Origin of the sequence: Pseudomonas sp. Root329, assembly GCF_001424925.1 — a bacterium.
Classification (GTDB): Bacteria; Pseudomonadota; Gammaproteobacteria; order Pseudomonadales; family Pseudomonadaceae; genus Aquipseudomonas; species Aquipseudomonas arabinosi.
Window position 1 is genome coordinate 57,672 of record NZ_LMCV01000002.1, and the last position, 225,070, is coordinate 282,741.

At 59.8% G+C, this 225,070-nt stretch carries 221 protein-coding genes and 6 tRNA genes (1 of these 227 running past the window's edge); 136 read left to right on the top strand and 91 right to left on the bottom strand.

The features are described from left to right. Nucleotides 1-127 precede the first annotated feature (127 nt). The 5 genes from ASC74_RS03180 to ispD all read left to right on the top strand — a co-directional run bounded on the left by ASC74_RS03180 (nt 128) and on the right by ispD (nt 5,210). Nucleotides 128-1,759, top strand: coding sequence for a CTP synthase (locus ASC74_RS03180; protein WP_046046291.1), 1,632 nt, complete (start codon nt 128-130; stop codon nt 1,757-1,759). A 5-nt stretch (nt 1,760-1,764) separates the two neighbouring features. Further along, nucleotides 1,765-2,610, top strand: coding sequence for a 3-deoxy-8-phosphooctulonate synthase (gene kdsA / locus ASC74_RS03185; protein ID WP_033059920.1), 846 nt, complete (start codon nt 1,765-1,767; stop codon nt 2,608-2,610). 156 nt (nt 2,611-2,766) lie between these two features. After that, nucleotides 2,767-4,056 carry a phosphopyruvate hydratase gene (gene eno / locus ASC74_RS03190; protein ID WP_056739170.1) on the top strand — a complete coding sequence of 430 codons (1,290 nt, stop codon included), beginning with the start codon at nt 2,767-2,769 and terminating at the stop codon, nt 4,054-4,056. Between the two features lie 171 nt (nt 4,057-4,227). Continuing rightward, complete coding sequence (gene ftsB, locus ASC74_RS03195) at nt 4,228-4,506, top strand: cell division protein FtsB (RefSeq protein ID WP_008028992.1); 279 nt, start codon at nt 4,228-4,230, stop codon at nt 4,504-4,506. Beyond that, a complete protein-coding gene (gene ispD / locus ASC74_RS03200) occupies nt 4,503-5,210 on the top strand; it encodes a 2-C-methyl-D-erythritol 4-phosphate cytidylyltransferase (protein WP_056739171.1) in 708 nt (235 codons plus the stop codon). The genes ftsB and ispD overlap by 4 nt, the downstream gene beginning before the upstream one ends. A 167-nt stretch (nt 5,211-5,377) precedes the next feature. On the opposite strand, the gene ASC74_RS03205 is transcribed toward ispD, so the two are convergent. After that, nucleotides 5,378-6,274 carry a LysR substrate-binding domain-containing protein gene (locus tag ASC74_RS03205; RefSeq protein WP_056739173.1) on the bottom strand — a complete coding sequence of 299 codons (897 nt, stop codon included), beginning with the start codon at nt 6,272-6,274 and terminating at the stop codon, nt 5,378-5,380. 107 nt (nt 6,275-6,381) lie between these two features. Between ASC74_RS03205 and ASC74_RS03210 the strand changes: the two genes are divergently transcribed. From ASC74_RS03210 to rpoS, 8 genes are all read left to right on the top strand, one after another. Then, on the top strand, nt 6,382-7,494 hold the full coding sequence (locus ASC74_RS03210; RefSeq protein ID WP_033059912.1) for an S-(hydroxymethyl)glutathione dehydrogenase/class III alcohol dehydrogenase: 1,113 nt from the start codon (nt 6,382-6,384) through the stop codon (nt 7,492-7,494). A gap of 8 nt (nt 7,495-7,502) precedes the next feature. Continuing rightward, nucleotides 7,503-8,348: an S-formylglutathione hydrolase gene (fghA, locus tag ASC74_RS03215; protein ID WP_046046288.1), complete on the top strand. Its 846-nt coding sequence runs from the start codon at nt 7,503-7,505 to the stop codon at nt 8,346-8,348. A 53-nt stretch (nt 8,349-8,401) separates the two neighbouring features. Beyond that, entirely contained in the window at nt 8,402-8,875 is a 474-nt protein-coding gene (gene ispF / locus ASC74_RS03220) for a 2-C-methyl-D-erythritol 2,4-cyclodiphosphate synthase (protein WP_010462780.1), read from the top strand. Further along, nucleotides 8,872-9,930 carry a tRNA pseudouridine(13) synthase TruD gene (gene truD / locus ASC74_RS03225; RefSeq protein ID WP_056739175.1) on the top strand — a complete coding sequence of 353 codons (1,059 nt, stop codon included), beginning with the start codon at nt 8,872-8,874 and terminating at the stop codon, nt 9,928-9,930. Before ispF ends, truD begins: the two co-directional genes overlap by 4 nt. Beyond that, on the top strand, nt 9,918-10,667 hold the full coding sequence (gene surE / locus ASC74_RS03230; RefSeq protein WP_046046285.1) for a 5'/3'-nucleotidase SurE: 750 nt from the start codon (nt 9,918-9,920) through the stop codon (nt 10,665-10,667). The genes truD and surE overlap by 13 nt, the downstream gene beginning before the upstream one ends. Nucleotides 10,668-10,708: 41 nt before the next feature. Continuing rightward, on the top strand, nt 10,709-11,344 hold the full coding sequence (locus ASC74_RS03235) for a protein-L-isoaspartate(D-aspartate) O-methyltransferase (protein WP_177327881.1): 636 nt from the start codon (nt 10,709-10,711) through the stop codon (nt 11,342-11,344). Nucleotides 11,345-11,555: 211 nt separating this feature from the next. Next, nucleotides 11,556-12,413 carry a peptidoglycan DD-metalloendopeptidase family protein gene (locus tag ASC74_RS03240; protein WP_056739177.1) on the top strand — a complete coding sequence of 286 codons (858 nt, stop codon included), beginning with the start codon at nt 11,556-11,558 and terminating at the stop codon, nt 12,411-12,413. A 105-nt stretch (nt 12,414-12,518) separates the two neighbouring features. Continuing rightward, on the top strand, nt 12,519-13,526 hold the full coding sequence (rpoS, locus tag ASC74_RS03245) for an RNA polymerase sigma factor RpoS (protein WP_056739179.1): 1,008 nt from the start codon (nt 12,519-12,521) through the stop codon (nt 13,524-13,526). 485 nt (nt 13,527-14,011) lie between these two features. Here rpoS and fdxA read toward each other — a convergent pair whose 3' ends face one another. Both fdxA and mutS read right to left on the bottom strand, forming a co-directional pair. Continuing rightward, on the bottom strand, nt 14,012-14,335 hold the full coding sequence (gene fdxA, locus ASC74_RS03250; RefSeq protein WP_008154011.1) for a ferredoxin FdxA: 324 nt from the start codon (nt 14,333-14,335) through the stop codon (nt 14,012-14,014). A 142-nt stretch (nt 14,336-14,477) separates the two neighbouring features. Continuing rightward, nucleotides 14,478-17,057, bottom strand: a complete 2,580-nt coding sequence (gene mutS, locus ASC74_RS03255; protein ID WP_046046283.1) for a DNA mismatch repair protein MutS — start codon at nt 17,055-17,057, stop codon at nt 14,478-14,480. A gap of 211 nt (nt 17,058-17,268) precedes the next feature. Between mutS and ASC74_RS03260 the strand changes: the two genes are divergently transcribed. The 25 genes from ASC74_RS03260 (at nt 17,269) to recX (ending at nt 37,132) form a co-directional block, all read left to right on the top strand. Continuing rightward, nucleotides 17,269-18,003 (top strand): LexA family transcriptional regulator, encoded by a 735-nt coding sequence (locus ASC74_RS03260; protein WP_033053549.1) that lies wholly within the window; start codon nt 17,269-17,271, stop codon nt 18,001-18,003. Between the two features lie 509 nt (nt 18,004-18,512). Further along, a complete protein-coding gene (locus ASC74_RS03265; RefSeq protein ID WP_056739181.1) occupies nt 18,513-18,860 on the top strand; it encodes a phage holin family protein in 348 nt (115 codons plus the stop codon). A 135-nt stretch (nt 18,861-18,995) separates the two neighbouring features. After that, complete coding sequence (locus tag ASC74_RS03270; RefSeq protein WP_056739715.1) at nt 18,996-19,580, top strand: phage tail terminator protein; 585 nt, start codon at nt 18,996-18,998, stop codon at nt 19,578-19,580. Beyond that, nucleotides 19,577-19,759 carry a DUF2635 domain-containing protein gene (locus ASC74_RS03275; RefSeq protein ID WP_003198311.1) on the top strand — a complete coding sequence of 61 codons (183 nt, stop codon included), beginning with the start codon at nt 19,577-19,579 and terminating at the stop codon, nt 19,757-19,759. Before ASC74_RS03270 ends, ASC74_RS03275 begins: the two co-directional genes overlap by 4 nt. Next, entirely contained in the window at nt 19,759-21,255 is a 1,497-nt protein-coding gene (locus tag ASC74_RS03280; RefSeq protein ID WP_056739183.1) for a phage tail sheath subtilisin-like domain-containing protein, read from the top strand. The genes ASC74_RS03275 and ASC74_RS03280 overlap by 1 nt, the downstream gene beginning before the upstream one ends. 67 nt (nt 21,256-21,322) lie before the next feature. Beyond that, on the top strand, nt 21,323-21,670 hold the full coding sequence (locus ASC74_RS03285; protein ID WP_056739184.1) for a phage tail tube protein: 348 nt from the start codon (nt 21,323-21,325) through the stop codon (nt 21,668-21,670). Beyond that, nucleotides 21,667-21,963, top strand: coding sequence for a phage tail assembly protein (locus ASC74_RS03290; RefSeq protein WP_046054588.1), 297 nt, complete (start codon nt 21,667-21,669; stop codon nt 21,961-21,963). The genes ASC74_RS03285 and ASC74_RS03290 overlap by 4 nt, the downstream gene beginning before the upstream one ends. Nucleotides 21,964-22,093: 130 nt before the next feature. Then, a complete protein-coding gene (locus ASC74_RS03295) occupies nt 22,094-23,869 on the top strand; it encodes a hypothetical protein (protein ID WP_082555752.1) in 1,776 nt (591 codons plus the stop codon). Continuing rightward, a complete protein-coding gene (locus ASC74_RS03300; protein WP_056739186.1) occupies nt 23,856-25,094 on the top strand; it encodes a DNA circularization protein in 1,239 nt (412 codons plus the stop codon). The genes ASC74_RS03295 and ASC74_RS03300 overlap by 14 nt, the downstream gene beginning before the upstream one ends. Nucleotides 25,095-25,097: 3 nt before the next feature. After that, nucleotides 25,098-26,141 (top strand): phage baseplate assembly protein, encoded by a 1,044-nt coding sequence (locus tag ASC74_RS03305; protein ID WP_056739188.1) that lies wholly within the window; start codon nt 25,098-25,100, stop codon nt 26,139-26,141. 143 nt (nt 26,142-26,284) lie between these two features. Beyond that, the gene (locus ASC74_RS03310; protein ID WP_056739190.1) at nt 26,285-26,794 is read left to right on the top strand and encodes a phage baseplate assembly protein V; all 510 of its coding nucleotides are present in this window, start codon (nt 26,285-26,287) and stop codon (nt 26,792-26,794) included. Continuing rightward, entirely contained in the window at nt 26,794-27,192 is a 399-nt protein-coding gene (locus ASC74_RS03315) for a phage GP46 family protein (RefSeq protein WP_056739192.1), read from the top strand. The genes ASC74_RS03310 and ASC74_RS03315 overlap by 1 nt, the downstream gene beginning before the upstream one ends. Next, the gene (locus tag ASC74_RS03320; protein ID WP_056739194.1) at nt 27,182-28,225 is read left to right on the top strand and encodes a baseplate J/gp47 family protein; all 1,044 of its coding nucleotides are present in this window, start codon (nt 27,182-27,184) and stop codon (nt 28,223-28,225) included. The genes ASC74_RS03315 and ASC74_RS03320 overlap by 11 nt, the downstream gene beginning before the upstream one ends. After that, nucleotides 28,213-28,812: a YmfQ family protein gene (locus tag ASC74_RS03325; RefSeq protein ID WP_056739196.1), complete on the top strand. Its 600-nt coding sequence runs from the start codon at nt 28,213-28,215 to the stop codon at nt 28,810-28,812. Before ASC74_RS03320 ends, ASC74_RS03325 begins: the two co-directional genes overlap by 13 nt. Before the next feature lie 11 nt (nt 28,813-28,823). Beyond that, nucleotides 28,824-29,972: a hypothetical protein gene (locus tag ASC74_RS03330; RefSeq protein WP_056739198.1), complete on the top strand. Its 1,149-nt coding sequence runs from the start codon at nt 28,824-28,826 to the stop codon at nt 29,970-29,972. Continuing rightward, nucleotides 29,969-30,484 carry a hypothetical protein gene (locus tag ASC74_RS03335; RefSeq protein WP_056739200.1) on the top strand — a complete coding sequence of 172 codons (516 nt, stop codon included), beginning with the start codon at nt 29,969-29,971 and terminating at the stop codon, nt 30,482-30,484. Before ASC74_RS03330 ends, ASC74_RS03335 begins: the two co-directional genes overlap by 4 nt. Nucleotides 30,485-30,609: 125 nt before the next feature. Beyond that, entirely contained in the window at nt 30,610-31,632 is a 1,023-nt protein-coding gene (locus tag ASC74_RS03340; RefSeq protein ID WP_056739203.1) for a hypothetical protein, read from the top strand. 7 nt (nt 31,633-31,639) lie between these two features. Next, entirely contained in the window at nt 31,640-32,200 is a 561-nt protein-coding gene (locus tag ASC74_RS03345; RefSeq protein ID WP_056739204.1) for a tail fiber assembly protein, read from the top strand. Nucleotides 32,201-32,242: 42 nt separating this feature from the next. After that, entirely contained in the window at nt 32,243-33,454 is a 1,212-nt protein-coding gene (locus ASC74_RS03350; protein ID WP_056739206.1) for a hypothetical protein, read from the top strand. 13 nt (nt 33,455-33,467) lie between these two features. Further along, the gene (locus ASC74_RS03355; protein WP_056739208.1) at nt 33,468-33,854 is read left to right on the top strand and encodes a phage tail assembly chaperone; all 387 of its coding nucleotides are present in this window, start codon (nt 33,468-33,470) and stop codon (nt 33,852-33,854) included. 3 nt (nt 33,855-33,857) lie between these two features. Continuing rightward, nucleotides 33,858-34,421 (top strand): glycoside hydrolase family 19 protein, encoded by a 564-nt coding sequence (locus tag ASC74_RS03360; protein WP_056739210.1) that lies wholly within the window; start codon nt 33,858-33,860, stop codon nt 34,419-34,421. Then, entirely contained in the window at nt 34,403-34,939 is a 537-nt protein-coding gene (locus ASC74_RS03365; RefSeq protein WP_056739212.1) for a lysis system i-spanin subunit Rz, read from the top strand. Before ASC74_RS03360 ends, ASC74_RS03365 begins: the two co-directional genes overlap by 19 nt. 80 nt (nt 34,940-35,019) lie before the next feature. After that, nucleotides 35,020-35,520, top strand: coding sequence for a CinA family protein (locus ASC74_RS03370; RefSeq protein ID WP_056739719.1), 501 nt, complete (start codon nt 35,020-35,022; stop codon nt 35,518-35,520). Between the two features lie 83 nt (nt 35,521-35,603). Continuing rightward, nucleotides 35,604-36,656 (top strand): recombinase RecA, encoded by a 1,053-nt coding sequence (gene recA / locus ASC74_RS03375; RefSeq protein ID WP_007907270.1) that lies wholly within the window; start codon nt 35,604-35,606, stop codon nt 36,654-36,656. Nucleotides 36,657-36,664: 8 nt separating this feature from the next. After that, nucleotides 36,665-37,132 (top strand): recombination regulator RecX, encoded by a 468-nt coding sequence (gene recX, locus ASC74_RS03380; RefSeq protein WP_046046277.1) that lies wholly within the window; start codon nt 36,665-36,667, stop codon nt 37,130-37,132. A gap of 43 nt (nt 37,133-37,175) precedes the next feature. Here the strand turns inward: recX and ASC74_RS03385 are convergent, their stop codons facing one another. Then, entirely contained in the window at nt 37,176-38,294 is a 1,119-nt protein-coding gene (locus ASC74_RS03385) for a TIGR00730 family Rossman fold protein (RefSeq protein WP_056739214.1), read from the bottom strand. Nucleotides 38,295-38,660: 366 nt separating this feature from the next. Between ASC74_RS03385 and ASC74_RS03390 the strand changes: the two genes are divergently transcribed. Then, nucleotides 38,661-38,855: a hypothetical protein gene (locus ASC74_RS03390; RefSeq protein ID WP_056739216.1), complete on the top strand. Its 195-nt coding sequence runs from the start codon at nt 38,661-38,663 to the stop codon at nt 38,853-38,855. Here ASC74_RS03390 and ASC74_RS03395 read toward each other — a convergent pair whose 3' ends face one another. Next, a complete protein-coding gene (locus ASC74_RS03395; RefSeq protein ID WP_056739218.1) occupies nt 38,856-39,281 on the bottom strand; it encodes a PA3611 family quorum-sensing-regulated virulence factor in 426 nt (141 codons plus the stop codon). A gap of 189 nt (nt 39,282-39,470) precedes the next feature. Here ASC74_RS03395 and ASC74_RS03400 point away from each other — a divergent pair, with 189 nt between their 5' ends. The 3 genes from ASC74_RS03400 to ASC74_RS03410 all read left to right on the top strand — a co-directional run bounded on the left by ASC74_RS03400 (nt 39,471) and on the right by ASC74_RS03410 (nt 41,529). Then, on the top strand, nt 39,471-40,205 hold the full coding sequence (locus ASC74_RS03400; RefSeq protein WP_008153983.1) for a tRNA-uridine aminocarboxypropyltransferase: 735 nt from the start codon (nt 39,471-39,473) through the stop codon (nt 40,203-40,205). 233 nt (nt 40,206-40,438) lie between these two features. After that, nucleotides 40,439-41,086, top strand: a complete 648-nt coding sequence (erdR, locus tag ASC74_RS03405) for a response regulator transcription factor ErdR (protein ID WP_046046272.1) — start codon at nt 40,439-40,441, stop codon at nt 41,084-41,086. An 80-nt stretch (nt 41,087-41,166) separates the two neighbouring features. Continuing rightward, the gene (locus tag ASC74_RS03410) at nt 41,167-41,529 is read left to right on the top strand and encodes a diacylglycerol kinase (protein ID WP_008010143.1); all 363 of its coding nucleotides are present in this window, start codon (nt 41,167-41,169) and stop codon (nt 41,527-41,529) included. On the opposite strand, the gene ASC74_RS03415 is transcribed toward ASC74_RS03410, so the two are convergent. After that, on the bottom strand, nt 41,526-42,452 hold the full coding sequence (locus ASC74_RS03415) for a LysR family transcriptional regulator (protein ID WP_008153977.1): 927 nt from the start codon (nt 42,450-42,452) through the stop codon (nt 41,526-41,528). The two genes, ASC74_RS03410 and ASC74_RS03415, sit on opposite strands and share 4 nt — an antisense overlap. Nucleotides 42,453-42,602: 150 nt before the next feature. Here ASC74_RS03415 and fpr point away from each other — a divergent pair, with 150 nt between their 5' ends. Beyond that, nucleotides 42,603-43,382, top strand: a complete 780-nt coding sequence (gene fpr, locus ASC74_RS03420; RefSeq protein ID WP_003443014.1) for a ferredoxin-NADP reductase — start codon at nt 42,603-42,605, stop codon at nt 43,380-43,382. Between the two features lie 72 nt (nt 43,383-43,454). Here fpr and tsaA read toward each other — a convergent pair whose 3' ends face one another. The 6 genes from tsaA to rimO form a co-directional block, all read right to left on the bottom strand. Next, on the bottom strand, nt 43,455-44,156 hold the full coding sequence (gene tsaA, locus ASC74_RS03425) for a tRNA (N6-threonylcarbamoyladenosine(37)-N6)-methyltransferase TrmO (protein WP_056739220.1): 702 nt from the start codon (nt 44,154-44,156) through the stop codon (nt 43,455-43,457). 171 nt (nt 44,157-44,327) lie between these two features. Further along, nucleotides 44,328-45,098, bottom strand: a complete 771-nt coding sequence (locus ASC74_RS03430; protein ID WP_056739222.1) for an SDR family oxidoreductase — start codon at nt 45,096-45,098, stop codon at nt 44,328-44,330. Between the two features lie 216 nt (nt 45,099-45,314). Further along, entirely contained in the window at nt 45,315-45,785 is a 471-nt protein-coding gene (locus tag ASC74_RS03435; protein ID WP_056739223.1) for a DUF1456 family protein, read from the bottom strand. 75 nt (nt 45,786-45,860) lie between these two features. Then, a complete protein-coding gene (locus ASC74_RS03440; protein ID WP_008153970.1) occupies nt 45,861-46,571 on the bottom strand; it encodes an rRNA pseudouridine synthase in 711 nt (236 codons plus the stop codon). A 191-nt stretch (nt 46,572-46,762) separates the two neighbouring features. Next, nucleotides 46,763-47,236 carry a GNAT family N-acetyltransferase gene (locus ASC74_RS03445; RefSeq protein WP_056739225.1) on the bottom strand — a complete coding sequence of 158 codons (474 nt, stop codon included), beginning with the start codon at nt 47,234-47,236 and terminating at the stop codon, nt 46,763-46,765. A 127-nt stretch (nt 47,237-47,363) separates the two neighbouring features. After that, nucleotides 47,364-48,701 (bottom strand): 30S ribosomal protein S12 methylthiotransferase RimO, encoded by a 1,338-nt coding sequence (gene rimO / locus ASC74_RS03450; RefSeq protein WP_008153968.1) that lies wholly within the window; start codon nt 48,699-48,701, stop codon nt 47,364-47,366. A gap of 405 nt (nt 48,702-49,106) precedes the next feature. On the opposite strand from rimO, the gene ASC74_RS03455 reads away from it, so the two are divergent. Then, entirely contained in the window at nt 49,107-51,008 is a 1,902-nt protein-coding gene (locus ASC74_RS03455) for a potassium transporter Kup (protein ID WP_056739227.1), read from the top strand. A 234-nt stretch (nt 51,009-51,242) separates the two neighbouring features. Here ASC74_RS03455 and ASC74_RS03460 read toward each other — a convergent pair whose 3' ends face one another. Then, on the bottom strand, nt 51,243-51,557 hold the full coding sequence (locus tag ASC74_RS03460) for a DUF3077 domain-containing protein (RefSeq protein ID WP_056739229.1): 315 nt from the start codon (nt 51,555-51,557) through the stop codon (nt 51,243-51,245). Nucleotides 51,558-52,083: 526 nt separating this feature from the next. Between ASC74_RS03460 and ASC74_RS03465 the strand changes: the two genes are divergently transcribed. Both ASC74_RS03465 and ASC74_RS03470 read left to right on the top strand, forming a co-directional pair. Further along, entirely contained in the window at nt 52,084-52,374 is a 291-nt protein-coding gene (locus tag ASC74_RS03465; RefSeq protein WP_056739231.1) for a Phd-YefM, read from the top strand. Nucleotides 52,375-52,385: 11 nt separating this feature from the next. Beyond that, a complete protein-coding gene (locus ASC74_RS03470) occupies nt 52,386-52,649 on the top strand; it encodes a type II toxin-antitoxin system RelE family toxin (protein ID WP_056739233.1) in 264 nt (87 codons plus the stop codon). Nucleotides 52,650-52,731: 82 nt separating this feature from the next. Here ASC74_RS03470 and ASC74_RS03475 read toward each other — a convergent pair whose 3' ends face one another. The 8 genes from ASC74_RS03475 to ASC74_RS03510 all read right to left on the bottom strand — a co-directional run bounded on the left by ASC74_RS03475 (nt 52,732) and on the right by ASC74_RS03510 (nt 58,026). Continuing rightward, the gene (locus ASC74_RS03475) at nt 52,732-54,027 is read right to left on the bottom strand and encodes a virulence factor family protein (protein WP_056739235.1); all 1,296 of its coding nucleotides are present in this window, start codon (nt 54,025-54,027) and stop codon (nt 52,732-52,734) included. Further along, nucleotides 54,027-56,669, bottom strand: coding sequence for a bifunctional lysylphosphatidylglycerol flippase/synthetase MprF (gene mprF / locus ASC74_RS03480; RefSeq protein ID WP_056739237.1), 2,643 nt, complete (start codon nt 56,667-56,669; stop codon nt 54,027-54,029). The genes ASC74_RS03475 and mprF overlap by 1 nt, the downstream gene beginning before the upstream one ends. A gap of 279 nt (nt 56,670-56,948) precedes the next feature. Further along, nucleotides 56,949-57,025, bottom strand: a tRNA-Met gene (locus ASC74_RS03485). 25 nt (nt 57,026-57,050) lie between these two features. Continuing rightward, nucleotides 57,051-57,124, bottom strand: a tRNA-Met gene (locus ASC74_RS03490). Nucleotides 57,125-57,356: 232 nt separating this feature from the next. Beyond that, nucleotides 57,357-57,433 (bottom strand) — tRNA-Met (locus ASC74_RS03495). A 38-nt stretch (nt 57,434-57,471) separates the two neighbouring features. After that, a tRNA-Met gene (locus ASC74_RS03500) sits at nt 57,472-57,548 on the bottom strand. Between the two features lie 230 nt (nt 57,549-57,778). Further along, nucleotides 57,779-57,855, bottom strand: a tRNA-Met gene (locus tag ASC74_RS03505). A gap of 94 nt (nt 57,856-57,949) precedes the next feature. Then, a tRNA-Met gene (locus ASC74_RS03510) sits at nt 57,950-58,026 on the bottom strand. 301 nt (nt 58,027-58,327) lie between these two features. On the opposite strand from ASC74_RS03510, the gene dinB reads away from it, so the two are divergent. Continuing rightward, complete coding sequence (gene dinB, locus ASC74_RS03515; RefSeq protein ID WP_056739239.1) at nt 58,328-59,389, top strand: DNA polymerase IV; 1,062 nt, start codon at nt 58,328-58,330, stop codon at nt 59,387-59,389. Between the two features lie 128 nt (nt 59,390-59,517). Here the strand turns inward: dinB and ASC74_RS03520 are convergent, their stop codons facing one another. The 4 genes from ASC74_RS03520 to ASC74_RS03535 form a co-directional block, all read right to left on the bottom strand. After that, nucleotides 59,518-60,471, bottom strand: a complete 954-nt coding sequence (locus ASC74_RS03520) for a hypothetical protein (protein ID WP_056739241.1) — start codon at nt 60,469-60,471, stop codon at nt 59,518-59,520. A 17-nt stretch (nt 60,472-60,488) separates the two neighbouring features. After that, the gene (locus ASC74_RS03525) at nt 60,489-62,204 is read right to left on the bottom strand and encodes a proline--tRNA ligase (RefSeq protein WP_056739243.1); all 1,716 of its coding nucleotides are present in this window, start codon (nt 62,202-62,204) and stop codon (nt 60,489-60,491) included. Nucleotides 62,205-62,348: 144 nt separating this feature from the next. Then, nucleotides 62,349-63,914, bottom strand: a complete 1,566-nt coding sequence (locus tag ASC74_RS03530) for an AmpG family muropeptide MFS transporter (RefSeq protein ID WP_046046261.1) — start codon at nt 63,912-63,914, stop codon at nt 62,349-62,351. 44 nt (nt 63,915-63,958) lie between these two features. Next, entirely contained in the window at nt 63,959-64,312 is a 354-nt protein-coding gene (locus tag ASC74_RS03535) for an MGMT family protein (RefSeq protein ID WP_008153938.1), read from the bottom strand. 163 nt (nt 64,313-64,475) lie between these two features. On the opposite strand from ASC74_RS03535, the gene ASC74_RS03540 reads away from it, so the two are divergent. After that, nucleotides 64,476-65,483, top strand: coding sequence for a DUF481 domain-containing protein (locus ASC74_RS03540; protein ID WP_056739245.1), 1,008 nt, complete (start codon nt 64,476-64,478; stop codon nt 65,481-65,483). A gap of 109 nt (nt 65,484-65,592) precedes the next feature. Here ASC74_RS03540 and ASC74_RS03545 read toward each other — a convergent pair whose 3' ends face one another. Continuing rightward, entirely contained in the window at nt 65,593-65,802 is a 210-nt protein-coding gene (locus tag ASC74_RS03545) for a cold-shock protein (protein ID WP_002554837.1), read from the bottom strand. A 354-nt stretch (nt 65,803-66,156) separates the two neighbouring features. On the opposite strand from ASC74_RS03545, the gene dcd reads away from it, so the two are divergent. Then, a complete protein-coding gene (gene dcd, locus ASC74_RS03550; protein ID WP_007904652.1) occupies nt 66,157-66,723 on the top strand; it encodes a dCTP deaminase in 567 nt (188 codons plus the stop codon). 105 nt (nt 66,724-66,828) lie between these two features. After that, complete coding sequence (locus tag ASC74_RS03555; RefSeq protein ID WP_046046259.1) at nt 66,829-67,038, top strand: hypothetical protein; 210 nt, start codon at nt 66,829-66,831, stop codon at nt 67,036-67,038. Between the two features lie 93 nt (nt 67,039-67,131). Here ASC74_RS03555 and ASC74_RS03560 read toward each other — a convergent pair whose 3' ends face one another. From ASC74_RS03560 to ASC74_RS03600, 9 genes are all read right to left on the bottom strand, one after another. Then, nucleotides 67,132-67,896 carry an ABC transporter ATP-binding protein gene (locus ASC74_RS03560; protein ID WP_056739247.1) on the bottom strand — a complete coding sequence of 255 codons (765 nt, stop codon included), beginning with the start codon at nt 67,894-67,896 and terminating at the stop codon, nt 67,132-67,134. Nucleotides 67,897-67,909: 13 nt separating this feature from the next. Continuing rightward, a complete protein-coding gene (locus tag ASC74_RS03565; RefSeq protein WP_056739249.1) occupies nt 67,910-69,028 on the bottom strand; it encodes a succinylglutamate desuccinylase/aspartoacylase family protein in 1,119 nt (372 codons plus the stop codon). Nucleotides 69,029-69,052: 24 nt separating this feature from the next. Further along, nucleotides 69,053-69,763 (bottom strand): ABC transporter permease, encoded by a 711-nt coding sequence (locus ASC74_RS03570; protein WP_056739252.1) that lies wholly within the window; start codon nt 69,761-69,763, stop codon nt 69,053-69,055. Further along, on the bottom strand, nt 69,760-70,488 hold the full coding sequence (locus tag ASC74_RS03575; RefSeq protein ID WP_056739254.1) for an ABC transporter permease: 729 nt from the start codon (nt 70,486-70,488) through the stop codon (nt 69,760-69,762). The genes ASC74_RS03570 and ASC74_RS03575 overlap by 4 nt, the downstream gene beginning before the upstream one ends. Nucleotides 70,489-70,544: 56 nt before the next feature. Beyond that, a complete protein-coding gene (locus ASC74_RS03580; RefSeq protein WP_056739256.1) occupies nt 70,545-71,327 on the bottom strand; it encodes a transporter substrate-binding domain-containing protein in 783 nt (260 codons plus the stop codon). A 310-nt stretch (nt 71,328-71,637) separates the two neighbouring features. Continuing rightward, the gene (locus tag ASC74_RS03585) at nt 71,638-73,326 is read right to left on the bottom strand and encodes an ATP-dependent DNA ligase (RefSeq protein WP_056739258.1); all 1,689 of its coding nucleotides are present in this window, start codon (nt 73,324-73,326) and stop codon (nt 71,638-71,640) included. Next, nucleotides 73,323-74,357, bottom strand: a complete 1,035-nt coding sequence (locus ASC74_RS03590; protein WP_056739260.1) for a ligase-associated DNA damage response exonuclease — start codon at nt 74,355-74,357, stop codon at nt 73,323-73,325. Before ASC74_RS03590 ends, ASC74_RS03585 begins: the two co-directional genes overlap by 4 nt. A 183-nt stretch (nt 74,358-74,540) precedes the next feature. Next, entirely contained in the window at nt 74,541-76,991 is a 2,451-nt protein-coding gene (locus tag ASC74_RS03595; protein ID WP_056739262.1) for a penicillin acylase family protein, read from the bottom strand. A 209-nt stretch (nt 76,992-77,200) separates the two neighbouring features. Beyond that, the gene (locus tag ASC74_RS03600) at nt 77,201-77,845 is read right to left on the bottom strand and encodes a glutathione S-transferase N-terminal domain-containing protein (RefSeq protein WP_046046250.1); all 645 of its coding nucleotides are present in this window, start codon (nt 77,843-77,845) and stop codon (nt 77,201-77,203) included. Nucleotides 77,846-77,991: 146 nt separating this feature from the next. Here ASC74_RS03600 and ASC74_RS03605 point away from each other — a divergent pair, with 146 nt between their 5' ends. Then, the gene (locus ASC74_RS03605; RefSeq protein WP_056739264.1) at nt 77,992-78,543 is read left to right on the top strand and encodes a cysteine hydrolase family protein; all 552 of its coding nucleotides are present in this window, start codon (nt 77,992-77,994) and stop codon (nt 78,541-78,543) included. Between the two features lie 122 nt (nt 78,544-78,665). Here ASC74_RS03605 and ASC74_RS03610 read toward each other — a convergent pair whose 3' ends face one another. From ASC74_RS03610 to ASC74_RS03625, 4 genes are read right to left on the bottom strand one after another with little or no spacing between them, the layout of a single operon-like run. Beyond that, entirely contained in the window at nt 78,666-78,875 is a 210-nt protein-coding gene (locus tag ASC74_RS03610) for an SEC-C metal-binding domain-containing protein (RefSeq protein ID WP_007906737.1), read from the bottom strand. Continuing rightward, the gene (locus tag ASC74_RS03615) at nt 78,872-79,366 is read right to left on the bottom strand and encodes an LEA type 2 family protein (RefSeq protein WP_056739265.1); all 495 of its coding nucleotides are present in this window, start codon (nt 79,364-79,366) and stop codon (nt 78,872-78,874) included. The genes ASC74_RS03610 and ASC74_RS03615 overlap by 4 nt, the downstream gene beginning before the upstream one ends. 44 nt (nt 79,367-79,410) lie before the next feature. Beyond that, nucleotides 79,411-79,887, bottom strand: coding sequence for a YchJ family protein (locus tag ASC74_RS03620; protein WP_056739267.1), 477 nt, complete (start codon nt 79,885-79,887; stop codon nt 79,411-79,413). 4 nt (nt 79,888-79,891) lie between these two features. Further along, the gene (locus ASC74_RS03625) at nt 79,892-80,389 is read right to left on the bottom strand and encodes a DUF6231 family protein (RefSeq protein ID WP_056739269.1); all 498 of its coding nucleotides are present in this window, start codon (nt 80,387-80,389) and stop codon (nt 79,892-79,894) included. Nucleotides 80,390-80,579: 190 nt separating this feature from the next. Here ASC74_RS03625 and ASC74_RS03630 point away from each other — a divergent pair, with 190 nt between their 5' ends. The 4 genes from ASC74_RS03630 to ASC74_RS03645 all read left to right on the top strand — a co-directional run bounded on the left by ASC74_RS03630 (nt 80,580) and on the right by ASC74_RS03645 (nt 83,260). After that, entirely contained in the window at nt 80,580-81,275 is a 696-nt protein-coding gene (locus tag ASC74_RS03630) for an OmpA family protein (protein WP_056739271.1), read from the top strand. Nucleotides 81,276-81,365: 90 nt separating this feature from the next. After that, nucleotides 81,366-82,082, top strand: a complete 717-nt coding sequence (locus ASC74_RS03635; protein ID WP_056739273.1) for an OmpA family protein — start codon at nt 81,366-81,368, stop codon at nt 82,080-82,082. A gap of 148 nt (nt 82,083-82,230) precedes the next feature. Next, nucleotides 82,231-82,509, top strand: coding sequence for a DUF1145 domain-containing protein (locus tag ASC74_RS03640; RefSeq protein ID WP_056739275.1), 279 nt, complete (start codon nt 82,231-82,233; stop codon nt 82,507-82,509). Beyond that, nucleotides 82,502-83,260, top strand: a complete 759-nt coding sequence (locus ASC74_RS03645) for a hypothetical protein (protein ID WP_056739277.1) — start codon at nt 82,502-82,504, stop codon at nt 83,258-83,260. Before ASC74_RS03640 ends, ASC74_RS03645 begins: the two co-directional genes overlap by 8 nt. Before the next feature lie 119 nt (nt 83,261-83,379). On the opposite strand, the gene ASC74_RS03650 is transcribed toward ASC74_RS03645, so the two are convergent. Beyond that, complete coding sequence (locus tag ASC74_RS03650) at nt 83,380-83,844, bottom strand: CopD family protein (protein ID WP_056739279.1); 465 nt, start codon at nt 83,842-83,844, stop codon at nt 83,380-83,382. A gap of 99 nt (nt 83,845-83,943) precedes the next feature. Here ASC74_RS03650 and dinG point away from each other — a divergent pair, with 99 nt between their 5' ends. From dinG to pdxH (ASC74_RS03675), 5 genes are all read left to right on the top strand, one after another. After that, nucleotides 83,944-86,088, top strand: coding sequence for an ATP-dependent DNA helicase DinG (gene dinG, locus ASC74_RS03655; RefSeq protein ID WP_056739281.1), 2,145 nt, complete (start codon nt 83,944-83,946; stop codon nt 86,086-86,088). 95 nt (nt 86,089-86,183) lie between these two features. Beyond that, on the top strand, nt 86,184-88,700 hold the full coding sequence (locus tag ASC74_RS03660) for a beta-galactosidase (protein ID WP_056739283.1): 2,517 nt from the start codon (nt 86,184-86,186) through the stop codon (nt 88,698-88,700). Nucleotides 88,701-88,839: 139 nt separating this feature from the next. After that, nucleotides 88,840-89,985 (top strand): serine hydrolase domain-containing protein, encoded by a 1,146-nt coding sequence (locus ASC74_RS03665; RefSeq protein WP_056739285.1) that lies wholly within the window; start codon nt 88,840-88,842, stop codon nt 89,983-89,985. A 112-nt stretch (nt 89,986-90,097) separates the two neighbouring features. Continuing rightward, nucleotides 90,098-91,216, top strand: coding sequence for an OmpA family protein (locus ASC74_RS03670; RefSeq protein ID WP_056739287.1), 1,119 nt, complete (start codon nt 90,098-90,100; stop codon nt 91,214-91,216). Between the two features lie 24 nt (nt 91,217-91,240). After that, complete coding sequence (gene pdxH / locus ASC74_RS03675) at nt 91,241-91,888, top strand: pyridoxamine 5'-phosphate oxidase (RefSeq protein ID WP_056739289.1); 648 nt, start codon at nt 91,241-91,243, stop codon at nt 91,886-91,888. 5 nt (nt 91,889-91,893) lie between these two features. Here the strand turns inward: pdxH (ASC74_RS03675) and ASC74_RS03680 are convergent, their stop codons facing one another. Continuing rightward, entirely contained in the window at nt 91,894-92,130 is a 237-nt protein-coding gene (locus ASC74_RS03680) for a hypothetical protein (protein WP_056739291.1), read from the bottom strand. Between the two features lie 167 nt (nt 92,131-92,297). On the opposite strand from ASC74_RS03680, the gene ASC74_RS03685 reads away from it, so the two are divergent. Beyond that, entirely contained in the window at nt 92,298-92,762 is a 465-nt protein-coding gene (locus ASC74_RS03685; RefSeq protein WP_056739294.1) for a glycine zipper 2TM domain-containing protein, read from the top strand. A 66-nt stretch (nt 92,763-92,828) separates the two neighbouring features. Here ASC74_RS03685 and ASC74_RS03690 read toward each other — a convergent pair whose 3' ends face one another. From ASC74_RS03690 to nhaA, 3 genes are all read right to left on the bottom strand, one after another. Next, complete coding sequence (locus tag ASC74_RS03690; RefSeq protein ID WP_056739295.1) at nt 92,829-93,080, bottom strand: pyocin S6 family toxin immunity protein; 252 nt, start codon at nt 93,078-93,080, stop codon at nt 92,829-92,831. Between the two features lie 11 nt (nt 93,081-93,091). After that, a complete protein-coding gene (locus ASC74_RS03695; RefSeq protein WP_056739298.1) occupies nt 93,092-94,282 on the bottom strand; it encodes an S-type pyocin domain-containing protein in 1,191 nt (396 codons plus the stop codon). 121 nt (nt 94,283-94,403) lie between these two features. After that, nucleotides 94,404-95,591, bottom strand: a complete 1,188-nt coding sequence (nhaA, locus tag ASC74_RS03700; protein WP_056739300.1) for a Na+/H+ antiporter NhaA — start codon at nt 95,589-95,591, stop codon at nt 94,404-94,406. A 239-nt stretch (nt 95,592-95,830) separates the two neighbouring features. Here nhaA and ASC74_RS03705 point away from each other — a divergent pair, with 239 nt between their 5' ends. Next, the gene (locus tag ASC74_RS03705; protein WP_056739302.1) at nt 95,831-96,925 is read left to right on the top strand and encodes a PLP-dependent cysteine synthase family protein; all 1,095 of its coding nucleotides are present in this window, start codon (nt 95,831-95,833) and stop codon (nt 96,923-96,925) included. Between the two features lie 172 nt (nt 96,926-97,097). On the opposite strand, the gene ASC74_RS03710 is transcribed toward ASC74_RS03705, so the two are convergent. The 3 genes from ASC74_RS03710 to ASC74_RS03720 form a co-directional block, all read right to left on the bottom strand. Then, on the bottom strand, nt 97,098-98,711 hold the full coding sequence (locus ASC74_RS03710) for an NAD(P)/FAD-dependent oxidoreductase (RefSeq protein WP_046046227.1): 1,614 nt from the start codon (nt 98,709-98,711) through the stop codon (nt 97,098-97,100). Between the two features lie 95 nt (nt 98,712-98,806). Continuing rightward, a complete protein-coding gene (locus ASC74_RS03715; RefSeq protein WP_056739304.1) occupies nt 98,807-99,472 on the bottom strand; it encodes a COG3650 family protein in 666 nt (221 codons plus the stop codon). A 59-nt stretch (nt 99,473-99,531) separates the two neighbouring features. After that, the gene (locus tag ASC74_RS03720) at nt 99,532-100,131 is read right to left on the bottom strand and encodes a short chain dehydrogenase (RefSeq protein ID WP_056739306.1); all 600 of its coding nucleotides are present in this window, start codon (nt 100,129-100,131) and stop codon (nt 99,532-99,534) included. A 105-nt stretch (nt 100,132-100,236) separates the two neighbouring features. On the opposite strand from ASC74_RS03720, the gene ASC74_RS03725 reads away from it, so the two are divergent. Beyond that, nucleotides 100,237-101,145, top strand: coding sequence for a LysR family transcriptional regulator (locus tag ASC74_RS03725; RefSeq protein WP_056739308.1), 909 nt, complete (start codon nt 100,237-100,239; stop codon nt 101,143-101,145). Nucleotides 101,146-101,330: 185 nt separating this feature from the next. Here ASC74_RS03725 and ASC74_RS03730 read toward each other — a convergent pair whose 3' ends face one another. The 5 genes from ASC74_RS03730 to ASC74_RS03750 all read right to left on the bottom strand — a co-directional run bounded on the left by ASC74_RS03730 (nt 101,331) and on the right by ASC74_RS03750 (nt 106,333). Beyond that, nucleotides 101,331-102,032 carry an ABC transporter ATP-binding protein gene (locus ASC74_RS03730; RefSeq protein ID WP_046046223.1) on the bottom strand — a complete coding sequence of 234 codons (702 nt, stop codon included), beginning with the start codon at nt 102,030-102,032 and terminating at the stop codon, nt 101,331-101,333. Next, on the bottom strand, nt 102,033-102,800 hold the full coding sequence (gene livG / locus ASC74_RS03735; protein ID WP_046046222.1) for a high-affinity branched-chain amino acid ABC transporter ATP-binding protein LivG: 768 nt from the start codon (nt 102,798-102,800) through the stop codon (nt 102,033-102,035). After that, entirely contained in the window at nt 102,797-104,053 is a 1,257-nt protein-coding gene (locus ASC74_RS03740; protein WP_056739310.1) for a high-affinity branched-chain amino acid ABC transporter permease LivM, read from the bottom strand. The genes livG and ASC74_RS03740 overlap by 4 nt, the downstream gene beginning before the upstream one ends. Beyond that, nucleotides 104,050-104,973, bottom strand: coding sequence for a high-affinity branched-chain amino acid ABC transporter permease LivH (gene livH, locus ASC74_RS03745; RefSeq protein ID WP_046046220.1), 924 nt, complete (start codon nt 104,971-104,973; stop codon nt 104,050-104,052). The genes ASC74_RS03740 and livH overlap by 4 nt, the downstream gene beginning before the upstream one ends. 232 nt (nt 104,974-105,205) lie before the next feature. Continuing rightward, on the bottom strand, nt 105,206-106,333 hold the full coding sequence (locus ASC74_RS03750; RefSeq protein ID WP_056739311.1) for a branched-chain amino acid ABC transporter substrate-binding protein: 1,128 nt from the start codon (nt 106,331-106,333) through the stop codon (nt 105,206-105,208). Nucleotides 106,334-106,671: 338 nt separating this feature from the next. Here ASC74_RS03750 and ASC74_RS03755 point away from each other — a divergent pair, with 338 nt between their 5' ends. Beyond that, nucleotides 106,672-106,977, top strand: coding sequence for a DUF2288 domain-containing protein (locus tag ASC74_RS03755; protein WP_033059033.1), 306 nt, complete (start codon nt 106,672-106,674; stop codon nt 106,975-106,977). Between the two features lie 308 nt (nt 106,978-107,285). Here ASC74_RS03755 and ASC74_RS03760 read toward each other — a convergent pair whose 3' ends face one another. Continuing rightward, the gene (locus ASC74_RS03760) at nt 107,286-109,481 is read right to left on the bottom strand and encodes a hypothetical protein (protein WP_056739313.1); all 2,196 of its coding nucleotides are present in this window, start codon (nt 109,479-109,481) and stop codon (nt 107,286-107,288) included. A gap of 197 nt (nt 109,482-109,678) precedes the next feature. Here ASC74_RS03760 and ASC74_RS03765 point away from each other — a divergent pair, with 197 nt between their 5' ends. After that, the gene (locus ASC74_RS03765; protein WP_056739315.1) at nt 109,679-110,575 is read left to right on the top strand and encodes an NAD(P)-dependent oxidoreductase; all 897 of its coding nucleotides are present in this window, start codon (nt 109,679-109,681) and stop codon (nt 110,573-110,575) included. Here the strand turns inward: ASC74_RS03765 and ASC74_RS03770 are convergent. Continuing rightward, complete coding sequence (locus tag ASC74_RS03770) at nt 110,466-112,748, bottom strand: putative bifunctional diguanylate cyclase/phosphodiesterase (protein ID WP_082555755.1); 2,283 nt, start codon at nt 112,746-112,748, stop codon at nt 110,466-110,468. The two genes, ASC74_RS03765 and ASC74_RS03770, sit on opposite strands and share 110 nt — an antisense overlap. A 288-nt stretch (nt 112,749-113,036) precedes the next feature. On the opposite strand from ASC74_RS03770, the gene ASC74_RS03775 reads away from it, so the two are divergent. Continuing rightward, nucleotides 113,037-114,386, top strand: a complete 1,350-nt coding sequence (locus ASC74_RS03775) for a spinster family MFS transporter (RefSeq protein WP_056739319.1) — start codon at nt 113,037-113,039, stop codon at nt 114,384-114,386. 163 nt (nt 114,387-114,549) lie between these two features. Here ASC74_RS03775 and rapA read toward each other — a convergent pair whose 3' ends face one another. Next, complete coding sequence (gene rapA, locus ASC74_RS03780; RefSeq protein WP_046046215.1) at nt 114,550-117,396, bottom strand: RNA polymerase-associated protein RapA; 2,847 nt, start codon at nt 117,394-117,396, stop codon at nt 114,550-114,552. 218 nt (nt 117,397-117,614) lie between these two features. On the opposite strand from rapA, the gene ASC74_RS03785 reads away from it, so the two are divergent. The 3 genes from ASC74_RS03785 (at nt 117,615) to ccoM (ending at nt 118,476) form a co-directional block, all read left to right on the top strand. Beyond that, nucleotides 117,615-117,956 (top strand): hypothetical protein, encoded by a 342-nt coding sequence (locus tag ASC74_RS03785; RefSeq protein ID WP_056739321.1) that lies wholly within the window; start codon nt 117,615-117,617, stop codon nt 117,954-117,956. A 100-nt stretch (nt 117,957-118,056) separates the two neighbouring features. Further along, a complete protein-coding gene (locus ASC74_RS31800; protein WP_095128014.1) occupies nt 118,057-118,218 on the top strand; it encodes a hypothetical protein in 162 nt (53 codons plus the stop codon). 144 nt (nt 118,219-118,362) lie between these two features. Next, entirely contained in the window at nt 118,363-118,476 is a 114-nt protein-coding gene (gene ccoM / locus ASC74_RS32440; RefSeq protein WP_010462558.1) for a cytochrome c oxidase subunit CcoM, read from the top strand. Nucleotides 118,477-118,747: 271 nt separating this feature from the next. On the opposite strand, the gene ASC74_RS03795 is transcribed toward ccoM, so the two are convergent. Then, nucleotides 118,748-120,223, bottom strand: coding sequence for an inorganic phosphate transporter (locus tag ASC74_RS03795; RefSeq protein ID WP_056739323.1), 1,476 nt, complete (start codon nt 120,221-120,223; stop codon nt 118,748-118,750). A gap of 375 nt (nt 120,224-120,598) precedes the next feature. Next, nucleotides 120,599-120,799 (bottom strand): hypothetical protein, encoded by a 201-nt coding sequence (locus ASC74_RS03800; protein ID WP_007935837.1) that lies wholly within the window; start codon nt 120,797-120,799, stop codon nt 120,599-120,601. Between the two features lie 74 nt (nt 120,800-120,873). Here ASC74_RS03800 and ASC74_RS31545 point away from each other — a divergent pair, with 74 nt between their 5' ends. The 12 genes from ASC74_RS31545 to pcaC all read left to right on the top strand — a co-directional run bounded on the left by ASC74_RS31545 (nt 120,874) and on the right by pcaC (nt 132,456). Beyond that, nucleotides 120,874-121,020, top strand: coding sequence for a hypothetical protein (locus tag ASC74_RS31545; protein WP_156400788.1), 147 nt, complete (start codon nt 120,874-120,876; stop codon nt 121,018-121,020). Nucleotides 121,021-121,479: 459 nt separating this feature from the next. Further along, nucleotides 121,480-122,322: a pca regulon transcriptional regulator PcaR gene (gene pcaR / locus ASC74_RS03805; RefSeq protein WP_008147316.1), complete on the top strand. Its 843-nt coding sequence runs from the start codon at nt 121,480-121,482 to the stop codon at nt 122,320-122,322. 289 nt (nt 122,323-122,611) lie between these two features. Further along, complete coding sequence (locus ASC74_RS03810; RefSeq protein WP_046046211.1) at nt 122,612-123,958, top strand: MFS transporter; 1,347 nt, start codon at nt 122,612-122,614, stop codon at nt 123,956-123,958. A 193-nt stretch (nt 123,959-124,151) separates the two neighbouring features. Beyond that, nucleotides 124,152-125,009, top strand: a complete 858-nt coding sequence (locus ASC74_RS03815; RefSeq protein ID WP_007947285.1) for a CoA transferase subunit A — start codon at nt 124,152-124,154, stop codon at nt 125,007-125,009. Next, entirely contained in the window at nt 125,009-125,788 is a 780-nt protein-coding gene (locus ASC74_RS03820) for a CoA-transferase subunit beta (protein WP_056739324.1), read from the top strand. Before ASC74_RS03815 ends, ASC74_RS03820 begins: the two co-directional genes overlap by 1 nt. Next, nucleotides 125,785-126,990, top strand: coding sequence for a 3-oxoadipyl-CoA thiolase (pcaF, locus tag ASC74_RS03825; RefSeq protein WP_177338830.1), 1,206 nt, complete (start codon nt 125,785-125,787; stop codon nt 126,988-126,990). The genes ASC74_RS03820 and pcaF overlap by 4 nt, the downstream gene beginning before the upstream one ends. A gap of 37 nt (nt 126,991-127,027) precedes the next feature. Further along, nucleotides 127,028-127,732 carry a protocatechuate 3,4-dioxygenase subunit beta gene (pcaH, locus tag ASC74_RS03830; RefSeq protein ID WP_056739329.1) on the top strand — a complete coding sequence of 235 codons (705 nt, stop codon included), beginning with the start codon at nt 127,028-127,030 and terminating at the stop codon, nt 127,730-127,732. 1 nt (nt 127,733) lies between these two features. Beyond that, nucleotides 127,734-128,300, top strand: coding sequence for a protocatechuate 3,4-dioxygenase subunit alpha (gene pcaG / locus ASC74_RS03835; RefSeq protein ID WP_056739331.1), 567 nt, complete (start codon nt 127,734-127,736; stop codon nt 128,298-128,300). Between the two features lie 220 nt (nt 128,301-128,520). After that, nucleotides 128,521-129,825: an MFS family transporter gene (locus ASC74_RS03840; RefSeq protein WP_056739333.1), complete on the top strand. Its 1,305-nt coding sequence runs from the start codon at nt 128,521-128,523 to the stop codon at nt 129,823-129,825. 45 nt (nt 129,826-129,870) lie between these two features. Beyond that, nucleotides 129,871-131,235, top strand: coding sequence for a 3-carboxy-cis,cis-muconate cycloisomerase (locus tag ASC74_RS03845; protein WP_056739336.1), 1,365 nt, complete (start codon nt 129,871-129,873; stop codon nt 131,233-131,235). Nucleotides 131,236-131,246: 11 nt separating this feature from the next. Beyond that, nucleotides 131,247-132,053 carry a 3-oxoadipate enol-lactonase gene (gene pcaD / locus ASC74_RS03850; protein ID WP_056739338.1) on the top strand — a complete coding sequence of 269 codons (807 nt, stop codon included), beginning with the start codon at nt 131,247-131,249 and terminating at the stop codon, nt 132,051-132,053. Nucleotides 132,054-132,063: 10 nt separating this feature from the next. Then, nucleotides 132,064-132,456: a 4-carboxymuconolactone decarboxylase gene (gene pcaC, locus ASC74_RS03855; protein ID WP_033060940.1), complete on the top strand. Its 393-nt coding sequence runs from the start codon at nt 132,064-132,066 to the stop codon at nt 132,454-132,456. A 154-nt stretch (nt 132,457-132,610) separates the two neighbouring features. Here the strand turns inward: pcaC and ASC74_RS03860 are convergent, their stop codons facing one another. From ASC74_RS03860 to emhA, 4 genes are all read right to left on the bottom strand, one after another. Further along, nucleotides 132,611-133,870, bottom strand: a complete 1,260-nt coding sequence (locus ASC74_RS03860; protein WP_056739340.1) for an OprD family porin — start codon at nt 133,868-133,870, stop codon at nt 132,611-132,613. A gap of 430 nt (nt 133,871-134,300) precedes the next feature. Further along, entirely contained in the window at nt 134,301-135,761 is a 1,461-nt protein-coding gene (gene emhC / locus ASC74_RS03865; RefSeq protein WP_056739342.1) for an efflux RND transporter outer membrane subunit EmhC, read from the bottom strand. After that, entirely contained in the window at nt 135,758-138,907 is a 3,150-nt protein-coding gene (gene emhB, locus ASC74_RS03870; RefSeq protein WP_056739344.1) for an efflux RND transporter permease subunit EmhB, read from the bottom strand. The genes emhC and emhB overlap by 4 nt, the downstream gene beginning before the upstream one ends. A 3-nt stretch (nt 138,908-138,910) precedes the next feature. After that, nucleotides 138,911-140,068: an efflux RND transporter periplasmic adaptor subunit EmhA gene (gene emhA / locus ASC74_RS03875; RefSeq protein ID WP_056739346.1), complete on the bottom strand. Its 1,158-nt coding sequence runs from the start codon at nt 140,066-140,068 to the stop codon at nt 138,911-138,913. Between the two features lie 265 nt (nt 140,069-140,333). Between emhA and emhR the strand changes: the two genes are divergently transcribed. Beyond that, nucleotides 140,334-140,966 (top strand): efflux system transcriptional repressor EmhR, encoded by a 633-nt coding sequence (emhR, locus tag ASC74_RS03880; RefSeq protein WP_056739348.1) that lies wholly within the window; start codon nt 140,334-140,336, stop codon nt 140,964-140,966. A 161-nt stretch (nt 140,967-141,127) separates the two neighbouring features. Beyond that, a complete protein-coding gene (locus ASC74_RS03885; protein WP_056739349.1) occupies nt 141,128-142,012 on the top strand; it encodes a DMT family transporter in 885 nt (294 codons plus the stop codon). Between the two features lie 142 nt (nt 142,013-142,154). Here ASC74_RS03885 and ASC74_RS03890 read toward each other — a convergent pair whose 3' ends face one another. Genes ASC74_RS03890 through ASC74_RS03900 form a run of 3 tightly spaced genes read right to left on the bottom strand, consistent with a single transcriptional unit; the run spans nt 142,155 to nt 144,715 of the window. Further along, nucleotides 142,155-143,204: an alkene reductase gene (locus ASC74_RS03890; RefSeq protein ID WP_056739351.1), complete on the bottom strand. Its 1,050-nt coding sequence runs from the start codon at nt 143,202-143,204 to the stop codon at nt 142,155-142,157. A gap of 21 nt (nt 143,205-143,225) precedes the next feature. Further along, nucleotides 143,226-144,392 (bottom strand): MFS transporter, encoded by a 1,167-nt coding sequence (locus tag ASC74_RS03895; RefSeq protein ID WP_008152916.1) that lies wholly within the window; start codon nt 144,390-144,392, stop codon nt 143,226-143,228. Between the two features lie 2 nt (nt 144,393-144,394). Continuing rightward, on the bottom strand, nt 144,395-144,715 hold the full coding sequence (locus ASC74_RS03900; protein WP_056739353.1) for an ArsR/SmtB family transcription factor: 321 nt from the start codon (nt 144,713-144,715) through the stop codon (nt 144,395-144,397). A 170-nt stretch (nt 144,716-144,885) separates the two neighbouring features. On the opposite strand from ASC74_RS03900, the gene ASC74_RS03905 reads away from it, so the two are divergent. Next, entirely contained in the window at nt 144,886-145,461 is a 576-nt protein-coding gene (locus ASC74_RS03905) for an acyl carrier protein phosphodiesterase (protein ID WP_056739355.1), read from the top strand. Nucleotides 145,462-145,577: 116 nt separating this feature from the next. Here the strand turns inward: ASC74_RS03905 and ASC74_RS03910 are convergent, their stop codons facing one another. Continuing rightward, nucleotides 145,578-146,369 carry a lysophospholipid acyltransferase family protein gene (locus ASC74_RS03910; protein ID WP_056739357.1) on the bottom strand — a complete coding sequence of 264 codons (792 nt, stop codon included), beginning with the start codon at nt 146,367-146,369 and terminating at the stop codon, nt 145,578-145,580. Continuing rightward, nucleotides 146,369-147,124, bottom strand: coding sequence for an L-ornithine N(alpha)-acyltransferase (olsB, locus tag ASC74_RS03915; RefSeq protein ID WP_056739359.1), 756 nt, complete (start codon nt 147,122-147,124; stop codon nt 146,369-146,371). Before olsB ends, ASC74_RS03910 begins: the two co-directional genes overlap by 1 nt. Before the next feature lie 154 nt (nt 147,125-147,278). On the opposite strand from olsB, the gene ASC74_RS03920 reads away from it, so the two are divergent. The 9 genes from ASC74_RS03920 to ASC74_RS03960 all read left to right on the top strand — a co-directional run bounded on the left by ASC74_RS03920 (nt 147,279) and on the right by ASC74_RS03960 (nt 156,652). Then, nucleotides 147,279-148,166 carry an acyl-CoA dehydrogenase family protein gene (locus ASC74_RS03920; protein ID WP_056739361.1) on the top strand — a complete coding sequence of 296 codons (888 nt, stop codon included), beginning with the start codon at nt 147,279-147,281 and terminating at the stop codon, nt 148,164-148,166. Between the two features lie 157 nt (nt 148,167-148,323). Next, nucleotides 148,324-149,418, top strand: coding sequence for a serine hydrolase domain-containing protein (locus ASC74_RS03925; RefSeq protein ID WP_056739362.1), 1,095 nt, complete (start codon nt 148,324-148,326; stop codon nt 149,416-149,418). Continuing rightward, the gene (locus ASC74_RS03930) at nt 149,415-149,744 is read left to right on the top strand and encodes a hypothetical protein (protein WP_056739364.1); all 330 of its coding nucleotides are present in this window, start codon (nt 149,415-149,417) and stop codon (nt 149,742-149,744) included. Before ASC74_RS03925 ends, ASC74_RS03930 begins: the two co-directional genes overlap by 4 nt. A gap of 153 nt (nt 149,745-149,897) precedes the next feature. Further along, nucleotides 149,898-151,073 carry a M20 aminoacylase family protein gene (locus ASC74_RS03935; protein WP_056739366.1) on the top strand — a complete coding sequence of 392 codons (1,176 nt, stop codon included), beginning with the start codon at nt 149,898-149,900 and terminating at the stop codon, nt 151,071-151,073. Between the two features lie 81 nt (nt 151,074-151,154). Further along, nucleotides 151,155-152,465, top strand: coding sequence for a citrate-proton symporter (locus ASC74_RS03940; protein WP_056739368.1), 1,311 nt, complete (start codon nt 151,155-151,157; stop codon nt 152,463-152,465). A 2-nt stretch (nt 152,466-152,467) separates the two neighbouring features. Continuing rightward, nucleotides 152,468-153,910 carry an amidase gene (locus ASC74_RS03945; RefSeq protein ID WP_082555763.1) on the top strand — a complete coding sequence of 481 codons (1,443 nt, stop codon included), beginning with the start codon at nt 152,468-152,470 and terminating at the stop codon, nt 153,908-153,910. 69 nt (nt 153,911-153,979) lie between these two features. After that, entirely contained in the window at nt 153,980-154,750 is a 771-nt protein-coding gene (locus ASC74_RS03950; RefSeq protein ID WP_056739370.1) for an IclR family transcriptional regulator, read from the top strand. A 152-nt stretch (nt 154,751-154,902) separates the two neighbouring features. Continuing rightward, nucleotides 154,903-155,493: a YceI family protein gene (locus tag ASC74_RS03955; protein ID WP_056739372.1), complete on the top strand. Its 591-nt coding sequence runs from the start codon at nt 154,903-154,905 to the stop codon at nt 155,491-155,493. A 1-nt stretch (nt 155,494) separates the two neighbouring features. After that, entirely contained in the window at nt 155,495-156,652 is a 1,158-nt protein-coding gene (locus ASC74_RS03960; protein WP_056739374.1) for a phospholipase D-like domain-containing protein, read from the top strand. Between the two features lie 142 nt (nt 156,653-156,794). Here the strand turns inward: ASC74_RS03960 and bglX are convergent, their stop codons facing one another. Further along, nucleotides 156,795-159,086, bottom strand: a complete 2,292-nt coding sequence (gene bglX, locus ASC74_RS03965; RefSeq protein WP_056739375.1) for a beta-glucosidase BglX — start codon at nt 159,084-159,086, stop codon at nt 156,795-156,797. Nucleotides 159,087-159,322: 236 nt separating this feature from the next. Between bglX and ASC74_RS03970 the strand changes: the two genes are divergently transcribed. From ASC74_RS03970 to ASC74_RS03985, 4 genes are all read left to right on the top strand, one after another. Beyond that, complete coding sequence (locus ASC74_RS03970) at nt 159,323-159,934, top strand: LemA family protein (protein WP_046055770.1); 612 nt, start codon at nt 159,323-159,325, stop codon at nt 159,932-159,934. A 43-nt stretch (nt 159,935-159,977) separates the two neighbouring features. Then, nucleotides 159,978-160,733 (top strand): TPM domain-containing protein, encoded by a 756-nt coding sequence (locus ASC74_RS32350; protein ID WP_056739377.1) that lies wholly within the window; start codon nt 159,978-159,980, stop codon nt 160,731-160,733. Between the two features lie 33 nt (nt 160,734-160,766). Continuing rightward, on the top strand, nt 160,767-161,384 hold the full coding sequence (locus tag ASC74_RS03980) for a TPM domain-containing protein (RefSeq protein WP_056739379.1): 618 nt from the start codon (nt 160,767-160,769) through the stop codon (nt 161,382-161,384). Nucleotides 161,385-161,635: 251 nt separating this feature from the next. Then, nucleotides 161,636-162,850, top strand: coding sequence for a class I SAM-dependent methyltransferase (locus ASC74_RS03985; protein WP_056739381.1), 1,215 nt, complete (start codon nt 161,636-161,638; stop codon nt 162,848-162,850). 59 nt (nt 162,851-162,909) lie between these two features. On the opposite strand, the gene ASC74_RS03990 is transcribed toward ASC74_RS03985, so the two are convergent. After that, nucleotides 162,910-163,815: a DMT family transporter gene (locus ASC74_RS03990; protein ID WP_046046323.1), complete on the bottom strand. Its 906-nt coding sequence runs from the start codon at nt 163,813-163,815 to the stop codon at nt 162,910-162,912. Between the two features lie 288 nt (nt 163,816-164,103). Here ASC74_RS03990 and ASC74_RS03995 point away from each other — a divergent pair, with 288 nt between their 5' ends. From ASC74_RS03995 to ASC74_RS04005, 3 genes are read left to right on the top strand one after another with little or no spacing between them, the layout of a single operon-like run. After that, complete coding sequence (locus ASC74_RS03995; RefSeq protein WP_008152949.1) at nt 164,104-164,685, top strand: DJ-1/PfpI family protein; 582 nt, start codon at nt 164,104-164,106, stop codon at nt 164,683-164,685. Between the two features lie 14 nt (nt 164,686-164,699). Continuing rightward, nucleotides 164,700-165,005: a ribbon-helix-helix domain-containing protein gene (locus ASC74_RS04000; protein ID WP_056739383.1), complete on the top strand. Its 306-nt coding sequence runs from the start codon at nt 164,700-164,702 to the stop codon at nt 165,003-165,005. A gap of 57 nt (nt 165,006-165,062) precedes the next feature. Beyond that, nucleotides 165,063-165,407, top strand: a complete 345-nt coding sequence (locus tag ASC74_RS04005; protein WP_056739385.1) for a YegP family protein — start codon at nt 165,063-165,065, stop codon at nt 165,405-165,407. Nucleotides 165,408-165,573: 166 nt separating this feature from the next. Here ASC74_RS04005 and ASC74_RS04010 read toward each other — a convergent pair whose 3' ends face one another. Further along, nucleotides 165,574-166,593, bottom strand: a complete 1,020-nt coding sequence (locus ASC74_RS04010; RefSeq protein ID WP_056739387.1) for a DUF4917 family protein — start codon at nt 166,591-166,593, stop codon at nt 165,574-165,576. A gap of 156 nt (nt 166,594-166,749) precedes the next feature. On the opposite strand from ASC74_RS04010, the gene yiaY reads away from it, so the two are divergent. After that, nucleotides 166,750-167,898 (top strand): L-threonine dehydrogenase, encoded by a 1,149-nt coding sequence (gene yiaY / locus ASC74_RS04015; protein WP_056739389.1) that lies wholly within the window; start codon nt 166,750-166,752, stop codon nt 167,896-167,898. On the opposite strand, the gene ASC74_RS04020 is transcribed toward yiaY, so the two are convergent. Both ASC74_RS04020 and ASC74_RS04025 read right to left on the bottom strand, forming a co-directional pair. After that, nucleotides 167,895-169,061: an MFS transporter gene (locus ASC74_RS04020; protein WP_056739391.1), complete on the bottom strand. Its 1,167-nt coding sequence runs from the start codon at nt 169,059-169,061 to the stop codon at nt 167,895-167,897. The genes yiaY and ASC74_RS04020 overlap by 4 nt on opposite strands. 21 nt (nt 169,062-169,082) lie before the next feature. Continuing rightward, complete coding sequence (locus tag ASC74_RS04025) at nt 169,083-170,318, bottom strand: aminotransferase class I/II-fold pyridoxal phosphate-dependent enzyme (protein WP_056739393.1); 1,236 nt, start codon at nt 170,316-170,318, stop codon at nt 169,083-169,085. A 239-nt stretch (nt 170,319-170,557) separates the two neighbouring features. On the opposite strand from ASC74_RS04025, the gene ASC74_RS04030 reads away from it, so the two are divergent. From ASC74_RS04030 to ASC74_RS04045, 4 genes are all read left to right on the top strand, one after another. Next, the gene (locus ASC74_RS04030) at nt 170,558-171,466 is read left to right on the top strand and encodes a LysR family transcriptional regulator (protein ID WP_056739395.1); all 909 of its coding nucleotides are present in this window, start codon (nt 170,558-170,560) and stop codon (nt 171,464-171,466) included. 106 nt (nt 171,467-171,572) lie between these two features. After that, nucleotides 171,573-172,766: a CaiB/BaiF CoA transferase family protein gene (locus tag ASC74_RS04035; protein WP_056739397.1), complete on the top strand. Its 1,194-nt coding sequence runs from the start codon at nt 171,573-171,575 to the stop codon at nt 172,764-172,766. Continuing rightward, the gene (locus tag ASC74_RS04040; RefSeq protein WP_056739399.1) at nt 172,763-173,689 is read left to right on the top strand and encodes a hydroxymethylglutaryl-CoA lyase; all 927 of its coding nucleotides are present in this window, start codon (nt 172,763-172,765) and stop codon (nt 173,687-173,689) included. Before ASC74_RS04035 ends, ASC74_RS04040 begins: the two co-directional genes overlap by 4 nt. A 202-nt stretch (nt 173,690-173,891) precedes the next feature. Beyond that, nucleotides 173,892-175,223 (top strand): MFS transporter, encoded by a 1,332-nt coding sequence (locus ASC74_RS04045; RefSeq protein ID WP_056739401.1) that lies wholly within the window; start codon nt 173,892-173,894, stop codon nt 175,221-175,223. Between the two features lie 79 nt (nt 175,224-175,302). On the opposite strand, the gene ASC74_RS04050 is transcribed toward ASC74_RS04045, so the two are convergent. Then, nucleotides 175,303-175,791 carry a DMT family transporter gene (locus ASC74_RS04050; RefSeq protein WP_056739403.1) on the bottom strand — a complete coding sequence of 163 codons (489 nt, stop codon included), beginning with the start codon at nt 175,789-175,791 and terminating at the stop codon, nt 175,303-175,305. Nucleotides 175,792-175,868: 77 nt separating this feature from the next. Between ASC74_RS04050 and ASC74_RS04055 the strand changes: the two genes are divergently transcribed. The 6 genes from ASC74_RS04055 (at nt 175,869) to ASC74_RS04075 (ending at nt 180,225) form a co-directional block, all read left to right on the top strand. Further along, nucleotides 175,869-176,810 (top strand): LysR substrate-binding domain-containing protein, encoded by a 942-nt coding sequence (locus tag ASC74_RS04055; protein WP_177338827.1) that lies wholly within the window; start codon nt 175,869-175,871, stop codon nt 176,808-176,810. A gap of 9 nt (nt 176,811-176,819) precedes the next feature. Then, entirely contained in the window at nt 176,820-177,236 is a 417-nt protein-coding gene (gene fos / locus ASC74_RS04060) for a fosfomycin resistance glutathione transferase (RefSeq protein ID WP_056739407.1), read from the top strand. Nucleotides 177,237-177,298: 62 nt separating this feature from the next. Continuing rightward, nucleotides 177,299-177,937: a LysE family translocator gene (locus tag ASC74_RS04065; protein WP_033061380.1), complete on the top strand. Its 639-nt coding sequence runs from the start codon at nt 177,299-177,301 to the stop codon at nt 177,935-177,937. 85 nt (nt 177,938-178,022) lie between these two features. Then, nucleotides 178,023-179,372, top strand: coding sequence for a sensor domain-containing protein (locus tag ASC74_RS04070; protein WP_056739409.1), 1,350 nt, complete (start codon nt 178,023-178,025; stop codon nt 179,370-179,372). Between the two features lie 117 nt (nt 179,373-179,489). Beyond that, nucleotides 179,490-179,648 (top strand): KGG domain-containing protein, encoded by a 159-nt coding sequence (locus ASC74_RS30755; RefSeq protein WP_010462447.1) that lies wholly within the window; start codon nt 179,490-179,492, stop codon nt 179,646-179,648. 73 nt (nt 179,649-179,721) lie between these two features. After that, nucleotides 179,722-180,225: a DUF4142 domain-containing protein gene (locus ASC74_RS04075; protein ID WP_046046166.1), complete on the top strand. Its 504-nt coding sequence runs from the start codon at nt 179,722-179,724 to the stop codon at nt 180,223-180,225. Between the two features lie 45 nt (nt 180,226-180,270). Here ASC74_RS04075 and ASC74_RS04080 read toward each other — a convergent pair whose 3' ends face one another. Then, nucleotides 180,271-180,681, bottom strand: a complete 411-nt coding sequence (locus tag ASC74_RS04080; RefSeq protein ID WP_008152989.1) for a low affinity iron permease family protein — start codon at nt 180,679-180,681, stop codon at nt 180,271-180,273. Nucleotides 180,682-181,637: 956 nt separating this feature from the next. Here ASC74_RS04080 and ASC74_RS04085 point away from each other — a divergent pair. The 10 genes from ASC74_RS04085 to ASC74_RS04130 all read left to right on the top strand — a co-directional run bounded on the left by ASC74_RS04085 (nt 181,638) and on the right by ASC74_RS04130 (nt 193,879). After that, nucleotides 181,638-182,081 carry a CopD family copper resistance protein gene (locus ASC74_RS04085; RefSeq protein WP_056739722.1) on the top strand — a complete coding sequence of 148 codons (444 nt, stop codon included), beginning with the start codon at nt 181,638-181,640 and terminating at the stop codon, nt 182,079-182,081. A gap of 116 nt (nt 182,082-182,197) precedes the next feature. Beyond that, nucleotides 182,198-183,541, top strand: coding sequence for a coproporphyrinogen III oxidase (locus ASC74_RS04090; protein ID WP_056739411.1), 1,344 nt, complete (start codon nt 182,198-182,200; stop codon nt 183,539-183,541). A gap of 23 nt (nt 183,542-183,564) precedes the next feature. Beyond that, complete coding sequence (gene hemN, locus ASC74_RS04095) at nt 183,565-184,953, top strand: oxygen-independent coproporphyrinogen III oxidase (RefSeq protein ID WP_056739413.1); 1,389 nt, start codon at nt 183,565-183,567, stop codon at nt 184,951-184,953. A gap of 283 nt (nt 184,954-185,236) precedes the next feature. Then, nucleotides 185,237-187,450 carry a transcriptional regulator NosR gene (nosR, locus tag ASC74_RS04100; RefSeq protein ID WP_056739415.1) on the top strand — a complete coding sequence of 738 codons (2,214 nt, stop codon included), beginning with the start codon at nt 185,237-185,239 and terminating at the stop codon, nt 187,448-187,450. A gap of 53 nt (nt 187,451-187,503) precedes the next feature. Beyond that, nucleotides 187,504-189,426: a TAT-dependent nitrous-oxide reductase gene (gene nosZ, locus ASC74_RS04105; RefSeq protein ID WP_442965763.1), complete on the top strand. Its 1,923-nt coding sequence runs from the start codon at nt 187,504-187,506 to the stop codon at nt 189,424-189,426. Between the two features lie 27 nt (nt 189,427-189,453). Then, nucleotides 189,454-190,743 (top strand): nitrous oxide reductase family maturation protein NosD, encoded by a 1,290-nt coding sequence (locus ASC74_RS04110; RefSeq protein WP_056739419.1) that lies wholly within the window; start codon nt 189,454-189,456, stop codon nt 190,741-190,743. Beyond that, nucleotides 190,740-191,663: an ABC transporter ATP-binding protein gene (locus ASC74_RS04115; RefSeq protein WP_056739421.1), complete on the top strand. Its 924-nt coding sequence runs from the start codon at nt 190,740-190,742 to the stop codon at nt 191,661-191,663. The genes ASC74_RS04110 and ASC74_RS04115 overlap by 4 nt, the downstream gene beginning before the upstream one ends. Then, entirely contained in the window at nt 191,660-192,490 is an 831-nt protein-coding gene (locus tag ASC74_RS04120) for an ABC transporter permease (protein ID WP_056739423.1), read from the top strand. Before ASC74_RS04115 ends, ASC74_RS04120 begins: the two co-directional genes overlap by 4 nt. A gap of 32 nt (nt 192,491-192,522) precedes the next feature. Next, nucleotides 192,523-193,026 carry a nitrous oxide reductase accessory protein NosL gene (locus tag ASC74_RS04125; RefSeq protein ID WP_056739425.1) on the top strand — a complete coding sequence of 168 codons (504 nt, stop codon included), beginning with the start codon at nt 192,523-192,525 and terminating at the stop codon, nt 193,024-193,026. A gap of 109 nt (nt 193,027-193,135) precedes the next feature. Further along, nucleotides 193,136-193,879 (top strand): SDR family NAD(P)-dependent oxidoreductase, encoded by a 744-nt coding sequence (locus tag ASC74_RS04130; protein ID WP_056739427.1) that lies wholly within the window; start codon nt 193,136-193,138, stop codon nt 193,877-193,879. A 772-nt stretch (nt 193,880-194,651) separates the two neighbouring features. Here ASC74_RS04130 and ASC74_RS04135 read toward each other — a convergent pair. The 11 genes from ASC74_RS04135 to ASC74_RS04185 all read right to left on the bottom strand — a co-directional run bounded on the left by ASC74_RS04135 (nt 194,652) and on the right by ASC74_RS04185 (nt 203,857). Beyond that, a complete protein-coding gene (locus tag ASC74_RS04135) occupies nt 194,652-196,145 on the bottom strand; it encodes a nitrite reductase (protein ID WP_056739429.1) in 1,494 nt (497 codons plus the stop codon). Beyond that, nucleotides 196,142-196,981 (bottom strand): uroporphyrinogen-III C-methyltransferase, encoded by an 840-nt coding sequence (gene cobA, locus ASC74_RS04140; protein WP_056739431.1) that lies wholly within the window; start codon nt 196,979-196,981, stop codon nt 196,142-196,144. The genes ASC74_RS04135 and cobA overlap by 4 nt, the downstream gene beginning before the upstream one ends. 70 nt (nt 196,982-197,051) lie before the next feature. Beyond that, the gene (nirJ, locus tag ASC74_RS04145; protein WP_056739433.1) at nt 197,052-198,230 is read right to left on the bottom strand and encodes a heme d1 biosynthesis radical SAM protein NirJ; all 1,179 of its coding nucleotides are present in this window, start codon (nt 198,228-198,230) and stop codon (nt 197,052-197,054) included. A gap of 183 nt (nt 198,231-198,413) precedes the next feature. After that, a complete protein-coding gene (ahbB, locus tag ASC74_RS04150) occupies nt 198,414-198,929 on the bottom strand; it encodes a siroheme decarboxylase subunit beta (RefSeq protein WP_056739435.1) in 516 nt (171 codons plus the stop codon). Next, a complete protein-coding gene (locus ASC74_RS04155; RefSeq protein WP_056739437.1) occupies nt 198,904-199,347 on the bottom strand; it encodes an Lrp/AsnC family transcriptional regulator in 444 nt (147 codons plus the stop codon). The genes ahbB (ASC74_RS04150) and ASC74_RS04155 overlap by 26 nt, the downstream gene beginning before the upstream one ends. Further along, on the bottom strand, nt 199,340-199,855 hold the full coding sequence (gene ahbB / locus ASC74_RS04160; protein ID WP_056739439.1) for a siroheme decarboxylase subunit beta: 516 nt from the start codon (nt 199,853-199,855) through the stop codon (nt 199,340-199,342). Before ahbB (ASC74_RS04160) ends, ASC74_RS04155 begins: the two co-directional genes overlap by 8 nt. After that, nucleotides 199,852-200,310 carry an Lrp/AsnC family transcriptional regulator gene (locus ASC74_RS04165; RefSeq protein WP_056739441.1) on the bottom strand — a complete coding sequence of 153 codons (459 nt, stop codon included), beginning with the start codon at nt 200,308-200,310 and terminating at the stop codon, nt 199,852-199,854. Before ASC74_RS04165 ends, ahbB (ASC74_RS04160) begins: the two co-directional genes overlap by 4 nt. Before the next feature lies 1 nt (nt 200,311). Then, nucleotides 200,312-201,490, bottom strand: a complete 1,179-nt coding sequence (locus ASC74_RS04170; protein WP_056739443.1) for a cytochrome D1 domain-containing protein — start codon at nt 201,488-201,490, stop codon at nt 200,312-200,314. Continuing rightward, the gene (locus ASC74_RS04175) at nt 201,487-201,810 is read right to left on the bottom strand and encodes a c-type cytochrome (protein ID WP_442965764.1); all 324 of its coding nucleotides are present in this window, start codon (nt 201,808-201,810) and stop codon (nt 201,487-201,489) included. Before ASC74_RS04175 ends, ASC74_RS04170 begins: the two co-directional genes overlap by 4 nt. Nucleotides 201,811-201,829: 19 nt before the next feature. Beyond that, nucleotides 201,830-202,144 (bottom strand): c-type cytochrome, encoded by a 315-nt coding sequence (locus ASC74_RS04180; protein WP_056739447.1) that lies wholly within the window; start codon nt 202,142-202,144, stop codon nt 201,830-201,832. 24 nt (nt 202,145-202,168) lie between these two features. Beyond that, nucleotides 202,169-203,857, bottom strand: a complete 1,689-nt coding sequence (locus ASC74_RS04185; RefSeq protein ID WP_056739449.1) for a nitrite reductase — start codon at nt 203,855-203,857, stop codon at nt 202,169-202,171. Between the two features lie 199 nt (nt 203,858-204,056). On the opposite strand from ASC74_RS04185, the gene ASC74_RS04190 reads away from it, so the two are divergent. The 6 genes from ASC74_RS04190 to ASC74_RS04215 all read left to right on the top strand — a co-directional run bounded on the left by ASC74_RS04190 (nt 204,057) and on the right by ASC74_RS04215 (nt 209,731). Further along, on the top strand, nt 204,057-204,860 hold the full coding sequence (locus ASC74_RS04190; RefSeq protein ID WP_046046542.1) for a CbbQ/NirQ/NorQ/GpvN family protein: 804 nt from the start codon (nt 204,057-204,059) through the stop codon (nt 204,858-204,860). After that, a complete protein-coding gene (locus ASC74_RS04195; RefSeq protein WP_056739450.1) occupies nt 204,844-205,431 on the top strand; it encodes a cytochrome c oxidase subunit 3 family protein in 588 nt (195 codons plus the stop codon). The genes ASC74_RS04190 and ASC74_RS04195 overlap by 17 nt, the downstream gene beginning before the upstream one ends. Nucleotides 205,432-205,441: 10 nt before the next feature. After that, entirely contained in the window at nt 205,442-205,699 is a 258-nt protein-coding gene (locus ASC74_RS04200) for a cytochrome C oxidase subunit IV family protein (RefSeq protein ID WP_056739452.1), read from the top strand. Nucleotides 205,700-205,939: 240 nt separating this feature from the next. After that, nucleotides 205,940-206,380 (top strand): c-type cytochrome, encoded by a 441-nt coding sequence (locus ASC74_RS04205; protein WP_033062194.1) that lies wholly within the window; start codon nt 205,940-205,942, stop codon nt 206,378-206,380. A 3-nt stretch (nt 206,381-206,383) separates the two neighbouring features. Continuing rightward, nucleotides 206,384-207,811 (top strand): cbb3-type cytochrome c oxidase subunit I, encoded by a 1,428-nt coding sequence (locus ASC74_RS04210; protein WP_056739455.1) that lies wholly within the window; start codon nt 206,384-206,386, stop codon nt 207,809-207,811. 78 nt (nt 207,812-207,889) lie between these two features. After that, a complete protein-coding gene (locus ASC74_RS04215; RefSeq protein WP_056739457.1) occupies nt 207,890-209,731 on the top strand; it encodes a nitric oxide reductase activation protein NorD in 1,842 nt (613 codons plus the stop codon). Nucleotides 209,732-209,906: 175 nt separating this feature from the next. On the opposite strand, the gene ASC74_RS04220 is transcribed toward ASC74_RS04215, so the two are convergent. Both ASC74_RS04220 and ASC74_RS04225 read right to left on the bottom strand, forming a co-directional pair. Continuing rightward, nucleotides 209,907-210,107, bottom strand: coding sequence for a protein DnrP (locus ASC74_RS04220; protein WP_177338828.1), 201 nt, complete (start codon nt 210,105-210,107; stop codon nt 209,907-209,909). After that, on the bottom strand, nt 210,104-210,787 hold the full coding sequence (locus ASC74_RS04225) for a Crp/Fnr family transcriptional regulator (RefSeq protein WP_046046537.1): 684 nt from the start codon (nt 210,785-210,787) through the stop codon (nt 210,104-210,106). The genes ASC74_RS04220 and ASC74_RS04225 overlap by 4 nt, the downstream gene beginning before the upstream one ends. A gap of 551 nt (nt 210,788-211,338) precedes the next feature. On the opposite strand from ASC74_RS04225, the gene ASC74_RS04230 reads away from it, so the two are divergent. Beyond that, nucleotides 211,339-212,529 (top strand): NnrS family protein, encoded by a 1,191-nt coding sequence (locus ASC74_RS04230; RefSeq protein WP_056739459.1) that lies wholly within the window; start codon nt 211,339-211,341, stop codon nt 212,527-212,529. 25 nt (nt 212,530-212,554) lie between these two features. Next, complete coding sequence (locus ASC74_RS04235; RefSeq protein ID WP_056739461.1) at nt 212,555-212,995, top strand: CopD family copper resistance protein; 441 nt, start codon at nt 212,555-212,557, stop codon at nt 212,993-212,995. Between the two features lie 75 nt (nt 212,996-213,070). Here the strand turns inward: ASC74_RS04235 and ytfE are convergent, their stop codons facing one another. Next, entirely contained in the window at nt 213,071-213,745 is a 675-nt protein-coding gene (gene ytfE / locus ASC74_RS04240) for an iron-sulfur cluster repair protein YtfE (protein ID WP_056739463.1), read from the bottom strand. 155 nt (nt 213,746-213,900) lie between these two features. Between ytfE and norR the strand changes: the two genes are divergently transcribed. The 7 genes from norR to ubiT all read left to right on the top strand — a co-directional run bounded on the left by norR (nt 213,901) and on the right by ubiT (nt 220,783). After that, nucleotides 213,901-215,430: a nitric oxide reductase transcriptional regulator NorR gene (gene norR, locus ASC74_RS04245; RefSeq protein ID WP_056739464.1), complete on the top strand. Its 1,530-nt coding sequence runs from the start codon at nt 213,901-213,903 to the stop codon at nt 215,428-215,430. A gap of 72 nt (nt 215,431-215,502) precedes the next feature. After that, nucleotides 215,503-216,150: a pyridoxamine 5'-phosphate oxidase gene (gene pdxH / locus ASC74_RS04250; protein ID WP_056739466.1), complete on the top strand. Its 648-nt coding sequence runs from the start codon at nt 215,503-215,505 to the stop codon at nt 216,148-216,150. Between the two features lie 409 nt (nt 216,151-216,559). Next, nucleotides 216,560-217,114 (top strand): molybdenum cofactor biosynthesis protein B, encoded by a 555-nt coding sequence (gene moaB, locus ASC74_RS04255; protein WP_046052662.1) that lies wholly within the window; start codon nt 216,560-216,562, stop codon nt 217,112-217,114. After that, complete coding sequence (locus tag ASC74_RS04260; RefSeq protein ID WP_056739468.1) at nt 217,111-218,346, top strand: molybdopterin molybdotransferase MoeA; 1,236 nt, start codon at nt 217,111-217,113, stop codon at nt 218,344-218,346. Before moaB ends, ASC74_RS04260 begins: the two co-directional genes overlap by 4 nt. 76 nt (nt 218,347-218,422) lie before the next feature. Next, entirely contained in the window at nt 218,423-219,418 is a 996-nt protein-coding gene (gene ubiU, locus ASC74_RS04265; RefSeq protein WP_046046530.1) for a ubiquinone anaerobic biosynthesis protein UbiU, read from the top strand. Nucleotides 219,419-219,428: 10 nt separating this feature from the next. After that, entirely contained in the window at nt 219,429-220,319 is an 891-nt protein-coding gene (locus ASC74_RS04270; RefSeq protein ID WP_056739470.1) for a U32 family peptidase, read from the top strand. Next, complete coding sequence (gene ubiT / locus ASC74_RS04275) at nt 220,313-220,783, top strand: ubiquinone anaerobic biosynthesis accessory factor UbiT (RefSeq protein WP_056739472.1); 471 nt, start codon at nt 220,313-220,315, stop codon at nt 220,781-220,783. Before ASC74_RS04270 ends, ubiT begins: the two co-directional genes overlap by 7 nt. Nucleotides 220,784-221,615: 832 nt before the next feature. On the opposite strand, the gene ASC74_RS04280 is transcribed toward ubiT, so the two are convergent. The 4 genes from ASC74_RS04280 to ASC74_RS04295 form a co-directional block, all read right to left on the bottom strand. Then, nucleotides 221,616-222,011 carry a putative zinc-binding protein gene (locus tag ASC74_RS04280; protein WP_056739474.1) on the bottom strand — a complete coding sequence of 132 codons (396 nt, stop codon included), beginning with the start codon at nt 222,009-222,011 and terminating at the stop codon, nt 221,616-221,618. 74 nt (nt 222,012-222,085) lie between these two features. Then, on the bottom strand, nt 222,086-222,760 hold the full coding sequence (locus ASC74_RS04285) for a Crp/Fnr family transcriptional regulator (protein WP_033059073.1): 675 nt from the start codon (nt 222,758-222,760) through the stop codon (nt 222,086-222,088). Between the two features lie 86 nt (nt 222,761-222,846). Beyond that, nucleotides 222,847-223,494: a two-component system response regulator NarL gene (gene narL, locus ASC74_RS04290; protein WP_046047384.1), complete on the bottom strand. Its 648-nt coding sequence runs from the start codon at nt 223,492-223,494 to the stop codon at nt 222,847-222,849. Beyond that, nucleotides 223,491-225,070: the 3' portion of a HAMP domain-containing protein gene (locus ASC74_RS04295; protein ID WP_056739476.1), read on the bottom strand. Its footprint extends 223 nt past the window's final position; 1,580 of the gene's 1,803 nt are visible here — the last part of the coding sequence; the start codon falls outside the window, past its right edge; its stop codon occupies nt 223,491-223,493. The genes narL and ASC74_RS04295 overlap by 4 nt, the downstream gene beginning before the upstream one ends.

Sequence of the window (225,070 nt, forward strand, 5' to 3'; positions counted from 1 at the left end):
GTCTGTCCCAACGCGGCGGTTTTTTTGAAAGGTGCGCTGTGATTAATGCAGGTGATCGGGGGCTTCGGCCTTCCTTCGCTTTCCCCGGCGGCTCGGACCGCTTTAACGCAGACTTCTAGGGTTTTTCATGACGCGCTACATATTCGTCACGGGCGGTGTTGTTTCTTCATTGGGGAAAGGCATCGCATCGGCTTCATTGGCGGCCATCCTGGAGGCGCGGGGACTTAAGGTCACCATGCTGAAGCTGGACCCGTACATCAACGTTGACCCGGGCACCATGAGCCCGTTCCAGCACGGTGAAGTGTTCGTCACCCACGACGGCGCCGAGACCGACCTGGACCTGGGCCACTACGAGCGGTTCATCCGCACGACCATGACCCAGAACAACAACTTCACCACCGGCCGTGTCTACGAACACGTCCTGCGCAAAGAGCGCCGTGGTGATTACCTGGGCGCAACCATTCAGGTGATCCCGCACATCACCGACGAAATCAAGCGCCGGATCATCAAGGGCGCCGGCGATGCCGACGTGGCCATGGTCGAGATCGGTGGCACCGTGGGTGATATCGAATCCCAGCCTTTCCTCGAAGCCATCCGTCAATTGCGTTTCGAAGTCGGCGCCAAGCGCGCGATGCTGATGCACCTGACACTGGTGCCGTACATCGCCACTGCCGGCGAAACCAAAACCAAGCCTACTCAGCACTCGGTCAAGGAACTGCGTTCCATCGGCCTGCAGCCTGACGTGCTGGTTTGCCGCTCCGATCACCCGATCGACATCTCCTCGCGTCGCAAGATCGCTCAGTTCACCAACGTTGAAGAACGTGCGGTGATTGCGCTGGAAGACGCCGACACCATCTACAAGATCCCGGGCATTCTGCACGCCCAGGGCCTGGATGATTTCGTTGTCGAGCGTTTCGGCCTGCAATGTGGCGGCGCCGATCTGTCCGAGTGGGAAGCCGTGGTCGACGCCAAGCTCAACCCTGAGCATGAAGTCACCATCGCCATGGTCGGCAAGTACATGGAACTGCTGGACGCCTACAAGTCGCTGATCGAAGCGATGAGTCACGCCGGCATCAGCAACCGCACCAAGGTCAACCTGCGCTACATCGACTCCGAAGACATCGAAAACCAGGGCACTGCGCTGCTGGAAGGTGTCGACGCGATTCTGGTACCTGGCGGCTTCGGTCTGCGAGGCGTGGAAGGCAAGATCACCGCCGTTCAATACGCTCGCGAAAACAAGGTTCCTTACCTGGGCATCTGCCTGGGTATGCAAGTGGCCGTGATCGAGTTCGCTCGTAACGTGCTGGGCTGGAAAGACGCCAACTCCACCGAGTTCGATCGTGCGAGCGGTCATCCGGTCGTGGGTCTGATCACCGAGTGGGAAGATGCCACCGGCGCCGTCGAAACCCGTACCGAAACGTCCGATCTGGGCGGCACCATGCGTCTCGGCGCTCAGGATTGCCTGCTGGAATCGGGTTCCCTGGTGCACGATTGCTACGCCAAGGACGTGATCGTCGAGCGTCACCGTCACCGCTACGAAGTGAACAACAACCTGCTGCCGCAAATCATGGAAGCCGGTCTGAAAATCACCGGTCGTTCCGGTGATGGCGCCCTGGTAGAAGTGGTTGAAGCCCCGGATCATCCATGGTTCGTCGCTTGCCAGTTCCACCCGGAGTTCACCTCGACACCACGCGACGGTCACCCGTTGTTCAGCGGTTTCGTTAAAGCAGCTTTGGTTCAACACCAGAAGAAGGCGTAAATCCGATGGCCCAGAAGATCATCCGCGTAGGCGATATCGAGATTGCCAACGACAAGCCAATGGTGCTTTTCGGTGGCATGAACGTGCTGGAAAGCCGCGATATGGCGATGCAGGTCTGCGAAGAATACGTAAAGGTCACCGAGAAACTCGGTATCCCTTACGTGTTCAAGGCCAGCTTCGACAAGGCCAACCGTTCCTCCGTGACCTCTTACCGTGGCCCCGGCCTGGAAGAGGGCATGCGGATTTTCCAGGACATCAAGCAAGCGTTCGGCGTGCCGATCATCACCGACGTCCACGAGCCTGATCAGGCCGCGGTCGTCGCTGAAGTCTGCGACATCATCCAGCTGCCGGCCTTCCTGTCGCGCCAGACCGACCTGGTGGTCGCGATGGCCAAGACCGGTGCGGTGATCAACATCAAGAAAGCCCAGTTCCTCGCGCCTCAGGAAATGAAACACATCCTGAGCAAATGCGTGGAAGCGGGTAACGATCAGTTGATCCTCTGCGAACGCGGATCGAGCTTCGGCTACAACAACCTGGTCGTCGACATGCTCGGCTTCGGCATCATGAAGCAGTTCGAATACCCGGTGTTCTTCGATGTGACCCACGCGCTGCAAATGCCCGGCGGTCGCTCCGATTCCGCTGGTGGTCGCCGTGCTCAGGTCCTGGACCTGGCCAAAGCCGGTATGAGCCAGTCGTTGGCTGGCCTGTTCCTCGAAGCGCACCCGGACCCGGACAACGCCAAATGCGACGGCCCTTGCGCCTTGCGTCTGGACAAACTGGAGCCATTCCTGGCCCAGCTCAAAGCTTTGGACGAACTGGTGAAGAGTTTTCCGACGGTAGAAACCGCGTAATCCTCATTTCTCCGGTAAAGTACCGCACGAATTAATGCTCAGGCCCTCGGGTCTGGGCCTTATCGTCCGCAAGTCTGCCCGCTGCACATTACTTGCCGGCGATACAAGATTTCCTTCAGCTGCGTCGTTTTCGTCAACTTTGGAGTGTTTACAACAATGGCAAAAATCGTCGACATCAAAGGTCGTGAAGTTCTCGACTCCCGTGGCAACCCCACCGTGGAAGCGGACGTGCTTCTCGATAACGGCATCATCGGCAGTGCTTGCGCGCCGTCCGGTGCTTCCACTGGCTCGCGTGAAGCGCTCGAGCTGCGTGATGGCGACAAGAGCCGTTACCTGGGCAAGGGCGTGCTGAAAGCCGTCGCCAACATCAACGGTCCGATCCGCGACCTGTTGAAAGGTGCAGACCCAAGCGACCAGAAAGCGCTGGATCACGCGATGATCAAGCTCGACGGTACTGAAAACAAAGGCTCCCTGGGCGCCAACGCGATCCTCGCCGTTTCCCTGGCAGCCGCCAAGGCCGCCGCACAGGACCAGGACCTGCCGCTGTACGCTCACATTGCCAATCTGAACGGCACTCCGGGTGTTTACTCGATGCCGGTTCCGATGATGAACATCATCAACGGTGGCGAGCACGCCGATAACAACGTCGACATCCAGGAATTCATGGTTCAGCCAGTAGGCGCCAAGTCTTTCTCGGAAGGTCTGCGCATGGGCACCGAGATTTTCCATCACCTCAAAGCCGTTCTGAAGGCCCGTGGCCTGAGCACTGCTGTTGGCGACGAAGGTGGTTTCGCACCGAACCTGGCCTCCAACGAAGACGCTTTGAAAGTGATCTCCGAAGCCGTGGCCAACGCCGGTTACAAGCTGGGCACCGACGTGACCCTGGCGCTGGACTGCGCGGCCAGCGAATTCTACGAAGACGGTAAATACAACCTGTCCGGCGAAGGCCAGGTGTTCACCGCTGAAGGTTTCGCTGACTACCTGAAAGGCCTGACCGAGCGTTATCCGATCATCTCGATCGAAGACGGTCTGGACGAGTCCGACTGGGCTGGCTGGAAAATCCTCACCGACAAGATCGGCGAGAAAATCCAACTGGTAGGCGACGACCTGTTCGTAACCAACACCAAGATCCTGAAAGAAGGCATCGATAAAAAGATCGCCAACTCGATCCTGATCAAGTTCAACCAGATCGGCACCCTGACCGAAACCCTGGAAGCCATCCAGATGGCCAAGGCCGCTGGTTACACTGCCGTGATCTCGCACCGCTCCGGCGAAACCGAAGATTCGACCATTGCCGACCTGGCTGTGGGCACCGCGGCTGGCCAGATCAAGACCGGCTCCCTGTGCCGTTCCGACCGTGTTTCCAAGTACAACCAACTGCTGCGCATCGAAGAGCAGTTGAATGGCAAAGCCAAGTACAACGGTCGCAGCGAATTCCGCGGTTAATCGTTAATTGGTAAAAAGACACCGGATTGTGTCGGAAAAATCGCTACAGCGATGGATTTGCCACTAATCTGATGCCTTATAAGCACAAGCCTGGGTCTTCCGGGCTTCGTGCTATCAGAAGCTTCAAAGTTTTGGCATGGCTGTCTTTTTTCACTGGATACCTGATATTCGATGCGCAGTCCCAATTGGTTGTTCCTCGTCTTGCTCCTGCTGCTGGCTGGCCTGCAATACCGCCTGTGGGTGGGTAATGGCAGTCTGGCGCAAGTGGCCGAACTGACTCAGCAGATCGCAGATCAACACGCTGAGAACGAGGGGCTGCTTGAGCGCAATCGGGTGATGGACGCTGAAGTCAGTGAATTGAAAAAGGGCATGGAGACCGTTGAAGAACGGGCTCGCCATGAGTTGGGCATGGTCAAGGACGGTGAAACCCTTTACCAGTTGGCTCAATGAACCCCTCGTTACCGGCCTTCTGGGCTGTAATTCCTGCCGCGGGCGTCGGTGCCCGTATGGCCGCGGACCGTCCCAAGCAATACTTGCAACTGGGCGGGCGCACAATTCTCGAACACAGCCTTGGCTGTTTCCTTGATCACCCTTCCCTGAAAGGGTTGGTGGTCAGTCTTGCTGTTGATGATCCTTATTGGCCGACCCTGGCGTGTGCTTGCGATCCGCGAATTCAGCGGGTTGAGGGCGGCTCCGAGCGTTCCGGGTCGGTACTCAATGCGTTGCTGCATTTGCATGCGCAAGGCGCTGACGATGAGGATTGGGTGCTGGTTCACGATGCTGCGCGGCCGAATCTGAGCCGTGATGATCTGGACAAGTTGCTGGGTGAGCTCGAAGATGATCCGGTTGGTGGGCTGTTGGCGGTTCCGGCACGCGATACTCTCAAGCGGGTCGACAAGCATGGTCGTGTGGTCGAAACCGTGGATCGCAGTGTGATCTGGCAAGCCTATACGCCGCAGATGTTTCGCCTTGGTGCATTGCATCGGGCGTTGGCCGACAGTCTGGTGGCCGATGCGGTCATCACCGACGAAGCCTCGGCGATGGAGTGGGCAGGCCTGGCGCCGCGCCTGATCGAAGGCCGATCCGACAACCTCAAGGTCACCCGTCCTGAAGACCTTGAGTGGTTGCGCCAGCGCTGGGCCAACCGCCGCTGACTGCTGTGGTGTCTGTCAGATTGCTTTCGCGAGCAAGCCCGCTCCCACACTTGATCTCGGACGAGCACAAATAATATGTTCACTGAAAATCCACTGTGGGAGCGGGCTTGCTCGCGAAAGCGATAGTTCAAGCAATCAATCCCTGGCAGACACACCGGTAGATTTTTCTAAGTTCGATACTCCGGCCGTTCGGCCAGCCCTTCCTTCAAGTAATCCACCAACTTGCGCACCTTGGGTGACAGATGCCGCTGCTGTGGATAAAGCGCCCACACGGCAGTGTTCGGCGGTTGGTGCGCATCCAGCAGTGAAATCAACGCACCGCTCTTCAGATGCTCCAGCACGTAATAGTCCGGCAGCTGACACAAACCCACGCCCTGTAACGCGGCATCCAGCACCGCTTGCCCACTGTTGCAGCGCCAGTTTCCCTGCACTCGCTGGGAAAATTCCCGCCCGTTCTGTTCCAGTTGCCAGATGTCCGAGCTACCAATGAGGCAGTTGTGGCGGCTGAGTTCCGACAAGCTATGTGGGCGACCATACCGTTCCAGGTAGGACGGCGATGCGCACAGGTACATGCGTCGTGGTGCCAGACGTGTCGCCACCAGTCGTGAGTCTTGCAGGCGACCGAGACGGATCGCCAGGTCCAGCCCTTCGTGCACGAGGTCGAGTTGGCGATTGCTCAGTTCGATGTCGATGCGCAGTTGCGGATAGAGCGCCATGAAACGGGTCACCAGCGGCACGATGAATCGTTCACCGTAAGCCACGGCGCAGGTCATGCGCAGCATGCCTTTGGGTTCGCTGGTCAGGTCGCCAACCGCACGCAAGGCTTCTTCACGGCCATCCTGCAGTCGCTGGCAATGCTGAAGAAAGGTTTGCCCAGCTTCGGTCAGCGTGACCCGACGGGTGCTGCGATAAAGCAGTCGCGTCTGAAGGCGCTCTTCGAGGCGTACTATTTGTCGACTGATGTGGGAGGACGAAACCCCGAGGCGTTCCGCAGCCGCGGTGAATTGGCTGCACTCGGCCACGGCGACGAATTCGTCGATACCTTCCCAGCGGTTTTCGGACATCAAGGATTATCCCTGTATGGCAATAATGTTTTGCTTTTGTCCGGATTATTCACCGTCAGGAGGTGTATTACACTCCCTGTCTCGTTTTTATTCACTGGAGAATCCACATGATCAAGTCGCGCGCTGCCGTTGCCTTCGAGGCCAAGAAACCCCTCGAGATCGTTGAAGTCGATGTCGCCATGCCCAAGGCCGGTGAAGTCCTGCTGCGTGTGGTTGCCTCCGGTGTTTGTCATACCGATGCCTACACGCTGTCGGGTGCGGATCCGGAAGGCATCTTCCCGTCGATCCTCGGTCACGAAGGTGGCGCGGTGGTCGAGGCGATCGGCGAGGGCGTGACCTCCGTCGCTGTCGGCGATCATGTGATCCCGCTGTACACCCCGGAATGCCGCCAGTGCAAATTCTGTCTGTCGGGCAAAACCAACCTGTGTCAGGCAATTCGCGCGACTCAGGGCAAAGGCCTGATGCCGGATGGCACTTCGCGCTTCTCCTACAAAGGCCAGCCAATCTTCCACTACATGGGGACGTCGACGTTTTCCGAGTACACCGTGCTGCCGGAAATCTCCGTCGCCAAAATTCCAAAAGAAGCGCCACTGGAAAAAGTCTGCCTGCTGGGCTGCGGTGTCACCACCGGCATCGGTGCAGTCCTCAATACCGCCAAGGTAAAACCTGGTGATACCGTCGCCATTTTCGGCCTCGGCGGCATCGGTCTGTCGGCGGTGATCGGCGCCGTCAAAGCCAAGGCTGCGCGGATCATTGCCATCGACATCAACCCGGCCAAATTCGAGATCGCCAAGCAATTGGGTGCAACCGATTGTGTGAACCCGAAAGATTTTGATCGTCCGATCCAGGAAGTCATCGTCGACATGACTGATGGCGGCGTCGACTTTTCCTTCGAATGCATCGGCAACGTGCAATTGATGCGCGCTGCACTTGAGTGCTGCCACAAGGGTTGGGGCGAGTCGGTAATCATCGGCGTCGCCGGTGCTGGCCAGGAAATCTCCACGCGTCCATTCCAGTTGGTGACCGGTCGCGTCTGGCGCGGTTCGGCGTTCGGTGGCGTGCGTGGCCGTACCGAGTTGCCAAGCTATGTCGAGATGGCTGAAACCGGCGAAATCCCGCTGGATACTTTCATCACCCACACGATGGGCCTGGAAGATATCAACAAGGCGTTCGACCTGATGCATGAAGGCAAGAGCATCCGTTCCGTCATCCATTTCTGAGGTCGGTCATGAGCCTGGAAAATATCTCCTGCCAGAAAAGCTTCGGCGGCTGGCACAAACGCTATCGGCACCGCTCCGATGTGCTCGGCTGCGACATGGTGTTTGCCGTGTACCTGCCGCCGCAAGCGGAGCAGGGCGGCAAACTACCGGTGCTGTATTGGTTATCCGGCCTGACCTGCACCGACGAAAACTTCATGCAAAAGGCCGGCGCCATGCGCATGGCCGCCGAGCTTGGCTTGATCATCGTTGCACCGGACACCAGCCCTCGCGGTCCCGATGTGCCGGGTGATCCGGATGGCGCCTGGGACTTCGGTCTCGGCGCCGGATTTTATCTGAATGCCACGCAGGAACCCTGGTCCCGGCACTATCGGATGCATGACTATGTCGTGCAGGAATTGCCCGCATTGGTCGAAGCCCATTTCCCGGCGTCGGACAAGCGCGGCATCAGCGGTCACTCCATGGGTGGCCACGGTGCTTTGGTCTGCGCGTTGCGTAATCCGGGGCGTTATCAGTCGGTCTCGGCGTTCTCGCCGATCAACAATCCGATGGACTGCCCTTGGGGTCAGAAGGCCTTTTCCCGCTACCTGGGGGAAGATCGATCGAAATGGCGCGAGTGGGATGCCTGCGTCCTGATTGCCGAAGCGAACGAGAAGTTGCCGCTGCTGGTCGACCAAGGTGATCGCGACGATTTCCTCGCCACCCAGCTCAAGCCTGAAGCCTTGCAACAGGCCGCCAAACTGGCCGGTCATCCGCTGACGTTGCGCCTGCAACCCGGCTACGACCACAGCTATTTCTTCATCGCCAGTTTCATCGACGACCACTTGCAACATCATGGGCGCGCTCTAAGCGCCTAATGTTCGACAAAGCAGGTAGAATCACGCCCTGACAAAAATCGGGGCGTTTTTTTATGCGTATTGGCCACGGCTATGATGTGCACCGTTTCGCTGAAGGCGATTTCATTACTCTGGGCGGCGTGCGCATTGCACACGGCTTCGGGCTGCTCGCTCATTCCGACGGTGACGTCCTGCTGCACGCCTTGAGCGATGCCTTGCTCGGCGCCGCTGCGCTGGGTGATATCGGCAAGCATTTCCCGGACACCGACCCGACATTCAAGGGCGCCGACAGCCGTGTGCTATTGCGTCACGTCGTCGCACTGATTCACGCCAAGGGCTGGAAAGTCGGCAACGTCGATAACACCATCGTCGCCCAGGCGCCGAAAATGGCCCCGCATATCGAATCGATGCGCGCGCTGATTGCCGCGGATCTTCAAGTTGAGTTGGATCAAGTGAACGTGAAAGCTACCACCACCGAAAAGCTCGGCTTTGTCGGTCGCGAAGAAGGCATTGCCGTGCACTCCGTTGCCTTGTTGCTGCGCGCATGAACGAACTGCAATTGCTCGGCCCGCGGGCCTATGGCGAAGCCCTCGGCACCGCAGTATTGAAAGCCACGGCGGAAGATTTTCAGGTCGATGAAGTCCTCAATATCCCCCTCAGTGGCGACGGCGAACACTTGTGGATCTGGGTGGAAAAACGCGGTCTGAATACCGAAGAAGCAGCCCGGCGGATCGCCAAGGCGGCGGGCGTGCCGTTGCGCACCGTCAGTTACGCGGGCCTCAAGGATCGTCAGGCGCTGACTCGCCAGTGGTTCAGCGTGCAGCTGCCGGGCAAGGCTGATCCCGATCTGTCGGCGGCGGAAAACGATACGCTGAAAATCCTCAAGACCGGCCGGCACAAACGCAAGCTGCAACGCGGTGCTCACTCGGCCAATGGCTTCACGTTGCGACTGACGCAATTCGCTGGCGACAAAGCGGCGATCGAGGAGCGTCTGCAACTGATCGCCAAGCAAGGTATTCCCAATTATTTCGGCGCCCAGCGTTTCGGGTTTGACGGCGGTAACGTGGTCGATGCCCGTGCCTGGGCGGCGCGTAAAGCGTTGCCGGAGCAGCGCAACGTGCGTTCGCGTCTGCTCTCTACGGCACGCAGTTTTCTGTTTAATCAGGTGTTGGCGGCGCGTGTCGCCGATGGCAGCTGGCAGCGTGCCCAGGTTGGCGATCTGCTGGCCTTCACCGATAGCCGCAGCTTCTTTCCGGCCGGTGAAGCCGAGTGCAGCGACCCGCGTCTGGCAATTCTCGATCTGCACCCGACCGGTCCGCAGTGGGGCGAAGGTGACTCGCCGACGACGGGCGCTGTCCATGAACTGGAGCAGGCAATCGCCACTCGCGAAGCAGACTTGCGTGATTGGTTGATTAACGCCGGAATGAGCCACGAACGTCGCATCCTGCGACTGCCCATTGGTGGGTTGACGTGGCATTATCCCGAGCCTGACATTCTGCAACTGGAATTCGTCCTCCCGGCCGGATGCTTCGCCACCGTATTGGTGCGCGAGCTCGTTGATCTGGTGCCGGTGGGGCAGACGGACAGCCCATGCGTATTCTGATTTCTAACGACGATGGGGTAACCGCACCCGGTCTCGCCGCGCTTTATGCTGCGCTGGCGGATTACACCGAATGCGTGGTTATCGCCCCGGACCAAGACAAAAGCGGCGCCAGCAGCTCGCTGACGCTCGACCGTCCGTTACACCCGCAAACGCTGGCCAACGGCTTTATCAGCCTCAATGGCACACCGACCGATTGCGTGCACCTGGGCCTCAATGGCTTGCTGGAGCGCGAGCCGGACATGGTGGTTTCGGGCATCAACCTGGGCGCCAACCTGGGTGATGACGTGTTGTATTCCGGCACCGTGGCGGCGGCCCTTGAGGGACGTTTCCTGGCGCGTCCTTCGTTTGCGTTTTCGTTGGCCTCACGGCAAGTGGAGAACCTTCCCACAGCCGCGTACTTTGCGCGCAAACTGGTAGAGGCTCACGCGGACCTTGAACTGCCACCGCGTACGGTACTGAACGTGAACATTCCCAATTTGCCGCTGGATCACATCCGCGGTATTCAGCTGACCCGCCTCGGACATCGCGCACGTGCTGCAGCGCCGATGAAAGTGGTCGATCCGCGCGGTAAATCCGGTTACTGGATTGCGGCGGCGGGGGATGCCGAGGACGGCGGCCCGGGCACCGATTTTCATGCGGTGATGCAGGGCTATGTTTCAATCACCCCACTGCAACTGGATCGCACCTTTAATGATGCCTTCAGAAGTCTCGATGGCTGGCTGGAGGGGCTGAACTAATGGCTCGTGAACAAGACGATATTCTGCGTCGTGGCATCGGGATGACCTCACAACGGACCCGTGAGCGCCTTATTCAGCGCCTGTATGAAGAGGGGATTTGCAACGCCAAGGTGCTGGAAGTCATTCGCCGTACCCCGCGTCACCTGTTCGTCGACGAGGCGCTGGCACACCGTGCCTACGAAGACACGGCGCTGCCGATCGGCAATAACCAGACCATCTCGCAGCCTTATATGGTGGCTCGCATGAGCGAGTTGCTGCTGGAGGCAGGTCCGCTCGACAAGGTGATGGAAATCGGCACCGGCTCGGGCTATCAGACGGCGGTGCTGTCGCAACTGGTCGAGCGGGTATTTTCCGTCGAGCGCATCAAGGTTCTGCAGGATCGGGCCAAGGAACGCCTGGTGGAGCTGAACCTGCGCAACGTGGTGTTCCGCTGGGGCGATGGCTGGGAAGGCTGGCCGGCGCTGGCGCCGTACAACGGCATTATCGTGACCGCGGTGGCGACCGATGTACCTCAGGCGCTGCTTGATCAATTGGCGCCGGGAGGGCGGCTGGTGATCCCGGTCGGATCGGGTGAGGTTCAACAATTGATGCTGATCATCCGGGAAGAGCAGGGCTTTTCCAGGCGTGTTCTGGGGGCTGTTCGCTTCGTCCCGTTACTCAATGGGCCGCTCGCCTGAGCATTTGTTTTAGCGCGCTGAATTCTCTTCGATTGCTCCTGTCTTACAGCGGCATCGATCAGTTAAACGGGATTCATCGTCAGGCAGCAAACGTGTGCGCGAAGCCATTTCGCTTCATTAAAGGTAAAGCCTGCACGGCCCGTTATACTTGCGACATTTCATGCCGGAACACGGCAATCCACATTTTCAGCCACCACAAAGGGAGCGGCGGGTGAGTCTCACAGTCATTGCGCAGCGAATGGGTAAAACGAGCTTTCAGCGCCTGGTGACTGGCCTTGTCTTGAGCACCTTGCTAGTCGGTTGCTCCAGCAACAAATCGAGCGAAGTACGCGTCGTCGATCGCAACAACGCCGTCGCCCAGCGTCCGGCAGTGACCACGGGTCAATACGTCGTACGACCTAAAGACACCTTGTTCTCCATCGCCTTTCGCTACGGCTGGGACTACAAAGCCCTCGCGGCACGCAACAACATTCCTACGCCTTATACGATCCATCCGGGTCAGACGATTCGCTTTGACGGTCGCACCGGTTCAACGCCGACGCCGGTGGCCAGCTCCATTGATTCAACGCCTTCTTCGTCGCTCAAAACCACGGTTATCCGGCGCCAGGCGAATGGCGCAACCACCAGCACAGCAGTGGTTGCACCGTCCGTCGCCAGCAAGCCGACCCCTGCTCCGATGCCTCCTGCCGGTCCGGCCCCGACCGGCTGGGGGTGGCCATCTAATGGCATTCTCATTGGAAAATTCTCTTCAAACGGCAGTTTGAATAAAGGAATTGATATCGCCGGGGATTTGGGACAGCCTGTTTTAGCTGCGTCTGATGGGACGGTGGTATACGCCGGGAGTGGCTTAAGGGGCTACGGCGAATTAGTCATCATCAAACACAGCGATACCTACGTCAGTGCCTACGGACATAACCGCAGGCTGTTGGTTCGGGAGGGGCAGCAGGTCAAGGTCGGACAGACAATTGCCGAAATGGGGTCAACGGGTACAGACCGGGTGAAGCTGCATTTTGAGATTCGCCGACAAGGTAAACCTGTAGATCCGCTGCAATTCCTGCCGCGTCGTTGATCGCTTTCCAGCCTGTTCCGTCACGTAGAGGGAACAGGCTCCAGCGTTGCCAAGGATAAAGGCGCCGCTTGAGCCTGAGGTCGAACTCACCAAAGGACTATAACAATGGCTCTCAGTAAAGAAGTGCCGGAGTTTGACATCGACGATGAGGTTCTCCTGATGGAGAGCGGCATCGGGACGGATTCGATGTCGAATGATGAAGGGGCAGCTCCACCTTCCGTTCGTGCCAAATCCAAACACTCCGCTTCGTTAAAGCAACACAAGTACATTGACTACACGCGTGCACTCGATGCCACGCAGCTGTACCTCAATGAGATTGGCTTTTCCCCTCTGCTGTCCCCCGAAGAAGAAGTTCATTTTGCGCGCTTGTCGCAAAGTGGAGATCCGGCCGGGCGCAAACGCATGATTGAAAGTAACCTGCGGCTGGTGGTGAAAATCGCCCGGCGTTACGTCAATCGTGGTCTGTCGCTGCTTGACCTGATCGAAGAGGGCAACCTCGGTCTTATCCGGGCGGTAGAGAAGTTCGACCCTGAACGTGGCTTCCGCTTTTCGACCTACGCGACCTGGTGGATTCGTCAGACCATCGAGCGCGCGATCATGAATCAGACCCGGACCATCCGGTTGCCGATTCATGTGGTCAAAGAGCTCAACGTGTACCTGCGGGCTGCACGGGAGCTGACGCAAAAACTCGATCACGAACCCTCGCCCGAAGAAATTGCCAACCTGCTGGAAAAGCCAGTGGGAGAGGTCAAGCGCATGCTCGGCCTGAACGAGCGGGTTTCTTCGGTCGACGTCTCGCTGGGTCCGGATTCGGATAAAACCCTGCTGGACACCCTTACCGATGACCGTCCAACCGATCCATGTGAACTGTTGCAGGATGACGACCTGTCCCAGAGCATCGATCAATGGCTCTCGGAACTGACCGACAAGCAGCGTGAAGTGGTGATACGCCGCTTCGGCCTGCGCGGTCACGAGAGCAGCACGCTTGAAGATGTAGGCCTGGAGATTGGCCTGACCCGGGAGCGGGTCAGACAGATTCAGGTTGAAGGCCTGAAGCGTCTTCGGGAGATTCTCGAGAAGAATGGCCTGTCGAGCGAGTCGCTGTTTCAATAAGTGATTTTGCTGGTTGGCATTGAAAAGCCCCGACTGGTTCGGGGTTTTTTATCGCCTGGGAGACAGGTTGGGAGTTCCCTCTGTCATCACATCTGGTTTGTAGTCTCTCGCTGTAAGTGTTTGCTTACTCTTTCGTAAGTGTTCGCTAATTCAATGGGTAGCAGTCGTACATATTCCTACGTGAGAGAAGATTAACTAATTGATTTATATGCTTATTTTTTAAGATTAATAGCTTGTGACAGCCAGTTTCAGCTAACGGGGGCGATTGCTCTTGGTAGGGAATTCTCTAGTATCTGAACTGTGTCGACGGACAGACACACCCTTCAAGGATGAGGGGGAAGGACATCGCAGGAAGCGATTCATCAGGACGATGAAAAGGAACACAGGGAATAGGGAAAAAATGTGGGCGGGTCAAACCGCCCCTTTTTTTGCCTGCAGAAAAGCAAAAAGGCCCACAAGGGGCCTTTTCGAGAACGCGGGGGTAATCAGCGTTCGAGATCTTTGATCTTGCCTTTGACGCCATCCCACTCTTCGGCATCGGGCAACGATTCTTTCTTCTCGGTGATGTTGGGCCAGATTTCCGCCAGCTCAACGTTCAGCTGAATAAATTGCTGCATGTCTTCCGGGACTTCATCTTCGGAGAAGATGGCCACGGCAGGGCATTCTGGTTCGCACAGTGCGCAGTCGATGCACTCATCCGGGTGAATCACCAGGAAATTCGGGCCTTCGTAAAAGCAGTCCACCGGACAGACTTCTACGCAGTCGGTGTACTTGCACTTGATGCAGTTGTCGGTGACGACGAAGGTCATTTCTAATTTTCTCCTCAGGCGGCGGCAGCGGAGCCCCTTCACGTTGGGGTCGCCAGGTTTGGGAGCGATAGTCTGCTGGTCAGGCTATAAGCCAGCAGCATCCCAAACCGCGCGAGATTCTAACAGCTTGCAGGCAAGTGCGTTAGATCCGTGTCTTTAGTGTATAGAGCATTTCGAGCGCCCGACGCGGTGTCATGTCGTCCAGATCAAGTTTGGCCAGGTCATCCAGCACCGGATGCGGCAGGCTGGCGAACATGTCGCTCTGCTGCGGCGCGGCCGGTTTGCCTTTGGCAGTCTTGGGAACTTCATGAGGCAGGGCGGTCGCTTCCAGCCGGCCCAGGTGTTCGCGAGCGCGCACGATCACTTCGCTCGGCACACCGGCCAACTGCGCAACCGCAAGGCCGTAGCTCTGGCTGGCAGGCCCTGGCAGCACGTGGTGCAGGAACACGATGCGTTCGTTGTGCTCAGTGGCATTGAGGTGCACGTTGGCCACCAGCGGTTGCGCCTCCGGTAGCACCGTCAGCTCGAAGTAGTGGGTGGCGAACAGTGTATAAGCCCGCAGATGCGCCAGGCGTTCGGCCGCAGCCCACGCCAGGGACAGACCGTCAAAGGTGCTGGTGCCGCGACCGACTTCGTCCATCAGCACCAGGCTGCGCTCGGTGGCGTTGTGCAGAATGTTCGCGGTTTCGCTCATTTCGACCATGAAGGTCGAGCGCCCGCCGGCCAGGTCATCGCTGGAGCCGATCCGGGTAAAGATCCGGTCCACCAGAGACAGCTCGCAACTGGCCGCCGGCACGAAGCTGCCGATGTGTGCCAGCAGCACGATCAGAGCGGTCTGGCGCATGTAGGTGGATTTACCGCCCATGTTCGGACCGGTGATTACCAGCATGCGGGTGTTGTCGTCGAGGCTCAGGTCGTTGGCCACGAACGGCGTGGTCAGTACTTGCTCGACCACCGGGTGACGACCCTGAGTGATGCGCATGCATGGCTCGTCGACGAAGCGCGGGCAGTTCAGATCGAGGTTCAGCGCGCGTTCGGCAAGGTTGCTCAGCACGTCCAGCTCGGCCAGTGCCGCGGCGGTGTCTTGCAGCGGTGGCAACTGGGAGATCAAATCTTCGAGCAGTGCTTCATAGAGCATCTTCTCGCGCGCCAGGGCGCGGCTCTTCGCCGACAGGGCCTTGTCTTCGAACGCCTTCAGTTCCGGCGTAATGAAGCGCTCGGCGCCTTTCAACGTCTGGCGACGGATATAGTCTGCCGGCGCCGATTCAGCCTGCTTGCTTGGCAACTCGATGAAGTAGCCATGAATGCGGTTGTAACCGACTTTCAGGTGCGACAGACCGGTACGGGCCTTCTCGCGCGCTTCGAGGTCGATCAGGAACTGCCCGGCGTTTTCGCTGAGTGATTGCAAATCATCCAGTTCGGCGTCGTAACCGGTTTTCAACACGCCGCCGTCTCGGATCACCGCGGGCGGGTTGTCGATGATGGCTTTTTCCAGCAGGGCCGCCAGTTCCGGGTAGGTGCTGGTGGTCTTCGCCAGTTGAATGATGTGCGGAGCTTCCAGCTCAGTCATCGCCACTTGCAACTCAGGCAATGCACCGAGCGCATCGCGCAGGCGGGCCAAGTCACGAGGGCGGGCATTACGCAGGCCGATCCGCGCCAGGATCCGCTCGATGTCGCCGATTTCCTTGAGCTGCGGTTGCAGTTTCTCGAAACGGTAACCGTCGAGCAGGCAGGTGATCGAGGTCTGGCGCGCCAGCAGTACGGTCAGATCCCGCAGCGGACGGTTCAGCCAGCGGGTCAGCAGACGGCTGCCCATGGCGGTCTGGCAGCGGTCGACCACCGATTGCAACGTGTTGTCGCGACCGCCAGCCAGGTTGGTGTCCAGTTCCAGGTTGCGACGGCTCGCGCCGTCCAGCACCACGGTGTCGTCCAGGCGTTCATGACGCAGGCTGCGCAAATGGGGCAGGGCGGTGCGCTGGGTTTCCTTGGCGTAGCTGAGCAGGCAACCGGCGGCGCCGATGGCCAGGGTCAGGTTCTCGCAGCCGAAACCTTTCAGGTCTTGGGTCGAGAATTGTTGGCAAAGACTTTTCAGGGCCGAATCACGTTCGAAATCCCACGGCGCACGGCGACGAACCCCACGACGTTTCTCCGCCGGCAGATCCTTCGGCCAGTCGTCCGGGATCATCAGCTCCACCGGATTGACCCGCTCCAGTTCCGCCAGCAGGTTTTCCCAGCCCTTGATCTCCAGCACGGTGAAGTTGCCGCTGGTGATATCCAGCACCGCCAGGCCGAACAGACGCTCGTCACCCAGCACCGCGGCGATCAGGTTGTCCCGACGCTCATCCAGCAGCGCTTCATCGCTGACCGTACCCGGCGTGATGATCCGCACCACCTGACGATCCACCGGGCCCTTGCTGGTCGCCGGGTCGCCGACCTGCTCACAGATCACTACCGACTCGCCTAGCTTGACCAGTTTCGCCAGGTAACCTTCCGCGGCGTGGTAAGGAATCCCACACATCGGAATAGCCTGACCGGCCGACTGCCCACGGGCGGTCAGGGTGATGTCCAGCAATTTGGCGGCCTTCTTCGCGTCTTCGTAGAAGATCTCGTAGAAGTCGCCCATGCGGTAGAACATCAGCTGGTCTGGGTGCTGGTTTTTCAGGCGCCAGTACTGCTGCATCATTGGCGTGTGGGAGGACAGATCGGAGAGGGCTTTATTCATCGGATAATCAGGCAAATTCGTTGAAAGGTGTAGGGCAAAGGAGGGGCATCGGCCCGGCTTTTCCGCGATGGGCGCAAGGTTAACATGGGCGGTCCACCCGACGCAGGCATGAAAGCCCTGCGATACGTTTCTTCTGTCTATGCACGGCATATGCGCCATTTATGCAATTTGGCATTTGTCTTCCGCGAAAAGAACAAGCACTATGCGCTTTATGCAAAAACGCAATGTTTCTACCGTCTTAAGAGCGCTGCTCGATCAGCACGGGATCTCCCCCACGGAGCTTCACCGTCGCACCGGCGTGCCTCAATCCACTCTCTCGCGGATCCTCAGCGGGAAGATCGTCGATCCCTCGGATAAACACATCTCGAAGATCGCCGAGTACTTCGCCGTGAGCACCGACCAGTTGCGGGGCCGCGCGGATGTCGCGCCGGCAGCCAGCACCGGGCGCGATCAATTGCATTCGGAACTCAAGGACATAAGTCTGTGGGACGACGATACGCCCGTCGATGATGACGAGGTGTCGGTCCCCTTTCTTCGCGAGGTTGAATTGGCTGCAGGATCAGGAAGGTTCGTCATTGAAGAGAGCGAGCGCTCTAGCCTGCGCTTCGGCAAGCGGAGTCTGCGCCACAATGGCGTTCAGTTCGACCAGGCCAAATGCGTGACGGTGCGCGGCAACAGTATGTTGCCGGTACTGCGCGACGGCGCCACCGTCGGCGTTAATGCCGGCAAGTGCGGGATCGGCGATATCGTGGATGGTGACCTTTATGCCATCAACCATAACGGCCAGCTGCGGGTGAAACAGCTTTATCGCCTGCCTACCGGAATACGCCTGCGCAGCTTCAATCGCGATGAACATCCGGACGAGGACTACACCTTCCAGGAAATCCAGGAAGAGCAGATCGTCATCCTCGGTCACGTCTTCTGGTGGGGCATGTACGCCCGTTAACCTCACCGCTGTCAGATAAAACCCGCCACCGAGCGGGTTTTTTTTCGCCTGTCGAAAAGCCGTCAGCGCCTTTGCTTGCGGGACTTTCATGCGTCAGTGCATTTGCGGTGCATAAATAAATGCATTTATGCATTGACTGTATATGCATCCATGCATATTCTTTGTCTCAAGCCGCTCAACAAAGCAGCTCGAAACGAAGCTCTTTAGTTCCACCACAAAGGCAGCGATGAACCGGCCTCAACGGTTCAGAGGGTTGGCAACTGACCCGGGTGTGCAGCGTAAAGCACCAGAAGCAGTTATCCGGCGGGCAGGGACCGCGGTCGGAAAAACAATATGAATCGATCCGTACCGCGCCAGTAGCGCCGAAAGATCAACGTGAAGGACCGCATTACTGAAAAGCCCGGCCAATGCCGGGCTTTTTGGAATGCCTACCTACCGTCAGGCACCTCAAGAGACACCGTTTGAAAGACACACACATCACTCATCAATCACCCCCCAGGAGGCGTGACATGACAAACGAGCAACAAGCGTTGCTGGACATGCCGATCTGGCTCGTCATCGTCCTCGCCCTGGTGGGCGGGGTGTCCGGCGAAATGTGGCGCGCCGACAAGGAGGGCGCCCGCGGCTGGTCATTGCTGCGGCGCCTGGCCTTGCGATCCGGGGCCTGCATGGTCTGCGGGGTCTCGGCCATCATGCTGCTGTATGCCGCTGGCGTGTCGATCTGGACGGCTTGCGCGTTCGGTTGCCTTACGGCGATGGCCGGGGCAGACGTTGCCATTGGCCTTTATGAACGTTGGGCGGCCAAGCGGATTGGCGTTTGCGAAGTGCCGCCGCGAGATACCCGCCAGGACCACTGAACAAAAAAGCCCAATGGAATGGCGAGCAGCGGTGCCGACCAGCATCCGACCCGCAAGGACGCGGGTTTCCCAAGGCCAGTACCTTTCACTCAAACCCGCCAACCAGCGGGTTTTTTATTGCCCGGTGAAAACACCATGAAGATCACCCCCCTGATTACCCAACTGCGTGATCACTGCCCAACCCTCGACAATCGCGTGGCTGCCGGCATCGACCTCGAAACGCTGCAAGCCAGTACCCCGCTTTCAACTCCTTGCGCTTACGTGGTGCCGATTGCCGATCTGGCGGGCGCAAACGCGGCGCAAAACGCTACGCGGCAGACCATTCGCGACCGCTTCGAAGTGACCCTGGTGCTTGACACCACCGACGCTACAAAAGCGCTGGATCTGTTGCACGACCTGCGGGCCGAACTGTGGCGGGCGCTGGTGGGTTTCAAGCCCGGGGGTGATTACGACGCCATCGCCTATGACGGCGGCGAACGGGTTTCCATCAACAGCAACCGCGTGCTGTATCGCCTGCGCTTTTTTGCCGAGTTCCAGCTCGGCCGCAATCTGCCTGGTCAGCCTGCGGAGAGCTGGCACGAACGTGAACTGGACGGTTTGTCGTCCTTTACCGGGGTCACCGTGCGGGTCGATGCGATCGATCCGGCGGACCCCAATCTGAAACGCCCAGGCCCCGACGGACGCTTGGAACTGACTTTCTCTGGAGACGTAACCCCATGAGCAAACGCATCACCGTGCTGCCGGCCCCAGGCCGTGCCGTGCCCGACCCGGAAGCGGGCGATCTGTTGCCCCTCGAGGGCCGTGAAGTGCCGGACAACGCCTGGTGGCGTCGACGTCTGGCCGATGGCGATATCACTACCAAAGCCGTGAAAGCGGCAAAACCACAGGGAGCCAAATAATGGCGATCGGATTCAGCAACATCCCCGCGGACATTCGTGTTCCGCTGTTCTACGCAGAAATGGACAACTCGGCCGCCAATAGCGCGTCGTCGGCCATGCGCCGTTTGATCGTCGCTCAGGTCAACGACAACATTGCGCCGGCCGAGGTTGGCAAACTGGTGTTGGTGTCCAGCGTCGCGCTGGCCAAAAGCATTGGCGGCCAAGGCTCGATGCTCGCTTCGATGTATGAAACCTGGCGCAAGACCGACCCGATCGGCGAGATCTGGTGCCTGCCGCTGCACAACACCGAAGGCAGCATTGCCAAAGGCGTGTTGACCCTGACCGGCGCGGCCACACAAAGCGGCGTGCTCAACCTGTACGTGGGCGGCGTTCGTGTTCAAGCGGCCGTCGTCAACGGCGCCACGGCCGCTCAGGCGGCTACCGCGCTGGCGCTGAAAGTCAACGCCTCGGCAGATCTGCCGGTCAGCGCTGCAGCCGTAGAAGGCATCGTGACCCTGAGCGCCAAATGGACTGGCGACAGCGGTAACGACATCAGCCTGCAATTCAATCGCCTGGGCAAGAGCAACGGCGAAGAAACCCCAGCCGGCCTGACCGCAGCCATCACCGCCATGACCGGCGGTGCCGGTGTGCCGGATCAAGTCGCTGCCGTGGCGGCGCTGGGCGATGAACCGTTCGAGTTCATCTGCATGCCATTCTCGGACCTGTCGACCCTCAACACCTGGCAAGCCGTCATGGATGACAGCACCGGTCGTTGGTCCTGGGCCAAGCAATTGTTCGGTCATGTCTACAGCGCCAAGCGCGGCACCATTGGTACTCTGGTGGCGGCCGGCCAGGCGCGTAACGATCAGCACATGACCCTTCAGGCGCTGGAACCGGGCGTACCGCAACCGTTCTGGGTGCAAGCCGCTGCACTGGCTGCGCGCACCTCGGTGTTCATCTCCGCCGACGCCAGCCGTCCGACCCAAAGCGGCAGCCTGCCAGGTCTCGACCCTGCACCCGCCAGTGAGCGTTTCACCCTGACCGAGCGTCAGTCGCTGCTCAATTACGGGATCGCCACCGCGTACTACGAAGGCGGCTACGTGCGCATTCAGCGTTCGATCACCACCTATCAGAAGAACGCCTACGGCCAGGCAGACAATTCCTACCTGGACAGCGAAACCATGCACCAGTCGGCCTTCATCGTGCGTCGTCTGCAAAGCGTGATTACCAGCAAATACGGTCGCCACAAACTGGCCTCTGACGGCACCCGTTTCGGCGCCGGCCAGCCGATCGTGACCCCGAGCACTATTCGCGGCGAGCTGATTGCCCAGTACGCCAAGCTCGAACTGGAAGGCCACGTCGAAAACGCCGAGCTGTTTGCCGAGCACTTGATCGTCGAGCGCGACGTACAGGACCCGAGCCGGGTCAACGTGCTGTTCCCGCCGGATTACATCAACGGCCTGCGCGTGTTCGCGCTGCTCAACCAATTCCGTCTGCAGTACGACGACGCCGCTTAAAAACCGCGTTTGAACGTGTGATTTCAGCCCACCTCGCGTGGGCTTTTTATTTGAAGGGAGAAACACCATGGGTCAACTGATTGCGGGCACCTGCTACGTCAAAGTGGACGGCGCTCAACTGACCATCAACGGCGGCTGCGAAGCGCCCTTGTTGGCTGTGAAACGGGAAACCGTCGTACCGGGTTTCTACAAGGAAACCGACATCGCCCCGTCGTTCAAAGTGACGGCGCTGCACACCGCGGACTTCCCGCTCAAGCAACTGATCGCAGGCACCGACATGACCGTCACCTGCGAATTCAGCAACGGCAAAGTCTACGTACTGGCCGGCGCCTACCTGGTTGAAGAGCCCGTCTCCAAGGGCGACGACGCCACCATCGAACTGAAGTTCGAAGGCATCAAGGGGACCTGGCAATGACTGGCGCCGTGAAGCTTCAAGTTGCGATCGAAGCGCACGGCGAACCCTTGACCGAACTCAATCTGCGCCGCCCGACGGTGCAGGAAGTTCGAGCGATCAAGGCGCTGCCGTACAAGATCGACAAGAGCGAAGAAGTCAGCCTCGACATGGACGTCGCGGCCAAATACATCGCGGTGTGCGCCGGCATCCCGCCGTCGTCGGTCAACCAATTGGACCTGGCTGACCTCAACGCCCTGAGCTGGGCTGTCGCGAGTTTTTTCATGAGTGCGGCGTCGGAGCCATCACCGACCTGATTTCAGTCGCCTATGACCTGGCCTGGTTCTGGAAGGTTGACCCCGAACAGATGATGGCCAGGCCACTGGATGTGCTCCGCGAATCGCTGGAGCACGCGCAACGGATCAATGCGATGCAGCAGGTGCAGTGATGGCGAACTTACAACAAAGCATGAGCCTGACGAACATTCAGACCACGGTGAACATGTCCGTGGTCGTGATCAATGCCCAGAAGCTGGACACCCAGCTCAAGGGCATCAAGGCCAGGATCGGCGAATTCAAGAAAAGCATCGGGGACAGTCTTGGCACTCTCGATGCGGGCGCTTTCATCAGTGGGGGCGGGCTGCTGGAACCCTTCATCAGCGGCATCAAAAAGGCAATCAAGGCAGAGGATGAACTCGAGGACAAATCCAATAAGACCACGACGCTGAAAGCGCCTGAGGTGTCGCTCGGTCATACCGCGACCAACCTCAAGCAGTTCAACGATGCGGTCGACGGTATTTCCTTGAAAATGGGGCAGGCGCTGCTGCCGGCCGTCAACAGCGTGGTCACCGGCCTGATGCCGTTGATCACTGCCGTTGGCGAATTTGTCGCCAATAACCCTTCACTGGTCGAAGGGTTGGCGGCGGCAGCCGTGGCCTTCACGGTGGTTACCGCAGGGGCCATGGGGCTCGTTGCTGTGATGGGGTTGCTGACTTCCCCCATTGGCATCGTCGCGGCGGTGATTGCCCTGACTGCGGGTTTGATTGTGGCTTACTGGAAGCCGATATCGGGATTCTTCAAAGGTATCTGGCAAGCGATGCAAGGGGCGGCGGAGTCGACGTTTGCGGCGTTTCAGAGCCTGTTCAACTGGAAGCCGCTCGAGGCGCTGAAGGAGGCTTGGGCGCCGATCAGTGGCTTTTTCGGTTCGCTCTGGCAGGAAGTAAAAAACCTGTCCGCACCCATCGTCGATTTTTTCAAGACGCTGTTTTCCTGGCATCCGCTCGTCATCGTTGCCAGTAATTGGCAGCCGCTGGTGGGATTGTTTTCCGCGCTCTGGGATTTGCTCAGGGCTTTGGCAGTGCCGGTGATGAGCTTTTTCAAGAAGCTCTTTGACTGGAACGTGCTGGAAAAGGCCGCCCGTGCCTGGCAACCGTTGGTTGCGTTCTTTTCGGCGACCTGGGATGTGCTTCGTACGCTGGCCGCGTTGGCGGTCGATTTTCTCAATGGCCTGTTCGACTGGTCGCCGACGGAGATGTTTCATGCAGCCTGGGACCCAGTGAGCAATTACTTCTCGGGGATGTGGCGGAACCTGCAAGTGCTGGCTCAACCGGCGGTGGATTTTTTCAAAGGCCTGTTCGACTGGTCGCCGTCTGAAGTGTTTCGTGCAGCCTGGGACCCGGTGAGTAATTACTTCTCGGGAATGTGGCAGAACCTGCAAGTGCTGGCGCAACCGACAGTAGATTACTTCAAGGGACTCTTTGATTGGTCACCTCTGGACATGTTCAAGGCAGGTTGGGAGCCGGTCACCGAGTGGTTTTCCACTTGGTGGGGCAAGCTGCAAGACCTGCTCGCGCCGATCAAGGAAATGTTCAGCGGTGGCTTTGGCGGTTTCATTGCCAGTGTTACCGGTCAGGTCGAAGGCTTGACCGCGGCGCAACAGAAAACCAATGCCGAAGGCAAGGGCGAGCTCTCACCTGCGTTCTTTGGTGCCAGCAATGACGCGGCGCTGCTGCCGAACAACCTGGCGCAAGGCTCCAACGCCTTGGTGCAGCAAACCGCCGCCAACAGCCGCACACAACTCGAAGGCGGCCTGACCGTGCGCTTCGAAAATGCGCCGGCCGGGCTGCGCACCGATCAGCCACAAACCAATCAACCGGCGCTGGCGCTCAATTCGCGCATCGGCTATCGCTCGCTGTCTCTGGGAGGTTCCAATGAACTGGCGTGACCGTTTGTTGCCGGCATCCTTTCGCGGTGTCGGTTTTTGGGTCGATCAGGCGAAAACCCCGGTCGGCCACAAGGGCCAGTTGCACGAGTATCCACAACGCGATCAGCCGTTTTTCGAGGGCCTTGGCCAGCAGGCGAAGATCCATGATCTGACGGCATTCATTGTCGGCGCCGATTGCCTGGAGCAGCGCGACAAACTGCTCAAGGCGTTGGAGCTGGGCAATGGTGAGCTGGTCCACCCGTGGTTGGGGCGGATGCAAGTCAAGGTCGGTGAATGCGACATGACCCAGACCCGCCAGGACGGCGGGCTGGTGACCTTTGCCCTGAAGTTCTACCCCGATCAGCCGCTGCAATTTCCGACGGCCACGGTCAGCACGCAAAAGCTGCTGCTGTCATCGGCGGACACGCTGCTGGGCTCGGCGGTGGCGCGTTTCGAACAAGCCATGACCTTGATCAAGGCTGCGCGGATCGGCATCGCCAATCTGCGCAACAGCCTGACTGGGGTTTATGAAGTGATCCAGGAACAGCTCAAACCGTTGATCGAGGAGTACCGGCAGATCAGCGAGCTGGTCAAAGCGGTCAAGGAATTGCCCAAGGAAGTGGCGGCGGAATTCAAGGGATTGCTCGGCGATATCAAATCGCTCAAGGACTTCGCGAAGGAGGGCTATCGTGGCGTGATTGCCAACGTTTCCCAGCAGATCGAAGCCATCCGCAAGGCCGATGCACCGAAGCTCACCACCGGCAAGGACACCACGGCGGCGGCGCAAGCCATGGCCGATCTGGTGCAGGACACGCTGCTGGTGAAGGTGGCGCAATGGGTCGCTTCGATGCCTGTGGCGTCGACGCCGGTGAAACTGACCTCGCAGCCGTCGCTGGATCATCAGACGCTGCAGCCGGTCACCCGTCAGGAAGTGCCGGTCACCGACGATTTGCAATTGTTGCAAAAGGAGTTGAACGAAGCGATCCAATTGGCACTGAACAAGGCCAGCCCCGCGCACTATCAAGCCATTAACGATCTGAAGCAGAAATTGAATGCGCACCTCAAGGCGGTGGCATCGTCCGGCGTGCGGCTGGTCAGTAAATCTTTTCAGGAGAGCCTGCCTGCCGTCGTCGTGGCCTATCGTCAATTTGCCGATGCCACGCGGGTTACGGAGGTGACTCAGCGCAACGGTGTTGCCCATCCGGGGTTCCTGCCGCCGAACGATGTGAAAGTCTCCGGGGAGTGAACCATGAACGACATGGATAACCGGGTCACTCTGACCGTCGGCGGCCTGGAATACGGTGGCTGGAAAAGCGTGGAAATCACTGCGGATCTGGAGCGCCAGTTCCGCACCTTTAAACTCAACATCACCTGGCAATGGCCGGGGCAGACCGTGGACAAACGTATCCAGCCCGGTGACGCCTGTGAAGTGCGCATCGGCCAGGATCTGGTGTTGACCGGGTATGTGTTCAAGGCCCCGATCAGTTATGACGGGCGGCAGATCAGCCTGAACATCGAAGGCAGTTCCTGCACCCAGGATCTGGTGGATTGCGCCGCGACCAACCGACCGAACCAATGGCATGAGCAATCGCTGTTGAGCATCGTCGAAGCGTTGGCGATCACCTACAAGGTTTTTGTGGTCAGCGAAATTCCCGAGACCGCCCGGCTCAGCAGTCACACCATAGTGCCGGGGGAAACGGTGTTTCAATCCATCGACCGTTTGCTGACATTGTTCCGGGTATTTTCTACCGATGATGCCCAGGGCCGGCTGGTGCTGGCCCGGCCCGGCAGTGGTGGCCGGGCCAGCGATGCGCTGGAGTTGGGCAAGAATATTCTGTCGGCCAACGCGCCAATGGATTACAGCCAGGTGTTCTCCGAATACCGGGTAATCGGTCAGCACAAGGGCACGGACAAGAAGAGCGGGGCAGCGGTCAGCGAGGTTGAATCGGTGTCCGCCGACCTGAGCTACAAACGTCGACGGGTCACGGTGATCAACGAAGGCATGCAGATCAATCCCGATCTCGCCTTGCAACGGGCCAACTGGGAAAGCGCCACCCGAGTGGGCAAGGCCAAAGCCACCACCTATCAGGTGCAGGGCTGGCGACAATCCAACGGCGATCTGTGGCGTCACAACACGCTGGTGCGGGTCAAGGATCCGGTGCTGGGGGTCGATGACGACATGCTGATCTCGAAGGTGACCTACTCGCTGTCGGCGCAAGGTTCGGTCACCACCCTGCAAGTCGCACCGCCGCATACCTTTGACGCCAATCCCGAGCCTCCCAAAAAGGCCTGAGCCCGGCACCTGAACCTGTGGGAGCGAGCCTGCTCGCGATGGCAGCTTCATATCCAACATCGAGCTGAATGACCCGCCGCCATCGCGAGCAGGCTCGCTCCCACAGTGGATCGTGTCCGGGCCAATTCTCTGAAGGAAACCTAATGAGCCTACTGACACGCCTCCTGGCGCGCGGCACTGTCGTGCTCGCCAACTCGGCTACCAAGCTGCAATCGCTGCAAATGCGCCTCACCGCTGGCGAAGTGAACGACGACATGGAGCACTTCGAACCCTACGGTTTCACCAGCAATCCATTGGCCGGAGCCGAAGGGATCGCCACATTCCTGGGTGGTGACCGCTCCCACGCCATCGTCCTGGTGGTCGCCGACCGCCGCTATCGACTCAAGGCCCTGGCCCAGGGCGAAGTGGCGATCTACACCGACGAAGGCGACAGGATTCACTTCAAACGCGGGCGGATTATCGACATCCAGACCGCGACCCTGAACATCCGCGCCAGCACCGCCGTAAACATCGACACACCGTCCCTGACCCAGACCGGCAAGATCGTCTCGCAAGGCGATCAGATTGCCGCTGGCATCAGCCAGATCAAACACGTGCACGTCGGCGTGCAGGCGGGCAACGGCCAGACCGGCGTGCCGGCGGGAGGCCAGTGATGTTTATCAGCCAAAACCTCCACGCCGCACTGACCCGTTCGGTGCTGATCAGCCTGTTCACCTGGCGCCGCGCCGCCGATGACGATGCCCTCGATGACGAAGAACGTTTCGGCTGGTGGGGCGACACTTTTCCTACGGTCGCGGACGACCGTATCGGCTCACGCCTGTGGCTGTTGCGCCGGGTCAAGCTGACCCGACAGACCCAGATGGACGCCGAGTTCTATGCCCGCGAAGCCTTGCAATGGCTGATCGACGACGGCCATTGCAGCGCCATCGACATCATCAGCGAACGCCTCGACGCCCAGCGCCTGAACCTGCGCACGATCCTGACCCTGGCCGATGGCGAGCGCCTGGACATCAACCCTGATAACAGTTGGCAGGTGATCTATGCCGTTTGAAACCCCTTCGCTGCCGGTGCTGATCAAGCGCACCCAAAGCGACCTGGCCAGTGATTCGCTGCGCCAGTCCGATGCGCAAGTGCTGGCCCGTACCCTCGGTGGCGCCGCCTATGGCCTGTATGGCTATCTGAACTGGATCGCCGAGCAGATCCTCCCGGACAGGGCCGATGAGTCGACCTTGGAACGGATCGCCGCACTGCGTCTGAACCAGCCGCGCAAAGCCGCACAATCGGCCAGTGGCAGCGTCAGCTTTACCGCCAGCGCTGGCGCTGTGCTGGACGTCGATACGCTGCTGCAATCGAACGACGGTCGGATTTACAAAGTCACTTCCGCGCGCACCACCAGCAATGGCTTGAACAGCACCACCATCGCCGCGCTCGACGCCGGCAGCATGGGCAATGCCGACGCGGGCATGAGCCTTATTCCGGCGCAGCCGATCCAGGGCATCGCTGGCAACAGCTTCACGGTGCTGGCGCCGGGACTGATTGGCGGGGTCGCCCGGGAAAGCCTTGAGTCACTGCGCTCCCGGGTGATCAGTTCCTACCGCATCATCCCTCACGGCGGTTCGGCGCAAGACTACGAAACCTGGGCGCTCGAATGCCCTGGTGTGACCCGTGCCTGGTGTCGCGGCACCTACGCGAACCTGGGCATCGTCAACCTGTACATCATGCGCGACGACGATCCACAACCTGTGCCGAATGCCGCGCAACTGGCTGAAGTCCAGGCACACATCGAACCGCTGCGGCCGGTCACGGCGGAGCTGCACGTACTGCCGCCGATGCAAGTGCCCGTTACCTACAGACTGACCCTGACCCCCGATACCACCGCCGTGCGGGCCGCCGTCGAAGCGCAATTGCGTGACTTGCACAATCGCGAAGCCGGTCTGGGCGACAGCTTGTTGATCAGCCACATCCGCGAAGCGATCAGCAGCGCCACAGGTGAAAGCGACCACACACTGACCGCGCCCACCGCCAACGTCGACGCTGCCGTTAACCAATTGCTGACCTTCGGAGGTTGCGTATGGGGGGGCTAAGAACCGCCGCGCAATACCATGCGCAACTGCGCAGCCTGCTGCCCAGTGGCCCGGCCTGGGACCCCGAGCGAGTACCGGAACTGGAAGAAGTGCTCGAAGGCATCGCCCAGGAATTGTCCCGCCTCGACGCCCGTGCCGCTGACCTGCTCAACGAAATGGACCCGGCTGGCGTCAGCGAGCTGGTGCCGGATTGGGAACGGGTGATGAACCTGCCGGATCCGTGCCTGGGCGCCACCCCTCTGTTCGACGACCGCCGCCTCGCCGTACGCCGGCGACTGCTCGCTGTTGGCAGCCAGGCCATCAGCTACTACGTCGAGATCGCCAAGAGTCAGGGTTACCCGAACGCCACCATCACCGAACTTGAAGTCCCGCGAATGGGACGGGCCCGGTTTGGCCAGGCGCACTTCGGAACATGGCAGGCGCATTTCATGTGGACGCTCAACACCGGTGGCCGCCTGCTGCTGGGCCGGCGTTTTGGTGCGAGTTACTGGGGAGAGCGCTTCGGCGTGAATCCGGGCTCCGCGCTGGAATGCCTGATCCACCGCAGCACACCGGCGCATACCACGGTGCACATCAATTATGACTAGGGAGTAGAGGGATGGATTATCCGAAGAGTGTGCCCAGCGCCGGGTTGGTGAATGGGAAGTTTGTGGATGAGAACCCGTTGACCGGGACGCCGGGGTCGTTGATTCCTGCGGCTTGGGGGAACAGCGTGACGCAGGAAATCGTGAACGTCATCAAGGCTGGGGATTTGACCCCGGATGAGACGAAGTTCGATCAATTGCTGCAAGCCATTCAGAGTGTTTCGGCGAAAGGCTGGAATCTGGATTCTGCTTTGCCGATTGGGTCGTTGCCGCCGCCGACGGTGGCCACGGCTGATGGGCGTTTGCTGGTGACTCCGAGTGCTCTGGCGACCATGGGAGGGAAGGTGTCGGTTCCGGCGGGGGTGTTGATCAGCATCGGCCAGGAAGTGGTGGCGGGGCAACTGGGCAGGACTCGTACGTTCACGACCCAGGCCTGGAGTACGGATCTATCGCCCAGCACCTGGTATTTCCTGAGGGTACAGGTGGTGGCCGGTGTTTTGAAGTTCTATGCCCAGCGCGGGAGTCTTAATGACGTCGCGCCTGCTTCCTTGAAAGGCACACCGGATGCTTTAGCGGGTGGTGGCTTTCAGTCGACCCCATTGGATATGTGCGTCGCCTGGATCATTACCGGCGCCCCGGGAACCGTGCCGTCGGTGTTTGGGATCTACAACAGATCACGGCTCTCATGGTCCCAGACGGTCAACGGGACAGGCGTCGTTTACTTGCCACTTGATCCCCATGCGCGTTCGGCGCGGCTGATCGTCGGGAACCCCTCGCCATCGCCGACGGACATTTCCGGAGTCTCGTTCGCATCAGCAGGCTGGGTTGGGGGGAACTACTGTTTTCTCTCGCCGGCGCTCACCACCAGTTCCAACCACGACGCTGGTTGGACGTCTCCGATACCGTGCACGATCTTTACCAATAACTATGTCAACGATGTAACGGTAACGACCTTGACCGCCAGTTTTGATCATTCGCAGTTACGCTCGTTATGGCAGTCGTATCAGGCCGAACACATGCTCGGTTCGACCAGTGCCGTGAGCGATGAATTGCTGTTCAGCATGGGCATCAAGAATCATCCCGTGGCTGAGTATGCGTCGGGCATCGCAGTCAACTTCAGTGCGGCGGTCAATATCAGTTTTTCCTGGGAGTTGATTCGATGAACGTTATTCAAGAGCTTCATCAATTTGAGGACGGACTTCGTCCTGCCCAACCTTCTCCAGCCCATGGTTGGGACGGTGACAAATGGATAGTGGATGTTTCGGTAGTGGCGATGCTGGAGCAACAGGAAGCCGAGCGTCTGTGCGCGAGGGTCGATGCGGCCGCAGACAGCGTACGAAAGGCCTTGGCTGGCGACCCGCTACGCGCCATTGAATACGCACACACCGCCGCCGATGCCCAGGCCTTCATTGCTGAAGGCTATCCGAAAAAAGCGGTGCCACTGTCGGTGTCCGCCTGGGTCATCAAGGGTCGAACCGCCAGACAGGCGGCCGATCAGATCATTGCCAAGGCCACTCAATTCAATGAGAGTCTGCTGACACTTCGAACCCTTCGGTTGAAGGCTAAAGAACAAGTCAAAGCGCAAATCGCCAAAGGCAAAACCGATCTCGCCAATCAAGTCAGTAATGAGGCGATTGCCGCTATCCGTAAGGTGGTGAGCGACCTGGCTGGCTAGTTCATTCGAAATATCCGCTGTACCCAACGCCCACTCATCCATGGGCGTTTTTTTTTGTTCAAACACGACTTGCTGCGCTGTTGTGCCAATAGCCATGCAGGGCTTTATTACAGGGAAAACAAACAATGGATTATCCAAAAAGCATCCCCAGTGTCGGACTGGTCAATGGACGGTTTGTCGATGAAAATCCGGTAGCCGGTTCGCCTGGGTCGTTGATTCCGGCGGTGTGGGGCAATGCCGTTACGCAGGAGATTTTGAATGTGGTGGCTGGCGCCGGGATGGCGCCGTTGGAAGCGGACACGGGGCAGTTGTTGAAGGCGATCCAGGCGATTATCGGTGTGAGCATGCCGATGCGTTCGGTGGTGACCCGGCTAGCGGCATCGAAGCTGCTGGCGCCGGAAGAGCTCGGTCTGGTGCTGATTGATGCAAACCCTGGGGCCACCACCGTTACCCTGCCAGTGGCCAACACCGGTTTGGGGATTCGTGATGTGATCGTGCGACGGGTGGATAACACTGCTAATCGGTTGGTCGTTCGCTGTTCGGACACAGATTCCATCAAGTTTCACACCCATCTGAGAGCGGGTGGCTATCCGTTTTTGGTGTTGATGGGGGCGGGCGATTGGTGGCATCTGCGCAGTGATGCCTCGGGTAACTGGTGGCCTGTGGGGCGGTATGACGGTACGACGCTGGGACGGGCAGTTTTTGAGACCTCTACGACGGTGATGCCGGGTGGATATGGTTTGCTCAATGGATATCTGTTCAATCGTTCCGAGTGGCCGTGGGTTTGGGATCACGCGCAGGCATCGGGGATGCTCACCACCGAAGCGTTGCGCGCGGGTAAGGAGGGTATGTGGACCTCGGGCGACGGCGCCACGACCTTCCGTAGCCCAGAGGCCCGTGGTGAGTTTGTGCGGGTTCTTGATGAGTCGCGTACGGTAGATGCAAACCGTGCGGCGGGTAGCTGGCAGGCCGGCCAAATCGAGTCTCACAACCACTCAACGCCGGGTGCCGGTTCCTTCGGCACACAGATGATGGGCGGCGGCTCCAACAACTACTCACTTTGGCAAGCCGGTGCTACCGGATTTTCCGGCGGATCAGAGACTCGCGGACGCAACATCGCCTATCCCGGCCGTATCAAACTTATCTGAGGTGTCCATGTTTAATTATCTGATTGATAACTCGGGCGCCTTGTCGGGGCCGGTGGAGTTCTTCGTGACGCCGGGAATCGGTATTCAACTGCCCAGTAATGCCGTTGAACTTTCATTTGAATTGCCACCTCCGGAACAGGGCCGTACATGGGTGCTGGTCAAAAATGTCCCGCGCGAAGTCATCGACCGGCGCGGTCTGGTGTATCGCAAAGAGGGCGGTGCTCAGCAGATCTGGAGTGAACTTGGGGAGTTGCCAGACGCCTTTACCACGGTTCCATGGCCGGGTGAGTTTTATGTCTGGCGTGATAACACCTGGGAGTTGGACGACCAGGCGCGGTTGGCGGATGTCAGGAATCAGGTGTTCACCAAGCGAGACGCGCTACTTCGTGACGCAGTCCTGCGTATAGCCCCGCTTCAATACGCCGAAGATATCGGCGACGCCACTCACGATGAGCAACTGGCATTGATGGAATGGAAGCTCTACAGCGTTGAGTTAAATCGCCTTGAACGGCAAGCAAGCTTTCCTGCAGAGATCGACTGGCCTCAGGTTCCAGGCTCGACCGAGTAACGGCATTGCCTGTGTTTATGCCCTTCAACTTGAGTAGATCAAATGGACTATCCAAAAAGCGTCCCCAGTGCAGGACTGGTCAACGGTAGATTTGCCGATGAAAACCCGATAGCCGGAACTCCCGGCTCCCTGATACCAGCCAGCTGGGGTAATAGCGTCACCCAGGAAATTCTCAACGCCATCACCGCCGCGGGGCTGATGCCTTCCGAGAATCAAACTGATCAGCTGAGCCTGGCCATTAAAGAGTTGGCCAAACTCGACCCGCAACAGAGCTTTCCGGTGCAGGTTTATCGCAAGAACCTGGTGATTAACGGCAACTTCGATATCTGGCAGCGCGGTACGGTCAACTTGGGGCCTTACACCGGTGCTTATATCGCTGACCGTTTTCGTTGCGACTGGAACGGAAACGCGGGCGTGAGTATTTCCCGGCAGAGCTTTGCGCTGGGTCAGGGCGAGGTGCCCAATGAACCCCGTTACTTTATGCGTTGGCAGCAAATCACGGCGGGCGTTGGCGCCAGCGTGCATAAAATTTCCCAGGCTATCGAGTCGGTCAGGACCTTGGCGGGGAAAACCGCGACGCTGACGTTCTGGGCCAAGGCCGACACGGCGCGTCAACTCAATGTGACTGTCGCGCAGTATTTCGGAGCGGGCGGTAGTGTGGATACCGTGATGCCGGTTGGCAGCTTTCAACTCAAAACTTCCTGGACCCGATACAGCGCGACGATTCAAGTACCGTCCCTGGCAGGCAAAACGTTGGGAAGTAGCGGCAATGACTTTCTGCGGCTCTCCTTCGACCTGCCTTTGAATGTATTGCAGGTGATAGACCTGGCGCAGATCCAGTTGGAAGAGGGGCGGGTGTCGACGCCGTTCGAGCTCCGTAGCCCTGGCGATGAGTTGATGATGTGTCAGCGTTATTACGAAAAAACCTATAGCCAGGATGTATCGCCCGGAAGCTTGATAGGTCCCTACGGCGCATTGATATCCACAGTGAGACAGGGGCAAACGGGATTTGCCTCACAGCCCATGGCTCAGTGGACCTTCAAGGTTGAGAAGAGAGCTGTTCCAAGTTTCAGTCTGTTTACCACTACGCCGAAAGGGGTCTCTGGGCAGTGGCGCTCCGGGAGTGATGAAGTCTCATCGGGTAATGCTCGAACTCTAGGGGCTTCTACGCGCGGCGTCTGGGTCGATAACTCCGATATCGGCGTCATTACACAGTCTTACTACATCCACGCCACTGCCGATGCCGAACTTTAAGGAGGCTATTTTCATGAACTATCAACTCACTGAAGATCCGGCCACGGTCATTCGTCTGCCTGACGGGGCAACCGTTCCTCTACATCACCGCTTCTGGGATGAATACCAGCAATGGCTGGCGAGCGGTGGTGTGCCGCTACCTGCCATCCAGGCAAGTGCTCCGGAGGCCGTTGCCCGAGTCTGGCGCGACCAGGAACTGGCGGCCAGCCAATGGCTGGTCGAGCGTGATCGCGATGAGCACGCGGCCGGTACTCCGATGACCTTGAGCAGCGATCAATATCATGACTTGCTCGATTACCGGCAGGACCTGCGCGACTGGCCCTCGCTTGCCGGCTTTCCAAAAGACGCCAGCAAACCCTTGGCGCCGGTCTGGTTAAAAACAACGGCCAATGGAACATGACTCATGCCTCTCACTTCAGCGCAGTTGCAACACATATTCCCTGACGCCCGCTCCCAAGCTGGCGTTTTCATTTCCGCGCTCAACACCGCCATGACCCACCGCAACATCAACACCCCGAAGCGCATTGCTGCCTTCCTCGCGCAAGTCGGCCATGAATCGGGGCAGTTTCAGTACGTGCGTGAACTGGGCAACAACCAATACCTCAGCAAATACGACACCGGCACCCTGGCCCTGCGTTTGGGCAATACCCCGCAAGCCGACGGCGACGGTCAAAAGTACCGTGGCCGAGGCCTGATTCAGATCACTGGTCACGACAATTACCGTCAGTGCAGTCTCGGACTCTTCGGTGATGATCGTTTACTGTTTTTGCCGGAACTACTGGAACAACCGCAATGGGCCGCCGAATCGGCCGCGTGGTTCTGGGAGCAAAATGGCTTCAACGAACTGGCCGACCGCGATCAGTTCAACAGCATCACCCGTCGCATCAACGGCGGCCTGAACGGTTTGCAGGATCGCTTGCAACTCTGGGCGCGGGCGAGGGCGGTGTTATGCCAGCCTTCGGTTTGATGCCGATGTCTTACCGCGTCATTGGCGTTGTTGTGTTTCTGGCTGTGTTGGCCGGTGGCTCGGCGGCGCTGGCCTGGCGCTTTCAGGATTGGCGTTATGGCGGGCAACTGGCGGAACAGGCAAGAGTGCACGCCGAAGCGCTGAATCAGCTGAGCCTGGCAGCCGCGACGCAGCAACAGGCCGAGCAGGACAAGCGTCTGGCGCTGGAGCTGCGTCTTTCGACCAGCGAACAAACCCATTACCGAGCGCTTAGCGATGCCGAACGTGATCAAGGTCGCCTGCGCGATCGTCTTGCCACTGCTGATGTGCGCTTGTCAGTCCTCCTCGATGCCCATGACACTGCCTCTGTCTGTGGAGTGCCAACCGCCTCCGGAGCCAGCAGCGTGGATCATGGAGCCGCGCGAGCCCTACTTGACCCGGCGCATGCTCAGCGAATTATCGCCATCACCGACGCCGGCGACCGCGGACTGATTGCCTTGCAGGCCTGTCAGGCTTATATCAGAGCCCTCGCTCGCTAACATTTTGATTGATCCTGCGCCTTGCAAGCGTTATTGGCTCGTGTACGGTAGTTCTCATTCCGCTTGCTCAGGAGATGACCGTGAAAGAAATCACCCAACTGGCCGCTGAACTTGGCAGGCGCTTGCAGGTTCTCAATGCTCATGTCACTGCCGCCGAGTCCTGCACCGGCGGCGGGATCAGCGAGGCGATCACCCGGATTCCGGGGAGTTCGGCATGGTTCGAGGCGGGTTATGTCACCTATTCCAATCGCCAGAAAACCGAGCTATTGAATGTCCCGGTCGAGTTGTTTGCAGCGGTGGGGGCGGTCAGTCGCGAGGTGGTCGAGGCCATGGTCCGAGGCGCGCAGGAGAAAAGCCGGGCGCGTTTTGCCGTGGCGGTCAGCGGTGTGGCGGGACCGGATGGCGGTTCGCCGAGCAAGCCGGTTGGCACTGTGTGGCTGGCCTGGGGCGTTGGTGAACAGGTGTTCAGCGAGGTGCAGTACTTTCCCGGCAACCGTGACGAGGTCCGCCGACAAACGGTGAAGGCCGCGCTAGAGGGGCTGCTGCGCCATGCCGCTGGAGAAATCTCAAATCAGGGGTAGGCGATCCTGAAACGCTGTGGAATAATACTGGCTACTTATACAGGTGTTGGCCGTCAGGCCTTATTGATTACGTGAGGACTTTAATGGACGACAACAAGAAGAAAGCCTTGGCTGCGGCCCTGGGTCAGATCGAACGTCAATTCGGCAAGGGTGCCGTAATGCGTATGGGCGATCAGGATCGTCAGGCGATCCCGGCTATCTCCACTGGCTCTCTGGGTCTGGACATCGCGCTCGGCATTGGCGGTCTGCCAAAAGGTCGTATCGTTGAAATCTACGGTCCTGAATCCTCCGGTAAAACCACGCTGACACTGTCGGTCATCGCCCAGGCTCAAAAAGCCGGCGCGACCTGCGCATTCGTCGACGCCGAACACGCCCTCGACCCTGAATACGCCGGCAAACTGGGCGTCAACGTCGACGACCTGCTGGTTTCACAGCCGGACACCGGCGAGCAAGCCCTGGAAATCACCGACATGCTGGTGCGTTCCAACGCGGTTGACGTGATCATCGTCGACTCCGTGGCGGCTCTGGTTCCAAAGGCTGAAATCGAAGGCGAAATGGGTGACATGCACGTGGGCCTGCAAGCCCGTCTGATGTCCCAGGCGCTACGTAAAATCACCGGTAACATCAAGAACGCCAACTGCCTGGTTATCTTCATCAACCAGATCCGTATGAAAATCGGTGTGATGTTCGGCAGCCCGGAAACCACCACCGGTGGTAACGCGCTGAAGTTCTACGCTTCGGTTCGTTTGGACATCCGCCGTACCGGCGCGGTGAAAGAAGGTGACGAGGTTGTCGGTAGCGAAACCCGCGTCAAGGTTGTGAAGAACAAGGTAGCTTCGCCGTTCCGTCAGGCCGAGTTCCAGATTCTTTACGGCAAGGGCATCTACCTCAACGGTGAGATGATCGACCTGGGTGTTCTGCACGGTTTCGTTGAGAAGTCCGGTGCCTGGTATGCCTATGAAGGCACCAAAATCGGTCAGGGCAAGGCTAACTCGGCCAAGTTCCTGGCAGACAATCCGGAAATCGCCGCCAAACTCGAGAAGCAACTGCGTGACAAGTTGCTGACCCCGGCGCCAGACGTTAAAGCATCGCCAGTCAAAGAGACTGCTGATGACCTGGCTGACGCAGATATCTGATTGATCCGATGACCGCCGTACTCGATACACTCGTCGCGGTGCGGCGAACCGCAATGGACCTGCTCGCGCGACGCGAGCACGGTCGAGTCGAGTTGACGCGTAAACTGCGTCAACGCGGCGCCCTCCCTGAAATGATCGACACGGCACTCGACCGCTTGACGGAAGAAGGCCTGCTGTCCGAATCCCGCTACCTCGAAAGCTTTGTTTCCTACCGTTCCCGTTCCGGTTATGGCCCTTTGCGTATTCGTGAAGAGTTGAGCCAGCGCGGCCTGCAACGTACCGACATCGAACTTGCTTTGCGCGAGAGCGGTATCAACTGGCAGGAACAACTGGAAGACACCTGGCGGCGAAAATTTTCCGGGCATTTACCGATAGACGCCCGGGAACGTGCCAAACAGGGCAGGTTCCTGAGTTATCGGGGATATTCCATGGAAATGATCAGCCGCTTGTTCAGCGGCCGAGGGATGGACGATTAACTGAAACGGCTCGCTATTTCGATAGCGGGCCGTTTTTTTTTGCTTACGTAACCTTGGATGGTTCCCGCGAGCGCTGTTGCGCCTGGGGTTGGGATTGCGCCCAGTTTTCCGGCAGGTTGATGTAGTCCACCAGTTCCCGCAGGCGTCCATGATCACGGGCGTTGAAGGTGAAGGCGAGTCGCGCAAGGTGGCTGAACTGCGGTTCGTCGTGTTCCTCTCCGCTGTAGGCGTGTTGATGGAAGTGATCGCTCAGACACAGGTCGGCAAATGCCTCCTGCATGTGTTCGAGCGCCTGGTCGCTGAGCTTGTGATTCATGCGGATCACGAATTGATGCTTGAGCCAGCGGCTGGAGTGGAAGTTGCTGTAGAACTGATTGATCTGCTCCACAGCCTCTTCCGCGCTGTAGACCAGACTGACGAGTTTCATGTCGGTCGGCAGGATGTAGCGATTTTCCTCCAGTTGATGGTGAATGAAGTCCAACGCGCCTTGCCAGAACTTGCCGCCGGGAGCGTCCAGCAATATCACGGGCACTAGCGGGCTTTTGCCAGTCTGGATCAGTGTCAGCACTTCCAGCGCTTCATCCAGGGTACCGAAACCGCCAGGGCACAGGACCAGCGCATCGGCTTCCTTGACGAAGAACAGCTTGCGGGTAAAGAAGAAGTGGAAGGGCAGCAGGTTGGTAGTGCCATTCACGGTGGGATTGGCATGCTGTTCGAAGGGCAAGGTGATGTTGAATCCCAGGCTGTGTGCCAGGCCAGCACCTTCGTGGGCCGCCGCCATGATGCCGCCACCGGCACCGGTGATGACCATCAGATCTGAGCGCGCCAGCGCTGCACCGAGCTCTCGGGCCAGACCGTACAGCGGATGTTCTATCGGTGTTCGGGCCGAGCCGAAAACGGTGACTTTGCGTCGACCCCTGAATTGCTCCAGAACACGGAAAGCGTGTTCCAGTTCGCGTAGGGCTTGCAGGGTGATCTTGGCATTCCAGCGGTTGTGATCTTCCTGGGCCATGCGCAGCACGGTCAGGATCATGTCGCGGTAGATCGGGATGTTCGGGCTGTTGGGTGAAACCAGGTTGAGTTGCTCTTCGACCTTGCTGATGAGGTCGTGGCCGCTTTCTTCAAAATGACGGCTCAGGAGGTCGTTCGGTTGGTAAGGCATCAACTTCTCCTTCCATACAGGCTCTGTTTTTCCCTTGGATGAAGGAAACATTCGCACAACAAGACGCGCAATGGGCAGCCCCTTTCCTGCCCTGAAAAGTAAACGTGAACACTATGAATCTAGACCCTCATAGCGTTTTTCGCTGACTTGATCATTGCGCTGCAAAGTCTTTCCTGGCAACCGCTTATTGGCGATTTGCAAGGTGCTTTCACCGCTCGTCTGAACGCAAGGCGAGTGGCTGACAGTCTGATTTACTAAATTACAGGCACGACACGACAACTTTGCGTCAAAGGCAGGACGCACGTTACAAGCGGTTCAAGGATTTTATCGCTCAAGCAAGGGCGAGGTGCAGGGAGGCGGGAAGCGATGGCCAGAGTCATTCTGGAGATCGATACGCAATTGTATCGATTACTGAAGTCATCGGCCGAGACCAATCATTTGAGTCTCGAAGAAGAGTGCTGCCGGCGTCTGGAGGGGGGCGACCGACGTTCCCGTTATTTGCAGGCGTTGTTGGCAGAACTGCGCGCCGAGGATGAACAGCGGCGCGCCAATTCCCAATGATTACTTCTTCTTGGTCGGAGCCGCTTTCGGGCAGTCCGATTCCTGATAGCTGGCGGAGCCGACTGCGCGGTTGGTCTTCACCTCAGTGAAGTCGTAACGCATGACCGCGCCCTTGGCCATCAGTTTGCGGAACGATGGGTTGTTGCATACAGAGGCGCCAAGCTGGAAATACACGGCTTTCGGGTCGGCACGCATCTTGTTGGCGTGGCTGCTTTGTACGCTCAGATGGTTGATCAGCGTGTTGCCTTCGACGGTGTAGCCCTGATCAAGAATGTCTTCGTTGATCGCCCGTGGAGTACCAACACTGCTTTGTGTGGCGACGTTTCGCAGCTCTCTGTTGAGATTCTGCTCACTCAAGGAAGCAGCCTGAGCGCTGAAGGACGACGCCAGCAAAATGGCAGCGGTGGGAACGATAAGGCGCAGCATGAAACTCTCCTGGTTCAGTGACTGGTGGTTCGACCCGTCACATGACTGTGCGTTCAGTGGCGGCGAATTATAGGGGACGAGGCCTGGACGGTACAGGCTTGCGCCGGCTGCTCTGATAAACTGCCGCCACTTTCTGCCCTGCCGAGTGTTTTTCGTGTCGATTTTCTTCCCCTGCCGGCGTTGCCTGCGATGAACCCTGCAACCCCACGCTTTGCTGCAAACGCAGTAGCCCGCTTGCGCGATGAGCGAGAGGAAGAGGGCATCAAGCCGATTCAGGCCCGAGGCTGGAGGGCACCGCGTTGCCGAGCCTGCCGCGTGATCGAGAGTCACTGCCTGTGCGCCTGGCGCCCGCAAGTCGAGGCCCGTTCTGGCGTGTGCCTGATCATGACCAACAAGGAAGTGTTCAAGCCGAGCAACACCGGTTGGCTGATCGCCGATGTGGTGCGCGACAACCATGCGTTCATCTGGTCGCGTACGGAAGTTGATGAGCAACTGCTGGCGCTGCTGGCCGACCCGCAATGGCAGCCTTATCTGGTGTTTCCGGGGGAGTACGTCGAACCCGAGCGTGTCACAAACAGCGTCGATGCCGATAGTTCGAAGCGTCCGCTGTTCATTCTGCTGGATGCCACCTGGACAGAAGCCCGGAAGATTTTCCGCAAAAGCCCCTACTTCGATCGGCTTCCGATCCTGAGCCTGTTGCCCGAGAAGTTATCGCGGTACCGGTTGCGCCGGTCGACCCGCAGCGAGCATTTATGCACCGCCGAAGTGGCGGCGTTGTGTCTCGATCTGGCGGGTGATACTGAGGCTGCGTCGGCACTGGACGCTTATTTCGACGTGTTCAGCCAACATTACCTTGATGCCAAACATCAGCTTGAAATGGATGTTTCAACACCGGCACACGCCGAGCTGATGCCTTTTGTGTAAATCGGCGCCCCTGTCACGCGCTGATTGTCGCCCATACTGCAAAGAACTGTACTGGCCAAGCACCTTGACCACCCCGGCTTCGCTGGGCATGCTTGGCGCCGATTAGGGCGCGGCCAAGTTTGATACGCCGTATTCTTTACGTGGATAGCCATGTGATTGGCGTTGAACGTGCCCTGTTGGTACAGCTCCGTGGCTGTACCTCGAGTTGTTTGAAAAACAGGATCATTTGAAAAATGGCCACATACGAAATCCTGATTGCCGATGACCACCCTCTTTTTCGTAGCGCCCTGCATCAAGCGTTGACCCTGGGCCTGGGCCCGGAAGTCCGTCTGGTGGAAGTGGCAAGCATTGCCGAGCTGGAAACCCGTCTGGACGAGAAGTCCGACTGGGATCTGGTGCTGCTGGACCTGAACATGCCGGGGGCCTACGGTTTTTCAGGGCTGGTGCTGTTGCGCGGTCAGTATCCGCAGATTCCGGTGGTCATGGTGTCGGCCCAGGAAGAAGCCTCGATCATGGTCAAGTCTCGTGAATTCGGCGCCAGCGGCTTCATCCCCAAGTCCAGTGATCTGAGCGTCATCCAGAAAGCCGTACGCGCGGTGCTCGATGGTGATGTGTTCTGGCCGCCCCAGGCGTTCGAGGCCGTCAGCGTTTCCGCCGAAGCCAAGGCCGCCAGCGAAGGCCTTGCGAGTCTGACGCCGCAGCAGTTTCGTGTCCTGACCATGGTCTGTGAAGGCTTGTTGAACAAGCAGATTGCCTACGAGCTGAGCGTTTCCGAAGCGACGATCAAGGCCCATGTGACCGCGATTTTTCGCAAGCTGAATGTGCGGACCCGGACCCAGGCAGCCTTGCTTCTGCAACAACTTGAGTCAATTTCGAGCTAATCAGGCGCGGCGCGTTCACGCTTTTTTGACTGTGCTTAATCTAGCCTTCCCACTTCATTTTTTGGTCAGTTGCCCACTTTATGTCACCTTTCAAAGGCCAAACCGGCCTAAAACGCATCCTCAACGCCTCCGGTTACTCGCTGGACGGTCTGCGCGCAGCCTTCACCGGCGAAGCGGCCTTTCGGCAACTGGTGTTGCTCAACGTCATATTGATTCCGCTGTCGTTCTTCCTGAACGTCAGTCGCGTCGAGCAGGCGTTGCTGATTGCCGTCTGCCTGTTGGCGTTGATTGTCGAATTGCTCAATTCGGCAGTGGAAGCGGCCATCGACCGCATTTCCCTTGAGTTGCACCCGCTGTCCAAGAACGCCAAGGACATGGGCAGCGCCGCTCAGTTCGTAGCCTTGAGCATGATTGCGCTGGTCTGGGCAGTCATCCTGCTTTAAGCGATGGTGGGCAGAACGATCTCGTCGCTGCGCTGAACCCCAGCGGTAAAAGCGCGGCACAGGTCGAGGAATTCACGCATCGCCGACGTCTGATATTTCTGTTTGTGCCAGATGAAATAGAACTGCCGCGCCAGGTCCAGATCTGGCGTTTCCACCGGCACCAGGCTGCCACGGCGGAACGCGTCGCGTAGCGCCAGACGCGAAATGCAGCCAATCCCCAACCCGGACTCCACCGCACGCTTGATCGCTTCGGTGTGTTCCAGTTCCAGTCGGATATTCAGCGAGCTGCGATGGTGACGCATGGCCTGGTCAAAGGTCAGTCGCGTGCCGGAGCCCTGTTCCCGCAGAATCCAGGCCTCGTGGGTCAGCTCTTCCATGGTCGCCGTGCCGCGCTTGGCCAGTGGATGCTGGGGCGCGCAGAACACCACCAGTTCATCCTCGACCCAGCTCTGCACTTCGATGTCTGGATGGCTGCAGTCACCTTCGATTAGACCCAGATCAATTTCATAGTGGGCAACCTGCTGCACAATGTTGGCAGTGTTCTGCACGTGCAGCTTCACCTGGCTTTCCGGATGGCGCTGCATGAAGCTGCCGATCAGCAAGGTGGCCAGGTAATTGCCGATGGTCAGGGTCGCGCCGACCGCCAGAGAGCCAAATCCCGACTTGCCATTGAGCAAGTCTTCGATTTCCTTGGACTGGTCGAGCAGCGCCACCGCTTGCGGCAGCAGCTGTTTGCCGAGGGCGTTGAGGCTCAGCCGTTTGCCGGCGCGGTCGAACAGCTGACAGCTGGACTGACGCTCTAGCTCGGTGATCGAGGTGCTCGCCGCCGATTGCGAGAGGTTGAGCAGACCCGCAGCACGGGATACGCTTTCCTGCTGGGCGACGGCGACGAATACTTGAAGTTGACGGAGAGTAAATCGCATATCGATATAACCGATAACCCTTATCTTAATAATCCAGTTAACAGATATTGTCGCTGCCATTAGAATGCGATGCAATTGCGCACAGCAGCTCATTTTTCGCAGAGCAGGCGCAGAGCACGCGCAGACCAAATCTCCAGGAGTCCCACGTACATGAGCAACATGAACCACGAGCGTGTCCTCAGTGTTCACCACTGGAACGACACTCTGTTCAGCTTCAAGTGCACCCGCGACCCGGGCCTGCGCTTCGAGAACGGTCAGTTCGTGATGATCGGCCTGCAACAGCCCAACGGCCGGCCGCTCATGCGCGCTTACTCGATTGCCAGCCCGAACTGGGAAGAGCATCTCGAGTTCTTCAGCATCAAGGTGCCTGATGGCCCGCTGACTTCCCAGCTGCAGCATCTGAAGGAAGGTGACGAGATCATCATCAGCAAAAAGCCTACCGGCACGCTGGTGCTGGATGACTTGAAGCCTGGCAAACATTTGTACCTGCTCAGCACCGGAACCGGTCTGGCGCCGTTCATGAGCGTCATCCAGGACCCGGAAACCTACGAGCGTTTCGAAAAAGTGATCCTGTGCCACGGCGTACGTTACGTCAACGAAGTCGCTTACCGCGAGTTCATCACCGAGCATTTGCCGCAGAACGAGTTCTTCGGCGAGGCCCTGCGTGACAAGTTGATCTACTACCCGACCGTGACCCGTGAGCCGTTCGAGAACGAAGGTCGCCTGACCGACCTGATGCGCAGCGGCAAGCTGTTCAGCGACATCGGTCTGCCACCGATCAACCCGCAGGACGACCGCGCCATGCTGTGCGGCAGCCCGAGCATGCTCGACGAGACCAGCGAAGTGTTGAACAGCTTCGGCCTGAAAGTATCGCCGCGGATGCGCGAGCCGGGTGATTATCTGATCGAGCGAGCGTTCGTCGAGAAGTAAGAACATCGCATCACTGAAAAGCCCCCATTGCCTGTGCAGGCAATGGGGGCTTTTTTATGTCCAATGCAATCCCTACACGTTGGGAACCGGGATAACTTCGAGAACGCGGATAACCCCGGCTTCGGGATAATGCCAGCGTACGTCCAGGTCCCAGTACTGCGCGCCGTATTCCCGTTCGGGTGTAGGAATCTGGTACGCCGGACGTGGGTCTTGTGCCAGGCATTGCTCGATCAGCTCCACCAGCGGTTCTTCAAGGCGCTGAGCATGGCGGTGAGCCTGTTGCAGTGCTGAGTCCGTCCACTGCACGGGAATCAGCTGCGGTGCAGCGCTGGCGATGCTGTTGGAGGCCGTATCAATGATGTCGGCGTAAGGCACGTAGGGTTTGATGTCGAGAATCGGCGTGCCATCCAGCAGGTCGATGCCGGATATCCACAGGCGATTGGCTTCAACCTTGTCCAGCTTCACCACGGATTGGCCGATGCCATTGGGCCGATGCGTCGCGCGCGTGGCGAACACACCCATGGATTTGTTACCGCCGAGACGAGGAGGGCGGACTTTCAACCGTGGCTTTTCTTCCAGGGCCTGGTGAAACAGGAACAGCAGCCACACGTGGCTGACCTGTTCCAGACCTTGCACCGCATCGCCCTGATCGAACGGCGCCACCAATTCCAGTACGCCGCGAGCGGCCGGGGCCAGTTGTGGCTGGCGCGGGATGGCGAACTTCTCCTTGAAACAGGAGCGCACAAAGCCGATGGGGGAAACGCTGTAGGTCATGGTCTGGGGTCGAGGCGGGAATTTGGGCGGGCATGATAACCCGATCAACTGTTGAATCGGTGGTGCCTGTCAGTCCGCCATCGCGAGCAGGCTCGCTCCCACAGTAGATCTCCTGAGCACCATAGATCTACTGTGGGAGTGAGCCTGCTCGCGATGGCCGCGCCGCCGATCTTAGAGGCTGAACCCGCCATCCAGAGGGATGATATTCCCCGTCATGTAAGCCCCGGCCGTACTCGCCAGACTGATCGCCAGCGCCGCCATTTCTTCCTCCCGACCCCAGCGTTTCATCGGAATCAACGCCGTGTCATCGGCCAGCGCCTGCTCATCATTGCCAATGTGCTGCGTCATCTTGCTCGGAAAACGCCCAGGCGCGATGACGTTGACGTTGATGTGCTGACTCACCAGCTCCCGCGCCAGAATCCGCGACAGTTGATGCAGGGCAGCCTTACTCGGCCCGTAGGCATATGCCTGTTCGCCAAAGGACGAAATCCCGGCCACTGAACCGATGTTGATGATCCGCGCCGGATTCGCTGCCGAACCCGCCTTACGCAGCAATGGCAAAAACTGCTGAATGCAGTTGAACACCGAGGTCACGTTCAGTTGCATGACCTTTTCCCAGCCCTTGACCGGGTAGCTCTCCAGCGGCGCGCCCCACGTGGTGCCGGCGTTGTTCACCAGAATATCCAGATGAGTGATCTGCTCGCCCAGTCGCGTAGCCAGTTGAAGTACGCCTTCTTCGGTGGCCAGGTTGGCCGCCACTCCGCGGCAACGACCGAAGGCGCTCAATTCATCAGCCGTTTGCTGACAGGCTTCGGCATCCCGGGCGCAGACGTACACGGTGGCGCCGGCCTCGACAAAAGCTTTGGCGATCATTTTGCCGATACCACGGGTGCCGCCGGTCACCAGAGCGGTGCGGCCTTGCAGGGAAAAGTACGGGTGCATGGCGAATCCTGAGAGCTGAGGGTCAATACACCCTAGTCGTCAGCCGCCGGAAGCGGAGCCACTATTTTTGCGAGGAATGAGGGTCTATACAGCGCGCCTTGAGCCGCCACTGCCCCCTGTAGGAGCTGCCGCAGGCTGCGATCTTTTGATCTGGATCTTAAAAAACAAAGTCAAAAGATCGCAGCCTGCGGCAGCTCCTACAGGGGCCAAAGCGATTTACTGCGGACGCACGCGCAGGGTCAGGCCCTTGAGGAAGTTGCGCAGCAACTGGTCGCCGCACGGACGGTAGTTGGTGTGGCCGAACTTGCGGAACAGCGCGCTCAGCTCAGGCTTGGACACCGGGAACTCGGAGGCCTTGAGGATGGCGTGCATGTCGTCTTCTTTCAGTTCGAAAGCTACGCGCAGTTTCTTCAGGATGATGTTGTTGGTCACCGGCACTTCGATCGGCTGCGGCGGACGGCTTTCGTCCTTGCCGCGCTTGAAGGTCACCAGGCCGTCGAGGAAATGCGCCATGACTTCATCCGGGCAGCGTACGAAGCCTTCCTCGTCTTCCTCTTTCTTGTCGAGGTACGTCACCAGGTCTTCCAGGGTCACGTCCATGCCGCCGAGCTTGATGATCTCGATGACTTTCTTGTCGCTGATGTCGAGCATGTAGCGCACGCTGCGCAGTACGTCGTTATGAATCATGGTGTGCAGTCCTGATATTCAGCAGTGGGCGCCACATAAACAGCGGCGCCAAAATGTGTGGCGGCGTGAAAAGTCTTAGAACTTCTCTTTGCCGGACAGGTAACGCCATTGGCCCAACGGCACTTTGCCGATGGACACGCCGCCAATGCGGATGCGGCGGATGGCGACGACCTTCAGGCCTACGGCCTGGCAGAACAGGGCGATGACGCCCGGTTGTGGGTTCTTCATCGCAAAACGCAGGCGGTTTTCGTTCTGCCAGCTGGCTTTGACCGGCGGCAGTTCCTTGCCCTTGTAGGTCAGGCCGTGGTTCAGGCGGTTGAGGCCGTGAGCCACCATGTCGCCTTCAACTTCGACCACATACTCTTGCTCGATCTTGGCGGAGTCGGCAGTGAGTTTGCGCAGGATCTTCCAGTCCTGGGTGAACACCAAAAGACCACTGGCGTTGGCCTGCAGGTCGGTGCTGGCGGTCAGGCGCAGGAAGTGGCCCTTGAGCGGACGTTTGCTGAAGCGGTGTTCTTCGCTCAAGGTCTCGGCGCTGATCGTAGCCATGGCCGTTTCCGCATCCATGCCCACGGGCACGTTCAGCAGGATGGTCACCGGTTCCGGCGCAGTGGCCTTGGCTTCTGGATCAAGCTCGACTTTCTGGTTCTCGACCTTGAACTGCGGCTCGTCGATGACTTCACCGTCCACGGTGACCCAGCCGCCCTCGATGAACAGCTCAGCCTCCCGACGGGAACAGCCGACGAGTTCGATGAGGCGTTTGGAGAGACGAATCGGGTCAGTCATGACAGGGCCGTAACAAAAAAAGGGTGGGCATTGTACCTGCCTGGCGCCGGTTAATCCCGGCTCCATTTGCGCCGTGTGGCTTTTTTGTGGGAGCGGGCTTGCTCGCGAATGCAATTTGTCAGCTGACATCAATGTTGACTGACACACCGCTTTCGCGAGCAAGCCCGCTCCCACACTTGATCCGTGTTGTGTCAGCCGTGTTGTGAGTGTTGCTGGTTTTGGCGCAAACGCATGTGCAGCAGCGGATAAGGCTGGCCCATGCCATCGACTTCCGAACGACCGATCACCTCGAAGCCCTGTTTGAAGTAGAAGCCCAGGGCTTGCGGGTTCTGTTCGTTGACGTCCAGTTCATCGGCATTCAGGTGTTCCATCGCATAGCGCAGCAACTGCTTGCCCAGGCCCTGGCCGCGGTGAGCGGGGTCGATGAAGAGCATTTCGATCTTGCCCGCCGCGACCCCGGCGAACCCGGTGATGCGCTGGCGCGGGTCTTTGGTGCAGATCAGCATCACTGCATCGAGGTAGCGCGTCAGCACCAGGTTCTTCAGCAGTTCGATGTAGCTCTCCGGCAGAAAGTCATGAGTGGCGCGCACGGAGGCTTCCCAGACTTGAGTGAGTTCTTCGTAGTCGCTCTGTTTCGGCGTGTGGATGACCGAATGTTGGCGCATGGCCGGCTGCTCCTTCTTTTTAATAGCCGTTGCTGTCAATGGTGCGAATCCTTTCTCCCACAAAACGATAGACGTAAAAAAGCCCCGCATCTCGTCAAGAGAGCAGGGCTTTTCGTATTTTTTGCGTTTAGATCTGTTCAGCCCACAGGTCGTATTCGTCGGCGTCGGTCACTTTGCACCAGACTTTATCGCCTGGTTTCAGGTTGCTGCCGTTGTCGATGAACACGTTGCCGTCGATTTCCGGGGCATCGAAGAAGCAGCGGCCAACCGCGCCTTGCTCGTCGACTTCATCGACCAGCACTTCGATTTCACGGCCGACGCGCATTTGCAGGCGTGCCGAGCTGATCGCTTGCTGGTGCGCCATGAAACGGTCCCAGCGGTCTTGCTTGACGTCGTCTGGCACGATGGCCGCGTCCAGCAGGTTGGCCGGTGCGCCTTCGACCGGCGAATACTGGAAGCAGCCGACGCGGTCGAGTTGCGCTTCGGTCAGCCAGTTCAGCAGGTACTGGAAGTCTTCTTCGGTTTCGCCGGGGAAGCCGACGATGAAGGTCGAACGGATGATCAGGTCCGGGCAGATTTCGCGCCAGTTCTTGATGCGGGCCAGGGTCTTGTCTTCGAAGGCCGGGCGTTTCATCGCTTTCAGGATTTTCGGGCTGGCGTGCTGGAACGGGATGTCCAGGTACGGCAGGATTTTCCCGGCGGCCATCAGCGGAATCAGCTCGTCGACGTGCGGGTACGGGTAAACATAGTGCAGACGAACCCAGACGCCGAGGGTGCTCAGGGCTTCGCAGAGTTCGGTCATGCGGGTTTTCACCGGCGCGCCGTTCCAGAAACCGGTGCGGTATTTTACGTCGACGCCGTAGGCGCTGGTGTCTTGCGAGATCACCAACAGCTCTTTGACGCCGGCCTTGACCAGGCGCTGAGCTTCGTCGAGCACGTCACCGACCGGGCGGCTGACCAGCTTGCCGCGCATCGACGGGATGATGCAGAAGCTGCAGCTGTGGTTGCAGCCTTCGGAAATCTTCAGGTAGGCGTAGTGGCGCGGGGTCAGCTTGATGCCTTGCGGCGGCACCAGGTCGATCAGCGGGTTGTGATCCTGACGTGGCGGCACAGCGTCGTGCACGGCGTTAACCACTTGCTCGTATTGTTGCGGACCGGTCACGGCCAGCACGCTTGGGTGCACTTTACGAATGTTGCCTTCTTCGACGCCCATGCAGCCGGTCACGATGACCTTGCCGTTTTCCTTGATGGCTTCGCCAATCACTTCCAGCGATTCAGCCTTGGCCGAGTCGATGAAACCGCAGGTGTTGACCACCACGACGTCGGCGTCCTCGTAAGTGGACACAACGTCATAGCCTTCCATGCGCAGCTGGGTAAGGATGCGCTCGGAGTCGACCAGTGCTTTGGGACAACCCAGGGATACGAAGCCAACCTTTGGATTGGCCGGCGCAGGAGTGGTGGACATGTCTAACCTCGGTATTTGTGACGCCTCCAGCCGAAGTCGGCAAGGCGACAAACGGGCGCTTACGTCCTATCTCGTGAATACGCTGTTTTTTGACGAGTGACTGTTGTTGCCAGGCAACGCAGCATGGCGACAACAGGCGCCGTCAAAAAGCAGCAGTGATTCGCGAGACAGGACGTTTTCTGCGCCTCTGATCAAAAAGTGCGCAATTCTAGCGATGAGAGGCGCACTTGACCAGCTTTATGCAGGGAAATACGACGAGTGCTGCGCTATGCTTCGCGCCGTTACGCTTTACCGATTTTTTACAGTCAACAAAACGTCTGTAACCGTAAGTAAAACAGCGCATGCTGCACGGCAAAGCATAGTGCTTCTTCCAAAGAAGTCCGGTCTGGGTAGTAGGAGTGGTGGATGGGTCAGGCAAGTAGTCAGGCGGCGGGTGCCGAGCATTCGGCGGCGAAGCCGATCGGCATGCTGGTCGCGGCGGTCGGGGTGGTTTATGGCGATATCGGCACAAGCCCGCTGTACACCCTCAAAGAAGTGTTTTCCGGTGGCTATGGTGTACCCGTCAACCATGACGGGGTGCTGGGAATTCTGGCGCTGATCTTCTGGTCGCTGATCTGGGTCGTGTCGATCAAGTACATGATGTTTGTTCTGCGCGCCGACAACCAGGGCGAAGGCGGGATCATGGCCTTGACTGCACTGGCTCGGCGGGCTGCGGCGGGGCATCCCAAGTTGAGAGGGTTTCTGGTGGTCTGCGGGCTGATCGGCGCGGCGCTGTTCTACGGCGACAGCATGATTACACCTGCGATTTCCGTCCTTTCAGCGATTGAAGGCCTGGGGCTGGCATTCGATGGCATCGACCATTGGGTGGTGCCGCTGTCGCTGATCGTGCTGGTGGCGCTGTTCCTGATTCAGAGTCACGGTACCGCGCGGATCGGCATCCTGTTCGGGCCAATCATGGTGACCTGGTTTGTGGTGCTGGGGGCGCTGGGTGTCTACGGCATCATGCAGCATCCGGAAGTGTTGAAAGCGATGAACCCGGTCTGGGGCGTGCGCTTCTTCGTTGTGCACCCGGGCATGGGCGTGGCGATTCTCGGCGCGGTAGTGCTGGCATTGACCGGTGCCGAAGCGCTGTACGCCGACATGGGCCACTTCGGCCGCAAACCGATTGCCCGTGCGTGGTTCATTCTGGTGCTGCCGGCGCTGGTGCTGAATTACTTCGGCCAAGGGGCGCTGCTGCTCGGTGATCCGGAAGCCGCGCGCAACCCGTTCTACTTGTTGGCACCGAGCTGGGCGCTGATTCCGTTGGTGGGGTTGTCGACCCTGGCCACGGTGATTGCCTCCCAAGCGGTGATTTCCGGTGCGTTCTCCCTGACCCGTCAGGCGATCCAACTCGGTTACATTCCACGCATGCACATTCGGCACACTTCCAGCGCCGAACAAGGCCAGATTTACATCGGTGCGGTGAACTGGGCGCTGATGGTCGGCGTCATCCTGTTGGTGTTGGGGTTCGAATCCTCTGGCGCGCTGGCCTCGGCTTACGGCGTGGCCGTGACGGGCACGATGCTGATGACCACCGTCCTGGTGTCGGCGGTGATATTGCTGCTGTGGAAATGGCCTCCGGTCCTCGCGGTTCCGCTGTTGCTCGGTTTCCTCTTGGTAGACGGTCTGTACTTCGCTGCCAACGTGCCGAAAATCATTCAGGGCGGGGCGTTCCCGGTGATTGCCGGTATCGTGCTGTTTGTGCTGATGACCACCTGGAAACGCGGCAAGCAACTGCTGGTCGATCGCCTCGACGAGGGTGGCTTGCCGCTGCCGATCTTCATCAGCAGCATCGCCGTACAACCGCCGCATCGCGTCCAGGGCACTGCCGTGTTTCTGACCGCTCGCCCGGACGCCGTGCCCCACGCGCTGTTGCACAACCTGCTGCATAACCAAGTGCTGCACGAGCAAGTGGTGCTGCTGACGGTGGTGTACGAAGACATCCCGCGGGTACCGGCATCACGGCGTTTCGAGGTCGATTCCTACGGCGAAGGTTTCTTCCGGGTGATCCTGCACTTTGGCTTCGTCGACGAGCCGGACGTGCCGCAAGCGCTGAAGCTGTGTCATCTCGATGACCTGGACTTCAGCCCGATGCGCACCACCTACTTCCTCAGTCGCGAGACGGTCATCGCTTCCAAACTCGAAGGCATGGCCCGCTGGCGTGAGGCGCTGTTCGCCTTCATGTTGCAGAACGCCAACGGTAATTTGCGCTTCTTCAATCTGCCGTTGAATCGGGTGATTGAACTGGGGACGCAGGTAGAGATGTAAGCAACATCAAAAAGCCCCCGTTGCCATTGCGGTAGCGGGGGCTTTTTTGTGGGCGGCGCATTTCCCTGAAGGCAATGAAGACCCCTTGTGGGAGCGAGCTTGCTCGCGATGGCGATCTGTCAGTCGACATTGATGGTGGCTATAAGTCCGCTATCGCGAGCAAGCTCGCTCCCACAGGGGGTGTGCGGCGTTTGCACGTATTCCGTCTCTGCTCCTTTACTTGCTTTCGGGCAGTTATTTTTTAGATTCAGCTTTTGTCCGGGCAGGTGGCGGTGGCGGCGTCAGTACCTTCACCGCATCATCAATCACGGCCTTACTCATTGCCGTCAGGTAATGCGCGGCCCAGGCGTGTCGGTCGGTGTCGCGGGCGTAGGCAGCATCTTTAGTTAGTTCTTTGGCAAGGAACAGAAAATCAGAAGCCATGGCTAACGCATCACCGAGGGGGACGTCTCGACTGACACGGAACAGGGGTCGGTTTGAGCAGTAGATTAAGGGGGTGAGGCCGATGGTTTTCAGTTCGTCAGGTTCTGATGGATTTGTTTTGGTCATGGTTTTATTCCTGGGTTCGAGGAGCTGCCATTTCCGTTACCACACGAAAGGGAGGCAGCTGTACGCAGGGTGGTAAACCGGGAACCAAGGAAACCGGCACGCCCGAGGGCGTCCCACGCACAGCCGCCATAACTTGAGATCGCAGACATAAAAAATGCCTGTGTTCGGAATGAAGGCGCTGTTGCGCTGGTTTCGCCGGGTTACCACACCCGATCGCTGAATGGTCAGCGACGTCCGGAGAGTATCCCGTCGAAGAAAAGCGCAACAAGGCATCAAAGTGCCCAAAAAGAACGATTCGGAGTTTGCCTACAAGGTCTGCGGGCGTCATCCGATATTGCGACACCTTAAGTAAACGAAGTTAAACATGGTGAGAGGATTTACAAATTGTCCGGTTCATTTTTTGTAGGCGTGAAACAAGCACGTTGATCAGTTCGCGTTTTTTGCCGCTTGCTGTATGTCGAATTCGACGCAATACTCTGCGTAGAACTGTGTGTTCAAATTTGCATGATTGTGTAGAGAGGTGAGTATGACGGCATTACTGGAGCGTGCTGACCAAGCGATATCGGTGACTGCAATGGTCAGGGGGTTCAGCGCAAGGCTCAAAGAGATTTCCAGCCGAGCCACCGAACGACTGGTCATTTTCAAAGACAACCAACCCGCAGCGGTCATTATCAATGTCGATGCGTATCAGGAAATGCTCGATGAACTTGAGGATCTGAGGGTTGAAGCAGCTGCTCGGGAGCGACTGATCGGTTTTGATCAGAACAAGGCAGTCAGCCACGACGATATGCGGGCGCGATACGCCAGGAAAGACTAAAGGAGCTGTGGATGGTTTGGGGCGTTATCTATCATCCTGAGGTTCAGAAGGATCTGGATCTGCTGGGAGCTGTAGCGGCGAACCGCATTCTTGATGTCATCGAAGAGCGGATTATCAATGGTGAGCCGGACAAGAGCGGCAAGCCCCTAAGAGCCAGTCTTGCAGGCTGTAGACGGATCCGAACAGGCGACACGCGGATTGTTTATCGAGTCGATGGCAAGGCGATTCAGGTATTGATCGTTGCCGTTGGTGCTCGACGTGACAAAGAGGTCTAGGGCGCGGCAGAGCGTCGTCTCTAACCAAAAAAGCCCCCGCAACTTTACGGCTGCGGGGGCTTTTTCGTGGGCTAGACTCAGGTCACTCCTGAGCCGTCTCACCCTTGGCTTGACGCTTTTCGATGATGTCCACCAACCGCTGGGCCAGCGCCGGATAGTTCTCGTCGAAATGGTGGCCACCCGGCAATTTCATCGCTTCACCCACCGCAGTTTTGTCGGTGCAGCCACTCTCGTCGACTTCTTCTTCACCGTAGATGCACACCACTTTCTCCGGCGGCAGCTTGGCCATTTCCGGGCCGGTGGCGGCTTCTTTGCCGGCGTTGCCGAGCCAGCCTTCAACTTCGATCTCGAAGCTGCCGGTGCGGGCGAAGGCCAGCAGGATGATCGCGTCGACCCGTTGCTGTTCCGATGGCTCGAGGCGGTTGTAGATGGCGGGCAGGACGTCGGCGCCGAACGAGTAACCGGTCAGGATGAAGCGCTTGGTGCCCCATTTCTGCCGGTAGTGCTGCATCAGTTCGGCGAGGTCCAGGGCGCTTTGCTCCGGGCTCTTGTGTTGCCAGTAGTAGCGCAGGGTGTCGATGCCGACGACCGGGTAGCCGATCTTGGCCATCTCGCCCGCGACGTCACGGTCAAGGTCGCGCCAACCGCCGTCACCGGACAGGAACAGGGTCACGGTGTCCTTGGCTTGGCCGGCGGGCACTTCGACTACCGGGATCTGCAGGCCGCCAGCGGCTTTATCGCCGCCAACGAGGATCTTGCGCAGCTCGTTGTTCAGCACTTGCGGCAGGTTGATGTCGTAGTCGCTGATACTGGTTTCGGCGTTGGGTTGGTCGCGCACGAAGCCGGCGCTGGTGTCGTCCGGGTTGTCGTTCCAGGCCACCAGCCAGTGGCCGTGAGCGGCGCTTTTCGGTAGCAGGTGCGTGCAGCCGGGTTTTTCCAGGGCCAGGTCCACCGAGACGGCCTGGGCCTTGTCGCTCTTCTGTTCGGACAACCAGCGCCACGCCAGCACGGCGCCAGGACCGATGCCGCTGACCAGGGTCGCCGGACCTTTGAGTTCTCTCAGGGCTGATTGCAGGGCGCGACTTTGCAGCAGGCAGTCTTTGGGCAGGATCACCTGAACAATCTGTGCCGAGCCGCTGCGGCTCAGGGTCATCAGCTGTTTGTTGCTGAGCTTCTGCTCTTCATTGACCGCCACCAGCACCTGGGCGCGTGGCGTGTTGCCGGGGATGACGCGGGTCATCGCGGCGCCATCGGCCGGCGTCAGCTGTTCGAGGGTCGGTTCCGGTGCCGGGCGTTTCAGGTACCAGTAGCCGCCACCGAGAATCAGGGCCAGCACTACCAGTGTGGCCAGTACGTACCGCAAGGAGCGTTGAATCATCAGCGTTTCACCAATCCGGTCAAGCCGCCCGCAATCAGGGCGGCAGTGTCGGCCAGGGCAACCAGCGGATCGAGTCCGGCGGGCACGGCCATATAACGGGGTTCCCAGTCAGGCTGGAATTTGTCTTTGAAGCGGCGCAAGCCTTGGAAGTTGTAGAGCTGCTCACCACGGCGGAAAACCATCGAGCCCAGACGCTGGGTCAGTGGTGCGCCACGACGGGGTTGCAACCCCGACAACGGCACCATGCCCAGGCTGAAGCGCGCGTATCCATGATTTTTATAATGTTGAATCAGGCCGACCATCATGAACTCCATGGTCAGCTTGGGGGCATCCGGGTGCGCGCGCATCAGGTCGAGGCTGGCCAGTTCATGGCCATAAGTCTCGAGCAGGTTGGCGAATGCCACCGGGCGCCCTTCGAAACGAATCACAGCGACGCGGAAATGCTTGAGGTAGTCATCGCTGAAGCGGCCGAGGGAGAAACCTTTCTCGCGCACATTTTTGCCGGTCAGCCAGGCATCGGAGATTACCTTGAGTTCTTCCATCGGTGCTTGCCCTGGATCAAAGATCTCCAGCGACAGGCCATCGCGAGTGCCGCGGTTCCAGGTGTAGCGCAGGTCTTTCATCTCTTTGCCTTTGGCCTCGAGATCAAAGCGCAGCAGATCGACCCGGGCTTCTTCGCCGAGCTTGATCGCGGTCAGGCCGATGTCCATGTAGTACGGCAGGTTCTCGGCGCGCACTTGATAGAACACAGGACGGGCATGGTGGATGTCGCAAAGGTCGCGGAACTGCCAGATCATTTCCGCCCGTTGCTGAGTCGGGCCGATCGGGTCATACAAGGCCACCAGGCTGCGACCACGGCGTGCGTACATCAGGAACGCCTGGTCGTTAGGGTGAAACAGCAGCGCCTTGTCACCGGTCAGGGCGAGGCCGCCATCCGGTTGGGCGGAGGCCATCAGGATCTTTACCGCGCGGTCCAGTTCATCGGGTGTTGGCAGATGGATCACCGGGCGCGCGGTGCGCAGCAGCCAGGTCAGGGACACCACCACCAGCAGGACGGCGGCGCCAAGCAGCGAGCGCAAGCCACGCGGGGCATCGGCGTCGAGGGTGAACTGCCACCAGAGCTGATGGCTGTACGGGACGTCCTGATAGGCGAACAGCAACAGCCAGATCGACGCACCGAGTACGCACAGGCTGGCCACCAGATACAGCGGTGAGAACGGCACCTCGGTCAGACGGCTCGGGCGATAGAACGAGCTGCGGAAAACCCCCAGCAAGCTCGCGGTCAGCGTCAGCAAGCAGGCTTCTTCCCAGTCGAAGCCCTTGAGCAGAGAGAGCAGGGCCGCGACCAGCAACAAGATGGTGGTCAGCATCCAGGCGGCCGACAGTCGGCGGCGCAGCCCTTGAGCCAGCAGCAAGCAAAGCACACCGATCAGGCTGGCACCGAAGTGCGAGGCGTCGACCAGTCGATGCGGGATCAGAAAGCCGATGTGTTCCAGGCGTGTGTCGATTTCCGGGGTGGCACCGGAGAACAGCAGCACCACGCCGGACAGAAAGACCAGCACCGCCAGAATCGGCGCGGCCAGGCCGGACGCCACCCTTAAGGACTGACGCGATTGAAACAGGCGCTGACCTTCGTTGATCAGCAGGAATACGCAGGCCACCAGCAATGGCAGCACCACGTAGATCAGGCGATAGAGCAGCAGGGCGGCAGCGAGTGGCGCGGCGCCGAGTGTGTCGGAGAAGGCAGCCAGCAGAATCGCTTCGAACACCCCGACCCCGCCGGGAACATGGCTGAGCACACCGGCGGCCAGGGCCAGCAGGTACACCAGCAGGAACGCGCCGAAGGGCGGTGCTTCAGGCAGCAACAGATAGAGCACGGTTGCTGCGGCGGCGACGTCCAGGGCCGTGATGATCAGTTGCAGGAACGTCAGGCGACGGCCCGGCAGGCGCAACGTGCGGCGCCCGACCTTGACCAGCAGGTTGTCCGGGTAAGGTTGCTCTGGCAGGCGGCGGCGGTAAATCCCGATGGCCAGTACGCTGAAGAGCAGCAAAACGGCCGCGGCGATTGCGCCTAGCAATACCTCGGACAAACCCAGGGCGGCAGAGGCGCCAGGCAGGTTGCTGAGGGTCGCGAGGGCGGCCAGAGGGGGCAGGGCGCAGCCGAGCGAGAGGCTGGCGAACAGTGTCATGTGGGCGACTTCAGAGGCGCCCAGACCATGACGTGCATATAAACGGTAACGAACCGAGCCCCCCGAGAGCATCGAAAGGCCAATGGCATTGCCGATGGCGAATGCGGTGAACCCACCCAGTGCCAGGGTTCGCGGCGCCAGTGTCACGCCTGCGTAGCGGCTGGCCGACCATTCGTAGCCCAGCAGGATAATGAAGCCGACCACGGTCGCGCCCAACGCGCCCAGCAATGCCGGTTTCGGAACGTCGAGAATCGAGTCGTGCAGAGCGTACAGATCGAGTTCGCTCAGCAGGTGGCGACAGGCAATCAGCGCGATAGCGAACAACAGCAAAGTGACTGCCAGGCCGATGGGCTGACGGTATTTGCTGATTCGATCAAGCAAGCGCAGACGCCCGGACTTGATCGGTTGTGTCGCTGTGACGGTGTCTTGTGGATCAGACGAGTTGGCGCGCATCAATCACCTCTTGGATTGTGCGCGACAGGATGGGGGTATCGAGCCAAGTTACCAATCCCTGTAGAAAAAAATAATCACAAATATTAACGCCTCTCACCGGGTATCGGCGATGGGTGCGTCATCAGTCGTAGAGGGTTCTGTCTGTGGTTCAGCATAGTCTGGGTTCAGAGCATGGGTGAACCCGAACGGCTCGCTACACGGTGGCAGATCATTGTTGCGAAAGGACTTTTTCAACAGATACAAAAAAGGCCACTCTTTCGAGTAGCCTTTTTTGATGTTTGGTTGCGGGAGCCGGATTTGAACCGACGACCTTCGGGTTATGAGCCCGACGAGCTACCAGACTGCTCCATCCCGCGTCTGTGTGGCGGCATTCTACAGGGGTTATGGGAGCCGGATTTGAACCGACGACCTTCGGGTTATGAGCCCGACGAGCTACCAGACTGCTCCATCCCGCGTCTGTGTGGCGGCATTCTACAGGCGAACGCCGGAGTGTCAACCGTTAATCCTGAATAGGGTCATATAAGTATAAATGAGCGGTGAGCGGTCGTGAGGGAGACTTAAGTTTCGGAATCAGAACGATTTCTCGTTTCTGCACTGTCAGCCGTTACCCGCTCGTATCTATGCTCATATTTACAAAAGAGACGCGCACAAAAAAGGCCACTCTTTCGAGTAGCCTTTCTTGATGTTTGGTTGCGGGAGCCGGATTTGAACCGACGACCTTCGGGTTATGAGCCCGACGAGCTACCAGACTGCTCCATCCCGCGTCTGTGTGGCGGCATTCTGATTGGCCTTTTTTGATGTTTGGTTGCGGGAGCCGGATTTGAACCGACGACCTTCGGGTTATGAGCCCGACGAGCTACCAGACTGCTCCATCCCGCGTCTGTGTGGCGGCATTCTACAGGTGAACGCCGGAGTGTCTACCGTTAATCCTGAATAGGGTCAAATAAGCGTAAATGAGCGGCGATCGGTCGTGGGGGAGACTTAAGTTTCTGAATCAGAACGATTTCTCAATCCTGCATGTCAGCCGTTACCCGCTCTTTTCTATCTCGTGTTTACAAAAGAGACGCGCACAAAAAAGGCCACTCTTTCGAGTAGCCTTTTTTGATGTTTGGTTGCGGGAGCCGGATTTGAACCGACGACCTTCGGGTTATGAGCCCGACGAGCTACCAGACTGCTCCATCCCGCGTCTGTGTGGCGGCATTCTACAGGGGAAGGCCTCATATTTACAAAAGAGACGCGCACAAAAAAGGCCACTCTTTCGAGTAGCCTTTTTTGATGTTTGGTTGCGGGAGCCGGATTTGAACCGACGACCTTCGGGTTATGAGCCCGACGAGCTACCAGACTGCTCCATCCCGCGTCTGTGTGTCGGCATTCTACAGAGGATCGGCGGGCTGTCAACCTTCAATCCAGAGAAAACCTCTTCCCGTTCAATCGCTTAGCTTGAAAAGAGGGCTGGGTGATTGGCTGTAAGGTCGGTGTGGCAAGGCTTTCAGCTCTATCGAGTGAGGCTTTTCGATTGAAAAAATAAATTCATCTGGCACTTTTCCTACGGGTGGAAAAGAACATTCGGAGTACTGGTGCTATATACAGGTGTCAGTGAGATACTGCCGATCTGACTCGCCAATACGCCATTTCTTCACCATGAACACTGCTTTTATATGACGCAGCGAAAAATCATCCACGTCGATTGTGACTGCTTCTACGCCGCCATCGAGATGCGTGACGACCCGCGCCTGGCCGGTAAACCCTTGGCAGTGGGTGGTTCGGCGGATCGACGTGGCGTGATCGCTACCTGCAATTATGAAGCGCGGGCTTATGGGGTGCGCTCGGCCATGTCTTCCGGACATGCCTTGAAGCTGTGCCCGGACCTGACCATCGTCAAGCCGCGCATGGAGGCCTATAGAGAAGCCTCCAAGGAAATTCACACGATCTTTCGCGATTACACCGACTTGATCGAGCCGCTTTCTCTGGATGAGGCCTACCTCGACGTGTCCGACAGCGCGCATTTTGGCGGCAGCGCAACGCGGATCGCGCAGGACATTCGCCGTCGCGTCTCTAATCAGCTGCACATCACTGTTTCGGCTGGCGTTGCACCGAACAAGTTTCTGGCCAAGATCGCCAGCGACTGGAAGAAGCCCAACGGCTTGTTCGTCATTACGCCGGATCAGGTCGAGGATTTTGTCAGTGGTTTGCCGGTGAGCAAGTTGCACGGCGTTGGCAAAGTGACCGCGGACAAATTAGGCAGGCTTGGCATCGTCGATTGTTCGCATCTGCGCGAATGGGACAAGTTGGCGCTTGTGCGCGAATTCGGCAGCTTCGGCGAGCGACTCTGGAGCCTGGCCCGTGGGATCGATGACCGGTTGGTGCACAACGACAGTCGTCGGCAGTCGATCAGTGTCGAAAACACCTACGACGTGGATCTGCCGGACTTGGTGAGCTGCCTCGATAAATTACCCGAGTTACTGGAGACCCTGGCCGGCCGCATGGCGCGAATCGACAGTAGCTATCGACCGGGCAAGCCGTTCGTCAAAGTGAAATTCCATGACTTCACCCAGACCACTCTGGAGCAGGCCGGGGCAGGGCGGGATTTGGGGAGCTATCAGTTGTTGCTGACCCAGGCGTTCAATCGCGGCGGGAAACCGGTGCGGTTGTTGGGAATTGGGGTGCGGCTGGAGGATTTGCGGGGCGGGTTTGAGCAGATGGAGTTGTTTGAGCGGTAGTGGCAGATCTTGATGTTGAAGTGAATGTCAGGCCGCCTTCGCGAGCAAGCCCGCTCCCACAGTTGACCGAGTTGATCAGACGAATGCGGTCAACTGTGGGAGCGGGCTTGCTCGCGAAGCTTTTGGCCTTAATTCGGTCCTGGATCCGCGACCAGTCGCCCGGCATTCTTGGTCAGCGACTTGAGGAATTCGGTCTGCAACTCGGGATCGTTGCGCGTCAGTTCGATCAGGCTTTGTTCCAGCTCGGTGGCTTCTTCTTCCAGACCCAGTTCCGACAAGCGTTTGACCCGGTGTACCCACTGGCTCACTTCGTCGTCTTCGAGGTCGTCGTAAATCAGCCCGTGAGCTTCGAGCAGCTTGCCACGCAAGGAGCTACTGACCGCCAGGGACGAATCGGTGTGCACATTGTCCTGAGCGTCCTGGACACTGATCAGCAGCCGGCTCAAATGATTGATGTCATGTTCGGCGAACGGGCTGTCCAGCAGGTTCACGCGCAATACACCGTTTTTGTCGGTGCTTAGCTCGAACGTTTCCTTGCCGGCCTTGACCTCAACCGGGCGCTCGCTCCATGGCAGGCTCGAGTACTCGGTACGCTTGTCGAGCTGAACCTCGTCGATTCCCGCCAGGTTCTGCTGCGCGCGACCATGAGATTGCGTGTTCATGAACGGGTTGAGCCCGGCGAAACCATAGCTCAGCCAATCCTTGGTCACGCTGTCCGGCAGATTACCAAGAGCGAACACGTTGACCACGTTCGCACCGACGCCGGCCACTACGGCCACCGCACCCAGCGGAATCTCGTAAACCTCCCGCCAGGGTTGGTAAGGCGTGTAACGGTCGTAGTGGCGCGTGACTTCGAATTCGGTGACTTCGAACGTCTTCTGCTCGTGGATCTTCACCCGACGTTGCGGCAGCTCAAGCACCTTCGGCTCGCCGACATCAATCTGCAGGCTGTGATCGAGCAATTTACGCTCGACACGTTCCTCGTGCTCGCTGCGTTGTGACATGTGATTGGCACAGCCGCTGACCAGCAGGGTGCCGCACAGGGCGGCACCACCGAGGCCTAAGGTGTTTCGCTTGAACATGACTTCTCTATCTGGTGTCAGCGGCGGATACGGGACTGAAGGAAGGACAGCACGTCTGCGACCGGTAGCGCTTGCGCTTCGGGCTCGGTGCGGCTCTTGTATTCAAGATTGCCATCGGCGAGGCCGCGGTCACTGACCACGATCCGGTGAGGAATGCCGATCAGCTCCATGTCCGCGAACTTGATGCCCGGGCTGGTTTTCTTGTCGCGGTCGTCCAGCAGTACTTCGAAGCCGGCGGCAGTCAATTCTGCATACAGCTTGTCGGTGGCTTCGCGAACCTGTTCGGTTTCGTAGCGCAGCGGTACCAGAGCGATCTGGAACGGGGCCAGCGTGTCACTCCAGATGATCCCGTTGGCGTCGTTGTTCTGCTCGATGGCCGCAGCCACCACGCGGGAAACGCCGATGCCGTAGCAACCCATTTCCAGGGTGACTGGCTTGCCATTCTCGCCCAGCACTTCGCACTTCATCGCTTTGCTGTACTTGTTGCCCAGCTGGAAGATGTGCCCGACTTCGATGCCGCGCTTGATTTCCAGGGTGCCCTTGCCATCCGGGCTCGGGTCGCCGGCGACCACGTTACGCAGGTCGGCAACGGTCGGAACCGGCAGATCACGCTCCCAGTTCACGCCGAAATAGTGTTTGTCATCGATGTTGGCACCGATGCCGAAGTCGCTCATCAGCTCGACGGAACGGTCGATGATGATTGGCAGTGGCAGGTTCAACGGGCCGAGGGAGCCAGCGCCGGCGCCAATGGCGTCGCGCAGTTCGGCTTCGGAGGCCATGACCAGCGGGCTGGCAACGCCAGGCTGGTTGCCGGCCTTGATTTCGTTCAGTTCGTGGTCGCCACGGATGATCAGGGCAATCAGCTTGCCTTTCTCTTCAGCGTGAACCACGAGGGTCTTGATGGTCTTTTCAATCGGCAGGTTGAAGCCTTCGACCAGTTGCGCAATGGTCTTGGCGTTCGGCGTGTCGACCAGACGCAGCTCTTCGGCAGGTGCGGCGCGGGAGGTCTCGCGTGGCACGGCTTCGGCTTTCTCGATGTTCGCTGCGTAGTCGGAACCGTTGCTGAAGGCGATATCGTCTTCGCCGGATTCGGCCAGCACGTGGAACTCGTGGGAGCCGGCACCACCGATCGAGCCGTTGTCGGCTTCAACCGGACGGAATTTCAGGCCCAGACGGGTGAACACGTTGCAATAAGCCTGGTGCATGCGGTCATAGGTGACCTGCAGCGATGCCTGGTCAGCGTGGAAGGAGTAGGCGTCCTTCATGATGAATTCGCGACCGCGCATCAAACCGAAGCGTGGACGGATTTCGTCACGGAATTTGGTCTGGATCTGGTACAGGTTGATCGGCAGCTGTTTGTAGCTGCTCAACTCGTTGCGCATCAGGTCAGTGATGACTTCTTCGTGGGTCGGGCCGGCGCAGAAATCGCGACCGTGGCGATCCTTGAAGCGCAACAATTCAGGGCCGTATTCTTCCCAGCGACCGGATTCCTGCCACAGCTCAGCCGGTTGGGTGCTCGGCATCAACACTTCGAGAGAGCCCGCGGCGTTCATTTCTTCACGAACGACGGCTTCGACCTTGCGCATCACTCGCAAGCCCATCGGCAGCCAGGTGTACAGGCCCGAGGCGAGTTTGCGGATCATGCCGGCGCGCAGCATCAGCTGATGGCTGATCACGACCGCGTCGGAAGGCGTTTCTTTCTGTGTGGCGAGCAAAAATTGACTGGTGCGCATGGTTGGCCGTTGTCGGTTGCTGATGACGAGAAATGACGGAGCATTGTACGGGCGAGATCTGCTGGCGTACAGGCGTGCGGTCGGCGGGGTGTGGCGGGAGGGCGGGAATCCCCGCGCCCTCTGCGCTGCGTCCTGCTACAGAACCTACGATTCTTCTGCGACCTGGGTCGGAACCGGTTCTGGTGTCGGCGTTGGCGTCGGACCTTCGCGACGGCTCTCCTGGAACCAGTGCAGCGCGATCAACAGCAGGGTCGGTACGCCGAGCAGGGCGGTGATGAGGAAGAAGTTGTGGTAACCGAATTTCTCCACCATGACCCCCGAGTAGCCACCGATCAGGCGTGGCAGCAAGAGCATGATCGAGCTGAGCAGGGCGTACTGGGTCGCGGAGAACTTCAAGTTGGTCAGGCTCGACAGGTAGGCGACAAACGCCGAGGTCGCCAGGCCCGAACTGAAGTTATCCAGGGAAATGGTGAGGATCAGCATGTTCAGGTTGGCGCCCATGTCGGCGAGCATCAGGAACAGCAGGTTGGTGCCGGCTGATGCAATGCCGCCGATGAGTAGAATCGGCAAGATGCCGAAGCGCACGATCAGCAGGCCGCCCATGCCGGCGCCGACCAGGGTCATGATCAGGCCAAAGATCTTGCTGACGCTGGCAATCTGATCCTTGGTGAAGCCCTGGTCGATGTAGAACACGTTGGCCATCACGCCCATGACCGTATCGGACATCCGATAGGTGGCGATCAGCCCAAGCAGCAGGAACGCTTGCCAGCGGTAACGCAGAATGAAGTCGTTGATCGGCGTTAGCACCGGCGCCAGGCCGCGGCGGCCAATGGCTGACAGGCACAGGGCGGTGAGCGTGGTGTAGAGGATCGCCCGCAGGAACGCGCGGTCTTCGAGCAGCAGGTCGAGCACGCTCACGCCTTGGAAAAGCACGCTGGCGAAATCGGTGTTGTACAGCTGGGTGAACATGGCCGGCACGGAAACCAGCAGCACGATCAGCACAAACACTGAGGCCAGTTGATGCACAAAGCTGTAGCGCCCGGCCTGAAGCTGCGTGCGCAGCGGCACCGGCGGTTCGCGCATGAAAAAGGAGGTCAGCAGTGCCGGAACCATCAAGGCGCCGAACAGGATGTAGGTGCCGGCCCATGCCGAATGCTTGTAGTTGAAACCGGTTGAACCGAAGCCTTCAGCAAAGAACAGGGCGCCGGCGGTGGCCAGCAGCGCGGCGATCCGATAACCAGACATGTAACTGGCGGCGAGCGCGGCCTGACGGCTGTCTTCAGCGATTTCCAGGCGATAGGCGTCGACCGCGATGTCTTGCGTCGCCGAGGCGAAAGCAACGACCACCGCAATGGCGATCAGCCAGGACAAATGCTTTTGCGGGTCGCAGAAACCCATCCCGATCAGGCCGAGAATGACCAGTGCCTGGGAAAGCACCAGCCAGGAACGTCGGCGACCGAGCTTGCCGAGAAAAGGCAGGCGCCATTGGTCGAGCAGCGGTGACCAGACCCATTTAAAGGCGTAGGCCAGGCCGATCAGGCTTGCATAGCCGATGGTTTCGCGAGCAACGCCGGCTTCGCGCAGCCAGACCGAAAGTGTCGAAAACACCAGCATGTAGGGCAGGCCGGCGGCGAAACCAAGCAGCAACAGTACAAGCGTCGAGGGGCTGGCATAGGCGGCGAGCGCGGCGCGCCAGGTTTTACGGGGCATGGGCTGGAGTCTGCCTCAAGAAATACGGAAACAAAGCGCGCACTCTAACCGCTGTGCTCTACCGGGCGCCAGCCATGGCGCTGAATATCAACACGATTGTTCAGGATACTGATGCCTTCCATGCGCAAACGCGCGCGTTGTTCATCCCCCGAAGGGCTGCCTGCAGGCAGGCTGATACGCCCGCCGGCGCCGAGCACCCGGTGCCAGGGTAATTTGCTGTCACCCGGCAGTTGGCTCAGTGTCCGTCCGACGAAGCGGGCGGCGCGACCGAGTCCCGCCAGCTCGGCGAGTTGACCGTAACTCACGACTTTGCCCTCCGGGACTTGCGCCAGTGTCAGGTACAGCGCCGTGCGTCGGATTTGCGCCGGACTATCGGTTTCAGTGGTTGAGTCGGTCACGTCGGCAGTTCCTGAAAAAGTTCGCCTTACCGTCTGTAGAGTAAATCTTGGATCGCCTATTGAGAAATGAACTCAATAGAAATAGTCGGGTCAGTCCTTGTTAGGGCCTTATTCGTATGGATAATGCCGACTTTTTTTCGCAAACTTGAGCCTGTATTTGCTTATGTTGTCCAGAACCCTGCTGTGCCTCGCTGTCGTCAGCGCTTCCACGCCCTTGCTCGCCGATACCGTCTGGTTGAAGAACGGTGACAAGCTGAGCGGCAAGATCACCGTTTTCGATGGCGGCAAGCTGTTGATCCAGACCGAATACGCCGGTGCCGTCCCGATCGACTGGAAGCAGGTCAAAACCCTGGAAAGCGATCAGGAGTTGCTGGTCAAGCAGGATGCCTACACCGGTGAAAAGGCCAAGGCGCTGCATGCGGCAGAAGATGGCAAGGTCACCCTGGCCAACGGCGAGACGCCCAAGACTGTGGAGCTGGCAAGCATTCAGCAGATTCTCAAGCCCAAGCCTGTCGTCGAGGATTTGGTGTGGAAGGGTAATATCGACGCGGCGCTGGATTATCAGCGGGCCGAGAAAGACACCGACGATTACGATATCGACTTCAAGACCACTGCGCGTCATGGCAGATGGCGGCACACCGCAGAAGGTGAGTACAACCGCGAATTTCAGGATGGCGTGGTCACTACCGACAACTGGCGGGGCGAATACTCGCTCGACCGATTCCTGACCGAAAAATGGTTCTGGCAAGGGCGCGCGGTCTATAAGCGCGACAAGGTCGAAGAGCTCTCTCGTCAGCGCACCGTCGGTACCGGTCCGGGTTACCAGTTCTGGGATAACGAACTGGGCGCATTCTCGCTGGGCTCGCTGGTCAACCGCACGGACTATGAGTTCGCTGACGGCGGCAAAGAAAACTTCTATTCCGTGGCGATGAAGTGGGACTACAACCGCTACCTGATCGGCAAGAAGGTGGAGTTCTTCACCAATGGCGAAGTGGGCAAGCCGTTGTCGGGCGTTGCTGATTACGCGCTCGATGCCGAGATGGGCTTGCGCTACAAGGTGACCGAGTGGGCGTCGCTTAACCTGAAGGCTGAGCGCGACATCATTAGCGGCACCGACGATGCTGATTTGGACAAGACCCGGTACACCGCTGGGTTTGGCGTGGCCTGGTAAGACGCAAAAAATCGCAGCCATGGGCTGCGATTTTTTTTGCCTGCAAAACAGACAGGCACAAAAAAGCCCCGCTTTTGAGGGCGGGGCTTTTTACTAAAGCAAGTACAAGTTAGATAACTTGAACTTCTTCAGCTTGCATGCCTTTCTGACCGCGGGTAGCGATGAAAGAAACCTGTTGGCCTTCTTTCAGGCTTTTGAAGCCGTCGGATTGGATAGCTTTGAAGTGAACGAACAGGTCGTCACCGGATTGTGGAGTGATGAAGCCGAAGCCTTTTTCATCGTTGAACCACTTAACGGTACCAGTTTGGCGATTAGACATGGTGTAACTCCTTGAACAAAGATAACTGCGACGCAGGAAGAACCCTGGCCGAGACTGAGTGCAAAGAGCAGGAAAAATTCTTGTAGATGGTTGGATCGAAATTCAACATATCGTGTAGAGATTCTCAGTGACACAAGCAGCACAGTGGCGCCACCTTAACCCTTTTTCCGGAACGTGCCAATGCTTCCTGCGAAGGTTTTCCTGTTTTCATGACTGACGGTCCGCCGGTTTTCCCGCAAGGCCCGGAAATTACGGGGGATCGGCAAGATTTGTGACCCGGACTTTGAACCCGAAGCGCGCGCCCGGTAAGATGCCGGACAGATTTTTTCCACCTCGCTATTCAGGACACCCGCCATGAGCATCAAATCGGACAAGTGGATTCGCCGCATGGCGCAAGAGCACGGCATGATCGAGCCCTTCGTAGAGCGCCAGGTGCGCGGCAGCGACGATAGCCGTGTGATCTCCTACGGGGTGTCAAGCTACGGCTACGATGTGCGTTGCACAAATCATTTCAAGGTGTTCACCAACATCAATTCGGCTATCGTCGACCCGAAAAACTTCGATGCCGGCAGCTTCGTCGACATCCACAGCGACGTGTGCATCATTCCGCCGAACTCCTTCGCCCTGGCCAGCACCGTCGAATATTTCCGCATTCCGCGTAATGTATTGACCATTTGCCTGGGTAAAAGCACCTATGCGCGCTGCGGTATTATCGTCAACGTCACGCCGCTTGAGCCTGAGTGGGAGGGTCATGTGACCCTGGAGTTCTCCAACACCACCAATCTGCCGGCGAAAATCTACGCGAACGAAGGCGTGGCACAGATGCTGTTCCTTGAATCCGACGAAGAGTGCGAAGTGTCCTATAAGGACCGTGGCGGCAAGTATCAGGGCCAGCGCGGCGTTACCCTGCCACGCACCTGATCCGTTCGTCAGGCAAGTCGTGGGAATTCTTGAGCGGGTGGACACTCTATTGGGTGTACTGCCCGGTTCGCGCAATGCGGACGGGCCATCGCTCAGGAGTGCCCTATGAAGATCGATCCGCGAATAAGTGCCGAACTGGCAAGGCTTGAGCCCAATCAGGTTGGCGTTTTGGCCTGGTCCTTGTTGGCACATCCACCTATCAGCACGGCGGGGGGCATCCCCGGTCAGCCTGATCCCGATACCCCCAACGAACAACCCACCGAGCCCGGTGAGCCCACCTTGCCGGACGAGCCGCCTCCAGCGCCCGTTGTTTGATCGCCGCCTGCGAAAAACGAATGGCCAGTCAGCTGATGTCTTCAAAGACTTCAGCTGACTGGCCATATTTCGTTGTAGAGGTGGGAAGTGAGGCTATTTCAGGTTGCCGCTCAGGAACTGCTTCAACCGCTCACTCTTCGGATTGCCCAGCACGTCGTCCGGCGCACCTTCTTCCTCTACCAGCCCTTGGTGCAGGAACAACACCTGACTCGACACCTTGCGGGCGAAGCTCATTTCGTGGGTCACCATGATCATGGTCCGGCCTTCTTCGGCCAGGCCCTGAATTACGCGCAGTACTTCGCCCACCAGTTCCGGATCGAGTGCCGAGGTCGGTTCGTCGAACAGCATGACTTCCGGTTCCATCGCCAACGCGCGGGCAATCGCCACCCGTTGCTGCTGACCGCCAGACAGAAATGCCGGGTACTGATCGGCAACCCGCGCCGCCAGGCCCACCTTGTCGAGATAGCGCCGGGCACGGTCTTCGGCTTCCTCCTTGCTGCACCCCAACACCCGGCGCGGGGCCATGGTGATGTTTTCCAGCACCGTCATGTGGCTCCACAGGTTGAAGTGCTGGAACACCATGGCCAGGCGGGTGCGGATCTTTTGCAGTTCATCGGCATCGGCCACGTGCATGCCGTGGCGATCCTTGATCATGCGGATGTTCTGGCCGTCCAGGCTCATGGCGCCGTCGTTGGGCTGTTCGAGAAAGTTGATGCAACGCAGGAAGGTACTTTTGCCCGAGCCGCTGGCGCCGATCAGGCTGATGACGTCGCCGGTGTTGGCCTTGAGCGAAACGCCTTTGAGTACTTCATGTTCGCCATAGCTTTTATGCAGGCCTTCAATGGTCAGTTTGTACATGGGGCATGCATCCTCAAGGCGAAAGTAGGTAGCCGCTGCGATAGGCTTCGGTGCCCGCAATGTGGGCGATCACCATGCCGGCAGTGGCCATGCGCCGTAGCGAACGGGCGTACATCAACCCGGCAACGGTGCAATGAACGGGGGTGACGCGGTCAAAGATCGGGTCGATGATTTCAGCGATCAGTTGCCCGGCTTCGAGGTATTCCCCTGGCAGCGCGGTGAACACCAGCAGCCCGCCGACCGGGGTCGCCACCGGTTCAACGCCGGCCAGCGGTGTGGCCGGGTAGGGCAGCTCGGGCAGTGGCGCGGGTTCGCCGGCAATGGCGCCGAAGTGAATCAGGTAATCGATCAGCGCCTGGCAATCGAGGCTGGCCAATGGATGATTGACGTCACCCTGACCGCGTAATTCGACGGTGACCGAAAAGCTGCCCAGCGGAATATCGAAGTGTTCGCCGAAGCGCTCCTTCAACTGCCACCAGAGCAGGGTGAAGCATTCATCGAACGACTGACCGCCGGAATCGGTAGCCAGCAGGCTGGCTTCGGCACCGATGTACCGCGCCAACGGCTCGACCTGCGGCCAAGCCTCGGGCGTGGTGTAAAGATGGGCGACCGCTTCGAAATCGCAATGCAGGTCCAGCACCATGTCGGCATCGCAGGCCAGCCGTTGCAAAGCCAGGCGCTGGGATTGCAGTTGCGTGCTGGCCGTCTGTTGGGCGAGGGCATTGCGCAGGCTGCTGCGAATCAGTTCGAGGTTGTGCTGCGGATCGTCGCCAAGCAGGCCTTCGATCTCGTTGCCGACGGCTTCGCTCAAATCAACGAACCAGCGGTTGAAGTTCTGCCCGCTTTCGAGGTCGTAACGGCCCAGTGGCACATCCATCAGCACTTGTTCGAGGCCGACCGGGTTGGCCACCGGCACCAGCACGATTTCGCTGCGCAGACGGCCAGCGGCTTCGAGTTCCGCCAGACGCTGCTTGAGGTGCCAGGCAACCAGCATGCCGGGCATTTCGTCGGCGTGAAGGGACGACTGGATGTAAATCTTGCCTTTGGCCGATGAGGGGCCGAAGTGAAAGCTGTGAATCTGTCGAGCGGTCCCCGGCAGCGGGGCCAGCAGGTCATGAATCTGGTGGCGCATGTCTCTTTATCCCTAAAGCGGGTCCTAGTGGGTCGGCCCGAGGAAGGCCAGCCATCGGCGTTCGGCGAGGCGGAACAGGCCGACCAGCGCAAAGGTAACGGTCAGGTAGATCAGCGCAGCGATGCCGAACGACTGGAAGGTCAGGAAGGTCGCCGAGTTGGCGTCCCGCGCGACTTTCAATATGTCCGGGATGGTCGCGGTGAAGGCCACGGTGGTCGAGTGCAGCATCAAAATCACTTCGTTGCTGTAATAAGGCAACGAACGACGCAGGGCCGAAGGCATGATCACGTAGGCATACAGCTTCCAGCCTGTCAGACCGTAAGCCTTGGCCGCTTCGACTTCACCATGCGCCATGCTGCGAATCGCCCCGGCGAAAATCTCCGTGGTGTAGGCGCAGGTGTTCAGGGCGAAGGCCAGGATCGTGCAGTTCATCGCATCGCGGAAGAACGCATCCAGTACCGGTTGTGCGCGGATGGCGGCCAGGCTGTAGATGCCGGTGTAGCAAATCAGCAGCTGGATATACAACGGCGTCCCGCGAAACAGATAGGTGTAGAACTGCACCGGCCAGCGGATGTAGAAGTGCGGCGAGACCCGAGCGATGGACAGCGGAATCGACACCAGGAAACCGATGAAGATCGACGCGCTGAGCAGCCACATGGTCATGGCCAGGCCGGTGATGTTGTAGCCGTCGGTATAAAGGAAAGCTTTCCAGTATTCCTGCAAGAGTTCGATCATCGTACGGCCTCCCGGGAGCCGGCGGCGTAGCGGCGTTCGAGCCAGCGCAGGACGAAGTTGGAGGCGCTGGTGATCAGCAGGTAAATCAGCGCTGCAAGCACCAGGAAGTAGAACAGCTGATAAGTGCTTTTGCCGGCATCCTGCGCCGCCTTGACCAGGTCGGCGAGGCCGATGATCGAGACCAGTGCGGTGGCCTTGAGCATCACCATCCAGTTGTTACCGATACCCGGCAGGGCAAAACGCATCATCTGCGGGAACACCACGATCCAGAAACGCTGGCCGCGCTTGAGGCCATACGCGGTCGCCGCTTCGACCTGACCCCGTGGGACCGCGAGAATCGCGCCACGGAAGGTTTCGGTGAAATACGCACCATATATGAAGCCCAGGGTGATGACCCCGGCGCTGAACGGGTTGATCTCGATGTATTCCCATTCCATGAGGTCGGTAAACGACGTCAACCAGGTTTGCAGGCTGTAGAAGATCAACAGCATCAGCACCAGGTCCGGCACACCACGAATCAGCGTGGTGTAGAGCTGGGCCGGAATCCGTACCAGTTTGACTTTTGACAGCTTGGCACTGGCGCCGAGCAAGCCGAGCAACACGGCCACCAACAGCGACAACACCGACAATTTGATGGTCATCCAGGTGCCTTCCATCAGCAACGGACCGAAGCCCTGAAGGCTGAAGGCTGAGAGCCCCAGGTTTTGTAGTAGGTTTTCGAACATAAATCAGCAACCTGATCGGATAAAAAAAGCGCCCATCGCGAGATGGGCGCCGGGCATTATTTGCCGCTGTACAGATTCAGATCGCCAAAGTGTTTCTTCTGAATGGTGGCGTAGGTGCCATCGTCGTGTAACGCTTTGATACCTTTATCCAAAAGTGCCTTGAGGTCTTTGTTACCTTTCGAGATACCGACAGCCGTTTTGGCTGGCAGCAATTCGTTGTCGACCGGCTTGCTGACGTCGTAATCGGCACCTTGTGGCGACTTCAAAAAGCCCAGTTCGGCTTGCAGCATGTCCTGGATGCCGGCGTCGAGACGACCGGAAGTCAGGTCGGAATACACTTGGTCCTGGTTCTGATAGGCCTGGGTTTTCACGCCCGCCTTGTCCAGAACGGCTTTGGCATAGGCTTCCTGGATGGTGCCTTGTTCATAACCGACAGTTTTGCCCTTGAGCGAAGCGACGTCTGCGGTGACGCCAGAACCTTTCTTGGACACGTATGCGGTTGGGCCGGAGAACAGCTCGCTGGAGAAGTCGATGACTTTTTCGCGGGCCGGGGTGACGGTCATCGAAGAGATCACACCGTCGAATTTATTGGCCTTCAGGCCCGGAATCATGCCGTCGAAATCGCTTTCGACCCACTTGCACTTGACCTTCAACTCGGCGCAGATCGCGTTACCCAGATCGATGTCGAAGCCTACCAGGCTACCGTCAGCCGCTTTTGACTCAAACGGAGCGTAGGAAGGATCAACGCCAAAACGCAATTCCTTGTATTCCTTGGCCAGCGCGGAACCGGCTGCCATGCACAACGCCAGTGCAGAAAGGGTCAGCAATGCTTTTTTCATTATTCAATCCCTAAAAACCAATATGAGCGCTTGTGGCGCAGAATTATTGTTACTGGAAAGCGTAAGACCCTATGAAAGTAGCAATTTCCGAACCAGAGTCCCGAACAAGTGTTTTAAAAGGTGATTCAAGAAATGGCAAGGAGGGATTTGTGCACGAAAACGGGCGTCGGAAAATAGCTGCACTAACTTGATCCAGAATGGCGCAGATCCATGTGGGAGTGAGCCTGCTCGCGATAGCGGAGTGTCAGGCAGTAAAGTGTTTCCTGATACACCGCTATCGCGAGCAGGCTCGCTCCCACAGGGAACTTGATTAGCCCAGTAAGTCCTGCAGAGTTGCGAGATTGTCAGCTTCTTCGACCGACTTATCCTGCCGCCAGCGCAACATCCTCGGAAACCGCACCGCAATCCCGCTCTTGTGTCGCCTGGACAGGGCGATACCCTCAAATCCGAGTTCAAACACCAGACTTGGCGTGACGCTGCTCACCGGCCCGAATGTCTCTACGGTGGTCTTGCGCACGATGCTGTCGACCTGGCGCATTTCTTCGTCGGTCAGCCCTGAATAGGCCTTGGCGAACGGCACCAGTGCGCGTTCGCTCGCGTCAGGCGGCCCGTCCCACACGGCAAAGGTGTAATCGCTGAAGAGACTGGCGCGGCGACCATGGCCGCGTTGCGCATAAATCAGCACCGCGTCGACGCTGAACGGGTCGACTTTCCATTTCCACCAGACGCCCATGTCCTTGGTCCGCCCGACGCCATATAACGCATCCCGGGCCTTGAGCATCATGCCTTCGACACCGAGCTTGCGGGAGGCTTGCCGTTGTCGGGCGAGGTCGAACCAGTCTTCGCCGGTGAGCACCGGTGAGGCGAGTAACACCGGGTTGTTACAGCGGCTGACGACGTGCTCCAGTTGAGTGCGACGCTTGGCCTGAGGCTGGTTGCGCCAGTCTTCACCCTGCCATTCCAGCAGGTCGTAGGCGAGGATCACCACCGGCACTTCTTCGAGGATTTTTTTGTCCAGGGTTTTACGGCCGATCCGCTGTTGCAGCAGCGCGAAAGGCTTTACTGCGGGCGAAACCGGGGAATGAGGGTTGAAGGCATCCTCGGTGGTGGGTTGTCCGGTTTTCCAAGCGACGATTTCACCGTCGATCACCGTACCCTCGGGCAAGCAGTGAACCAGACTGTCGAGTTCGGGGAAGCGCTCGGTGACCAGCTCTTCACCTCGCGACCAGATCCACAGTCGCCCGTCGCGTTTGACCACCTGGGCGCGGATGCCATCCCACTTCCATTCCACTTGCCAATCGCTGGCCGGGCCGAGCAGAGCTTCGAATTGTTCAACGGGTTGTGATAGCGCGTGAGCCAGGAAAAACGGATAGGGCTGACCGCCCCGTTGGGCATGTTCGTCAGACGACTCGGCGGCGATCAACTTCAAATAACCGGGCGCACTCGGGCGGTTGGACAGGTCGGTGTAACCCACCAGTCGCTGGGCGACGCGTTTGCTGTCGAGCCCGGCCATGGCCGCCAAGGCGCGGGTGACCAGCAACTTGGAGACCCCGACGCGGAAGCTGCCGGTGATCAGTTTGATGCAGAGCATCAGGCTCTGGCGGTCCAGTTGCGACCACAGGGCAGGCAGTCGCTCGGCGAGGACTTGCGGGGTTTCACCGCGCAGCGGCAGCAGTTTGTGTTCAATCCAGACGGCCAATCCATCGCTGGAGCTGTGAAGCGCTTCGGGCAGCACCAGCGAAATGGTTTCCGCCAGATCGCCGACCGCCTGATAACTCTCTTCGAACAGCCACGGCGCGAGGCCGGAGATCTCCACCGCCAACTCTCGCAGGATGCGCACCGGCACCAGTTGCCGAGGCCGTCCGCCGGACAAAAAGTAAACAGCCCATGCGGCATCTTCCGGCGCGGCCTCGGCGAAGTAGTGTTGCATCGCCGCCAGTTTGGCGTTGCTCGATGTTGTGGCATCGAGCTCGGCGTACAACTCGGCGAACGCCTTCATGCCAGCACCTCGGCGCTCTCGGGTTCGACGGCTGCGTTTTCTTCCTCATCGTCGCCGTACTCGGTGCTGAAACTCATGGCATCGAGACCCTGTTCGCGCAGATGGCGCACCAGTACCCCGACCGAACCGTGGGTCACCATCACCCGCTCAGCACCGGTCTGTTCGATGGCCCAGAGCAGGCCCGGCCAGTCGGCGTGGTCAGACAGTACGAAACCACGATCCACGCCACGTCGCCGCCGCGTGCCACGCAAACGCATCCAGCCGCTGGCGAAACCATCGCTGTAGTCACCGAAGCGACGCATCCAGGTGCTGCCGCCAGCCGAAGGCGGGGCCAGGACCAACGCCTTGCGCATCATGGGGTCGCTCTTTTTTACCTCACCGGCATAGATCGTTGGCGGTAAATAAATACCACCTTCGCGATAAACCTGATTGAGCGGTTCAACGGCGCCATGCACCAGAATGGGGCCGATGCTGGCATTGATACCGTGGAGAATTCGCTGCGCCTTGCCGAACGCATAGCAGAATAAAACGCTGGTTTTGTTGGCGGCGGCGTTGGCTTGCCACCACTGATTGATCTCGGCAAAGACGTGCGCCTGGGGCTGCCAGCGATAAATCGGCAGGCCGAAGGTCGATTCAGTGATGAAGGTATCGCAGCGCACGGGTTCGAACGGTGCGCAAGTGCCGTCAGGCTCTATCTTGTAGTCGCCCGAGGCGACCCAGACTTCGCCGCCGTATTCCAGACGCACCTGTGCCGAGCCGAGGACATGGCCGGCGGGGTGAAAACTCAAGGTGACGCCATGGTGGGTCAGGGGGTGACCGTAGGGCAGGGTTTGCAGGTTGATGTCCTGGCCCAATCGCGCACGCAAAATCCCCTCGCCGGGAGCGGCCGCCAGATAATGCCGGTTGCCGGTGCGGGCATGGTCGCCGTGAGCGTGGGTGATGATTGAACGTTCGACCGGTCGCCACGGGTCGATGTAGAAATCCCCGGCCGGGCAGTACAAACCTTCAGGGCGCGCGATAACAAGATCCATGTTGTTACCAAAATAGAGGGACTTGTTAGCTATGAGGTTTGCGCGAGACGAGAAGTTCTATTTATTTTTTCAGAGATCAGAAGCAAAAGATCGCAGCCTCGTTTCACTCGACAGCTCCTACGAAATGCGTATCCCCTGTAGGAGCTGTCGAGTGAAACGAGGCTGCGATCTTTTGATCTTGCCTTACTTGCCAGGTGTAAGAGTCAATCGCGTTTTCCCATACACCTTGTCAAAGTTCTGCGGCTGCATCGGCAGACTCATGTATTGCCCCTTCAGCCACGGATCAATGCTGTCGAGGTAGTTCGGACTCGCCGGATTACCGGATTGCCCCGTACCGTTCTGCCCCATCAGCGGTTCGGCCTGGCCGAAGTCGACGATAAAGCGCATGGCTGGCGCCAGGGTGGTGTTGAAATCCTGACCCCAGGCGAATGCGGCAGTATTCAGCGTGGTGTGGTCGCCGCCGGCTGCAAGCGGACCGCGCACCGTCTGGCCACTGGCGTTTTTCCATTCGTAGCGGTGCAGTTTGCCCCACTGCCAGGCTTTGTGATCGCCGCCCAACTGACTGTCGCCCGCGCTGATCGCGGCTGCCAGGCTGCGGGCGAGGATCGCCGGTTTATCTTCTTTCTGCGGCGTGCGAGCGTCATCCCAGAAGGGACTGTCCTCACGCCCCAGCAGGTGATCGGCCTGGGCGGCGTAGGACAACTTGCCGTTGGCGATAAAGGCTTTCCACGTCGGGCTGCTTTCCGGGCCCAGTTCGTCGAGGAATATTTGCTGGGTGCTTTGCTGGAGGAACAACTCGTAAATCGCTGCATCAGCGGAGGTCGGGCTGAGTTTGCCGTCGAAGGCCATCAGGCGGGTATACGCCTCGCGAGCCTTGCCACGATCCGCCACAGGCAATGCTTCAATGGCCTGCTTGAGCGGTTGGGCCATGCCCGGCGCTTCAAACATCTTCTTCAGCTTGGCAGCGAAGGTCGTGGTCTGATCGTATTGCATGGCGATCAGGCTGCGTGTGTCGTGTTTACCCACGCCCGCCAGTTCGGCCAGGCGTTCGCCGCGCTCCGGCGCCGACCATGAATTGGACAATTGCATGCCATAGCCATGGGGAATGACGCGCTGGTTGGCAGTGCCGAGCCAGCCTTGGGCCGGATCCTGGTCATAGGGATGGAGCATCGGGTCGGCGTAACCGTCCCAATCGTAACGACCTTCCCAGCCCGGCGACGGCAGCAAGCCTTCGCCTTCGCGACGGTTCGGGTAGCGACCGGTGACTTGCCAACCAATGTTGCTGGCGTCGGCAAATACCAGGTTCAGCGCGATGGCGCGGATTTCGCGGCTGGCGTCCGAGGCTTTCTCGACGGTCTGGGCGCGGGACAGGTCGAAAAACGCGTCCAGGGTCTTGTCATCGGTGAAGTTCGGCGTCTGCAAGGCCAGGCCAAAACCGTTGGCCAGCGTCGTGCCTTGGGCACTGTTAAGCAGCGGGCCATGGCGGGTTTCGTACACCACTTCGCGAATCGGCCGCTGGCCTTTGACGAAGTAGGTTTCGTTGCGCACGATCGCCGGCTGCCATTTGCCGCCCACCTCGTAGGAAAGACCATTGCCCTGGCGTTTGATTTTTTCCAGGAACAGGTCCTGGTTATCACCCATTACCGCGGTCATGCTCCACGCCACTTTGCCGTTGAAACCGCCGAGCACCATCGGCAAACCGGCAATCGTCACACCAGAAGCCTGGTACTTCGGCGCGCGGATCTGCACGTAACTGAACAACGACGGCACGCCCAGGGGGCCATGGCTGTCGCTGGCCAGCAGGCTTTTGCCGCTGCGGCTGCGTTGCGGGCCGATCGCCCAGTTGTTCGACGAGGTGGCGCCCAGCAGATTCAGATCGGACAGTTGGCTCGTGGCTTTACTGATCTCGGCCAGGCCCGGGATTTGCCCGTTGAGCTTGATGCCCTGAAGTTTTTCAGCTTCGGCCAGCGGCAGCTTTTCATCGGGGGCGGACGGCGTCAGCCACGGGAGTTTGTCGGTGCTGACGGTCTGGGCCAGCATCAGCGAGGCAATCTCTTCCGGCAGGTTGGCCGACTGGCTGAAGTTCAGCAGGCAGAAAATCAGCGCCGAATCTTCCGGCTTCCAGTATTCAGGCTTGTAGCCGGTGGCCGCGAGGTCCGCCGGCAGTTTGTCGCGATAGCGGAACAGGTAGGCGTTGACGCCGCGGGCATAGACTTCGAAGAAGCGTTTGAGGCGCGGCGAAGACGCCTTGTACAGCTCGCCGGCGCTTTTCTTCAAATTGACGGCGCGCATGTAGCGGTCAGCGTCGAGCAGGTCCGAACCGGACATCTCCGACAAACGGCCCTGAGCCAACAGGCGCAGGGTGACCATTTGCGTGATGCGGTCGGTGGCGTGGACGTAACCCAGGGTGAACAGCGCGTCGTGGAAGGTGTTGCTTTCGATCAACGGCATGCCCATGGCATTGCGGCGTACCGAAACGTTCTGCGCCAGGCCCTTGAGCGGCTGCACGCCGGTGGTCGGTGGGAGGGTGTCCTGGGTGTTCCAGGTCTGACAACCGGTCAGGCTCAAAACACCGGCCACTGCAGCGGCAACGCCGAACCGGGGAAGAAAATGTGTAAGGGCTGGCGAGGCCATGGCAAAGCTCCTGCGGGGGTAGAGGCGCAATAAAGGCGCTACGTTAGTGAGCAGGAGGTGCCCGCGCAAGCGGGGTATCAGGTTATTTCAGGATTTGTCTGTGGAACGCAAAAGATCGCAGCCTCGTTTCACTCGACAGCTCCTACAGGGAATGCAAAACCGTGTAGGAGCTGTCGAGTGAAACGAGGCTGCGATCTTTTGATCTTCCATCAGGATTTAGGCGGATTGACCTTGGCCACGAGGGCATACGCCTTCACCGTCGCCGGACGGCTCTGGATGTGGTTGAACCAGCGCAGCACGTTGGGGAAGTCTTCCAGGTTCTGGCTCTGCCATTTGTGGGAAACGATCCACGGGTAGATCGCCATGTCGGCAATGCTGTACTCGCTGCCGGCGACGAAGTCTTTATCGGCCAGCTGCTTGTCGAGGACCCCGTAGAGGCGGGCGGTCTCGTCGATGTAGCGCTTGATCGCGTAGGGGATTTTCTCTGGGGCGAACTGGCTGAAGTGATGATTCTGCCCGGCCATCGGCCCCAGGCCGCCCATCTGCCAGAACAACCATTGCAGCGCTTGCTGGCGACCACGCAAGTCTTTGGGCAGGAACTTGCCGGTTTTCTCTGCCAGGTACAACAGAATCGCCCCGGACTCGAACAGTGCCAATGGCTCACCGCCATCGGCCGGTTCGGGATCGACGATGGCCGGAATTTTGTTGTTCGGGGAAATTTTCAGGAATTCGGGTTTGAACTGGTCGTTCTGGCTGATGTTGATCGGGTGAACGTTGTAGGGCAGGCCGGCTTCTTCCAGGAATATCGAGATTTTGTGGCCGTTGGGGGTGGTCCAGTAATACAGGTCGATCATGGAGTACTCCAAATCAAAAGATGTCGTTACTTGCGGACAGCAAACGCCGGCATCAGGTCGTCCTGTTTGCGTTCGAAAGCTTGCCTGTAGGAGGAGGTGATGCTGAAGTGCGGGAAATTCAATGACCCCGCATGAGAAAAACCGGCATGGAGCTCAAAACAAACGCGGCGCTGATCATCATCGATCAACAAAAAGGCATCCTGCATCCCAAACTCGGTCGCCGAAATAATCTTCAGGCCGAGCAGCGAATCCTCGATTTGCTAGGGCATTGGCGTCGAACCGGGCGACCGGTCATTCATGTACAGCACCTGTCCCGTTCACCTGACTCAGTGTTCTGGCCGCAGCAATCGGGGGTGGAATTTCAAGAACGGTTTCAGCCACAGACCGGTGAGCAGCTTATTCAAAAGCAGGTGCCGGATGCGTTTTGTGCGACGGGGCTTGAGAAAAGTTTGCGAGAGGCGGGGATCGATCAGTTGGTCATTGTCGGCGTAGCGACCAATAACTCAGTGGAATCCATGGCACGAACGGCCGGGAATCTGGGGTTTGAAACGTGGGTCGTGGAGGATGCGTGTTTTACCTTCGACAAGGCCGATTATTTTGGCAACGCCCATTCAGCTGAGGAAGTGCATGCGATGTCGTTGGGGAATTTGCATGGTGAATATGCGACGGTCGTGAGCACCGTGCAGATCCTGAATTGAGGGTGACTAACCGTCCGTCTTCGCGAGCAGGCTCGCTCCCACAGGGACTCAGCGGTCCAATGTGGGAGCGAGCTTGCTCGCGATAGCGATTCAACAGGCGAAGAAGATCTCCACCCGAAGCATCAAGCGCCGTGGCACTTCTTGAATTTCTTGCCGTTGCCGCAGGGGCAAGGGTCGTTGCGGCCAACGTCTTTCAAGGCGTTGCGCACCGGTTCCTGGTGGGCGTGGCCGCAGTTCGGGCCGTGGACATGGCCATGGTCGTGATCATGGTGGTCGTGATGGTCATGATCGTGGTTGCAGTCAGGGCCATGGACATGGGGTTGCTGGGTCATCGGTTTTGCTCCGGAATTAAATCGGCGGGGATTATCACGCCATTGCGCGCCAGGTGCACGTAGTGCGCGATGAATAAACCGGTTTCCAGTTCACCTTCCAGACGATAGGGAATCGGCTGGTCGGGTTTTTTCAGCAGTTTCACCAGATCCCGTACCTTGGGCCACAGGTTGGTGCGGATCGGCACTTTGAAGTAGGCACTGCGTTTGGGACCGACGGTGAACCAGTGTTCGTGCTCACCTTCGGTCAGCAGCATGTCGCCCAAGTGAATGCGGTACTCGATCCCCCTTACCGTCAGATCGCTGTCGTTGGGGTTGTCGACGCGAAAGTGCAGCAGGAATCGCTGCTGCATCAGTTTGGCCTGGACCACTTCGACCTTGACCAGATGCACTTGCGGTTCCGGTTCATCGTCGCCGAACCAGGACGCACAGCCGCCGAGCCCCAGAAACAGGAGCAGGGTGAGGGTTTGAAAGACGCGCCGCTGACTGAGCATGGACTGACTCCCTTTCATGCCCAGTCTAGCCTCTCGGGGTTACCTCAACTGCTGAAATAACCCGCACAACACTTCTTGAACTTCTGCCCGCTGGCACAAGGGCACGCATCATTGCGCCCGGCCTTGAGTTGTACGGTGGGGTCGATGAAGTACCAGTGACCGGCGTTCTGCACGAACGACGAGCGTTCGCGGTGGCTGTGTTCACCGCTGCCGTCGTGCCAGCGCGCGGTAAAGGTCACGAAGGCATGTTCCGGCTGACCGCCGAAGACCTCGGAGCTTTCGACTTCAAGGCCCAGCCAGGTGCTTTGGGCGCTCCAGTCGCTGATGGACTGTCGATCAAGGCCTGCCTGTTGTGCGGGCAGGGTGGTCGCCACCAGATAATCGATCAGCCCCAGTACGTAGGCGCTGTAGCGCGAACGCATCAAGGCTTCGGCACACGGCGGCGGATGACCGGCATGGTAATGGCCGCAGCAGGCATCCAGCAGGGTGCCGCTGCCGCAGGGGCAAATGGATGTACTCATTGCGTTACCACCAATATTTCCCGAAGTTTTCCGGATTGGCCCAGAACCGTGAGTTGAGCCAGTCGGGGACTTGTTTGTAGTCAAGCAGATCATAGGTGAACAGGGTCAGCACTTGATCGTCGCGCTGGAAGCGTTCGCTGGCTTGCAGGGCCAGGGAGAAAAAATCGGTTTCCTGCCAGCCGCTGGCCGGCAAGTCCGCCAGCACCGCAATGCGACTGGCGTTGAGGTTACGCACCCCGCCAAGCAGGTTCAGGCCATCGCGTTTGGGCAAGTGTTCGAGGCAATCGACCACCAGCGCCAGGTCAAACCGGCGCGCCGCCAGTTCAGCAGGCAACGGTCCAGGTGCCGCATGGGCCACAGAAGTGTCCGGGTGCGCCAGCTTGAAGGCCTCAAGCGCAGGGAATTCGCTGGCGCCAATCAGCAACAGGCGCGCGGGGGCGTAACGATCAAGCAAAGCGGCCAACGCCTGCTGGGGCGTGCGCGAAGAAATACCTGCAATCATCGAAGATCCTCAATCAGAGCTGCCAAGACTAGCCTGCTCAAAGGGCCGGGCCTAGAGCTGGTTTGTCGCAAAAGCGCCGATGTGCCGTGAACACGGGATAAAACTGCAATGGCCTATTGCTGGCGGAGATTAAAACTCGGGTCTTTACTACCTGAATCGGTTCTAAGCCGATCCCTCAGGAGAAAACTAGATGAGCATAGTTCGGACAGCATTACCCTTGGTTCTGCTAACCAGTGTGTTGACTGGTTGCGCAGGTTTGCAGAAAACCGACTGGCCGACCTGTGCGGCGGTCGGTGGTGTCGTGGGTGCAGGTCTCGGCGCGACCGAGAGCTCGGCATGGGCGGGGTATGGCGCGCTGCTCGTCGGCGGCACGGCTGCGGCCTATTGCTGGGTTCACGGTGATGGCGACGAAGACGGCGATGGCGTGCCGGATAGCCGCGACAAGTGCCCGGGAACACCTAGAGGCGTGCGCGTCGATGCCGATGGTTGCCCTCCACCGGTGCCTGCGCCAGTGGTCGAAGAAGCGGCCGTGGTTAAAGAAGAAGTCATTGTCATTCGCGATGTTCACTTCCAGTTCGACAAGGCCACACTGACCCCTGCCGACAAATTGGTACTCGATAAAATCGCCACTCGCTTGAAAGGGGAAGCGTCTAACGCCCAACTGACTGTAACCGGTCACACCGACAGTGTTGGCAGCGATACCTATAACCAGAAACTGTCGGATCGTCGTGCGCACTCGGTGGTTGAATACCTGATTTCCCAAGGCGTACCCCGCAGCGAATTCGTGTCTGTTACCGGTGCCGGTGAAAGCCAGCCGGTTGCCGATAACAAAACCGCTGACGGCCGCGCGATGAACCGTCGCACGGAAATCAAAATCAACCGCTAAACCCCTCGTACTCCGCGGCTTGTGCAGTCGCGGATGCGGGTCTTTACTCCTGTGTGACCGGCATTGGCCGGTAACACAGGAGCTTTCACCATGAGTGTTTTCACACGGACCGTCTTGCCGGTTGTGCTGCTGGGCAGCCTGTTGACCGGTTGCGCTACTCACAGCGATGGCACCGCCCCCCTCAATCAACGAACCTGGCCAATCTGCAGCGTTATCGGCGGCCTGGTCGGTGGCGGTCTGGGCGCTCTCGAAAGTGGCGGTTGGGCGGCCGGTGGGGCGGCGCTCGGTATCTTGACCGGTGGCTTGATCTGTTACGCCCAGGATGGCGACGAAGACGACGATGGTGTCTTCGATCGACGCGATCGCTGCCCAGATACGCCGGCCAATACCCCCGTCGAACATCATGGCTGCCCATTGCCGCAGTACCCGGCCAGCGTGAAACCTGAACCTGTGCAATCGGAGGTCATCACCCTGAGCGACGCGGGCGACGTACTGTTTGCCTTCAACCAATCCGACCTGACCCCAGCCGCGCAGAGCAAGCTGGATTCGCTGTTGCCCAAACTGCAAAGCGCCGATGTGGTGAGCATCAAGGTGATCGGTCATACCGACAGCGTCGGCTCGGACACCTATAACCAGGCACTCTCGGAACGTCGCGCCAGTAGCGTGGCGGCCTACCTGTTGAGTCAGGGCGTGGCGCCGAACAAGCTCACCAGCGAGGGCAAGGGCCAAAGTCAGCCGGTGGCCGATAACGAAACGGAAGAAGGACGGGCGAAAAACCGTCGGGTGGAGTTGCACATCAATCGCTGAGCCCCGGAATAGAGCCGTCGGACCACAATTGAAGTCGGTCCGGCGGCCATTCGGCGGCCTTCATGAAGAATTTTCCGTTGCCCTCTGGCTTATCCCGCGTGGAAGCCGGTACTGTGCGCGCAAAGAATAATTCTTAACGGGGGAGCGTATGAACGTGTTTTGGGGGCTGGGGAAGTTGTTGACCCTGATGTTCTGGCTGGTGGTGCTGGTCAACCAGCTCACGCCGTTCGTCAATCCTCTGCATCTGCTGGTCGATCTGGCCGGCGGCCTGCTGGCATGCCTTCATCTTCTTGAGGCGGTGTTCTGTTTCCGCAGCCTCAGAGGTCGCGCTCACCCTTGGCTTGATCGCCTGAAGATCCTCTTTTTCGGCGTTTATCACCTGCAAACCATCCCGGCTCCGACCGCGTCTAAGGCTTCCCATGCGTAAACTCTGTCTGCTCGCTGCACTCATCAGCCCGTTGGCCTGCGCCCAGGTGGTGAGCGTCGAAACCAACTCGCTGATGCGTTTACCCAACACCGCCAGCACCTTGCAGCTGGAACGCCTGGAAGTGGCCGACTACGGCACGCTGTTGATTCCCTCGAATGTGACCGAGGTGTCCGTCGGTGAATTGCGTCTGGGTCGTGAAGCGCGGATCGCCATCGTACCCGGCGAACAGCCACTTGAGCTGAAGGTCAGTCGTGCGCAGTTGTCGGAAGGCAGCCAGATCACGGCTCGCGGCGCGCCGGGGACGTATCTCAAGGCCGCCCGCTCCGGGCGTAACCTGAACTTGCAGATCAAGGCACTGAGTGCGCCACAATTGTTGGTGGACGCTCGCGGCGGCGCGGGCGCACCGGGTTTCGTCGGTCTCGATGGGGCCAACGGTCAGGCACCGGGTTGTACCTGGGGCCAGGCCGGCCGTGGTGCCGATGGCAGTGATGGTAGTGACGGTCAGCCGGGCGCGCCGGGTGCACTGGTTCGTCTGGAAGTGCCGCGCGATTACCCGGCGGAACTGATCAAGGTTCAGGTGGCCGGCGGTGACGGTGGTGTGGCCGGGCCTGGCGGTAAACCGGGCGCGGGTGGCAAGGCCAAGGGCTGCTTCGTCTACAAAGCGGATGGCGGCAAGAACGGCAAACCGGGTGTTGATGGTCAGCCGGGGCCTGCGGGTGCGGCGGGTTCGGTGACCGTTCAACGGTTGTAACCCCTGACCGATCGTTCCCACGCTCTGCGTGGGAATGCCTCAAGGAGCGCTCCGCGTCCAGTGACGCGGAGCGTCACGGGCTGCATTCCCACGCAGAGAGTGGGAATGATCATGAAGCCCTAGAACATTGGCCGAGCCGCAGCAATCGCCACCAGCACCAACCCGACAATCAGATTAATCCCCACCAGCTTGCGAATTTTCCCAAGCGTCGCAGCCCCGGTCGGCCAGTCCTGCGCCGCCACCGCCGTGCGCAACTCCGGCAACAACAACGCCTGAATCCGGATAAACAGCGCCGTCATCACCACGTACAACCCCATCATCACCTGCACATACCGCGGCGCCGCTTCAAAACCGCTGTACTGCAAATGAATCATGCCCACACCGCTGACCGGCAATAGCACCACCGCGACCCAGACCCAGCGGAAAAAACCTTGAAACACTTCTACCCACAGCTTCAAACGGGCAGGGCCCTCCAGAGCCTTCATCGCCGCGGGCCGCAAGACCATCCACGCGAAAAACATGCCGCCAACCCACACCAGGGCGGACAGGACATGCAGGGTGTAAACGATGCCAAAAGGTGTCATTGGGGTACTCCGTTCTGCGCGGGATTAATTAGCGGGGTATGATAGCGGCCGAACCGAACCACTGAAAATTTATCCAGCGTTTTTTGCGCCCGACAATCCATGATCAGCACCGAACTCAAAACCACGATCCAGGGCGCCTACTCGCGTTTTCTCGAAGCCAAGAGCCTCAAGCCGCGCTACGGCCAACGCCTGATGATCGCCGAAATTGCCAAGGTCCTCGGTGACATCGACACCGACGACGAAGGCCGGCGCAGTGGCGACCCCGCGATTGTCGCGGTGGAAGCCGGCACCGGTACCGGCAAAACCGTGGCCTACAGCCTGGCCGCCATCCCCACGGCCAAGGCTGCTGGCAAACGCCTGGTAATTGCCACGGCCACCGTGGCCCTGCAAGAGCAGATCGTCTACAAGGATTTGCCCGACCTGATGCGCAACAGCGGGCTGAATTTCAGTTTCGCCCTGGCCAAAGGGCGCGGACGCTACATGTGCCTGTCCAAACTCGACATGTTGCTCCAGGAAGGTCACGCGCAAACCGCCACGTCGCAGCTATTTGAAGAAGAAGGTTTCAAGATCGAGGTCGACGAGGCCAGTCAGAAGCTGTTCACCAGCATGATCGAGAAACTCGCCGGCAATAAGTGGGACGGCGACCGCGACAGTTGGTCGACCGCACTGGAAGATGCCGACTGGGCCCGCCTGACCACCGATCACAGCCAATGCACCAATCGCCATTGCCCGAACTTCGGCCAGTGTGCCTTCTACAAGGCCCGCGAAGGCATGGGCAAGGTCGACGTGATCGTCACCAACCACGACATGGTCCTGGCCGACCTGGCGCTGGGCGGCGGTGCCGTGCTGCCGGACCCGCGCGACACCATCTACGTGTTCGACGAAGGACACCACCTGCCGGACAAGGCCATCGGCCATTTCGCCCATTACACGCGTCTGCGGTCCACCGCCGACTGGCTGGAAACCACCGCCAAGAACCTCACCAAATTGCTGGCCCAGCATCCGCTGCCGGGCGACCTGGGCAAGTTGATCGAGCAGGTGCCGGAGCTGGCGCGGGAAATCAAAACCCAGCAGCAATTCATGTTCAGCGCCTGCGAACAGGTCGCCGACTTCAAACCCGGCGAAGATGTTGAAGGTCGCGAGCGGCCGCGTCATCGCTTTGTCGGCGGGGTAATTCCCGAGCACATGCGCGAAATGGGCGTCGAGCTGAAGAAGGGCTTTGCCCGTCTGACTGACCTGTTCACCCGGCTCACCGAACTGCTCAAGGAAGGCATGGACGGCGAGGTCAACATCGGCATCGCCAGTAACCAGGCCGAAGAGTGGTATCCGCTGTTCGGCAGCCTGTTGTCGCGTTCTTCGGGCAACTGGGAATTGTGGGTCGCGTTCACCGCCGAAGACCCGGAAGACAACCCGCCCATGGCCCGCTGGCTGACCCTGGCCGAAAGCGGTTCGCTGTTCGACATCGAGGTCAACGCCAGCCCGATCCTCGCGGCGGAAATGCTCCGTCGCAATTTGTGGAACGTGGCTTACGGCGCTCTGGTGACCTCGGCGACCCTGACCGCGCTCGGCACCTTCGACCGCTTCCGCATGCGCGCCGGTCTGCCGAAAAAAGCCGTGACCGCTGTGGTCCCAAGTCCCTTCCATCATGCCGACGCTGGCGTGCTGCGAGTGCCGGACCTGAAGGCCGATCCGCGTGATGCGCCGGCCCACACCGCGGCGATCATCCGCGACTTGCCGGCCTTGGTGGAAGGTTCGCGCGGCACCCTGGTGCTGTTCTCCTCGCGCAAACAGATGCAGGACGTGTTCGACGGCCTCGACCGCGACTGGCGCAAGCAAGTGTTCATTCAAGGCAACCTGTCGAAACAGGAAACCTTGAACAAGCACAAAGCGCGCGTCGATGGTGGCGATTCCAGTGTGTTGTTCGGCCTGGCGAGTTTCGCCGAAGGGGTCGACTTGCCTGGTGCGTACTGCGAGCACGTGGTGATCGCGAAGATTCCATTCTCGGTGCCCGATGATCCGGTCGAAGCGGCCCTGGCCGAGTGGATCGAGGCGCGGGGTGGCAATCCGTTCATGGAAATCTCCGTGCCGGATGCTTCGCTGAAACTGGTCCAGGCCTGCGGTCGCTTGCTGCGCACCGAAGAAGACCGCGGCACCATCACCTTGCTCGATCGACGTCTGGTGACCCAGCGTTATGGCAAAGCGATCCTCAATGCGTTGCCACCCTTCCGTCGTGAAATTTCCTGATACACCGGTGGGCAAATTTGCCCACCGCGTTGTCTATCTCTCTACCATCGCTTTTCCACTGACCATTGTTGGTCGTTAGGGAGAATTTCGTTCTCATGATTCGCCGTTCGTTGCCCGCTGTATTCGCTCTGATGTTCGCAGCCCCTTTGCTGGCGGCTCCTGCCGGCCAACAGACGTTGTTCAACTTTGTGCGCCCCGCCGATGTGGTCCAGGTGGCGACTCAGGACGCCAGCCTGCCGCAATCCAACGCCGAGCAAACGGCCGAAGGCGAGGTGCTGCGTCGGGTGACGTTCAACCCGGTGGCACAACCGACCTTGCGCCTGACCCCGCAGACGGGCGCTTGGGACTGGTCGCAGTCGGGCTTCATGAGTTTGCGGATTCAAAGCGCAATGAACTGGGCCGTGACCCTGTACGTGAAAATCCAGAGCAACGATGGCAAGACGCTGGTCAGCCGCGTCGACTTGCCGGCCGGCCCTGCGCAAACGTTATTGGTGCCGCTGCAGCCCTTTACGCCATTGAGCCTGGGCCTGAAAGCCGGCCCGCCGATGCCGATCACTTTTGAGGGGCAGCGCGTATTGCTGGCCAGCAGCGCCGGTGAGCTGGAGCGCAGCCAGGTGGTGTCGGTGACCTTGTCGATGGATCAGCCGAAAGTCGCGCAAAGCATTCTGCTGGAACGCTTCGGCGTGCAAGACGGCGATGCGGTTACCCAAGCGGCTTTTGGCGGTCTGGTAGACGCTTACGGCCAGTCGACCCGGGCCAAATGGCCAGAGAAAGTCAGCAGCGACGAGCAACTGAAAAATGCCGCCGCCAAGGAACAGCAGCAACTGAAAACCTGGCTGGCCGAGCGCGAGAAGTCGTCCCTGGACAAGTTCGGTGGCTGGAACAAAGGCCCGGCATTCAAGGCCAGCGGCTTTTTCCGCACTGAGAAGCGCGACGGTCGCTGGTACCTGGTGACGCCGGAAGGCCATCCGTTCTATTCGCTCGGAGTCAACACCGTCACCCCGGACGTCGACCAGACCTACGTCGCCGGCCGTGAGTGGATGTTCGAGTCCCTGCCAAAACCCGACGAACCGCTGGCCAGCCACTATGGCGAAGGCGACAACCGTGGTGGCAACGGAGTCGATCAGGGCCGTGGATATAACGCCGGTCGCTGGTACGACTTCTATGGCGCCAACTTGCAGCGCTTGTATGGCGAACCTTGCGCACCAGGCAGCGACACCAAGGCCGGTGTCGCCGAAGCGGCCAAGGCTGACGCGGTTGCGGCAACGGCAACGGTGGAGAAGGCTGCTGAGCAACCTGTCGTTCCTTCGACGGCCGAATCCGGTGTCGCCGAAGCCGCCAAGACCGGTGCCGTTGAAGCGACCGCCGCGAAAGCAGCAGAGCAAACACCTGCCGAACCCTGCAAAGCGGTGGTTGATGAACAGCGTTGGGCCAGCCACACGCTTGATCGCCTGCAAGCCTGGGGCTTCAACACCCTCGGCAACTGGAGCGCCCCGGCGTTGGCCAACGCTGATCGCGTGCCGTACACCTTGCCGCTGTCGATCGTCGGCGATTACGCCAGCATCAGCACCGGCACCGACTGGTGGGGCGGCATGCCCGACCCGTTTGACCCGCGTTTCGCCATGGCCACCGAACGTGCCGTGGCCATTGCCGCGCGCGACCATCGCGACGATCCATGGCTGATCGGTTACTTCGCCGACAATGAACTGGCCTGGGCCGGCCCCGGCGACGACCCGAAAGCCCGCTACGCCTTGGCCTACGGCACCTTGAAAATGACCACCGACGTGCCGGCCAAGCGCGCATTCCTCAAGCAATTGCGGGACAAGTACCGCAATCAGGCGGGCCTTTCCAAAGCCTGGGGCATTGATTTGCCGGCCTGGGAATTGATGGAAGACCCGGGCTTCGTGCCACCGCTGCCAAGCGCCGAACACCCGGAAATTGAAGCCGACTTCAAATACTTCCAAAAGGTTTTCGCCGACACGTACTTCAAGACCCTCTCCGACTCGCTCAAGTGGCACGCGCCGAATCAGCTGTTGCTGGGTGGCCGGTTTGCCATCAGTACCCCGGAAGCGGTTGAGTCCTGCGCCCAATATTGCGACGTGTTGAGCTTCAACATGTACACCCTGCAACCGCAGGACGGGTATGACTTCGCCAAATTGCGCAGCCTGGACAAACCGGTGCTGATCACCGAGTTCAACTTTGGCTCCGCGGATCGCGGCCCGTTCTGGGGCGGCGTGACGCAATTGGCGAAGGAAGAAGACCGTGGGGCCGCTTACGCCAATTTCCTCAAACAGGCGATGAGCGAACCGTCGATCGTCGGCGTGCACTGGTTCCAATACCTTGACCAACCGGTTACCGGTCGTCTGCTGGATGGCGAGAACGGTCACTTCGGGCTGGTGGGCATTACCGATCTGCCGTTCCAGGGCTTCGTCGACAGCGTGCGCAAGAGCAATTTGCAGACCGTCGATCAGCTCGGTATAGAGGCCGAGAAGGCCAGCGCCGAAGCTGAAAAAGCCAGCCATGCCGCCGAGGGCGGCCGAAAAGGCGACGCCGGCAAAGGCCCGGGGCAGGGCGCTGGTCATGCGGGTGGGCATTCCGGCAATGGCCACTGAGTGCTGACAAGTACGTAAGATTTACTGAGTGTTTCACTCGGGCGGGATGGCGACCGCCCGGCCCGGCCCTGTTCCCAAAACCTTCAATGGCTGGAACAATGCGGCCACTTTGTAGAACGTTTATCCAGAGGAGTTGCGGGTGCAGATTCAGGGTTTTTACGAGCTGAAGTTCGAAGCGGTGCGTGAGGCTTTCGCGGCGCTGTTCGACGATCCTCAGGAACGTGGCGCAGCGTTGTGCATCCAGATCGGCGGTGAAACCGTGGTCGACCTTTGGGCCGGCACCGCTGACAAGGACGGCACCGAAGCCTGGCACAGCGACACCATCGCCAACCTGTTTTCCTGCACCAAGACCTTTACCGCCGTGACCGCCCTGCAACTGGTGGCCGAAGGCAAACTGCAACTGGATGCTCCGGTTGCCCGCTACTGGCCCGAGTTCGCCGCCGCTGGCAAAGAGTCGGTGACCTTGCGTCAATTGCTCTGCCATCAGGCCGGTCTGCCGGCGCTGCGTGAGCTTTTGGCCCCGGAAGCCCTTTACGACTGGCAAACCATGGTTGACGCCCTGGCCGCCGAAGAACCGTGGTGGACGCCGGGCGTTGGTCACGGTTATGCGGCAATCACCTACGGCTGGCTGGTCGGTGAGTTGCTGCGTCGTGCCGACGGTCGTGGGCCGGGTGAGTCCATCGTGGCGCGGGTCGCGAAGCCTTTGGGCCTGGATTTCCACGTCGGCTTGGCGGACCAGGAGTTCCATCGCGTGGCGCACATCGCCCGTGGCAAGGGCAATGTCGGCGATGCCGCGGCTCAGCGCTTGCTGCAAGTGACCATGCGCGAGCCGACGGCCATGACCACGAGGGCGTTCACCAACCCGCCGTCGATCATGACCAGCACCAACAAACCCGAGTGGCGGCGCATGCAGCAGCCGGCCGCCAATGGCCACGGCAATGCCCGCAGCCTGGCCGGGTTCTATGCCGGTCTGCTCGATGGCAGCTTGCTGGAAAGCGAAATGCTCGAAGTACTGACGCGCGAGCACAGCCTCGGTGAGGACAAGACTTTACTGACCCGGACCCGTTTCGGCCTGGGGTGCATGCTCGATCAACCGGACGTCCCCAACGCCACCTACGGCCTCGGCCCTCGTGCGTTCGGTCATCCGGGTGCGGGCGGTTCCACCGGCTTTGCTGACCCGGAACACGATGTGGCCTTCGGCTTTGTGACAAATACCTTGGGACCGTACGTCTTGATGGATCCGCGCGCACAAAAGCTGGTGCGGGCACTGGCCACTTGTCTGTAAAACGCGCTCAGGGGTTCCAAGGCCGGAACCCCAAGGCCTTTATGGTTTCCAAGCGTCTGTTTATCCGGGTCAACCCGGCCTGATTGTTCATTACTTATTTTGTGGATATCCAATGTCTTCCAATAAAACCCTCGCTTTGGCCCTGTGCTTCGCTATTACCGGTTGCGCACAAACTCCACAAAATGACTCGGATGGCAGCAGCTGGTGGCCGTTCGGTTCCTCCGACAAAGTCGCCGCTAAAGGTCCGGCTCCGACCCCAGCTCCGGCACCTTTGAAGCCTGCCGCGACCGCTCCGGTGGCCAAGGCTGAAAGCTCCAACCCTTGGTACTGGCCATTCGGTTCCGATGAAGTTCTCGACAAGAAGCCTGAGGTGAAAGCTGAAGCCAAGCCTGAAGCCAAACCGGTCGAGGTGGCCAAGGCCAAGGCCGATGCAGGTGGCAATTGGTGGTGGCCGTTCGGCGGCAAAGAGCAAAGCACCGCTAAAGCCGTGCCGATGCCTGATCCTAAAGTTACCCAGGCCTGGCTCGACGACTACGAACCGCGCCTGCGCGAAGCGATCAAGGGCAGCAACCTGCAACTCGAGCGCCGTGAAAACGTATTGGTGGTGACCGCGCCGGTAGAAGGCTCGTTCAACCCTGACCGTCCGGCCATGCTGCTGCCGGTGACCCTCGGCCCGTTCACTCGCGTCGCGAAAATTCTTGAAGTTGATCCGAAAACTTCCGTGCTGATTCTCGGCCACAGTGATACGTCGGGCGCCGCACCGGCCAACGTGAAACTGAGCCAGGAGCGTGCCCAGGCCGTGGCAGCGATTTTCCGCCTCAGCGGTCTGCAGCGTGATCGTCTGATGCTGCGCGGTATGGGTGGCGAAGCCCCGCGTGCTGCCAACGACAGCAATGAAGGCCGTGCCTTGAACCGTCGTGTGGAATTGCTGGTGACCCCGCAAAACACCATGGTCGCGTTGCTGAGCAAGTACAACATGCCGGCCCCGGCGCCAGTGAAGTTGGTCGCTGCCCAGGACGTCAAGCCAGTGGTCAAGCCGGTCACCCCGGCACCAGCCGCGAAGAAAGCCGATGTGCCTGCTGCGAAAAAGGCCCCGGCCAAGAAAGCCGCCGCCAAGAAGGCTCCGGCTAAAACCGCGACCCCGGCGAAAAAGACTGCTCCGGCCAAAGCCGCTGCCGACTCGAAAAAAGTCACCGCCGCTGCTGCCGACGCCGACGCCACAAAAAAGTAATTCGTTAACCAAAAGGAATGCGCCATGACCCAGGGCCTGGCTGATATGCGTCGCGACTACACCCGTGATGGCCTGACCGAGGCGCAAGCCCCGGCCGAGCCGTTCGCGCTGTTCCATCAGTGGTTCGCCGACGCGGTGAAAACCGAGCAGGCGCCGGTGGAAGCCAATGCCATGACCCTGGCCACCGTCGATCAGGACGGTCGGCCGCATTGCCGCATTCTGCTGCTCAAGGGGCTGGACGAGCAGGGCTTTACCTTCTTCACCAACTACGACAGTGCCAAGGGCCAGCATCTGGCCGCGAACCCGTTCGCGGCCATGACCTTTTTCTGGCCGGCCCTGGAGCGCCAGGTGCGCATCGAAGGGCGGGTGATGAAGGTTACGCCTGAAGAGTCCGACGCCTACTTCCAGGTCCGTCCACTGGGCAGTCGCCTCGGTGCCTGGGCTTCGCCCCAGAGCCAGGTGATCACCGATCGTGCCGAACTGGAAGCGCTGCTCAAGAACACCGAGCAACGTTTCAGCGACACGCAACCTCATTGCCCTGAGCATTGGGGCGGTTATCGTTTGTTACCGGAGCGCATCGAGTTCTGGCAGGGCCGTTCGAGCCGCCTGCACGATCGCCTCAACTACCGTTTGCAGGGCGCCGACTGGATTCTTGAACGTCTGGCACCTTAAGCCGTCTACCGATCGGGATAGCCTGCCGCAGCGGCTTCAAGCCACTGCGGCAGGTCTCGGCGCTTGATCTTCTGCGCTTGAGCGTTCGCCAGTTGCTGGAGCATGAACGCCTTTTTCTGCTCGTCTTTACCCGCCAGTGCCAACGCCAGATCGCGGTCCATCCAGCGTTTGATCCGCACGTATAGCCACCAGTGGAAATACAATCCGGCAACGGTAGTGGCGACAATGATGAAGTAATCCATGACAATCCTTGGGCAGCGGCGCAGATTCCGGAATTTGCCGCTACTGTGTGTTGAGTTCGTGGAGGGGCCTGTACCGGGCCTGAATCAAACCAATTTTATCCGGGCGAGACCGTGACAGGCGTCAAGCTGCGGAGTTTAATGAATACTTGTCCTTTGGAGTTGATGCTATGCGTAAGTCTGTTCTGCTGGTTGCTTCCTTTTCCACGATGGCGATGTTGCTCACTGGCTGCCAATCGAGCCTGACCGGTGACTCCTACTCCCGTGACGAAGCGCGTCGCGTGCAGACCGTTCGCATGGGCACCATCGAATCCCTGCGCCCGGTCAAAATCGAAGGCACCAAAACCCCGATCGGCGGCGCAGCTGGTGCCGTCGTGGGCGGTGTCGGCGGTAGCGCCATCGGTGGCGGTCGTGGCAGCATCGTTGCTGCAGTTATCGGCGCAGTCGCCGGTGGCCTGGCAGGTTCTGCAGCCGAAGAAGGCCTGACCCGCACCCAGGGCGTGGAAATCACCGTGCGCGAAGACGACGGCAGCATGCGCGCCTACGTGCAACAGGTTCAGGAGAATGAAGTGTTCCGTGTTGGCGAGCGGGTGCGGATTGCTACTGTTGATGGGACTAGCCGCGTTTCGCACTAAGCGGGAATACGGGTAAAAGAAAACCCCGATCAGGTGACTGGTCGGGGTTTTGTTTGTTCAGGATTGTCACGACGCGGCGCGGGGACCTATAAAATATTCCAGCCCCTCGGGGAAGTCGACTTTTAGTAGCTCTGCAACCTGTAGGATTTGAGTAGATGTTAGCTCCAGCTCTCCAGGCTCTATTTCTTCCAGTTTTTTTGACTCGGTCAATTGAGCCAATGCCTGGTTCAATTCATAGTCTTTGATGGTCAATTGGAACTGCAATGAATCATCTTGTTTTTCATCAGGGTAAAAACCGGTGATGGACAGATAGCGCATAATTTTTCTCTTCAGTTTCTTGAGGTTCTTCTACCAGGCTTTGCCTTTTTAGTTCGCTCGCCGGTTACGTGATTGAATTCGCCCAAATGCACTCCTAATTTATCGTAAAGCTCTACAGCACCGCTTTTGGAGTCCCACTCGTATATACGGCCTCTGCGGTCTAGCCATCGGGCTCGTTTTTTACCTCCACCTTGAACTGAAACTTTCGGTTTTACGGGGAATGCATCAGGGAAGCCTGGGAGGGTTTCCGGATCATCGTAGTACTTATGATCCCCCGGCATGCTCATCACTACATAAACCGGCTTCACCAACGACCCCGCCGGAAACACAAGAATGAAATCCTTGTACTCAGGCGGGTAAACCGGATTCACAATGATGCTATCCGCCGCTTTCGTCGGCGGATAAACCCAAATATGCGGCGCTTGCGGTGCTGCTTCCAAAGCTGGAATACCGAGGATGTCGGAACCATCCACAGCCGGTGTCCAGATCAGCTCAACACCATCCCCCAGATCCGCCACCTGCTGACTGCCACGCAATGTGAATTGCACGACATCAACCATTTCCCAATCACGGTTCTTGCCGGTGTAGAAACCATATCCTTTGAGACTACCGTCAGCCTGTTGCTCGACCTGTAGACGAAGACGGGTTCTGGCCTGTTTCAGGGCGCGCAATTGATCTTCGGTATAGAGCGCGCTGTCGCCTAGGCTCGCCGTCCAGAACAGCGCGACCACGCCGGCCAATACGGCGGATCCAGCAGTGCCAAGTGCAGCGGCCGGAGCGGCAAGCGCCGGGGCGTGAAGTGCTAGACGGCCAATGCCAAGCGAAACGGTGCTGCCGCTGATGGTTTCAAGGTTCAGCAGCCCGGCATCGTCTGCCTCGCGAGCGCCGAGCCAGGCGACTTCTCCGTAGTCCTTGAGGCTGTCGGTAGGCACCATTCCCGAAGGATTCGAGTAATCGATGATGGCGTCCGGCAGCTTGCAGGACTTGGCAAAGACGCAGCCTGCGCGAACGGCTTCGTGCTTTCTCGCGACGACCTCACGACTCCGTTCGAAGGCGTCTTGCCTCGCGAGCATGGCGTCGTAAGCGTTTTGTCTGGCGTCCCGCACGGCCAGTTCGGTAGCCGTCATGAAGCGGTGAGTGACGTGATGACCGTCGCCTGACGGAGGGTTCTGAACCCGGGGAATGTCCTTATTACCAGCCACTGATCTTCCTTGCGTTCGAACATCGACAGCCCCCAAAAAAGGGGCTGTGCGACGTTAACGAACGAGGCTGATCGTGGCTGTAGGACGAGTCTTCAATAACTCTAAGAGTTGTCTCTGTTTATCAGGATTGCAGCGCGCTGCTCTTGCGACTCGCCGCCGCCGTCACCGCATAACCAATCAATGCCGCCAATATCGAACCGGTCAAAATCCCCATCCGATCCATCCCTGCGTACTCACTGACACCCGGCTCAAACGCCAGGGAGCCGACAAACAGGCTCATGGTGAAGCCGATCCCGCAGAGAATCGCCACGCCCAATACCTGGCCCCAGTTGGCGCCTTGGGGCAGGGCGGCGATGCCGATTTTCACGGCCAGCCAGGTCAGGCCGAAGACGCCGAGGGTTTTGCCCAGCAGCAGGCCAACCGCGATGCCCATCGGCACGTGGTGGGTGAAGCTTTCGACCGTTACGCCACTCAGGGACAGGCCGGCGTTGGCGAAGGCGAACAGCGGCAGGATGCCGTAGGCCACCCATGGATGCAGGGCGTGTTCGAGGGTCAGCAGCGGCGACGGTTCGGCGTTTTTCGTGCGCAGGGGAATGCAGAAGGCCAGGGTCACACCGGCCAGTGTCGCGTGGACGCCGCTCTTGAGCACGCAAACCCAAAGGATCAGGCCGATGATCATGTACGGCCCGAGCTTGACCACCCCGAGCCGGTTCATCGCGATCAGTGCCACGATGCACGTCGCGGCCAGAGACAGCGAAAGGGTCGAGAGCGTACCCGAGTAGAAGATCGCAATGACGATGATTGCGCCGAGGTCGTCAATGATCGCCAACGTCATCAGGAAAAGCTTCAGCGACACCGGCACCCGCTTACCCAGCAGGGCCAGTACGCCGAGGGCGAAGGCGATGTCGGTGGCCATCGGGATGGCCCAGCCACCCAGTGCTGCCGGGTCTTCGCGGTTCAGAAACCAGTAGACCAACGCCGGAACCACCATGCCGCCAATCGCCGCCGCGCCGGGCAGGACGATTTGCGACGGTTTCGACAGTTGACCGTCAAGGACTTCGCGCTTCACTTCCAGCCCGATCAGCAGGAAGAACAGGGCCATCAGGCCGTCGTTGATCCACAGCAGCGCCGGTTTGGCGATTTGCAACGCGCCGACCTGCGCCACTACCGGAGTGTCCAGAAAGCTGCTGTAAAGCCACGACAGCGGGGAATTGTTGATGATCAAAGCCAGGGCAGCAGCGGCGATCAATAACAGACCGCTGGCAGCTTCCAACTGGAAGAAACGCGTGAAAGTGCTACGCAGAGGCAAGGTCGCTCTCCATCGATGAATTCAAAAGGTGGCACACCCTAACCCGTACCGTTAGTTGTTAAAACAAAAGTTATATTCTTTTTTGTTATATGCCGTTACAACGTGAACGACCGGCAGGGACCTGAGCCTAGCAGTTGTCGGGCGTATTGAACCTCAGCTGTACCTGTGCGTGATGTAGGTTTTTTCCTAAGCTTGTTAGCTGAGCCTTGCAACAAGGCCGACTCAACGAGAAAACCACCATGAGCGACAACCGACAGTGGGCCCGCGAAGCCATCCGGATCATCGAGGCCGACTTCCAGCGCAGCGCCGACACCCACCTGATTCCCTTGCCGCTGCCGGGTTTTCCGGGCATCGAGTTGTATTTCAAGGATGAGTCCAGCCATCCCACCGGCAGCCTGAAACACCGCTTGGCGCGCTCGCTGTTTCTGTATGCGCTGTGTAATGGCTGGCTCAAGCCCGGGGCGCCGGTGATTGAAGCGTCCAGCGGTTCGACGGCGATTTCCGAGGCGTACTTCGCCAGTTTGCTGGGCTTGCCGTTCATTGCGGTGATGCCGGCGACCACCTCCAAGGAGAAGATCGCGCAGATCGCTTTCTACGGCGGCAAGAGTCACTTGGTCGACGATCCGACGCAGATCTACGCCGAATCCGAACGCCTGGCCCGTGAACACGATGGGCATTTCATCGACCAGTTCACCTATGCCGAGCGCGCTACCGACTGGCGGGCGAACAACAACATCGCCGAGTCGATCTTCCAGCAAATGCGCTTCGAACTGCACCCCGAGCCGAGCTGGCTGATCTCCAGCCCCGGCACCGGCGGTACCACCGCGACGCTGGGCCGTTACGTGCGTTACCGCCAGCATTGCACCCGCGTGCTCTGCGCCGATGCCGAGCGCTCGGTGTTCTTCGATTACTACCAGACCGGCGACGCCAGTCTGCGCCTGGATTGCGGTTCGCGGATTGAAGGCATTGGCCGGCCTCGGGTAGAAGCGTCGTTCCTGCCCAAAGTGATCGATGCGATGGTCAAAGTGCCGGACGCGTTGTCTCTGGCGGCCATGCATTACCTGGCGCAGCGTTTGGGACGTCGGGTCGGCGGGTCGAGCGGGACCAATCTGATCGGCGCGTTGATGGCGGCCCAGCAGATGGCGGCGGCGGGGGAGTCGGGGTCAATCGTGGCGATTCTGTGTGATGGCGGCGAGCGCTATGCGACCACCTATTACGATCAGGATTGGCTCAAGGATCAGGGGTATGAATTGAGTGGTTTGATGGATGTGGTGGCGGCAAGTGTCGAGCGCGGTGAGCCGCTGCCGGCCACCGTGCTGCGTGCCAATATCTGAGATTGTTCAAACACTGAAGATCCAATGTGGGAGCGGGCTTGCTCCGGGCGGCGTTCCGACGAATACGGTTTCACATTCAACAGAGATGTTGGCTGATCCACCGCTTTCGTCGGAACGCCGCCCGGAGCAAGCCCGCTCCCACAGGTTTTGCATTTATTCCAGGTAATGCAGGTCAGGCCTTGAGGCCGAGGATGTCGCGGGCCACAGCTTCTGCAATCCGAATCCCGTCGACACCCGCCGACAGAATCCCACCCGCATAACCTGCACCTTCACCCGCCGGGAACAAGCCTTTCACGTTCAGGCTCTGCATCGACTCGTCACGGGTGATCCGCAGCGGCGACGACGTACGCGTCTCGATCCCGGTCAGCACGGCGTCGTGCAGCGAGTAACCGCGAATCTGCTTCTCGAACGCTGGCAAGGCTTCGCGAATGGCTTCGATGGCGAATGCCGGCAAGGCCAACGCCAAATCACCCAAGGCAACCCCCGGTTTGTAGGACGGTTCTACGCTGCCCAACTCGGTGGACGGCTTGCCGGCAATGAAGTCGCCGACCAGTTGCGCCGGGGCTTCGTAGTTGCTGCCGCCCAGCACAAAAGCGTGGGATTCCAGGCGTTCCTGCAACTCGATACCCGCCAGCGGACCGCCCGGATAATCGACTTCCGGGGTGATCCCGACGACGATCCCAGAGTTGGCGTTGCGCTCGTTGCGCGAGTACTGGCTCATGCCGTTGGTGACCACGCGGCCCGGCTCGGAGGTCGCCGCCACCACGGTGCCGCCCGGGCACATGCAGAAGCTGTAGACCGAACGTCCGTTACTGGCGTGGTGCACCAGTTTGTAGTCGGCGGCCCCGAGTTTCGGGTGGCCGGCGTACTTGCCCAGACGCGCGCGGTCGATCAGCGATTGCGGGTGTTCGATGCGGAAACCCACCGAAAACGGTTTGGCTTCCATGAACACGCCACGGCCGTGGAGCATGCGGAAGGTGTCGCGGGCGCTGTGGCCGAGGGCCAGAATCACGTGTTTGGAATGGATCTGCTCGCCGCCATTGAGCTCGACGCCGACCAGTTGGCCGTCTTCGATCAACACGTCGGTAACGCGCTGCTGAAAGCGCACTTCGCCACCCAATGCGCGAATCTGCTCACGCATGTTTTCCACAACGCCGGTCAGACGGAACGTACCGATGTGCGGTTTGCTGACGTAGAGAATTTCTTCCGGCGCGCCTGCTTTTACGAACTCGTGCAGGACTTTGCGACCGATGAATTTCGGGTCCTTGATCTGGCTGTAGAGCTTGCCGTCGGAGAATGTCCCCGCGCCACCTTCACCGAACTGCACGTTGGATTCCGGGTTAAGCACGCCTTTACGCCAAAGACCCCAAGTGTCCTTGGTGCGCTGACGCACTTCGGTGCCGCGCTCGAGGATGATCGGTTTGAAGCCCATTTGCGCCAGCAGCAGCCCGGCGAAAATCCCGCACGGGCCGAAACCCACGACGACAGGACGTTGCTCAAGATCAGCCGGCGCCTGGCCGACCGCTTTGTAGCTGACATCCGGCGCCACGTTGACGTTACGGTCATCGGCGAACGTGTGCAGCACCGCCGCCTCATCGCGAACGTTGAGGTCGATGGTGTAGATGAAGCACAGTTCGGAGGACTTTTTGCGCGCATCGTAGCTGCGCTTGAACAAGGTGAAGTCGAGCAGGTCATCACTGGTGATGCCCAGGCGCTGCACGATGGCAGGGCGCAGGTCTTCTTCGGGATGGTCGATCGGCAGCTTGAGTTCGGTGATTCGTAACATGACAGGATCCGGTTCGCGGGGCGCACAACTGCGCCAAGGCGTTTGAGGCCCGCGATTATAAGCCTCAACGAATGATTCCCGTGAGGCTAAAACGATCAGTCGTTACGCGATCCGCCGAAATACCCGCAGCCACGCTGAACCTGGCCGTCGACGCGCAGTTCGGCGCTCATGTGCTGGACGCTGCCGGTGCTGCTGTCGACGCAACGTTGCGGCGCGACCCACAGTTCAATGCGTTGGTTATTGGCTTCGGTGCTGAGGTTGAAGCGGCCATCGCCCAGTTGTTCTTCAACGTAGGGCACGGCCAATGGCGGCTGACCGGCGCGCTCGATGACCATGCCTTTGCCGCTGACTTTCACGTTCCACTCAGGCCCATGACCGGCGGCGCGCAGAATCAGCAGTTTGAAATTCGGATCGTTGCACGCGGTGCCCGAGCGCTCGACGCGGTACAGCTGCGCAAGATCGAGGCGGCTGTCGGCACCACTGGCAACGATCCGCCCACGCACGTCGGCAAACAGCTTGCCCTGGGCATCGGCGAGGGTTGCGGCCTCTTGCAGGACGCTGGTGCCGCCGGTGTCGTTGACCACGTAACTGCGCTGCTCATTGCACGGCTGGAACAACAGCTTGCCGTCGGCCGCTATCAACTGGCCCTGCATGCGGGTCTCGCCCACGTGGGAGGCACTTTCACGCGGGCCATCGAGCAACTGGCAAGCGGCGAACAACGGAAGCAGGGCAACAAGGACTAAGGAACGGGCAACACGCATCTTTGAGTCTCCAGACAAGTGCCGCCACGTTACTCAGCCTGACCGTTCATCACAAGGGTTTAGCCCACGTGAAAGGTCTGGCCTGTTTGCAGGCCTTCCACACTTTTGGCGTAGGCCAATGCCACATCCGCTGCCGGAACCGGTTTGTAGCCGCGGAAGTACGGCGCGTAGCTGCCCATGGCTTCGACCAGTACGTTCGGGCTCACCGAATTGACGCGCAGGCCGCGAGGCAGTTCGATCGCTGCGGCGCGGACGAAGCTGTCCAGAGCGCCATTGACCAGCGCTGCCGAGGCGCCGCTGCGAATCGGGTCGTGGCTGAGCACGCCGGTGGTGAAGGTGAACGAGGCGCCGTCATTGGCGAACTCGCGGCCGATCAGCAGCAGATTGACCTGACCCATCAACTTGTCCTTCAGGCCCAGCGCGAAGCTTTCTTCGGTCATTTCATCGAGGGGTGCGAAGGTCACGTTGCCGGCGGCGCAGACCAGTGCATCGAACTTGCCGGTTTGTTCGAACAGCTTGCGGATTGAAGCGCTGTCGCTGATATCCACATGGAAGTCCCCGCTGTTGCGGCCGATACGGATGATCTCGTGACGCTCGGACAGCTCCTTGTCGACCGCCGAACCAATGGTGCCGCCTGCGCCTATCAAAAGAATTTTCATCGTGCTGTTCCTCGAAGTGGTTAAACGAGGTTGAAGTCTAGAGTGGTTTTTTCCATTGATAAGCGCGCTAATAGGCAACCTTTGGTTTTCAAATGGAAACAATCCATGAGCGAAATGGATGATCTGGCGGCGTTTGCGGTGTTGATCGAGGCGGGGAGTTTCACCTTGGCGGCGCAGCAATTGGGGTGCAGCAAGGGGCAGTTATCCAAGCGCATCAGCCAATTGGAATCGCGGTTTTCCGTGGTGCTGCTGCAACGCACCACCCGGCGCTTGAGTTTGACCGCCGCGGGTGCGGCGCTGTTGCCGCAAGCCCAGGCGCTCGTAGTCCAGGTCGAGAGGGCGCGTCAGGCATTGGCGCGGCTGAAGGACGACATGGCCGGACCGGTGCGTATGACGGTTCCGGTATCGCTGGGGGAAACCTTCTTCGATGGCTTGTTGCTGGAGTTCTCTGGCAAATATCCCGAGGTGCAGATCGAACTGGACCTGAGCAACAACTACCGTGATTTGTCCCGCGACGGATTTGATCTGGCGGTTCGCTCCGAGGTGGGCAATGACGAGCGCCTGGTGGCCCGACCGCTTTTAGCCTGGCACGAAATGACCTGCGCCAGCCCGGCTTACCTTGAGCAATACGGCGAACCGTTGACGCCTCAAGCACTCGTTGAACACCGCTGTCTGCTCAACAGTCATTACAGCGGCCGCGAAGAGTGGCTCTATCACCAGCAACACGAATTGTTGCGGGTTCGCGTGTCGGGACCGTTCGCCAGCAACCATTACAGCCTGCTGAAGAAAGCGGCACTGGCTGGCGCCGGCATTGCGCGGTTGCCGTCCTACTTGTTGCAAACGGAATTGGCTGACGGCCGTTTGCGCTGGCTCTTGCGTGACTATCAGACCCGTCGCATGCCGATGTACCTGGTTCACCCGTATCAGGGCGGTTTGCCAAAGCGCACGCAGGTGTTGGCGGATTACTTGATTGGCTGGTTCAAGCGCAGCGGTGAGGCACTGGATCGGCTTTAGCTCATCACACCGAACCTGTGGGAGCGGGCTTGCTCGCGAAGGCGGAGTATCAGTCGACATGAATGCTGAATGGCACTCCGCGTTCGCGAGCAAGCCCGCTCCCACAGGGGATCTTCAGTGATTTCGGGTTTGGGGCAGGCACAAAAAAAACGGCCCGAAGGCCGTTTTTTGTTTACCGCAAAGACTCAACCACCCAGGTACGCTTCACGCACTTTCGGATCAGTCAGCAGTGCTTCCCCAGTGCCTGTCATTACCACCCGGCCGTTCTCCAGAACGTACGCACGGTCAGCAATTTTCAGCGCCTGGTTGGCGTTCTGCTCCACCAAAAACACCGTCACACCATCCTTGCGCAGCTGTTCGATGATGTCGAAGATCTGCTGGATGATGATCGGTGCCAGGCCCAACGAAGGTTCGTCGAGCAGCAGCAGCTTGGGCTTGCTCATCAGCGCACGGCCGATGGCGAGCATTTGCTGTTCGCCACCGGACATGGTGCCGCCGCGTTGGGCGAAGCGTTCTTTCAGGCGTGGGAAAAGTCCGAGAACCTTGTCCATCTGCTCCTGATAATCGCCCTTGTCGGTGAAGAAACCGCCCATGGCGAGGTTTTCTTCCACGGTCAGGCGGGCAAACACCCGACGACCTTCCGGAACCACGGCGATGCTCTTGCGCATGATCTGCGCCGAGGTCTGCCCCACGAGCTCTTCACCCATGTACTTGATGCTGCCGCTGTGGGCTTGCGGCGAACCGCAAAGCGTCATCAGCAAGGTGGATTTGCCCGCGCCGTTGGCACCGATCAGGGTGACGATTTCGCCCTGACGGATTTCCACGTTGACGCTGTGCAGGGCCTGGATCTTGCCGTAGAAGGTGGAAACGTTTTCGAATTGCAGCATTTACGCTTCCCCCAGGTAGGCTTTGATCACTTCAGGATTGTCGCGGATCTGTTCCGGCGTGCCGTCGGCCAGAGGCGTGCCCTGGTTGATCACGACGATATGGTCGGAAATGCTCATGACCAGTTTCATGTCGTGTTCGATCAGCAGCACGGTGACGTTGTGCTCTTCACGCAGCATGCTGATCAGCGCTTTAAGATCTTCGGTTTCCTTCGGGTTCAGGCCGGCGGCCGGTTCGTCGAGCATGAGGATCCGTGGACGGGTCATCATGCAGCGAGCGATTTCCAGACGACGTTGCTGACCGTAGGCCAGGGTGCCGGCCGGACGGTTGGCGAACGCCTTGAGGTTGACCTTGTCCAGCCAGAACTCGGCGAACTCCATGGCCTCGCGCTCGCTCTTGCGGAACGCCGGGGTCTTGAACAGACCGGCCAGGAAGTTAGTGTTCAGGTGACGGTGCTGGGCGATCAAGAGGTTCTCGACCGCCGTCATGTCCTTGAACAACCGCACGTTCTGAAAGGTGCGGACCACGCCTTTGAGGGCAATCTTGTGGCCGGGCAGGCCTTGGATTGGCTCGCCGTCCAGCAGGATGCTGCCGCCACTCGGCTGGTAGAAACCGGTCAGGCAGTTGAACACGGTGGTCTTGCCGGCGCCGTTCGGGCCGATCAGTGCCACGACCTGTTTTTCCTTCACGCTCAGGGCTACGCCGTTGACCGCCAGCAAGCCGCCGAAGCGCATGCTCAGATTTTCGACTTTAAGGATCTCGCGGCTCATTTGCGCAGCTCCATGTGAGGACGTTGCATGGGCAGCAGTCCTTGAGGACGCCAGATCATCATCAGCACCATCAAGGCGCCGAACATCAACATGCGGTATTCACTGAACTCACGCATCATTTCCGGCAACAGGATCATCACCGTGGCAGCGAGCACGACGCCCAGTTGCGAGCCCATGCCACCCAGCACCACGATGGCGAGGATGGTCGCCGACTCGATGAAGGTGAACGACTCCGGTGTCACCAGGCCCTGACGCGCGGCGAAGAAGCTGCCGGCAAAACCGGCGAAGCACGCACCGAGGGTGAAGGCCGAAAGCTTGATGATCGTAGGATTGAGACCCAACGCACGGCAGGCGATTTCGTCTTCACGTAACGCTTCCCAGGCACGGCCCAGCGGCATGCGCAGCAAGCGGTTGATGACGAACAGCGCGAACAGCGCCAGCAACAGCGCAACCAGGTAAAGGAAGATCACCTTGTTGATCGAGTTGTATTCCAGGCCGAAGTACTCGTGGAAGGTCTGCAGGCCTTCAGCGGCTTTACGTTCGAAGGTCAGGCCGAAGAACGTTGGTTTCTCGATGTTGCTGATGCCGTTCGGACCACCCGTGAGGCCGGTCAGGTTACGCAGGAACAGACGGATGATCTCACCGAAGCCCAGGGTCACGATCGCCAGATAGTCACCGCGCAGACGCAGGACCGGGAAGCCGAGCAGGAAGCCGAAGGTGGCGGCCATCATCCCGGCGATCGGCAGGCAGATCCAGAAGCTCAGACCGTAGTAGTGCGACAGCAGCGCATAGCTGTAGGCGCCGACGGCATAGAAGCCGACGTAACCGAGGTCGAGCAGACCGGCCAGACCGACCACGATGTTCAGGCCCAGGCCGAGCATCACGTAGATCAGCACCAGCGTGGCGATATCCACCGCACCGCGGGAGCCGAAGAACGGCCAGACCAGCGCACCGATGATCAACGCGATGATGATCCAGCGCTGAGTGGTTGGCAGGGTCAGGAACGTACTGGCCTTGGCCGGCATCACCGGCATGTTCGGCGAGGATTTCCAGGCCGAGCTGATCTGCTGATCGAACAACACCCGCAGGAACATCAGCACCGAGCACACGGCGATGGTGATCAGCGTTGCGTTGCTGGTGCCATGGACTTCGAGGTTGATGCCGACAATGGTCAGTTTCAGACCGAGTACCGGGTAGGCAACGGCCCACACCAGCAAGGCGCTGAACAACGCCTGTTTAAGATTCCTAGTCATACTTTTTCAACCTCCGGACGGCCCAACAGGCCGGTTGGCCGGAACAACAACACCAGAACCAATAGACCGAACGCCACGACGTCCTTGTACTGGTCGCCGAAGATATCGGCACCAAAGGCTTCCGCCACCCCAAGCACGATCCCGCCGAGCATGGCCCCGGGGATGCTGCCGATACCGCCCAGTACCGCGGCAGTGAAGGCCTTGAGACCGACCAGGAAGCCGGCGTTCGGGTTGATCACGCCGTATTGCATGCTCAGCAACACAGCCGCGATGGCTGCCAGTGCGGCACCGATGACGAAGGTCAGGGCGATGATGTTGTTGGTGTTGATACCCAAGAGGTTGGCCATCTTGATGTCTTCGGCACAGGCGCGGCAGGCGCGACCCAGGCGAGAGCGGGAGATGAACAACGTCAGGCCGAGCATGGCGACAAAGGTCACCACGAACACCACGATTTGCATGTAGGAAATCAGCACTTCTTGTGCGCCACCTGGCCCGATGGAGAAGTTACCGGGGATCAGGTTGGGGATGGATTTGTCCTTGGAGTCTTGCGCCAGCAGAACCGTGTTCTGCAGGAAGATCGACATGCCGATGGCGGAAATCAGCGGGATCAGACGGTTGCTGCCGCGCAGAGGGCGGTAGGCGATCCGTTCGATGCTGTAACCGTAGGCACTGGTCACGACGATGGTCGCGAGAAAAGCGGCGGTCATCAACAGCGGAACACTGTCGAGTCCCATCATGGACAGGCCCGCAATGGCGATAAACGCCACGTAGGAACCAATCATGTACACCTCGCCGTGGGCGAAGTTGATCATTCCAATGATGCCGTAAACCATCGTATAGCCGATGGCGATCAGGGCATACGTGCTGCCAATGGTCAGACCATTAACCAGCTGTTGGAAAAAGTGATAGATGTCAGGCATTACAGCGCTCCTAAAAACCTGATACGCATTTCACTGGTGGAGTCATTTTCCCGCTCGAGCCCCGTGGATCTGCATCCACTTCGAACGCGAGGTTTGCCAGCGAACCGCTGATGACGGTTTTGAGATTTTCAGGTGGGGAGACTGGCGGATCACGCCAGCGCGGCCCAATACGTTCGTAAAATAAAGCCCACGGCACGCCGTGGGCTTTATTGGCAGTCAGTCAGGCAACGCCTTACTGAGGCTTGGCTTCAGTTTTAGGTTTGCCGAAGTGCCACTCGTAAACCACAAATTTGAAGTCTTTCAAGTCGCCTTTGGCGTCGAAGCTCAGGTCGCCAGTCGGAGTCTTGAAGGTGCCTGCGTGGATGGCTTCAGCCACTTTGGCAGCGTCTTCGGACTTGGCAGCCTTGATACCGTCGGCAATCACGGTCACAGCCGAGTAGGCCGGGAACACGAACGGACCGCTCGGGTCTTCTTTCTTCGCTTTGAACGCATCAGCCAAGGCGATGTTGGCCGGATCCTGGTCGAAGGATTTCGGCAGGGTTACCAGCAGACCTTCGGAAGCGTCTTTGGCGATCTGCGAAATGGAGTCGTTACCCACGCCTTCCGGACCCATGAACTTGGCTTTCAGGCCTTTTTCCTGGGCTTGACGCAGGATCAGACCCAGCTCCGGGTGGTAGCCGCCGTAGTAGACGAAGTCGACGTTGGCTTGCTTGAGCTTGGAGATCATCGAAGAGAAGTCTTTGTCGCCGGCGTTGATGCCTTCGAACACGGCAACCTTGACGTTTTTGCCTTCCAGGGTTTTCTTCACGGCGGTGGCGATGCCTTCACCGTATTGCTGTTTGTCGTGCAGAACAGCAACGATTTTCGGTTTTACGAAGTCGGCAATGTAGTTACCGGCGGCAGGGCCCTGGGCGCTGTCCAGACCGATGGTGCGGAACACCATTTTGTAACCACGGGAAGTGATGTCCGGGCTGGTGGCAGCCGGGGTGATCATGATCACGCCTTCGTCTTCGTAAATGTCCGAAGCCGGTTGAGTGGAGCTGGAGCACAGGTGACCGACCACGAACTTGACGCCGTCGTTGACGACTTTGTTCGCGACCGCTACCGCTTGTTTTGGATCACAGGCGTCATCGTATTCAACGGCTTCGAGTTTCTTGCCGTCTACGCCGCCTTTGGCGTTGATCTGTTCGATGGCCATTTTGGCGCCACTGAACTGCATGTCGCCGTATTGGGCTACAGGGCCGGTTTTAGGGCCGGCGATGCCGATCTTGATGGTGTCAGCTGCGAACGAATGGCTGGCAACCCCGGCCAGAACCATAGCGGCAAACAGTTTGGAAATCTGCTTAGTAGCCTTAGTCATAGTGCTCCACTCTTACTGTTGTAGTTTTTATAGTCCTGGCGCCGTAGCAGCAGAACCGGGTCAGATATCTTCGATATCCTCCGGAAAATGCCCCCGGCAACTGTACCGGTACAGTGTAGAGCGCCAATTGTTAGCCTGGGAAGCTGGCGCCAGGGGGCAAAATCAGAGGGTGTCGCTTTTTTGAAAGAAAAAGACAGAATGGCGGCGGGGGTTATAGCTGAAATATCAGCAATCCTTGGCTTTCCTGCTGTTTTCAATCGGTAACTCAATTGCATCCGGGTTTTTCTGCCAGAACACCAACGTTATGATGACGTCGATTTCTTTTCCGGACAGGACCCATGACTCAAGAACCTAGCACCCTCTATGCCAAGCTGCTTGGTGAAACCGCATCTATTACCTGGAAGGAGCTGGAGCCGTTCTTCGCCAAGGGTGCCCTATTGTGGGTCGACCCCGGTCTGGATTTGATTGCTGCAGCGGAAGCAGTCGCGACCGATGAAGGCGAGAAAGTGGCTGCCTGGCTGGCCGCCGACAAGGTCGCCAAGCTGTCTGAAACGCGGGCGCTGGATCTTTTCGAACGTGATCCGGAGCTGTGGGCAGTGGTCGTTTCGCCGTGGATTCTGATCCAGGAAAGGGCGACGAGCTGAAGGTGTGCACTCTATTGGTGCGCGACTTTGTCGGGCAAAAGTGTGTAGCCGAGTAGCGTGATGGCATGTTGCCGTAGAGAAAGGCCACAGGCGGGCCAGCATCACGGTGACGTAAACGTAACGGGAACAGTTTATCGAGCAGCCTGATGGCTGCTTAATTGTTTCTGGATGTTGGATTTGTGTTGAATCTGAAGCCGTCTTCGCGAGCAAGCCCGCTCCCACATTTAACCGAGTTCCTCCTGAAGGAATGCGGTCGAATGTGGGAGCGGGCTTGCTCGCGAAGGGCGCGACGCGGTGTCAGGTCGGTCTCAGGCAGTCTTGCCAGTATGGTTATTCAGGGAAATAACCTTGGTCTTGCCAATCCGGTGACGATAAATCTCGCGCAAGTACTTGATCGCCTTCTTCACGCAATCCCGGGACAGACGAATGTCATTGATCGAGACGAACTTGTCTTTGTCGTTGATCAGCTCGCGGTACTTCTTCTCGTACATCGGTTTGATCGCGTACCAGTTGGTATCGAGGATCTTCGCCGGGTTCTCGAATTCATTAAGTAGTTCGTCGATCCGGTCCTCGTCGAACTCTTCATTAATGATGAAGTCCAGGATCGAGTTATCCAGGGTCTCGTCAAAACGGTACGGGTTTTTCGCGAAGCAACGCTTGATGAAGGCCACGATCAGTGTCAGGAAGTCGTCCGACAGGCAGGGGCTTTTTGCGATCAGGGTGGTCAGCGACAGGTTGGCCGACGCGCCGATGACCAGCGCATAACGCTTGAGCGTGGTGTTCGGGAACAGGCTGTTGAGGTGGGTCTTCAACCGGTTCAGGTCCATGTAGGACAGCTTGTAGTCCTTCGGCAACGAAACAATCGACACCACCGACGAGCAGTTCTTGAAGAAGTGCAGGTCGTGCAAGGCGGCCGCGTCATACCCTGAGTTCTTGTACTGCTCCAGCGAGGCGCGATAGCGCTTGGATTCGATCGGCAACAGGCTGATGCCTTCGATTGCCTGGGTCACTTTGTTGAAGTGCGGCAAGTCGATGGAGCGGAAGAACAGGTCGTCGATGTTCAGGCGCTGCGGTTCCTTCTCGAACACCTTGAACTTGTCGCTGCTCGGCGGCGGGGTTTCCGGCACCACGGACTCGGCGTAGGCAATCGCCACCGGGCCGGCCAGACTCATGAACAGGTCGTTGGCGTCCAGGCGAATGGTTTCGCCAATGTCGATGCCAGCCCGACGGAAATAGTTCTGGTCGTAGTCGGTGGTCACCGCCTGCGCCGTCAGAATGTTGAAGATCTGCTGTGAGATGTATTGGTTAGCGTGCTTTTCCATCGCGTTGACGTCGATGTTCTGAATGTTGCCGTCATCGCTTTCTTCGGCGTAACGCATGATGTCGTTGGAGATCAGCATCATGGCGTTCCATGGGCGGATACGGCCCATGACACTGGCTTCGCTGCTGTCTTCGTTGGCGAAGTTGTAGGAGAAGTCCCACTCTTCCGACAGGTATTTGCACAGCAGGCGCCCGGCGTTGATGTGCAGCGCCTCGGACATTTCGCTGCGGTGATCGGAAATGTTCGGCAACACGCAGATGCCGCTGGTGAAGATCGGCTCGAAGACGAAGGAATGACCGCTTTTGCCGTCGTGCTCGTCCATCGGCTTGGTGTCGAACGTCTTGTTCATGTACGAGTGCTGCTGGGCCAGGCCGAATTCCGAGGCCATGCCCGAACCGGTACCGCCACCGGCACTGAAGATCGAGAAATACAGGCGCGACTGGTTGGCCTTGATCCCGCAGCTGTCGATCAGGTACGAGTGGATCATCTTCCAGTCAGGGCTGGAGAAACGCTGGGTGTCCTTGTTCAGGATGATCTTGGCCAGGTACTGGCCGAGGATCGGCGCGTTACCGGCGCCACCGGCGTGGACTTCCGACAAGTCCATGATTTTCATTTTGCTGTAGTCGCGCAGGAAACCGCTTTTTTCGCCTTTGCGCGAGAAACGGATGCGACCGGCGATGTCTTTGTCCAGGTCGCCGAGCATAACCAGCGGTTCTACCAGGAATACCGGTTTGGTCGCCTTGTTCGGACCCAGACGCAGGTTGTTGCGAATCCACTGTGCCGGGCTGTAGCCCTTTTCGGCGAAGCGCTTGTCCGGTGACAGGCGGTCTTCGTTATTGAATTCGTTGAGGTAGAACTTGCGGGCGTTGTACACCAGCTCGGCGACGTCCAGCGCGATGTTCGAACCGCAGCGGCCCAGGCCGATCAGGCACACCGACGGGAATTCCTGATCGCTGTGATGTTCACTGTCGCCTTCCAGGTGCGGTGGGCGCGGGAACACCATGTCGCGCAGACCGTCGAGATTATCGAGGATGCGGTCGGTATTGGTTTCGGTGAAGTACAGGTATTGCTGAGTTGCCAACGGGCGCGATGGCGTCAATGGCTTCGACGGTGCGGGGCTGTTTGCCGCGGGGCTCAACGTCAGATCGGATATCGCAGGGGCCGGATTGTTTTTAGAAGTCATTGTGCGCCATGTACCTGGGCTGGTTGGTTGAGCGACACGATGTCGTCGAACCATCACGGATGGGATCTCGCGTCTTTTTTTAGCGCGTATTTGGCCCAAGCGTCAGGGCCTTGACCTGAGCATTACTCGGGGGAATCCTTTCCTAAGTCATGATGAATCGGCCAATATTCGCCAATCTTTAATCAAAAGGAGGCCAGATGATGGCATCGTTACCTTCGCTCGGGTTTGCCGGGGTCGGCCTGATGGGCTTGCCAATGTGCCGGCGCTTGCTGGCAGCGGGTTATCCGCTGACGGTGTGGAACCGCAATCCAGCCAAGTGCGCGCCGCTGGTCGAGGCCGGCGCACGACAAGTCCCCACGCCGGCTGAGCTGTGCCGGCACGCTGACGTGGTGATGTTGTGTCTGGCGGACACGTCGGTGGTTCGTGAGGTGGTGTTTGGCGCGACAGGGATTGCGCAAGGTGCGAAAAGCGGTCAATTGCTGGTGGATTTTTCCAGCCTGGAACCTACCGCGACGCGGGAAATGGCGACAGCGCTGGTCAGCCAAACCGGCATGAGCTGGCTGGATGCACCAGTGTCCGGCGGAGTGGTCGGCGCCGAGGCTGGCAGCCTGGCGATCATGGTGGGCGGTGAAACGGCGGACCTTGAGCGCGTCAGGCCTGTGCTGTTGAGCCTCGGCCAGCGCGTGACCCACATGGGCGCTGTCGGAGCGGGGCAGGTGACCAAGGCTTGTAATCAGATGATCGTCGCCTGCAATGCGCTGGTGATCGCCGAAGTGGTGGCATTGGCCGAACGTTCCGGGGTGCAGGCCAGTCTGATCGCCGAGGCTCTGGCCGGTGGTTTCGCCGATTCAAAGCCATTGCAGATCCTTGCTCCGCAAATGGCCGAAAGCCGTTTCGAACCGGTGAAATGGCATGTGCGCACGCTGCTCAAGGACCTCGATACCGCGGTGAAGTTTTCCCGTGAGCAAGGCTCGGCCACGCCGATCAGTGGACTGGCCGCACAATTGATGCGACTGCATGGGAGCCAGGGATTCCTGGAAAAAGATCCGTCGACGCTAGTGCAGTTGTACCGCGAGCCAGACTCAAAGGGCTGACAGTGTGCAGGTGCTTGCGCTGGTTGATTTCGCTCAGCACCGGACGCAACTGCGCCAGCGGGATTGGACGACTGAGCAGGTAGCCCTGCACGAAGTCGCAGCCGTTACGCTCCAGAAACTCGTATTGCTCAACGGTTTCGACGCCTTCGGTCACCACCTGCAAATGCAGCGTGTGGGCCATGACGATGATCGCTTGAACGATTTCCATGTCCTGGGTGGCCTTGGGAATGTCCTGGATGAACGAGCGGTCGATCTTCAGCGTGTTGAGTGGCAGTCGTTTGAGATAGGCCAGTGATGAGTAACCGGTGCCGAAGTCATCAATCGACAGCGACACACCGAGGGCACGAATCTGGCGCAGCAACACCAGCGTATCGGCGATGTTGCCCATCAGCGCATTTTCCGTCACTTCCAGTTCCAGCCGCTGCGGCGCCACTCCGGCGACCCGTAGCGCGTGTTCGATTTCATCGGCCAATTCTTCGCGCGCCAGGTTCAGGGGCGAGCAGTTCACGGCGATGTGGAGTTCTTCGCAACCCTGACGCGACAACTCGCCCAGATCCTCACAGGCTTTGCGCAGGACCCAGTTGTCCAGTTCGGCAATCAGGCCGTTGGCCTCGGCGATGGCAATGAACCGGTCCGGTGCCAGCAGTCCGTGAACCGGATGTTGCCAGCGGACCAGCGCTTCAAGTTTGCTGACCTGAGCGGTTTTCAGATCATAGATCGGTTGGTAATAGAGCATCAGTCCGGTGTTTTCGCGCAGGGCGTGGCGCAGCTCTTCTTCCAGTTGCAGTTCCAGCGTCGCGCGGGTTTTCAGGTTTTCGCTGAAAAAATTCAGGCCATTGCGCCCGCTGTCCTTGGACTGATACAGCGCCAGGTCAGCGTTTTTCAGCAACTCTTCACAGGTCTTGCCATCTTCCGGAAACACGCTGATGCCGATACTGGTGGTCATGACCATGCGCCGCCCGGACAGCTCGATGGGCTCCTTCATTTTCGCCATGATGCGCTGGGCCATGTGCCGCGCTTCATCACGATCATGCAGGCTGATGAGGATGCAAAACTCGTCGCCTCCGAAGCGCGCAACCACATCTTCGTGGCTGCGCACCGAGCATTTTATGTGGCTGGCCAGGACTTTGAGCAATTCGTCGCCGGCATCATGGCCGAGGCTGTCGTTGATCCGCTTGAAATGGTCGATGTCCAGGAACAGCACCGCCAGCATGCCGCCTTCGTTGGTTTTCTCCATGAGCTTCTCGGCGAAGATCTGGTTGAAGCCACGGCGGTTGATCAGGTTGGTCAGGGGGTCGTAGTGCGCCACCTGTTGTAACGACATCCTCGCCTGGTCCAGTTGACTGAGCAGGGCGTTGACCCGCTGCAGGTCGCGCTCTTTGTTTTGCAGCTTCTTGTCCGCCAGCGCCGCGCTGATGCTGCTGCCGATGATCAGCAGCGTCATGACCGCCACCGTCAGACCCAGTTGCAGATGATTGTTTACGCCGGGCAGCGGCTGGAGGCTGTCGGCGGGCAGCACCAGATTGAAGGCAGCCATGCCGGTGAAGTGCATGCAGATGATGCCTGCCCCGAGCACCAGACTGGCGCTGTATTTGAGCAGTTGATGGAACAGGCCGGTGCCGTCGCGCAGATGACTTGATATCAGCAGGGCTGCAAGGCTGGCACCGATGGCGATCACAACGGAGAGGGCGAATAGCGTGGGTTGGTAATACGCCACCGCACTCGAACGCATGGCGCTCATGCCCACGTAATGCATGGTGGCGATGCCCAGGCCGATGCAGATCGAAGCCTGGAGATATTGCCAAAAACTCAGGCGGGGATGACTGAGCGTATGCATGGCCAGCCACGAGGCGAGCAGGGCGATCAACAGAGAAAGGAGAGTGATGGGTAATTCATATTGAATGTCGATCGGCGCCTGAAACGCCAGCATGCCAATGAAGTGCATGGCCCAGATCCCGCCCGCCAGGCAACTGGCGCCGACCCAGCGCCAGAGCCGCTGCGAGGCGGGTTTTTCCACGTGACCGACCCGTTCGGCCATGTCCAATGTGGCAAAGCTGCCGACACAGGCGACCAAATACGCCAGCAGTACCAGAAAAGGGTCATGTGTGCAGTTGAGTATTACCTGGCCGTTCGCCGTCAGCTCGGTAATGAAATGCAAGCCAAGCCACTCCATAGCATGCCCCATTGTCATCCTGGCTGACGCCATGAACGCTGGCGAATGCTTTGGAGTATAGAAGGCATGTTTAGAGTGCAAACGATAGTGGCAAATTGGCCCTAACCATTTTGGAATGAGCGTTAGAGCATTTGGAAATAACTGTTGTATCAGCTGCGACATCTTCCATGGGCGGATATCAGCTTTACAAATAATGACAGACAGCTCTGGCGGGCCTGACTAGATTGCAGGCTCCGGGCTCGGATGCGCTGGCAGTGAAGCCCCAATAACAATAAAAGAGACGGACCCATGCAGAACTCGACCCAAGCGGCGAATGCCTGGCGCATTCTGTTCCTGCTGTTCCTGGCCAATCTGTTCAACTTCTTCGACCGCACCATTCCAGCCATCATCATCGAACCGATCCGCATGGAATGGCACCTCAGCGACTTTCAGCTGGGGATCATCGGTACCGCATTCACCCTCGTTTATGCCATTGCCGGCCTGCCTCTGGGGCGGATGGCCGATACCGGTTCGCGCAGTAAATTGATGGGCTGGGGCCTGGCGGCGTGGAGCGGGCTGACAGCAATCAACGGACTGGTGGGGAGTTTCTGGGCTTTCCTGATCGTGCGCATGGGCATCGGCATCGGTGAAGCCAGTTACGCACCGGCCGCCAACTCGCTGATCGGCGACCTGTTCCCGGCCCACCGCCGGGCACGGGCGATGGGCATTTTCATGCTCGGCTTGCCGTTGGGGCTGCTGCTGGCGTTTTTCACCATCGGCGCCATGGTCAAGGCCTTCGACAGCTGGCGCGCGCCGTTCTTTATCGCGGCAGTGCCGGGGCTGATCCTGGCGATCTTCATGTTCTTCATCAAAGAACCGAAACGCGGCGCCGCAGAGAGTGTGCAGGTTTCTCAGGAACGCGTAGACCGGCCGATCCGTCGGGTGCTGGCGGTGCCGACTTTCCTGTGGCTGGTGATGGCGGGGCTGTGCTTCAACTTCGCCACGTATGCCTGCAACTCGTTTCTGGTACCGATGCTGCAACGCTATTTCCTGATGCCGTTGCAGGAAGCGGCGGTGGCGACCGGGGTGATCGTCGGCGTGACCGGGTTGTTCGGCCTGACGCTGGGCGGTTGGGTGGCGGACAAGATTCACCAGCGGGTGGCCAATGGGCGACTGCTGTTTGCCGCGTTCAGCTTGATCATCTCGACGGTGTGTACGGCTTGGGCGCTGCATTCCGGGCGGATCGAGATCGGGGTATTTGTGGCGGTGTTCAGTGTGGGCTGGTTGTTTGCCTACAACTTCTACACCTGCGTTTACACCGCCATTCAGGACGTGGTCGAGCCGCGCTTGCGGGCTACGGCCATGGCGCTGTTCTTTGCCGGGTTGTATTTGCTGGGTGGTGGTTTGGGGCCGGTGGTGGTGGGCGCATTGTCCGACCACTTTGCGCATACGGCGATGCTCTCGGCCGGTGCTGAACAGATGACGGAGGCGTTCAAGGCTGTCGGCTTGCATGACGCGATGTATTTGATCCCGGTGGCGCTGTTTTTCACCATGGTGTTTCTGTTTTTGGCGTCGCGGTGTTTTGTGCGTGATGCCAAGCGGATGAAAGAAGGGTTGGTGGCTGTGGTTGAGCCTGTGGGTTCTGCGGCGACTGCTTAACCGCTTTCGCGAGCAGGCTCGCTCCCACATTTGGAATGCATTCCCCTGTGGGAGCGGGCTTGCTCGCGAAGAGGCCATCGGCAACAACGCAATAATCAAGTGGATAAAAAAAGGCCCGCATCGCTGCGGGCCTTTTTGTTTTAGCGGGGCAGAGCAGGGGGAGTTAACCCGCCACCAGCACCCGAATCGCTTCCAGTCGCAGCGCAGCCTTGTCGAGCATGGCCAGGCCTTGCTCGCGTTGCTTGCGCAGGGCAACCAGTTCGCTGTCACGCACGGTCGGGTTGACCGCTTGCAACGCGGTCAGGCGCGCCAGTTCTTCGTCGGTGTCGGCGGCCAGACGACGCTGCGCCTCAGCCACGCGCTCGGCGTGACGCGGGAAGATTTTCTCTTCGCCGGCGTTGATCCGTGGCGTCAGCTGATCGCGCTGGGCCTGGATGAACTTGTTGGCGCTGGCACGCGGCACGCTTTCCAGCTGATCGTTAAGGGTTTCGAACGAGACCCGGGCCGACAGGTCATTACCGTTGGCATCGAGCAGGCAGCGCAGGGCGGCCGGTGGCAGGTAACGGCCCAGTTGCAGCGAGCGCGGAGCAACCACTTCGCTGACGTAGAGCAGTTCCAGCAACACGGTGCCAGGTTTCAGCGCCTTGTTCTTGATCAGCGCCACGGCGGTGTTGCCCATGGAGCCGGACAGGACCAGGTCCATGCCGCCCTGAACCATCGGGTGTTCCCAGGTAATGAACTGCATGTCTTCGCGAGACAGCGCCTGGTTGCGGTCGTACGTGATGGTCACGCCTTCGTCGTCGCCCAGCGGGAAACTGGCGTCGAGCATTTTTTCGCTCGGTTTGAGGATCAGCGCGTTTTCCGAATGGTCTTCGCTGTCGATGCCGAACGCGTCGAACAGGGTTTCCATGTAGATCGGCAGGGCGAACTGATCGTCTTGCTCAAGGATGTCCTCGACCAGCGCATCACCTTCGCCAGCACCGCCGGAGTTGAGCTCCAGCAAACGGTCGCGGCCGGTGTGCAGCTCGGCTTCCATGCGCTCGCGCTCGGCGCGGGCTTCGTCGATCAGCGCTTGCCACTCGCCGTCATCGGCGTTTTCCAGCAGTGGCAGCAGGCGCGGGCCGAACTGATGCTGCAAGGCGTTACCGGTCGGGCAGGTGTTGAGGAACGCATTCAGCGCTTCGTGGTACCACTGGAACAGGCGCTGTTGCGGGCTGGTTTCCAGGTACGGCACGTGCAGTTCGATGATGTGCTTCTGGCCGATCCGGTCCAGACGGCCGATACGCTGCTCCAGCAGGTCCGGGTGCGACGGCAGATCGAACAGCACCAAGTGGTGCGAGAACTGGAAGTTACGACCTTCACTGCCGATTTCCGAGCAGATCAGCACTTGCGCGCCAAATTCTTCGTCGGCGAAGTAGGCTGCGGCGCGGTCACGCTCGAGGATGTTCATGCCTTCGTGGAAGACCGTGGCCGGGATGCCGGAACGCACGCGCAGGGCGTCTTCCAGGTCCATGGCGGTTTCGGCGTGGGCGCAGATCACCAGCACTTTGGTGCGCTTGAGCATCTTCAGCGTGTCGATCAGCCACTCGACCCGCGGATCGAATTTCCACCAGCGTTCTTCTTCGTTGGCGTCTGGTTGCGCCTGGAAGCTGACTTCCGGGTACAGCTCGGCGTGATCGCCCAACGGCAGTTCGAGGTATTCGTCGGGGCATGGCAGCGGGTACGGATGCAGCTTGCGCTCCGGGAAACCCTGCACGGCGGCGCGGGTGTTGCGAAACAGCACGCGGCCGGTACCGTGGCGGTCCAGCAGTTCGCGGACCAGACGGGCGCTGGCTTCGGTGTCGCCATCGTTGACCGCAGTCAGCAAGGCTTCGCCTTCGTTGCCGAGGAAACCGTGGATGGTCTTGTGCGCTTCAGGCGACAGACGCCCCTTGTCCAGCAACTCCTGAACGGCTTCGGCCACCGGGCGATAGTTTTCGCTCTCGGCGCGGAAGGCGTGCAGGTCATGGAAACGGTTCGGATCGAGCAGGCGCAGACGCGCAAAGTGGCTGTCCTGACCCAGTTGTTCCGGGGTTGCGGTCAGCAGCAGGACGCCGGGAATGACTTCGGCCAATTGCTCGACCAACGAGTATTCCGGGCTGGCCTTGTCTTCGTGCCACACCAGGTGGTGCGCTTCGTCGACGACCATCAGGTCCCAACCGGCGGCGAACAGCGCGTCCTGGGCCTTCTCGTCTTCCACCAGCCACTCGAGTGCAACCAGCGCGAGCTGGGTGTCTTCGAACGGGTTGGCGGCATCGCTTTCGATGAAGCGTTCTTCGTCGAACAGCGCGACTTGCAGGTTGAAGCGGCGGCGCATCTCCACCAGCCACTGGTGCTGCAGGTTCTCCGGAACCAGGATCAGCACGCGGTTGGCGCGGCCCGAGAGCAGTTGGCGATGGATCACCAGACCGGCTTCGATGGTTTTGCCCAGGCCCACTTCGTCCGCCAGCAGAACCCGCGGCGCAATGCGGTCAGCGACTTCACGGGCGATGTGCAGCTGGTGCGCGATCGGTTGCGCACGCACGCCACCGAGGCCCCAAAGCGCAGACTGCAACTGGCGACTGGTGTGTTCCAGGGTGTTGTAGCGCAGGGAGAACCAGGCCAGCGGGTCGATCTGCCCGGCGAACAAACGATCGCTGGCCAGACGGAACTGAATGAAGTTCGACAGTTGGGTTTCCGGCAGGGTAACCACTTCGTTATGCCCGTTGAGGCCGTGGTAAACCAGCAGGCCGTCGACGTCGTCGACTTCTTGTACGGTCAGTTTCCAGCCTTCGAAGTGAGTGATCGAGTCACCCGGCGAAAACCGCACGCGGGTAAGGGGCGCATTCCGTAGCGCGTACTGGCGAGTCTCGCCAGTGGCCGGGTAGAGCACGGTCAACAAGCGGCCGTCCTGTGCCAGAACGGTGCCTAAACCCAGCTCGGCTTCGCTGTCACTGATCCAGCGTTGCCCCGGTTGATACTGCTGCGCCATGCTGCCTGACTCCCACCTTGAAAAAGCGGGCTATCTTAACGGAATGAGGGCTTCAGGGCCAAAGGACTCTCATAAAAACCCGAAGTCTTACGTTAGTCCAACGATGCAGCGCTTGCAGGTCGGGGCACCTATTCGTGCCAAACGGGTCACAGTTTGCGACCGATGGCTCAAGTCGCCATCCCCTCAGCCGACAGCCTGCTGACAGGAGACTAATAATTATGCTTCTACCGATGCTCCCCTTGAGTGCCGTGCCAATCACCTCACAGCAGGATCCGATTCGCCAGCGGCCGGATATTCCCCCCGTGGTGCCGGTGCAGGAAAGCTCCAACGAAAGCACCATCGACCTGCAACAGCGCGATCCGGAAGAGGCGGGGTTTCAGCTGCGCGAGGAACAGCGTCGCAAGCAGGAACAGCAAAGGCGCCGCCGCGAAGCCGATGAAGATCCTGAAGAACACCTGGCGATTCCCGGTGACGAGCTCAACGCCGACAATACTGTGCCAGTGGCGCCTTTAATGGAAGATCAGCCGCGGCAAGGGTTGTGGGTCGATATCCAGATTTGAGGTCACGGCTGGTCAGCGCTGCCGTCAGACCGCATTATTGGCATATCCTTGCCTGCAAACGCGGCAACTGAACTTCATTCCAGGCGATGCACTGAGCACCATGAGCCAAGACGACAAGCTGATCGACCTCAACGCCGAACGCGCCAAGCGGGTTCATGACCTTAATGAAAAGCGCTTGAACGAAGTGCGCCAGGCGTTCGAGCACGCCATGCCGTTGGGTAAAGCGAAGAAGAAGCCGAAGAACAAACCGAAAAAGCGTTGAAACACCCTGCATCGCTTGATGCAGGTCAGTTATTTCCCCTCCTTTACGCCCAGTCTCGGGCGACATTGATCCCGGTCAATTTCTTCTCCTGCCTGATTGGTTAACTTAGCCCCATCGCAACAAGGCAAGTGCAGGAGGCCAGTCATGTTTTTCGACAACGTGGTGATCGCCGGAGTGCTGACAGTCGGCCTCATGGTTCTGTTTTTTGCAGGGTTTGGATTTTTTATCTGGAAGGATTCGCATAAGCGCAAACCGTAGGTCTTTCTGGAAGCAATGAGCACGCAAGGCATTTTGGGCAACTTCGGTTGCCCTTTTTTTTGCCTGCAGTTTCCTATTGAAGTACGCATCTGATCGTTCCCACGCTCTGCGTGGGAATGCAGCCCGGGACGCTCCGCGTCCCTTTCGAAAGCTGGAACGCGGAGCGTCCCTTGAGGCATTCCCACGCAGAGCGTGGGAACGATCTACTTTCCAGCAGGCATGAAAAAGGCGCGGCTCTTACGAGGCGCGCCTTTTTCGTTGCAGCGATGTATCAGCTGCCCAATGCCTTCGACGCCAGCCAGAACAGACCGGCCGACAGGGCCACTGTGGCTGGCAGGGTCAGGACCCAGGCCAGCAGGATGGTTCTGACGGTGCCACCCTGAAGGCCGCTTTTATTGGCGACCATGGTGCCGGCCACGCCCGAGGACAGGACGTGGGTGGTGGAAACCGGCAGGCTGAAGATGTTGGCCAGGCCGATCATGCACGCGGTGGTGATCTGTGCAGACATGCCTTGAGCGTAGGTCATGCCTTGCTTGCCGATCTTCTCGCCGATGGTCAGAACCACGCGTTTCCAGCCGACCATGGTACCCAGGCCGAGGGCCAGGGCGACCGCCAGAATCACCCAGAACGGGGCGTATTCGGTGGTGGTGGTCAGGTCTTTGCGCAGCTTGTCCAGGTCAGCCTTTTCACGGGCAGCGAGACCAGGAAGCTTGCTGACTTTCTTCGCCGTGTCGTCCAGGCAGAGCAGGTAGCGACGCACTTCGATGCGGCTTTCCGACGGCAGCGAGTGGTAGTCCGCTACACCTTTAAGGGTGCCGAGCAGCGCGGTGATGGTCGGTTCGGTCTGTTGCGGATTGCAACGGAATTTCTCCGGCAGGTCGCCTTCCACGCTTTTGCCCAAGGCCAGGAATTCACCCAGCGTATCGGCATTGCGCTTGTAGAACTGGCTCAGGTGCAGGGTTGCGTCGCGAGTCCGTTCGATCTGGTAGGTTGTGCTGCCCAGGTCGAGTACGAACTGCGCCGGCACGATACCGATCAACACCAGCATGATCAGGCCGATACCTTTCTGGCCATCGTTGGAACCATGCACGAAGCTCACGGCCATGGCCGAGATCACCAATACCAGACGGTTCCAGAACGGCGGGTGCTTCTTGTCATCGAGCTTGCGGCGCTGGTCCGGCGTCTTGTGCATCTTCGACAGTGGGCGCCACCATTTCAGTCCGATCAGCACCAGAGCGGCAACGATGAAACCGGCCATTGGCGAGAACACCAGGGACGCACCGATATCGATCGCTTTCTGCCAGTTCACACCATCAGCCAACGGAATATCGTTGATCAAGGCGTTGGCAAGGCCGACACCGAGGATCGACCCGATCAGCGTATGGGAGCTGGAAGCCGGGATACCGAAGTACCAGGTGCCCAGGTTCCAGGTGATGGCGGCGGCGAGCAACGAGAACACCATGGCCAGCCCGTGACCGGTGTTCACATTGATCAGCAGTTCTACCGGCAGCAGGTGGACGATGGCATACGCCACGCCGACACCGCCCAGCAGCACGCCGAGAAAGTTGAACACACCGGAAAAGAACACTGCCAGATGAGGCGGCATGGCTTTGGTGTAGATAACAGTGGCCACCGCGTTAGCGGTGTCATGAAAGCCGTTGATGAACTCGAAGGCGAGGACAAAGGCCAGGGCGAGCAAGAGGCTCACAAGCACCCAAGCATCTAGTCCGCTGAATAAATCGATCATGAAGGTTTTCTGACCCGGTCGTAAGGGGGCGCGATTATGCCAGAAAAGACTGCTAATCAATGCACTTGCTGCTCATCGGTAACATTCTTCAACGAATTAATTTGTGGCAGCAGCCAAAACCCCAGGTTTTTACTGGGTTTTGCAAGTCATTGAATTTCTTTGAAAAGGCCGCAGCCACAAGGCGTCCTCTCGTCGGAGCAGGAGGTTTGAACGCTTGTGTGAAATATCTGAAAAGAGGGCCAGACATGAGCCATTTGCCTCATCCGATGGGTGAGGTGGCCGCTGCCCGCTGGTAGCGGGCGCGAAAGGCATCATCGATACATCCCGTTTTTAACGGATGCAGACGCAGACCCTTGAAAGGATTCAGGCCGAGGCTTATGGCTCTTCGGCTTTGAGTTCCTTTTCCATTTTCTGCAATTCTTGAGTGAAAGCCTGATCCTGAACGGTGGCGCGTTTACGCCAGGGTTTGCGTTCCGGTTCGGGCTGAGCGGCGTAGGTGGTGACTTCCCCGCCGTAAACTTCCTTGTAACGTTGTTCCTGGCGCTCAAGTTCCGCGCGCAGTTCGTCTTTCGTCACAGTGCTACCTGATTGAGTTGAGTTGAATTCTGGTGAAACGCGCTGCATCAAATGTATTTAACCACGCTCGCCGAATGGACAAGGCCCGCAAAGGCATCATTTTTTACGGCATTGCGATCAATTACTTCCATGTTGCAGGCGGCCACGACACCAGAGATAAACAGCTGACGCAGCATCAGATTCCTGTTTCAGCGAACGCCTTGGCGAAGCATATGAAATGAGTGTCAGGCGCTTGCTGCGGGCAACGGCGATGGAACATCGCGCTGCCGGGTGGTGGAATCGGCAATTAATAACCGGTCACCACTGTATTGCATTATAGCGGTCGATTCAAAGAACACTATCGCCAAAGAGTTAAAAGTGGGTCTTGATGTGTGATTGTTTTGTTACTCGCAACTTTATACGGCTAACTAGGTCGTTCGGCGGCACGACGTTACAGTGATGTCTTTCTGACGCCATTAAGTCGAACAAGTTAGGACAATTACATCGACCACTTCTAGTCTGCGTCAGAGCCAGTGTAAAAACAGGTGCAAGCCCGCTCAAAAATCGGCTGGTCCTGGTGGGAGTCGATTGCGATTATCGGCCGATGGTTCGATAATCGCACGGTCTTGGCTGCCCGGGGTTGTGTGAGGGACCGGCTGCCGCTTGTAATAGCCGTTGATCCGCGTGGAAAAGGACCTTATATGAACGATCAAATGCGCAATTCCTTCGCTTCAGTGGCGCCGCCGATCGTTGCCTCGCCCGCCAAGCGGATTCAGGCACTGACCGGCGACCCGGATTTCATGACCTCACTGGCCCGTGGCCTGGCCGTGGTGCAAGCGTTCCAGGAACGCAAACGTCACCTCACCATCGCCCAGATCAGTCACCGCACGGAAATTCCCCGCGCCGCTGTGCGACGTTGCCTGCACACGCTGATCAAACTCGGCTACGCCACCACCGACGGCCGCACGTATTCGCTGCTGCCTAAAGTACTGACGCTTGGCCATGCCTATGTGTCCTCGACGCCGCTGGCGGTTTCCGCCCAGCCCTACCTGGACCGCATGAGCGAGCAACTTCATGAAGCCTGCAACATGGCCACTCTGGAAGGTGATGACATCTTGTACATCGCTCGTTCGGCCACCACCCAGCGACTGATTTCCGTCGACCTGTCGGTGGGTGGACGTCTGCCAGCCTATTGCACCTCGATGGGTCGGATTCTTCTCGCGGCGCTTGACGATACGTCACTGCGCGAGTACCTCGACCATGCAGAGTTGCAAGCCAAGACCAGTCGAACCTTGCACACCCCCGAGGCGTTGCTCGAATGCCTGCAAGAGGTGCGGCAGCAAGGCTGGTGCATCGTCGATCAGGAACTGGAACAAGGTCTGCGCTCGATTGCCGTTCCGGTGTACGACGCTTCCGGTCAAGTGGTCGCGGCGCTAAACGTCAGTACCCACGCCGGTCGAGTCAGCCGCAACGAGCTGGAACAACGTTTCCTGCCTGGCCTCCTGAGCGCGAGTCGCGACCTCAGCGCGCAACTCTTCGCCTAAGCTGTTCGATAAACGCACAGAGTCGCGTTTATCGAATTGACGCTCTTTCCCTTGGATCATTAATGTCGCGGCAGCGTCATCCGGCGCTGCTGTTCTCGCTCCATTGCCGGGCGACGACCCCAATAATAATGAGAAGAGGCACCTCCCATGCGTACGTTTCCCGACTGTCGCTGTTCCCAACGGTTTCCCTGCCGGAACCGCATCGCCTGATCCCGACCCCTCTTTCTTGTGACAGCGTCAGCCTCGGCTGGCACCTGTTCGACTGCGTTCTTTGCGTGGAATAAAAATAATGAACCAGCCTCAGTCTGCTGTAGGAAACTGCCTCGACGTGCAGTCCTTCATCAATGCTCAACCCATTTCGCGCTACCAATGGCGAGTGGTGATCCTGTGTTTCCTGATTGTTTTCCTCGATGGCCTCGACACGGCGGCCATGGGTTTCATTGCGCCCGCCCTGTCTCAGGATTGGGGCATCGACCGCGCCAGTCTCGGCCCGGTGATGAGCGCGGCGTTGATCGGCATGGTCTTTGGCGCACTGGGTTCTGGCCCATTGGCTGACCGCTTCGGGCGAAAAGTCGTACTGGTAGGCGCGGTGCTGTTGTTCGGCGCGTTCAGCCTGGCTTCGGCTTACAGCACCAACGTCGATCAGCTGCTGGTGCTGCGATTCCTCACTGGCCTGGGCCTTGGCGCCGGCATGCCGAACGCCACGACGCTGCTGTCCGAATACACCCCGGAGCGCAAGAAATCCCTGCTGGTGACCAGCATGTTCTGCGGCTTCAACCTTGGCATGGCGGGCGGCGGTTTCATTTCCGCCAAACTGATTCCGGCGTTTGGCTGGCACAGTCTGCTGATGATCGGCGGGATTTTGCCGCTGATCCTCGCCGTCGTATTGCTGTTCTGGCTGCCGGAATCGGCGCGCTACCTCGTCGTCCGCAATCGCGGCACTGACAAAGTGCGCAAGACTCTGGCGCCCATCGATCCAACCGTCGTCGCTCAGGCTTCCAGCTTCAGCGTGCCAGAACAGAAAACCGTGAAGGCCCGCAACGTGTTCGCGGTGATTTTCTCCGGCACCTACAGCACCGGCACCTTGTTGCTGTGGCTGACCTACTTCATGGGGTTGGTGATCGTTTATCTGCTGACCAGTTGGCTGCCGACGCTGATGCGTGACAGTGGCGCGAGCATGGAGCAGGCGGCGTTCATTGGTGCGTTGTTCCAGTTTGGTGGGGTATTGAGCGCGGTGGGCGTGGGCTGGGCGATGGACCGGTTCAATCCGCACAAGGTTATCGGCATTTTCTATCTATTCGCCGGGGTGTTTGCCTACGCGGTAGGGCAGAGCCTGGGCAACATCACACTATTGGCGACGTTGGTGCTGGTGGCCGGGATGTGCGTCAACGGTGCGCAATCGGCGATGCCTTCATTGGCGGCGCGGTTTTATCCGACGCAGGGGCGGGCGACCGGGGTGTCGTGGATGCTCGGGATTGGCCGCTTTGGCGCGATTCTCGGCGCATGGATGGGCGCAACGCTGCTGGGCCTGGGCTGGAACTTCGAGCAGGTGCTGACAGCGCTGGTGATTCCAGCGGCATTGGCGACCACGGCGGTGGTGATCAAGGGCATGGTCAGTCATGCGGATGCGACCTGAGGGCTGGTGATGATCGTTCCCACGCTCCGCGTGGCGATCGGTAGTAAGACAACAATCTGTTCGATAAACGAACACTCAGTCGATTATCGGATTGTTTGGCGTTTTTCAGGAGCTTACTCTTCAGTCATTCCGGCGCTGCGCATCGCGCCTTTTTCTTCCACTGTCGGTTCATAACAAAACGGGAGCCTGCCCCATGGCTGAAATCCTTTCGCTGCACGACGCGGTGAAGCAATTCGTTAACGACGGCGATACCGTCGCGCTCGAAGGCTTCACTCACCTGATTCCTACGGCGGCGGGTCACGAAATCATTCGCCAGGGCAAGAAAGACCTGACCCTGGTGCGGATGACGCCTGACCTGATCTACGACCAGTTGATCGGCGCCGGTTGTGCTCGCAAGCTGATTTTCTCCTGGGGCGGCAACCCGGGCGTCGGTTCGCTGCATCGCCTGCGTGACGCCGTTGAGAAGCAGTGGCCCCACGCGCTGGAAATCGAAGAACACAGCCATGCCGACCTGGCAAACGCCTACGTCGCTGGCGCCTCCGGCCTACCATTCGCGGTGCTGCGTGCCTACGCCGGCTCCGACCTGCCGAAGGTCAATCCGCTGATCAAAACCGTCACCTGCCCATTCACCGGTGAAGTGTTGGCGGCCGTGCCTTCGGTGCGCCCGGACATCACCGTGATTCACGCACAGAAAGCCGACCGCAAAGGCAACGTGTTGCTGTGGGGCATTCTCGGCGTACAGAAAGAAGCGGCACTGGCCGCCAAGCGCTGCATCGTTACCGTCGAGGAAATCGTCGACGACCTCAATGCACCGATGAACTCCTGCGTTCTGCCGACCTGGGCCTTGAGCGCGGTCTGCCACGTCCCCGGCGGTGCGCATCCGTCCTACGCTCACGGTTACAACGAACGCGATAACCGTTTCTACCAGGCTTGGGACCCGATTGCCCGCGACCGTGAAACCTTCACCGCGTGGATCAACGAGTACATCCACGGCTGCGCTGACTTCAGCGAGTTCCAGGCCAAACTGGCCGCTGCTTCGGAGGCCAAGTAATGACTTACACCACCAATGAAATGATGACCGTCGCCGCTGCCCGCCGTCTGAAAAACGGTTCGGTGTGTTTCGTCGGCATCGGCCTGCCGTCGAAAGCCGCCAACCTGGCGCGTCTGACTTCCTCGCCGGATGTAGTCCTGATCTACGAATCGGGTCCGATCGGTGCCAAGCCGAGCGTACTGCCGCTGTCGATCGGTGACGGTGAGCTGGCGGAAACCGCCGACACCGTCGTCCCGACCGGTGAGATTTTTCGCTATTGGTTGCAGGGCGGGCGCATCGACGTCGGTTTCCTCGGTGCCGCGCAAGTCGACCGCTTTGGCAATATCAACACCACGGTCGTTGGCGATTACCACGCGCCGAAAGTCCGCCTGCCGGGTGCCGGTGGTGCGCCGGAGATCGCTGGCTCGGCCAAAAGCGTGCTGATCATCCTCAAGCAGTCGGCGCGTTCCTTTGTCGACAAACTCGACTTCATTACCTCGGTCGGCCATGGCGAGGGCGGTGATTCGCGCAAGCGTCTCGGCCTGCCGGGCGCCGGTCCGGTCGGCATCATTACCGACCTGTGCATCATGGAACCGGAAGCCGGCACCCATGAATTCGTGGTCACCGCGCTGCACCCAGGCGTGACCCGCGAGCAAGTCACCGCCGCAACCGGTTGGGCGATTCGCTTCGCAGAAAATGTTGAAAACACTGCGGAGCCGACCGAAGTTGAACTGAAGGCGCTGCGTGATCTGGAAGCCCGCACCGCCGCGGCCCATGGCCAAGCACCCGGAGAAGCCTGATGCGTGACGTTTATATCTGCGATGCGATTCGCACCCCCATCGGCCGTTTCGGCGGCGGTCTGTCGGCGGTTCGCGCCGACGACCTGGCTGCCGTGCCGATCAAGGCATTGATGGAGCGCAACCCGTCGGTGGACTGGAACGCGGTGGACGAGGTGTTCCTCGGTTGCGCCAACCAGGCCGGCGAAGACAACCGCAACGTGGCGCGCATGGCGTTGTTGCTGGCGGGCCTGCCGGAAACCATTCCGGGCGTGACCCTCAATCGCCTCTGCGCCTCGGGTATGGACGCCATCGGCACCGCCTTCCGCGCCATCGCCAGTGGCGAGATGGAGCTGGCAATTGCCGGCGGCGTCGAGTCGATGTCCCGCGCACCGTTCGTGATGGGCAAGGCTGACGCGGCGTTTTCGCGCAACATGAAGCTGGAAGACACCACCATCGGCTGGCGTTTTATCAACCCGTTGATGAAAGCCCAATACGGCGTCGACGCGATGCCGCAGACCGCCGACAACGTGGCTGACGATTACGAAGTTTCCCGCGAGGATCAGGACGCTTTCGCACTGCGCAGTCAGCAGCGGACAGCCGCCGCGCAAGCCGCAGGATTTTTCGCCGAAGAAATCGTTGAAGTGCGCATTGCCCACAAGAAGGGTGAAAGTGTCGTCAGCCAGGATGAGCATCCTCGCGCTGACACCACCCTGGAAACCCTGGCCAAACTCAAACCGGTCAACGGTCCCGACAAAACCGTGACCGCCGGCAATGCTTCCGGGGTGAACGACGGTGCGGCGGCATTGATTCTGGCCTCGGCCGAAGCGGTGAAAAAGCACGGCCTGACGGCTCGCGCCAAAGTACTGGGCATGTCCAGTGCCGGTGTCGCACCGCGTGTAATGGGCATCGGCCCGGTGCCGGCGGTGCGTAAATTGACCGAGCGCCTCGGTCTGGCCGTCAGCGATTTCGATGTGATCGAACTCAACGAAGCGTTCGCCAGCCAAGGCTTGGCGGTGCTGCGGGAACTGGGGCTGGCGGACGACGCAGCCCAGGTCAACCCGAACGGTGGCGCCATTGCCTTGGGCCATCCGTTGGGCATGAGTGGCGCGCGTCTGGTACTGACCGCGCTGCATCAGCTGGAAAAGACTGGCGGCAAGAAAGGTCTGGCGACCATGTGCGTCGGCGTGGGCCAGGGTCTGGCCTTGGCGATCGAACGGGTCTGACGCGCAGCGTTGATGAATAAGAACTGAGGAATGCTTCATGACTGACAAGCCTGGTTACCGCCGCCCGCAAGAGGGCACCCAGCCGGAATACCTGCACCCGGCCTATCAATCCACCAACCGTCGCTCGCCGTCCAAGCCGTTGGTGTTTTTGCCCCATTCGCTGTCGGAAATTACCGGTCCGACCATCGGCGCCGAGCGTCTGCAGGAGAAGGACAACGACCTGACCGCCCAGCACAAGGGCGAGCCATTGGGTGAGCGCATCATCATTCACGGCCGCGTGCTGGATGAAGATGGCTTGCCGGTGCCAGGGATTCTGGTGGAGATCTGGCAGGCCAATGCCGCCGGTCGCTACAACCATGATCGCGACCTGCACGATGCGCCGCTGGACCCGAATTTCACCGGCACCGGCCGCACCGTGACCGACGCCGATGGCTGGTACCAGTTCCAGACCATCAAGCCCGGCGCCTATCCGTGGGGCAACCACCACAACGCGTGGCGCCCGGCGCACATCCATTTCTCACTGTTCGGACCGAGCATTCTGACGCGCCTGGTCACGCAGATGTATTTCCCGGGCGACCCGTTGCTGGCCTACGACCCGATCTACAACTGCGTACCCGATACCAGCGCCAAAGAACGGTTGATCGCCAGTTTCGACCTGGAAAAAACCATCCCTTCCTATGCCCTCGGTTATCGCTGGGACATCGTCTTGCGCGGCCGCGAAGCCACGCCGATGGAGAAATAAGATGACGCTGAACGCGACCACGTCCCACACCGTCGGGCCGTATTACCACATCGGCCTGACCTGGCTGAACCGCGAAGACCTGACCGTCGAACAAACCCTGGGCGAGCGCGTGGCGATCACCGGGCAAGTCATCGATGGCAACGGCGACGTCGTCAACGACGCAATGCTGGAAGTCTGGCAAGCCAACGCCGCCGGCAAGTATGACCACCCCGAAGACGATCAGGACAAACCCCTGGACCCGAACTTCGAAGGGTTTGGCCGGGTTCCGGTGGATGCAGAAGGGCGTTTCCGTTTCACCACGATCAAGCCGGGCACGGTGGAAGGCTTGAAAGGCACGACTCAGGCGCCGCATCTGGTGGTGCTGGTGTTTGCTCGCGGGTTGGTGAAGCACTTGCTGACGCGGATTTACTTTGATGGCGAACCGGCCAACGTGGCGGATCCGCTGCTGGAATGTGTGCCGGCTGAACGTCGCAGCACCTTGCTGGCGAAGAAAAATGCGTCCGGGGTGTACCAGTGGAATGTGATCCTGCAGGGCACCGATGCGGAAACGGTGTTCTTCGACTATTGATGGAGCGCTACAAAACCTGTGGGAGCGGGCTTGCTCCGGGCGGCGTTCCGACGAAAGCGGTGGGTCAGGCAACATTGATATCGACTGACACGACGCCTTCGTCGGAACGCCGCCCGGAGCAAGCCCGCTCCCACAGGGATCTACATCGCTAATGCATCTGTGGAACGGGGCTGTTGCAAAGTGTGTCTAGACTCTCACAGTCCCCATTGAGTAAAAAACAATGACAACTAACACCGCTACTACAGCGCACTACACCGGTGAAGAGCGCAGCAAAAGGATCTTCGCGATTGTCGGCGCCTCATCCGGCAACCTCGTCGAATGGTTCGACTTCTACGTCTACGCCTTCTGCGCGATCTATTTCGCCCCTGCCTTTTTCCCGTCCGATAACCCGACTGTGCAGCTGGTGAATACGGCGGGCGTGTTCGCCGCCGGGTTCCTGATGCGGCCCATCGGCGGCTGGATCTTCGGCCGGCTGGCGGACAAGCACGGGCGCAAGAATTCGATGTTGATCTCGATTCTGATGATGTGCTTCGGTTCGTTGCTCATCGCTTGCCTGCCGACTTACAAGGACATCGGGGTCTGGGCGCCGATCATGCTGCTGTTCGCCCGCTTGCTTCAGGGCCTGTCGGTGGGCGGTGAGTACGGCACCACCGCGACCTACATGAGTGAAGTGGCCCTCAAAGGCCAGCGCGGTTTCTTCGCCTCCTTCCAGTACGTGACGCTGATCGGTGGGCAACTGCTGGCGGTGTCGCTGGTGGTCATCCTGCAACAGTTCCTCACTGAGGATGATTTGCGCGCCTATGGCTGGCGGATCCCGTTTGTCGTCGGTGCGTTGGCGGCGTTGATTTCGCTGTTCCTGCGTCGCTCGCTCAAGGAAACCAGCAGCAAGGAAATGCGTGAGAACAAGGACGCCGGCAGCATCAGTGCGCTGTTTCGCGACCACAAGGCTGCGTTCATCACCGTGCTCGGTTACACCGCCGGTGGCTCGCTGATTTTCTACACCTTCACCACGTACATGCAGAAATACCTGGTGAACACCGCCGGCATGCAGGCCAAGACCGCCAGCTACATCATGACCGGCGCGCTGTTCCTTTATATGTGCATGCAGCCGCTGTTCGGCATGCTCGCGGACAAGATCGGCCGACGTAACTCGATGCTGTGGTTCGGCGCTCTGGGGACGTTGTTCACCGTACCGATCCTGCTGAGTCTGAAAAGCGTCAGCAGTCCGTTCCTGGCCTTCGTGCTGATTACCGTGGCGCTGGCGATCGTCAGTTTTTACACCTCCATCAGCGGCCTGGTAAAAGCCGAAATGTTCCCGCCGGAGGTGCGTGCCTTGGGCGTCGGCCTGGCGTATGCGGTGGCGAATGCAATCTTCGGCGGTTCGGCGGAATACGTGGCCCTGAGCCTCAAAGCCGGGGGCATGGAAAACTCCTTCTACTGGTACGTGACGGTGATGATGGCGGTGGCGTTCCTGTTCAGCCTGCGCTTGCCGAAACAGGCGAAGTATTTGGAAAACGACCTTTGATCTTTACCCGTGGGCCTGACCGGCCCACGCCTCCAGGGACTGTTTATGAACGAGCGACCGGGCAATCAATTGTTCGATGCCTATTTCACTGCCCGCGACATGCGTGAGGTGTTCTGCGATCAGGGTCGGGTTCAAGCGATGCTTGATTTCGAAGCAGCACTGGCCCGGGCCGAGGCGCGAGTCGGGCTGATTCCGCAGACGGCTGTCGCGCCGATTGAAGCGGCCTGTCAGGCCGGGCATTACGACTTTGTCGCCCTCGGTGAGGCGATTGCCACGGCGGGCAATTCGGCGATTCCGTTGGTCAAGGCGCTGGGTAAACAGATCGCGGCCAACCATGCCGAAGCCGAGCGCTATGTGCATCTGGGCGCGACCAGCCAGGACGTGATGGACACCGGACTGGTGTTGCAACTGCGCCGTGCTTTGGAACTGATCGAAATCGATCTGGCGCAACTGGGCGAAACCCTCTCGAGCCAGGCTCAGCGTTATGTTGCCACACCACTGGCCGGGCGCACCTGGCTGCAGCACGCGACGCCCGTCACCCTCGGGATGAAGATCGCCGGTTGGCTGGGCGCTGTCACTCGCAGTCGTCAGCGTCTGCGCGAACTCAAACCGCGGCTGCTGGTGCTGCAATTCGGCGGGGCCTCCGGAACCCTGGCGGCCCTCGGCGAGCAGGCGATGCCGATTGCCCAGGCGCTGGCTGAAGAATTGAAACTGACACTACCGGATCAACCTTGGCACACCCAGCGAGATCGCTTGGTGGAGTTCGGCTCGGTACTGGGATTGATCGCCGGCAGCCTCGGCAAACTGGGTCGTGACATCAGCCTGTTGATGCAGACCGAGGCGGGTGAGGTGTTTGAACCCTCGGCACCGGGCAAGGGCGGTTCTTCGACCATGCCGCACAAACGCAATCCGGTGGGCGCGGCGGTACTGATCGGCGCGGCGACTCGCGTACCCGGTTTGCTCTCGACGCTGTTCAGCGCCATGCCTCAAGAACACGAGCGCAGCCTGGGTCTGTGGCATGCCGAATGGGAAACCCTGCCAGAGATTTGCTGCCTGGTGTCCGGCAGCCTGAAGCAGGCGCGGCTGGTGGCGGATGGACTGGAAGTGGACGCCGAGCGCATGGCCCGCAACCTCGATTTGACCCAAGGCCTGGTGCTCGCCGAAGCGGTGAGCATCGTCCTCGCCCAACGGGTCGGCCGCGACACTGCGCACCATTTGCTGGAGCAATGCTGCAAGCGCGCGGTGACTGAACAACGTCATTTGCGAGCGGTGCTCGGCGACGAACCGCAAGTGACTGCCGAACTCTCGTCTGCTGAACTCGATCATCTGCTGGACCCCGCCCATTACCTCGGTCAGGCCCATACCTGGGTCGAACGAGCGGTGGCTGAACATTCTGCGTTGACTGCCTGAAGGAGATTGCTGTGGCTTTCGTACAACTCGCCGAGGGCGAACTGCACTACCAAATTCAAGGGCCGCAACTCGATGGCCCGGCGGATGCGCCGGTGCTGGTGTTGTCCAACTCGCTGGGCACCGACCTGAACATGTGGGACGCACAGATTGCGGCGTTCACCGAGCATTTCCGCGTGCTGCGTTTCGACACCCGTGGCCATGGAAAATCGCTGGTCACGCCGGGGCCGTACAGCATCGAGCAACTGGGCCATGACGTGCTGGCGCTGCTGGATGCGTTGCACATCGAGCGCGCGCATTTTTGCGGCCTGTCCATGGGCGGCTTGATCGGCCAGTGGCTGGGGATCAACGCTGGTGATCGCCTGAACAAACTGGTGGTGTGCAACACCGCGGCGAAAATCGGTGATCCGTCGGTATGGAACCCGCGTATTGAAACCGTGCTGCGTGACGGTCCGGCCGCCATGGTCGCCTTGCGTGATGCGTCGATTGCGCGCTGGTTCACCGCGGATTTTGCCGAAGCCAATCCTGCTGCCGCGAAGAAGATTACTGACATGCTCGCGGCCACCTCGCCTGAAGGGTATGCCGCGAACTGTGCCGCCGTGCGCGATGCCGATTTCCGCGATCAGCTGTCCTCGATCAAGGTGCCGCTGCTGGTCATCGCCGGCACCGAAGACGCGGTCACGCCGCCGTCTGGCGGGCACTTCATTCAGGAACATGTGCAGGGCGCCGAGTACGCCGAGTTCTATGCTGCGCACCTGTCCAACGTCCAGGCCGGCGCTGCATTCAGCGAGCGCGTGTTGGCGTTTTTGTCAGGTCATTGAGGGCTTTTTTGTGGACGAGAAACAACGTTACGACGAAGGCCTGAAAGTCCGCCGTGCAGTACTCGGTGACGCTCACGTCGACCGCAGCCTGAACGCGCTGACCGAGTTCAACTCGGAGTTTCAGGAGATGATCACCCGCCATGCCTGGGGCGACATCTGGACCCGTCCGGGGCTGCCGCGCCATACCCGCAGCTTGATCACCATGGCCATGCTGATCGGCATGAACCGCAACGAAGAACTCAAACTGCACCTGCGCGCCGCCGCCAACAACGGCGTGACCCGCGGCGAGATCAAGGAAGTGATCATGCAGAGCGCGATCTACTGCGGCATTCCGGCAGCGAATGCGACGTTCCATCTCGCTGAGTCGGTGTGGGATGAGTTGGGGGTTGAATCGCGGGAGTGATCCTGGCGTTTTTAGGTGTCTGAGCTGACGCCATCGCGAGCAGGCTCACTCCCACAGTTATCCGGTGTGAACACAGAATTTGCGTTCACCAAAGATCCCTTGTAGGAGCGAGCGGTGCGGCGATCCGACTTGCCCGCGAAGACGTCCCTGAGCCTTACAACAAACTGATCGGATAGCTGACGATCAACCGGTTCTCATCGAACTCGTTGTTGCTGAAGTCACGACGAATAGTCGAATTGCGCCATTTGAGGTTGAGGTCCTTGAGCGCGCCGCTCTGCACGGTGTAGCCCAGTTCGCTTTCGCGGCCCCATTCCTTGCCGTCGGTGATGGTGCCGGTGTGGACGTTGTCGCCGCTGATGTAGCGGTTCATCAGGGTCAGGCCGGGAATGCCGAGGGCGACGAAGTTGTAGTCATGACGTACCTGCCAGGATTTTTCTTTCGCATTGTCATAACTGGCGTTGTAACTGTCGTTGGCCAGGGTGCCGCCGCTGGTGCCGTTGACCCGCATCCAGGCGTTGTCGCCGGTGAGTTTTTGCAGGCCGACGTAGAAGGTGTTGCCGCCGTATTTGGCCGAGAACAGGCCCGACCACGTCTTGTTGTCCAGCTCGCCGGCCCGGGCGCTGCCGTCATCCTTGCCGTAGAAGAAACCGAGGTTGGCGCCCAGGGTCCAGTCGCCGATGGGCTGGCTGTGGATCAGGTTCACGTACTGCTGGCTGTAAATGTCCTTGAGTTCGGCGTTCCACACACCGATCTGGGTGCGCTTCTCGTTGAAGGCGTATTCACCGCCCTGGAAGTTGAAACGGTCGGAGGTGAACGCTGGTTTTCCGGTCATCGACATGTCGTTCATGCTGCTGTCGTCGCGCGGGCTGTTGGCGCGGAACTGGCCGCCGTAGAGCGTCAGGCCGTTGATTTCCTTCGAGGTGATCTGACCACCACGGAACGTTTGCGGCAGGGAACGACCGTCGTCCGAACGCAGGATCGGCAGTACCGGCATCCATTCGCCCACCTTCACTTCGGTCTGCGACAGCTTGGCCTTGAACGCCACGTTGGTGCGACCGAAGTTGTCCGCCGGGCGACCGTCGTGGTCCAGCGGCAGCAACTGCGTACCGCCCGTGCCTTTACCGCCATCGAGCTTCACCGAGTACAGCCCCAGCACATCCATGCCGAACCCCACGGTGCCCTGAGTGAACCCGGACTTGGCGTCGAGGATGAAGCTTTGTGTCCATTCTTCTGCCTTGCCCTGAGCTTTGGTCGGGTTGGTGAAGTTGCGATTGATGTAGAAGTTGCGCAGGTTCAGGTTGACCTTGGCACCTTCGACAAAGCCTGACTCCTCGGCCATGGCGGGCAGAGCCGTACTGGCCATTGCAACGGCGATGAGGCTGGGGAACCAGTGTTGAGTATTGGAAGGTGTCATGTGCTCGGGTCTCTCTAGTTTTTAGGCGTGAAACGGGGCGCTGCCGCAACTTGGGGGGGTGCAGACCAAAATTTGAATTCGGGATAAAAACGAACGGGATCAGCCGGACAGGGCAGGGCGCGGGGGCATGGTGTCGAACCTGTTGTTATTGGTCTTGTGCGACGAATGGTGCGGGGAATGGACCGGATGGTTCAATCGGTGAAAGCGGGTTTTGGGCGATTATCGAACATAAGATTGGCAAGGGTTTGTGTTGTTTGGGCCGGCCCCTTCGCGAGCAAGCCCGCTCCCACACTCGACCGCATTCTTTCTGGAAGAACCCGGTTAAATGTGGGAGCGGGCTTGCTCGCGAAGAGGCCAGTGAGGCCAACACAACTTTCCTGTGGTTAACAAAAAACCCACCAGTCGGTGGGCTTCTTGTTTTACAGCGCTATCAGAACAACTTCATCTTCGGCGCTTCTTCTTTCAACGGCTCGTTCTTCGCCGTCTGCTCGTTCCAGCCACCGCCCAGTGCCTTGTACAGATTGACGGCACTGACCAGTTGCGCCAGACGGTCGGTGATCAGTACCTGCTCAGCACTGAACAGCTGGCGCTGGGCATCGAGGAAGGTCAGGTTGCTGTCGACACCAATGCGATAACGACGCTCGGCCAGACGGTAGTAGTCCTGGTTCGCGGTGACGAAATCATGCTGGGCCTGCAACTGATCGGTGTAGGTCTGGCGGGCGGCCAGGCCGTCGGCGACTTCCTGGAAGGCCGTTTGAATGGACTTCTCGTAGTTCGCCACGCCGATGTCTTTCTGGATTTTTGAATAGTCCAGGCTGGCGCGCAGGCTGCCGGCGTTGAAGATCGGCAGGTTGATCTGCGGCTGGAACAGCCATGTGCCCGAACCACCCTTGAACAGACCGGACAGGTCCGGGCTCAGGGTCCCGGCGTTGGCCGTCAGACTGATGCTCGGGAAGAACGCAGCCCGTGCCGCGCCGATGTTGGCGTTGGCGGCTTTCAGGTTGTATTCGGCCTGGAGGATGTCCGGACGACGTTGCAGCAAGTCCGATGGCAGACCGGCCGGCACTTCGCTCAGCAGGTCGTCAGCCAATGGCTTGGCCGCTTGCAGATTGGCCGGGACGCCAGTGCCGAGCAGCAACACCAGGCTGTTTTCATCCTGGGCGACTTGACGGGTGTACTTGGCCATTTGCGCGCGGGCGTTTTCCACCGAGGTACGCGACTGGGCCAGGTCCAACGCTGAGGCGACACCCACTTCGTTGCTGCGGGCGGTGAGCTTGTAGCTCTCCTCGAACGCACCGAGGGTGTCCTGGGTCAGTTTCAGCAGTTCCTTGTCGGCCTGCCAGGTCAGGTAGGCGTTGGCCACACTGGCCACCAGGCTGATCTGGGTGGTGCGTCGTGCTTCTTCAGTGGCGAAGTACTTCTGCAGCGCTTCTTCGCTCAGGCTGCGAACCCGACCGAACAGGTCGAGTTCATAGGCGCTGATGCCGACCGTGGCCGAGTAGGAACTGGTGATGTCCGCTTGGCCTGTCTGCGAGGCCCGAGCCGGGACCCGCTGGCGGCTGCCGGTGCCGTTGGCCGACACGGCCGGGAACAGATCGGCACGCTGGATGCGGTATTGAGCCGCAAAGGCGTCGATGTTCAACGCCGCGACACGCAGGTCACGGTTGTTTTCCAGGGCGACCTGGATCAGTTGTTGCAGCGCCGGGTCATGGAAAAACTGCTTCCAGCCCTGTTCGGCGGCAGCCTGGGCAGGCGCCTGGGCCGACGAATACGCCGGACCTTGCGGGTACTGGCCCGCCACCGGAGCTTCAGGCTGCTGATAATCGGGAATCAGCGAGCAGCCACCGAGCACGAAGGCGGCAACAGCCAGGGAAAGTAGCGACTTGCTCATAAGCCAGCCTCTTTAGAAGGTTCTAGAGCGTCGTCCTGGTCAGCGATTTTGCGCTGCCCCATGGCCGACACGGTGACGAAAAACAGTGGGACCCAGAAGATCGCCAGGATCGTGGCCGTGAGCATACCGCCAATCACCCCGGTACCGATCGCATGCTGGCTACCCGAACCTGCACCCGTGGAAATAGCCAGTGGTACCACACCGAGGACGAAAGCGAGCGACGTCATGATGATCGGTCGTAAACGCATCCGGCAGGCTTCGACTGCGGCATCGCGCAGGCTACGCCCTTGTTCATGCAGTTCTTTGGCAAATTCGACAATCAAAATGGCGTTTTTCGCCGCCAGACCAATGGTCGTCAACAGGCCCACCTGGAAGTAAACGTCGTTGGAGAGTCCCCGCAGACTGGTTGCCAACAATGCACCGATGATCCCCAAAGGCACCACCAACATCACCGCGATCGGAATCGACCAGCTTTCGTACAGCGCTGCCAGGCACAGGAACACCATCAGCAGCGACAACGCGTACAGCGCGGGAGCCTGAGAGCCGGACAGCCGTTCTTCGTACGACAGGCCGGTCCAGGAAATACCGACACCGGCCGGTAGTTTCTTGGCCAGGGCTTCGACTTCCGCCATGGCTTCACCGGTGGAGTAGCCCGGAGCCGGGGCACCGAGGATTTCCATCGCTTCTACGCCGTTGTAACGCGAGAGCTTCGGTGCACCGTAGATCCACTCACCCTTGGCGAAGGCCGAGAAAGGCACCATGGTTCCCTTGGCGTTGCGTACATACCACTTCTTGATGTCTTCCGGGCTCATACGCGCACCCGGTTGGCCTTGCACGTACACTTTCTTCACTCGACCACGGTCGATGAAGTCGTTGACGTAGCTACTGCCCAAGGCGATCGACAGGGTGCTGTTGATGTCGGTGAGGGTGATGCCCAGAGCACTAGCCTTTTCGTCATCAATTTCCAGCTGGTACTGCGGCTCGTCGTTCAGGCCGTTCGGACGCACCTGGTAGAGCACCTTGCTCTGCGCGGCCATGCCGAGGAACTGGTTTCGCGCTTCCATCAGCTTGTCGTGACCGATACCGGCACGGTCTTGCAGGAAGACGTCGAAACCGGTGGCGTTACCCAGTTCCAGTACCGCCGGCGGGGCGAAGGCAAACACCATTGCATCGCGGAAGGTGAAGAAGTGCTGCTGGGCGCGGGCAGCGAGTTTGAACACGCTGTTTTCCGCATCCCGCTGATCCCACGGCTTGAGCATGATGAACGCCAGGCCCGAGCTTTGGCCGCGACCGGCGAAGTTGAAGCCGTTGACGGTAAAGACCGAGGCCACGGCGCTCGATTCCTTATCCAGCAGGTAGGAGCGCATCTCATCGATCACCACTTGCGTACGCTGGGCGCTGGAGCCGGCCGGAGTCTGCACCTGAGCAAACAGTACACCCTGATCTTCTTCGGGCAGGAACGCCGTTGGAATGCGGGTGAACAGCCAGATCATGCCGACCAGGATGACGAGGTAGGCCAGCAAGTACGGGGCCTTGTTCGCGAGCATGTTGCCCACGCCACGTTCGTAGCTTTTGACGCCACGGTCGAAATTGCGGTTGAACCAGCCGAAGAAGCCGCGTTTCGGCGTGCCGTGCTCGCCTTTCGGAATCGCCTTGAGCATGGTCGCGCAGAGCGCCGGGGTGAAGATCAGCGCGACCAGTACCGACAGGGCCATGGCCGAGACGATGGTGATCGAGAACTGCTTGTAGATCACACCGGTGGAACCGCTGAAGAACGCCATCGGCAGCAGTACCGCCGACAGCACCAGGGCAATACCGACCAGTGCACCCTGGATCTGCCCCATGGATTTCTTGGTAGCCTCCTTGGGTGACAGGCCTTCTTCGCTCATGACCCGTTCGACGTTTTCCACCACGACGATGGCGTCGTCCACCAGCAAGCCGATGGCCAGCACCATACCGAACATGGTCAGGGTGTTGATGCTGAAACCGAATGCCGCGAGGATCCCGAAGGTCCCCAGCAGTACCACGGGCACGGTCATCGTGGTGATGACGGTGGCGCGGAAGTTTTGCAGGAACAGGAACATCACCAGGAACACCAGCACGATGGCTTCGACCAGGGTTTCAACCACACCCTTGATCGACTCGGTCACCACCGGCGTGGTGTCGTACGGGAACACCACTTCCATCCCTTGCGGGAAGAATGGCTTGAGGGTTTCGATGGTCTTGCGCAGGGCTTTCGCGGTGTCGAGGGCGTTGGCACCGTTGGCCAGTTTCACCGCCAGACCGGAAGCCGGTGCGCCGTTGAACTGCGCGTTGATGCTGTAGTTTTCACCACCCAGACCGACATCGGCGACATCGGACAGGCGCACTTGCGAACCGTCCTTGTTGACCTTGAGCAGGATCTTGTTGAACTGCTCGGCGGTCTGCAGACGGGTCTTGCCGATGATGGTGGCGTTCAACTGCTGGCCGGGTGCAGCAGGCAAGCCGCCCAACTGGCCGGAAGACACCTGGATGTTCTGCGCCGCGATGGCTGCTTTGACGTCCACTGGCGTCAGGTTGAAGTTGTTCAGCTTGGCCGGGTCGAGCCAGACACGCATCGCATACTGGGAGCCGAAGACCTGGAAGTCACCGACACCGGCGGTCCGGGAGATCGGGTCCTGCATGTTCGACACGATGTAGTTGGACAGGTCGTCCTTGGTCATGCTGCCGTCGCGCGATACCACGCCGATCACCAACAGGAAGTTCTTCACTGCCTTGGTCACGCGGATACCCTGTTGCTGCACTTCTTGCGGCAGCAGCGGGGTGGCCAGGTTCAGTTTGTTCTGGACCTGAACCTGCGCGGTATCGGAGTTGGTGCCCTGCTCGAAGGTCGCGGTAATGGTCATGCTGCCGTCGGAGTTACTTTCCGACGAGACATAACGCAGGTTATCGATACCGTTGAGCTGTTGCTCGATCACCTGCACCACGGTGTCCTGCACGGTTTGTGCGGATGCGCCCGGGTAGGTCACCTGGATCGCAATGGCCGGAGGCGCAATGCTCGGGTATTGGTTGATCGGGAGTTTGAGGATCGATAGTGCCCCGACCAGCATGATGACCAGGGCAATTACCCAGGCAAAAATCGGACGGTCGATAAAAAATCTGGACATGGTTTACTCCCCTTTGCCGCTGGAAGCCTTGTCAGCTACTTTTGCGGGGGCCGGGTTCTTTGCGCCAACGTTAGTCGCTTCACTGGCCTTTACTTCGACGCCAGGTTTAACGAATTGCAGCCCTTCGGTGATCAGTCGATCGCCGGCCTTCAGACCGTCTTCGATCAGCCACTGGCTACCGACAGTGCGGCTGGCCTTGAGCTGACGCAGTTCGACCTTGTTGTCCGGACCGACGACCAGCGCGGTCGGGGTGCCTTTGAGATCACGGGTCACGCCTTGTTGCGGGGCGAGGATCGCTGCACTGTTCACACCGGCCTGCAATTGGGCGTGTACAAACATGCCTGGCAGCAGGGTGTGGTCAGGGTTGGGGAATACCGCACGCAAGGTCACGGAACCGGTGGTCTGGTCCACCGAGACTTCCGAGAACTCGAGTTTGCCTTCCTGTTTGTACTCGCTGCCGTCTTCGAGGGTCAGCTTGACCTTGGCCGCGTTGTCGCCGGATTTTTGCAGACGGCCGCTTTCCAGTTCGCGGCGCAGTTCCAGCAGCTCAACCGAAGACTGGGTCACATCGACGTAGATTGGGTCCAGTTGCTGAATCACCGCCATCGCGTCGACCTGGCCGCTGGTGACCAGCGCGCCTTCAGTTACGGTCGAGCGGCCAATGCGGCCGGAGAGTGGCGCGTAAACCTTGGTGTAACGCACATTGATCTGGGCGCTTTGCAGGGCGGCTTCCGATTGCAACCGGTTGGCCAGGGCTGTGTCGTATTCCTGACGGCTCACGGCCTGTTCGTTGACCAACTGCTTGTAGCGGTCGGAGATCGATTTGGTCTGTTGCAGGTTGGCTTCGGCACTTTTCAGGGTGGCTTCATAAACGGCTGGATCGATCTGATACAGCTGCTGGCCGGCCTTGACGTCGCCGCCTTCCTTGAACAGGCGCTTGAGAATGATGCCGTTGACCTGAGGGCGAACTTCGGCGATGCGGTACGCGCTGGTACGGCCCGGAAGCTCGGAGGTCAGGGTGAAGGCTTGAGGTTGCAGAGTAACGACGCCGACCTGAGGGGGTGGTGCGGCAGGTGCCGCCTCTTCCTTTTTGCATCCGCTGAGCAGCGATGCCAAGGCGAGGGCGGTGACCAGAGCGGTAACAGCTGGCTTGAATTGCATGAAAATCCTCGGGTCAGGCGCGCTAATTGCGCACTAGAAATGTGGAAAGGTAAAAAATGTGCGCTGAGTGGATAAGTAGCTTGCTAAGGAATATACTTACGTTCATGGTTGTTTGTAAATACCTTGGCCGCGTATCCACACCATTACAAAAGCCGTTCAAGGGTTCGAATTGTAGGCCGGGGAAGACGCCCAAGAGCGCTCGCCCCACTTTTATTCAGCGGATGTTCAGGCATCGCTGAAGCATCCTGATTGAGGTTGTACTGCCATGGTCCGTCGCACCAAAGAGGAAGCTCAAGAAACCCGCAGCCAGATACTGGAAGCGGCAGAAAAAGCCTTTTACGAAAGGGGCGTGGCGCGCACGACACTGGCGGATATCGCTACCCTGGCCGGGGTCACGCGCGGCGCTATCTACTGGCATTTCAGCAACAAGGCGGATTTGGTGCAGGCCATGCTTGATACCCTGCAAGAGCCGCTGGATGAAATGGCCAAGGCCAGTGAAAGTGAAGATGAACTCGATCCCCTCGGCTGTATGCGCAAGCTGCTGATTCATTTGTTTCATCAAGTTGCCCTGGACCCGAAAACCCGACGCATCAATGAGATTCTGTTTCATAAGTGCGAATTCACCGATGAAATGTGCGACCTGCGCCAGCAGCGCCGAGAGGTCAGCCTTGATTGCAATGTGCGAATCGCCCTGGCGCTGAGCAATGCGGTCAATCGGGGGCAGTTACCGGAAAACCTCGATACGGCCCGCGCGGCCATCAGCATTCATGCTTATATCGATGGCATCCTGTATCAGTGGCTGTTGGCGCCCGACAGCTTTGAACTGCACATCGACGCCGAGCGTTGGGTCGATACAGGGTTGGACATGCTGCGCTTCAGCCCCAGCCTGCGCAAATGAAACAAAGTGTGTAATTGGATCAGTTTGTGTCAAGACTTGAAGCGGGGAATATCCCTGCGTCGCTCGCCTTTCTGTAATGGGGTGCTTTTATATACGTACGTTCGCCGGGTTGATAGGTAGCGAGCTACGTATTTTGTAGGGATTTTGTGTCGAGTGTGTGAATGAGTGTGAACGACCCGGGCTACAAGGGCGTCGAGCAGCCGATCAAGGGCATAGCGCTGATCTGTCTGGCGGTTTTGTTGTTCGCCAGCCACGACACGTTGTCCAAGTACCTGTCCGGCTTCTACCCGATCGTGATGGTGGTTTGGGCGCGCTACGTGGTGCACACCTTGTTGATGCTGGTGATTTTCGTGCCGCGCAGTGGTTTTTTGGCGGTGGTGCGCACCAAGCGTCCCGGACTGCAGTTATTACGCGCCCTGTGTTTGATCGGCACCAGCTTGTTTTTCACCACCGGTCTGCGTTACATCCCCTTGGCTGAGGCCACGGCCGTCACCTTTCTTGCACCGTTATTAGTAACCGCATTGTCTGTACCGTTGCTGCATGAGCGGGTAACACGCAATCAGTGGCTGGCGGTACTGGGTGGATTTGTCGGCGTGTTGATCGTCGTGCGGCCCGGCGGCGCTCTGTTCACCCCGGCGATCTTGTTGCCACTGTGCTCGGCCTTGTGTTTTGGCTTCTATCAATTGCTCACCCGCCTGCTCAGCGGTATCGACAGCCCGACCACCAGCAACTTTCTGACCGGCATTCTCAACAGCCTGATCATGAGTGCGCTGTTGCCGTTCTTCTGGAGTACGCCGACGTTGCTGCACGGCCTGTTCATGATTGGCCTGGGCACTTGCGGCATGCTCGGCCACATGTTGCTGACCCAGGCCTTCCGCCATGCGGCACCGGCGATGCTGGCCCCCTTCAGTTACGGACAGATCCTGTTTGCCGGGATGTACGGGTATTTGATCTTTGACCATACCCCGGACAGCTTCGGCGTGATCGGGATTGCGGTGATTTGCCTCAGCGGTCTTGCGGTGGCCTGGGGACAGCGCAAGCGCTGACAAGATCGCAGCCTTCGATAGCGCCTGCATTATTCGAAAGGCGTACACCCTGTAGCTGCCGAAAGCAGCGATCCTTTGATCTTCCATACGCAAAAGCCCCGGCTCTTTCGAGTCGGGGCTTTTGTGTTTCAAGGGGGGACGCTTACAACACTGGGTAGTCGATGTAGCCGACCGGGCCCTTGGCGTAGAACAGTTCAGGACGCGCCTCGTTCAGCGGCGCATCGGCCTTCAACCGTGCCGGCAAGTCAGGGTTGGCAATGAATGGCACGCCGAAGGCCACCGCATCAGCCCTGCCGCTGGCGAGCCAGGCGTTGGCGCTGTCTTTGGTGAAGCGTTCGTTGACGATGTATGGGCCGCCGAATGCTTCTTTCAATTGTGGACCCAGGCTGTCGCCATCTTCTTTCTCGCGGGAGCAGATGAAGGCGATGCCACGTTTGCCCAGTTCGCGAGCGACGTAAGTGAAGGTCTCGGACAGGTTGTCGTCGCCCATGTCATGGAGATCGGCACGGGGCGACAGGTGCATACCAACGCGGCCAGCGCCCCAGATTTCGATCGCGGCATCGGTCACTTCCAGCAACAGGCGCGCACGATTTTCCACGGAACCGCCGTAGTTGTCGGTGCGCTGGTTGGTGCTGCTTTGCAGGAACTGGTCGAGCAGGTAACCGTTGGCGCCGTGGATTTCCACTCCGTCGAAACCGGCCGCCTTGGCGTTCTCGGCACCGACGCGGTAGGCGTCGACGATGTCGGCGATTTCAGCGGTTTCCAGGGCGCGTGGGGTTGGGAAGTCGGCCAGTGGGCGAACCAGGCTGACATGGCCTTTTGGCTGAATGGCGCTCGGTGCGACCGGCGCTTCACCGCCCAGGTACGACCCGTGGGAAATACGACCGACGTGCCACAGTTGCAGGAAAATCTTGCCGCCCGCGCCGTGGATCGCCTTGGTGACGTTAGCCCAGCCACGCACCTGATCGTTGGACCAGATACCCGGAGTGTCCGGGTAGCCGACGCCCATCGGCGTGACCGACGTGGCCTCGCTGAGGATCAGGCCGGCCGAGGCGCGTTGTACGTAGTACTCGGCCATCAGCGCGTTTGGCACGCGGCCTTCGTCGGCGCGGCAACGGGTCAGCGGCGCCATGATAATGCGGTTGGCCAACTCAAGGTCGCCCAGTTTGATCGGATCGAAAATAGTCGTCATGAAATAGCTCTCTTGTAGAGATCAGTTGGTAGCAGGGGCCAGTTCGGGATTGCCGCTCTGACGGAAGGTAATCAGGGTCACCAGCAGGGCGAGTACCGCCAGTGCTGCTGCCGCGAGAGGAACGCTGGTCAAGCCGAAACCGTGGGCGATGACGCTGCCACCGACCCAGGCACCCAGTGCGTTGCCGATGTTGAAAGCGCCGATGTTCAGGGTCGACACCAGGTTCGGTGCGGCCTTGCCGTAGGTCACCACGTTCACTTGCAGGGCGGGCACGGCGGCAAAGCACGCGGTGGCCCAGAGGAACAGGGTGATTTCGGTCGGGATCAGCGCGACGCTGGTCCAGGTCAGTACGGTCGAGATCACGGCCATCGAGATGAAGACGCCTATTAGCGTCGCGGCCATGCCTTTGTCAGCCAGCTTGCCGCCGATGATGTTGCCGACTGTCAGGCCCAGGCCGATGAGCATCAGGGTCCAGGTCACGCCTTTGGGCGAGACCCCGGTGACATCGCCGAGCAGCGGGGCGACGTAGGTGAACAGGGTGAATACGGAAGCTGCGAACAACGCGGTCATGCTCAGGGACAGCCAGATCCCGGCGCCTTTGAGGGCACGCAGTTCGGCGCGCATGTCGAGTTTCTCTTCATCACGCTTGGCCGGGAGGAAGCGGATCAGGCCGATTAGCGCAATCACACCAATCACGGTCACCGCCCAGAAGGTCGAACGCCAGCCGGCTTCCTGACCGAGCGCGGTGCCCAGCGGAACGCCGAGCACGTTGGCCAGGGTCAGACCGGTGAACATCAGAGCCACCGCCGAAGCGCGCTTGTTAGCCGGCACCAGCCCCGCTGCCACCACCGAACCAATGCCGAAGAACGCACCGTGGCAGAGGGCGGTCACGACACGGGCAAACATCAGCACGTTGTAGTCGGTCGCCATTGCACAGAGCAGGTTGCCGACGATGAAAATCCCCATCAACGCTACCAGCGCGGCCTTGCGCGGCAATCGAGAGGTGGCCAGTGCCATGAACGGCGCACCGATGGCCACGCCCAGGGCGTAACCGGTCACCAGCCAGCCGGCGCCGGGGATCGACACACCGAGGTCGGCCGCCACATCGGGCAGCAAGCCCATGATGACGAATTCGGTGGTGCCGATGGCGAAGGCGCTCAAGGCCAGAATGAGTAGCGAGAGGGGCATTGTTAATTCCTTGCCGGAGCGCTGAGCTCCTTGACGATGGCATCGAGGAACGCCTGAATCACGTCCTCGTTGCGTTTGAAGAAGTGCCATTGACCGGCTTTCTGGCTACTGATCAGTCCCGCACGTTGCAAGTTCGCCAAATGGGCGGACACGGTCGACTGCGACAGGCCGCAGCGTTGATCGATCTGTCCGGCGCAAATGCCGTACTCGTGGTTGTGGATCTGTTCCGGGAACTGGGCTTTGGGATCTTTCAGCCAGATGAGGATGTCTCGGCGTACTGGGTGTGCCAGGGCTTTTATTATTTCGTCGAGGTCGATGGTCATGGTTTGGGCTCGTGATGAGTAAAACGCTATATCGCGATGAGGCGAACTTTAAATCGGTACTTCGCGATATACCAATATGATTTTGGTCTGACGACCGAGTAATTCGGTATATCGAGTTATAACGATATGTTGAGTGTAACGATACAAAGGCGCAGTGCTAAGCTGCGCGCATGAACTATCTCGCACATCTGCACCTCGGTGGCCAGCGCCCCGGTCAATTGCTCGGCAGTCTGTATGGCGATTTCGTCAAAGGGCGGCTGCAAGGGCAGTTCGATCCGGAGATCGAAGCGGCCATCCAGCTGCATCGCAGCATCGATGTCTTTACCGACCGCCATCCGCTGGTGGACGTTTCGTTGTCACGGTTTTCCCTAACCCGCAGGCGTTACGCCGGGATCGTGCTCGACGTGTTTTTCGACCATTGCCTGGCCCGGGACTGGACGCTGTACGCCGATCAGCCACTGGAGCAATTCACTTCGGGCGTGTACCGGGTGCTGTCCGCCGAGGCGCAATTGCCGGAACGTCTGGCGCAGATCGCGCCGCACATGGTGGCCAATGACTGGTTGGGTTCTTATCGGGAATTCGCGGTGCTTGAGCAAGTGCTGCGGGGGATTTCACGGCGGCTGACACGACCGGAGGAGCTGGCCGCAGCGATGCAGGAATTGCGGGTGTTGTATGAACCGTTGAGCGATGACTTTCGGTTGTTTTATCCCGAGTTGCAGGCATTCGCTGCGACACCGCGAATTTAATGTGGGAGCGGGCTTGCTCGCGAAGGCTGCTTCACATTCAACACATGTGCTGACTGTCAAACCGCTTTCGCGAGCAAGTCGGATCGCCGCACCGCCGCTCCCACAGGGGATTTGTATCAAGCCGCGATCGCGGGGCGCAGCGGTTCCGGTTGCGCCTGCGGGATCGCCCCGAACAACGCCTTCTGCACCGCCTGCTGCGCCTCGAACGCCAGCGCCGCACGCTCACGACCTTCACACGCGATCGGCTTGAGCAAATGAATCTCCACCTCACCCCGATCATGGGCAAACAAGCGCATCAAGTGCGAGAGCAAATCATCATCGCCAATGAACGGCGCCAGTGAATCGAGCTTTCCGTCGCGCAGATAACGAATCGCCACCGGTTGCAACTTCACTTCGGAGTCGATCGCCGCAGACAGCAATCGACCGTGGAAAGTGCGCAACGAACGACCATCCGTGGTGGTGCCTTCCGGGAACATCAGCAGCGGATGGTCCTGCTCCAGATGACGGGTCATCTGTTTGCGGATCAACTGGCTGTCGCCCGACCCGCGACGAATGAACAAACTGCCGGCCTTGGCCGCCAGCCAGCCCGCCACCGGCCAGGTGCGCACTTCGGCCTTGGACAGGAACGACAGCGGCGTGAGCATGCCCAGCAGCGGAATGTCGGTCCATGAAACATGATTGCTGACCCAGAGCATCGGCGCTTTCGGCAATTCACCGTGCAGGGTCACGCGAAAGGGCAGGGCATTGCTCAGGCGCGCCATGAAAAATCGCGACCAGCGCTGGCGACGGACCATCGAATGAGCAATCCCCAGACGTTCGAACAACCCGAACAGACTGGCCATGCTCAAACCCAGCGCCACCACCACCAACACTCGCGCAATCCGCGCGTACACCCGTAAGCGACTCATCACACGGCCGCCTTGAAGTGCTTGGCATAACGCGGGCAGAGTTCGTCGCGCTTGAGCAGGATGAACACGTCGGCGACCTGGAAGTCTTCGTCCCAGCAAGGCTCGCCGCAGATCTTCGCGCCAAGACGCATGTAGGCCTTGAGCAGTGGTGGCATCTCTGCAATGACGTTGGATGGGATGTCGAGGCTCGGCAGCGGCTTTTTCGGTTCGGCCCGCAGGTGTTCAGTGCACAGGTAGCGTTCGCGCAGGCGCTGCATGATCGCGTGGGCCTGAATGCCGCCGTCCTGCATTGGGATGCTCGCGCAACCCATCAAGTAGCTGTAGCCGCCCTGGTTCAGCACTTCGGCCAGTTCGCCCCAGAGTACGGCGATGGTGCCGCCGTTGCGGTAGGCCGGGTCGACGCAAGTGCGGCCGATTTCCAGGATCGGGCCTTTGAGATGGACCAGGCCATGCAGGCTGAATTCTTCTTCGCTGTAGAACTTGCCCAGGCTGCTGGCGGCCGTGTGGTCGAGCAAACGGGTGGTCGCCACCAGACGCCCGGAGTTCAAGTCACGCACGCCGATGTGGGCGCAGTGAACATCATAGTCATCCATGTCCAGACCCAGCTCCGCGCCTTTCAGCTTGGCGTTGAATTCGCCGCTGAACACGTTGAAGCGCAGGGCCTGGGCTTCCTGCAAGGCCTCGGCGCCCACCAGGCGTTCGGCTTGCAGGCGGCGTTCATTGCCGGTGTCGCTGATGCGGGCGATCTGAGTCATTGCGAATCTCCGTACGGGCCGTTCACCCGTCGTGGGTTGCAGCCGATCGACTTTCTTTATGCAGCCGTGTTGTGCAAAGTCAGGCTATGTAGCCCCGGTGTCATCGCCATGAAGCTTTGGTGATGCTTATATGACAGCCCACGAGGAGCCTCTTATGCCCTGGCAAAACCTGCTGCGCCGCCGCGATCGTCTGCCCTCCAACCCGGATCTGGGCGAGGGGTTCGCGACCTTGTTGCACCAGTTGGGCAACGTCACGCCGTTCGAACTGGCGGTGGCCGGCGGGCGTTTGATGTCGACACCGGGACTGGCGTTTCTGGTGGGCTATCAGGCGGCGTTGCGCATGCTCTGGCCGAGCGCGCCGCTGAGCCTCGGCGCCTTGTGCGCGACCGAACAGCGCAGCCTGCGGGTGACGGACATGCAGACCCGCCTGTACGATTTGCGTCTGAGCGGGCGCAAGGATTTTGTCACCGCAGGCGATGCCGCCGATTGGCTGCTGATCGCGGCCCGCAGTGAAGCTCCCGACGAAAAACCGCGCCTGAGTCTGGCGGTGGTCTATCCCGATGAACCGGGCGTGCGTCTGGAGAAACTGCCGGCGATTCCGTTAATGCCAGACATCAGCCATGGCCGGCTGTTTCTCGATAACGCTCAGTGCGAACTGTTGGCGGGGGATGGCTGGGATGCTTACATCAAACCGTTCCGCACCCTTGAAGACATTTATGTGCTGAGCGCCATGACCGCCTGGCTGTACGGCATCGCTCAGGACAGCGACTGGCCGCAAGCCTTGCAACTGCGTTTGCTGGCGCTGCTGGCCGGGTGTGCGGAAGTCAGCCGGCAGGCGCCGAATAATCCGTCCGGGCATGTGCTGCTCGGTGGCTTGTTTGCGCAGTTCGATGGGCTCAAGGCTGAGGTGGCTCAGGCACTGGCCGATGGTCCGCAGCATTGGGCGGCGATGTGGCAGCGTGATCAAGGTGTGATGGATTTGGCGGCGGGTGCGCGGGGGAAGCGATTGGCCAAGGCTCTAGCGGGATCTTCATTGAATTGACTGGCCTCTTCGCGAGCAGGCTCGCTCCCACAGGGGGAATGCATTTCAAATGTGGGAGCGAGCTTGCTCGCGATGGCGGCCTCATGGACGCCACAAATTTCAAAACTGTCATCAACCGCGACTAGGCTCAGCAGGTCCATCCCTCCGAGCCCCCACCATGTCCAAAGGCTTGTCCCTGGTTTTTATGCTCCTGCTCAGCCTCTCGGCCCACGCCGAATACTGGCCTGCCGAGCAATGGTCGACCGGCCCGACAGTCACCGGGCCGGCGCTTCAAGCGCTGGAAACTTACGCCTTCCCACCCCGTGATGAGACCACCCGAAAAGGCATCCGCACTGACGCCTTGCTGGTGATCCGCGACGGTCAACTGATCTACGAACGCTACGCCGGCCCGACCACCGCCGACACCCCGCACCTGACCTGGTCCATCAGCAAAAGCCTGATGGCCACGGTCCTCGGCGTGGCCTATGGCGAAGGTCTGTTCAAGCTCCAGGACCCGGTGCAGAAATTTTATCCACCGCTGGAAAAGCACCCGACGATGACCATGGCCGACCTGCTGCATTGGGCCTCGGGGCTGGACTGGCAGGAAGACTATGAATACGCGCCGTTGAAATCCTCGGTGGTCGCGATGCTCTACACCCGAGGTCACCCGGACATGGCCGCGTTCACCGCCGATCACAGTGAATACGCCAAACCCGGTCAGGCATTCCGTTACTCCAGCGGTGACAGCAATCTGTTATCCGCTGCGCTGAAAACCATCGTCGGCCCGAGCCGTTATCCGGACTATCCATGGATGGCTCTGTTCGAGCCTTTGGGGATTCGCCACGCCGTTTGGGAAACCGACGCCACGGGGACCTTCGTCGCTTCATCCTATGCCTACCTCACCGCCAGGGATCTGGCCCGAGTCGGTCTGTTGATGGCCCGCGACGGTCGTTGGGGCGAGCGGCAGTTGCTGCCCAAGGATTGGGTCACGTTCAACCGCGAACCGTTCGCCCGCTATCAAGCCAATCAGGACGACGCCGTGCCCGGTGGCCATTGGTGGCTTAACCGCGCGGTGGATGGCGCGGCAAAACCCTGGCCCGCTGCACCCGCCGACACCTTCGCCGCGCTGGGCCATTGGGGTCAGGCGATGTACGTGATTCCCAGCGAAAACCTGGTGATCGTGCGCTACGGCGATGACCGCGACGGCAGCTACCGGCACAACGATTTGCTCAAACTCGCGCTCAAGGCATTTGCCGCGAAGGTGCAGCCATGAAGCGTCGCAGTTTTGTTCGTCGCCGACCGTTCAGCACGCTGTTGTTGATCCTGCTGGTCGCCTTGCTTGGCTGGATCTGGCAGGAGCGCGTGGCGTTGTGGGCGTTCCCGGACATCATCAGTGCCTACACCGCCAAGGAATATTGTTCGTGCCGTTACGTGATGAACAACCCGGCCGAGTACTGCCACAGCTATGTGAAGCAGTGGCTGCCGACCCGTGGCTTTACCGATGACACTGCCAGCAAGCGCGTCACCGTCAGCGGCATGGGCCGCAGCAACAGCGCGCAATGGATCAGCGAACGCCAAGGCTGCCGCCTGAATCCCTGAAACCCTTCTCAGGTTCCACGTGGTGGAACCACATTCGATTGTCCTCGCGCCGAACTCGCGGTTATCTGGCGGTGAGCGCGACCTGCCTTGATGTGTCGCGAAATCACTGCGAACAAAAAGAACGGGAATACACCCGGCCCGAGGACAATCGTCATGACCCGACATCAGCACATTCTTGCCTGGCTCAACGACGTGGCCAGCGACCTGCACGCGACGCGCCAGGACATCCACGCCCACCCGGAACTTGGCTTCGAGGAAAACCGCACCTCGGCGCTGGTGGCCAAATCCCTCGAAGCGTGGGGTTATGACGTTCATACCGGGATCGGCAAGACCGGCGTGGTCGGCGTCCTGCGCAATGGCAACAGTTCACGCAAACTGGGGCTGCGGGCGGACATGGACGCCTTGCCGATCCTCGAGAATACCGGCGCGGCTTACAGCAGTCGGCATCAGGGCTGCATGCACGCCTGCGGTCATGACGGCCACACCACGATGTTGTTGGGCGCTGCGCGCTACCTCGCTGCGACTCGTCAGTTCGACGGCACCCTGACCTTGATTTTCCAACCCGCCGAAGAGGGGCAGGGCGGTGCCGAAGCGATGCTCGCCGATGGCCTGCTGGAACGGTTTCCCTGCGACGCGCTGTTCGGCATGCACAACATTCCAGGCTTGCCGGCGGGGCATCTGGGCTTCCGGGAAGGGCCGATGATGGCGTCCCAGGATTTGCTCACGGTGGTCATCGAAGGCGTGGGCGGACACGGCTCGATGCCGCATCTGGCGGTGGACCCGCTGGTGGCGGCGGCCAGTATGGTCATGGCCCTGCAAACCGTGGTTGCGCGCAACATCGACGCGCAGCAGGCCGCCGTGGTGACCGTCGGTGCCTTGCAGGCCGGGGAGGCCGCCAACGTCATTCCGCAACAAGCCATCTTGCGCCTGAGCCTGCGTGCACTGAACGCCGAAGTCCGCGAGAAAACCCTCGACCGGGTGCGCGCGATCATCGAATCCCAGGCCCGCAGTTTCGGTTGCAGTTCGCAGATCGAACATCGCCCGGCCTACCCGGTGCTGGTCAACCACGCCGCTGAAACCGAGTTCGCCCGGCAGGTCGGCATCGAGCTGCTCGGTGCCGACGCGGTGGACGGCAACACGCCCAAACTCATGGGCAGCGAAGACTTCGCCTGGATGCTGCAACGCTGCCCCGGCGCCTACCTGTTCATCGGCAATGGCGTTTCGCGGCCGATGGTCCACAACCCCGCTTACGACTTCAACGACGACATCCTGCTGACCGGCGCGGCGTATTGGGGCGCGCTGACCGAGAGCTGGCTGAAGCCCGCCTGACGAGCTCACTTTCTACTGCCGCTGGATCGGGCGCGCATCGCCGCGCCCGTTATCGCCCAACAGGTTTCTGGAGAGTTCCCCATGCAGACTTCGAGCACAGGCGTTTCGCGCACCCGGCAGGTGGTCGCCGCCGTTATCGGCAACGCCCTGGAATGGTATGACTTCATCGTTTACGGCTTTCTGGCGAGCATCATCGCCCGGCAATTCTTCCCGTCCGAGGACGAATACGCGTCGCTGTTGATGGCGCTGGCGACCTTTGGCGTCGGGTTTTTCATGCGCCCGGTGGGTGGCATTCTGTTGGGCATGTACTCCGACCGCAAAGGCCGCAAGGCCGCGATGCAGATGATCATCCGCCTGATGACGGTGTCCATCGCGCTGATCGCGTTCGCGCCGAACTACGCCGCCATCGGCATGGGCGCGCCGTTGTTGATCGTGGTCGCGCGGATGCTCCAGGGCTTCGCCACGGGCGGCGAATACGCCAGCGCCACCGCGTTTCTGGTGGAAAGTGCCCCCGCGCATAAAAAGGGTTTGTACGGTTCCTGGCAGTTGGTCGGGCAATGCCTGGCGGTGTTTTCCGGGGCCGGGATGGTGGCGTTGTTCACTCATCTGCTTTCCCCCGAGGCGCTGGATAGCTGGGGCTGGCGGATTCCGTTCATGATCGGCTTGTTGATCGGCCCGGTCGGGCTGTGGATTCGCAAGCACATGGAGGAGCCGGAAGAGTTTCTTGAGGCACGCAAACAGGCCAAAGGCGCGAGCCCGAGCCTGCTGCAAGTGATCCGCGAACATCGGCGCAGCATTCTGGTGTCGATGGGCCTGGCGTGCGGCGCGACGGTATCGTTTTACGTGGTGCTGGTGAACATGCCGACTTTCGCCCACAAGAACCTCGGCCTGCCGCTGGATCAGGTGCTGCTGGTGCAAATGCTCGCCGTTGCCGTGATGACCGTGATCATTCCACTGTCCGGCGCGCTGTCGGACCGTCTCGGGCGGCGCCCGGTTTTGATGGCGTTCACGTTGGCGTTTTTCGTGATGGTGTATCCGCTGTACGTGTGGGTCGCGGCGGCGCCATCGGTGGAACGTTTGCTGGTGATGCAACTGTTGTTATGCAGCGCCATCGGCGGGTTCTTCGGCCCGGCCCCGACTGCGCTGGCCGAACAGTTTCCGATCGAAGTGCGCTCCACCGGGGTGTCGGTGGCCTACAACGTCGCGGTCATGGTCTTCGGCGGCTTCGCGCCGTTGATTGTCACCTGGCTCAGCAAGGCGCTGGCGACCCCCGTGGCGCCGGCCTTCTATGTCCTGTTCGCTTGCGTGCTGACGCTGATGGGCACTTACTGCATGCACGAAGCGCCACGCGCTAAAAAATCCGAAGCACTTAATCTTGAGGTGAAGCCTTGAGCATCAATCCGATTGTTGAAATGGACGCCGATGCGTTGTCCCGGGCGATTCATGCCCGCCAGGTATCCTGCCGAGAAGTGATGCAGGCCTACCTGGCGCAGATCGAACGCTTCAATCCGCAGGTCAATGCGCTGGTGTCGCTGCGCCCGGCCGAGGCGTTGCTGGCGGAGGCCGACGCCTGCGACCGGCAGTTGGATCAGGGCCAGTCCCGCGGCTGGATGCACGGCATGCCGCAAGCCATCAAGGACCTGGCGGCGACTGCCGGTTTGCGCACGACCATGGGCTCGCCGCTGTTCGCCGAGCAGATCCCGCAGCACGACGCGATCAGCGTGGCGCGGGTTCGCGACTGTGGGGCGATCATCATCGGCAAGACCAACGTCCCGGAATTCGGCCTCGGCTCGCAGACTTACAACAGCGTGTTTGGCACCACCACCAACGCCTACAACCCGACGTTGGTCGCCGGCGGCAGCAGCGGCGGGGCGGCGGTGGCGCTGGCGTTGCGCATGCTGCCGGTGGCTGACGGCAGCGACATGATGGGCTCGCTGCGTAACCCGGCGGCGTTCAATAACGTGTTTGGCTTTCGTCCGTCACAAGGCCGCGTGCCTCACGGGCCTGCGCCGGAGGTGTTCGTCCAGCAACTGGCCACCGAAGGACCGATGGGCCGCAGCGTGACCGATGTCGCCCGCTTGCTCGGCACCCAGGCCGGTTATGACCCGCGCGTGCCGCTGTCGCTCATGCAGAGTCCGGATATTTTTGGTGAAACGCTGGCGGCGGATTTCCGTGACGTGAGGCTGGGCTGGCTGGGGGACTACAACGGCTATCTGCCAATGGACAACGGCGTGTTGAGCCTGTGCGAATCGGCACTCGCGGACTTCGAGGCGCTGGGGTGCCGGGTCCAGGCCTGCCAGCCGGACTTTTCCATGGCGCGCCTGTGGCAAACCTGGCTGGTGCACCGACACTGGCTGGTGCAGGGCAGCCTCGGCGCGTTGTATGCCGACCCGCAGAAACGCGACCTGCTCAAACCCGAAGCGCAATGGGAAATCGAGGGTGGTCTGCGCCTGACGGCGGCGGATGTTTACCAGGCGTCAGTCAGTCGCAGTGATTGGTATCGGGCCTTGAGCGAGTTGTTCGAACGTTACGATTTTCTGCTGTTGCCCACCGCGCAAGTGTTCCCTTTTGATGCACAAACCCCTTGGCCGCGCGTCGTCGGCGGGCAGTCCATGGACACCTATCACCGCTGGATGGAGGTGGTGATCGGGCCGACCCTGGCCGGTTTGCCAAGCATGAGTGTGCCGGTGGGATTCAGCCCGGCCGGGTTACCCCTGGGCCTGCAAATCATCGGCCCGGCCCAGGCCGATCGGGCGGTGCTGCAACTGGCTTACGCCCATGAGCAACTGACGCAATGGGTCAAACGTCGGCCACCGGGTTGTCTGCAAGACGCCTGAGTTCACCGAGCGGGCCCGCATCTTGCTGCAAAAAGCGATCATCCATCCGGGCTAAGGGAGGTCGAATCCATGGACAGCAAGGCAGAAACCGGCAGCGTACGTTCCGTCGAGCGGGCGCTGGCCATCGTCGAACTGCTGGGCGAACATCAGGCGTTGGGTCTGGAGGAGTTGCACTACCTGACGACCCTGCCCAAGGCCACGGTGTCGCGGATGTTGCTGACCTTGCAGGAGCAGGGTTGGATCTATCGTGGTTTGAGCGACCGGCGTTACCGGCTGTGCGCCAAGCGCCTGTTCGGCGACAGTCAGCAGCGTTTCAAACGGCGACTGGTGGAAAGCGCCGCGCCGCTGTTGCTGGAGTTGAGCGAGCGCACCGGGCTGGTGGCGGACCTGTCGAGCTTCGACGGCGAGCGGGTGGAAGTCATGGAAAGCGCGATCCCCACGGTGCTGCGTAAACGCTACCCGAACAACTGCCAGATCGTCGGCCAACACGCCAGCCTGTTTCATTCGGCCATGGGCCGGGCATGCCTGGGCGAACTGGACACCCAAGAAGTGGAGCGACTGTCCGGTCGTGAACGGCTGACCGATGAGAGCCTGTTCAGCGCCAGCGAACAGGCGTTGCATCAGGGCTTCGGCCAGCGCACCGAAGGTTACTGGGAATACCCGGTGCGCCTGCCGTTTCTGATTCGGGCGGTGGCCTTGCCGCTTCATGCCGACGGCCGACTGGTCGGCAGCATGGCGCTGCACTGGCCGATGGATCAAGCACCGGTGGAACGGGTGTTGAGCCTGCACCTGAACAGCCTGGCCGCCACCATCGGCGATGTGCAGCATGCGTTGGTGTGACTCTTAAAAGATCGCAGCCTGCGGCAGCTCCTACATGTGAACGCATTCCCCTGTAGGAGCTGCCGCAGGCTGCGATCTTTTGATCTTCGCGGTTTGCAATGCGCTCACGGGCGGTTAAGGTTCCTGCAGGTTTATCTGCCCCACGAGTCTCTATGTTCAACCGCTTCCTCTGCAAAACCCTCGCCTTCCTGCTGCTGGCCGGTGCCACGCTGTCGGCCCACGCCGATTGGTATCTGGATGGCGAGTCCTCGCGTCTGTCGTTCATCAGCACCAAAAACACCCACACCTCTGAAGTGCAGCGCTTTCTGGTGCTGCATGGCAAGGTCGATCCCAAGGGCCTGGCCGAGGTGGAAGTCGAGCTGGACTCGGTCAACAGCGGCATTCCGTTGCGCGATGAACGCATGCGCAAGGACCTGTTTGAAATCCAGACCTTCCCCGAAGCGCTGATCACCGCGCAGATCGATCTGCGGCCGATCAACGATCTGGCGCCCGGCGCGCAACTTGAATTGCGCCTGCCGCTGACCGTCAACCTCCATGGCAAACAACACGAATACAACGCCGAACTGCTGGCAACCCGTCTCGATGACCGGCGCTTCCAGGTGGTGACCCTCGAGCCGTTGGTGATCAACGCGGCGGATTTCGACCTGGCCCCCGGCCTGGAAAGTTTGCGCAAGGTCGCCGGTTTGTCGGCCATCAGTTTGTCAGTGCCGGTGAGTGCGGTACTGATTTTCACGGCGCGCTGACATGGCCGGCGCGATTTTCCCCTGGCGTGAAGGCAACCGTTTTGAACTGCTGATCGACGGTCCGCAGTTTTTTCCACGGATGTTGGTGGCGATTGCCCGCGCCGAAGAGCAGGTCGAACTGGAGCTGTACCTGGTGGAGGCGGGTGCCTGTGCCGAAGCGATGGTTCAGGCGTTGGTCCAGGCTGCCGAACGTGGCGTGCGCGTACGCTGCCTGTTCGATGATTACGGCAGCCTCGCGTTCACCCTGAACTTGCGTCAGCGTTTGATGGCCGCGGGCGTGGAGCTGCGTTTCTACAATCGCCTGAGCTGGCGGCGCTGGGTGGGCAACTTCTACCGCGATCACCGCAAGCTGTTACTGGTCGATCAGAGCATGGCCGTGGTGGGCGGCACCGGGGTGACCGATGAATTCTGGACGCCGGGCGAAGACACCAGCGAATGGCACGAAGTGATGGTGGAAATCACCGGTCCCTTGGTTATCGACTGGCAATTGCTGTTCGACCGCCAATGGATCGCCAACCGCCATCGGCGTGCCTGGAAACCCGCTTCGCATTTTGGCTTGCCACGCCTGCCACGCGTGCCGTCCATGGGCGAGGGCATGGGCCGGGTCGCCTATGCTGACGCCCGTCAGCACCGGGACATCCTGCAATCGTTGGTTCGCGCGTTGAACAGCGGCCAGCGACGGATCTGGCTGGCCACGCCGTATTTCCTGCCGACCTGGAAAGTCCGTCGCTCACTGCGCCGGGCTGCCGCCCGCGGTGTCGATGTGCGCCTGCTGCTGACCGGGCCGCGCACCGATCACCCGTCGGTGCGCTACGCCGGGCATCGCTACTACCCGCGATTGCTCAAGGCCGGGGTGACGATCTTTGAATACCAGCCGTGTTTCCTGCACTTGAAAATGGTCCTGATCGACGACTGGGTGAGCATCGGCTCGTGCAATTTCGATCACTGGAATTTGCGCTTCAACCTGGAAGCCAACCTTGAGGCGCTGGACCCTGGGCTGACGCGTGCGGTGGCGGCGAGTTTCGAGAGGGACTTTGCGCAGAGCCAGGAAGTCAGCCTGGAGGCATGGCAACGCCGGCCGCTGTGGCGGCGGGTGAAGCAAAGGATTTGGGGATGGGTGGATCGGCTGGTGGTGAATTTGCTGGATCGACGGGGCTGAGCCCAATCTTAAGAACACCCTAAACCTAATGTGGGAGCGGGCTTGCTCGCGAAGGGGGAGTGTCAGTCAACGATGATGTCGACTGAAAGTCCGCCTTCGCGAGCAAGCCCGCTCCCACATTTGTTTTGCGGTATGTCAGGGGTTACAGCAGTTCAAAGCTCTGCTGCGTGACGTCCTGTGAATCCAGGCCGATCTCCACGTTGAACTTGCCCGGCTCGGCAGCGAACTTGAGCTGGGTATTGAAGAACTTCAGGTCGTCCTCAGTGATGGTGAAGTGCACGACTTTCTGTTCGCCGGCCTTCAGCGTGATTTTCTGGAAGTTCTTCAGTTCCTTGATCGGACGGATCATCGAGCCGGTCACGTCCTGGATGTACAACTGCACCACGGTTTCGCCGTCACGCTTGCCGGTGTTTTTCACCGTGACGCTGGCGTCGAGCTTGCCGGTTTTGTTCAGCGTGGTCGACGACAGTGCCATGTCGCTCAAGCTGAAATCGGTGTAGCTCAGACCGAAACCAAACGGGAACAGGGGACCTGTGGTGTCATCGAAATACTGCGAGGTGTAGTTGCCCGGTTTGCCCGGCGTGAACGGCCGGCCAATGCTCAGGTGGTTGTAGTAGGTCGGAATCTGGCCTACCGAGCGCGGGAAGGTGATCGGCAATTTGCCCGACGGGTTGTAGTCGCCGAACAGTACGTCGGCGATGGCATTGCCGCCTTCGGTGCCGCTGAACCAGGTTTCCAGAATCGCGTCAGCCTGATCCTTCTCTTCGAGAATCGACAGCGGACGGCCGTTCATCAACACCAGCACCAGCGGTTTGCCGGTGGCTTTCAGCGCCTTGATCAAATCGCGCTGGTTGGCCGGGATGTTCAGGTCGGTGCGGCTCGACGATTCGTGGGACATGCCACGGGACTCGCCCACCGCTGCCACCACCACATCGGCATCCTTGGCGGCTTTCACGGCTTCGTCGATCAGCACTTGGGCCGAACGCGGATCGTCCACCACTTCCGGTGCGTCGAAGTTGAGGAAGTTCAGGTAATCCAGCACCTTCTTGTCGCTGGTGATGTTGGCGCCACGGGCGTAGATCAGCGTCGATTGCGCACCCAGTGCAGTGGTCATGCCGTCGAACAGGGTCACCGATTGCGCGGGTTTGCCGGCGGCAGCCCAGCTGCCCATCATGTCGATCGGTGCCTTGGCCAGCGGGCCGACCAGGGCGATTTTTGCGGTTTTCTTCAACGGCAGGGTTTCGCCCTGGTTCTTCAGCAACACCATGCTGCGACGCGCGACATCACGGGCCTCGGTGCGGTGCAGGCGGCTTTCGGCGTACGTGTCGGCCGGATCATCCTCAGCCTTGCCGATGCGCAGGTACGGGTCCTTGAACAGGCCCATGTCGTACTTGGCGGCGAGCACTTCACGCACGGCGTTGTCGATGTCGCTTTGCTGGATCTCACCCGCCTTCAACAGCCCCGGCAGCTCTTTGCCGTAGAGGGTGTCGTTCATGCTCATGTCGATGCCGGCCTTGATCGCCAGCTTCGCGGCTTCGCGACCGTCACGGGCGACGCCGTGTTTGATCAGCTCGAAAATCGCCCCGTGGTCGCTGACGGCCAGGCCTTTGAAGCCCCATTGCTTGCGCAACAGGTCGTTCATCAGCCAGGTATTGGCGGTGGCCGGCACGCCGTTGATCGAGTTCAGCGCGACCATTACCCCGCCAGCACCGGCGTCGATAGCCGCACGGTACGGTGGCAGGTAGTCCTGGAACATCTTGACCGGGCTCATGTCGACGACGTTGTAGTCGCGACCGCCCTCGACCGCGCCGTACAGGGCAAAGTGCTTGACGCTGGCCATGATGCTGTCGGCTGCGTTCGCGCCCGTGCCCTGGAAGGCTTTGACCATCACGCCGGCGATGCGCGACACCAGATACGTGTCTTCACCGAAGCCTTCGGAAGTCCGGCCCCAACGCGGGTCGCGGGAGATGTCGACCATCGGTGCGAAGGTGATGTCGAGGCTGTCCGCCGCAGCTTCCTTGGCGGCGATGCGCCCGGACAGGCCGATGGCGTCCATGTCCCAGCTTGAGGCCAGGGCTATCGGAATCGGGAAAATGGTGCGGTGGCCGTGGATCACGTCATAGGCGAAGAACATTGGGATCTTCAGCCGGCTGCGCATGGCCGCGTCCTGCATCGGACGGTTTTCCGGGCGGGTGATCGAGTTGAACGTGCCACCGATGTTGCCGGCGGCGATTTCCTTGCGGATCAGCTCCCGAGGCATTTCCGGGCCGATGCTGATCAGGCGCAACTGGCCGATCTTTTCATCGAGGGTCATCTGCTTCATCAGGTTGCTGATGAAAGCGTCCTTGTTTTCCAGAGGTGCGGGCGTCGTGGCGGCCAATACGTTATGACTGGCCAGGCTGACGAACAGGCCCAGCAAACACAGCTTCTTCATGAATAGTTTTCTCAAAAGCCTAAACGGCAGTGAATACGCGCCGGTCAGCCAAAATTTAGGGAGCGACTATTGTTGTTCAGGTAAATGCAGCACACTTCTGCGTGTTTTCGCGCTGGGGCATCTTTTAGCCCATTGGCTCGATGCAATCCAGTGGTGGCCGCAGATTATGCCCCAAGAGCCGGGTTCAAAGTTCGTAGGTTGTTTTTCAACGGAATGTGCAAGGGAGCGTCAACCAGATGAATGTACGACACCATTATCGGTCGAGCCTGCAGGTTGCAGCCTTGATGTTGCTGACCACGCTGCTGGCCGGCTGCGGCATCAACACGATCCCGACCCTCGACGAACAGGCCAAGGCCGCCTGGGGCCAGGTGCAGAACCAGTACCAGCGCCGCGCCGACCTGATTCCCAACCTGGTGGAAACCGTCAAGGGCTACGCCAAGCACGAAGAAGAAACCCTGACCGCCGTGATTGAAGCCCGGGCCAAGGCCACTTCGATCCAGGTCGATGCCAGGACCCTGGATAACCCGGAAAAACTCAAACAGTTCCAGCAGGCCCAGGATCAACTGACCGGTGCCTTGAGCCGTCTGATGGTGGTGTCCGAGCGTTACCCGGACCTCAAGGCCAACCAGAATTTCCTGGCCCTGCAATCGCAACTTGAAGGCACCGAGAACCGCATTGCCGTGGCACGTCGGGACTTCATCCTCGCCGTGCAGAAATACAACACGGAAATCCGTACCTTCCCCGGTCGCCTGTGGCACTCCGTGATGTACAGCGATTTGCCGATCCGCGAAACCTTCGAGGCCACCAGCCCCGATGCGGAAAAAGCGCCTCAAGTGAAGTTCCAGTAAGCGCCGCAAGGGGCTTGAAGCATCACCAAGGATGAGGTTGCCAATGCGTGTGTTGAAAGTTGGCCTGGTGCTGTTGCTCTGGGTGTTTGCCCTGACGGCCCAGGCTGCGTTGAAGTTTCCGGAACTGACCGGGCGGGTGGTCGATAACGCCCAGATGATCGAACCTGCGGTGCGTGAGCAGCTGACGCAACAGCTTCAGGCCCATGAAAAAGCCACCGGCGAGCAGTTGGTGGTGGTCACCTTGCCGGATTTGCAGGGCACCGACATTGCGGACTTCGGTTATCAACTGGGGCGCTATTGGGGCATCGGCCAGAAGGACAAGAACACTGGCGCACTGCTGATCGTTGCGCGTGACGATCGCAAGCTGCGGATTGAAGTCGGTTATGGCCTGGAAGATCGACTGACCGATGCGCAGAGCTCAGTGATCATCAATCAGGTGATCACCCCGGCGTTCAAGACCGGCAACTTCAGCAAGGGTATCAGCGACGGGGTCGCGGCGATGCTCGTGGTATTGGGCGGCAATCCGCTGGATGAACCGTCCACGGTGTATGACTCCGGTGGCAATCAGGAAAGCGACTTCGTCTCACGGCATCCGGGGATCTTCGTGTTTCTGGTGATGCTGTTCATCCTGACGATTTTCGTCTGCCAGATGCTCGGGATCCTGCCCAGCGGCGGCGGTGGCCGAGGCGGTTCGAGCGGCGGGTTCGGCGGTGGAGGTTTTGGTGGTGGCGGTGGAGGCGGGGGCTTCAGCGGCGGCGGGGGCAGTTTCGGGGGAGGCGGTTCCTCGGGCGGCTGGTGATCAAACAACAATAGCGAGTGGGCATTCTTAAACATGGCATTACTGACCGAACACGAACAACGCAAAGTCGCCGAGGCGATTGCCCGGGTCGAGCGCGACACCGACGCCGAACTGGTGACCGTGCTCGCGGCCCGCGCCGACGACTACGCGTACATCCCGCTGCTCTGGGCCAGCCTGCTGGCGCTGGTGGTGCCGGGTGTCGTGCATTACCTGACCGGCTGGCTGACCCTGCACAGCTTGTTGCTGGTGCAATGGATCACGTTCATCGTGCTGTGCCTGGTGTTCCGGATTCCGAAAATCACCACGCACCTGATTCCGCGCTCGGTGCGTCATTGGCGCGCTTCAAACCTGGCGCGCCGGCAGTTTCTGGAACAGAACCTGCACCACACGGTGGGCAGCACGGGCATGCTGATTTTTGTCTGCGAGGCTGAACGCTATGTGGAGATTCTGGTGGATGAAGGGATTTCGAAACGGCTGGACAACAAGAACTGGGATGGAATTGTTGCGGCGTTCACTCAGCAGGTGAAGCAGGGGCAGACGTTGCAGGGGTTTGTGACGTGTGTGGAGGCGTGTGGCGAGTTGCTCAAGGTGCATGTGCCGGTGACGCATGTGAGGAATGAGTTGCCGAATCGGTTGGTGGTTCTAGGCTGATCTCAGCAGCGACGCATCCCTTGTAGCAGCTGGCGAAGCCTGCGTTCGGCTGCGTAGCAGTCGTGAATTCAGGCGCTGCGGTTATTCAGGCAAACCATGCATACCGGTTTTACGACGGCTGCGCCGCCGAACGCAGGCTTCGCCAGCTGCTACGGATCGCACCGTTCGGGAAATTACCCGTGCCCTCACTCCCTATCCCCCCTAAAATACCCGCCATTCCCCGATCCGCACCGCCCGAGGCCGTTTTTCCCATGTCTGTCACCGCCACTCCCGCCAGCCTCGCGCCGGATCACCATGCCCAGTTCATCGACTTGCTGCAGTCCAGCCTTGACCAGAACGCCTTCATCAAACTGGTGTTGGCCAAGTACGTCGGCACGGAAGTGGACTTGCAGCGGTTGATCATCAAGCAGCTGACGGTCAAGGATCAGCCCTGCCTGTCCTTCGTTTACCGCTACAAGACGCGCGACATCACCAAGAATTTGCCGATTGCCGAGGGCGTAGCGACCATCGCCGCACTCTTGCCGGCATCGTTCAAAAATGCGCATTTGCTGTCGTTGACGGATGAAGCTCAGCTGGAATACAGCAAAAAGGGCAAGTCTTCGCTGTTCAAGAGCAAACCTCAGCAATTGCGTGAAGTGCCATCCGCTGAGCACAACCGCGAGAAGAACCGCTTCCTCGACCTGAGCCGGCCGTTCCTCGCCGACCTTGGCGTGACCAACAAGCAACACGAGCTGATCCCGGCGATGTCGCGCAAGTGGAAGCAGATCAACAAGTTCATCGAGGTCTTCAGCCATGCGCTGACCACGTCACCGCTGGCGCTGGACAAGCCGGTTCAGGTGGCGGATTTCGGTTCGGGCAAGGGTTACCTGACGTTCGCGATTCACGATTATCTGCGCAACACCTTGAAAGCCGAAGGCGTGGTGACCGGCGTCGAGTTGCGCGAAGAGATGGTGGATTTGTGCAACGCCGCGGCCGCAAAGCTGGAGCATCCGGGGCTGGTGTTCAAGTGCGGTGATGTGCGTAGCGTCGCGCCGAGTGAGCTGGACGTGATGATCGCGCTGCATGCCTGCGACATCGCCACCGACTATGCGATTCACACCGGTATTCGTTCCGGCGCCTCGATCATCATGTGCTCGCCGTGCTGCCACAAGCAGATCCGCCTGCAAATCCAGAGCCCGGCACTGCTCAAGCCGATGCTGCAATACGGTCTGCATTTGGGCCAGCAAGCGGAAATGGTCACCGACAGTTTGCGTGCGTTGTTCCTGGAAGCCTGCGGTTACGAGACCAAGGTGTTCGAGTTCATTTCACTGGACCACACCAACAAGAACAAGATGATCCTGGCGGTCAAACGAGCCGAGCCGGTTGATCCGGCCCAGCTGTTGGTGAAGATTCAGGAGCTGAAGGATTTCTACCACATCAGCGAACATTGCCTGGAAACCCTGCTGCGTTCCGACGGTTACCTGTGATCCTGTGGGAGCGAGCTTGCTCGCGATGGCGGACTGGCAGTCAATAGAGATGTTGAATGTCAGGGCCCCTTCGCGAGCAGGCTCGCTCCCACATGGGGCTTGACGGCCGTCTTGCGTCCCAACATCACGGTCACGATCACCCCGGCGGCAAACAGCCAGGTGATCGGCTCGATGTGTTCGCCGAAGAACAGCGCCGAAAAAGCGATGGTGAAGAAGATCTGCAACAGCTGGATCTGACTGACCCTGGCAATACCGCCCATCGCCAGCCCGGCGTACCAGGCAAAGAAACCGATGAACTGCGAGAACAGCGAGACGTAACCGAAGGCCCACCAGGTCTTGGCCGAAATCTCGCCCTGATGTTGCAGCGCCAGGTACACCACCGGCCCGATCAGCAACGGCGTCGACAGCACCAACGCCCAGCAGATCACCTGCCAACCGCCCATCTCCTTGGCCAATCGGCCGCCCTCGGCGTACCCCAAACCGCCCACGGCAATCGCGCCGAGCATCAGCAAGTCACCGGCCTGAATGCTGCCGGCCCCGCTGATCAGCGCATAACCCAGCACTAGCGCACTGCCCAGCGCGGCGCAGGCCCAGAAGGCTTTCGACGGTCGTTCGTGGGACAACCACGCGGCGTACAGTGCCACGCACAATGGCTGTAAGCCGTTGACCAGAGCACCGTGAGACGCCGGCAAGGTTTGCATCGCCCAGGCGGACAACACCGGGAAGCCGAGGATCACCCCGGCAATCACCAGGGTCAGGCCTTTGACCTGTTTCCAGGTCGGCCACTTCTCCCGGCGCCACAGCAACAACATCGCCGCCGGAACTGCCGCGAACAGCGCACGGCCCAGGCCGTTGAGCAGCGGATGGAGTTCCTGCACGACGATCCGTGTGAAGGGCAGGGTGAGGCTGAAGATCACAACGCCGAGCAGACCGAGGGCCATGCCGGTGTTTTCGCGCGAGGACATGATGGCAACCAGAATCGTGGGTGGCGGGAAGACCTTCATCTAGCCATAAACGCTGGGTATGCCGCTGTTACAGCTAGGCACAAAGATAGGCGTACAGTTTGAGGACGCCTTCGCGAGCAGGCTCGCTCCCACAGGGGAATGCATTCCAATGTGGGAGCGGGCTTGCTCCGGGCGGCGATCCGACGAAGAACGATAACGCCGTAGTAGCTGGTTATTACCCGACCCCGCAGATAAGGACTACTTTGAATACTCCTGCAGGCCCACGTATTTCCCAGAGGAGTCATCCCCATGGCGGCTAAAAAAATTCTGATGCTGGTCGGCGATTACGTCGAAGACTACGAAGTGATGGTGCCGTTTCAGGCGCTGTTGATGGTTGGCCACACGGTGCACGCCGTTTGCCCGGACAAAACCGCCGGTCAGACTGTACGCACGGCGATCCATGACTTCGAAGGCGACCAGACCTACAGCGAAAAACCCGGTCACCTGTTTGCCCTGAACTTCGACTTCGCCAAGGTCAAGTCCGAGGACTATGACGCCCTGCTGGTGCCGGGCGGTCGTGCGCCGGAGTACCTGCGCCTGAACGAAAAAGTCCTGGAACTGGTGCGCGCGTTCGACAAGGCCGGCAAACCGATTGCCGCCGTGTGTCACGGTGCACAATTGTTGGCGGCCGCGGGGATTCTCGAAGGTCGCGAGTGCAGCGCCTACCCGGCCTGTGCTCCGGAAGTGCGCCTGGCGGGCGGTACGTTCATCGATATCCCGGTGACGGAAGGCCACGTACAAGGCAATCTGGCCACTGCGCCAGCCTGGCCGGCGCACCCGAGCTGGCTCGCCGGTTTCCTCGGGTTGCTGGGCACCAAAATCACGCTGTAACGAGGGACCTTTCCATGTGCGAGCTCTACGTCAAAGCCGATCCGATTCTCTACGAATCGCGCTCCCGCTCGCTGCGCATCTGCGGGGTGGTCACCACCCTGCGGCTGGAGAATCAGTTCTGGGACATCCTCAGCGAAATCGCCGAGGCCGACGGCATGACCACCAACCAGTTGATCGCCAAGCTGTATGAAGAGGTGATGGACTACCGCGGCGAGGTGGTTAATTTTGCCTCGTTTTTGCGGGTCAGTTGTACGCGGTATCTGAGTCAGCGACGGGTGCAGTCACCGGAGTTATCAGTGGTGCGCGTGGTGGTGAAGTAGGGCAGGTTGGTCTTTACTCTGAAGCGCGAAACCTCTCAATTGCCAAGGAGAAAGAGCATGTCTGGATGGTATGAAGTGAGCAAAAGCAGCAATGGTCAGTTCAAATTTGTACTGAAGGCCGCTAACGCGGAAACCATTCTGACCAGCGAGCTGTACACCACCCGCGCTGCCGCTGACAAAGGCATCGTGTCGGTTCAGAGCAACAGCCCGAAGGATGAACGCTACGAGAAGAAAACCACCAAGGATGGCCATCCTTACTTCAACCTCAAGGCCGGTAACCACGAGATCATCGGTAGCAGCGAGGCTTACACCTCCACTGCCGCGCTGGAGAAAGGCATCGCCAGCGTGAAGGTCAACGGGCCGACCACGGTGATCAAGGACAAGACCTTGCCGGTGCTCTGAACACACCGACGATCTAATGTGGGAGCGGGCTTGCTCGCGAAGGCGTTGTATCAGGCAACATTGATGTCGACTGACACTCCCTCTTCGCGAGCAAGCCCGCTCCCACATTTGACCGCGTTCCCCTGTGGGAGCGAGCCTGCTCGCGATGGCGTCAGCCGCGTCGCCGCTAAACCTCGACCGGAACCGTCAGCTTCGGGCTGCCGAGCGCATGCGTCTTCGAATCAAAAAATCGCAACTCACTCCCGGTCCCTTCAAACACCTTCGCGTAATGCCGCTTCTGGTGCTGAATGAACGCCTTGCTGCGCGGATAAATCGAGATCGCCACCACCTGCGGTTTCGCCTGGCGCAAGGCGTGGATGATGTGGCTGTCCTGCTCACCCAGGGCATGACCGAACAGGCACAACCCGTCGCCATGGCAAAGTAACTGGTCGTAGCAGAACGACAGATAGTCCGAGCTGCGAATGGTTTTGAGCTTGTCCTGCGCCGGACCTTCATTGACGAACAGCGGCACGTCGTCGAGGGTCTTGATCGTGTTGTTGATCGCGAAACTGCCGAGCAGCGTGCCCTCGGTCGATATCAGTTTGCGCGCCGTGCCGTCCTGATTCCGCACCAGATGCAACCCGCCGTGCAGGTAAAGCAGCCGGGTTTTATCGGTCGCCGTGGCGCTCAGATCAAAGCTCGATTCTGCCCCCTGAAACAGGTCGCTGATCGCATCAGGCTGGTGCTGAGTCGCCCAGTAGTTGAGCAAGTCGTAGTTGGTGGTGAACACCGTCCGGTAGCGGCCCAGTTCCTGATTGATCGTCGCCAGTGTTGAAGGCACCACCAGCCGCCACGGGATGTGCACCGCGTGCACGGTGTTGATCAGCGCTTCCTTGATTGCGTAGTAACGATTGCGCGGTGCGGCAGAACTCACGGCCAGGGCCTTGTTGACCCGGCTGGTGGTTTTCAGTGCGCTGAGCACCTGCTCGAAGCTGCGCGTCTGCAGGGCGTCGAACACGCTCAGCTCGGACTGGCTCAAGGGTTTTTCTTCGACGGTACGGGCGTTTTCGAACAGCGAGTCGTAGCCGAAGTCGTCCCACACGGCGCGGCTGGCGCCGTTGCCCACCAGCAGGCCGCTGAACGAGGCGGTGGCGCGCAAGGCGTTCCAGTCTTCAAGTTGGGCATCAACATCCTGGAAATCGGTCATTGCGGTCAAAGTCTCAAAGCAAAAGGTCTGGTGGGCGGCGACTTTATCACGACCAAGACTTGAGCCAGATCAAGTTACTTAATGACCGATAGGTCGATCCTGTGGGTACCCGCTGGATCGGCGCTGCCGATTCGGCCTCAGCCAGGAGACTCGCTCATGAGCAGCACGTTTTTCATTCCCTCCGTGAACATCATGGGCATCGGTTGCCTCGACGAAGCCATGGACGCCATTAGCAAGTACGGTTTTCGCAAGGCGCTGATCGTCACCGACGCCGGGCTGGCCAAGGCGGGTGTCGCGAAGATGATTGCCGAGAAGCTGGCAATGAAGGACATCGAATCGGTGATTTTCGACGGCGCCAAGCCTAACCCGAGCATCGCCAACGTCGAGAGCGGTCTGGGTCTGCTGAAGGAGACCCGCTGTGACTTTGTGGTGTCCCTGGGCGGCGGTTCGCCCCATGACTGCGCCAAAGGCATCGCGTTATGCGCAACCAACGGCGGGCAGATTCGCGATTACGAAGGCGTCGATCAATCCACCCAACCGCAACTGCCACTGATCGCCATCAACACCACCGCCGGCACCGCCAGCGAGATGACCCGTTTCTGCATCATCACCGACGAATCCCGTCACGTGAAAATGGCCATTGTCGATCGCAACGTCACGCCGCTGCTGTCGGTCAACGACCCGGCGTTGATGGTCGCCATGCCCAAGGGCCTGACGGCTGCCACTGGCATGGACGCACTGACCCACGCCATCGAAGCCTACGTTTCCACGGCGGCCAATCCGATCACCGATGCCTGCGCACTGAAGGCGATCACGTTGATCAGCAACAACCTTCGCCTGGTCGTCCGCGACGGCAGTGACATGGCCGCGCGGGAAAACATGGCGTACGCGCAGTTCCTCGCCGGCATGGCGTTCAATAACGCATCGCTGGGTTATGTCCACGCCATGGCTCACCAGTTGGGCGGGTTCTACGACTTGCCTCATGGTGTGTGCAACGCGGTCCTGCTGCCCCACGTACAAAGCTTTAACGCGCTGGTTTGCGCCGATCGCCTCACCGATGTCGCCCTTGCGATGGGCGCCGATGTTCACGGTTTCACCCCGGAAGCGGGCGCCCAGGCGGCCATCGTGGCGATCCGCAGCCTGTCCAAAGACGTGGACATTCCCGCCGGTTTGCGTGAGCTTGGCGCCAAGCTCAACGACATCCCGATCCTCGCCACCAATGCCTTGAAAGACGCGTGTGGCCTGACCAATCCTCGCGTGGCGGATCAGCGCCAGATCGAGGAGATTTTCCGCAGCGCGTTTTAGGAAGTTTTACGACCGGGCGCGAGCATGACGCAAAGCATCGCGCCCAACGCCAGCAAGGTACACAACAGAGAAAGCGGCCATGCTTGCGGGCTCGCGATCAAACTGGCGATCCCGCCGATAACGGCGGCCATCAGTTGATGAATGAAACCGCTCAACGCCATCGCATACGCACCGCCGATCGGCGAACCGTCATTGGCCAGGGACAGGCTGACCGGATAAGTCAAAGACTGGCCGAACACCGCAACGCAATAGGGCAACCAGAACAGCAGCGCCACTGAAGTACCCGCCAGACTCCCCAGCAACATCACCGCGCTGCCGGCCAGCACCAGCCCTACGCCCGCCGTCATCAACCCGCGTTGACCGGTGCGAAGTACAAAGCCATTGACCCCCAAAGCCCCCAGAAAATAGGCCGCGCTGATCGGCCAGCCCAACAACCCGTATTCCACGGCCGACCAGTTGAACGGTCCTTGCAGAATCAGCGGCGCTGCGGTGTTGAACGCCACAATCACCCCGTACCCAAGGCCGCCGGTGAGGGCCGGCAACAGAAAGGCTCGATGACGCAAAATGCGCCAGTAACTCGGCCAGGCGGATGACGGGGCATTCTCCTCGGCCAGCACCGGGAACGTAACCCGGACCACGACCAACCCCATCATCAGACTCACACCCCCCAACAGATAGAAAATCGCTGGCCAGCCCAGCGCTATCTGGATGATCGACCCCAGGTATTGGCCGATCCCCAGCGCCACCACAAAGGAAATCGAAATCCAGGACAACGCCTTGGCCAGAAGATCACCGCGGAAACTGTCGCGGATCAGCACCCGGGCCATGACCGAAATGCCGCTGGCGCCAATGCCCTGAACCAGTCGAAACGCCAGGAACGATTCAAGCGTCTGGCTCAGGGGCAGGGCCAGATTGCCCAACCCGTAGATGCCCAGCGCGGCGAGCAGCACCGGTTTGCGGCCGATGCGCTGGCCCAGGCTGCCCCAGAACAACATCGGCAACGCCATGCCGATCAGATACACCGCCAGCCCCCAGGAAACCTGCGAGGCGTCGGCGGACAGATCCCGGGCCATGTCCGGCAGCGCCGGCAGGTAAATGCTCATGCCCAACTGGGCGAGGAAAACCGTGCAGCAGGTGACGAGGAGGGTGGTGCTGCTCTTCATTGAATCTTCCCTGATTTCAGTTCAACAGCCGATGTCCCGGCCTTGAGTGCGTAAAAGCTCGGTAATGAGTTCACAAAAGTGTCGGATCAGCGTCGGTTCCATGTCGGCGCGCAGGGTGATTCTGATGGCCGCCTTGCCTTGTGCGACCACCGGGAAAAACACGGCCGAGGTGAAGAAACCGTGATTGGCCAGTTCCATGGCGATGCTGTTGGCCAGCGCTGCTTCGCCGCAGTTGACCAATCGAATGGCCATGTTGCTGTTGTGTTGATCGGTGCGGATGAGGCTGTCGAAGAGCTGGATATTACCCTGAAGTTTTTCCTGTAACGCGGCAAATTCTGGCGTGCGATGAAGCTGGATGGACGCTCTGCCCGCGCCAATGGCTGCACTGTTCAGGCTTTGCGACCAATTGCTGGGGCCGCCGTAACGGGCAATGAGCCTCTTCTGCCGTTCATTGCCCAGCATCACCAGACCACCGCTGGCGCCAAACGACTTGGCCAGCGAGGCGACGATCAGGCAGTCATCCCCCAGGGTGTGCAACCTGGGGCGCACGAGGCCAGCGCCGAATGTTCCGACGGCGGACAGCGCGTGGGAATCGTCCAGATAGAGAAACAACCCATAGCGGTCCTTGAGATACAAAAGACTGTCCAGGTCTGCGACCCCGCCCATGCTGTAGGCACCGTCGGCGACATACGCGACGGTGCGGTGTTGCTGGCACTGCTTCTCGAGAAAATCCATGTCGTTATGAGGACAGGTCACGACCGTGGTTTCATCGGCGCAGGCGGCTTTGAGGTGATTCATCGAGTAGTGCGCCAACCGGTCGAAGACCATCACGGGAGGGCGGTTCTCCGTGAACACGCCGCTGGCCAGCAACGGCAGGATTCCGGCACTCGCGGCACTGCACGACAAGGTGCTGAGGCAGCTGGCGCCGAACAACTCGGACAGTTCGGTTTCGTACTGTTCCAGAATCGCCAGCTTGCAGCGGTTCTTTGAGTTGGCGACGCGCAGGGTGCCGGTTTCCCACAGGGTGTTCATGGCGCCGTCGAGAATGTCGGGATGGTGATCCAGGCCCAGGTACGACGTCGTGCAGAAATGATGAAACGCGCGCCCGTGTTGATCGAGCATCCGGTTGGCACTTTTGATTTCGACGTTGAGCCCCGAAATTTTCCCGGCCTCAGCGCTCTCCCAATCGTGATCGGCCAACGCGATGACTTTGCGGTAGTTGGTGTAGCGGTTTGCCGCCTGTGCTGTCTGGTCCATATGAAAATGACTTTCCTTGAGTGAAACGATCCATGGGGTTGTTGCAGTTCGTGTGTGTTTCCAGACTTTACAGAGCACGGCGGAGGCTTTGAATCGGCTGTTTCCGGTACGGCTGAGTGTTACAAGAGATTTATGTGTAGGGCGATGCCTCGTGATGTTGTGGGCAATTTGCTTTGCCGAGTCGCGTAGAAACCGGGCTATCCTGCCGACTCAGTCGAACAGAAGTCATCGAGCCCTCCATGCTGCAAAAAAGCCTGATCCGCCGCCTCGACCTGATCACTCTCCAGCTGTTTGTCGCCGTTCATGAGGAGGGCACGCTGACCCGTGCCGCCGCGCGTGAAGCCATCGCCGTGTCGGCGGCCAGCAAGCGGCTGATGGAGTTGGAAGAAGCGCTGGGCATCAGTCTGTTCGTGCGCCAGGCCAAGGGCATGACCCTGACGCCGGCCGGTGAAACCTTGTTGCACCATGCCCGGCAGATGCTGTTCAACGTCGAGAAAATGGGGCTCGAACTGGGCGAGCACAGCCACGGTATTCGCGGCTATGTGCGGATGCTCGCCAACCTGTCGGCGATCATTCAGTTTCTGCCCGAAGACCTGCGAGACTTTTCCGAGCGTCATCCTCAGGTCAAGACCGACCTTGAAGAGCGCCCCAGCAGCGGGGTGATTCAGGGTGTGCTGGATGGCGTGGCGGACCTGGGGATCTGCTCCAGTGACAGCGACGTCAAAGGTTTGCACAGCGTGCTTTATCGACAGGACAAACTGATGGTGTTGATGCTGCCCGATCATCCGCTGGCGAGTCGTTCCAGCCTGGCCTTCGCCGATACGCTGGACAGCGATTACGTCGGTCTGCACTCCGCCAGTTCGATCAATATGCGAACCCACGCGGCCGCGCGCCAGGCCGGCAAAGTGTTGCGGTTACGGATTCATGTACCGGGTTTCGACGCCATGTGCCGGATGGTTCAGGCCAACATGGGCATCGGCATCCTGCCGCAAAAGGCCTATGAACTGTTTGGTCGGGCGCTGGGCTTGCACGCGGTGCCGTTGACGGATGACTGGTCGGATCGCGCGTTGGTTCTGGTGGTGCGCGATGAAGCGGCGCTGTCGCCGGTGAGCCGGATGTTGTTTGAGCAGTTGCGTGGGGTGGTCTGAGCGTTCGCGTTTCGCGAACGCTCGTTGCCAACTGAAGGTTGGATTCCAGCCCCCGTGGTCCTCTAGCCTTGGCTCATATTCCAAGAACAACATGAGGTACCCCGCGATGACTGCCCCCTTGAGTGCAATCAAAGTGATCGAGATCGGCACGCTGATCGCCGCGCCATTCGCTGCGCGCATGCTCGCCGAGTTCGGCGCCGACGTGATCAAGATCGAAGCCATGGGTCAGGGCGACCCGCTGCGCAAATGGCGCAAGCTGCACGAAGGCACGTCGCTGTGGTGGTACCTGCAATCGCGAAACAAGAAGTCCCTCGCACTGAATCTGAAATCCCCCGAAGGCATTGAACTGGTCAAGCAACTGGCGACCAGCGCCGACGTGCTGATCGAAAACCTGCGTCCTGGCGCCCTGGAGAAACTCGGTCTGGGCTGGGACGTGTTGCACGCCCTCAACCCTAACCTGACGCTGGTGCGTATATCCGGTTATGGCCAGACCGGCCCGTACCGCGATCGTCCTGGGTTCGGTGCGATCGGCGAGGCCATGGGCGGGATCCGCTACACCACCGGCACCCCCGGTTCACCCCCGGCCCGGGTGGGCGTCAGCCTCGGCGATTCCCTGGCTTCGCTGCACGCGGTGATCGGTGCCTTGATGTCGCTGCTGCGGGTCAAGACCGGGCAGGGAGGTGGGCAAGTGGTCGATGTGTCGCTGGCTGAAAGTGTGTTCAACGTCATGGAAAGCCTGGTGCCGGAATACGACATGCTCGGCCATGTTCGTGAGCGCAGCGGCGGGGCCTTGCCGGGCATTGCGCCGTCCAATACTTACCTGACGGCCGATGGCGCCTACGTGGTGATCGCCGGTAACAGCGACCCGATCTACAAGCGCTTGATGGACGTCATCGGTCGCCGTGATCTGGCCGATGCGCCGGAGTTTGCCCATAACGACGGGCGTGCCGCCAAGAGCAACGTGCTCGATGCGGCGATCACTCACTGGACCAGCAGCCTGCCGATCGACGAGGTGTTGTCGGCACTGGAAGCGGCCGAAGTCCCGGCCGGGCGCATCTATTCAGTCGCCGACATCGTCGCCGATCCGCACTATCAGGCGCGGGACATGCTGCTCAACGCCGACCTGCCCGGCGGCGCCACGGTGAAGATGCCCGGCATTGTGCCGAAAATGTCCGAGACGCCCGGTGGCGTTAACTGGTCCGGACCTACGTTGGGCCAGCACACCGACGACATCCTCGCGGGGCTGGGCCTTACGGGTTCGGACATCGAACGGCTGAAAGCTCAAGGGGTGGTGCAATGATCACTGATTTTTCCGAGACCCTGATTGTTCAGGAAGTCTCCCCCCGCGACGGCTTGCAGATCGAGCCGACCTGGGTCGAAACCGTCGACAAGATTGCCTTGATCGATCAGCTGTCGCTGGCTGGTTTCAGCCGCATCGAAGCAGGCTCGTTCGTTTCCCCCAAGGCGATTCCGGCGCTGCGCGATGGTGAGCTGGTGTTCAAGGGCATCACCCGGCAACCGGGGGTGATTTACGTCGCGCTGATCCCCAACCTGAAAGGCGCGCAACGGGCGCTGGCGACGAGGGCCGACGAGTTGAATCTGGTGATGTCCGCCAGCCAGACCCACAACCTGGCCAACATGCGCATGCGTTGCGAAGCCTCATTGGCCGCGTTCGGCGAGATCGTGCAATACGTTCGCGGGACGACGGTGCGACTCAACGCCAGCATCGCCACCACCTTCGGCTGTCCGTTCGAAGGCAAGATCGATGAGGATCGCGTGCTGCAAATCGTCGAGGCTTATCAGGAGCTCGGGATCCAGGGCATTACCTTGGCCGACACTACGGGTATGGCCAATCCGCGGCAGGTTGATCGTCTGGTGCGGCGGGTCTTGCAGCGAGTTTCGCCGGCTGATCTGACCCTGCATTTCCACAACACCCGCGGCCTCGGTCTGTGCAACGTGCTGGCCGCTTATGAGGCCGGTGCCCGACGCTTCGACGCGGCACTGGGCGGGCTCGGCGGTTGCCCGTTCGCGCCGGGTGCCTCGGGCAATATTTGCACTGAAGATTTGGTCAACCTGTGCGATGAGATCGGCATTCATACCGGCATCGATCTGCCGCTGTTGCTGCAATTGTCGCGAGGGTTACCCGCGCTGCTGGGCCACGAAGTGCCCGGTCAGCTGGCCAAGGCTGGACGCAATTGTGATCTGCATCCAAGCCCTTCCTGACCACACCGAATCCCCTGTGGGAGCGGCGGTGCGGCGATCCGACTTGCTCGCGAAGGCGGCGTGTCAGTCGACATCAATGCTGAATGTCAGACCGCATTCGCGAGCAAGCCCGCTCCCACAGTAAAAGCATTCATCCCCGAGCCTCTCAACCAGACAACAAAAACAATCGGACACCCACGGGCAGTCCGCCTGGAGAACCATCATGAGCCTTAATGTACTGGAGGCGGGCGCGAGCCCGTCCGTTAGCCACGACGAAGAAAAAGCCCTGGTCAGCAAAGTCGCCTGGCGCCTGATGCCGTTGATCATGGTCTGCTACCTGTTCGCGTTTTTCGACCGCATCAACATCAGCTTCGCCAAGTTCCAGCTGCAGACCGACCTGAGCCTGAGCGACACCGCTTACGGCCTCGGCGCCGGGTTGTTCGTGGTCGGTTACGTGATCTTCGAAGTGCCGAGCAACATGATGCTGTACAAGGTCGGCGCCCGCCGCTGGATCGCCCGGATCATGATGTCCTGGGGCCTCGCCACTGCGGCCATGGTCTTCGTCAACAGCGAATGGCAGTTCTACGCGCTGCGCTTTGTGATTGGCGCGATGGAGGCCGGTTTTGCGCCGGGAGTCCTGTATTACCTGACGCTGTGGTTCCCGCAGCACTATCGCGGACGCATCACTTCGATGCTGTTTCTGTCGTCGGCGTTTGCCGGTCTGGTTGGCGCACCGTTCTCCGGGCTGGTGCTGCAACACCTCGACGGTTTTATGGATATGCGCGGCTGGCACTGGCTGTTTTTGCTCGGCGGTGTGCCTTGCATTGGCCTCGGCTTGCTGGTGCTGACATTGCTCAAAGACCGCATCGAAGACGCCCATTGGCTGACGCCCTCAGAGAAAACGTTGCTGGCCAGCCGTATCGCTCAACATGAACCGCACAAGAGCGGCGGCTCGTTGCTCGCCGCACTGCGGATTCCGGGTTTCCTGACCCTCGGGCTGATCTACTTCCTGATTCAGGTGGCGTCCTACGGCTTGAACTTCTGGGCCCCACAACTGATTCGCAGCGCGGGCACCGAGAGCCCGGTGATGATCGGTTTGCTGACCGCCATCCCTTACATCTGCGGCGCCATCAGCATGGTGGTGATCGGGCGGTTGTCCGACTCGACCGGTGAACGGCGCAAGTTTGTCGCAGGTCTGGTCGCGGTGGGCGCGGTGGGGTTCTTCTGTGCAGGGATTTTCGCTAACCACACGACCTTCCTGATTGTCGCGCTGGGCTTGCTTGGTGCCGGGATCATCGCGTCTATCCCGAGCTTCTGGACTCTGCCGCCAAAACTGCTGGCCGGTGCTGGCGCAGGGGCCGCTGGCGGGATAGCAGTGATCAACACCCTCGGCCAGTTCGGCGGCATCGTCAGCCCGGTGATGGTGGGGCGGATCAAAGACCTGACGGGCAGCACCACGCCGGCGCTGTATGTCATCGGCGTCGCGGCACTGATCGCCGTCGCGCTGCTGATGTGGGGGTTGCCGCAGAAGCTGCGCACGCTCGACAAGTTTTAAAAGTTTCGCAGGCTACCCCAGCCCCTACATGGACCACGCATCCCTGTAGGAGTTGGCGCAGCCTGCGATCTTTTGATCTTCAAGACGTCGCAATAATCGCCTTTGCCGGCGAAGTATCGAACTGAATCAACACCACTCCAGCCATTAACAACACCGCCCCAAGCACCCGCGGCAACGTCATCTCCCGCTCCACCAACCCAAACCACCCGAAGTGATCCAGCACCAGCGAAGCAACCACCTGTCCCGCCAGCGCCAAAGCAATAAACCCCGATGCCCCGAGTTTGGGCAGCAACATCAGCGCCAACGAAATAAAGCACACCCCAAACGCACCGCCGGCCCACATCCACAACGGCGCCTTGCTGATGAACGCCAGCGACGGCAACGGCAAGCGCAGCGCCAACATAACCGGCAACAACACCACAATACTCACCAACAACGACGCGAGGGTCGCCCACAACGGATGGCCCAAACCACGCCCGAGGTTGGCGTTGATCGCGCTTTGAAAAGGCACCACCGCTCCGGCTATCACGGCCAGCAGCAACAGCCCGGCCCAATGCAACGTACTCATGATGAATCTCCAACAGGTTTTGCTGGACTCTAGAGTATTCGTCGCGCAGATTTAAATTCCAAATAGCTATTCAGAACATGCATCAGATGAATGATCTTCGGCGCGTCGACCTCAATTTGCTGGTGATCCTCGACGCCTTGCTCAGCGAGCAACACGTGACCCGTGCCGCCGAGCGCCTGCACCTGAGTCAGCCGGCCGTCAGTCATGCCTTGGCGCGGTTGCGTGATCTGCTCGGCGATCCTTTGCTGGTCCGGGCGGGCGCCAACCTCGTGCCAACCCCGCGAGCCCTGGAGTTGATGGCGCCTTTGACCGAAACCCTGGCTCAGGTGCAATCGCTGCTGGCGCCGAATACCTTCGATCCGGCCACCGCCAAGCGCACGTTCCGACTGGCGATGTCCGACTATGGCGCTGCAATCGTTCTGCCGGGGTTGATCCGGACCTTGCGCCGGGAAGCTCCGGGCATCGATCTGCAAATCAGCCATGCCAGCCGCGAAGGCATGCTCGAGGGGGTGCTCAACGGCGACATCGACGTGGCGGCAGGCGTCTTTCCAGAGTTGCCGAACGAGTTGCGCAGCACGCCGCTGTTTGAAGAGCACTACGCCTGTCTGGTCGACCGCAACAGCCTGCCCGCCGATGGCGTACTTGACCTGCCAACCTACCTCGCCCGACCCCACGTCCTGCTGGAAATGCGCGGCAGCGGCACCCCGGAAATAGAACGGGCCCTGACAGCCCTGCGTGAGCGCCGTCGCGTGGCGATCAGCCTGCCGCACTGGAGCGTCGCTCCGGAATTCATCAGTGGCACCGACCTGATCCTCACCGTCGCTTCCCGGGGGTTGCTCAATATCGATGAGCAGTCGTTGATCGTGGTTCCGCCGCCGTTTCATATTCCGTCGTTTACGTTTGTGTTGGTTTGGCACAAACGGCGGGGTGGGGATCAGGCGTTGAACTGGTTGAATGGGCGGATTGGGGAGGGGATAGTGCGTGGCGACCAAACCACTGGCTCATCAATTAACGATTGAGGTAAAAAATTGCTCACTGGCCTCAACCACCTGACCCTCGCCGTCACCGACCTGAACCGCAGCGTGGCGTTCTATCACGATCTGCTGCAACTTCAGCTTGAAGCCACGTGGGACACCGGCGCCTACCTCTCACTGCCGGGGCTCTGGCTGTGCCTTTCCCTCGATCCACTGCGCAACTCCGAACCCGCCGCCGATTACACCCATTTCGCCTTTAGCATTAACGCAACAGACTTCCCACTCTTCGTCGAACGCCTGCGATCCGCCGACGTCCAGGAATGGCGTGATAACCGGAGCGAAGGCGCATCCTTCTATTTCCTCGACCCGGACGGCCACAAGCTCGAAGCCCATGTTGGCGATCTGGCGTCACGACTGACGGCCTGCCGGCAGCGGCCCTATGCGGGAATGAAGTTCTTCGACGATCTGTAAGTCGGGTTCCGGGAACCTGAGATAGACTTGCGTGCATTCACCCCGGTTCAACAGGACTTCCAATGACCCCATCGCTGCTAATGGCTGTTCTCGCCTCGGGCTTTATCTACGGCATCACGCCGGGGCCGGGTGTGTTGGCGGTGTTCGGCATCGGTGCGGCGCGTGGTCGGCGGGCCGGGGCGGGGTTCCTCTGCGGGCATTTGCTGGGGGATGTGGTCTGGTGCAGCACTGCGCTGATCGCGATTGTCGGTGCGCGGGAAATCGGCAGCACCGCGTTCGATGTGCTGGGTGTGCTCAGTGGGCTGTATCTGTTCTGGCTCGGTCTGCGCGCGGTTCGCGCTCGTCGCAGCAGTGTCGAAGCGCCACAGGGCCCGGCGCGGCAGCCGTTCTGGCACGGCATTCTGTTTGGCCTGACCAATCCGAAGGCTTACCCGGTGGCGGTAGCGACTTTTACGGCGCTGCTGTCCAGCCGTGCCGAATTGCTGCATTGGTCGATGCTGCCGTGGCTGATTGTCCTGAGCTTCGTTGGTGGCCTTATGGCCTACGCTATCCTCATTGGCATTGTCGGCGCGCGGCAGGTGCGCAGCTTGTACCAGCGCCATGAGCTGTTGATCACCCGGTTGTGTGGGGTGATGTTTATCGGTTTCGCCATCAACGCCCTGGCGCATGCATTGCCGGGGTTGGTGACGAACAAGGCGTGAGGCTGATTGCAAGGAAGCGTCAGACGTACTGAGGGGGCAGGGAAGGTTCTTTATTGCTGCATTGTCCGGACACGCTCACCGCACTATGGCAACCAGAAATTCCGCGCCGTTGGCGAGCTTTATCGATCTCTTGCTGGACGCAGTCTGTGCGGTCGACAAACAAGGTCGCTTCGTATTTGTCAGCGCGGCCTGCGAGCGTATCTTCGGTTATACCCCCGAAGAGCTGATCGGCCAGCCGATGATCGACCTGGTGCACCCCGCTGATCGTCAGCGCACCCTCGATGCCGCGCGGGAGATCATGGGCGGCGACCCCAAGCTCAATTTCGAAAACCGCTACCTGCGCAAAGATGGCCGCGTGGCGCACATCCTCTGGTCGGCGCGCTGGTCGGAGGTCGACCAACTGCGCATCGCCGTGGCGCGCGACATCACTGAGCGCAAGCAGGCCGAATCCCGGCAAGCGGCGTTGTATGCGATCTCCGAAGCGGCCCACGCGGCGGAAGATTTACTGGCGCTGTTCAAACGCATCCATTTGATTATCGGAGAATGGCTGCCGGCGCTGAATTTCTCCGTGGCGCTGTATGACGAACACTGTGCGCAGCTGAATTTCCCTTATCACGTGGACGACCTGGAGCCGCAACCCGAGCAGCCCGGAACGATCACCGGGCGCCTCTGCGCCGAGGTGATTCGCAGCGGCCAGCCGATTCTGCTGACACCGGATCAGGACAATTTGCCGGAAGGGTTTGAGGCGCTGGTCGCGGGACAGCATTCGCCTTGCTGGCTGGGCGTGCCGTTGAGTTCACAAAACGGCACCATCGGTGCGTTGATCGTCAAAAGCGTGCCCGGTGGTGAGCGCTACACCGAACAGGACAAGGAGCTGCTGCAATACGTTTGCGCCCAGGTCGCCACAGCGATTGAGCGCAAGCAATTGCATGCCAGGCTGCAGCGCATGGCCCAGTACGACCAACTGACTCAACTGCCCAACCGAGAGTTGCTGCGTGAACGGCTTAAAGACTCACTGACGCTGGCGCGGGCGGATTCCGGGCGTATGGCATTGCTTTATGTCGACCTCGACCGTTTCAAGGAAGTCAACGACACCCACGGTCATGCAGTCGGCGACATGCTGCTGCAAGCTGTCGCCAACCGGCTCAAGGGCTGTGTGCGCGAAACCGACACGGTGGCGCGCATCGGCGGCGATGAGTTTGTGGTGTTGTTGCACAGCATCCACGCCTCGGAAGACGCCGACAGCGTGGCGGGAAAAATCCGACAAGTCCTGGCTCAACCCCTGCGTCTGGACGGCCACAGTCTGATCATCCAGACGAGCATCGGCGTTGCGCGATACCCCGACCACGGCACTGAAGAAAAGCAGCTGTTCAGGCATGCCGATGAGGCTATGTACGCCGCCAAGCGCCAAAATCATCAGCGCCTCGGGGCCTGAAAAATCTGCCACCGTTCGTCGCGGCGATTTCAACTTTTCTAAACCTTTGCGGTGATCGAAATTCTGATTCTATGCGGGCTCCTGCTCGCCGCGATCATCACCAAGAGGTAGAGAATCATGCCTAATTCAAGAAACTCGAACTCGGGAAACTTCGCCAACGATCGAACGAAGGCGTCTGAAGCCGGTCGCAAAGGTGGGAAAACTACCACCACGACTGTCGATAAAGATCCTGCGAAACCCGATATGGGCCGCAAAGGTGGTCAGAAATCGAAGTAGCGGTGAAGGTAGTTTTGATTGAGAGGCGGGAGCGTAAGCTCCCGTTTGAATTTTTTACGAGGAGGGCGCGACCATGAGCCGGATGGCCACCCGATTACGCAATGCCAGTTTTGCCACGTTGCTGGGCCTGTGCGCCAGCAGTGCCTTTGCCCAGTCCCCCGCCGAATTCATCAACGATGCATCGGCCAAAGGCATGGCCGACATCGAAGCCAGCCGCCTGGCGCACCAGAAAACCGAATCCAAAGAGGTCAAGGACTACACCATCGTCGTCATCAACGACCGCACCACCGCCAACCAGCACCTGGCGAAAATCGCCAAGCAACTGGATTTGCCGGTGGCTCCGCGCGAGGAGGTAGTCGATAAAGCCAAAGCCTTGATGCCGCAAGTGCAGGACGGCGCGAGCTTCGACCAGGCCTACGCGGCCAGTCAGGTGAAAACCACCCAGGAAGCCATCGAACAGCTTCAACAGGTAGCGCAGACCACCGACGTGCCTGAAATCAAAGCCTTCGCCGAAGAAACCCTGCCAAAATTGCAGAGCCATCTGCAAATGGCCAAGGCGCTGCAAGCCAGTCGCTAACCCACGAATTACGCGGGTGACCTCGGGCCACCCGCGATGTCCCGATCAGCATTCATTCAAATCCTGCTTACCTTTTTCCTGGACGACGGTGCCGTCCAGGGAAATCGTTTCGCCCTCGCCAAGTTGCCGATACTGCTTTCTCAGCGCTTCCAACTGCTTGAGGTCCAGCGCCTCAAGCCCCAGCATCGCGTTCTGCGCCTCCTTCGTCACCCGCAGCAACTCATCGACCTTCAAGTGCAAAATGTCCGTGTCGCGGTTCTGGGTGTTCTGGATCAGGAACACCATCAGGAACGTGATGATGGTCGTCGAAGTATTGATGATCAGTTGCCAGGTGTCGTTGAAGTGAAAAATCGGCCCACTCAGCCCCCACAGAAAAATCAGAATGATCGCCCCCATGAACGTCTTGGGGCTGCCGGCCCACAGGGCAAGTTTCTGAGCGACTTTTGCGAATTTCATTGCCGTGTTCCTTATAGGGATGCGCCTGATTTTCAGACAGCGACGGCGTGTTGGAAATTCTAATTACATTTGCATGTTCAATAAAAAACCGGCCCTTGAGGCCTAATGCTGTTCACTTAAGGTTGGGGTACATATCCGTTTCTGCGGTGATGGCTGCTGGCGGTTTCGCTTTTACAGCGACTCCCTTTTGCAGACGCCCAAAAGGAAGCAAAACGCTTTACCATTCGGTGCCTCGCCTAGGCTCGGCATGCCGTAACGAAGGCATTGCTCCGGGGGCCCGCCGCCATCGGCCATCCATGGCCGGGGGCGGCTACCGCGGCATCCTTGCCGCGGTRCCCCCTGCGCAACGCCTGCGTTCGGCCTCTGGGAAAGGGGCAGGCAGATCAAAAGCCAAAGCAACGGCAACGGCAACAGCAAGATCAGCAGCTTCGCGAGCAAGTCGAATCGTCGCACCGCCGCTCCCACATAAAGCAGATCGCGTACATCTTTTGCTTCTCACCACTCAACAGGCCGAGCGTTAGCTCGCCTGCAGCCTTTGATCTTGATGCACCGCCCCCTCGAGAGGCCGAGTGGAGGTTCTGCGCAGTGGGCAACCCGGCATGGATGCCGGGTTAGCCGCCCCCGGCCATGGATGGCCGATGGCGGCGGGCCCAAGCCTAGGCGGCAGGACCGGAGCGAGGGCATGCCGAGCCTAGGCGAGGCACCGAACGAAAGGGGCAGAAGCGCTTTGGTTACTTTCGCGCTTTTCGAAAGTGACCCGCTGTAAAAGCGAAACCGCCAGCAGCCATGACCGCAAAAACGGATATGCACACGAGCCTGGGGGTTTTAAACGGCTTTCTTGATCGGTATCAACCGCATAACCAGGCGGTCTCTGTAGTCTCAAGAGACCGACAGCCAGTGCGCTCACCCCAATGTTCGCCGTAGCGCGGGTTGCCTTGACCCAAGGCGAAAACACCATGATCTATCCGCTGATTCTGACCTTGCACCTGTTTGCCGCCCTGACTTTCATCGGCACGGTGTTCTTTGAAGTCCTGTTCCTGGAAAGCATCCGCAAACAGCTACCCGCCAGGGTGATGCTGCTGGTGGAGCAGGGCATCGGCCGCCGGGCTCGCTCGCTGATGCCGTGGGTGCTGCTGGTGTTGTTCGGTGCGGGGCTGGGCATGGTCTGGTTGCGTTACTTGCCAGCCCTGGCCTCACCACTGGCCTCATCGTTCGGCACATTGCTGGCGTTGAAAATCGCGGTGGCCGTGAGCGTGCTGCTGCATTTCCTCGGCGCCATGTTGTTGTTCAAAAGCGGCCGGATGAGCCCGCGATACCTGCACTTCATCCATGGCAGCCTGTTCTGCCACATGGTCGTTATCGTGCTGCTGGCCAAGGGCATGTTTTACCTGACGTGGTAATCGGGTTTGACCGGTGGTCCGTTGTGCAGACACTTCGCTTGCGCTTGATGCAAATCAAGGAGCATTGATGGTTAAACCCGGAGACTGAAAGTCCGCAGCCAGTCTCGGAGACCGTCATGCTCGATTTATTTCACAACCCAGGCGAGATCGCCCGGTGCGATCAAGGCGTGCTTGACCCTAACTGCCATGCCGACACACAAAAATTTCATGACGGTATTGGCTCTCTGGACCTGCTTCGTGCATTGCGCGTCAGCCGCCAGAAGTGCCGTCCGCTGTCCCTGAACGTGCAACTGCCTTCCAGCCTCAAGCCGTCTTCCTGTGCCCCGCGCGATATCGCCGGCGAGCACAACGGTATCGAGCAGTACCTTCAGCACCTGGAGCAGGAAATCGACCTCGTCGGTTGTCACCTGGGTGCGGAGCAACGGGTCGAGCAGTTTCATCTGGGAGGCGGAACTCCCGCACCTGCCCATCTGGAACGGCTGATGAGTCATCTGCGTGGCCGGTTCAATTTTCTCGAACATGAAGGCGGCGACTACAGCGTCGAGGTGGACCTTCACCACACCGACTGGTCGACCATGGGGTTGCTGCGCAATCAGGGATTCAATCACGTCAGCATTGGCGTTCCGGATATCGACACCGACTGTGACAGGTCGGTGGCCTGCTACCAGAACCCGGCGCCGATCCAGTCGCTCATGGATGCCGCGCGCACCTTTGGTTTTCGATCCATCAATGTCGATCTGGGGTTTGGCCATGCCTGGCAGACGCCAGACAGTTTTGCGCTGAAGCTGGCGAGCATTATCGAGCTGGAGCCGGACCGGCTGATGGTGTTCGATTATGCCCGGCCACCACGCCGCTATCGGCCGGTGCTCGGCGACAAAGTCAGAGCGCTGTGCAGCCAGGACGATAAAGGCGCGATGCGCCAGATCTGCTTTGATCAACTGCTGTGCGCGGGTTATCACTACATTGGTCTGGGGCAGTTTGTCCGGCCTGATGATGATCTGGCAGTCGCCCAGGAGCGCGGCCGGTTGCGCCGTACTTGCGAGGGTTTCTCCCGTCACGGCTATTGCGATCATGTTGGATTTGGTTTGGGCGCGATCAGCCAGATCGACGATTTGTACACGCAAAACACCGACGAGATTGAACGCTATCAGCAACAACTGGACATGCGGCAATTGCCGACGTGTCGAGGCTGGCGCTTCGAGGCGGGGGATCAGATCCGGCAAATGGTCACGGAGCGTCTGGCCTGTGATCAGGAACTGGATATCCGCGCCGTCGAGCGGCGCTACGGGCTGGTTTTTTCAAAGTACTTTTCCGCTGTCTGGCCGTTGCTGGAGCAATTGAGCCGGGATGGGTTGATTGAATTGTCAGACCGCTTCATCAGCATCCTTCCCGCCGGTCGGCCGGAAGTGGATGTCATCTGCAACCTGTTTGAAAAGGATTTGGGCGGTGCGAGGCATTAACCCCATTTGCGAGTTGATCGATCATGAACACGACATTTGATTTCAATCGCGCCCTGGTCGAAAAGTACGACCGCCCGGGGCCGCGCTATACCTCTTACCCCACGGCGCCGCAGTTTCACCAGGCGTTTGCCGTTGACGACTATCAGCGTGCCGCCCGTGACAGCAATCAGGTGGCCGCGCCGAAACCGTTGTCGGTGTACATCCACATCCCGTTCTGCAAAAGCCTATGTTACTACTGCGCCTGCAACAAAATCATTACCCAGAAAACCCATCGTGCCGTCGAGTACCTGAAGTACCTCAAGCGTGAAATCGCGATGCAGGCGGCCTTGTTCGACAACACCCGCAAACTTACTCAGTTGCACCTGGGAGGCGGCACGCCGACCTATTTGACCAGTGAGCAGCTGGCGGACCTGATGGACTGCCTGCACCAGGCATTCAACATGGATGACAGCGATGACCATGAGTTCTCCATCGAGGTTGACCCGCGCACCATCAGCACCGAGCAGATTCAATCGTTGCGCCAGTTGGGCTTCAATCGCCTGAGTTTCGGCGTGCAGGATTTCGACCCCGACGTGCAGGCGGCGGTCAATCGCCAGCAAAGTGAAGAGCAGATTTATGCGCTGGTCGCGGCGGCGCGCGAGGCGCAATTCAAGTCGATCAGCGTCGACCTTATCTACGGCCTGCCACTGCAAACCGTGCAGAGTTTCGACGTCACCCTCAGCAAGATCATCGCGCTGCGTCCGGACCGGATTGCCGCCTACAGTTACGCGCATCTGCCGGAGATGGTCCGCGCGCAACGGCTGATTCGTCCCGCCGACATGCCGCCACCGGAGCGCAAGCTGGAACTGCTCGAGCTGACTATTCGCCGTCTGACCGAGGCCGGTTATGTCTATATCGGCATGGATCATTTCGCCTTGCCGGATGACGAACTGGCGCTGGCCCGGGCCAACGGCACTCTGCAGCGTAACTTTCAGGGCTATTCCACCCATGCCGACTGCGATTTGATCGGCCTTGGGGTGTCGTCGATCGGCAAGGTCGGCGACAGCTACAGCCAAAGCGTCAAGGAGCTATCGCAGTACTACGCCCGTATCGATCAAGGGTTGTTGCCGGTGCATCGCGGTTACCGCTTGAACGCCGACGACCTGCTGCGCCGCGAGGTGATCAGCGACCTGATGTGCCATGGCCGTATCGCGTTCGACAAGTATGAGGCGCGTCATGGCATTCGCTTCACCGAGTACTTTGCCGAGGCGCTGGCGCAGCTGGGCGAGCATGTGCGCGATGGATTGCTGCAGATTCACCGCGACGAATTGGTGCTGTTGCCACAAGGGCATTTGATGATGCGCAGTGCCGCGATGGCGTTTGACGCCTATCTGGGCGGTGAGCAAAAAGGCCAGTTTTCACGCACGGTTTGAGACCCTGGAGCCTAATGCTGATCAGTCAAACCATTTCAGCCGCAACGCAAATTCTGTAGCAGCTGGCGAAGCCTGCGTTCGGCTGCGCAGCAGTCGTAAAATCAGCCAACGCGGAGTGTCAGACTCACCGTGTATTCAGGTTTTACGACTGCTGCGCAGCCGAACGCAGGCTTCGCCAGCTGCTACAAGGTTTGCGTTGCGGCAGATATGGCTTAACTGGTCTCCCGGGGCTAATTTCCTAAGTTGATTTCAATCAAGGGCAGGGGGCGCAACGCTCCCTAACATGACCGAAAGCCCTTTTGAAATCAGCGAACCCATGACAATCCATCAGCCTTCGATACACGCCAACCTGCGCGCCTGGGGCGTCGGGCTGGTGGTTCTGCTGATGCTGATGCTTGCCACCTTCGAAGGAGCGCAGGCCAAGCAATACGGTGACATCGAGCAGCAGCGTATCGAGAAAACCTTCCCTCAGACCGATTCCGTTTCCGCCCCCGAAGGCCGGTTCAAGGTGCGCACGCTGTCCGCCGCCGGCAAGGTGCTCGGTTATGTGTTCCAGAGCCTGGACGTGGTGGATATTCCGGCCTACTCGGGCAAACCGATCAACACCCAGGTGATCCTCGACACCACCGGCATGATTCAGGATGCCTATGTGCTGGAACACCACGAGCCGATTCTGCTGATTGGCATTCCTGAGGCAAAACTTCACAACTTCAGCGCGAAATACAAAGGGATCAAAGTCAGTCAGCGGGTCGTCGTCGGCCATTCCAGTGATCCGAACGCGGTCACCGTCGATGCCATCGCCGGCGCAACCGTCACCGCCATGGTGGTCAACGAGGTCATCATGCGCGCCGCCCACGAGGTGGCCGTATCGCTCAAGCTGATCGAGGACACGGCTGGTGTGGCACGCAAGGCCGCCATCGTGCGCCAGGACTTTTTCGAGCCCGCCACCTGGGAACAACTGACCGGCAACGGCGCCATCCGCCGCTTGAACCTGACCCGTGGCCAGGTCGACGTAGCCTTCAAGGGCACCGATGCCGAAGGTGTCGACAATGCCGCCGCCGACCAGGTTGATGAGACCTTTATCGAGCTGTACACCGCCGACCTGAATCCGCCGACCATCGGCCGCGCGCTGCTGGGCGACAACCAATATCGCTTCCTCATGCAAGACCTCAAGCCCGGCGAACAGGCCATCGCGGTGCTGGGCCGTGGGCTGTTTTCCTATAAAGGCTCGGGGTATGTGCGCGGCGGAATTTTCGATCGAGTGCAATTGCGCCAGTTCGGCAACGTCATCAGCTTTCGCGACATGGACCATCAGCGGCTCTCCGATGTGTTTGCCAAGGGCATGCCGGAATTCACTGAGATGTCGATTTTCATAGTGCGCGAACCGGCGAAGTTTGATCCGGGATCGCCCTGGTCCCTGGAGTTGCTGGTACGTCGCCAGACCGGCCCGCTCAGCGGCACGTTCAGCAGCTTCGAACTGCCTTATCAACTGCCCGAGCCCTACCTTGAGCGCCCACTGCCCAGCGCCGAAGAACTGGCGGCCATCGAGGAAGCCAGTCGGCCAATGTGGTTGACCATCTGGTACCAGAAATCCTTCCAGATCGCCGTGCTCGGGACTGCGTTGTTGCTGCTGACGGCGATCCTGTTCCTGCAGGACACGTTCACCCGCCGGCCACATTTCTTGCACTGGCTGCGTCGGGGTTACCTGGTCTTTACCGTGGTGTTTATCGGCTGGTATGCGCTGGGGCAGTTGTCAGTGGTCAATGTCCTGACCTTCGCCCATGCGCTGTTCGATCACTTTCGCTGGGAGCTGTTTCTCACCGATCCGCTGATCTTCATGCTCTGGGTCTTCGCCGCCGCCAGCATTCTGCTGTGGGGGCGTGGCGTGTTCTGCGGCTGGCTGTGCCCGTTTGGCGCCTTGCAAGAGTTGATCAACGAGGCCGCGCGCAAGCTGAAAATCCCTCAATACGAATTACCGTTCGCCGTGCATGAGCGCCTGTGGGCGATCAAATACATCATTTTGCTGCTGCTGTTCGGCATCTCCCTGGAGTCGATGTCCACCGCCGAACTGTTCGCCGAGGTGGAACCGTTCAAGACCGCCATCACCCTCCGGTTCGACCGCCAGTGGTGGTTCGTGCTCTACGCGGTGGCGCTGCTGGTCATCAATATTTTCACGCGCAAAGTCTATTGCCGCTACATCTGCCCGTTGGGTGCGGCGCTGGCGATTCCGAGCAAATTTCGCCTGTTCGACTGGCTCAAACGCCGCAAGGACTGCGGCACGCCCTGCCAACTGTGCGCCAAGGAATGCGAGATCCAGGCGATTCATCCCGATGGCCGGATCAATGCCAACGAGTGCCACTACTGCCTCGATTGCCAGATGACGTACCAGAACGACAACAAATGCCCGCCGCTGATCAACAAGCGCAAGAAACGCGGCAAACCGGCACCCGCCGCTGTGCAACTGATACCTGTCGTGGAAGTGACCGCTCTGGAATGAACCCCGCGAGCGCCTGTCCGCAGTGACCGTTTTTATCCCTTCAAGGAAAACACCTGATGAACGACACAGAATCCAAAAAAACCACTGAAGTGCCGGAACCGACCGGCCTCAGTCGTCGCGGCTTCCTTGGCACCAGCGCGGTGACCGGCGCGGTACTGGCCGGTGCCACGGCCATCGGTGGCGCGGTATTCACCCGTGAGACATGGGCGGCAGCGGCCAAGGACGCGCAACTGAAAACTCACGTGGGGCCGGGCGAACTGGACCAGTACTACGGTTTCTGGAGCGGCGGCCATCAGGGTGAAGTGCGGATCATGGGCATTCCGTCGATGCGCGAGTTGTTGCGTGTTCCGGTGTTCAACGTCGATTCCGCCACCGGTTGGGGCCTGACCAACGAAAGCAAACGGATCATGGGCGACAGCGCGCATTTCCAGAATGGCGATTGCCACCACCCGCACTTGTCCATGACCGACGGCAAGTACGACGGCAAATACCTGTTCATCAATGACAAGGCCAACAGCCGCGTTGCGCGTATCCGTCTGGACATCATGAAGTGCGACAAGATGCTCACCGTGCCCAATGTGCAGGCGGTTCACGGGCTGCGCCTGCAAAAAGTGCCGCACACCAAATACGTGTTCGCCAATGCCGAATTCGTGATTCCGCACCCCAATGACGGCAGCACCTTCGACCTGCAAGACAAGAACAGCTACACGATGTTCAACGCCATTGATGCCGAGAAGATGGAAATGGCCTTCCAGGTCATCGTCGACGGCAACCTCGATAACACCGACGCCGACTACACCGGCAAGTACGCGGCCTCGACCTGCTACAACTCGGAGAAGGCCTACGACCTGGGCGGCATGATGCGCAACGAGCGCGACTGGGTGGTGGTGTTCAACATCCCGCGTATCGAAGCGGCGATCAAGGCTGGCAAGTTCATTACCCTGGACGGCTCCAAAGTCCCGGTGGTCGATGGACGCAAAAACGACGGCAAGGACAGCGCGTTCACGCGTTACATCCCGGTGCCGAAGAACCCCCACGGGATCAATATGACGCCCGATGGCAAGTACTTCATTGCCGCCGGCAAGCTCTCGCCCACTTGCACGATCATCGCCACTGCGAAGCTGGATGATTTGTTCGACGACAAACTCAAGGATCCGCGTGACGCGGTGGTCGGCGAGCCCGAGCTGGGTCTGGGTCCGCTGCACACCACTTACGACGGACGCGGCAATGCCTACACCACGCTGTTTATCGACAGCCAGGTGGTGAAGTGGAACGTGGAAGAGGCCGTTCGCGCCTACACCGGCGAGAAGGTCAACTACATCAAGCAGAAACTCGACGTGCAGTATCAGCCGGGGCACAACCATGCGTCGCTGACCGAAACCCGCGAGGCCGACGGCCAATGGCTGATGGTGCTCAGCAAGTTTTCCAAGGACCGCTTCCTGCCGACCGGCCCGCTGCACCCGGAAAACGATCAGTTGATCGATATTTCCGGTGAGGAAATGAAACTGGTGCACGACGGCCCAGCCTTTGCCGAACCCCACGACTGCGTCATGGCCCGCCGCGACCAGATCAAGACCAAGAAAATCTGGGACCGCAACGACCCGTTTTTTGCCGAAACCGTGGTGATCGCTGCGAAGGACGGGATCAAGCTGGAGACCGACAACAAGGTCATTCGCGACGGTAATAAAGTCCGCGTCTACATGACCTCGATGGCCCCGGCCTACGGCCTGCCGGAGTTCACCGTCAAGCAGGGCAACGAGGTCACGGTGACCATCACCAACATCGACCAGATTGAAGACGTGACCCACGGCTTCGTGATGACCAACCATGGCGTGAGCATGGAGATCAGCCCGCAGCAGACCTCATCGATCACCTTCATCGCCGACAAGGCTGGCCTGCATTGGTACTACTGCAGCTGGTTCTGCCATGCGCTGCACATGGAAATGGTCGGCCGCATGAAGGTCGAAAAGGCCTGACCGTTGCCCATCGACAGGAGCGAAGCAATGACTGATAGCAAGGGAAACCCGGTGAAGGTCATTGCGCTTGCGCTCCTGCTGATGTCCGGCAGCGCGCTGGCGGTGCAACCCATCACCACGCTGCCGTTGACGGTGGACGCCGATCAACGCTGGCACCTGCCGGCAGGGGAATACCGTGGTTCGTTCAGCGTCGATCAACCGATGCAGATTGTCTGCGAGCCGGGCGCGGTATTTCAGGGCGAGGGGCAGGGCAACGGTGTGATCATCAGTGCGCCGGATGTCGGCATCGAGGGCTGCACCTTTCTGGACTGGGGCCACGACCTCACGGCCATGAATGCAGCGGTGTTTATCCAGCCCAAAGCCCATGGAGCGGTAATAAAAGGCAATCGCTTGCAGGGTAAGGGCTTCGGTATCTGGGTCGACGGTACGCAGGATGTGAGCCTGGTCGACAACCGCATTCAGGGCGATCCGGCGATGCGCTCGCAAGATCGCGGCAACGGCATTCATCTGTATGCGGTGCATGGTGCCAAGGTCATTGGCAACCAGGTGCGCGACACCCGCGACGGCATCTACATCGACACTTCCAACGGTAACCTGCTGCAGGGCAATACCCTGGAAGACCTGCGCTACGGCGTGCATTACATGTTCGCCAACGATAACCAACTGATCGGCAACACCACCCGCCGAACCCGCACCGGCTACGCCTTGATGCAAAGCCGCAAGCTCACGGTGATCGGCAATCGCTCCGAACAGGATCAGAACTACGGGATCCTGATGAACTACATCACCTATTCAACCTTGCGTGACAACTTCGTCACTGACGTGCGCGACGGCTCGACCGGCGACAGCATGATCAGCGGCGCCGAGGGCAAGGCGCTGTTCATCTACAACTCGCTGTTCAACAGCATCGAACACAACCACTTCGAGCACAGCGCCGTGGGTATTCATCTCACCGCCGGCTCGGAGGACAACCGCATCGCCGACAACGCGTTTGTCGGCAACCAGCGGCAGGTCAAGTACGTCGCCACCCGCTTGCAGGAATGGTCGGTGGATGGCCGCGGCAATTACTGGAGCGATTACCTGGGCTGGGACCGCAACAACGATGGCCTCGGCGATATCGCTTACGAACCCAACGACAACGTCGACCGTCTGCTGTGGCTGTACCCGCAGGTGCGCCTGTTGATGAACAGCCCCGGCATCGAGTTGCTGCGCTGGGTGCAACGGGCCTTTCCGGTGATGAAATCGCCGGGGGTGCTGGACAGTCATCCGCTGATGAAGTCATCCACTCAAACCCTGACCCAGGAGCCCACCTCATGAACGTCATCGACCTACAAGATGTGAGCCAGCGCTATGGGCATGCCACCGTGTTGCATCAGCTCAACCTCAGCCTGGCGGAAGGGGAAGTGCTGGGCTTGTTCGGGCACAACGGCGCGGGCAAGACCACCAGCATGAAACTGGTGCTTGGCCTGCTCCAGCCCAGTGAAGGGCAGGTCAGGGTGTTCGGCCGTTTGCCCAGTGATCCGCATGTGCGGCGCCTGCTCGGTTATCTGCCGGAGAACGTGACGTTTTACCCGCAGCTGAGCGGTCTTGAGACCTTGCGCCATTTCGCGCGGCTTAAAGGCGCCGCGTCCGCTCAGGTGGACGTCCTGCTGGAGGAAGTCGGCCTGGCCGGTGCCGCGCATCGACGGGTCAAGACCTACTCCAAAGGCATGCGTCAACGCCTGGGGCTGGCGCAAGCGCTGCTCGGCGAGCCGCGTTTGTTGCTACTCGACGAACCGACGGTCGGCCTCGATCCCATTGCGACCCAGGACCTTTATCGCTTGCTCGATCGCCTGCGTAGCCAGGGCACCAGCATCATCCTCTGTTCCCACGTATTGCCGGGCGTCGAGGCGCACATCAACCGCGCGGCGATTCTGACCCAGGGCCGCCTGCTGGCCCTCGGCAGTCTCCACAGTTTGCGTGAGGAAGCCGGGTTGCCGACGCTGATTCGCGCCAACGGCCTCAAGCACGCCGGACCCTTGCAGCAACGCTGGAATAACGCCGGGCACGTCACCGAGCGCTGGGGCGTCGAAGGGCTTGAAGTGGCCGCGCTCAATGGCAGCAAGCTCGGGCTGTTGCGCCAACTGCTCAATGAAGACGAACCGGCCGACGTGGAAATCCATCAGCCGTCTCTGGAAGATATTTACCGCTACTACATGAGCCGGGCCGGTGCGGCGCCGATCGGGGAGGCCGTATGAACGCTGTCTGGAACATGGCCCGCAAGGAGTTCAGCGACGGTTTGCGCAATCGCTGGTTGTTGGCGATCAGTGTGTTGTTCGCGGTGCTGGCCATCGGCATCGCCTGGCTGGGCGCCGCAGCTTCCGGGCAATTGGGTTTCACCTCGGTGCCGGCCACCATCGCCAGCCTCGCCAGTCTGGCAACGTTTCTGATGCCGTTGATTGCCTTGCTGCTGGCCTATGACGCCATCGTCGGCGAGGACGAGAGCGGCACGTTGCTGCTGTTGCTGACGTACCCGTTGGGTCGCGGGCAGATTCTGCTGGGCAAGTTTGTCGGCCACGGGTTGATCCTGGCGCTGGCGACACTGATCGGTTTCGGCTGCGCCATGCTGGCCATTGCCGTGCTGGTGGACGATGTCGAGCTGAGCCTGCTGCTCTGGGCCTTTGGCCGGTTCATGGCGTCGTCGACGTTGCTGGGCTGGGGGTTTCTGGGGCTGGCCTATGTGCTGAGCAGTGTGTCTGCCGAGAAGTCCACGGCGGCCGGACTGGCGCTGGGCGTCTGGTTCTTCTTCGTGCTGGTGTTCGACCTCGCGCTGCTGGCGCTGTTGGTGCTCAGCGAAGGGCAGTTCAACCCCAAAGTGCTGCCCTGGTTGCTGCTGCTCAATCCGGCCGACATCTACCGCCTGATCAACCTCTCCGGTTTTGAGCCTGGCGCCAGTACTGGGGGTGTGCTGACGCTGGGCAGCGATTTGCCGATGCCGGGCTCGATGCTCTGGCTGTGCCTGTCACTGTGGGTGGCGGTGCCATTGGGCTCGGCCTGGCTGTTGTTTCGTCGCCGGGCGACATGAATTTTCACTTTGGTTTTTAGGAGTAGTTGACGATGAGTACGTTTTATCTGACGACAATGCGCGCGGTGGCGGGCCTGATGATGTGTCTGTTGCTGACGGCCTGTGACAATCCGGCGCAAGCCACCTACAGCAGCGCGGCCGCAGCCTTTCATCCCAGTGATGAATGCCATGTCTGCGGGATGATCATCAATGGATTCCCCGGGCCCAAGGGCGAAGTGGTCGAGCGGGCCGGGGTCAAGAAGTTCTGCTCCACGGCGGAAATGATCGGTTGGTGGTTGCAGCCGGAAAATCATCATGGCGATGCAAAACTGTATGTCCACGACATGGGCCGCAGCCCGTGGAATGCACCGGATGACGCTCACCTGATCGATGCCAAAGACGCGTTCTACGTGGTCGGCACCCAACTCAAAGGCGCCATGGGCGTGGTGCTGGCGTCGTTCTCCAGTCGTGAGGCCGCTGAAAAGCTTGCCGCTGAACAGGGCGGTCGCTTGCTGCGCTTCAGCGAGATCACTCCGGCGCTGTTGCAGCAACACTAACGCCGTTGAAAAAGCCTGATCGCCGTCAAGTCGTTTTTTCTTCTCCTGTTCAAAGATAGGGCTCGCTACGTCCCCAGTGCTTGGCATCCGTGATGCCCAGGAGAAAATGATGAAAACCGAGTTTCAGGATCGTTTGGCGGTGGTCACCGGCGCCAGCTCCGGGATTGGCCTGGCACTGTGCGCCGCGCTGTTGCCGCGCGGGGTCAAGGTGCTGGCGATGTCACGGACCCTCGGTGAACTGCCGGCGTTGCAGCAGATCTACGGGGAACGGTTGCAATGGTTTGCCGGGGATGTCACGAGTCAGCAAGACCTGCGCGAACTGGCCGAGCGCGCTGCGGCGATTGGGCCCGTGGACTATCTGGTGCCCAATGCGGGGATTGCCGAAATGGCTGACAGTCTGGATATGGCGGCCTTCCAGCGTCAGTGGGCGGTCAATGGTGCCGGGGCGTTGAATACGCTGGCGGCGTTGCGGGGTGAATTGGCGAACCCGGCTTCGGTGGTGTTTGTCGGAAGTTTCCTGACGGGTTCGAGCTTTCCGGGGTTGGCTGCGTGCATTGCCAGCAAGGCTGCGCTGGCGGCTCAGGCGCGGACGCTGGCGGTGGAGTTTGCGAGTTTTGATGTGCGCATTAATCTGGTCTCGCCGGGGCCGACGGCGACTTCGATGTGGGACAACCTGGGGTTGAGCGAGGGGGAGCTTGGCGATGTTGCCGACACGCTGGGGAAACGTCTGTTGCCGGGGCATTTTCTTGATGCGGCGGCGGTGGCCAATGTGATTGTCTTTCAGCTGTCGCAGGGGGCTCGGGGTGTTTATGGTCAGGACTGGAAGGTTGATAACGGGTACACCTTGGGCTGAAGGGTTCGGGGTACATATCCGTTTCTGCGGTAACGGCTGCTATTGGTTCCGCTTTTACAGCGGGTCACTTGGAAAAGCGCCAAGTAACCAAACGCTCGTGCCCCTGACGTACGGTGCCTCATGCCCTCGCTCCGGTCCTGCTCCGTGGGCCCGCCGCCATCGGCCATCCATGGCCGGGGGCGGCTACCGCGGCATCCATGCCGCGGTGCCCACTGCGCAGAACCTGCGCTCGGCCTTCCGACGGGGCAGATCAAGATCAAGATCAAAAGCCAAAGCGAGGCGGCCTATCCTTCGAGTCCGCTCCCGCAGATCATCGGCGGCGTACACCCAAACCGGACCTCGCAAAAATCCAAATGTGGGAGCGGGCTTGCTCGCGAAGGCGGACTGGCAGCCGCCATTGATGTCGATTGACACGACCCCTTCGCGAGCAAGCCCGCTCCCACAGGGGAAATGCGTACGCTTGAAGAAACAGGCCGGCCGGTAGGCCGCCTCGCGGTGCTTTTGCGGTGCCCGCACCCTCGAGAGGCCGAGTGGAGGTTCTGCGCAGTGGGCAACCCGGCATGGATGCCGGGTTAGCCGCCCCCGGCCATGGATGGCCGATGGCGGCGGGCCCACGGAGCAGGACCGGAGCGAGGGCATGGCGAGCCTAAGCGAGCCACCGAACGAAAGGGGCAAAAGCCCTTTGGTTACTTTGGGGCTTTTCCAAAGTGACTCGCTGTAAAAGCGAAACCGCCAGCCGCCGTTACCGAAAAAACGGATATACACCCAAGGCCTAATGCGAAGTACCCTCGGCAAACTCAATCTTGTTCCCCACGTTGTACTTGCCCGAAGGCTTGTTCATCGGAATGCGTTTGATCTCCTGGAGGGTGTTGCTGTCGTACACGATCAGCGCACCGTCGGTGGCCCAAATGCTCAGCAGCAGGAAACGGCCATCCCGAGTGAACTCAACATGAGCGGCAGTTTTCCCGGGCATCGGGCGCAGTGTGTGGGCAATTTCAAGCGTCTGTTTGTCAATCAGGTGGATCGCATCGTTGTCCGGCCCGAAGAACACATCACTCCAGGCATACCGTGAATTGACGTGACTGCGCATGAAAAACCCCGGCCCCAGGGTCGGAATTTCCTTGATCAGTTTCCAGGTCTTGAAGTCGATGACCGAGATCAGCCCCTTGCTGATATTCGGCGTGGCGAACACCCACTCTCCGTTACGTTTCCAATAAGTCCCCGAGCCCAAATGCGGCATGCCTGGCAGCGGTATGTCGGTGATCACCTTGCCGCTGTCGAGATCGATCACCTGACCGCCCTGGGCCTTGCGCGACGTCGCCAGCAACTGCTTGTAGTCCGGTGAAAAGGAGAAATCGTCGAGGAAATCCCCGGCAGGAATCCGCCGTGGTTCGAAATTCGGTGTGCCAGCCCAGGACAGTTCCCAGACTTCCTTCACGTCCTTGAGCGCCACGATGAAACTGTCGCGCGGCGGGGCGGAGTAGACCGCGCTGACCCGTGACGCGGTACCGTCCTGACCGATCGTGGGAATGGTTTTGACCAGCGACAGATCGCGGGCATCGAGCACCACCACGTTGCCGGGCAAGTAGTTGCCCACCAGCACCCAGCGTCCATCCTTGCTCACCGCCAGGTTGCGGGTGTTGAGCCCGGCGCGAACCTCGGCGATCAGTTTCAGGTTGTGCAAGTCATACAGGCTGATCCAGCCGTCACGGGAGGCGAAGTAGACGAAGCGTCCATCCGGCGAAAACTTCGGCCCGCCATGCACGGCGAAGTGCGAAGCAAACCGCGCCAGCACCTCAAAGCGGTCACCGTCGAGGATGTCGATGTGATGGTCGCCGGCTTCCACCACCACGAACAGGTTCAGCGGGTCGGCGCCATGCTGGGGTGTGGTGGGCAATTTGCTGAGGTCCGCGAGCATCGAGTGACTGCCGAGAATGTCGTCATTGCTCCAGGTGGGCGGGGTGGCGGGCGGTTGCTGAAGGTAATCCACCAGGGCATCGATCTGCGTGGGGCTGAACACGTTGGCATAGCCGGCCATCTGGCTCGCGGGGCGGCCGTTCTGAATCACGCTGCGGATTTCATCGGGTTTGATCCGGCTGAGACTCTCCGGCAACAACGCCGGCCCCGCACCACCGAGACGATTGGCCCCATGGCAGCTCTGGCAGTGTTGCTGGTAGTTTTTCTCGGCTTGTTCAAGTGCCGGATTCGTAGCGCCGGCCTGGGCCGCAATGACCCATAACAGGTGGGCAAGGACGATGCGCCTCATATCGCCACCTTGGCGTGGCGTTGCAGCGCTTGAGCCGGGTAAAGCCGCGCCGGGTATTCCAGTTGTTCTGCGCCAAACAGATCGACCACCGTGCCGATCACCGTCAGCGTCGGAATGCCCGGTGGACAATCCAGCGCCAGGGTCGGCAATTGGTGCAGCTTGCCACGGGCGACGTGCTGGTCGGGACGCGTGCCGTTGCTGATCAGCGCCGCCGGTGTATCAGCCGACAGCCCGGCTTCGATCAAGCGTTGAGCGATGATCCCCAGGTTCGACAAGCCCATGTAAAACACCAAGGTCTGGCTACTGTCGGCGAGGCTGCTCCAGGGCAGCGACAACTCGCCATCGCGTTGCAAATGGCCGGTGATGAACCGGCAGGAATTGACCAGGTTGCGGTGGGTCAACGGTATGCCCGCGTAGGCGCTGCAGCCGGACGCGGCGGTGATGCCCGGGACCACCTGGCAGTCGATGCCGCGTTGCAGCAGGTACTCCAGCTCCTCGGCGCCGCGACCAAAAATGAACGGGTCGCCGCCCTTGAGTCGGACCACGCGCTGCCCTTGATCGGCGAGGTCGGCGAGCAGTTCGTTGATCTGTTCCTGGGGCAGGCTGTGGCAGCCGCTGGCCTTGCCGACGTAATGGCGGGCGCAGGTGAGAGGGATCAACGACAGTAGCTCGGGGCTGATCAGTCGGTCATAGACCACGGCGTCGGCCTGCATCAACAGGCTCCAGGCGCGCAGGGTCAGCAGGCGTGGATCGCCGGGGCCGGCGCCGACCAGGGCAACTTCGCCCGGTCGGAACGGGGACTCAAGTGTGGCCGGTATAGCAATCGATGGAGGCATGGGACGTCCTTGGTGCTTCATCAGGTTGACCGGCCCCAGCCTTTGTCAGGTGGTTGGCCGGACGGGCTATTCAGTGGGTGATGCAAGGGATGTTTACTGACGGCGGAATTCCGATTTCGTCATCGCTGAGGTGGCAGCCGGGGTCCTGGCCCCACAAATCACCCTCGGCCCAGGCGCGGGTGCGGGTGTTGCCGTTGCAGATGGGCAACCAGCGGCATTGCGCGCAACGGCCACCGACGGCGCGGGGATGTTCACGCAGGCGCGATAGCAGGGCATCCGGCTGATCCAGCCACAACGTGCGGAACGGCGTGCGCCGGACGTTGCCCACCGAGTGCTGCCACCAGTAGGTGTCCGGGTGTACTTCGCCGGTGTTGTCGATGTTGGCGATGCCGCTGCCCGATGCGTTGCCGCCCCAGGCGCGGAGCATTTTTTCCAGCCGTGGGTAATGCTCAGGCAGACGAAGGCCTGCCCATTGCAGCAGGAGAATGGCGTCGGCATCGTTGTTGCCGCTGACAAAATCGCTGTCGCGGCCCTGTTGGATGTCTGCCCAGGCGCGCTCGAAGATCAACGTCATGGCCTCGCGGCTCATCTGCTGGTGCGCATCGAGTTTGCGACTGCGTTTGCCGCGACCGCTGTAGTTGAGGTGCGACAGATAGAACTTTTGCACGTCGTACTCGCGCATCAGCGCCAGCAGTTGGGGCAGTTGTTGATGGTTCTCCTGGGTCAGGGTGGTGCGCAGCCCGACGCGAATGCCCTGCTCGCGACAGAGCCGGATCGCCTGCATGGAACGGGCGAAGCTGCCCTTGAGTTGGCGGAAAGCGTCATGGGTGGCTTCCAGGCCATCGATGCTGATCCCGACGTAGTCGAAATTCGCCGCGCTGATCTGCGCGATGTTCTGCTCATCGATCAGCGTGCCGTTGGTGGACAAGGCCACAAAGAAACCCTTGGTCCGGGCGTAGGCGCTGAGCACAAACAAATCCTCGCGCAACAGCGGTTCGCCACCGGAAAGAATCAACACCTTGACGCCGGCATCGTGCAGGTCGTCAATCACGGTCAGCGCAGCGGCCGTATCCAGTTCGTCGCGAAAGACACTGTCGGCCGAGGTGGCGTAGCAATGTTTGCAGGTCAGGTTGCAGCGTCTGAGCAGGTTCCAGATCACCACCGGCGCCCGATTGCTGCCTGGTGGACTGGTTCTGGGCGCAGGGGCCTGGCCGACCAGTGCACGCAGGTATTGGCTGATCCTCAACATGCAACTCTCCTTAAGTCGGGAACGTGTTCAGCGCGGATGCCCGTAGCAGCTGTCGAGCTTGCGAGGCTGCGTTCGGCTGCGAAGCAGTCGTGAAATCAGTCGATACGGTGTTTCAGATAAACCTCGCACACCGGTTTTACGACTGCTTCGCAGCCGAACGCAGCCTCGCAAGCTCGACAGCTGCTACAAGGTCTGCGTTGAACTGACTGGCGTTAAACGCAAGCCGGTTTTCTTCAGGATGCGGCTGCTCACCAGCATCTCGTCGGCCGCACAGGCGTCGCCCAGCAAATAGCGCAGGTGCTCGCGGTAGTTGTTGATTTCATCGCTGCTGCGGCCATGCACCATGGCGAACAGGTTGTAGCGCCAGTCGGCTCGGCGCGGGCGGCGATAGCAGTGGCTGACGAAGGGTTGCGCGCCAATCAGCGCACCGAGGCGCGGCATGTCGGTGTCGCGCACATCCCAGACCGTCATGCCGTTGTGGCGATAGCCCAGTCGGTAGTGATTGGGCACGGCGGCAATCCGTCGAATCGCACCTTCGGCTTGCAAGCGCTTGAGCAGATCCAGGGTGGCTTCGATGTTCAGTCCCAACTGTTCGGCGAGCCACGCCCACGGGTCGTCCAGCAGCGGCAGACCGGCCTGGGTCAACACGATCAGGCGCTGGACGAGGGTGTCTTCAGGCCGGGAAATACAGACCGACATGGTAGGTTTCCTCTTTGGGCAGGTTGAGCAGCGGCAAGCCGGTCAGGGTTTCGATGTGGTGCAGGGTCTCGATCAGGTCATGTTCAGTTGCGCAGGCGAGCACGAACCACATGTTCCAGGCATGCTCGCGTCGATAGTTGTGCGCCACTTCAGGCAGGTCATGCAGTTGCTCGGCGACGTCTTCAAAACGTTCTTCCGGGACCGCCAGCGCGGCGAGGGTGAAGGCGCCGCCCAGCCGTTCGATGTCGAACATCGGGCCGAAGCGTGTGAGCACGCCGTCATCGAGCAGGGCATGCAGTCGGCCGAGCAGTTCAGTGCTGCTGGTCTCCAGTTCGTCCGCCAATACCCGCCAAGGGTGGCGCACCAGCGGCAGGCCCAGTTGCAAGCGGTTGATCAGGCGACGGTCGAGGTCATCCATGGGTCGGTGCTCCTGTGCGCGAGGGCGCAAAGCGTCCGCCGCACTGTTTGAAGACCTGGGTGCTGAACAGCAGTTGATGGGGCAGGTCGCTGAGCAGATGGTCTTCGAGCAACGCCTGGATCTGCGCCTCCACCTGCTCCCGTTGACGCCCGTGCACCATGCAAAACAGGTTGTACCGCCACTGCGGCAAGCGCCGTGGCCGCTGATAGCAGAGGTTAATGCCGGGCGCTCGCCCCAGGCGCTGGCCGACTTCGTCGATCAGCGCGTCGGGAATATCCAGCACCAGCATGGCGTTGGCGGTAAAGCCCAGCGCGCGATGGTGCAGCACCAGGCCGATACGGCGAAACAGTCCTTGCTCGCTCCACTGGCGCATTTGCTCGAGCACCTGGTTTTCGTCGGTGTTTATTCGTTCGGCGAGTTCCTGATAGGGGCGCGCTACCAGCGGCAATCCGCCTTCGAGGTGCCGGCGCAGCGCCAGCGCTTGTTGGGGGCTCAATCCAGATGTCATGAGTTTTCTCCCAGGGCAAAGCCCAGGTCGATGCGGTAGGCGGTCAACATCGGCAGGTCCAGCGGCATGAGGCCGGTGTCGTTCTCCAGTTCTTTGAGCACGCGGTCGATGTGTTGTCGATCAGGGGCGGTCAGCACAAACCACAGGTTGTAGAAATGCTCCCGTGCGTAATTGTGATTGACCTCCGGGTACTGACTGACGCGATCGGCCACCTGTTGCAGGCGTTCGGCGGGCACGGCGAGGGCGGCGAGGGTGCTGGCCCCGGCGCGGCTGTGTTCGAACACCGGGCCGATGCGTGAGAGGGTGCCGGTCTGATCCATTTCTTCCAGGCAGGCCATTACTTGCGATTCGCGGCACCCGAGAATCCGCGCCATCTCCTTGTACGGTGACGGGCACAGCGGCATGCCGTGCTGGAAGCGGTCGATGAGTTGGCGACTGAGCAGTTCAAGGTTCATTTCAATACCCCATTTTCTGCGCGCGACTGCTGAAGAAGATGCCGCTCGGCGCACTGGCGGGCAGGGTGCTCAGCAGCTTCAGGCGGTACGGATCCCAGACTTGCACCTGATCGCCGTCGCGTAACGACAGCCACAGCTGGTCGCCGCGTGCGGTGAATTCCATGTGCAGCACCGCCGGCCCCGGCTTCAGATCCGCGACCACGGCATGGGTTTCGGTGTCGATGACTTGAACCCGATCGTTGTCCGGGTAGGCGAAATTGACCCACAGCTGCCGACCGTCCGGACGCGAGGTGACGAACACCGGTTGGCCGGCGACCGGGATCACCGCGGTCTGCTGCCAGGTGCGTGAATCCATCACCAGCACTTGATGACGGCCAACGGCGGGCACGAAGGCCTGGTTATCGGCGACAGCCCAGCCTTCCAGGTGCGGCATTTTGTAGACCGGGAGTTTCGCCTGGCCGCGTCCGTAGTCGCCGAGTACTCGCTGCACGCCGCGTTCTGGATGCCAGAGGTCGAGTTGCGCCATGCCGTCTTCCCCGAACAGCCCGGCCATGTAATAACGCCCATCGGGCGTAATCAGGGCGTCGTAGGGTTGCTCACCGATGCCGGTGAAACGGTTGATCTGCGGTGTGTTGCCCTGACTGAAATCGGCGGTCCAGATCTCGCCGGTATCGAACAGGCTGAACACAAAACGTTGCCCCGGCGCGTCGACCAGACCGACCACCCGGGAGCGCTTGCTGCCATCGGCCAGGGGCGTGGCCGGAATATCGGCCACCAGTTGCAGAGAGTCGGCATCGAACACTTTGACCCCGCCGGGCACGTAGTTGGACACCGCGATCAACTTGCCGTCCTGACTGATGGCGCCGCCAATGCTGTTGCCGCCCTGGATGACGCGATGGTCGATACGCCGGGTCAGCAAATCGATTTTGCTCAACCCGCCATCGCGGCCGAATACATAGGCGAAACGCTGGTCACGGGAGAACACCACCGAGGCATGGGACAGGTCGCCGAAACCCTCGAGTCGGGCCAGCGCGGTGTGGGTGTCGCTTTCGATGATTTGCACGCTACCGGTGGCGCGCTCCACGACCACGCCCAAGTCGCCAGTGCCGCGCAACGGTGGCTGAACGCAAGCGGACAACAACAGCCCGGTCGCCGCTGACAGCAGGATTGAACGGATCATGGTGCGGGATATCCCTGGAGAAGAAGATCGACCAGCCAACGGATGTCACCGGGGCTGAGCAACGGAGCCCAACCGGGCATCGCGGTGCCGGGCCGGCCTTGGGCGACGGTGGCAATCAGGCTGTTCCGTGACTTGCCGGCCAGCGCTGCGCGCGTCAGTTCGGGGCCCAGCCCGCCGGTCAGGTGCAGCCCATGGCAGGCGCCGCAGTCCTGGGTCAGCAGGTGTTCGAGTTGCGCCTGACGCTGGGCGTCCGGCGCCGCAACCGCGGTTGCGCAAATGAGGAGGAGGGCCGCCAGAATCACAGCGTGTCGATAAACCATCATGACGCCCTCCAGGCGGTTATTTGAGTGTCAGTACCCAGGTCGCGAGAATTTTTGCTTCTTCTTCAGTCACCGGGTTGGCCGGCATGGGCATCGGGCCCCAATTGCCTTGCGTGCCGTTCTTGATGTGGCCGGCCAGGGTGTCCACGGCCCCGGGTACGCCAGCGTTCTTGGCCGCCACATCCTTGAGCGCCGGGCCGACAATCTTGGTGTCGATGGAGTGGCAGGCTGCGCAGGGTTTGCTCTTGAACAGCTCCAGCGCGTCTTGGGCCATGGCCGGCTGCACACTCAGCGCAGCGGTCAGGGCGAACAGTGAGAACAGAGTATTTTTCATGGTGTTTCCTTGCATTGATGGAGCTCAATAGATGTCGTGTTGGGTGTTGTAGACGTTGAACTTCCCGGTGGGTGTGATCAGTCGTTTGTCCTTGATGACTGACTTGAGCTTCAGTGTTTTGTCGTCGATCACCACCAGCGCCGACTCGTCTGCCTGGCCGCTCCACACGGAGAACCAGACTTCATCGCCGGCCTTGTTGAATTCCGGTTGCACGACGCGCATCGCGCCTTGCTTGATGCCCGCGTACTCGGCGATGGGCAGTACGGTGTAGCCGGCGTCGAGCTTGTCGATGTCGAATACCGCCACCGATTGGCTGAGCTTGGCGTCCGGGTTGAGGGTGGTGTCGACGTACAGGTGGCGAGAGTTAGGGTGGGTTTTGATAAACAGCGATCCGCCGCCCTGGCCCTTGAGTGAGGCGACCTGCTTCCAGGCGTATTGCGGGTGTTTGGTCGGGTCGGTGCCGATTAGCGAGATGCCGTCATCACCCAAGTGGCTGGTGGCCCAGACCGGGCCGTAGGTCGGGTGATTGAAGTTGGCGCCGCGACCCGGGTGAGGGGTTTTGCCGACGTCCACCAGCGCAGTCAACTTGCGCTCCTTGGAGTCGATCACGGCGACTTTGTTGGAGTTGTTGGCGGCGGTCATGAAGTAGCGGTGCGTGCTGTCCCAACCGCCGTCATGCAGGAAGGGCGCGGCATCGATGTAGGTGACGGTGAGGTTTTTGATGTCCTGGTAATTGACCAGCATCACCTTGCCGGTTTCCTTGACGTTGACGATGAACTCTGGCCATTCGTGGGAGGCGATGATCGCCGCGACTCGGGGTTCCGGGTGATATTCCTGCTTGTCGACGGTCATGCCGCGGGTCGAAACGATCTGCTTCGGCTCCAGGGTTTCGCCATCCATGATGGTGAACTGCGGCGGCCAATAAGAACCGGCGATGGTGTATTTGTCTTCGTAGCCCTTGAACTTGGAGGTCTCGACCGAGCGCGCCTCGATGCCCACTTTGACTTCGGCGACTTTGGTCGGCTCGACCGGCCACAGATCGATCATGTCGATCCGCGCGTCCCGGCCAATCACCAGCAGGTAACGGCCCGAAGCCGATATGCGTGAGATGTGCACGGCATAACCGGTCTCGATCAGTTTGACGATCTTCTTGCTGTCCCCATCGATCAGGGCGATCTTGCCGTCATCGCGCAACGTCACCGAAAACAGGTTCGGCAGGTTGAGTTTGCTCAGCTGCTTCTTCGGACGATCCTCGGGTTTGACCAGTACTTTCCAGGTTTTCAGCGTCTCGGCCATGCCCCATTCCGGCGGCGTCGGCGGCGTGTGCTGAATGAACTTGGCCATGACCGTGATCTGATCCTTGGTCAGCGCATTGGACGTCCCCCAGTTCGGCATGCCCGCCGGTGAGCCATAGGTAATCAAGGCCTCCAGATACGGTTGCCCGCGGCTCTGGGTAATGTCCGGTGTCAGCGGTTTGCCTGTGGCCCCTTTGCGCAAAACGCCGTGGCAGCCTGCGCAGCGCTGGAAGTAGATTTCCTTGGATGAGTCGAACTCGGCCTGGCTCATGTCAGGAGCGCCGGCGGTTTTGACCATGGGCGGGGTGGTCGCGGCGGCGGGCTCTTCAGCGCTGGCGGCATGACTCACCGCCAGGGCCAGTGCCGAACACAACGTGGTGAGCGTCAGGGCAAACGTTTTTCTATTGCTGATCAGCATTCCATTTCTCCTCAGGCAAGACCTTTGCGATGTGCTGAAACGGCAGCGCAGAACGCAGGTTCTTAGTGCCGTGCAAGGCTATGCCCGAGCAGGCCAATGTTCGCTTGACGACGATCAAGTTTGCCGGCCATCTCACTTGCCAGGTTGTCGCAGGGGCCCGTAGCGTGTTCCTTGAATCCGCTTCTGGAACAGGCAGCCCATGGACCGTACCCAGTCTTGCGAACACCCGATCGAACCCTTCTACCAACCGCTGAATAATGAGGAGGCGCTGTTCGAACAAGCCTGGCGACACGGCATGCCGGTGCTGATCAAAGGCCCGACGGGCTGCGGCAAGACCCGTTTCGTCCAGCACATGGCCCATCGGCTGAAACTGCCGTTGTACACCGTGGCTTGCCACGATGATCTGAGCGCAGCCGACCTGATCGGCCGTCACCTGATCGGTGCCCAGGGCACCTGGTGGCAGGACGGGCCGCTGACCCGCGCGGTGCGTGAAGGTGGCATCTGTTACCTCGACGAAGTGGTCGAGGCGCGTCAGGACACCGTGGTGGTGTTGCATCCATTGGCCGATGATCGTCGGGAGCTGTTCCTGGAACGCACCGGCGAAGTGCTGAAGGCGCCGCCGTCCTTCATGCTCGTGGTGTCTTACAACCCCGGCTACCAGAACCTGCTCAAAGGCATGAAACCCAGCACCCGCCAACGCTTTGTGGCGATGCGCTTTGGCTATCCGCCGGTGGCCGATGAGGAACGCATCGTTGCCCGGGAAGCTCAGGTGGACAGCGCGCTGGCGGCGCAGGTCGTGCGGCTGGGGCAGGCACTGCGCCGGCTCGATCAACATGATCTGGAGGAGGTCGCCTCGACGCGACTGCTGATTTTCACGGCGCGGATGATCCGCTCCGGCATGAGCCCCCGTGAGGCCTGCATGGCCTGCCTGGCCGAGCCGCTGAGTGATGATCCGCTGACCGTTGCCGCGCTGATGGACGTGGTTGATGTCCACTTCGGCTGAGTCCACGGGCTTCTCGCGCCGTCACTTGCCGGGCGATCTGGCAATGTGGTTTTTCATTCTCGCCGAGCTGTCGGTGTTCGCCATCCTGATCCTGGCGTTCGCCGTGACCCAGGCGCTCAAGCCGCAGATGTTCAGTGAAAGCCGTCTGTTGCTGAACACCTCCACCGGGCTGGCGATGACCCTGAGCCTGCTCACTGCGGGCCTGTTCGCCGCGCTGGCACAGGAGCAAGTCAGGCGCTCACGATCCCGTCACGGCGCGGTCTTCCTGCTGATGGCGTTGCTCGCCGCCAGTGTCTACGTGGTGCTGAAACTCACGGAATACCGGCACTTGCTGGCCTCGGGGCTGGGTATGGAGCACAACACGTTTTTCACGTTGTACTGGATTCTTACCGGGTTTCATTTTCTCCACGTAGTGCTCGGCATGGTCATTCTCGGGTGGCTGGCCGAGCGCTGTCGCCGTGGTCTGTACGACGCCAACACGCGCAGCGGGTTTGAATCCGGCGTGCTCTATTGGCACATGGTCGATTTGATCTGGGTCATGCTGTTTCCGCTGGTCTACGTGCTGAGTTGACGAGGTTCTCATGTCTGTTTCCAGGGTTTTGCTCGTCTGTTGGGCGGCGCTCGCGACGTTAAGTGTGTGCACGGTGGCGCTGGCACACGTCGGTGCGACATCGCTGCTGTCGATTGCCATCTTGCTGGTGGCGGTCGGCAAGGCGTGGCTGATCACCGACGGCTTCATGGAGATGCGCCATGCACCGCGACTGTGGCGGCGCTTGATGTTGAGCTGGGCGCTGGTGTTGGCGGCCGTTGTGGGGCTGACGCTGGTGTCGTTCCGCTGAGGGAATACAGCCCGTAAAACACCGCAACTCTAGTGTGGGAGCGGGCTTGCTCGCGAAGGCGGTGTGTCAGTCGCAATTGATTTGCCTGACACACCGCCTTCGCGAGCAAGCCCGCTCCCACATTCGGTCTGTGTTGTCGGCAATACCCGACCAAAACCATCTGACTTTCTTGATCGCCATCAAGCAGGTTTCGACCCTTCGCTTCCTATGATGGACGGGCCTAGCAAAGAGGAAGCGACCATGTCAGACACCTTCACCAAAGGCATGGCCAGGAACATCTACTTCGGGGGAAGCATTTTCTTCTTCCTGATATTCCTGGCTTTGACCTATCACACGGAACAGACCTTTCCAGAGCGCAGCAATGAAGCGCAGCTCACCGAATCAGTGGTGCGCGGCAAGTTGGTCTGGGAGCAAAACAATTGCATCGGCTGCCACACGCTGCTGGGCGAGGGCGCCTACTTCGCGCCTGAGCTGGGCAACGTGTTCCAGCGGCGCGGCGGGGAGGCGGGCTTCAAACCCTTTCTGCATGCCTGGATGAAAATGCAGCCACTGGGCGTACCGGGCCGTCGCGCGATGCCTCAGTTCAAGTTGAGTGACCAGGAGGTGGATGACATCGCCGAGTTCCTCAAATGGAGCTCGAAAATCAACACCAATGGCTGGCCGCCAAACAAGGAGGGCTAAGCGATGAGCATTGCTAATCCGCATCTGAAATTCGCCTCGCAAGCCGTGGCCAAACCGTACTTCGTGTTTGCCCTGATCCTGTTTCTCGGTCAGGTGCTGTTCGGTTTGATCATGGGCCTGCAATACGTGATAGGGGACTTTCTGTTCCCGATCATTCCCTTCAACGTGGCGCGGATGGTGCACACCAACCTGCTGATCGTCTGGTTGCTGTTCGGGTTCATGGGCGCCGCCTACTACCTGATTCCGGAAGAGGCCGACCGCGAACTGCACAGTCCGAAACTGGCGATCATCCTGTTCTGGGTATTCGCCGCCGCTGGCGTATTGACGATCCTGGGCTACCTGCTGGTGCCGTATGCCGGCCTGGCCAGGCTGACCCACAACGAGCTGCTGCCGACCATGGGCCGGGAGTTCCTGGAACAGCCGACCATCACCAAGATGGGCATTGTGGTGGTGTGCCTGGGCTTCCTCTACAACATCGGCATGACCCTGCTCAAAGGTCGCAAGACCACCGTCAGCATGGTCATGATGACCGGGCTGATCGGGCTCGCGGTGTTCTTCCTGTTCTCCTTCTACAACCCCGGCAACCTGGCCCGCGACAAGTTCTACTGGTGGTGGGTGGTGCATCTTTGGGTAGAAGGCGTGTGGGAACTGATCATGGGTTCGATGCTCGCTTTCGTCCTGATCAAGATCACCGGTGTAGACCGGGAAGTCGTGGAGAAATGGCTCTACGTGATTATCGCCATGGCGCTGATAACGGGGATCATCGGTACCGGTCACCACTTCTTCTGGATCGGTGCGCCCGAGGTCTGGTTGTGGGTCGGTTCAATCTTCTCGGCACTCGAGCCGCTACCGTTCCTGGCCATGGTGATATTCGCCTTCAGCATGGTGAAGAACCGTCGCCGGCAACACCCGAACCGCGCGGCAACCCTGTGGGCCAAGGGAACCGTCGTCACAGCGTTCTTCGGCGCTGGCGTCTGGGGCTTTTTGCATACCCTTGCGCCGGTCAACTTCTACACCCATGGCTCGCAACTGACGGCGGCGCACGGCCACCTGGCTTTCTACGGTGCTTACGCGATGATCGTGATGACCTTGATCAGCTACGCCATGCCACGACTGCGCGGGCTGGGTGAAGCAGGCGATGAGCGCTCGCAGACCCTCGAAATCTGGGGCTTCTGGTTGATGACCCTGTCGATGGTGATGATCACGCTGTTCCTCACCGCTGCCGGTGTCGTTCAGGTCTACCTGCAACGCTGGCAGGTCGATGGCGTCGCATTGCCATTCATGGCCACGGTCGAACATCTGCAGGTGCTGTTCTGGGCCCGTTTTGGCGCCGGTCTTGGTTTCCTGGCGGGACTGCTCTGTTACCTGTTCAGCTTCAAGCAACGTGGCCGCGCAGCGTTGCGCGCCCCGGCTGCCGTTGTTCCTTCATGAGCCGCTGTAACGGCTAGAAAAGGTCGGCCCGGCTGATACAGCGGGCCGTTTTTTTGCTTTACAAAAAGGGCAATGACCATGGCCTTTACCGTCGAACTGGAAGAGTGGGTCGGCAGCGTCTGGCATCGTTTCATCACCCGGCGCGCCAGCCCGGACTTCCCCGAAGCACGCGTCGAACTGGCCAGCCAGCAACGACCGCTGGCGCTGCTGTTTCGCGCCATGGGTGGCGCCAATGGCGTCGGCGTGGAAGCCGCCAGCGACCGTGATCTGCTGTTGCGGCGCAACGTGCTGCAGCAGATCGCCGGCACCTGCAAGCAAGTGCCTTTGGCGTGGTGCGACGCGACGAACCTTCGTCTGCCGTCGAGCCTGGCGGTTTTTCCTGAAGTCGCGCTGAACGAGGAACTCTATCGTTGGCTCGCATTGCTGGCGGCCCAGGCCGGGCAGATGCGGCACTGGGGGCGGGACAATCAGCGCTGGACGCAACAGCTGTTGCGGCGCTATCCCGCGTTGCGTGCCCGGTACAAACGTTTGGTCGATGCCCATCTGCAACTACGCCCGGATCCGGCCACATTGAATGCCGGTGAAGCTGCGCTGGAGCGGGCGTTATGCCAGGCGCTACGCGAGCCAGGCAGTGTCGAACATTTTCCCCGCAGCGAACGGGCCGCATGGCCGTTGCCGCTGTGGTTGTACCCGCCAGAAAACCTTGCGAGTCCGCAGGCTGCCGACCTCGGTGACGAGTCGGAAGAGTCGCTGACGACCCCGCCCGGTGAGCAGAAAGGCGCAAGTAAACGCGCCAAGCGGATCGATGAAGGCAGCCGCGACGGCGGGTTGTTAATCGTGCGCCTGGAAAACCTGTTCAGCTGGACCGAACACGTCGACCTCGATCGTTGGTCAGACGACAGCGAAGATCCGGACGCGGCCAGAGTCGCCGAGGACCTCGACGAGTTGAGCTTGTCGCGTACTCGTCTGCGCAAAGGCGGCGGCCTCAAGCTGCACCTGGATTTGCCACCGGCCGATGTCGACGATATCCCCCTGGGCGAGGGCATCAAGTTGCCGGAGTGGGACTATCGCAAACAGCAAATGCAGGACGCCTTCGTCAATCTGCAAATGATGGTGCCCCGCGACTGCGAGGCGCAGCCATTGCCGCCACGGCTGAAGGCCTCGGCGCACCGTTTGCGCCGGCAGTTCGAGCACCTGCGCAATGATCGCCAATGGTTACGCCAGCAACCCCAAGGGTCTGAACTGGACATGCAGGCCTGGCTGGATTTTCACGTTGAGCGCGAGCATGGCCAATGTGCGGAGCGAGGTCTGTTCATGGAACAACGGCGGACACGCCGCGACCTGGCGTGCCTGTTGCTGGCCGATGTGTCGATGTCCACCGACGCGCATTTGGACGATGAGCATCGGGTGATTGATGTGATCCGCGACAGCCTGTTGCTGTTCGGCGAAACCCTGTCGGTACTCGGTGATGATTTCGCCCTGTACGGGTTTTCCTCGCTGCGTCGTCATCAAGTGCGCATGCAGGAACTCAAGTCCTTCACCCAGCGTTATGACGACAACACCCGTGGTCGCATTCAAGGGCTCAAACCGGGTTATTACACCCGCATGGGCGCCGCCATCCGCCACGCCACCCAACTGCTGGGCAAGAGCAAACGACGCAGCAAGCTGTTGCTGCTTCTGACGGATGGCAAACCGAATGATCTGGATCTGTATGAGGGGCGTTACGGCGTTGAAGACACCCGCGAGGCGGTGCTGGAGGCGCGGCGTCAGGGGTTGACGCCGTTCTGTATCACGATTGACCGCGAGGCCGGGGATTACTTGCCTTACATGTTCGGCGCCAACGGCTACACCTTGATCCGCCAGCCCGAGCAATTACCCCTGCGCTTGCCGCAGTTGTATCGTCAGCTGACCCAGCCGTGATCAACACGGTCTGTAGCAGCTGCCGAGCCTGCGAGGCTGCGTTCGGCTGCGAAGCAGTCGTAAACCCTGAGCCCGCGGTTTAACTGATACGCCGCGGTGAATGGTTTTACGACTGCTGCGCAGCCGGACGCAGCCTCGCAGGCTCGGCAGCTGCTACAGGGGATAGGTGGGGGATTTAGGAGATGCTGCGTGGCAGCCAGAAAAACATCGTCACGCAGAAGATCGTCAGGCCGATGCAGAACCACATGAATCGGCGCAGCCGGCGTTCCCCCGCCTGTGCAGCCAATGCCGGCAGGGGCATGCCGCATTGGCGGCATTCGGTTTCTTCTGCGGGGTTGGCGTGTTGGCAATACAAACAGACGGGCATGGCACTCACTCGAACTGTTCCAGGCGCAGACGATCGAGAATGGCGATCTGGCGGCCGTCCTGGGTGATGATTTTTTCATCGATCAGGCGACGGATGATCCGCGAAAAGGTTTCCGGCTGGATCGACAGATGCCCGGCAATCAGTTGCTTGGCCATTGGCAGTTCGAATTGGCTGTCAACGGTTTGCTGGCGCACCAGTTGCGTCAGCAGATAACGCACGACCCGGTGGGTGGCGTTTTTCAGGGACAGGGTTTCGATTTCGTTGACCCGTTGATGCAGGCGAACGCAGAGCTTGCCGAGCAGCGCAAAGGTCAGTCGGCTATTGCTCTGCAGCAGGCGCATGTAGGTGTTGTTGGATAACCGATAGAGCTGAGTCGGGCAGATCGCTTCGGCCGAGGCCACATAGTTCGGGGTGTCCATCAGCATCATCGCCTCGGCGAAGGTTTGCCGATCACCAATGACCTCAAACACTTTCTCCTGCCCATCCGGTGTCAGTCGGTAGATTTTCACCGCGCCGGCAATCACGAAATAGAACGAGTCTGCCGGCTCGCCCTGGCGGAACAACGGTTCGCCCTTGTCGATGCTGAGCAGGTGGCTGGTACTCATCAATTCATCCAGCTGTTCTTCGTTCAACGGCTCGAACAAGTGATGACTGCGCAGAATCTGGTGATGGACGCGATGAAGCACCATAAGAATTCATCCTGAGGATTGAGGAGGGGGTGGCGATCAAGTCAAACGAGGCCCAGCGAGACGCCGCTGGCCAACGCCAGAACCGAGGTCAACACCACAAACCAGGCCAGTGGCTGGATGACTTTTTTCATGACGACTCCTGGGGATCGAGAGGGATCAAGGTTTCTTTGATTGCTGAAAGCTTGAGCAAGACGCGGGCCATGCCTGGAGGCCCTTGTTTATTGGGGCTCTCAGATAAGAGGGTAAAAATAACCACGAGGTTTGGGGTTTAAATAACCATTTAATGGTCATTTGTACCTTGAGCTGATCACCCCTGTGGGAGCGAGCCGGCTCCGGGCGGCGTTCCGACGATAGCGGCGGGTCAGCCGACATTGATGCTGAATGTGCCGCTGTCATCGCGAGCAGGCTCGCTCCCACAAGGAAAAACTCCCTCGCCACAGGAATACAAGAAAGCTGCAGGGCACGCCCCTTGCACACTTGATCTGCGACAAAGGCAATTGATCGCCAATACCCGATGATTGCCCCATGTAGCAAGATAAAGGAGTGGCTTTATGCAAGTGCTCGACCGCCGTAAAGCGATGGCCATCGCGCCGCTGTTACGTTTGGCCTTTCGGCCATTTTTTCTCGCAGGCTGCCTGTTGGCGGTGCTGGTGATTCCAGTCTGGCTCGCCGCCTTCAGTGGTGCGCTTTCCGGCTGGCAGCCGGCGGGTGGCTGGCTGGGCTGGCATCGACACGAATTGTTGTTCGGGTTCGGCTTGGCGATCATCGCGGGCTTTCTGCTGACGGCGGTGCAAACCTGGACCGGACGCCCCGGCCTCAGCGGGCGACCCCTGGCCGCGCTGGCGTTGCTGTGGTTGTTGGCGCGCGTGGCCTGGCTGGTCAATGCGCCGTGGCCGGTGCTTGCGGTGCTGGAGTTGGCGTTCCCGCTGGCGGTGGCCGCGCTCATGGGTTTCACCTTGTGGAAGGTGCGGCAGAAACGTAACTACCCGATTGCGGTGGTGCTGTTGTTGTTAGCGGCGGCCGACGGATTGTCCCTGTACGGTCTGGTCGCAGGTCATGAAGGCTGGCAGCGTCAAGGCGTGCTGACCGGCCTCTGGCTGGTGGCGGCAATGATGGGGTTGATCGGCGGGCGGGTCATTCCGTTCTTCATACAGCGCGGTCTCGGCAAGGTCGAGGGCGTTACCCCTTGGCCTTGGTTGGATTGGTTGCTGCTGATTGGCTCTCCTCTCGTGGCGTTGTTGTATGCCGCCGGACCAGCACTTGAGCCCACTCTCTGGGTCGGCCTGTTGTTCGCCGTGTTGGCCGCAGGGCATCTGGTGCGTCTGGTTCGCTGGCATGATCGCGCCCTTTGGCGTGTGCCGTTGCTGTGGTCGTTGTACCTGGCGTATGCCTGGTTGGCGGTGGCCTGTCTCGCAATGGCGCTGTGGCATTTCGGTGTGCCGATCAACCCGAGTCTGGCGGTGCATTGCCTGACGATTGGCGCCATGGGCGGCCTGGTGCTGGCGATGATCGCCCGGGTCAGCCTGGGGCACACCGGCCGCGCGCTGGAGCCGCCATCGGGCATGACGTTGGCGTTCATTCTGCTCAACCTGGCCTGTCTGAGCCGGGTCGTGTTGATCCTGTTCTTTCCCCTGCCTGCGTTGTGGCTGGCCGGTCTGTGCTGGGCGCTGGCGTTTGCGCTGTACGCCTGGCGCTATGGGCCGATGCTGCTCCGGGCCCGGGTGGACGGTCATCCGGGCTAACCACGTGAACTGATGGAGGCTGCCGGTGTTATATCCCTTTTTACTGGTCACCCACTTACTGGCAGCGATTGCCTTCATCGGCACGCTGTTTTTCGAGGTGGTGATCTGGCACCGCGCCCGTCAGCAGTTGGCGGATACCGCGCAAACGACCGCAGATCAAGCGATTGCAGTGCGCTCGCGCAAGGTGCTGCATGGCGTGGTGTTGCTGTTGTATGGCGCCGGCATCAGCCTGGCGTGGCAGCACCGTGGCGTATTGAGTCAGCCGCTGGCGAGTAGTTTTGGCACGTTGCTGAGTCTAAAGATCGTGCTGGCCCTGAGCATCATCGGCCATTACTTTCTGCTGGCGTATTGGCTGAAAAGCGCACGACTGACCGCGACCCGCGCCAGCTGGATTCGCCGCAGCATCCTCGGGCACATGGTGTTGATCGTGATCCTGGCCAAGGCGATGTTCTATTGGCACGGTTGATCGTCCGCCGTCCCTGACAGACAAAACCCGCGTCAACCGGTGGGCTGGCGCGGGTCGGGTGTGAGCGGCAATCGATCAATGACGACGGTTCAAGGCGTTAACAAACAACACGTTGTTTTCCAGATGGATGTGTTGCATCAGGTCATCACGAAACTCCAGCAGCCCACGATAAAGGGCGCGCCAGGTGTTACAGGCATCGGCCGGCGGGGTGATGTTGTTGGTCAGCGCGAGCAGCCTCTCCAATGCTTCGCCATGTTGATCATGTTCAAAGCGCAGCACCTGGATCGGCGGCGCGGCCTGAGGTCCGATGCCCTGTTGCAGCATCGGGAAGAGCACTTGCTCTTCCTTGAGCATGTGGCCTTCGAGTTCTTGTTGCATGTCGGTCAGCAGATCGGCCAGGCCATTGGGGCAGCTGCTGCGCGCACCATGGACCTGCTCGACGCGACGGGCCAGGCGGATCAGTTCCGGCAGTTGCTCGCGGTGGCGGGCGTGGTAGCGAGCCAGAAGGTGGGCGATCAACAGCTCCGACGGTTCGTTGCGCCAATCGTGTTGGGTTTCGCCGGTGTCTTGCAGCCGGTGCAGCGCATCGGCAATCAGGGCCGGATCGAGGTCTTTGCCCGCGGCCGCTTCACGCAGGCTTTTATGCCCGCCACAACAGAAGTCCAGTTTGAAGGTGTGAAAAATCCGCGTGGCGCCGGGAATGTCGCACGCCAGTTGGCCGAGGCTTTGTTCCAATAGGGTCAGGCTCATCAGGGGTTCCTTGTTTGGATTTCAACGGTTCCCCAGGGTCATTGCATCCGGCATGCCATATTTAACGTATTGAAAAATATGGCTTAATTTTTAGTTGTGGTGATAGGCACCCGGACGCTTTAGGGTGAATCCAACCATAGAGGGTAAAAACTACCATGCTGCGTGAAAGCCTGGCGGCCGACCTGATTGTCGAGTTGCCCAATGCTGTGCGGTTGCAACGACTGGTCCAGACCCTGCGCGAGTACTTCAACAGTGGCGCCGTGGGACTGCTGCGTCTGGATGACGACAGTTTGAGGCCGGTCGCGACGGTGGGGCTGGTGCATGAAGCGTTGGGCCGCCGGTTTGTCATCGCCCAGCATCCGCGGCTGGCGGCGATCATGGCGTCGCGCGAACCCACCTGGTTCGAGCCCGACAGTCGCCTGCCGGATCCTTATGACGGCTTGCTCGACAATCACGCTGGCGAACCGATGCCAGTGCACGACTGCATGGGCGTGAGCCTGTATGTGGAGGGGCGGATCTGGGGCGCGATCACCCTCGATGCGCTGCACGCCGGGACCTTCGACAGCCGTGCGCGGGAAGAGCTCAAGCGCTGCACCTTGCAGATCGAAGCCGCCGTGCGAGTCACCCGGCTTGAGCAGGAAAACCGCAGCCTGCGCCTGTCCCGCAGCGATATTCAAGATGTGCGACGGCCGGCTGATGAAGGCGAAATCCTCGGGCAAAGTGAGGTGCTGCATCAGTTGCTCAATGAACTGGACGTACTGGCCGACTCCGAGCTGCCGGTATTGCTGTTGGGCGAGACCGGTGTCGGCAAAGAGCTGTTCGCCCGGCGCTTGCATCGTCTGTCGCGCCGCAGTCATAAGCCGCTGGTGCAGGTCAACTGCGCCGCCTTGCCGGAGTCTCTGGCAGAGAGTGAATTGTTCGGCCATGTCAAAGGCGCCTTTTCCGGTGCCACCAGTGACCGTGCCGGACGTTTCGATGCGGCCAACGGTGGCACGCTGTTTCTCGATGAAGTCGGTGAATTGCCATTGGCCGTGCAAGCGAAGTTGCTGCGCACCCTGCAGAACGGCGAGATCCAGCGCCTCGGCGCCGACAAGCCGTTGCATGTCGATGTGCGCATCATCGCCGCGACCAACCGGCACCTGCCGGACAGCATCCGCGACGGCTTGTTTCGGGCCGATCTGTATCACCGGCTCTCGGTGTACCCGGTGCCGATCCCGCCGCTGCGCGAGCGAGGCAACGACGTGTTGATGCTGGCCGGGCATTTCCTTGAACTCAATCGGGCACGGCTCGGTCTGCGCGGCTTGCGTCTGTCGCCGGCGGCCGAGCGAGCGCTGCTGACTTACAGCTGGCCGGGCAACGTGCGCGAGCTGGAGCATGTGATCAGCCGAGCCGCGTTGAAGCAGCTCAGTCGCGGCACCAGTCGTACGCTGATCATGACGCTGGAGCCCGAGATTCTGGACCTCGACAGTGCCATGGGCGGGCAGGGCGCGGTCGTCGAAAGTCCCCTGGACGTGATGGCTGATGAGCCGTTCCAGCCTTTGGGTGAAGCGGTCGACGATTACCAGCGCAAGAAAATTCTCCAGGCCTTGAGCCTGTCCGGGGAGAACTGGGCCAGCGCTGCGCGGATTCTGGAAGTCGATCCCAGCAACCTGCACAAACTGGCTCGGCGTCTGCGTCTCAAATAAGGTTGATGGTGATCAAGGTGCTGTTGCGCTGTGTCTTGCACACTGGGCAGAACCTTTTTGGAGATCACCGTCATGCCCCTTTCCCTGGCACAGATGCGCCGCAACTACACCCTGTTTGGCCTGCAAGACGAGTCGGCACTGGACGACCCGATGGCGATGTTCCGGCAATGGATGGAGCTGGCCCGCGACACCGAGCGCGTGCCTGTCGAAGCCAACAGCATGGTGTTGGCGACGGTCGACAGTGAAGGGCGCCCGCACTGCCGGGTCCTGCTGCTCAAGGGCTTGAGCGATGAAGGCTTCACCTTTTTCGGCAATTACCAGAGTGACAAGGGCCAGCAACTGGCCGCTAACCCGCATGCCGCCATGACCTTTTTCTGGCCGGGGCTGGAGCGTCAGGTGCGTATCGAAGGCCAGGTCACCAGGCTCGATCCGACGCTGTCGGATGCGTACTACGATTCCCGCTCACAAGACAGCCGCCTGGGCGCCTGGGCTTCACCGCAAAGCCGACCGCTGGCCAATCGGGCCGAGCTTGAATCGCTGTTGCTACAAACCACCCAACGTTTTGCCGGCAAGACCGTGCCTCGGCCCGAGCATTGGGGCGGCTACTGCCTGCACCCTGAGCGTCTGGAGTTCTGGCAGGGGCGTGCAGACCGCTTGCATGACCGTCTTGATTACCGGTTGTGTGACGGCGTATGGCAGCGAAACCGCCTGGCGCCTTGAGCAGAACGTGTAGCAATGAAGAACAATGTGGGAGCGGGCTTGCTCGCGAAGGCGGTTGTGTTTGTAATGAATCGATATACAGCCGGGACGGCCTCAACAGCAGGGGGCCGTCAGCGACAAACGCGCCTTGAGCAGAACGTGGCAGCGAAACCGCCTGGCGCCTTGAGCAGAACGTGTAGCAATGAAGAACAATGTGGGAGCGGGCTTGCTCGCGAAGGCGGTGTGTCAGGCAACATTAATGTCGACTGACACACCGCCTTCGCGAGCAAGCCCGCTCCCACAGGTATGCGCTCGACTTACGATTGGTAGTGTCATTGTCCCTGACGAGGTACCTCCTTGGAGGAATAGGCTCACTGCGAATTCCAGTTCAGGCTTTGTCCCATACCCTCATACACGGGAAGGCTTGGATATGGCCCATCTGGCGCAACGCACGTTTGAACCCCTGAACATCGCCGTGCTGACCATCAGCGATACGCGCACCTTTGACACCGACACCTCGGGGCAGACCCTGACCGATTTACTGCAAACGGCCGGGCATGTTTTGATCGACCGTGACCTGGTCAAGGACGACATTTATCAGATCCGCGCCAAGGTCTCCCACTGGATCGCCGACCCTCAGGTTCAAGTGATACTGATGACCGGCGGCACCGGTTTCACCGCGCGCGACAACACTCCGCAAGCGGTTTTGCCATTGCTGGACAAACACGTGGAAGGCTTCGGTGAATTGTTCCGTCAGGTGTCCCTGGCGGAGATCGGCATGTCCAGCCTGCAATCCCGGGCATTGGCCGGGATGAGCAACGGCGTGCTGGTGTGCTGCGTTCCGGGTTCGCCCGGCGCGTGTCGAACCGCCTGGAACCAGATCCTGCTCGAACAATTGGACAGTCGCACCGGCCCGTGCAATTTCGCCCCGCATTTGAAACCGCAAGCACAACGGGTCATCGACGCCTGCGAGACACGCTCATGACCGGCCGGGTGTGTGACCTCGGCCACCTGATGCCGGTAGACGAGGCCATCAGCCGTCTGCTGGATCAGGCACCGCCGCCGCCCCTGGCGCAAAAGATCGGGCTGGATCAAGCCTTGGGGCGGGTGCTGGCGGTGGACATTCATTCTCCCGTCAACCTGCCGGCCTGGGACAACAGTGCCATGGACGGTTATGCCCTCAGGGCCGCTGACCTGCCACTGGACGGCGGCTGTTTGTTGATTGGCGGACGAATTGCGGCGGGGGATCAGGCGTGCTCGCCGTTGCTCGCGCAGCAAGCGGTGCAGATCTTTACCGGTGCGCCATTACCGCCGGGTGCCGACACGGTGGTGCCGCAGGAGCGCTGCCGGATCGATGGCGAGCGTGTCTGGTTTCCGCCCGTAAACGCCGGTGATCACGTGCGCAAGGAAGGTGAGGAGGTTCGCCGGGGAGACCTGTTGCTCCAGGCCGGTAAACGCCTGCGTGCGCAGGAAGTGGGGTTGCTGGCCGGCGCTGGCATCGCTCGGGTCGAGGTCTACCGCCCGTTGCAGGTGTGTTTGCTCAGCAGCGGCAATGAACTGCGTGAACCGGGCGATCCATTGGCGCCGGGGCAGATTTACAACAGCAATCGCTACTGCCTCGCGGCGTTGTTGAGCGGTTGGGGCGTCGAGGTGCACGACTACGGCGTGATGGCCGATGAGTTGGCGGCCAGCCGGCATGCCTTGAGCCTGGCGTCCTCGGAATGCGACCTGCTGTTAAGTTCCGGGGGCGTCTCGGTGGGCGAGGAAGATCACCTCAAACAGGCCATCGAGGAACTCGGCAGCCTGGACTTCTGGCGGCTGGCCATTCAGCCGGGTAAACCGCTGGCCTTCGGCGAAGTGGCCGGCAAACCCTGGATCGGCATGCCGGGCAATCCTTCGGCGGCGCTGATTACCGCGTTGGTGGTGGTGCGTCCGTTCCTGCTCAGGGCTCAAGGCGTGAAAGACGTGTTGCCGGTGCCAATGGCCGTTCCCGCCGGGTTCGACTGGTTGCAGCGCAACAAGCGTCGGCAGTACTTGCGGGCAAGACTCACTCCTGACGCTAACGGCCAATTGAGTGTGGAGCTGCACCCTCAGCAAAGCTCGGCGATGTTGACCGCCGCGTGTTGGGCCGACGGGCTGGCGGTGATCGAGTGCGAGCAGCAAGTGCTCAAGCACGACAACGTGATGTTCCTGTCCTTCGCCGACCTGATGCATTGATGGCAATTGATTGCCGTCAAGGCTCTGCCTGCCGGTCTCGCTAGACTGGCAGCGCGTTTTTCCATGAGGATTACCCATGCAACTGGTCTGCCCGGCAGGCAACCTGCCTGCGCTAAAAGCGGCGGTGCGCGAAGGCGCCGATGCCGTTTATGTCGGTTTTCGCGATGACACCAATGCCCGGCATTTCGCGGGGCTGAACATGGACGACAAACAGTTCGACGCGGCGGTCGCTCACATCCGCCAGCATCAACGCAAACTCTACGTCGCGGTCAACACCTACCCGCAACCCAAGGGTTGGGAGCGCTGGCAGCGCGCAGTCGATCGCGCCGCCGATTTCGGCGTGGATGCGTTGATCGCCGCCGATCCCGGGGTACTCAACTACGCCAGCCAGCGGCATCCGCAATTGGCGTTGCACCTGTCGGTCCAAGGCTCGGCGACCCATGCCGCGGCGTTGGAGTTTTATGCGCAACGCTACGGGATTCGTCGCGCGGTGCTGCCGCGAGTGTTGTCGTTGGCGCAAGTGCGCCAGGTCGCCGCGAGCAGCCCGGTGCCCATCGAAGTGTTTGGCTTCGGCAGCTTGTGCATCATGGCCGAAGGGCGTTGCCATCTGTCGTCCTACATCACCGGCGAGTCACCGAACCTCTGTGGCGTCTGTTCGCCGGCCAAAGCGGTGCGCTGGAGCGAAGACGCTGAAGGCTTGAGCGCGCGGCTCAGTGAAGTGCTGATCGACCGTTACACCCCTGACGAACCCGCCGGTTACCCGACCCTGTGCAAAGGCCGTTTCCTGGTCGGCGGCAAACGCTTCCATGCGCTGGAGGAACCCACCAGCCTCGACACTCTGGACTTGCTGCCGGAATTGACGGCCATCGGCGTCGAAGCCGTGAAAATCGAGGGCCGGCAACGCAGTCCGGCCTATGTCGAACAGGTCACCCGAGTCTGGCGCGCGGCACTGGATGCCCATCGTGGCTCGCCGGGCAGTTTTCGGGTCAAGGAGGAATGGCGTCGGGTGCTGGCCGGTTTGTCCGAAGGCAGCCAGACCACCCTGGGTGCTTATCATCGATCATGGCAATGAGGGAGGCGACATGAAGCTCAGCCTTGGACCGGTCCTGTTTTATTGGGACAAAGAGCAACTCAGCAACTTTTACGCCGAGATGTCGGCCTTGCCCCTGGATGTGATTTATCTGGGGGAAACCGTGTGTTCGAAACGCCGGGCCTTTTCACTGGATCAATGGCTGGGTCTGGGGCGCGAGTTGCAGGAATGCAGCCAGGCACAATTAGTGATCTCCAGCCTGACGCTGATCGAAGCGGCCTCCGAACTGTCCAGCCTGCGGCGGCTCTGCGACAACGGCCAATTGCTGGTGGAGGCCAACGACATGGGCGCGGTGCAGTTTTTGGCCGAGCGCAAGTTGCCGTTTGTGGGCGGTCCGGCGTTGAATTTGTACAACGGCCATACGCTGGCGCAACTGCTGGACTGCGGGATGACCCGTTGGGTGCCGCCGGTGGAATGCTCGGCGGCGCTGATTGGCGATGTGCTCGAGCAGGTGCGCGAACTGGGCCGTGAGGTGCCGGAAGTCGAGATCTTTGCCTATGGGCATTTGCCCTTGGCCTATTCCGCACGCTGCTTCACCGCTCGGGCGGAAAACTTGCCCAAGGATGACTGCCGGTTTTGCTGTCTTAATTACCCCGACGGCCTGCCGTTGACCAGTCAGGAAGGGCAGGCACTGTTCACCATTAACGGTATTCAAACGATGTCGGCTGAGGTGACCAACTTGCTGGCGGATTACACCGGGCTGGTGGCTTGTGGCGCCGATTTGTTGCGTCTGAGCCCTCGCGCTCAGGGCATGGCCGAGGTTATTGCTGCCTATCAACGGGTTCGTCTGGGCGAGACGCCGCCGCTGTTTGTCGACGGTTGCAACGGTTACTGGCATGGCCAGGCCGGGATGTTGCGCGTCGAGGAGGTCGGACTGTGTTGAATCGTAAAAAGTGGTTGTTGAAAGGTGCCGACCGGTTGTTGCCGCTGGTGCGTCGGGTGCCTTTTGCGGTGCAGCGACTGGCGTTGCAGCAGGCGCTGAATCGTTGCCTTGCCGAGCCGTTGCGCGATGGCGAGTTTGAAGTGTTGCGCGGGCGTTGGTTGTGCTTGCGGATTCCGGATCTGGGGTTGTCCTGGTATTTGACGCTGACCCGTCAAGGGTTGCGAATTGCTGAACGCGCCACGGCGCATGTGACGATCAGCGGTAACTGGCGTGAGTTTTTATTGTTGGCGAGTCGTCAGGAGGATCCGGATACGTTGTTCTTTCGCAGGCGTTTGGTGATTGAGGGTGATACGGAGTTGGGGTTGGCGTTGAAGAACCTGATCGACAGTCTTGATCCTGATGTTCTGCCTGTTTGGTTGTGGCGCAATCTGGAGCGGGCAGGGAAGGGGTTGGCGGCCGGTTAGTCGAGCTGTGTTTTTGGTTGGGGTACATATCCGTTGCTGCGGTAACGGCGGCTTAGGGTTCCGCCCTTACGGCGGGTCACTTGGAAATACGGAATGCCGCCCAACCCCAAGTAACCAAACGCTCTTGCCCCTGACGTACGGTGCCTCGCTGTGGCTCGGCATGCCCTCGCTCCGGTCCTGCTCCGTGGGCCCGCCGCCATCGGCCATCCATGGCCGGGGGCGGCTACCGCGGCATCGAACCTGCGCTCGGCCTTCCGACGGGGCAGATCAAGATCAAGATCAAAAGCCAGAAGCGAGGCGGCCTGATAGCCGACCTGATGTTGGTTCGGTCAAGTCTGGTCAGCGGCGGTGTACCCAAATGCCATGCCTGACAAATTTTAACTGTGGGAGCGGCGGTGCGGCGATCCGACTTGCTCGCGAAGAGACCGTTTCAGTCGACATAAATGTTGAATGTAAGTCCGCCTTCGCGAGCAAGCCCGCTCCCACAGGTACTCATTGCAAGTCCAGAATCTATGAACGATCAAGTCAGCGAAGCGCGCCCGCTTGATGCCCAGGTCGGCCCGCAGGCCGCCTCGCGGTGTTTTTGCGGTAGTCGCACCCTCGAGAGGCCCACGGAGCAGGACCGGAGCGAGGGCATGCCGAGCCTAGGCGAGGCACCGAACGAAAGGGGCAAAAGCCCTTGGTTACTTGGGGTTGGGCGGCATTCCGTATTTCCAAGTGACTCGCTGTAAAAGCGAAACCAATAGCAGCCGTTACCGCAGAAATGGATATGTAATGAGCCAAAAGACGCCATCGCAAGCAGGCTCGCTCCCACATTTGATCTGCGTTGCCCTCAAACCATCAGTTCAGAGGCGTGATGCTGCCGAGCATCACTGGCAATCAACTGCCTGATCCCTTCAAACAACTCATCCCCCTGCGCCTCCGTGCAATCCTCGCCATAGCGCTTACGCAACCCGTAATGGCTAAGAATCAAATGCACATCCGCGTGCAGACCATGCTGCTTCAAGCAATTTTCAACACATTGCAACGGACACCCATCCAGCGCAAAAATCCGCCGTCCCGAGCGTGCCTTGTTGACCAACGCCGCCACATGCCCGCCGACCCCGACGATGCAGGACATTTCAGCCAGGCCGCTGCGATCGAGCCGCACGGCCAGGGTGTTGGCCAGTTGGGCGACGTTGGAGCAGCCTGAGCAGGAGTAAATCAGGGGCAAGGTTGAACAAGACATGAGCGTTCTCCATGGATGGACTTCTTCAGTGTGCAAGGCCGGTGGCATTGCGCATTGACTGCGGTCAATTCCGTTTATTGGAAGGCCGCGAGATCCTCTTCGGCGAGGATGCTGATGTTGCGCCGCTCCATCGCGATCAGGCCGCTGTCCACCAGGCGGTGCAAGATCCGCGAAAAGGTTTCCGGCTGAATACCCAGCTTCGAGGCCACCAGGCGTTTGGACACCTGCAAGACAATCAAGCCGCTGACCGGGTTGCGTTCCTGGAACAGGAAGTTGATCACTCGCCGGCTCGCGCTGGCCATGGTCAAGGTGTCGATGTCGCGCAGACGCAGGTGCAGGTGCACGCTCATGCTCGCCAGGATCGCCAGGCAAACTTTCGGCTGGTCTTCGAGGGCGTTGCGGTAATGGCTGCCCTCGATACTCACCAGCACGCTGTCCTTCAGCGCCGTGGCGCTCACCGGGTAGAGACGGGCCTGGCTGAACAGCAAGGCTTCGGCAAAGGTCTGGCCGGGCTGGATGATTTCCACCAGGTTTTCCTGGCCTTCGCCGGTAAGCCGGTACAACTTGATCTGGCCGCTGACCAGCAGGAAAAAGCGCTTGGCCGGGTCCCCTTGGTGCATGAGTGTGCTGTGACAGGCCAGGCGCTTGAGCATCGCCAGGCCGCAGACTTCCTCGAAGATTTTCTCCGGCAACTGGCTGAACAGATGGTGACGGCGCAACGTTAAAACGATGGAAGGGTGGGTCAGCATGGCGTACCTCCGCTGACGGTCATAGTAGAGAGCAAGAGGCGAATGAAATATGCCTCTGCCGGCCTACCTCCAAGGAGGCATGCCCGTCAGCCCGCGTTGCGCAGATGCTCCATGGCCCATACAGCCGCCTCTACCCGCGAGCGTAAGCCAAGTTTGTGCAGCAGGTTTTTCACGTGAACCTTGACCGTGCCTTCGGTGATGCCCAACTTGTGCCCGATGACTTTGTTGCTGAAGCCGCTGGCGATGGTTTTCAGCACCTGGCGTTCACGCTCGGTCAGTTCCACCACGGTCTGGCGCTGCGGTGAGCGCAGTGCCTGGGCCATGACTTGGGTCAGCCCCGGGCTGATCACCAATTCGCCGTTCAAGGCATTGCGGATGTACTGAATCAACAGCTCGGGCTCCATGTCCTTGAGCAGGTAGCCGTCGGCATCCAGACGCAGTGCGTCGCGAATATCGTCTTCGGCATCCGAGACCGTAAACAGCAGCACCTTGCCGGTGTAGTGCATCGCTCGTAACTGGCGCAGGGTTTCAATGCCATTCATCAGCGGCATGTTGTTGTCGAGCAACACCAGATCCGGTTGCAGCGGCTCGATCAGACTGAGTGCTTCTTCACCGTTGTTGGCTTCACCGACGATCAGGAAATCATCTTCGAGTTCGAGCATCTGGCGGATGCCGTGACGCATCATCGGGTGGTCGTCGACCAGCAGGATGGTGTGTTGCAGGGAGGGGTTCATGTGACGCTACCTTCTGTTTGCTGCCCGAGAAACTCCGGTTGGAATTCCATTTGGACGCGGGTGCCTTGTGGCTCCCTGGAGACTATTTCGAGTTGACCGCGCAAGCTGCGGGCCCGCTCATCCATGATTTTCAGGCCGTGGTGTTCGCGTTGGTCGACGTTGCCGCTGAAGCCACGCCCGTCGTCTTCGACGATGAGCCTCACGGTTTCACCGTCCTGACGCAGTTGCAGCCAGGCGTTTTGCGCGTGGGCGTGGCGCAGGCAGTTGGAGAGCGCCTCGCGGGTGATCTGCAAGATGTGGATTTGCTCGCTGGCCGATAATTGAAAGGCCAGCGCATCGACGTGCAGGTGCACCTGGAATTCCCCGCGACGGGAGAACTCCTCGGCGGTGTCCTTGAGTTCCTGCACCAGTCCCGCATCGTGAATCTGCAAGCGAAAAGTGGTCAGCAACTCGCGTAACTGGCGGTAGGCATTGTTCAGCCCTTCGCGCAGTTCAGCGGTGACGTTTTCCAGGGTTTCGACCGGTTCGCCACGGCGCATCAGGGTCTGCAGGCGGCTGACTTGCAGCTTCATATAGGACAGGGCTTGGGCCAGTGAATCGTGCAGCTCGCGGGCGATGATCGTGCGTTCGTCGAGCAGCAGCAGGCGATGATCCTGTTCCCGTTGACGCTTGAGCGAGAGCGAGGTGCCGATCAGGTTGGCCAGGGCCTGGATCAGTTGGGTTTCCCAGGCTTGGGTTGGATGTCCGTCGACAAAATGCGCCTTGAGTTCGCCCAGTTCGCTGCCCTGATTGCTGATGCTGAACGTTTGGGGACTGGCTTTATGGTGCTTCTGACACGTGGCGCAATCGCTGCTGGCGCAGACTTCGCGGATGTTTGCGCCGTGGAGGGCGAGCAACTGCTGGGCCGGTGCCTGCATTTGTCCTTGCAGACACAGCGACAGGCGCAAGCCGGGCAGGCGTTGCTGGAAGCGCCGGATCAACTCATCCAGCCCTTCGGCATTGGCCAGGCGTGTGGCCAGGCTTCGGCTGCTTTGGTACAGCAACTCGAGGGCGGCGTTGGCTTGTTGCAGGTTCAGGGTTTTTTGCTGGACCTGACTCTCAAGGGTGCGATGCGAGTCTTCGATTGTCTCGGCCATGGCGTTGAAACTCATGGCCAACTGGCCCAGCTCGTCCTGGGACTGATGGTTGACCCGCACCTTGAAATCACCGCGACGAAAGCGCTGGGTCGCGTCCACCAACTCTTTCAAGGGCATGACGACCCCGTACTGCAATTCGTAGAGCCCAATCAGCAGGACGAACAGGGTGGTGAATAGGGCCAGGCCCTGGATCACCTGTTGCCAGCCTTGCTTCTGTTCGCTTTGGCGCTGCAACAGGTTGACGAACTGGTTCAGTTGTTCAATGAAGGGCAGGGCCTGGACTTGAAAATAGGCGGCATCGCCACGCTCCAGTGCAGGGCGCAAATCCTCGTTCCAGTGTTGCTGGATTTGCCCGTAGCTGATTTGCAGCGCGGCGGTCGGGCCATCTTCCAGCACTGCCTTGAGTGACTGGCTGTTGAGGCGGGTTTGCAGGCTGTCGC

Excerpts from the sequence above, each read along its gene's own strand:
- ASC74_RS04205 (WP_033062194.1), top strand. The coding sequence starts at position 205,940 with ATGTCAGACACCTTCACCAAAGGCATGGCCAGGAACATCTACTTCGGG.
- ASC74_RS03305 (WP_056739188.1), top strand. The coding sequence starts at position 25,098 with ATGAACGACATGGATAACCGGGTCACTCTGACCGTCGGCGGCCTGGAA.
- ASC74_RS03470 (WP_056739233.1), top strand. The coding sequence starts at position 52,386 with ATGGTTTGGGGCGTTATCTATCATCCTGAGGTTCAGAAGGATCTGGAT.
- recA (WP_007907270.1), top strand. The coding sequence starts at position 35,604 with ATGGACGACAACAAGAAGAAAGCCTTGGCTGCGGCCCTGGGTCAGATC.
- fpr (WP_003443014.1), top strand. The coding sequence starts at position 42,603 with ATGAGCAACATGAACCACGAGCGTGTCCTCAGTGTTCACCACTGGAAC.
- ASC74_RS03315 (WP_056739192.1), top strand. The coding sequence starts at position 26,794 with ATGTTTATCAGCCAAAACCTCCACGCCGCACTGACCCGTTCGGTGCTG.
- nirJ (WP_056739433.1), bottom strand. The coding sequence starts at position 198,230 with ATGTTGAGGATCAGCCAATACCTGCGTGCACTGGTCGGCCAGGCCCCT.
- ahbB (WP_056739435.1), bottom strand. The coding sequence starts at position 198,929 with ATGTCGGTCTGTATTTCCCGGCCTGAAGACACCCTCGTCCAGCGCCTG.
- ASC74_RS03815 (WP_007947285.1), top strand. The coding sequence starts at position 124,152 with ATGGCTGAAATCCTTTCGCTGCACGACGCGGTGAAGCAATTCGTTAAC.
- ASC74_RS03325 (WP_056739196.1), top strand. The coding sequence starts at position 28,213 with ATGGGGGGGCTAAGAACCGCCGCGCAATACCATGCGCAACTGCGCAGC.
- dcd (WP_007904652.1), top strand. The coding sequence starts at position 66,157 with ATGAGCATCAAATCGGACAAGTGGATTCGCCGCATGGCGCAAGAGCAC.
- pdxH (WP_056739289.1), top strand. The coding sequence starts at position 91,241 with ATGACCCAGGGCCTGGCTGATATGCGTCGCGACTACACCCGTGATGGC.
- ASC74_RS03885 (WP_056739349.1), top strand. The coding sequence starts at position 141,128 with ATGAGTGTGAACGACCCGGGCTACAAGGGCGTCGAGCAGCCGATCAAG.
- ASC74_RS03630 (WP_056739271.1), top strand. The coding sequence starts at position 80,580 with ATGAGCATAGTTCGGACAGCATTACCCTTGGTTCTGCTAACCAGTGTG.
- dinB (WP_056739239.1), top strand. The coding sequence starts at position 58,328 with ATGACGCAGCGAAAAATCATCCACGTCGATTGTGACTGCTTCTACGCC.
- ASC74_RS04085 (WP_056739722.1), top strand. The coding sequence starts at position 181,638 with ATGATCTATCCGCTGATTCTGACCTTGCACCTGTTTGCCGCCCTGACT.
- ASC74_RS04175 (WP_442965764.1), bottom strand. The coding sequence starts at position 201,810 with ATGGTTTATCGACACGCTGTGATTCTGGCGGCCCTCCTCCTCATTTGC.
- ASC74_RS03840 (WP_056739333.1), top strand. The coding sequence starts at position 128,521 with ATGACAACTAACACCGCTACTACAGCGCACTACACCGGTGAAGAGCGC.
- ASC74_RS03950 (WP_056739370.1), top strand. The coding sequence starts at position 153,980 with ATGGACAGCAAGGCAGAAACCGGCAGCGTACGTTCCGTCGAGCGGGCG.
- tsaA (WP_056739220.1), bottom strand. The coding sequence starts at position 44,156 with ATGACCTACAGCGTTTCCCCCATCGGCTTTGTGCGCTCCTGTTTCAAG.
- ASC74_RS03980 (WP_056739379.1), top strand. The coding sequence starts at position 160,767 with ATGGCATTACTGACCGAACACGAACAACGCAAAGTCGCCGAGGCGATT.
- ASC74_RS03765 (WP_056739315.1), top strand. The coding sequence starts at position 109,679 with ATGATGGCATCGTTACCTTCGCTCGGGTTTGCCGGGGTCGGCCTGATG.
- ASC74_RS03925 (WP_056739362.1), top strand. The coding sequence starts at position 148,324 with ATGTCCAAAGGCTTGTCCCTGGTTTTTATGCTCCTGCTCAGCCTCTCG.
- livG (WP_046046222.1), bottom strand. The coding sequence starts at position 102,800 with ATGAGCCGCGAGATCCTTAAAGTCGAAAATCTGAGCATGCGCTTCGGC.
- nosR (WP_056739415.1), top strand. The coding sequence starts at position 185,237 with ATGACCGAAAGCCCTTTTGAAATCAGCGAACCCATGACAATCCATCAG.
- truD (WP_056739175.1), top strand. The coding sequence starts at position 8,872 with ATGAACGAACTGCAATTGCTCGGCCCGCGGGCCTATGGCGAAGCCCTC.
- ASC74_RS03680 (WP_056739291.1), bottom strand. The coding sequence starts at position 92,130 with ATGGATTACTTCATCATTGTCGCCACTACCGTTGCCGGATTGTATTTC.
- ASC74_RS03385 (WP_056739214.1), bottom strand. The coding sequence starts at position 38,294 with ATGCCTTACCAACCGAACGACCTCCTGAGCCGTCATTTTGAAGAAAGC.
- mutS (WP_046046283.1), bottom strand. The coding sequence starts at position 17,057 with ATGAATAAAGCCCTCTCCGATCTGTCCTCCCACACGCCAATGATGCAG.
- ASC74_RS03930 (WP_056739364.1), top strand. The coding sequence starts at position 149,415 with ATGAAGCGTCGCAGTTTTGTTCGTCGCCGACCGTTCAGCACGCTGTTG.
- ASC74_RS03265 (WP_056739181.1), top strand. The coding sequence starts at position 18,513 with ATGACAAACGAGCAACAAGCGTTGCTGGACATGCCGATCTGGCTCGTC.
- ASC74_RS04200 (WP_056739452.1), top strand. The coding sequence starts at position 205,442 with ATGTCTGTTTCCAGGGTTTTGCTCGTCTGTTGGGCGGCGCTCGCGACG.
- ASC74_RS03640 (WP_056739275.1), top strand. The coding sequence starts at position 82,231 with ATGAACGTGTTTTGGGGGCTGGGGAAGTTGTTGACCCTGATGTTCTGG.
- ASC74_RS04005 (WP_056739385.1), top strand. The coding sequence starts at position 165,063 with ATGTCTGGATGGTATGAAGTGAGCAAAAGCAGCAATGGTCAGTTCAAA.
- ASC74_RS03685 (WP_056739294.1), top strand. The coding sequence starts at position 92,298 with ATGCGTAAGTCTGTTCTGCTGGTTGCTTCCTTTTCCACGATGGCGATG.
- ASC74_RS03525 (WP_056739243.1), bottom strand. The coding sequence starts at position 62,204 with ATGCGCACCAGTCAATTTTTGCTCGCCACACAGAAAGAAACGCCTTCC.
- moaB (WP_046052662.1), top strand. The coding sequence starts at position 216,560 with ATGGCCCATCTGGCGCAACGCACGTTTGAACCCCTGAACATCGCCGTG.
- mprF (WP_056739237.1), bottom strand. The coding sequence starts at position 56,669 with ATGCGCGCCAACTCGTCTGATCCACAAGACACCGTCACAGCGACACAA.
- ASC74_RS03610 (WP_007906737.1), bottom strand. The coding sequence starts at position 78,875 with ATGACCCAGCAACCCCATGTCCATGGCCCTGACTGCAACCACGATCAT.
- ccoM (WP_010462558.1), top strand. The coding sequence starts at position 118,363 with ATGTTTTTCGACAACGTGGTGATCGCCGGAGTGCTGACAGTCGGCCTC.
- ASC74_RS04110 (WP_056739419.1), top strand. The coding sequence starts at position 189,454 with ATGACTGATAGCAAGGGAAACCCGGTGAAGGTCATTGCGCTTGCGCTC.
- ASC74_RS03585 (WP_056739258.1), bottom strand. The coding sequence starts at position 73,326 with ATGAAGGCGTTCGCCGAGTTGTACGCCGAGCTCGATGCCACAACATCG.
- pcaR (WP_008147316.1), top strand. The coding sequence starts at position 121,480 with ATGAACGATCAAATGCGCAATTCCTTCGCTTCAGTGGCGCCGCCGATC.
- ASC74_RS03580 (WP_056739256.1), bottom strand. The coding sequence starts at position 71,327 with ATGAAAAAAGCATTGCTGACCCTTTCTGCACTGGCGTTGTGCATGGCA.
- ASC74_RS03290 (WP_046054588.1), top strand. The coding sequence starts at position 21,667 with ATGACTGGCGCCGTGAAGCTTCAAGTTGCGATCGAAGCGCACGGCGAA.
- ASC74_RS03720 (WP_056739306.1), bottom strand. The coding sequence starts at position 100,131 with ATGAAAATTCTTTTGATAGGCGCAGGCGGCACCATTGGTTCGGCGGTC.
- ASC74_RS03820 (WP_056739324.1), top strand. The coding sequence starts at position 125,009 with ATGACTTACACCACCAATGAAATGATGACCGTCGCCGCTGCCCGCCGT.
- ASC74_RS04090 (WP_056739411.1), top strand. The coding sequence starts at position 182,198 with ATGCTCGATTTATTTCACAACCCAGGCGAGATCGCCCGGTGCGATCAA.
- pdxH (WP_056739466.1), top strand. The coding sequence starts at position 215,503 with ATGCCCCTTTCCCTGGCACAGATGCGCCGCAACTACACCCTGTTTGGC.
- yiaY (WP_056739389.1), top strand. The coding sequence starts at position 166,750 with ATGAGCAGCACGTTTTTCATTCCCTCCGTGAACATCATGGGCATCGGT.
- ASC74_RS03705 (WP_056739302.1), top strand. The coding sequence starts at position 95,831 with ATGAGCGACAACCGACAGTGGGCCCGCGAAGCCATCCGGATCATCGAG.
- emhC (WP_056739342.1), bottom strand. The coding sequence starts at position 135,761 with ATGAGCAAGTCGCTACTTTCCCTGGCTGTTGCCGCCTTCGTGCTCGGT.
- emhA (WP_056739346.1), bottom strand. The coding sequence starts at position 140,068 with ATGCAATTCAAGCCAGCTGTTACCGCTCTGGTCACCGCCCTCGCCTTG.
- kdsA (WP_033059920.1), top strand. The coding sequence starts at position 1,765 with ATGGCCCAGAAGATCATCCGCGTAGGCGATATCGAGATTGCCAACGAC.
- ASC74_RS04280 (WP_056739474.1), bottom strand. The coding sequence starts at position 222,011 with ATGTCTTGTTCAACCTTGCCCCTGATTTACTCCTGCTCAGGCTGCTCC.
- ASC74_RS04080 (WP_008152989.1), bottom strand. The coding sequence starts at position 180,681 with ATGAAATTCGCAAAAGTCGCTCAGAAACTTGCCCTGTGGGCCGGCAGC.
- ASC74_RS03860 (WP_056739340.1), bottom strand. The coding sequence starts at position 133,870 with ATGACACCTTCCAATACTCAACACTGGTTCCCCAGCCTCATCGCCGTT.
- ASC74_RS03615 (WP_056739265.1), bottom strand. The coding sequence starts at position 79,366 with ATGCTCAGTCAGCGGCGCGTCTTTCAAACCCTCACCCTGCTCCTGTTT.
- ASC74_RS03415 (WP_008153977.1), bottom strand. The coding sequence starts at position 42,452 with ATGCGATTTACTCTCCGTCAACTTCAAGTATTCGTCGCCGTCGCCCAG.
- ASC74_RS03340 (WP_056739203.1), top strand. The coding sequence starts at position 30,610 with ATGGATTATCCAAAAAGCATCCCCAGTGTCGGACTGGTCAATGGACGG.
- ASC74_RS03595 (WP_056739262.1), bottom strand. The coding sequence starts at position 76,991 with ATGGCCTCGCCAGCCCTTACACATTTTCTTCCCCGGTTCGGCGTTGCC.
- livH (WP_046046220.1), bottom strand. The coding sequence starts at position 104,973 with ATGCCTGACATCTATCACTTTTTCCAACAGCTGGTTAATGGTCTGACC.
- ASC74_RS03570 (WP_056739252.1), bottom strand. The coding sequence starts at position 69,763 with ATGATCGAACTCTTGCAGGAATACTGGAAAGCTTTCCTTTATACCGAC.
- ASC74_RS03335 (WP_056739200.1), top strand. The coding sequence starts at position 29,969 with ATGAACGTTATTCAAGAGCTTCATCAATTTGAGGACGGACTTCGTCCT.
- ASC74_RS03910 (WP_056739357.1), bottom strand. The coding sequence starts at position 146,369 with ATGAGTCGCTTACGGGTGTACGCGCGGATTGCGCGAGTGTTGGTGGTG.
- ASC74_RS03935 (WP_056739366.1), top strand. The coding sequence starts at position 149,898 with ATGACCCGACATCAGCACATTCTTGCCTGGCTCAACGACGTGGCCAGC.
- ASC74_RS04040 (WP_056739399.1), top strand. The coding sequence starts at position 172,763 with ATGATCACTGATTTTTCCGAGACCCTGATTGTTCAGGAAGTCTCCCCC.
- ASC74_RS04185 (WP_056739449.1), bottom strand. The coding sequence starts at position 203,857 with ATGCTGATCAGCAATAGAAAAACGTTTGCCCTGACGCTCACCACGTTG.
- ASC74_RS04020 (WP_056739391.1), bottom strand. The coding sequence starts at position 169,061 with ATGAAGAGCAGCACCACCCTCCTCGTCACCTGCTGCACGGTTTTCCTC.
- ASC74_RS03845 (WP_056739336.1), top strand. The coding sequence starts at position 129,871 with ATGAACGAGCGACCGGGCAATCAATTGTTCGATGCCTATTTCACTGCC.
- norR (WP_056739464.1), top strand. The coding sequence starts at position 213,901 with ATGCTGCGTGAAAGCCTGGCGGCCGACCTGATTGTCGAGTTGCCCAAT.
- ASC74_RS04045 (WP_056739401.1), top strand. The coding sequence starts at position 173,892 with ATGAGCCTTAATGTACTGGAGGCGGGCGCGAGCCCGTCCGTTAGCCAC.
- ASC74_RS03345 (WP_056739204.1), top strand. The coding sequence starts at position 31,640 with ATGTTTAATTATCTGATTGATAACTCGGGCGCCTTGTCGGGGCCGGTG.
- ASC74_RS03995 (WP_008152949.1), top strand. The coding sequence starts at position 164,104 with ATGGCGGCTAAAAAAATTCTGATGCTGGTCGGCGATTACGTCGAAGAC.
- ASC74_RS03770 (WP_082555755.1), bottom strand. The coding sequence starts at position 112,748 with ATGGAGTGGCTTGGCTTGCATTTCATTACCGAGCTGACGGCGAACGGC.
- ASC74_RS03410 (WP_008010143.1), top strand. The coding sequence starts at position 41,167 with ATGTCACCTTTCAAAGGCCAAACCGGCCTAAAACGCATCCTCAACGCC.
- ASC74_RS03235 (WP_177327881.1), top strand. The coding sequence starts at position 10,709 with ATGACCTCACAACGGACCCGTGAGCGCCTTATTCAGCGCCTGTATGAA.
- rimO (WP_008153968.1), bottom strand. The coding sequence starts at position 48,701 with ATGTCCACCACTCCTGCGCCGGCCAATCCAAAGGTTGGCTTCGTATCC.
- fghA (WP_046046288.1), top strand. The coding sequence starts at position 7,503 with ATGAGCCTGGAAAATATCTCCTGCCAGAAAAGCTTCGGCGGCTGGCAC.
- ASC74_RS32350 (WP_056739377.1), top strand. The coding sequence starts at position 159,978 with ATGCGTGTGTTGAAAGTTGGCCTGGTGCTGTTGCTCTGGGTGTTTGCC.
- ASC74_RS03365 (WP_056739212.1), top strand. The coding sequence starts at position 34,403 with ATGCCAGCCTTCGGTTTGATGCCGATGTCTTACCGCGTCATTGGCGTT.
- ASC74_RS04025 (WP_056739393.1), bottom strand. The coding sequence starts at position 170,318 with ATGGACCAGACAGCACAGGCGGCAAACCGCTACACCAACTACCGCAAA.
- ASC74_RS04260 (WP_056739468.1), top strand. The coding sequence starts at position 217,111 with ATGACCGGCCGGGTGTGTGACCTCGGCCACCTGATGCCGGTAGACGAG.
- ubiU (WP_046046530.1), top strand. The coding sequence starts at position 218,423 with ATGCAACTGGTCTGCCCGGCAGGCAACCTGCCTGCGCTAAAAGCGGCG.
- ASC74_RS03895 (WP_008152916.1), bottom strand. The coding sequence starts at position 144,392 with ATGCCCCTCTCGCTACTCATTCTGGCCTTGAGCGCCTTCGCCATCGGC.
- ASC74_RS03435 (WP_056739223.1), bottom strand. The coding sequence starts at position 45,785 with ATGATTCATAACGACGTACTGCGCAGCGTGCGCTACATGCTCGACATC.
- ASC74_RS04075 (WP_046046166.1), top strand. The coding sequence starts at position 179,722 with ATGAGCCGGATGGCCACCCGATTACGCAATGCCAGTTTTGCCACGTTG.
- ASC74_RS03320 (WP_056739194.1), top strand. The coding sequence starts at position 27,182 with ATGCCGTTTGAAACCCCTTCGCTGCCGGTGCTGATCAAGCGCACCCAA.
- ASC74_RS03905 (WP_056739355.1), top strand. The coding sequence starts at position 144,886 with ATGAACTATCTCGCACATCTGCACCTCGGTGGCCAGCGCCCCGGTCAA.
- ASC74_RS31800 (WP_095128014.1), top strand. The coding sequence starts at position 118,057 with ATGAGCCAAGACGACAAGCTGATCGACCTCAACGCCGAACGCGCCAAG.
- bglX (WP_056739375.1), bottom strand. The coding sequence starts at position 159,086 with ATGAAGAAGCTGTGTTTGCTGGGCCTGTTCGTCAGCCTGGCCAGTCAT.
- ASC74_RS03590 (WP_056739260.1), bottom strand. The coding sequence starts at position 74,357 with ATGGATCTTGTTATCGCGCGCCCTGAAGGTTTGTACTGCCCGGCCGGG.
- ispF (WP_010462780.1), top strand. The coding sequence starts at position 8,402 with ATGCGTATTGGCCACGGCTATGATGTGCACCGTTTCGCTGAAGGCGAT.
- ASC74_RS04230 (WP_056739459.1), top strand. The coding sequence starts at position 211,339 with ATGCAAGTGCTCGACCGCCGTAAAGCGATGGCCATCGCGCCGCTGTTA.
- ASC74_RS03270 (WP_056739715.1), top strand. The coding sequence starts at position 18,996 with ATGAAGATCACCCCCCTGATTACCCAACTGCGTGATCACTGCCCAACC.
- ASC74_RS03565 (WP_056739249.1), bottom strand. The coding sequence starts at position 69,028 with ATGCGCCACCAGATTCATGACCTGCTGGCCCCGCTGCCGGGGACCGCT.
- ASC74_RS03275 (WP_003198311.1), top strand. The coding sequence starts at position 19,577 with ATGAGCAAACGCATCACCGTGCTGCCGGCCCCAGGCCGTGCCGTGCCC.
- ASC74_RS03900 (WP_056739353.1), bottom strand. The coding sequence starts at position 144,715 with ATGACCATCGACCTCGACGAAATAATAAAAGCCCTGGCACACCCAGTA.
- ASC74_RS03260 (WP_033053549.1), top strand. The coding sequence starts at position 17,269 with ATGCAAAAACGCAATGTTTCTACCGTCTTAAGAGCGCTGCTCGATCAG.
- ASC74_RS03545 (WP_002554837.1), bottom strand. The coding sequence starts at position 65,802 with ATGTCTAATCGCCAAACTGGTACCGTTAAGTGGTTCAACGATGAAAAA.
- ASC74_RS04285 (WP_033059073.1), bottom strand. The coding sequence starts at position 222,760 with ATGCTGACCCACCCTTCCATCGTTTTAACGTTGCGCCGTCACCATCTG.
- ASC74_RS03650 (WP_056739279.1), bottom strand. The coding sequence starts at position 83,844 with ATGACACCTTTTGGCATCGTTTACACCCTGCATGTCCTGTCCGCCCTG.
- cobA (WP_056739431.1), bottom strand. The coding sequence starts at position 196,981 with ATGCCTCCATCGATTGCTATACCGGCCACACTTGAGTCCCCGTTCCGA.
- ASC74_RS03280 (WP_056739183.1), top strand. The coding sequence starts at position 19,759 with ATGGCGATCGGATTCAGCAACATCCCCGCGGACATTCGTGTTCCGCTG.
- ASC74_RS03330 (WP_056739198.1), top strand. The coding sequence starts at position 28,824 with ATGGATTATCCGAAGAGTGTGCCCAGCGCCGGGTTGGTGAATGGGAAG.
- ASC74_RS03750 (WP_056739311.1), bottom strand. The coding sequence starts at position 106,333 with ATGACTAAGGCTACTAAGCAGATTTCCAAACTGTTTGCCGCTATGGTT.
- ASC74_RS03350 (WP_056739206.1), top strand. The coding sequence starts at position 32,243 with ATGGACTATCCAAAAAGCGTCCCCAGTGCAGGACTGGTCAACGGTAGA.
- ASC74_RS03360 (WP_056739210.1), top strand. The coding sequence starts at position 33,858 with ATGCCTCTCACTTCAGCGCAGTTGCAACACATATTCCCTGACGCCCGC.
- ASC74_RS03760 (WP_056739313.1), bottom strand. The coding sequence starts at position 109,481 with ATGACTTCTAAAAACAATCCGGCCCCTGCGATATCCGATCTGACGTTG.
- ASC74_RS04225 (WP_046046537.1), bottom strand. The coding sequence starts at position 210,787 with ATGGTGCTTCATCGCGTCCATCACCAGATTCTGCGCAGTCATCACTTG.
- ASC74_RS04155 (WP_056739437.1), bottom strand. The coding sequence starts at position 199,347 with ATGGATGACCTCGACCGTCGCCTGATCAACCGCTTGCAACTGGGCCTG.
- ASC74_RS04055 (WP_177338827.1), top strand. The coding sequence starts at position 175,869 with ATGCATCAGATGAATGATCTTCGGCGCGTCGACCTCAATTTGCTGGTG.
- ASC74_RS03395 (WP_056739218.1), bottom strand. The coding sequence starts at position 39,281 with ATGCTGCGCCTTATCGTTCCCACCGCTGCCATTTTGCTGGCGTCGTCC.
- ASC74_RS04195 (WP_056739450.1), top strand. The coding sequence starts at position 204,844 with ATGTCCACTTCGGCTGAGTCCACGGGCTTCTCGCGCCGTCACTTGCCG.
- ASC74_RS03390 (WP_056739216.1), top strand. The coding sequence starts at position 38,661 with ATGGCCAGAGTCATTCTGGAGATCGATACGCAATTGTATCGATTACTG.
- ASC74_RS03970 (WP_046055770.1), top strand. The coding sequence starts at position 159,323 with ATGAATGTACGACACCATTATCGGTCGAGCCTGCAGGTTGCAGCCTTG.
- ASC74_RS03560 (WP_056739247.1), bottom strand. The coding sequence starts at position 67,896 with ATGTACAAACTGACCATTGAAGGCCTGCATAAAAGCTATGGCGAACAT.
- ASC74_RS03725 (WP_056739308.1), top strand. The coding sequence starts at position 100,237 with ATGAGCGAAATGGATGATCTGGCGGCGTTTGCGGTGTTGATCGAGGCG.
- recX (WP_046046277.1), top strand. The coding sequence starts at position 36,665 with ATGACCGCCGTACTCGATACACTCGTCGCGGTGCGGCGAACCGCAATG.
- ftsB (WP_008028992.1), top strand. The coding sequence starts at position 4,228 with ATGCGCAGTCCCAATTGGTTGTTCCTCGTCTTGCTCCTGCTGCTGGCT.
- ASC74_RS03465 (WP_056739231.1), top strand. The coding sequence starts at position 52,084 with ATGACGGCATTACTGGAGCGTGCTGACCAAGCGATATCGGTGACTGCA.
- ASC74_RS04170 (WP_056739443.1), bottom strand. The coding sequence starts at position 201,490 with ATGATCCGTTCAATCCTGCTGTCAGCGGCGACCGGGCTGTTGTTGTCC.
- ASC74_RS03955 (WP_056739372.1), top strand. The coding sequence starts at position 154,903 with ATGTTCAACCGCTTCCTCTGCAAAACCCTCGCCTTCCTGCTGCTGGCC.
- ASC74_RS03670 (WP_056739287.1), top strand. The coding sequence starts at position 90,098 with ATGTCTTCCAATAAAACCCTCGCTTTGGCCCTGTGCTTCGCTATTACC.
- ASC74_RS04270 (WP_056739470.1), top strand. The coding sequence starts at position 219,429 with ATGAAGCTCAGCCTTGGACCGGTCCTGTTTTATTGGGACAAAGAGCAA.
- ASC74_RS30755 (WP_010462447.1), top strand. The coding sequence starts at position 179,490 with ATGCCTAATTCAAGAAACTCGAACTCGGGAAACTTCGCCAACGATCGA.
- ASC74_RS03600 (WP_046046250.1), bottom strand. The coding sequence starts at position 77,845 with ATGATCGACCTGTATTACTGGACCACCCCCAACGGCCACAAAATCTCG.
- ispD (WP_056739171.1), top strand. The coding sequence starts at position 4,503 with ATGAACCCCTCGTTACCGGCCTTCTGGGCTGTAATTCCTGCCGCGGGC.
- ASC74_RS04190 (WP_046046542.1), top strand. The coding sequence starts at position 204,057 with ATGGACCGTACCCAGTCTTGCGAACACCCGATCGAACCCTTCTACCAA.
- ASC74_RS03990 (WP_046046323.1), bottom strand. The coding sequence starts at position 163,815 with ATGTCCTCGCGCGAAAACACCGGCATGGCCCTCGGTCTGCTCGGCGTT.
- ASC74_RS04180 (WP_056739447.1), bottom strand. The coding sequence starts at position 202,144 with ATGAAAAATACTCTGTTCTCACTGTTCGCCCTGACCGCTGCGCTGAGT.
- olsB (WP_056739359.1), bottom strand. The coding sequence starts at position 147,124 with ATGACTCAGATCGCCCGCATCAGCGACACCGGCAATGAACGCCGCCTG.
- ASC74_RS03180 (WP_046046291.1), top strand. The coding sequence starts at position 128 with ATGACGCGCTACATATTCGTCACGGGCGGTGTTGTTTCTTCATTGGGG.
- ASC74_RS04035 (WP_056739397.1), top strand. The coding sequence starts at position 171,573 with ATGACTGCCCCCTTGAGTGCAATCAAAGTGATCGAGATCGGCACGCTG.
- ASC74_RS03605 (WP_056739264.1), top strand. The coding sequence starts at position 77,992 with ATGGAGCTCAAAACAAACGCGGCGCTGATCATCATCGATCAACAAAAA.
- ASC74_RS03620 (WP_056739267.1), bottom strand. The coding sequence starts at position 79,887 with ATGAGTACATCCATTTGCCCCTGCGGCAGCGGCACCCTGCTGGATGCC.
- ASC74_RS03285 (WP_056739184.1), top strand. The coding sequence starts at position 21,323 with ATGGGTCAACTGATTGCGGGCACCTGCTACGTCAAAGTGGACGGCGCT.
- ASC74_RS04065 (WP_033061380.1), top strand. The coding sequence starts at position 177,299 with ATGACCCCATCGCTGCTAATGGCTGTTCTCGCCTCGGGCTTTATCTAC.
- surE (WP_046046285.1), top strand. The coding sequence starts at position 9,918 with ATGCGTATTCTGATTTCTAACGACGATGGGGTAACCGCACCCGGTCTC.
- ASC74_RS03295 (WP_082555752.1), top strand. The coding sequence starts at position 22,094 with ATGGCGAACTTACAACAAAGCATGAGCCTGACGAACATTCAGACCACG.
- ASC74_RS04030 (WP_056739395.1), top strand. The coding sequence starts at position 170,558 with ATGCTGCAAAAAAGCCTGATCCGCCGCCTCGACCTGATCACTCTCCAG.
- ASC74_RS04210 (WP_056739455.1), top strand. The coding sequence starts at position 206,384 with ATGAGCATTGCTAATCCGCATCTGAAATTCGCCTCGCAAGCCGTGGCC.
- ASC74_RS03300 (WP_056739186.1), top strand. The coding sequence starts at position 23,856 with ATGAACTGGCGTGACCGTTTGTTGCCGGCATCCTTTCGCGGTGTCGGT.
- ASC74_RS31545 (WP_156400788.1), top strand. The coding sequence starts at position 120,874 with ATGGACAAGGCCCGCAAAGGCATCATTTTTTACGGCATTGCGATCAAT.
- ASC74_RS03920 (WP_056739361.1), top strand. The coding sequence starts at position 147,279 with ATGCCCTGGCAAAACCTGCTGCGCCGCCGCGATCGTCTGCCCTCCAAC.
- rapA (WP_046046215.1), bottom strand. The coding sequence starts at position 117,396 with ATGGCGCAGCAGTATCAACCGGGGCAACGCTGGATCAGTGACAGCGAA.
- ASC74_RS03540 (WP_056739245.1), top strand. The coding sequence starts at position 64,476 with ATGTTGTCCAGAACCCTGCTGTGCCTCGCTGTCGTCAGCGCTTCCACG.
- ASC74_RS04070 (WP_056739409.1), top strand. The coding sequence starts at position 178,023 with ATGGCAACCAGAAATTCCGCGCCGTTGGCGAGCTTTATCGATCTCTTG.
- ASC74_RS03960 (WP_056739374.1), top strand. The coding sequence starts at position 155,495 with ATGGCCGGCGCGATTTTCCCCTGGCGTGAAGGCAACCGTTTTGAACTG.
- ASC74_RS03755 (WP_033059033.1), top strand. The coding sequence starts at position 106,672 with ATGACTCAAGAACCTAGCACCCTCTATGCCAAGCTGCTTGGTGAAACC.
- ASC74_RS03785 (WP_056739321.1), top strand. The coding sequence starts at position 117,615 with ATGCTTCTACCGATGCTCCCCTTGAGTGCCGTGCCAATCACCTCACAG.
- eno (WP_056739170.1), top strand. The coding sequence starts at position 2,767 with ATGGCAAAAATCGTCGACATCAAAGGTCGTGAAGTTCTCGACTCCCGT.
- ASC74_RS03555 (WP_046046259.1), top strand. The coding sequence starts at position 66,829 with ATGAAGATCGATCCGCGAATAAGTGCCGAACTGGCAAGGCTTGAGCCC.
- ASC74_RS03625 (WP_056739269.1), bottom strand. The coding sequence starts at position 80,389 with ATGATTGCAGGTATTTCTTCGCGCACGCCCCAGCAGGCGTTGGCCGCT.
- ASC74_RS03455 (WP_056739227.1), top strand. The coding sequence starts at position 49,107 with ATGGGTCAGGCAAGTAGTCAGGCGGCGGGTGCCGAGCATTCGGCGGCG.
- ASC74_RS04120 (WP_056739423.1), top strand. The coding sequence starts at position 191,660 with ATGAACGCTGTCTGGAACATGGCCCGCAAGGAGTTCAGCGACGGTTTG.
- ASC74_RS04165 (WP_056739441.1), bottom strand. The coding sequence starts at position 200,310 with ATGAACCTTGAACTGCTCAGTCGCCAACTCATCGACCGCTTCCAGCAC.
- ASC74_RS03940 (WP_056739368.1), top strand. The coding sequence starts at position 151,155 with ATGCAGACTTCGAGCACAGGCGTTTCGCGCACCCGGCAGGTGGTCGCC.
- ytfE (WP_056739463.1), bottom strand. The coding sequence starts at position 213,745 with ATGAGCCTGACCCTATTGGAACAAAGCCTCGGCCAACTGGCGTGCGAC.
- ASC74_RS03730 (WP_046046223.1), bottom strand. The coding sequence starts at position 102,032 with ATGCTGCAATTCGAAAACGTTTCCACCTTCTACGGCAAGATCCAGGCC.
- ASC74_RS03645 (WP_056739277.1), top strand. The coding sequence starts at position 82,502 with ATGCGTAAACTCTGTCTGCTCGCTGCACTCATCAGCCCGTTGGCCTGC.
- ASC74_RS03710 (WP_046046227.1), bottom strand. The coding sequence starts at position 98,711 with ATGTTACGAATCACCGAACTCAAGCTGCCGATCGACCATCCCGAAGAA.
- ASC74_RS03445 (WP_056739225.1), bottom strand. The coding sequence starts at position 47,236 with ATGCGCCAACATTCGGTCATCCACACGCCGAAACAGAGCGACTACGAA.
- pcaG (WP_056739331.1), top strand. The coding sequence starts at position 127,734 with ATGACGCTGAACGCGACCACGTCCCACACCGTCGGGCCGTATTACCAC.
- ASC74_RS03715 (WP_056739304.1), bottom strand. The coding sequence starts at position 99,472 with ATGCGTGTTGCCCGTTCCTTAGTCCTTGTTGCCCTGCTTCCGTTGTTC.
- emhR (WP_056739348.1), top strand. The coding sequence starts at position 140,334 with ATGGTCCGTCGCACCAAAGAGGAAGCTCAAGAAACCCGCAGCCAGATA.
- hemN (WP_056739413.1), top strand. The coding sequence starts at position 183,565 with ATGAACACGACATTTGATTTCAATCGCGCCCTGGTCGAAAAGTACGAC.
- ASC74_RS03985 (WP_056739381.1), top strand. The coding sequence starts at position 161,636 with ATGTCTGTCACCGCCACTCCCGCCAGCCTCGCGCCGGATCACCATGCC.
- ASC74_RS03460 (WP_056739229.1), bottom strand. The coding sequence starts at position 51,557 with ATGACCAAAACAAATCCATCAGAACCTGACGAACTGAAAACCATCGGC.
- emhB (WP_056739344.1), bottom strand. The coding sequence starts at position 138,907 with ATGTCCAGATTTTTTATCGACCGTCCGATTTTTGCCTGGGTAATTGCC.
- ASC74_RS03310 (WP_056739190.1), top strand. The coding sequence starts at position 26,285 with ATGAGCCTACTGACACGCCTCCTGGCGCGCGGCACTGTCGTGCTCGCC.
- ASC74_RS04125 (WP_056739425.1), top strand. The coding sequence starts at position 192,523 with ATGAGTACGTTTTATCTGACGACAATGCGCGCGGTGGCGGGCCTGATG.
- ASC74_RS04215 (WP_056739457.1), top strand. The coding sequence starts at position 207,890 with ATGGCCTTTACCGTCGAACTGGAAGAGTGGGTCGGCAGCGTCTGGCAT.
- ASC74_RS03530 (WP_046046261.1), bottom strand. The coding sequence starts at position 63,914 with ATGCCCCGTAAAACCTGGCGCGCCGCGCTCGCCGCCTATGCCAGCCCC.
- rpoS (WP_056739179.1), top strand. The coding sequence starts at position 12,519 with ATGGCTCTCAGTAAAGAAGTGCCGGAGTTTGACATCGACGATGAGGTT.
- ASC74_RS04000 (WP_056739383.1), top strand. The coding sequence starts at position 164,700 with ATGTGCGAGCTCTACGTCAAAGCCGATCCGATTCTCTACGAATCGCGC.
- ASC74_RS03210 (WP_033059912.1), top strand. The coding sequence starts at position 6,382 with ATGATCAAGTCGCGCGCTGCCGTTGCCTTCGAGGCCAAGAAACCCCTC.
- ASC74_RS03440 (WP_008153970.1), bottom strand. The coding sequence starts at position 46,571 with ATGACTGACCCGATTCGTCTCTCCAAACGCCTCATCGAACTCGTCGGC.
- narL (WP_046047384.1), bottom strand. The coding sequence starts at position 223,494 with ATGAACCCCTCCCTGCAACACACCATCCTGCTGGTCGACGACCACCCG.
- ASC74_RS03690 (WP_056739295.1), bottom strand. The coding sequence starts at position 93,080 with ATGCGCTATCTGTCCATCACCGGTTTTTACCCTGATGAAAAACAAGAT.
- ASC74_RS03400 (WP_008153983.1), top strand. The coding sequence starts at position 39,471 with ATGAACCCTGCAACCCCACGCTTTGCTGCAAACGCAGTAGCCCGCTTG.
- ASC74_RS04130 (WP_056739427.1), top strand. The coding sequence starts at position 193,136 with ATGAAAACCGAGTTTCAGGATCGTTTGGCGGTGGTCACCGGCGCCAGC.
- ASC74_RS04115 (WP_056739421.1), top strand. The coding sequence starts at position 190,740 with ATGAACGTCATCGACCTACAAGATGTGAGCCAGCGCTATGGGCATGCC.
- ahbB (WP_056739439.1), bottom strand. The coding sequence starts at position 199,855 with ATGACATCTGGATTGAGCCCCCAACAAGCGCTGGCGCTGCGCCGGCAC.
- ASC74_RS03890 (WP_056739351.1), bottom strand. The coding sequence starts at position 143,204 with ATGACGACTATTTTCGATCCGATCAAACTGGGCGACCTTGAGTTGGCC.
- ASC74_RS03520 (WP_056739241.1), bottom strand. The coding sequence starts at position 60,471 with ATGTTCAAGCGAAACACCTTAGGCCTCGGTGGTGCCGCCCTGTGCGGC.
- ASC74_RS04010 (WP_056739387.1), bottom strand. The coding sequence starts at position 166,593 with ATGACCGATTTCCAGGATGTTGATGCCCAACTTGAAGACTGGAACGCC.
- erdR (WP_046046272.1), top strand. The coding sequence starts at position 40,439 with ATGGCCACATACGAAATCCTGATTGCCGATGACCACCCTCTTTTTCGT.
- ASC74_RS03775 (WP_056739319.1), top strand. The coding sequence starts at position 113,037 with ATGCAGAACTCGACCCAAGCGGCGAATGCCTGGCGCATTCTGTTCCTG.
- ASC74_RS03660 (WP_056739283.1), top strand. The coding sequence starts at position 86,184 with ATGATTCGCCGTTCGTTGCCCGCTGTATTCGCTCTGATGTTCGCAGCC.
- ASC74_RS03475 (WP_056739235.1), bottom strand. The coding sequence starts at position 54,027 with ATGATTCAACGCTCCTTGCGGTACGTACTGGCCACACTGGTAGTGCTG.
- ASC74_RS03205 (WP_056739173.1), bottom strand. The coding sequence starts at position 6,274 with ATGTCCGAAAACCGCTGGGAAGGTATCGACGAATTCGTCGCCGTGGCC.
- ASC74_RS04050 (WP_056739403.1), bottom strand. The coding sequence starts at position 175,791 with ATGAGTACGTTGCATTGGGCCGGGCTGTTGCTGCTGGCCGTGATAGCC.
- ASC74_RS03740 (WP_056739310.1), bottom strand. The coding sequence starts at position 104,053 with ATGACTAGGAATCTTAAACAGGCGTTGTTCAGCGCCTTGCTGGTGTGG.
- pcaH (WP_056739329.1), top strand. The coding sequence starts at position 127,028 with ATGACTGACAAGCCTGGTTACCGCCGCCCGCAAGAGGGCACCCAGCCG.
- dinG (WP_056739281.1), top strand. The coding sequence starts at position 83,944 with ATGATCAGCACCGAACTCAAAACCACGATCCAGGGCGCCTACTCGCGT.
- fdxA (WP_008154011.1), bottom strand. The coding sequence starts at position 14,335 with ATGACCTTCGTCGTCACCGACAACTGCATCAAGTGCAAGTACACCGAC.
- ASC74_RS03355 (WP_056739208.1), top strand. The coding sequence starts at position 33,468 with ATGAACTATCAACTCACTGAAGATCCGGCCACGGTCATTCGTCTGCCT.
- ASC74_RS03575 (WP_056739254.1), bottom strand. The coding sequence starts at position 70,488 with ATGTTCGAAAACCTACTACAAAACCTGGGGCTCTCAGCCTTCAGCCTT.
- ASC74_RS03810 (WP_046046211.1), top strand. The coding sequence starts at position 122,612 with ATGAACCAGCCTCAGTCTGCTGTAGGAAACTGCCTCGACGTGCAGTCC.
- ASC74_RS03795 (WP_056739323.1), bottom strand. The coding sequence starts at position 120,223 with ATGATCGATTTATTCAGCGGACTAGATGCTTGGGTGCTTGTGAGCCTC.
- ASC74_RS04135 (WP_056739429.1), bottom strand. The coding sequence starts at position 196,145 with ATGAGGCGCATCGTCCTTGCCCACCTGTTATGGGTCATTGCGGCCCAG.
- ASC74_RS03635 (WP_056739273.1), top strand. The coding sequence starts at position 81,366 with ATGAGTGTTTTCACACGGACCGTCTTGCCGGTTGTGCTGCTGGGCAGC.
- ASC74_RS03430 (WP_056739222.1), bottom strand. The coding sequence starts at position 45,098 with ATGCACCCGTACTTTTCCCTGCAAGGCCGCACCGCTCTGGTGACCGGC.